218 protein-coding genes and 1 pseudogene (2 of these 219 only partly in view) are annotated in these 221827 nt (G+C 73.3%); 104 read left to right on the forward strand and 115 right to left on the reverse strand.

Going from position 1 to position 221827, the window contains the following annotated elements; all coding sequences use genetic code 11:
• Window positions 1–568: the 5' end (the start) of a hypothetical protein gene (locus CNQ36_RS02330; RefSeq protein ID WP_121544725.1), read on the reverse strand. Its footprint begins 1118 nt before the window's first position; the window shows 568 of its 1686 coding nt (coding positions 1–568); its start codon is at window positions 566–568; its stop codon lies off the left edge, out of view.
• Window positions 569–886: 318 nt separating this feature from the next.
• On the opposite strand from CNQ36_RS02330, the gene CNQ36_RS02335 reads away from it, so the two are divergent.
• The gene (locus tag CNQ36_RS02335; RefSeq protein ID WP_121544726.1) at window positions 887–1708 is read left to right on the forward strand and encodes an SAM-dependent methyltransferase; all 822 of its coding nucleotides are present in this window, start codon (window positions 887–889) and stop codon (window positions 1706–1708) included.
• Between the two features lie 84 nt (window positions 1709–1792).
• On the opposite strand, the gene CNQ36_RS02340 is transcribed toward CNQ36_RS02335, so the two are convergent.
• Window positions 1793–2713: a helix-turn-helix domain-containing protein gene (locus CNQ36_RS02340; protein WP_004935822.1), complete on the reverse strand. Its 921-nt coding sequence runs from the start codon at window positions 2711–2713 to the stop codon at window positions 1793–1795.
• 163 nt (window positions 2714–2876) lie between these two features.
• Window positions 2877–3107 (reverse strand): DUF397 domain-containing protein, encoded by a 231-nt coding sequence (locus tag CNQ36_RS02345; RefSeq protein ID WP_004935818.1) that lies wholly within the window; start codon window positions 3105–3107, stop codon window positions 2877–2879.
• Window positions 3108–3285: 178 nt separating this feature from the next.
• Between CNQ36_RS02345 and CNQ36_RS02350 the strand changes: the two genes are divergently transcribed.
• From CNQ36_RS02350 to CNQ36_RS02370, 5 genes are all read left to right on the forward strand, one after another.
• Window positions 3286–3771, forward strand: coding sequence for an ATP-binding protein (locus tag CNQ36_RS02350; RefSeq protein WP_390327055.1), 486 nt, complete (start codon window positions 3286–3288; stop codon window positions 3769–3771).
• 29 nt (window positions 3772–3800) lie between these two features.
• Complete coding sequence (locus tag CNQ36_RS02355) at window positions 3801–4346, forward strand: hypothetical protein (RefSeq protein WP_004935813.1); 546 nt, start codon at window positions 3801–3803, stop codon at window positions 4344–4346.
• Between the two features lie 186 nt (window positions 4347–4532).
• Window positions 4533–7277: a SpoIIE family protein phosphatase gene (locus CNQ36_RS02360; protein WP_206278408.1), complete on the forward strand. Its 2745-nt coding sequence runs from the start codon at window positions 4533–4535 to the stop codon at window positions 7275–7277.
• A gap of 127 nt (window positions 7278–7404) precedes the next feature.
• Window positions 7405–8769 (forward strand): FAD-dependent oxidoreductase, encoded by a 1365-nt coding sequence (locus CNQ36_RS02365; protein ID WP_121544729.1) that lies wholly within the window; start codon window positions 7405–7407, stop codon window positions 8767–8769.
• Window positions 8770–8966: 197 nt separating this feature from the next.
• Window positions 8967–9464 (forward strand): lamin tail domain-containing protein, encoded by a 498-nt coding sequence (locus CNQ36_RS02370; RefSeq protein ID WP_121544730.1) that lies wholly within the window; start codon window positions 8967–8969, stop codon window positions 9462–9464.
• A gap of 13 nt (window positions 9465–9477) precedes the next feature.
• Here CNQ36_RS02370 and CNQ36_RS02375 read toward each other — a convergent pair whose 3' ends face one another.
• The gene (locus CNQ36_RS02375; RefSeq protein ID WP_121548334.1) at window positions 9478–11847 is read right to left on the reverse strand and encodes a glycoside hydrolase family 65 protein; all 2370 of its coding nucleotides are present in this window, start codon (window positions 11845–11847) and stop codon (window positions 9478–9480) included.
• A gap of 171 nt (window positions 11848–12018) precedes the next feature.
• On the reverse strand, window positions 12019–13749 hold the full coding sequence (locus CNQ36_RS02380) for a sensor histidine kinase (RefSeq protein WP_121544731.1): 1731 nt from the start codon (window positions 13747–13749) through the stop codon (window positions 12019–12021).
• Between the two features lie 331 nt (window positions 13750–14080).
• On the opposite strand from CNQ36_RS02380, the gene CNQ36_RS02385 reads away from it, so the two are divergent.
• Complete coding sequence (locus CNQ36_RS02385) at window positions 14081–15283, forward strand: globin domain-containing protein (RefSeq protein ID WP_121544732.1); 1203 nt, start codon at window positions 14081–14083, stop codon at window positions 15281–15283.
• Window positions 15284–15334: 51 nt separating this feature from the next.
• Here CNQ36_RS02385 and CNQ36_RS02390 read toward each other — a convergent pair whose 3' ends face one another.
• The 4 genes from CNQ36_RS02390 to CNQ36_RS02405 form a co-directional block, all read right to left on the reverse strand.
• A complete protein-coding gene (locus CNQ36_RS02390) occupies window positions 15335–15709 on the reverse strand; it encodes a hypothetical protein (RefSeq protein WP_121544733.1) in 375 nt (124 codons plus the stop codon).
• Window positions 15710–15792: 83 nt separating this feature from the next.
• Window positions 15793–16311, reverse strand: a complete 519-nt coding sequence (locus CNQ36_RS02395) for a roadblock/LC7 domain-containing protein (RefSeq protein WP_121544734.1) — start codon at window positions 16309–16311, stop codon at window positions 15793–15795.
• A 38-nt stretch (window positions 16312–16349) separates the two neighbouring features.
• Window positions 16350–17129, reverse strand: coding sequence for a hypothetical protein (locus CNQ36_RS02400; RefSeq protein WP_121544735.1), 780 nt, complete (start codon window positions 17127–17129; stop codon window positions 16350–16352).
• A complete protein-coding gene (locus tag CNQ36_RS02405) occupies window positions 17126–17527 on the reverse strand; it encodes a hypothetical protein (protein WP_004935792.1) in 402 nt (133 codons plus the stop codon). Before CNQ36_RS02405 ends, CNQ36_RS02400 begins: the two co-directional genes overlap by 4 nt.
• 390 nt (window positions 17528–17917) lie before the next feature.
• On the opposite strand from CNQ36_RS02405, the gene CNQ36_RS02410 reads away from it, so the two are divergent.
• On the forward strand, window positions 17918–19039 hold the full coding sequence (locus CNQ36_RS02410) for a hypothetical protein (protein WP_121544736.1): 1122 nt from the start codon (window positions 17918–17920) through the stop codon (window positions 19037–19039).
• A gap of 80 nt (window positions 19040–19119) precedes the next feature.
• Here CNQ36_RS02410 and CNQ36_RS02415 read toward each other — a convergent pair whose 3' ends face one another.
• Window positions 19120–20361, reverse strand: coding sequence for a hypothetical protein (locus tag CNQ36_RS02415; RefSeq protein WP_163013182.1), 1242 nt, complete (start codon window positions 20359–20361; stop codon window positions 19120–19122).
• 239 nt (window positions 20362–20600) lie between these two features.
• Here CNQ36_RS02415 and CNQ36_RS02420 point away from each other — a divergent pair, with 239 nt between their 5' ends.
• The 3 genes from CNQ36_RS02420 to tgmB all read left to right on the forward strand — a co-directional run bounded on the left by CNQ36_RS02420 (window position 20601) and on the right by tgmB (window position 22239).
• Entirely contained in the window at window positions 20601–20927 is a 327-nt protein-coding gene (locus tag CNQ36_RS02420) for a YkvA family protein (RefSeq protein ID WP_040907990.1), read from the forward strand.
• Window positions 20928–21047: 120 nt separating this feature from the next.
• A complete protein-coding gene (tgmA, locus tag CNQ36_RS02425) occupies window positions 21048–21239 on the forward strand; it encodes a putative ATP-grasp-modified RiPP (protein ID WP_004935783.1) in 192 nt (63 codons plus the stop codon).
• Between the two features lie 16 nt (window positions 21240–21255).
• Window positions 21256–22239 carry an ATP-grasp ribosomal peptide maturase gene (tgmB, locus tag CNQ36_RS02430; protein WP_121544738.1) on the forward strand — a complete coding sequence of 328 codons (984 nt, stop codon included), beginning with the start codon at window positions 21256–21258 and terminating at the stop codon, window positions 22237–22239.
• A 20-nt stretch (window positions 22240–22259) separates the two neighbouring features.
• Here tgmB and CNQ36_RS02435 read toward each other — a convergent pair whose 3' ends face one another.
• Together CNQ36_RS02435 and CNQ36_RS02440 are read right to left on the reverse strand one after the other, a co-directional pair.
• Entirely contained in the window at window positions 22260–22475 is a 216-nt protein-coding gene (locus tag CNQ36_RS02435; RefSeq protein WP_121544739.1) for a hypothetical protein, read from the reverse strand.
• Between the two features lie 162 nt (window positions 22476–22637).
• Complete coding sequence (locus CNQ36_RS02440) at window positions 22638–23111, reverse strand: hypothetical protein (protein WP_121544740.1); 474 nt, start codon at window positions 23109–23111, stop codon at window positions 22638–22640.
• Between the two features lie 188 nt (window positions 23112–23299).
• Here CNQ36_RS02440 and CNQ36_RS02445 point away from each other — a divergent pair, with 188 nt between their 5' ends.
• Window positions 23300–24271 (forward strand): GlxA family transcriptional regulator, encoded by a 972-nt coding sequence (locus CNQ36_RS02445; RefSeq protein ID WP_121548335.1) that lies wholly within the window; start codon window positions 23300–23302, stop codon window positions 24269–24271.
• Window positions 24272–24284: 13 nt separating this feature from the next.
• Here CNQ36_RS02445 and CNQ36_RS02450 read toward each other — a convergent pair whose 3' ends face one another.
• The 3 genes from CNQ36_RS02450 to CNQ36_RS02460 all read right to left on the reverse strand — a co-directional run bounded on the left by CNQ36_RS02450 (window position 24285) and on the right by CNQ36_RS02460 (window position 27401).
• Window positions 24285–24542, reverse strand: a complete 258-nt coding sequence (locus CNQ36_RS02450; RefSeq protein WP_040907988.1) for a DUF5133 domain-containing protein — start codon at window positions 24540–24542, stop codon at window positions 24285–24287.
• Window positions 24543–24653: 111 nt separating this feature from the next.
• On the reverse strand, window positions 24654–26423 hold the full coding sequence (locus CNQ36_RS02455; RefSeq protein ID WP_121544741.1) for an ABC transporter ATP-binding protein: 1770 nt from the start codon (window positions 26421–26423) through the stop codon (window positions 24654–24656).
• Window positions 26424–26543: 120 nt separating this feature from the next.
• Window positions 26544–27401, reverse strand: coding sequence for an aldo/keto reductase (locus tag CNQ36_RS02460; protein ID WP_121544742.1), 858 nt, complete (start codon window positions 27399–27401; stop codon window positions 26544–26546).
• 219 nt (window positions 27402–27620) lie between these two features.
• On the opposite strand from CNQ36_RS02460, the gene CNQ36_RS02465 reads away from it, so the two are divergent.
• The 4 genes from CNQ36_RS02465 (at window position 27621) to CNQ36_RS02480 (ending at window position 30982) form a co-directional block, all read left to right on the forward strand.
• Complete coding sequence (locus tag CNQ36_RS02465) at window positions 27621–28034, forward strand: VOC family protein (RefSeq protein WP_121544743.1); 414 nt, start codon at window positions 27621–27623, stop codon at window positions 28032–28034.
• A gap of 133 nt (window positions 28035–28167) precedes the next feature.
• The gene (locus CNQ36_RS02470; RefSeq protein ID WP_121544744.1) at window positions 28168–29058 is read left to right on the forward strand and encodes a Gfo/Idh/MocA family protein; all 891 of its coding nucleotides are present in this window, start codon (window positions 28168–28170) and stop codon (window positions 29056–29058) included.
• A gap of 315 nt (window positions 29059–29373) precedes the next feature.
• Window positions 29374–30579: a glycoside hydrolase family 64 protein gene (locus tag CNQ36_RS02475; protein WP_121544745.1), complete on the forward strand. Its 1206-nt coding sequence runs from the start codon at window positions 29374–29376 to the stop codon at window positions 30577–30579.
• Window positions 30580–30775: 196 nt separating this feature from the next.
• The gene (locus CNQ36_RS02480) at window positions 30776–30982 is read left to right on the forward strand and encodes a hypothetical protein (RefSeq protein WP_004935757.1); all 207 of its coding nucleotides are present in this window, start codon (window positions 30776–30778) and stop codon (window positions 30980–30982) included.
• 89 nt (window positions 30983–31071) lie between these two features.
• Here the strand turns inward: CNQ36_RS02480 and CNQ36_RS02485 are convergent, their stop codons facing one another.
• The 4 genes from CNQ36_RS02485 to CNQ36_RS02500 all read right to left on the reverse strand — a co-directional run bounded on the left by CNQ36_RS02485 (window position 31072) and on the right by CNQ36_RS02500 (window position 36454).
• Window positions 31072–31560: a DUF5709 domain-containing protein gene (locus CNQ36_RS02485; RefSeq protein ID WP_121544746.1), complete on the reverse strand. Its 489-nt coding sequence runs from the start codon at window positions 31558–31560 to the stop codon at window positions 31072–31074.
• 144 nt (window positions 31561–31704) lie between these two features.
• Window positions 31705–33201, reverse strand: coding sequence for a hypothetical protein (locus CNQ36_RS02490; protein WP_121544747.1), 1497 nt, complete (start codon window positions 33199–33201; stop codon window positions 31705–31707).
• A 164-nt stretch (window positions 33202–33365) separates the two neighbouring features.
• Window positions 33366–35720 (reverse strand): glycoside hydrolase family 65 protein, encoded by a 2355-nt coding sequence (locus CNQ36_RS02495; protein WP_121544748.1) that lies wholly within the window; start codon window positions 35718–35720, stop codon window positions 33366–33368.
• Window positions 35717–36454, reverse strand: coding sequence for an HAD family hydrolase (locus CNQ36_RS02500; RefSeq protein ID WP_004935742.1), 738 nt, complete (start codon window positions 36452–36454; stop codon window positions 35717–35719). Before CNQ36_RS02500 ends, CNQ36_RS02495 begins: the two co-directional genes overlap by 4 nt.
• 85 nt (window positions 36455–36539) lie before the next feature.
• Here CNQ36_RS02500 and CNQ36_RS02505 point away from each other — a divergent pair, with 85 nt between their 5' ends.
• Complete coding sequence (locus tag CNQ36_RS02505; protein WP_121544749.1) at window positions 36540–37229, forward strand: nucleoside/nucleotide kinase family protein; 690 nt, start codon at window positions 36540–36542, stop codon at window positions 37227–37229.
• A gap of 160 nt (window positions 37230–37389) precedes the next feature.
• Here the strand turns inward: CNQ36_RS02505 and CNQ36_RS02510 are convergent, their stop codons facing one another.
• Window positions 37390–37803: a DUF3662 domain-containing protein gene (locus CNQ36_RS02510; RefSeq protein WP_004935736.1), complete on the reverse strand. Its 414-nt coding sequence runs from the start codon at window positions 37801–37803 to the stop codon at window positions 37390–37392.
• A gap of 51 nt (window positions 37804–37854) precedes the next feature.
• Complete coding sequence (locus tag CNQ36_RS34570) at window positions 37855–38031, reverse strand: hypothetical protein (RefSeq protein WP_163013183.1); 177 nt, start codon at window positions 38029–38031, stop codon at window positions 37855–37857.
• Window positions 38032–38204: 173 nt separating this feature from the next.
• Between CNQ36_RS34570 and CNQ36_RS02515 the strand changes: the two genes are divergently transcribed.
• From CNQ36_RS02515 to CNQ36_RS02525, 3 genes are all read left to right on the forward strand, one after another.
• On the forward strand, window positions 38205–39122 hold the full coding sequence (locus CNQ36_RS02515; RefSeq protein WP_040907985.1) for a MurR/RpiR family transcriptional regulator: 918 nt from the start codon (window positions 38205–38207) through the stop codon (window positions 39120–39122).
• A 134-nt stretch (window positions 39123–39256) separates the two neighbouring features.
• Window positions 39257–39631 (forward strand): hypothetical protein, encoded by a 375-nt coding sequence (locus CNQ36_RS02520; RefSeq protein ID WP_004935729.1) that lies wholly within the window; start codon window positions 39257–39259, stop codon window positions 39629–39631.
• Between the two features lie 111 nt (window positions 39632–39742).
• Window positions 39743–42109: a SpoIIE family protein phosphatase gene (locus tag CNQ36_RS02525; protein WP_163013184.1), complete on the forward strand. Its 2367-nt coding sequence runs from the start codon at window positions 39743–39745 to the stop codon at window positions 42107–42109.
• Between the two features lie 8 nt (window positions 42110–42117).
• Here the strand turns inward: CNQ36_RS02525 and CNQ36_RS02530 are convergent, their stop codons facing one another.
• Together CNQ36_RS02530 and CNQ36_RS02535 are read right to left on the reverse strand one after the other, a co-directional pair.
• A complete protein-coding gene (locus tag CNQ36_RS02530) occupies window positions 42118–42768 on the reverse strand; it encodes a peptidoglycan-binding domain-containing protein (RefSeq protein WP_121544751.1) in 651 nt (216 codons plus the stop codon).
• 80 nt (window positions 42769–42848) lie between these two features.
• The gene (locus CNQ36_RS02535; RefSeq protein ID WP_121544752.1) at window positions 42849–43688 is read right to left on the reverse strand and encodes an ATP-grasp domain-containing protein; all 840 of its coding nucleotides are present in this window, start codon (window positions 43686–43688) and stop codon (window positions 42849–42851) included.
• 129 nt (window positions 43689–43817) lie between these two features.
• Here CNQ36_RS02535 and CNQ36_RS02540 point away from each other — a divergent pair, with 129 nt between their 5' ends.
• Window positions 43818–44540, forward strand: a complete 723-nt coding sequence (locus tag CNQ36_RS02540) for a TetR family transcriptional regulator (RefSeq protein ID WP_121548336.1) — start codon at window positions 43818–43820, stop codon at window positions 44538–44540.
• A gap of 154 nt (window positions 44541–44694) precedes the next feature.
• Window positions 44695–45111, forward strand: coding sequence for a Zn-ribbon domain-containing OB-fold protein (locus CNQ36_RS02545; RefSeq protein WP_004935715.1), 417 nt, complete (start codon window positions 44695–44697; stop codon window positions 45109–45111).
• Between the two features lie 21 nt (window positions 45112–45132).
• On the opposite strand, the gene CNQ36_RS02550 is transcribed toward CNQ36_RS02545, so the two are convergent.
• From CNQ36_RS02550 to CNQ36_RS02560, 3 genes are read right to left on the reverse strand one after another with little or no spacing between them, the layout of a single operon-like run.
• The gene (locus CNQ36_RS02550) at window positions 45133–45513 is read right to left on the reverse strand and encodes a PPOX class F420-dependent oxidoreductase (protein ID WP_121544753.1); all 381 of its coding nucleotides are present in this window, start codon (window positions 45511–45513) and stop codon (window positions 45133–45135) included.
• A gap of 10 nt (window positions 45514–45523) precedes the next feature.
• A complete protein-coding gene (locus CNQ36_RS02555; RefSeq protein WP_121544754.1) occupies window positions 45524–46255 on the reverse strand; it encodes a class I SAM-dependent methyltransferase in 732 nt (243 codons plus the stop codon).
• The gene (locus tag CNQ36_RS02560) at window positions 46248–47447 is read right to left on the reverse strand and encodes a MalY/PatB family protein (protein ID WP_121544755.1); all 1200 of its coding nucleotides are present in this window, start codon (window positions 47445–47447) and stop codon (window positions 46248–46250) included. Before CNQ36_RS02560 ends, CNQ36_RS02555 begins: the two co-directional genes overlap by 8 nt.
• Before the next feature lie 175 nt (window positions 47448–47622).
• Between CNQ36_RS02560 and CNQ36_RS02565 the strand changes: the two genes are divergently transcribed.
• Entirely contained in the window at window positions 47623–48999 is a 1377-nt protein-coding gene (locus CNQ36_RS02565; protein ID WP_163013185.1) for a S1 family peptidase, read from the forward strand.
• 154 nt (window positions 49000–49153) lie between these two features.
• On the opposite strand, the gene CNQ36_RS02570 is transcribed toward CNQ36_RS02565, so the two are convergent.
• From CNQ36_RS02570 to CNQ36_RS02595, 6 genes are all read right to left on the reverse strand, one after another.
• Window positions 49154–49318, reverse strand: coding sequence for a hypothetical protein (locus tag CNQ36_RS02570; protein ID WP_163013144.1), 165 nt, complete (start codon window positions 49316–49318; stop codon window positions 49154–49156).
• Window positions 49319–49483: 165 nt separating this feature from the next.
• Window positions 49484–50179, reverse strand: a complete 696-nt coding sequence (locus CNQ36_RS02575) for a L,D-transpeptidase family protein (protein WP_121544757.1) — start codon at window positions 50177–50179, stop codon at window positions 49484–49486.
• 99 nt (window positions 50180–50278) lie between these two features.
• Window positions 50279–51091: an SDR family NAD(P)-dependent oxidoreductase gene (locus tag CNQ36_RS02580; protein ID WP_121544758.1), complete on the reverse strand. Its 813-nt coding sequence runs from the start codon at window positions 51089–51091 to the stop codon at window positions 50279–50281.
• Window positions 51092–51141: 50 nt separating this feature from the next.
• A complete protein-coding gene (locus CNQ36_RS02585) occupies window positions 51142–52056 on the reverse strand; it encodes an SDR family oxidoreductase (protein ID WP_004935690.1) in 915 nt (304 codons plus the stop codon).
• Between the two features lie 102 nt (window positions 52057–52158).
• Window positions 52159–52788: an MBL fold metallo-hydrolase gene (locus tag CNQ36_RS02590; RefSeq protein WP_004935687.1), complete on the reverse strand. Its 630-nt coding sequence runs from the start codon at window positions 52786–52788 to the stop codon at window positions 52159–52161.
• On the reverse strand, window positions 52788–53873 hold the full coding sequence (locus tag CNQ36_RS02595) for an S-(hydroxymethyl)mycothiol dehydrogenase (RefSeq protein WP_004935684.1): 1086 nt from the start codon (window positions 53871–53873) through the stop codon (window positions 52788–52790). The genes CNQ36_RS02590 and CNQ36_RS02595 overlap by 1 nt, the downstream gene beginning before the upstream one ends.
• Window positions 53874–54006: 133 nt before the next feature.
• Here CNQ36_RS02595 and CNQ36_RS02600 point away from each other — a divergent pair, with 133 nt between their 5' ends.
• Complete coding sequence (locus CNQ36_RS02600; protein ID WP_121544759.1) at window positions 54007–55761, forward strand: ABC transporter ATP-binding protein; 1755 nt, start codon at window positions 54007–54009, stop codon at window positions 55759–55761.
• Between the two features lie 122 nt (window positions 55762–55883).
• Window positions 55884–56249, forward strand: a complete 366-nt coding sequence (locus tag CNQ36_RS02605; RefSeq protein WP_004935680.1) for a nuclear transport factor 2 family protein — start codon at window positions 55884–55886, stop codon at window positions 56247–56249.
• A 20-nt stretch (window positions 56250–56269) separates the two neighbouring features.
• On the opposite strand, the gene CNQ36_RS02610 is transcribed toward CNQ36_RS02605, so the two are convergent.
• A complete protein-coding gene (locus tag CNQ36_RS02610) occupies window positions 56270–57022 on the reverse strand; it encodes a CU044_5270 family protein (RefSeq protein WP_323135673.1) in 753 nt (250 codons plus the stop codon).
• Window positions 57023–57057: 35 nt separating this feature from the next.
• Between CNQ36_RS02610 and CNQ36_RS02615 the strand changes: the two genes are divergently transcribed.
• Entirely contained in the window at window positions 57058–57399 is a 342-nt protein-coding gene (locus CNQ36_RS02615; protein WP_206278409.1) for a hypothetical protein, read from the forward strand.
• Window positions 57400–57533: 134 nt separating this feature from the next.
• Window positions 57534–58799 (forward strand): YncE family protein, encoded by a 1266-nt coding sequence (locus CNQ36_RS02620; RefSeq protein ID WP_121544760.1) that lies wholly within the window; start codon window positions 57534–57536, stop codon window positions 58797–58799.
• Window positions 58800–58826: 27 nt separating this feature from the next.
• Here the strand turns inward: CNQ36_RS02620 and CNQ36_RS02625 are convergent, their stop codons facing one another.
• The gene (locus tag CNQ36_RS02625) at window positions 58827–60470 is read right to left on the reverse strand and encodes a multicopper oxidase family protein (protein WP_121544761.1); all 1644 of its coding nucleotides are present in this window, start codon (window positions 60468–60470) and stop codon (window positions 58827–58829) included.
• 393 nt (window positions 60471–60863) lie between these two features.
• Entirely contained in the window at window positions 60864–61364 is a 501-nt protein-coding gene (locus CNQ36_RS02630; RefSeq protein WP_004935674.1) for a metallophosphoesterase family protein, read from the reverse strand.
• A gap of 214 nt (window positions 61365–61578) precedes the next feature.
• On the opposite strand from CNQ36_RS02630, the gene CNQ36_RS02635 reads away from it, so the two are divergent.
• Complete coding sequence (locus tag CNQ36_RS02635) at window positions 61579–63519, forward strand: glycosyltransferase family 2 protein (protein ID WP_121544762.1); 1941 nt, start codon at window positions 61579–61581, stop codon at window positions 63517–63519.
• A gap of 87 nt (window positions 63520–63606) precedes the next feature.
• Here CNQ36_RS02635 and CNQ36_RS02640 read toward each other — a convergent pair whose 3' ends face one another.
• The 5 genes from CNQ36_RS02640 to CNQ36_RS02660 all read right to left on the reverse strand — a co-directional run bounded on the left by CNQ36_RS02640 (window position 63607) and on the right by CNQ36_RS02660 (window position 70377).
• On the reverse strand, window positions 63607–64410 hold the full coding sequence (locus CNQ36_RS02640) for a class I SAM-dependent methyltransferase (protein ID WP_121544763.1): 804 nt from the start codon (window positions 64408–64410) through the stop codon (window positions 63607–63609).
• Window positions 64411–64572: 162 nt separating this feature from the next.
• Complete coding sequence (locus CNQ36_RS02645) at window positions 64573–65640, reverse strand: glucose-1-phosphate thymidylyltransferase (protein ID WP_121548338.1); 1068 nt, start codon at window positions 65638–65640, stop codon at window positions 64573–64575.
• A 101-nt stretch (window positions 65641–65741) separates the two neighbouring features.
• Window positions 65742–65921, reverse strand: a complete 180-nt coding sequence (locus CNQ36_RS35170) for a hypothetical protein (protein ID WP_121544764.1) — start codon at window positions 65919–65921, stop codon at window positions 65742–65744.
• Window positions 65922–66091: 170 nt separating this feature from the next.
• Window positions 66092–68539 (reverse strand): SpoIIE family protein phosphatase, encoded by a 2448-nt coding sequence (locus CNQ36_RS02655; RefSeq protein WP_121544765.1) that lies wholly within the window; start codon window positions 68537–68539, stop codon window positions 66092–66094.
• 545 nt (window positions 68540–69084) lie between these two features.
• Window positions 69085–70377 carry a S1 family peptidase gene (locus tag CNQ36_RS02660; protein ID WP_121544766.1) on the reverse strand — a complete coding sequence of 431 codons (1293 nt, stop codon included), beginning with the start codon at window positions 70375–70377 and terminating at the stop codon, window positions 69085–69087.
• A gap of 569 nt (window positions 70378–70946) precedes the next feature.
• Between CNQ36_RS02660 and CNQ36_RS02665 the strand changes: the two genes are divergently transcribed.
• The 4 genes from CNQ36_RS02665 (at window position 70947) to CNQ36_RS02680 (ending at window position 77134) form a co-directional block, all read left to right on the forward strand.
• A complete protein-coding gene (locus CNQ36_RS02665) occupies window positions 70947–71162 on the forward strand; it encodes a hypothetical protein (protein WP_004935664.1) in 216 nt (71 codons plus the stop codon).
• Window positions 71163–71281: 119 nt separating this feature from the next.
• Window positions 71282–72088 (forward strand): HlyD family efflux transporter periplasmic adaptor subunit, encoded by an 807-nt coding sequence (locus CNQ36_RS02670; protein ID WP_004935661.1) that lies wholly within the window; start codon window positions 71282–71284, stop codon window positions 72086–72088.
• A complete protein-coding gene (locus CNQ36_RS02675) occupies window positions 72085–74307 on the forward strand; it encodes an NHLP family bacteriocin export ABC transporter peptidase/permease/ATPase subunit (RefSeq protein ID WP_121544767.1) in 2223 nt (740 codons plus the stop codon). Before CNQ36_RS02670 ends, CNQ36_RS02675 begins: the two co-directional genes overlap by 4 nt.
• A 1-nt stretch (window position 74308) precedes the next feature.
• Complete coding sequence (locus tag CNQ36_RS02680; protein WP_121544768.1) at window positions 74309–77134, forward strand: NHLP bacteriocin export ABC transporter permease/ATPase subunit; 2826 nt, start codon at window positions 74309–74311, stop codon at window positions 77132–77134.
• Between the two features lie 4 nt (window positions 77135–77138).
• Here the strand turns inward: CNQ36_RS02680 and CNQ36_RS02685 are convergent, their stop codons facing one another.
• Window positions 77139–77669, reverse strand: a complete 531-nt coding sequence (locus CNQ36_RS02685; RefSeq protein WP_121544769.1) for an SRPBCC family protein — start codon at window positions 77667–77669, stop codon at window positions 77139–77141.
• Window positions 77670–77836: 167 nt separating this feature from the next.
• On the opposite strand from CNQ36_RS02685, the gene CNQ36_RS02690 reads away from it, so the two are divergent.
• On the forward strand, window positions 77837–78847 hold the full coding sequence (locus tag CNQ36_RS02690) for a Ppx/GppA family phosphatase (RefSeq protein WP_121544770.1): 1011 nt from the start codon (window positions 77837–77839) through the stop codon (window positions 78845–78847).
• Window positions 78848–78853: 6 nt separating this feature from the next.
• Here CNQ36_RS02690 and CNQ36_RS02695 read toward each other — a convergent pair whose 3' ends face one another.
• Window positions 78854–79462, reverse strand: coding sequence for a flavodoxin family protein (locus tag CNQ36_RS02695; RefSeq protein WP_121548339.1), 609 nt, complete (start codon window positions 79460–79462; stop codon window positions 78854–78856).
• 82 nt (window positions 79463–79544) lie between these two features.
• On the opposite strand from CNQ36_RS02695, the gene CNQ36_RS02700 reads away from it, so the two are divergent.
• From CNQ36_RS02700 to CNQ36_RS02715, 4 genes are read left to right on the forward strand one after another with little or no spacing between them, the layout of a single operon-like run.
• Entirely contained in the window at window positions 79545–80558 is a 1014-nt protein-coding gene (locus tag CNQ36_RS02700; protein ID WP_121544771.1) for an iron-containing redox enzyme family protein, read from the forward strand.
• Window positions 80548–81234 carry a HemK2/MTQ2 family protein methyltransferase gene (locus CNQ36_RS02705; protein WP_121544772.1) on the forward strand — a complete coding sequence of 229 codons (687 nt, stop codon included), beginning with the start codon at window positions 80548–80550 and terminating at the stop codon, window positions 81232–81234. Before CNQ36_RS02700 ends, CNQ36_RS02705 begins: the two co-directional genes overlap by 11 nt.
• Window positions 81215–81412 (forward strand): CDGSH iron-sulfur domain-containing protein, encoded by a 198-nt coding sequence (locus CNQ36_RS02710; protein WP_004935631.1) that lies wholly within the window; start codon window positions 81215–81217, stop codon window positions 81410–81412. The genes CNQ36_RS02705 and CNQ36_RS02710 overlap by 20 nt, the downstream gene beginning before the upstream one ends.
• 44 nt (window positions 81413–81456) lie before the next feature.
• A complete protein-coding gene (locus tag CNQ36_RS02715; RefSeq protein ID WP_121544773.1) occupies window positions 81457–82125 on the forward strand; it encodes a Type 1 glutamine amidotransferase-like domain-containing protein in 669 nt (222 codons plus the stop codon).
• A gap of 152 nt (window positions 82126–82277) precedes the next feature.
• Here CNQ36_RS02715 and CNQ36_RS02720 read toward each other — a convergent pair whose 3' ends face one another.
• Complete coding sequence (locus CNQ36_RS02720) at window positions 82278–82712, reverse strand: protease inhibitor (protein ID WP_004935626.1); 435 nt, start codon at window positions 82710–82712, stop codon at window positions 82278–82280.
• A gap of 324 nt (window positions 82713–83036) precedes the next feature.
• Between CNQ36_RS02720 and CNQ36_RS02725 the strand changes: the two genes are divergently transcribed.
• Window positions 83037–83591, forward strand: coding sequence for a hypothetical protein (locus CNQ36_RS02725; protein ID WP_121544774.1), 555 nt, complete (start codon window positions 83037–83039; stop codon window positions 83589–83591).
• A gap of 100 nt (window positions 83592–83691) precedes the next feature.
• Window positions 83692–84861 carry a lactate 2-monooxygenase gene (locus tag CNQ36_RS02730; protein WP_121544775.1) on the forward strand — a complete coding sequence of 390 codons (1170 nt, stop codon included), beginning with the start codon at window positions 83692–83694 and terminating at the stop codon, window positions 84859–84861.
• A gap of 64 nt (window positions 84862–84925) precedes the next feature.
• On the opposite strand, the gene CNQ36_RS02735 is transcribed toward CNQ36_RS02730, so the two are convergent.
• From CNQ36_RS02735 to CNQ36_RS02750, 4 genes are all read right to left on the reverse strand, one after another.
• A complete protein-coding gene (locus tag CNQ36_RS02735) occupies window positions 84926–86566 on the reverse strand; it encodes an RICIN domain-containing protein (protein ID WP_121544776.1) in 1641 nt (546 codons plus the stop codon).
• Window positions 86567–86961: 395 nt separating this feature from the next.
• A complete protein-coding gene (locus tag CNQ36_RS02740; RefSeq protein WP_121544777.1) occupies window positions 86962–87339 on the reverse strand; it encodes a toxin Doc in 378 nt (125 codons plus the stop codon).
• A gap of 3 nt (window positions 87340–87342) precedes the next feature.
• Window positions 87343–87588, reverse strand: coding sequence for a hypothetical protein (locus CNQ36_RS02745; protein ID WP_121544778.1), 246 nt, complete (start codon window positions 87586–87588; stop codon window positions 87343–87345).
• Window positions 87589–87703: 115 nt separating this feature from the next.
• Complete coding sequence (locus tag CNQ36_RS02750; protein WP_121544779.1) at window positions 87704–89947, reverse strand: glycoside hydrolase family 9 protein; 2244 nt, start codon at window positions 89945–89947, stop codon at window positions 87704–87706.
• Between the two features lie 220 nt (window positions 89948–90167).
• On the opposite strand from CNQ36_RS02750, the gene CNQ36_RS02755 reads away from it, so the two are divergent.
• Window positions 90168–92546 carry a SpoIIE family protein phosphatase gene (locus CNQ36_RS02755; RefSeq protein WP_040907960.1) on the forward strand — a complete coding sequence of 793 codons (2379 nt, stop codon included), beginning with the start codon at window positions 90168–90170 and terminating at the stop codon, window positions 92544–92546.
• Between the two features lie 13 nt (window positions 92547–92559).
• The gene (locus tag CNQ36_RS02760) at window positions 92560–93186 is read left to right on the forward strand and encodes a DUF4232 domain-containing protein (RefSeq protein WP_121544780.1); all 627 of its coding nucleotides are present in this window, start codon (window positions 92560–92562) and stop codon (window positions 93184–93186) included.
• A gap of 15 nt (window positions 93187–93201) precedes the next feature.
• On the opposite strand, the gene CNQ36_RS02765 is transcribed toward CNQ36_RS02760, so the two are convergent.
• Together CNQ36_RS02765 and CNQ36_RS02770 are read right to left on the reverse strand one after the other, a co-directional pair.
• Window positions 93202–94170, reverse strand: a complete 969-nt coding sequence (locus CNQ36_RS02765; protein ID WP_121544781.1) for an aldo/keto reductase — start codon at window positions 94168–94170, stop codon at window positions 93202–93204.
• 83 nt (window positions 94171–94253) lie between these two features.
• Window positions 94254–94793, reverse strand: coding sequence for a flavoprotein (locus CNQ36_RS02770; RefSeq protein WP_121544782.1), 540 nt, complete (start codon window positions 94791–94793; stop codon window positions 94254–94256).
• 150 nt (window positions 94794–94943) lie between these two features.
• On the opposite strand from CNQ36_RS02770, the gene CNQ36_RS02775 reads away from it, so the two are divergent.
• Window positions 94944–95396 carry a nitroreductase family deazaflavin-dependent oxidoreductase gene (locus tag CNQ36_RS02775; protein WP_121544783.1) on the forward strand — a complete coding sequence of 151 codons (453 nt, stop codon included), beginning with the start codon at window positions 94944–94946 and terminating at the stop codon, window positions 95394–95396.
• 61 nt (window positions 95397–95457) lie between these two features.
• Here the strand turns inward: CNQ36_RS02775 and CNQ36_RS02780 are convergent, their stop codons facing one another.
• Window positions 95458–96423, reverse strand: a complete 966-nt coding sequence (locus CNQ36_RS02780; RefSeq protein WP_163013186.1) for a cation diffusion facilitator family transporter — start codon at window positions 96421–96423, stop codon at window positions 95458–95460.
• Between the two features lie 102 nt (window positions 96424–96525).
• On the opposite strand from CNQ36_RS02780, the gene CNQ36_RS02785 reads away from it, so the two are divergent.
• Window positions 96526–97554: a glutathione S-transferase family protein gene (locus tag CNQ36_RS02785; protein ID WP_121544784.1), complete on the forward strand. Its 1029-nt coding sequence runs from the start codon at window positions 96526–96528 to the stop codon at window positions 97552–97554.
• A gap of 57 nt (window positions 97555–97611) precedes the next feature.
• The gene (locus tag CNQ36_RS02790) at window positions 97612–97923 is read left to right on the forward strand and encodes a DUF4235 domain-containing protein (protein WP_004935598.1); all 312 of its coding nucleotides are present in this window, start codon (window positions 97612–97614) and stop codon (window positions 97921–97923) included.
• Between the two features lie 68 nt (window positions 97924–97991).
• Here CNQ36_RS02790 and CNQ36_RS02795 read toward each other — a convergent pair whose 3' ends face one another.
• Window positions 97992–98384 carry a VOC family protein gene (locus CNQ36_RS02795; RefSeq protein ID WP_121544785.1) on the reverse strand — a complete coding sequence of 131 codons (393 nt, stop codon included), beginning with the start codon at window positions 98382–98384 and terminating at the stop codon, window positions 97992–97994.
• 268 nt (window positions 98385–98652) lie between these two features.
• Here CNQ36_RS02795 and CNQ36_RS02800 point away from each other — a divergent pair, with 268 nt between their 5' ends.
• The 3 genes from CNQ36_RS02800 to CNQ36_RS02810 all read left to right on the forward strand — a co-directional run bounded on the left by CNQ36_RS02800 (window position 98653) and on the right by CNQ36_RS02810 (window position 100450).
• Window positions 98653–99033 (forward strand): anti-sigma factor antagonist, encoded by a 381-nt coding sequence (locus CNQ36_RS02800; RefSeq protein ID WP_040907958.1) that lies wholly within the window; start codon window positions 98653–98655, stop codon window positions 99031–99033.
• Between the two features lie 130 nt (window positions 99034–99163).
• Entirely contained in the window at window positions 99164–99844 is a 681-nt protein-coding gene (locus CNQ36_RS02805; RefSeq protein WP_121544786.1) for a DUF4230 domain-containing protein, read from the forward strand.
• A gap of 60 nt (window positions 99845–99904) precedes the next feature.
• The gene (locus tag CNQ36_RS02810) at window positions 99905–100450 is read left to right on the forward strand and encodes a VanZ family protein (RefSeq protein WP_121544787.1); all 546 of its coding nucleotides are present in this window, start codon (window positions 99905–99907) and stop codon (window positions 100448–100450) included.
• A gap of 12 nt (window positions 100451–100462) precedes the next feature.
• Here the strand turns inward: CNQ36_RS02810 and CNQ36_RS02815 are convergent, their stop codons facing one another.
• On the reverse strand, window positions 100463–100744 hold the full coding sequence (locus CNQ36_RS02815; RefSeq protein ID WP_121544788.1) for a hypothetical protein: 282 nt from the start codon (window positions 100742–100744) through the stop codon (window positions 100463–100465).
• A 129-nt stretch (window positions 100745–100873) separates the two neighbouring features.
• Here CNQ36_RS02815 and CNQ36_RS02820 point away from each other — a divergent pair, with 129 nt between their 5' ends.
• The 5 genes from CNQ36_RS02820 to CNQ36_RS02840 all read left to right on the forward strand — a co-directional run bounded on the left by CNQ36_RS02820 (window position 100874) and on the right by CNQ36_RS02840 (window position 105557).
• Complete coding sequence (locus CNQ36_RS02820; protein ID WP_121544789.1) at window positions 100874–101941, forward strand: PHP domain-containing protein; 1068 nt, start codon at window positions 100874–100876, stop codon at window positions 101939–101941.
• 10 nt (window positions 101942–101951) lie between these two features.
• Window positions 101952–102608 (forward strand): HAD family hydrolase, encoded by a 657-nt coding sequence (locus CNQ36_RS02825; RefSeq protein WP_121544790.1) that lies wholly within the window; start codon window positions 101952–101954, stop codon window positions 102606–102608.
• Between the two features lie 64 nt (window positions 102609–102672).
• Window positions 102673–103866: an FUSC family protein gene (locus tag CNQ36_RS02830; RefSeq protein WP_228313118.1), complete on the forward strand. Its 1194-nt coding sequence runs from the start codon at window positions 102673–102675 to the stop codon at window positions 103864–103866.
• A 318-nt stretch (window positions 103867–104184) separates the two neighbouring features.
• Complete coding sequence (locus CNQ36_RS02835) at window positions 104185–105216, forward strand: SDR family oxidoreductase (protein WP_121544791.1); 1032 nt, start codon at window positions 104185–104187, stop codon at window positions 105214–105216.
• A gap of 65 nt (window positions 105217–105281) precedes the next feature.
• A complete protein-coding gene (locus tag CNQ36_RS02840; RefSeq protein ID WP_121544792.1) occupies window positions 105282–105557 on the forward strand; it encodes a hypothetical protein in 276 nt (91 codons plus the stop codon).
• Window positions 105558–105667: 110 nt separating this feature from the next.
• On the opposite strand, the gene CNQ36_RS02845 is transcribed toward CNQ36_RS02840, so the two are convergent.
• Complete coding sequence (locus CNQ36_RS02845; RefSeq protein WP_004935563.1) at window positions 105668–106957, reverse strand: ROK family transcriptional regulator; 1290 nt, start codon at window positions 106955–106957, stop codon at window positions 105668–105670.
• A gap of 91 nt (window positions 106958–107048) precedes the next feature.
• Window positions 107049–108032: a phosphotransferase family protein gene (locus CNQ36_RS02850; protein ID WP_121544793.1), complete on the reverse strand. Its 984-nt coding sequence runs from the start codon at window positions 108030–108032 to the stop codon at window positions 107049–107051.
• 161 nt (window positions 108033–108193) lie between these two features.
• On the opposite strand from CNQ36_RS02850, the gene CNQ36_RS02855 reads away from it, so the two are divergent.
• The 3 genes from CNQ36_RS02855 to CNQ36_RS02865 all read left to right on the forward strand — a co-directional run bounded on the left by CNQ36_RS02855 (window position 108194) and on the right by CNQ36_RS02865 (window position 111289).
• Entirely contained in the window at window positions 108194–108682 is a 489-nt protein-coding gene (locus tag CNQ36_RS02855; RefSeq protein ID WP_004935555.1) for an FBP domain-containing protein, read from the forward strand.
• 81 nt (window positions 108683–108763) lie between these two features.
• Window positions 108764–109999 (forward strand): aromatic acid exporter family protein, encoded by a 1236-nt coding sequence (locus CNQ36_RS02860; protein WP_121544794.1) that lies wholly within the window; start codon window positions 108764–108766, stop codon window positions 109997–109999.
• Between the two features lie 96 nt (window positions 110000–110095).
• Window positions 110096–111289 carry a lactonase family protein gene (locus CNQ36_RS02865; RefSeq protein ID WP_121544795.1) on the forward strand — a complete coding sequence of 398 codons (1194 nt, stop codon included), beginning with the start codon at window positions 110096–110098 and terminating at the stop codon, window positions 111287–111289.
• Here the strand turns inward: CNQ36_RS02865 and CNQ36_RS02870 are convergent.
• The gene (locus CNQ36_RS02870; RefSeq protein WP_121544796.1) at window positions 111257–111985 is read right to left on the reverse strand and encodes a DUF2470 domain-containing protein; all 729 of its coding nucleotides are present in this window, start codon (window positions 111983–111985) and stop codon (window positions 111257–111259) included. The genes CNQ36_RS02865 and CNQ36_RS02870 overlap by 33 nt on opposite strands.
• Window positions 111986–112072: 87 nt before the next feature.
• Window positions 112073–112681 (reverse strand): TetR/AcrR family transcriptional regulator, encoded by a 609-nt coding sequence (locus tag CNQ36_RS02875; protein WP_004935545.1) that lies wholly within the window; start codon window positions 112679–112681, stop codon window positions 112073–112075.
• A 121-nt stretch (window positions 112682–112802) separates the two neighbouring features.
• Here CNQ36_RS02875 and CNQ36_RS02880 point away from each other — a divergent pair, with 121 nt between their 5' ends.
• Window positions 112803–114272: a cytochrome P450 gene (locus CNQ36_RS02880; protein ID WP_121544797.1), complete on the forward strand. Its 1470-nt coding sequence runs from the start codon at window positions 112803–112805 to the stop codon at window positions 114270–114272.
• A 30-nt stretch (window positions 114273–114302) separates the two neighbouring features.
• Here CNQ36_RS02880 and sigJ read toward each other — a convergent pair.
• The 9 genes and pseudogenes from sigJ to CNQ36_RS02925 form a co-directional block, all read right to left on the reverse strand.
• Window positions 114303–115206, reverse strand: a pseudogene (gene sigJ / locus CNQ36_RS02885) (RNA polymerase sigma factor SigJ).
• Window positions 115203–115946, reverse strand: a complete 744-nt coding sequence (locus tag CNQ36_RS02890) for a PIG-L deacetylase family protein (RefSeq protein WP_004935538.1) — start codon at window positions 115944–115946, stop codon at window positions 115203–115205. The pseudogene sigJ and the gene CNQ36_RS02890 overlap by 4 nt, the downstream one beginning before the upstream one ends.
• A gap of 56 nt (window positions 115947–116002) precedes the next feature.
• Window positions 116003–117304, reverse strand: coding sequence for an alpha/beta fold hydrolase (locus CNQ36_RS02895; RefSeq protein ID WP_121544798.1), 1302 nt, complete (start codon window positions 117302–117304; stop codon window positions 116003–116005).
• Between the two features lie 101 nt (window positions 117305–117405).
• The gene (locus tag CNQ36_RS02900) at window positions 117406–118431 is read right to left on the reverse strand and encodes a LacI family DNA-binding transcriptional regulator (RefSeq protein WP_121544799.1); all 1026 of its coding nucleotides are present in this window, start codon (window positions 118429–118431) and stop codon (window positions 117406–117408) included.
• A 182-nt stretch (window positions 118432–118613) separates the two neighbouring features.
• Window positions 118614–118934, reverse strand: coding sequence for an L-rhamnose mutarotase (locus CNQ36_RS02905; RefSeq protein WP_121544800.1), 321 nt, complete (start codon window positions 118932–118934; stop codon window positions 118614–118616).
• 31 nt (window positions 118935–118965) lie between these two features.
• A complete protein-coding gene (gene rhaS / locus CNQ36_RS02910) occupies window positions 118966–120048 on the reverse strand; it encodes a rhamnose ABC transporter substrate-binding protein (RefSeq protein ID WP_121544801.1) in 1083 nt (360 codons plus the stop codon).
• A 27-nt stretch (window positions 120049–120075) separates the two neighbouring features.
• A complete protein-coding gene (locus tag CNQ36_RS02915) occupies window positions 120076–121098 on the reverse strand; it encodes an ABC transporter permease (RefSeq protein WP_121544802.1) in 1023 nt (340 codons plus the stop codon).
• Window positions 121091–122131, reverse strand: a complete 1041-nt coding sequence (locus tag CNQ36_RS02920) for an ABC transporter permease (protein ID WP_004935521.1) — start codon at window positions 122129–122131, stop codon at window positions 121091–121093. Before CNQ36_RS02920 ends, CNQ36_RS02915 begins: the two co-directional genes overlap by 8 nt.
• Window positions 122128–123645 carry a sugar ABC transporter ATP-binding protein gene (locus tag CNQ36_RS02925; protein WP_121544803.1) on the reverse strand — a complete coding sequence of 506 codons (1518 nt, stop codon included), beginning with the start codon at window positions 123643–123645 and terminating at the stop codon, window positions 122128–122130. Before CNQ36_RS02925 ends, CNQ36_RS02920 begins: the two co-directional genes overlap by 4 nt.
• Window positions 123646–123907: 262 nt before the next feature.
• Between CNQ36_RS02925 and rhaI the strand changes: the two genes are divergently transcribed.
• The 10 genes from rhaI (at window position 123908) to CNQ36_RS02975 (ending at window position 136139) form a co-directional block, all read left to right on the forward strand.
• Window positions 123908–125068, forward strand: a complete 1161-nt coding sequence (rhaI, locus tag CNQ36_RS02930; RefSeq protein ID WP_121544804.1) for an L-rhamnose isomerase — start codon at window positions 123908–123910, stop codon at window positions 125066–125068.
• Window positions 125069–125184: 116 nt separating this feature from the next.
• On the forward strand, window positions 125185–127224 hold the full coding sequence (locus CNQ36_RS02935) for a bifunctional aldolase/short-chain dehydrogenase (protein WP_121544805.1): 2040 nt from the start codon (window positions 125185–125187) through the stop codon (window positions 127222–127224).
• A complete protein-coding gene (locus CNQ36_RS02940) occupies window positions 127221–128669 on the forward strand; it encodes a rhamnulokinase (protein ID WP_121544806.1) in 1449 nt (482 codons plus the stop codon). The genes CNQ36_RS02935 and CNQ36_RS02940 overlap by 4 nt, the downstream gene beginning before the upstream one ends.
• A 74-nt stretch (window positions 128670–128743) precedes the next feature.
• Entirely contained in the window at window positions 128744–129499 is a 756-nt protein-coding gene (locus tag CNQ36_RS02945; protein WP_004935510.1) for a (Fe-S)-binding protein, read from the forward strand.
• Window positions 129496–130974, forward strand: coding sequence for a LutB/LldF family L-lactate oxidation iron-sulfur protein (locus CNQ36_RS02950; RefSeq protein WP_004935507.1), 1479 nt, complete (start codon window positions 129496–129498; stop codon window positions 130972–130974). The genes CNQ36_RS02945 and CNQ36_RS02950 overlap by 4 nt, the downstream gene beginning before the upstream one ends.
• Complete coding sequence (locus CNQ36_RS02955) at window positions 130971–131624, forward strand: LutC/YkgG family protein (protein ID WP_121544807.1); 654 nt, start codon at window positions 130971–130973, stop codon at window positions 131622–131624. Before CNQ36_RS02950 ends, CNQ36_RS02955 begins: the two co-directional genes overlap by 4 nt.
• A gap of 111 nt (window positions 131625–131735) precedes the next feature.
• Window positions 131736–132521, forward strand: coding sequence for an ABC transporter ATP-binding protein (locus tag CNQ36_RS02960; protein WP_121544808.1), 786 nt, complete (start codon window positions 131736–131738; stop codon window positions 132519–132521).
• A 3-nt stretch (window positions 132522–132524) separates the two neighbouring features.
• Window positions 132525–133835: an FtsX-like permease family protein gene (locus CNQ36_RS02965; protein WP_121544809.1), complete on the forward strand. Its 1311-nt coding sequence runs from the start codon at window positions 132525–132527 to the stop codon at window positions 133833–133835.
• A gap of 88 nt (window positions 133836–133923) precedes the next feature.
• Window positions 133924–134781 carry an AAA family ATPase gene (locus tag CNQ36_RS02970; RefSeq protein WP_121544810.1) on the forward strand — a complete coding sequence of 286 codons (858 nt, stop codon included), beginning with the start codon at window positions 133924–133926 and terminating at the stop codon, window positions 134779–134781.
• On the forward strand, window positions 134778–136139 hold the full coding sequence (locus tag CNQ36_RS02975; RefSeq protein WP_121544811.1) for a vWA domain-containing protein: 1362 nt from the start codon (window positions 134778–134780) through the stop codon (window positions 136137–136139). Before CNQ36_RS02970 ends, CNQ36_RS02975 begins: the two co-directional genes overlap by 4 nt.
• A 17-nt stretch (window positions 136140–136156) precedes the next feature.
• On the opposite strand, the gene CNQ36_RS02980 is transcribed toward CNQ36_RS02975, so the two are convergent.
• On the reverse strand, window positions 136157–136996 hold the full coding sequence (locus CNQ36_RS02980; RefSeq protein WP_121544812.1) for a patatin-like phospholipase family protein: 840 nt from the start codon (window positions 136994–136996) through the stop codon (window positions 136157–136159).
• A 169-nt stretch (window positions 136997–137165) separates the two neighbouring features.
• Here CNQ36_RS02980 and CNQ36_RS34575 point away from each other — a divergent pair, with 169 nt between their 5' ends.
• Window positions 137166–138539, forward strand: a complete 1374-nt coding sequence (locus CNQ36_RS34575) for a hypothetical protein (protein ID WP_163013145.1) — start codon at window positions 137166–137168, stop codon at window positions 138537–138539.
• On the opposite strand, the gene CNQ36_RS02990 is transcribed toward CNQ36_RS34575, so the two are convergent.
• The 5 genes from CNQ36_RS02990 to CNQ36_RS03010 form a co-directional block, all read right to left on the reverse strand.
• Window positions 138524–138919 (reverse strand): cupin domain-containing protein, encoded by a 396-nt coding sequence (locus CNQ36_RS02990; protein WP_004935487.1) that lies wholly within the window; start codon window positions 138917–138919, stop codon window positions 138524–138526. The two genes, CNQ36_RS34575 and CNQ36_RS02990, sit on opposite strands and share 16 nt — an antisense overlap.
• A 148-nt stretch (window positions 138920–139067) precedes the next feature.
• Window positions 139068–140045, reverse strand: a complete 978-nt coding sequence (locus CNQ36_RS02995; RefSeq protein ID WP_121544814.1) for a pyridoxal-phosphate dependent enzyme — start codon at window positions 140043–140045, stop codon at window positions 139068–139070.
• Complete coding sequence (locus CNQ36_RS03000) at window positions 140042–140731, reverse strand: helix-turn-helix transcriptional regulator (RefSeq protein ID WP_121544815.1); 690 nt, start codon at window positions 140729–140731, stop codon at window positions 140042–140044. Before CNQ36_RS03000 ends, CNQ36_RS02995 begins: the two co-directional genes overlap by 4 nt.
• A 60-nt stretch (window positions 140732–140791) precedes the next feature.
• A complete protein-coding gene (locus CNQ36_RS03005) occupies window positions 140792–141403 on the reverse strand; it encodes a sigma-70 family RNA polymerase sigma factor (protein ID WP_121544816.1) in 612 nt (203 codons plus the stop codon).
• A gap of 148 nt (window positions 141404–141551) precedes the next feature.
• Entirely contained in the window at window positions 141552–142187 is a 636-nt protein-coding gene (locus tag CNQ36_RS03010) for a hypothetical protein (RefSeq protein WP_121544817.1), read from the reverse strand.
• A 286-nt stretch (window positions 142188–142473) separates the two neighbouring features.
• Here CNQ36_RS03010 and CNQ36_RS03015 point away from each other — a divergent pair, with 286 nt between their 5' ends.
• The 4 genes from CNQ36_RS03015 (at window position 142474) to CNQ36_RS03030 (ending at window position 145590) form a co-directional block, all read left to right on the forward strand.
• Entirely contained in the window at window positions 142474–143310 is an 837-nt protein-coding gene (locus CNQ36_RS03015) for a CPBP family intramembrane glutamic endopeptidase (protein WP_004935477.1), read from the forward strand.
• Window positions 143307–144464, forward strand: coding sequence for a sensor histidine kinase (locus CNQ36_RS03020; protein ID WP_121544818.1), 1158 nt, complete (start codon window positions 143307–143309; stop codon window positions 144462–144464). The genes CNQ36_RS03015 and CNQ36_RS03020 overlap by 4 nt, the downstream gene beginning before the upstream one ends.
• A complete protein-coding gene (locus CNQ36_RS03025) occupies window positions 144461–145123 on the forward strand; it encodes a response regulator (protein WP_121544819.1) in 663 nt (220 codons plus the stop codon). The genes CNQ36_RS03020 and CNQ36_RS03025 overlap by 4 nt, the downstream gene beginning before the upstream one ends.
• A gap of 119 nt (window positions 145124–145242) precedes the next feature.
• On the forward strand, window positions 145243–145590 hold the full coding sequence (locus CNQ36_RS03030) for a tetratricopeptide repeat protein (RefSeq protein WP_004935470.1): 348 nt from the start codon (window positions 145243–145245) through the stop codon (window positions 145588–145590).
• A 52-nt stretch (window positions 145591–145642) separates the two neighbouring features.
• On the opposite strand, the gene CNQ36_RS03035 is transcribed toward CNQ36_RS03030, so the two are convergent.
• On the reverse strand, window positions 145643–147049 hold the full coding sequence (locus CNQ36_RS03035) for a PepSY-associated TM helix domain-containing protein (protein ID WP_121544820.1): 1407 nt from the start codon (window positions 147047–147049) through the stop codon (window positions 145643–145645).
• 129 nt (window positions 147050–147178) lie between these two features.
• On the opposite strand from CNQ36_RS03035, the gene CNQ36_RS03040 reads away from it, so the two are divergent.
• Window positions 147179–147823 carry a peptide deformylase gene (locus CNQ36_RS03040; RefSeq protein WP_121544821.1) on the forward strand — a complete coding sequence of 215 codons (645 nt, stop codon included), beginning with the start codon at window positions 147179–147181 and terminating at the stop codon, window positions 147821–147823.
• Window positions 147824–147848: 25 nt separating this feature from the next.
• Here the strand turns inward: CNQ36_RS03040 and CNQ36_RS03045 are convergent, their stop codons facing one another.
• Window positions 147849–149294, reverse strand: a complete 1446-nt coding sequence (locus CNQ36_RS03045; protein WP_121544822.1) for a dihydrolipoyl dehydrogenase family protein — start codon at window positions 149292–149294, stop codon at window positions 147849–147851.
• 119 nt (window positions 149295–149413) lie between these two features.
• Here CNQ36_RS03045 and trxA point away from each other — a divergent pair, with 119 nt between their 5' ends.
• Window positions 149414–149806, forward strand: coding sequence for a thioredoxin (trxA, locus tag CNQ36_RS03050; RefSeq protein ID WP_121544823.1), 393 nt, complete (start codon window positions 149414–149416; stop codon window positions 149804–149806).
• 58 nt (window positions 149807–149864) lie between these two features.
• On the opposite strand, the gene CNQ36_RS03055 is transcribed toward trxA, so the two are convergent.
• Window positions 149865–150902 carry a LacI family DNA-binding transcriptional regulator gene (locus CNQ36_RS03055; protein WP_004935459.1) on the reverse strand — a complete coding sequence of 346 codons (1038 nt, stop codon included), beginning with the start codon at window positions 150900–150902 and terminating at the stop codon, window positions 149865–149867.
• A 37-nt stretch (window positions 150903–150939) separates the two neighbouring features.
• Window positions 150940–151623, reverse strand: a complete 684-nt coding sequence (locus CNQ36_RS03060; protein WP_121548342.1) for a TetR/AcrR family transcriptional regulator — start codon at window positions 151621–151623, stop codon at window positions 150940–150942.
• 122 nt (window positions 151624–151745) lie between these two features.
• On the opposite strand from CNQ36_RS03060, the gene CNQ36_RS03065 reads away from it, so the two are divergent.
• Complete coding sequence (locus CNQ36_RS03065) at window positions 151746–152309, forward strand: NADPH-dependent FMN reductase (protein ID WP_121544824.1); 564 nt, start codon at window positions 151746–151748, stop codon at window positions 152307–152309.
• Between the two features lie 397 nt (window positions 152310–152706).
• Here CNQ36_RS03065 and CNQ36_RS03070 read toward each other — a convergent pair whose 3' ends face one another.
• Genes CNQ36_RS03070 through CNQ36_RS03085 form a run of 4 tightly spaced genes read right to left on the reverse strand, consistent with a single transcriptional unit; the run spans window position 152707 to window position 157550 of the window.
• Window positions 152707–153882, reverse strand: coding sequence for an XdhC family protein (locus tag CNQ36_RS03070; RefSeq protein WP_121544825.1), 1176 nt, complete (start codon window positions 153880–153882; stop codon window positions 152707–152709).
• On the reverse strand, window positions 153875–156007 hold the full coding sequence (locus CNQ36_RS03075) for a xanthine dehydrogenase family protein molybdopterin-binding subunit (RefSeq protein ID WP_121544826.1): 2133 nt from the start codon (window positions 156005–156007) through the stop codon (window positions 153875–153877). The genes CNQ36_RS03070 and CNQ36_RS03075 overlap by 8 nt, the downstream gene beginning before the upstream one ends.
• Window positions 156004–156996 carry an FAD binding domain-containing protein gene (locus CNQ36_RS03080; RefSeq protein WP_121544827.1) on the reverse strand — a complete coding sequence of 331 codons (993 nt, stop codon included), beginning with the start codon at window positions 156994–156996 and terminating at the stop codon, window positions 156004–156006. The genes CNQ36_RS03075 and CNQ36_RS03080 overlap by 4 nt, the downstream gene beginning before the upstream one ends.
• Window positions 156993–157550: a (2Fe-2S)-binding protein gene (locus CNQ36_RS03085; protein ID WP_121544828.1), complete on the reverse strand. Its 558-nt coding sequence runs from the start codon at window positions 157548–157550 to the stop codon at window positions 156993–156995. Before CNQ36_RS03085 ends, CNQ36_RS03080 begins: the two co-directional genes overlap by 4 nt.
• A gap of 264 nt (window positions 157551–157814) precedes the next feature.
• Between CNQ36_RS03085 and CNQ36_RS03090 the strand changes: the two genes are divergently transcribed.
• Window positions 157815–158429 (forward strand): TetR/AcrR family transcriptional regulator, encoded by a 615-nt coding sequence (locus CNQ36_RS03090; RefSeq protein ID WP_121544829.1) that lies wholly within the window; start codon window positions 157815–157817, stop codon window positions 158427–158429.
• A gap of 66 nt (window positions 158430–158495) precedes the next feature.
• On the opposite strand, the gene CNQ36_RS03095 is transcribed toward CNQ36_RS03090, so the two are convergent.
• Entirely contained in the window at window positions 158496–159401 is a 906-nt protein-coding gene (locus CNQ36_RS03095) for a LysR family transcriptional regulator (protein ID WP_121548343.1), read from the reverse strand.
• Between the two features lie 136 nt (window positions 159402–159537).
• Between CNQ36_RS03095 and CNQ36_RS03100 the strand changes: the two genes are divergently transcribed.
• Both CNQ36_RS03100 and CNQ36_RS03105 read left to right on the forward strand, forming a co-directional pair.
• Window positions 159538–159774, forward strand: a complete 237-nt coding sequence (locus tag CNQ36_RS03100) for a hypothetical protein (protein ID WP_040907939.1) — start codon at window positions 159538–159540, stop codon at window positions 159772–159774.
• Window positions 159775–159849: 75 nt separating this feature from the next.
• Window positions 159850–161034 (forward strand): CaiB/BaiF CoA transferase family protein, encoded by a 1185-nt coding sequence (locus CNQ36_RS03105; RefSeq protein ID WP_121544830.1) that lies wholly within the window; start codon window positions 159850–159852, stop codon window positions 161032–161034.
• A 7-nt stretch (window positions 161035–161041) separates the two neighbouring features.
• On the opposite strand, the gene CNQ36_RS03110 is transcribed toward CNQ36_RS03105, so the two are convergent.
• Window positions 161042–161689, reverse strand: coding sequence for a phosphoribosyltransferase (locus tag CNQ36_RS03110; protein WP_121544831.1), 648 nt, complete (start codon window positions 161687–161689; stop codon window positions 161042–161044).
• Window positions 161690–161816: 127 nt separating this feature from the next.
• Between CNQ36_RS03110 and CNQ36_RS03115 the strand changes: the two genes are divergently transcribed.
• The 3 genes from CNQ36_RS03115 to CNQ36_RS03120 all read left to right on the forward strand — a co-directional run bounded on the left by CNQ36_RS03115 (window position 161817) and on the right by CNQ36_RS03120 (window position 162966).
• Window positions 161817–162251, forward strand: a complete 435-nt coding sequence (locus CNQ36_RS03115) for an archease (protein WP_121544832.1) — start codon at window positions 161817–161819, stop codon at window positions 162249–162251.
• Window positions 162248–162385, forward strand: coding sequence for a hypothetical protein (locus CNQ36_RS34580; protein ID WP_163013188.1), 138 nt, complete (start codon window positions 162248–162250; stop codon window positions 162383–162385). The genes CNQ36_RS03115 and CNQ36_RS34580 overlap by 4 nt, the downstream gene beginning before the upstream one ends.
• Before the next feature lie 128 nt (window positions 162386–162513).
• Window positions 162514–162966, forward strand: coding sequence for a YbhB/YbcL family Raf kinase inhibitor-like protein (locus CNQ36_RS03120; RefSeq protein WP_121544833.1), 453 nt, complete (start codon window positions 162514–162516; stop codon window positions 162964–162966).
• An 8-nt stretch (window positions 162967–162974) separates the two neighbouring features.
• On the opposite strand, the gene CNQ36_RS03125 is transcribed toward CNQ36_RS03120, so the two are convergent.
• The 4 genes from CNQ36_RS03125 to CNQ36_RS03140 form a co-directional block, all read right to left on the reverse strand.
• Complete coding sequence (locus tag CNQ36_RS03125; RefSeq protein ID WP_040907934.1) at window positions 162975–163400, reverse strand: CBS domain-containing protein; 426 nt, start codon at window positions 163398–163400, stop codon at window positions 162975–162977.
• 100 nt (window positions 163401–163500) lie between these two features.
• Window positions 163501–163932, reverse strand: coding sequence for a VOC family protein (locus tag CNQ36_RS03130; protein WP_121544834.1), 432 nt, complete (start codon window positions 163930–163932; stop codon window positions 163501–163503).
• Window positions 163933–164073: 141 nt separating this feature from the next.
• The gene (locus CNQ36_RS03135) at window positions 164074–164874 is read right to left on the reverse strand and encodes a nucleotidyltransferase domain-containing protein (protein WP_121544835.1); all 801 of its coding nucleotides are present in this window, start codon (window positions 164872–164874) and stop codon (window positions 164074–164076) included.
• 28 nt (window positions 164875–164902) lie between these two features.
• Window positions 164903–165448, reverse strand: a complete 546-nt coding sequence (locus CNQ36_RS03140) for a cysteine hydrolase family protein (protein ID WP_121544836.1) — start codon at window positions 165446–165448, stop codon at window positions 164903–164905.
• A gap of 176 nt (window positions 165449–165624) precedes the next feature.
• On the opposite strand from CNQ36_RS03140, the gene CNQ36_RS03145 reads away from it, so the two are divergent.
• From CNQ36_RS03145 to CNQ36_RS03155, 3 genes are read left to right on the forward strand one after another with little or no spacing between them, the layout of a single operon-like run.
• Window positions 165625–166032: a discoidin domain-containing protein gene (locus CNQ36_RS03145; protein ID WP_121544837.1), complete on the forward strand. Its 408-nt coding sequence runs from the start codon at window positions 165625–165627 to the stop codon at window positions 166030–166032.
• A gap of 32 nt (window positions 166033–166064) precedes the next feature.
• Window positions 166065–166478 (forward strand): pyridoxamine 5'-phosphate oxidase family protein, encoded by a 414-nt coding sequence (locus CNQ36_RS03150; RefSeq protein WP_121544838.1) that lies wholly within the window; start codon window positions 166065–166067, stop codon window positions 166476–166478.
• Between the two features lie 51 nt (window positions 166479–166529).
• Window positions 166530–166976, forward strand: a complete 447-nt coding sequence (locus tag CNQ36_RS03155) for a type II toxin-antitoxin system PemK/MazF family toxin (protein WP_040907932.1) — start codon at window positions 166530–166532, stop codon at window positions 166974–166976.
• On the opposite strand, the gene CNQ36_RS03160 is transcribed toward CNQ36_RS03155, so the two are convergent.
• Complete coding sequence (locus CNQ36_RS03160; RefSeq protein WP_163013189.1) at window positions 166930–167808, reverse strand: TIGR02452 family protein; 879 nt, start codon at window positions 167806–167808, stop codon at window positions 166930–166932. The two genes, CNQ36_RS03155 and CNQ36_RS03160, sit on opposite strands and share 47 nt — an antisense overlap.
• 300 nt (window positions 167809–168108) lie before the next feature.
• On the opposite strand from CNQ36_RS03160, the gene egtA reads away from it, so the two are divergent.
• From egtA to egtD, 4 genes are read left to right on the forward strand one after another with little or no spacing between them, the layout of a single operon-like run.
• Window positions 168109–169425, forward strand: a complete 1317-nt coding sequence (egtA, locus tag CNQ36_RS03165; protein ID WP_121544840.1) for an ergothioneine biosynthesis glutamate--cysteine ligase EgtA — start codon at window positions 168109–168111, stop codon at window positions 169423–169425.
• Window positions 169422–170738, forward strand: coding sequence for an ergothioneine biosynthesis protein EgtB (egtB, locus tag CNQ36_RS03170; RefSeq protein ID WP_121544841.1), 1317 nt, complete (start codon window positions 169422–169424; stop codon window positions 170736–170738). The genes egtA and egtB overlap by 4 nt, the downstream gene beginning before the upstream one ends.
• Window positions 170738–171493 (forward strand): ergothioneine biosynthesis protein EgtC, encoded by a 756-nt coding sequence (gene egtC, locus CNQ36_RS03175; RefSeq protein WP_121544842.1) that lies wholly within the window; start codon window positions 170738–170740, stop codon window positions 171491–171493. The genes egtB and egtC overlap by 1 nt, the downstream gene beginning before the upstream one ends.
• Entirely contained in the window at window positions 171490–172452 is a 963-nt protein-coding gene (gene egtD, locus CNQ36_RS03180) for an L-histidine N(alpha)-methyltransferase (RefSeq protein WP_004935410.1), read from the forward strand. The genes egtC and egtD overlap by 4 nt, the downstream gene beginning before the upstream one ends.
• Before the next feature lie 3 nt (window positions 172453–172455).
• Here the strand turns inward: egtD and CNQ36_RS03185 are convergent, their stop codons facing one another.
• Window positions 172456–173709 (reverse strand): extracellular solute-binding protein, encoded by a 1254-nt coding sequence (locus tag CNQ36_RS03185; protein ID WP_121544843.1) that lies wholly within the window; start codon window positions 173707–173709, stop codon window positions 172456–172458.
• A gap of 186 nt (window positions 173710–173895) precedes the next feature.
• Here CNQ36_RS03185 and CNQ36_RS03190 point away from each other — a divergent pair, with 186 nt between their 5' ends.
• The gene (locus tag CNQ36_RS03190; protein ID WP_121544844.1) at window positions 173896–174111 is read left to right on the forward strand and encodes a dodecin; all 216 of its coding nucleotides are present in this window, start codon (window positions 173896–173898) and stop codon (window positions 174109–174111) included.
• 29 nt (window positions 174112–174140) lie between these two features.
• On the opposite strand, the gene CNQ36_RS03195 is transcribed toward CNQ36_RS03190, so the two are convergent.
• The 7 genes from CNQ36_RS03195 to CNQ36_RS03225 form a co-directional block, all read right to left on the reverse strand.
• Complete coding sequence (locus CNQ36_RS03195) at window positions 174141–174632, reverse strand: phosphatase domain-containing protein (protein WP_121544845.1); 492 nt, start codon at window positions 174630–174632, stop codon at window positions 174141–174143.
• A gap of 76 nt (window positions 174633–174708) precedes the next feature.
• Complete coding sequence (locus tag CNQ36_RS03200; protein WP_121544846.1) at window positions 174709–175692, reverse strand: DUF2382 domain-containing protein; 984 nt, start codon at window positions 175690–175692, stop codon at window positions 174709–174711.
• Between the two features lie 102 nt (window positions 175693–175794).
• Complete coding sequence (locus CNQ36_RS03205; protein ID WP_121544847.1) at window positions 175795–176595, reverse strand: lysophospholipid acyltransferase family protein; 801 nt, start codon at window positions 176593–176595, stop codon at window positions 175795–175797.
• The gene (locus CNQ36_RS03210; protein WP_121544848.1) at window positions 176595–177365 is read right to left on the reverse strand and encodes a GNAT family N-acetyltransferase; all 771 of its coding nucleotides are present in this window, start codon (window positions 177363–177365) and stop codon (window positions 176595–176597) included. The genes CNQ36_RS03205 and CNQ36_RS03210 overlap by 1 nt, the downstream gene beginning before the upstream one ends.
• A 254-nt stretch (window positions 177366–177619) precedes the next feature.
• On the reverse strand, window positions 177620–178369 hold the full coding sequence (locus tag CNQ36_RS03215; protein ID WP_121544849.1) for a succinate dehydrogenase/fumarate reductase iron-sulfur subunit: 750 nt from the start codon (window positions 178367–178369) through the stop codon (window positions 177620–177622).
• Window positions 178366–180315, reverse strand: coding sequence for a fumarate reductase/succinate dehydrogenase flavoprotein subunit (locus CNQ36_RS03220; RefSeq protein ID WP_121544850.1), 1950 nt, complete (start codon window positions 180313–180315; stop codon window positions 178366–178368). Before CNQ36_RS03220 ends, CNQ36_RS03215 begins: the two co-directional genes overlap by 4 nt.
• Window positions 180316–180317: 2 nt before the next feature.
• On the reverse strand, window positions 180318–180989 hold the full coding sequence (locus CNQ36_RS03225) for a succinate dehydrogenase (RefSeq protein WP_163013404.1): 672 nt from the start codon (window positions 180987–180989) through the stop codon (window positions 180318–180320).
• A gap of 120 nt (window positions 180990–181109) precedes the next feature.
• On the opposite strand from CNQ36_RS03225, the gene CNQ36_RS03230 reads away from it, so the two are divergent.
• Complete coding sequence (locus CNQ36_RS03230) at window positions 181110–181994, forward strand: LysR family transcriptional regulator (RefSeq protein WP_121544852.1); 885 nt, start codon at window positions 181110–181112, stop codon at window positions 181992–181994.
• 6 nt (window positions 181995–182000) lie between these two features.
• On the opposite strand, the gene CNQ36_RS03235 is transcribed toward CNQ36_RS03230, so the two are convergent.
• Window positions 182001–182462, reverse strand: a complete 462-nt coding sequence (locus CNQ36_RS03235) for a universal stress protein (protein ID WP_004935384.1) — start codon at window positions 182460–182462, stop codon at window positions 182001–182003.
• Between the two features lie 146 nt (window positions 182463–182608).
• Between CNQ36_RS03235 and CNQ36_RS03240 the strand changes: the two genes are divergently transcribed.
• Window positions 182609–183448 carry a polysaccharide deacetylase family protein gene (locus CNQ36_RS03240; protein WP_176116343.1) on the forward strand — a complete coding sequence of 280 codons (840 nt, stop codon included), beginning with the start codon at window positions 182609–182611 and terminating at the stop codon, window positions 183446–183448.
• A gap of 31 nt (window positions 183449–183479) precedes the next feature.
• On the opposite strand, the gene CNQ36_RS03245 is transcribed toward CNQ36_RS03240, so the two are convergent.
• A complete protein-coding gene (locus CNQ36_RS03245; protein ID WP_121544853.1) occupies window positions 183480–184148 on the reverse strand; it encodes a class F sortase in 669 nt (222 codons plus the stop codon).
• Between the two features lie 334 nt (window positions 184149–184482).
• Between CNQ36_RS03245 and CNQ36_RS03250 the strand changes: the two genes are divergently transcribed.
• Complete coding sequence (locus CNQ36_RS03250) at window positions 184483–184980, forward strand: hypothetical protein (protein WP_004935377.1); 498 nt, start codon at window positions 184483–184485, stop codon at window positions 184978–184980.
• Window positions 184981–185077: 97 nt separating this feature from the next.
• Here CNQ36_RS03250 and CNQ36_RS03255 read toward each other — a convergent pair whose 3' ends face one another.
• Together CNQ36_RS03255 and CNQ36_RS03260 are read right to left on the reverse strand one after the other, a co-directional pair.
• On the reverse strand, window positions 185078–185842 hold the full coding sequence (locus CNQ36_RS03255; RefSeq protein ID WP_004935374.1) for a bestrophin-like domain: 765 nt from the start codon (window positions 185840–185842) through the stop codon (window positions 185078–185080).
• 30 nt (window positions 185843–185872) lie between these two features.
• Complete coding sequence (locus tag CNQ36_RS03260) at window positions 185873–186493, reverse strand: hypothetical protein (RefSeq protein ID WP_206278588.1); 621 nt, start codon at window positions 186491–186493, stop codon at window positions 185873–185875.
• A 181-nt stretch (window positions 186494–186674) separates the two neighbouring features.
• Here CNQ36_RS03260 and CNQ36_RS03265 point away from each other — a divergent pair, with 181 nt between their 5' ends.
• From CNQ36_RS03265 to CNQ36_RS03280, 4 genes are all read left to right on the forward strand, one after another.
• Entirely contained in the window at window positions 186675–187607 is a 933-nt protein-coding gene (locus CNQ36_RS03265; RefSeq protein WP_121544855.1) for an SCO0930 family lipoprotein, read from the forward strand.
• Between the two features lie 323 nt (window positions 187608–187930).
• On the forward strand, window positions 187931–188743 hold the full coding sequence (locus CNQ36_RS03270) for an SAM-dependent methyltransferase (RefSeq protein ID WP_121544856.1): 813 nt from the start codon (window positions 187931–187933) through the stop codon (window positions 188741–188743).
• Window positions 188740–190884, forward strand: a complete 2145-nt coding sequence (locus CNQ36_RS03275) for a putative bifunctional diguanylate cyclase/phosphodiesterase (protein WP_004935365.1) — start codon at window positions 188740–188742, stop codon at window positions 190882–190884. Before CNQ36_RS03270 ends, CNQ36_RS03275 begins: the two co-directional genes overlap by 4 nt.
• A gap of 42 nt (window positions 190885–190926) precedes the next feature.
• Window positions 190927–191319 (forward strand): nuclear transport factor 2 family protein, encoded by a 393-nt coding sequence (locus tag CNQ36_RS03280; protein ID WP_121544857.1) that lies wholly within the window; start codon window positions 190927–190929, stop codon window positions 191317–191319.
• A gap of 28 nt (window positions 191320–191347) precedes the next feature.
• Here CNQ36_RS03280 and CNQ36_RS03285 read toward each other — a convergent pair whose 3' ends face one another.
• The gene (locus tag CNQ36_RS03285; protein WP_121544858.1) at window positions 191348–192502 is read right to left on the reverse strand and encodes a CapA family protein; all 1155 of its coding nucleotides are present in this window, start codon (window positions 192500–192502) and stop codon (window positions 191348–191350) included.
• Between the two features lie 211 nt (window positions 192503–192713).
• Between CNQ36_RS03285 and CNQ36_RS03290 the strand changes: the two genes are divergently transcribed.
• The 3 genes from CNQ36_RS03290 (at window position 192714) to CNQ36_RS03300 (ending at window position 194717) form a co-directional block, all read left to right on the forward strand.
• A complete protein-coding gene (locus tag CNQ36_RS03290; RefSeq protein ID WP_040907917.1) occupies window positions 192714–193259 on the forward strand; it encodes a sigma-70 family RNA polymerase sigma factor in 546 nt (181 codons plus the stop codon).
• Window positions 193260–193396: 137 nt separating this feature from the next.
• Window positions 193397–193912, forward strand: coding sequence for a hypothetical protein (locus tag CNQ36_RS03295; RefSeq protein ID WP_121544859.1), 516 nt, complete (start codon window positions 193397–193399; stop codon window positions 193910–193912).
• 151 nt (window positions 193913–194063) lie between these two features.
• Window positions 194064–194717 (forward strand): zf-HC2 domain-containing protein, encoded by a 654-nt coding sequence (locus tag CNQ36_RS03300; protein ID WP_004935355.1) that lies wholly within the window; start codon window positions 194064–194066, stop codon window positions 194715–194717.
• A gap of 18 nt (window positions 194718–194735) precedes the next feature.
• Here CNQ36_RS03300 and CNQ36_RS03305 read toward each other — a convergent pair whose 3' ends face one another.
• Entirely contained in the window at window positions 194736–195599 is an 864-nt protein-coding gene (locus CNQ36_RS03305) for an Fpg/Nei family DNA glycosylase (RefSeq protein WP_121544860.1), read from the reverse strand.
• Between the two features lie 46 nt (window positions 195600–195645).
• Window positions 195646–197742 (reverse strand): SpoIIE family protein phosphatase, encoded by a 2097-nt coding sequence (locus CNQ36_RS03310; protein WP_121544861.1) that lies wholly within the window; start codon window positions 197740–197742, stop codon window positions 195646–195648.
• Between the two features lie 144 nt (window positions 197743–197886).
• Between CNQ36_RS03310 and CNQ36_RS03315 the strand changes: the two genes are divergently transcribed.
• Entirely contained in the window at window positions 197887–199308 is a 1422-nt protein-coding gene (locus CNQ36_RS03315) for a lipase maturation factor family protein (protein WP_004935347.1), read from the forward strand.
• 18 nt (window positions 199309–199326) lie between these two features.
• On the opposite strand, the gene CNQ36_RS03320 is transcribed toward CNQ36_RS03315, so the two are convergent.
• Window positions 199327–202347, reverse strand: coding sequence for an alpha-mannosidase (locus CNQ36_RS03320; protein ID WP_121544862.1), 3021 nt, complete (start codon window positions 202345–202347; stop codon window positions 199327–199329).
• A 297-nt stretch (window positions 202348–202644) separates the two neighbouring features.
• On the opposite strand from CNQ36_RS03320, the gene CNQ36_RS03325 reads away from it, so the two are divergent.
• On the forward strand, window positions 202645–203040 hold the full coding sequence (locus CNQ36_RS03325; RefSeq protein ID WP_121544863.1) for a VOC family protein: 396 nt from the start codon (window positions 202645–202647) through the stop codon (window positions 203038–203040).
• 48 nt (window positions 203041–203088) lie between these two features.
• Here CNQ36_RS03325 and CNQ36_RS03330 read toward each other — a convergent pair whose 3' ends face one another.
• Window positions 203089–203262 carry a hypothetical protein gene (locus tag CNQ36_RS03330; protein WP_121544864.1) on the reverse strand — a complete coding sequence of 58 codons (174 nt, stop codon included), beginning with the start codon at window positions 203260–203262 and terminating at the stop codon, window positions 203089–203091.
• A 477-nt stretch (window positions 203263–203739) separates the two neighbouring features.
• Here CNQ36_RS03330 and CNQ36_RS03335 point away from each other — a divergent pair, with 477 nt between their 5' ends.
• Window positions 203740–204189 carry a hypothetical protein gene (locus tag CNQ36_RS03335; RefSeq protein WP_121544865.1) on the forward strand — a complete coding sequence of 150 codons (450 nt, stop codon included), beginning with the start codon at window positions 203740–203742 and terminating at the stop codon, window positions 204187–204189.
• A 15-nt stretch (window positions 204190–204204) separates the two neighbouring features.
• Here CNQ36_RS03335 and CNQ36_RS03340 read toward each other — a convergent pair whose 3' ends face one another.
• From CNQ36_RS03340 to CNQ36_RS03360, 5 genes are all read right to left on the reverse strand, one after another.
• Entirely contained in the window at window positions 204205–205698 is a 1494-nt protein-coding gene (locus CNQ36_RS03340; protein WP_004935339.1) for an SDR family NAD(P)-dependent oxidoreductase, read from the reverse strand.
• 103 nt (window positions 205699–205801) lie between these two features.
• Window positions 205802–207163 (reverse strand): wax ester/triacylglycerol synthase family O-acyltransferase, encoded by a 1362-nt coding sequence (locus CNQ36_RS03345; protein WP_121544866.1) that lies wholly within the window; start codon window positions 207161–207163, stop codon window positions 205802–205804.
• A gap of 299 nt (window positions 207164–207462) precedes the next feature.
• Entirely contained in the window at window positions 207463–208683 is a 1221-nt protein-coding gene (gene glgC / locus CNQ36_RS03350; protein WP_121544867.1) for a glucose-1-phosphate adenylyltransferase, read from the reverse strand.
• A gap of 50 nt (window positions 208684–208733) precedes the next feature.
• Window positions 208734–209885: a glycogen synthase gene (glgA, locus tag CNQ36_RS03355; protein WP_121544868.1), complete on the reverse strand. Its 1152-nt coding sequence runs from the start codon at window positions 209883–209885 to the stop codon at window positions 208734–208736.
• Window positions 209886–209923: 38 nt separating this feature from the next.
• The gene (locus CNQ36_RS03360) at window positions 209924–210676 is read right to left on the reverse strand and encodes a (2Fe-2S)-binding protein (RefSeq protein WP_410177115.1); all 753 of its coding nucleotides are present in this window, start codon (window positions 210674–210676) and stop codon (window positions 209924–209926) included.
• A 210-nt stretch (window positions 210677–210886) separates the two neighbouring features.
• On the opposite strand from CNQ36_RS03360, the gene CNQ36_RS03365 reads away from it, so the two are divergent.
• Complete coding sequence (locus CNQ36_RS03365) at window positions 210887–212017, forward strand: DMT family transporter (protein ID WP_206278410.1); 1131 nt, start codon at window positions 210887–210889, stop codon at window positions 212015–212017.
• Here CNQ36_RS03365 and CNQ36_RS03370 read toward each other — a convergent pair.
• Complete coding sequence (locus CNQ36_RS03370) at window positions 212007–213284, reverse strand: transglycosylase family protein (RefSeq protein WP_121544870.1); 1278 nt, start codon at window positions 213282–213284, stop codon at window positions 212007–212009. The genes CNQ36_RS03365 and CNQ36_RS03370 overlap by 11 nt on opposite strands.
• 364 nt (window positions 213285–213648) lie before the next feature.
• Here CNQ36_RS03370 and gndA point away from each other — a divergent pair, with 364 nt between their 5' ends.
• A complete protein-coding gene (gene gndA, locus CNQ36_RS03375; RefSeq protein ID WP_121544871.1) occupies window positions 213649–215088 on the forward strand; it encodes an NADP-dependent phosphogluconate dehydrogenase in 1440 nt (479 codons plus the stop codon).
• Window positions 215089–215549: 461 nt separating this feature from the next.
• Here gndA and CNQ36_RS03385 read toward each other — a convergent pair whose 3' ends face one another.
• From CNQ36_RS03385 to CNQ36_RS03405, 5 genes are all read right to left on the reverse strand, one after another.
• A complete protein-coding gene (locus tag CNQ36_RS03385) occupies window positions 215550–216179 on the reverse strand; it encodes an aspartate/glutamate racemase family protein (RefSeq protein WP_121544873.1) in 630 nt (209 codons plus the stop codon).
• A gap of 7 nt (window positions 216180–216186) precedes the next feature.
• A complete protein-coding gene (locus CNQ36_RS03390) occupies window positions 216187–216531 on the reverse strand; it encodes a GNAT family N-acetyltransferase (RefSeq protein WP_121544874.1) in 345 nt (114 codons plus the stop codon).
• 38 nt (window positions 216532–216569) lie between these two features.
• A complete protein-coding gene (gene panD, locus CNQ36_RS03395; protein ID WP_121544875.1) occupies window positions 216570–216992 on the reverse strand; it encodes an aspartate 1-decarboxylase in 423 nt (140 codons plus the stop codon).
• A gap of 378 nt (window positions 216993–217370) precedes the next feature.
• Complete coding sequence (locus tag CNQ36_RS03400) at window positions 217371–218813, reverse strand: MFS transporter (protein ID WP_121544876.1); 1443 nt, start codon at window positions 218811–218813, stop codon at window positions 217371–217373.
• Window positions 218814–218905: 92 nt separating this feature from the next.
• Window positions 218906–219439 carry a TetR/AcrR family transcriptional regulator gene (locus CNQ36_RS03405; protein WP_228312905.1) on the reverse strand — a complete coding sequence of 178 codons (534 nt, stop codon included), beginning with the start codon at window positions 219437–219439 and terminating at the stop codon, window positions 218906–218908.
• Between the two features lie 412 nt (window positions 219440–219851).
• Between CNQ36_RS03405 and CNQ36_RS03410 the strand changes: the two genes are divergently transcribed.
• Window positions 219852–221459 carry an endo-1,4-beta-xylanase gene (locus tag CNQ36_RS03410; RefSeq protein ID WP_228322583.1) on the forward strand — a complete coding sequence of 536 codons (1608 nt, stop codon included), beginning with the start codon at window positions 219852–219854 and terminating at the stop codon, window positions 221457–221459.
• A gap of 69 nt (window positions 221460–221528) precedes the next feature.
• Here the strand turns inward: CNQ36_RS03410 and CNQ36_RS03415 are convergent, their stop codons facing one another.
• Window positions 221529–221827, reverse strand: the 3' end of a protein-coding gene (locus tag CNQ36_RS03415; protein WP_121544877.1) for an endo-1,4-beta-xylanase. Its footprint extends 1129 nt past the window's final position; 299 of the gene's 1428 nt are visible here — the last part of the coding sequence; its start codon lies off the right edge, out of view; the stop codon is at window positions 221529–221531.

The following is a 221827-nucleotide window of genomic DNA, read 5'->3' on the forward strand; positions in this document are numbered from 1 at the left end:
CGCCGTCGAGCACCGCCCTGGCCTCCACGGTGCGGGCGCCGTCGGCGGGCAGACCGGTCCGCAGGTCCCACAGCCGCCAGGGGGTGAGGTTCATCAGGGCGTCGGCGCAGAGGGTGGCCACGTCCAGGTCGCCGGGGTGGCTCTCGTACACGGCGAGCATCGCGTCGGCGTACGGCTCGTTCCACACCGAGCAGTCCTCGGCGGCGCGGGCCCGCGGGTAGCGGGCGCGCAGGGCCTCCACGAGGGCCCGCTCGACGGGGGCGGCGTGCGCGGCCTTCCCCTGCGCCTGTTCCACCGCGCGGTGGGCGCGTTCGACGGTGCGGACGAGTTCGTCACCGTCGAAGGCGTCCCAGGGCTTGTTGTAGTTGGGGCCGAGGGCGTAGGCGATGCCCCAGTGGGCCATCGCGCAGTCCGGGTCGGCCTCGGCCGCCCTCTCGAAGCAGGCGACCGCCTCCTCATGGTTGAACGCGTACGTCCACATCAGCCCTCGGTCGAACCAGAGTTGGGCGTCGGCGGAGGACGTGCTCACGGGCCTGCGGTAGGGACCGAGGTCGTAGTAGTCGTCCATGAGTGCCTGCCTCCCGGGGAAGCGGATGGGCCGGCCACTGCTCCGCCGGCGACGGACGTCCCGTGGGGACGAAACCGACGATAGCGGGGCACGAGCGCTCGCGCAGGCATCGACGGGGACGACCCGCGAGCGCCTCCGCAAGGGAGGCGCGAGCATTCACCGTGAGCACTCAGCCGGACACCGGGAGCGAGAGCGGGCGGTCGGCGCGTCGTTCGTTCCGGGGGACGTTCGCCGACGGGCTGGCCGGGGCCGTGCCGCGCTCCCTAGGATGTACTTCCTGTCCAGCCAGTCCAGTTGGTGCGGCCCGCAGGGGGAACGATGCACACCGGTAAGCAACTGTCCACCGAGATCGACGCGACCGTGCCGACGGCGGCGCGGATGTACGACTTCTACCTGGGCGGCAAGGACAACTACGCTGCGGACCGGGCGGCGACCGAGGAACTCGACAAGGTGGTGCCCAGCACCCGCCGCCTGGCGCTGAACAACCGGCGCTTCCTGCAGCGGGTGGTCCGCACCCTCACCCAGGAGTACGGGATACGGCAGTACCTCGACCACGGCTCCGGCCTGCCCACCCAGGACAACGTCCACCAGGTCGCGCAGCGCATCGACCCGACCACCCACGTGGTCTACGCCGACAACGACCCGATGGTGCTGGTCCACGGCCGCGCCCTGCTGGAGCAGGACAGGCGCACCGTGGTCATCCAGGCCGACATGCGGGACACCGACGGGATATTCGGCCACCCGGAGACCCAGCGTCTGATCGACTTCTCGGAGCCGGTCTGCGTCCTGTTCAACTCGGTCTTCCACTGCATCCCGGACAGCGACACCGACGGGCCGCTCGCCCTGGCCCGCCGGGTGCGTGAACGGCTCGCGCCGGGCAGCTTCATGGTGATGTGCCAGCTGGTGAGCGAGGACGCCGAGGTCCGCAAGTTCGTCACGGACTTCATGGACCAGGCGACCCAGGGGCACTGGGGCCGCGTGCGGCAGCAGGCGGACGTCCACGCGTACTTCGAGGGTCTCGAGGTCCTGGAGCCGGGCCTGGTGGAGGTGTCCACCTGGCGACCGGACACCGAGGTGGCGCCCCGTCAGCTCACCCAGGAATGGATCGAGTTCGGCGGGGTCGGCCGGATCCCGCAGTGACCTCCTGACGCCTCGGCAGCCACAGCGACGCCCCCTGCCGGACCCGAGCGGTCCGGCAGGGGGCGTCGGCGTGTCCGCCCGCGGTCACTCCGCGGCGTACCGCCTCTCGATCGTCGTGCGCAGCAGCTCCACCGAGTCACGGGGTTTGAGCGCCTCGTCGGCGAGACGGTCCAGCGCGATCCGGTACTCCTCCGTCTCGTCGCGGTCCTCGAGGAAGTTGGCGCTCCTGATGTGCTCCAGGTAGACGACGTCGGGCAGGTCCAGCCCGCCGAAGCGCAGATAGGTCACGGGGATGGCGGGAGCCGACGCGTTGGTGACGTCCAGCGGGACGATCTGCACCGTCACATTGGGCCGCCCGGCCATCGTGATCAGGTGCTCGAGCTGCTCGCGCATCACCGCGGGACTGCCCAGGACGCGCAGCAGGACCGACTCGTCGACGACGGCCCAGATCTGCGGCGCGGACTCCCGCATCAGCAGTTCGGCGCGGCGCATGCGCAGCTCGACGCGGCGCTCCACCTCGCTCGCCGGGGCGTTCGGCAGCCCTCGCTCGACCACCGCGCGGGTGTAGGCGGCGGTCTGCAGCAGCCCGGGCACGTACTGGATCTCGAAGGTGCGGATGGTGGCGGCGGCCTCCTGGAGCCCGACCAGACGGTCGAACCACTCCGGCATCAGCCGCTTGTCGTACCGCTGCCACCAGCCCGGCTCGCCGGCCCGCCGCAGCAGCTTGAGCAGCACCGAGGCCTCGTAGTCGTCGGTACCGTAGAGCTCCAGCAGGGCGCGGACATCGGCGTCGGTCGGCGGGCGGCGGCCCTTGCCGGACTCGATGCGGGACAGCTTCGCGGCACTGAAGCCCGCGGAGCGCGCCGCCTGGTCCTGGGACAGTCCGGCATCGTCCCTGAAGCCCGCCAGCTGCACGCCGACGAGCATCTTCAGCAGGGTCGGGGCGGGTTCGGGCCTGTCCAGATAGGGTTCCAGACGGGAGATTCGACGCGACGCGGCGGACATCCTGACTCCCAGCAGACCGGCACAAGGGCGATTTACACTATCGCACCCGACTCTGCCTCACCGCATCCGCGTGCGAAACCCCTGAAGAAGTGGGGAGTTGGGCTCCGTTTCACCCGCACGGCCGACGGTGCCGGCCGGGCGGCGCCGGCCCGTCGCAGGTGTGTCAGACGAGGTGGTCGAACTCGCCGTCCTTCGCGCCGGCCAGGAACGCGGCCAGCTCCGCGGCCGTGTAGACGAGGGCGGGGCCGTCGGGGTCACGGGAGTTGCGCATCGCGATGTCCCCGCCGTTCAGCGGGGCGACCTCGACGCAGTTGCCCTCGGCGTTGCTGTGCCGGCTCTTGATCCAGCGGGCGTCCAGCTGGCTGGCCCGCACTCCGTTCCGCACTCCTGGCACCGCTGTCTCCTTGCTGTTGCCGTCTCCCCGGGAACGCCGCGCGGATGCCCCGCCACGCCCGGAAAAATCTCGCGCAATTTCTCGTGCAATTGCACGCGAGCGCCCTCAGCGTGGATAATAGCTGCGGCGTCAACCCCTGTGCTGACGCCCCGTCCTGACGTCGCATCGGGGAGATGCCGTGCCCTCACCTGCGCATCCGCTGCTCCGGTCGTCGGCCGCGGCCGTGATACGGACGGGTGGCCCGGGCGGCGCCGCGTCCCCTTCGGCCGCGCTGCACATCGCGTGCGGCCCGGAGGGTCTCGCGTGTGCGCGGTCCTTCACCCGGGACACCCTGCGCGGGTGGTCACTCGGCCACCGCTGCGACGACGCCACCCTGGTGATCACCGAGCTCGCCACCAACGCCGTGACGCACGCGGCACCGCGGTGCGCGGGTGCGCAGGAGGTCCGGCTCGGGTTCCGGCTGGAGCCCGCGCACCTGCTGCTCACGGTCTCCGATCCCGACGACCGCCCGCCCGTCCGCACACCCGGCACGGGTGCCGCCCTCGAGGAGCACGGCCGGGGTCTGCACATCGTCGACGCCCTGTCCGAGGCGTGGGGCTGGACCCCCGCTCCTCCCGCGGGCAAGACGGTGTGGGCCAGGTTGTCGACCCACCCCCCCATCTGACACGACTGCCGCGGAAAGGCACCCACGCCATGCGCAGCGCTTCTACGGAACAGCCGAGCAGCGAGCGCCCTGTGCGCCACACGTCCCCCACCGGAGTGGCACGGACCACGCCTCTCACGGCACTGTCTCGCGTGCCATGGGCCGACATGCAGGACTCCACCGGATCGGCCGCGGCCATCCCCCTCCTGCTGAACGGCATCGCCTGGGGCGACGCCGACACGGCCCGCGCCGCCCTCGACGATCTGCGGAAACGGATCTGCCAGTACGGCTTCGTCACGGAACAGGCGACCGCCGCCACGGTCCCCTTCCTCTGGGAGCTGGCCCAGCTGCCGCACGTGACCTGCCGGGTCCGCATCATCCAGCTGCTCAAGGCCATCGCCGACGCCCGGCAGTGGGAGAGCACCGCCACCGCGTATCCCAAGCTGCTCAACCGCCGTGAGAACCCGGTGGTGTGGGAGCGCGCCGCCCGGCAGGCGGTGCGCGCCCGGAGGGGCGATCTGAAGCGGCTGCTGGCTGAGCCGGACACCGAGATCGCCCACGCCACCACGGAGCTGGCCCGCGCACTGGCCGACTGAGCCTGCCGGGACCGGGGCCCGGCCGTCCGGCCGGGGAACGCGCGCGACCTTCGGGGGACGAGTCGCGCGCCGGGGGGAGGGTCGCGCGCGGCCACCGGGGGGACCGGCCGCGCGCGACCCGCGAAGCCGTGACGGAGGTGGGCGCCGCCCCTCGCCTCGCGTCGTCCGGCGGTGTAGACATGGCACATGGTCCGACTCTTGGGTCGATCCCGGACCCGGTCGCCCCAGCGGCCCCGCGCCGCGATGTCCGCACGGCACCGGCAGGGCGGAGACGGCCGCTCCCGGTGGAATCCGGGTGCGGCGGCGCGGTCGGTACTGGGCGGGGGCAGCGTCGCCGGACAGGTGTTCGTACTGCAGTTGGTGATCGTGCTGCTGCTGGTGATCGCCGCCGTGGTGGCACTGGTGCTCCAGGCGCGCCAGGACAGCACCCAGGAGGCCCGCCGTCGCTCGCTGGCCGTCGCGGAGTCCTTCGCGAACTCGCCGGGCATCGTCGAGGCGCTGAACTCCCCCGACCCCACCGCCGTGCTCCAGCCGCGCGCCGAGGCGGTGCGCAAGCAGGCGCACGTCGACTTCGTCGTGGTCCTGAACACCGACGGCATCCGCTACACCCACCCCAAGCCGGACCGGATCGGCAAGAAGTTCGTCGGCACCATCGGGCCCGCGCTGGCCGGCAAGCCCGTGGTGGAGGAGATCAAGGGCACCATCGGGCAGCTGGTGCAGGCCGTGGTGCCGGTGAAGGATCCCGGCGGCAGGGTCGTGGGTCTGGTGTCGGCCGGCATCACCACCCAGCACGTCGGCGTGGCCGCGGAGGACGAGCTGCCGCTGGTGCTGAGCGCGGCGCTCGCCGCGCTCGCCCTGGCCACCGGTGGCGCGGCCCTGGTCAGCAGACGGCTGCTGCGCCAGACCCACGGCCTGGGCCCGCACGAGATGACCCGGATGTACGAACACCACGACGCGGTGCTGCACGCCGTGCGCGAAGGGGTGATCATCGTCGGCGAGGACGGGACACTGCTGCTCGCCAACGACGAGGCGCACCGTCTGCTCGGGCTGCCCGGGGACGCCGAGGGCCGGCACGTACTGCACATCGGCCTGGATCCCGGCACCGCCGAGCTGCTGGCCTCGGGCCGGGTCGCCACGGACGAGGTGCACCGGGTCGGCGACCGGCTGCTGGCGGTCAACCAGCGGCCCACCGACCGGGCGGGCGGACCGCCCGGCAGCGTGGCCACGGTCCGCGACTCCACCGAGCTGCGGGCCCTCTCCGGCCGGGCCGAGGAGTCGCGCCGGCGGCTCAACATGCTGTACGACGCGGGCGTCGCCATCGGGACGAGCCTGGACGTCACCCGCACGGCCGAGGAGCTCACGGAGCTGGCCGTGCCCCGGTTCGCCGACTTCGTCACCGTCGACCTGTTCGAGCCGGTACTGGCCGGCGGCCACCCCGACCCGGCCGGCACGCTGCGGCGCGCGGCGTCGACGGGGATCCGGGAGGACGCTCCCCTCTACCCCAGGGGCCGGCAGATCCGGTTCGTCGCCTCGTCGCCGCAGGGCGTCAGCCTCGCCATCGGCCGGCCGGTCCTGGAGCCCCGGCTGAGGGACGCCCCGGGCTGGCACGCGCAGGACGCCGAGCGCTCCGGGCAGGTCATGGAGTACGGCATCCACTCACTGATCACCGTGCCCCTGCGGGCCGGCGCCCTGGTGCTGGGCGTGGTCAGCTTCTGGCGTTCGCGGAAGCCGGAGCCGTTCGACACGGACGAGCTGGCGCTGGCCGAGGAGCTGGTCGCCCGCGCCGCGGTCTCCATCGACAACGCCCGCCGGTACACGCGCGAGCACAGCATGGCGGTGACGCTCCAGCGCAGCCTGCTGCCGCGCAGCCTGCCCGACCAGAACGCCCTGGAGATCGCCTACCGCTACCTTCCCGCGCAGGCCGGGGTGGGCGGGGACTGGTTCGACGTGCTGCCGCTGTCCGGCGCCCGGGTCGCGCTGGTGGTCGGCGACGTCGTGGGCCACGGCCTGCACGCCGCGGCCACCATGGGGCGGCTGCGCACGGCGGTGCACAACTTCTCCGCGCTGGACCTCCCGCCCGAGGAGCTCCTCACCCTGCTCGACGAGCTGGTCGGCCGGATCGACCAGGACGAGGCCCAGGACGAGGACAGCGCGCCGGTGACCGGTGCGACCTGTCTGTACGCCGTCTACGACCCGGTCTCCCGGCGCTGCACCGCGGCCCGCGCGGGACATCCGCCGCCGGCCGTGGTCGGCCCGGACGGCGGCGTGGAGTTCTGGGACGTGCCCGTCGGCCCCCCGCTGGGGCTGGGCGGCATGCCGTTCGAGTCGGCCGAACGGGAGCTGCCGGAGGGCAGCCGGCTGGTCCTCTACACCGACGGGCTGGTCGAGGACCGGCGGCACGACATCGACGTCGGGCTGGAGCGGCTGCGCGAGGCGCTGTCCCGGGCCGGCGGCTCCCCCGAGGAGATGTGCGGGGCCGTCCTGGAGTCCGTCCGGCCGGCGCGGGCCGCCGACGACATCGCGCTGCTGGTGGCGCGGACGCGGGCGCTGCCCGCCGGCCGGATCGCCGAGTGGCCGGTGCCCGCGGACCCGGCGGCCGTGGGCGAGGTGCGGGCCGCGGTGACCCGGAAGCTGGCCGAGTGGGGACTGGAGGAGCTGACGTTCGGCACCGAACTGATCCTGAGCGAGCTGGTCACCAACGCGATGCGGCACGGCGGCGCCCCCATCAAGGTGCGGATGCTCCACGAGCGCCACCTGGTCTGCGAGGTATACGACAGCAGCAGCACCTCCCCGCACCTGCGCTACGCGACCATGACGGACGAGGGCGGGCGGGGCCTGTTCCTGGTCGCCCAGCTCGCCGAGCGCTGGGGCACCCGCTATCTGCCCGCCGGAAAGGTCATCTGGGCGGAACAGCCGATTCCGCCGACATAAGCGCACCTGGGGAGAGGCCATAAGGGAGGCTTATGAGCCCATAGACCGGACCCGCGTACCAGGTAAGGCATGCCTCAGTTTAGGCTTCCCCTCGAGTCGTCTGTCACCGCTCGAAGGGAACCTGACCATGCCCCGCCCCCTGCGGGTAGCAATCGTCGGATCCGGCCCCGCCGGGATCTACGCCGCCGACGCCCTGCTCAAGTCCTCCGTGGCCGCCGACCCCGGTGTGTCCATCGACATCTTCGAGCGCATGCCGGCGCCGTTCGGACTGATCCGTTACGGCGTCGCCCCCGACCACCCGCGGATCAAGGGCATCATCACGGCCCTGCACCAGGTGCTGGACAAGCCGCAGATCCGGCTGTTCGGCAACGTGGACTACGGCACCGACATCCACCTGGACGATCTGCGCGCGTTCTACGACGGCGTGATCTTCGCCACCGGCGCCACGGCCGACCGCGCGCTGTCCGTCCCGGGCATCGAGCTCGACGGCTCCTACGGCGCCGCCGACTTCGTCTCCTGGTACGACGGCCACCCGGACGTGCCGCGCACCTGGCCCCTGGAGGCCGAGAAGGTCGCCGTGCTCGGCGTCGGCAACGTCGCCCTGGACGTGGCCCGCATCCTGGCCAAGACGGCCGACGAACTGCTGCCGACCGAGATACCGCCGAACGTCCACGAGGGCCTCAAGGCCAACAAGGCCGTGGAGATCCACGTCTTCGGCCGCCGCGGCCCGGCGCAGGCGAAGTTCAGCCCGATGGAGCTGCGGGAGCTCGACCACTCCCCCACCATCGAGGTCATCGTGGACCCCGAGGACATCGACTACGACGACGGCTCGATCGCCACCCGGCGCGGCAACAAGCAGGCCGACATGGTCGCCAAGACCCTCGAGAACTGGGCGATCCGCGATGCCGGCGACCGTCCGCACAAGCTGTTCCTGCACTTCTTCGAGTCCCCCGTGGAGATCCTCGGCGAGGACGGCCGGGTGGTGGGCCTGCGCACCGAGCGCACCGCGCTCGACGGCACCGGCAACGTGAAGGGGACCGGCGAGTTCAAGGACTGGGACGTCAGCGCGGTCTACCGGGCCGTGGGCTACCTCTCCGACAAGCTGCCCAAGCTCCCCTGGGACATCGGCTCGGGCACGGTCCCGGACCAGGGCGGCCGGGTCGTCCAGGAGACCGGCGAGCACCTGTCGTCGACGTACGTGACCGGCTGGATCCGGCGCGGTCCGGTGGGTCTGATCGGCCACACCAAGGGCGACGCCAACGAGACCGTGGCCAACCTGCTCGAGGACTACGCGGCCGGACGGCTCCAGACGCCCGGGGCGCCGGCTCCGGAGGCCGTGGACGCGTTCCTCGGCGAGCGCGGCATCCGTTTCACCACCTGGGACGGCTGGTACCGCCTGGACGCCGCGGAGAAGGCGCTGGGCGAGCCGCAGGGCCGTGAGCGCGTGAAGATCGTCGAGCGCGAGGACATGCTCCGCGAGAGCGGCGCCTGACCCTCCGCCCCCTCAGAAGCACCCCCGCCGAGCGCCCGTTCGGTCCGGTTCCCCGGACCGAACGGGCGCTCGGCGCGTCCACGGCATGCCCTGGCACTCACCCCGGTGGGTGAGATTCGCGGCGCCGTGTGTACGATCCGGCTTCACAGAAAAACCACATGGCCCTCACCGAAGGGCCATACAGGGGGGATGAGTTCATGCGCATACGCACCGCCGCCGTCGCCACCACCGCCGCCGCAGGCGCGCTGGCCGCGCTGACGGCCGTTCCGGCACAGGCCGCCGAGTACACCTCCGCGCTCAAGGTGAGCGGGATCCAGTACGACGCGCCCGGGACCGACTCCAACCGGTGTTCCGGGGGCAACACCCACCAGGAGTACCTGAAGATCAGGAACTACTCGTCGTCGAAGACGGTCAACCTCAGGGGGTACGTCGTCAAGGACGCCGCCGGCAACAGGTTCGTCTTCACCGCCAACCACTACCTCCAGCCCGGCGACCACGTGAAGCTGCGCGGCGGCAACGGCACCGACTCCGACGGGAACAACGTCGTGTACCGCGACAACTGCAACTTCATGTGGAACAACGACAAGGACACGGTCTACCTCTACAAGCCCACGGGCAGCCGGGCCGACGTGCACGCCTACACCAAGCGCGGCTCCGACCCGGACGGCAACGGGTACGTGACGTTCCACAAGTGATCAGGCCCGGCGGTCACTCCGGGAGGGCCGGACGGTCCGTCTCCCCCGGGTTCAGGCGCACGGTGCGGTCCGGGAGGTGCACCTCGATCGGGGCGCGGCCGGACGAGGGCACGGCGATCTCCAGCAGACCGTGCTCCAGCCGCAGCCGGACGCCCCAGTGGCCGCGGTAGCGCAGGGTGAAGCCGTACGAGCTGAGTTCCGGCAGGGGCACGGGGTCGAGCCACAGGGCTCCGCCCCGGGTCTCCAGCCCGGTCAGTCCGCGCTGCACGAGGTCAAGGGTGCCCGCCATGGCGCCCAGGTGGATGCCCTCGCCCGTGGTGCCGCCCTGGATGTCGGCGATGTCCGCCTGGAGAGCCTCCTGGCAGAACTTCCACGCGTCCGCACGCCGGGCCCGGGCCAGCACCCAGCCGTGGACCAGGCCGCTGAGGGTGGAGCCGTGGCTGGTGCGGTGCAGGTAGTGGTCGACGGTGCGCCGCCAGGTCCGTTCGTCCAGGCTCATCCCCAGCCGGCGGAAGAGCGCCTGGAGTTCGGCGGGCGAGAAGAGGTAGCCCAGCATCAGCACGTCCGCCTGCTTGGACGCCTGGTACCGGTTGACGGAGTCGCCCTCGGCCTCCAGCAGCCGGTCCAGGCGCCGGATGTCGCCGTACCGGTGCCGGTAGCCGCGCCAGTCGAGTTCGGCGAGTTCGCCGTAGCCCTCGAACTGGCTGATGACCCCGTGGTGGAAGGGCACGTGCAGGGTGCGGGAGATCTCCTCCCACTCCTCGAGCTCAGCCGCGTCCAGCCCGGTCCGCCGGTCGAGTTCACGGCGCCGCGGCTCGGGCAGGGAGCGCAGCACGTCGAGGGTGCGGGCGAGCACCCAGGCGGCCGTGACGTTGGTGTACGCGTTGTCGTCCAGGCCGGGTTCGGTGGCGTCCGGGTAGGCGTCGTGGTACTCGTCGGGGCCTACCACGCCCGTGATCCGGTACCGGCCCAGCCGGTCGTCGAAGGTGGCCGAGCCGGCCCAGAAGCGGGAGATCTGCAGCAGCATCTCGGCGCCCTTGGTGTGCAGGAACTCCTGGTCGCCGCTGGACTCGCAGTACTGCCAGACGTTGTACGCGATCGCGGATCCGACGTGGTGCTGGAGGTGCGAGTGGTCCGGCAGCCAGCGTCCGGAGCGGGGGTTGAGGTGCAGCTGCTGGGCCTCCTCACGGCCGTCGCTGCCGCTCTGCCACGGGTACATCGCGCCGCTGCGCCCGGCGTCCCCCGCGGCGGTGCGGGCGCGTTCCAGGCGCCGGTGGCGGTGGTGCAGCAGCGCGCGGGAGACCTCGGGGAAGTGCAGGTTGAGGTACGGCAGGACGAACAGCTCGTCCCAGAAGACGTGCCCCCGGTAGGCCTCGCCGTGCAGCCCGCGGGCCGGGACCCCGACGTCCAGGTCCGCGGTGTGCGGGGAGAGGGTCTGCAGCACGTGGAAGAGGTGCAGCCGCAGGATGCGGCCCGCCTCACCGGGCACGTCCAGTTCGGCCCGGCGCCACAGCTGGTCCCAGGCCGTCAGATGGGCCGGGAGCAGCTCGTCGAAGCCGCCCGCCCGGACCACCCGGTCCACGGCGGCGTGCAGCGGGTCGCTGATCGCGGGGTCGCGGGAGGTGTGCAGGGCGACGACCTTGTCGACGGTGACGGGTCGTCCGGCGGCCAGCTCCAGACGGGTGGTCTGCAGGGCGCGCGGGCGGTCGTGCCGGTTGGTGACGGGGGCGGGCGACGTCAGCCGGGCGGCGAGCGCGATCCGGATGTCCGAGGTGCGGGTGCGGCAGCGCAGCCACACCGTGTCCGCGGCGGTGGTGCCGGTGAGCACATGGGTCAGGTGGCGGCCGTCGAGGTCCCGGTAGCGCGGCACCCCGGAGTTGGTGACGTCGCCGTCGAGCGCCGCCTCCACCTCCAGGGTGCCGGAGAAGCCCTCGGCGGTGAACTCCGTCCGCAGGCCCGCCAGATGCGGGTCCGCCATGTGCACGAACCGCTCCTGGCGCACCAGCAGCGCCCGCTGCGCGCCGAGTCCGTACCGCGTCCTGCGCTCCAGCAGCCCGGAGGACAGGTGCAGGGTCTCGCCGTGGTCGAGCACGGTCGCGGCGTCGGGACCGAGCCAGGTGCCGCCGGGCAGCCGGAAGCGCAGCGGCAGCCAGTTCGGCAGGTTGACCATGTCCTCGTTCTCGACGTGCCGCCCGGCGACCTCGGAGGTGAGCCGGTCGTAGATGCCTGCCGCGTACGTGCCCGGGTAGTGCACCTCGTCCGCGGAGCACTCCGGCAGCGCGCCCCGGGTGGCGAAGTATCCGTTGCCCAGGGTGCACAGCGACTCCCTCAGGGGCGCGTCGGCGGGGTCGTACCCCTCGTGCTCCCAGGTCCAGCCCGTCACTGCGAGCTCCTCCCGCAGGTGGGTGCCGCGCGGCGCCGTGCCCCCGCGGCGGTCCGTCCCGAGGTCGTCACCGACGGTGAGACCCGCGCCGGCCGGGGGCCGGAGGGCCGGCACGGCCGGCGGTCGACCACCGGAGTACCCCCGGGGGCCCGGCACACACGCCGGAGCCGGCTACCGCTCCCCCGCCGGCACGCGCCACAGCAGCCTGGTGCCCCCGCCGGCCGAGCCGGTGACGTCGAGCGTGCCGCCCAGCTGCTCGGCGCGTTCCGCCATGTTGCGCAGCCCGCTGCGACGGCCCCCGGCGGGGATGCCCACTCCGTTGTCCTCGACCGTCAGTGTCAACTCGCGGCCGTCGGTCTCGAGGACCACCTCGGCGCGGTCGGCGCGGGCGTGCCGGGCGACGTTCGTCAGCGCCTCGGAGAGGACCGCCACCGCGTGGTCGGCCGCCTCCCTGGAGACCTGGGTGTCGAGCAGGCCCTCCATCCGCACGCTCGGAGGGAAGCCGAGCACGGGCGCGGCCTCGCCGACCACCCGCACCGCGCGGGCCCGCAGGCCGGTTCCGCCCGCGCCCGGGCCGGTGGGCGCGCGCAGTCCGAAGATGGTCGACCGGATGATCTTGATGGTCTCGTCCAGGTCGTCCACGGCCCGCAGCACCCGCTCCGAGGCCTCCTTGTGCTCGATGAACCGGCCGGCGCTCTGCAGCGTCATGCCGGTGGCGAACAGCCGCTGGATCGCCAGGTCGTGCAGGTCCCGGGCGATCCGGTCGCGGTCCTCGAGAACGGCGATCTGCTCGGCGTCCTGGCGGCGTTCCGCGAGTTCCATCGCGACGGCCGCCTGGGCGGCGAACCCCTGCAGCGGCTCGATCTCCTTGTCCGTGAACGCGTTGCCGCCGGTTTTCCGCACCAGCAGCAGGATGCCGCGCACACCCTCGCCCGACCCGATGGGCACGGCGACCGCGGGACCGAGGCCGGTGTGCCTTCGGGGACCGGGGAAGGCCCGGTCGTCGTGGGCGACGTCCGGGCTGGTGACGGGTGCGACGCCGGTGAAGGCGCGGCCGAGGAGACCGTCGTCGACGGGCACGACGAGCCCGCGGTGGCTCTCGGCGTCCTGTCCGATGGCGAGTTCCACGGTCAGCGCGTCGGTGTCGGCCACGGGCACCGCGACCACGGCGAGGGCGGCCCCGGTGATCTCCCTGGCGCGTTCCGCGATGAGCGCGAGCGCCGAGCCGCGTTCGCTGCCCGACATCAGGCCGTGGGTGATCTCGGCGTTGGCCCGCAGCCACCGCTCGCGCAGCCGGGACTCCTCGTACAGCCGGGCGTTGTCGATGGCGACGCCGGCCGCGACCGCGAGGGTGGACAGGACCGACTCGTCCTCCTCGTCGAACTGCGCCCCGCCCCGCTTCTCGGTGAGGTACAGGTTTCCGAAGACCTGGTCGCGGACCCGGATGGGGACTCCGAGGAAGGTGTTCATCGGCGGGTGGTGCGGCGGGAATCCGTACGAGGCGGGGTGGTCGGAGAGTTTCGCCAGCCGCAGCGGCTCCGGGTGGCGGATCAGCTCGCCGAGGATGCCGTGGCCCTCGGGGTAGTGGCCGATGCGGGCGATCGCCTCCTCGCTCACCCCGACGGTGTGGAAGGCGGAGAGCCGCCTGCCGTCCGGGCCGATCACGCCCAGCGCCGCGTACTGCGCGTCCACCAGCGCCGCCGCGGCCTCCACGATGCTGTGCAGCACCTGCTCCAGGTCGAGTTCCCGGCCGACCGAGAGGACCGCCTCCAGCAGGCTGTGCACCCGGTCGCGGGTGCCGCGGGCCGCGTCGATCCGCGCCTGGAGCTCTTCCAGCAGCTCGTCGAGCCTCAGCTGCGGTAGCCGTACGCGGTCGTCCTCGTCCCGCTCGGAGCCTGCCACCCGGGTGCCTCCCGTCCCCTCGTCCCGACGCCGTCGCCCGGCGGCGCACCGGTAACGGTCCAGTAAAGGTGACGGTACGGCATCGGCCGGGTGGCCGGACGGCCGGGGACGCCGGCCGGCGGCGGTGGGGTCCGGCGTCAGGGCCGGTCGGCCCTGCCCCGCGGTGCCCGCGGGGGGCCGGAGGTCCCGTTCCGGCGGGACGACGGTCCCGCGTTGCCGCCAGGACCCCTGTTACCCCCGGAAACAGCCCGGTCGGATTGCTATACAGATGCTGCCGCCGGACCGGATCCGCGGCCAACCCCCCTGCTCCGTCCCGCCCTTGGGAGGCCCCATGCTGTCCGAAGAGTCCGCCGCGGTACTGCGGGCCACCCTGCCCGCCGTGGCCGGGGCGCTCGACGAGATCACCACGCGCTTCTACGGCTCGATGTTCCGCGACCGGCCCGAGCTGCTGGACGGCCTGTTCAACCGGGGCAACCAGGCCAGTGGCGCGCAGCGCCGGGCGCTCGCCGGGTCCATAGCCGGTTTCGCCGGGGCGCTGCTCGAGAACCCGGACATCCGCCCGGACGCCCTGCTGTCCCGGATCGCCCACAAGCACGTCGCCGTCGGCGTCACCGACGACCAGTACACGATCGTGCACAAGTACCTGTTCGGGGCGATCGCCGAGGTGCTGGGCGACGCGGTGACGCCCGAGGTCGCCGCCGCCTGGGACGAGGTGTACTGGCTGATGGCCGGGGCCCTCATCGCGCGGGAGGCGCGCCTCTACCACGACGCGGGCGTCGCGCCGGGCGACATCTGGCGCCGGTGGACGGTCGTGGAGCGGCACGAGGAGACCGCCGACGTGGTGTCTTTCCTGCTCCGTCCCGCCGACGGCGGGCCCGCCCCGGTCGCCCGCGCGGGCCAGTACGTCAGCGTGCGGCTGCGCATGCCCGACGGGGTGCACCAGCTGCGCCAGTACAGCCTGTCCTCCGACCCCGGCGGCGATCTGCGCCGTATCACGGTGAAGCGGGTGGCCGGAGCGGACGGCGCACCGGACGGGGAGGTCTCCCGCATGCTGCACGAGCGCGTCGGCACCGGTGACGAGCTGGTCCTGTCCGTGCCCGCGGGCGACGTGGCGCTCGACGAGGCCGGCACCCCGCTGGTCCTGGTCTCGGCCGGTATCGGCTGCACCCCGATGCTCGGCATGCTCGCCCGGCTGGCCGCGACCGGCTCCACCCGGCGGGTGCTGGTCCTGCACGCGGACGGCTCGCCCGACGAGCACGCCCTGCGGGCGGAGACCCGCGAGACGGTGGAGTCGCTGCCGGACGCGGAAGCGGTCTTCTGGTACGAGCGTCCCGGCCCGGAGGAGCCCGGCGCCCGCACCGGGCTGATGGACCTCGCGGGGGTCGGCGTTCCGGCGGACGCGACGGTGTACCTGTGCGGTCCGCTGCCGTTCATGCGTGCCGTGCGGGGCGGGCTGCTCGACGCCGGGGTGCCCGCCCGCGCCATCCACTACGAGGTCTTCGGCCCCGATCTGTGGCTGCCCGGGACCGACTGACCGGCCGGTGTCCTCGGCGCCGCCGGCGGCGCCGAGGACACCGGCCGCGGATCAGACCTCGAGCTCGGACTCGATGCGGCGCAACTGGTGCCGCGCCATCGCCAGGTTGGCCCGGCTCCCGTCGAGCACCAGGTACAGGAACAGCCCGTTGCCGCCCCGCCCCTTGAGCAGACGGATCAGGTGGTACTGGCTGTTGAGGGTGATCAGGATGTCCTCGATCTCCTCGTTCAGGCCCAGCAGTTCCATGGTGCGCAGCTTGGACCGTACGACGTCGGTGTTGCCGGCGGCGGCGACCTCCAGGTTGAAGTCCTTGCCGCCGCCCAGCGTGCCGAGGGCCATGCCGCTGGTGTAGTCGACGAGCGCGACGGCCGTCGCGCCGTCGATGGCGCCGAGGCATTCCTTGAGCGAGGTCTCGGTGTTGGCCATGGGAAGTGTCCTTTTCGTCGGGATTGCTGTTTCGGGCCGGAAGCGGAGTCGTGCGGAGGCGCCCGGCCGGGGAGAGGTCTGGGTCAGCCGCCGGGCTGGGGCCGGGGCCGGTGTGCGGGCCGCTGCGGGGTCCGCACCGGGAGGGTGCCGATCGGCCGGGCCGGGTCCCGTGCCGCCCCCGGGGCGTCCCGGGCCGTGAACCGCTCGGCGTGCCGCCCTCCGCCCGGGCCGATGTGGGTGTCCACCAGCTCCGCGATCCGGGCGCCGCTGCGCCGGCCCTCCAGGTGCAGCCGGCCCACGTTGACGCGGTCGTCGGCGAGCAGGGTGAGGACGGCGGTGGTGCCCGCCGCGTAGGTCGCGATGTAGCCCTGGGCTCCCCGTACCAGGAGTTCGCGGAAGTCGCCGCGGCCCGCGGCGTCCGTCATGCGGTACGCGACGCCGAGCGCGGCCGCGGTGAGCGCGGCCAGCCCCTCCGGTTCGGTCTCCGGCACGTCGTGGGCGAGGACGAGTCCGTCCACGGTGGCCGCGAGGGAGCCGGCCAGTTTGGGTATCCGGGTGCGGAGCCGGCGCAGTTCGTCCAGCACGTCGGTCTCGACGGCCATGAGCAGTCTCCTTTCGGCACGCTGCCGGCGCGCGCGGATCACAGGGCCTCCAAGGCGTCCAGGAGCCGTTTCAGCAGTGCTGTGTCGGGCTCGTCCCACGCCGTGCCGCCCGCGTCGGGGACGGTGTGGAGGGGCGTGGGGGGCGGGGGTGGCGCGGGGGCGACCAGTCCGCCGGCGGCCAGGCGGCGCAGTTCGACGAGGGTGTGGAAGGTGCGGTGGGCCAGGGCCGAGGCGATCTGCGCGGCGGTGCGCGCGCCGTCCACCTGGCCGAGGGTGCGGGCCCGGCGGGGCGGCAGTTCGGCGGGACCGGCGCCGGGCACGCGGGTGAGCGGGGCGGTGTCGACGGCCGGGTCGGGCCAGATGCGGTGCAGCAGGTCGCGTCGGCGCCGGGACTCGTGGAGCACCGTCGCCACCGGCACCGGACGGACCGCGCCGAGCCAGTGCGCGACGCCGGGGCGGAAGCGGAGCGTCGTGCCGTGGTGGGTGAGGGCGAAGTAGGCCGCGTCGAACAGGGCGCCCAGATGGCACAGTTCCAGCGCGCCGGTGGTGAGACGCCCGCTGTCCACCAGCTGGCGGCCGACGCGCTGCCGGGACCCGGCCCGCTCGACCGCCTCCCACCAGCCGGCCGGGGCGACCGCGCCGCTGCGGGTGAGCAGGTCGCCGAGATCGGGACTGTAGGCGGATTCCACGTGGACGACGTGTCCCGCCGACAAGTAGAAGATCCCGGACTCGGTGGAGAGCGCCCCGGTCGCGTGGTCGGCCGCGAGGGTGCCGAGCAGTTCGGGCGCGGATCCGTCCGCGCACGGGGCCGTGGTCATCCCAGCACCAGCCGGTCCGCCATCTCGGCCAGCCGTATGCGGGCCAGGGCGAGGTTGCCGTCGGCGCGGTCGAGCCAGAGGTACAGGAACACGGTGCTGTCGAAGGTCGTGATGACGAACCGCAGCAGGTGGTAGGCGTCCGCGGTGGTGAGGATCAGGTCGTCGACGGCTGGTTCCCGGCCCGTCCCGGCGCTCCCGCCGCCGGCGGGGGCGAGCGTGCCGCTCTCCATGGCCAGGCGGGCCAGTTCGGCGGTCTCCGCGGCCGTGGCCTCCGTGTCACCGCCGGGCGCCTCGCCCACCGCCCCCAGGGCGAGCCCGCTGATCCAGTCGACCACCAGGGCGCCGCGCGCTCCGGGCAGTCGCATGGCTTCCAGCAGGCTCTCGTCGATTCCGGGCACGCCGGATCCCCCTTCTCGCACGGCTGTACCGCGAACGTGACGTCGACGCTACGGTGTGTGCTCAGTCGAGGTGAGGGCTTTGGCGTTTTCCGGTGGAATATGCGACAGGGGCGCGGCGCCACTGGTAGGGTCCGCGCTTCCGCCGCACCGCGGGAGGGGAGCCGTCCGCGGACGCGGGGGGCCGGCCCCGGTGCGGATGGAGGGCCGGCCCCGCCCGGAACCCATTGTGGCGACGCCGGCACCGCCGTGGACACGGGTGAAACGCCGTCACCACAGGTGCGCCGCGCACACCCCGCGCGCGACACGCCGTGCGGCGGAACCCCGGCTCATCCCGCCGGCGGACGGCGACGATACTGGCAGGAGCCCGTGCCCCCGCTCATGACTGGACCCATGCCGACCTCCTCCACCGCCCGCCCCACCGTCCCTCCCACGGTCTGGCTGGCCCGCGGCCGCCACACCGGCTCCACACCCGACACGGTGCTGCGGCACACCCTGCACTGGCTCAAGGCCGGCCAGGAGATCGACGACTTCCTGGAACTCCCCGCCGCCGAGACCGCCCCCGACCTGGTGTTCGAGTGCCGGACGCGGGTCGGCGACGAGGTCGTCGTGCGCGCCCGGCTGATCCTCGCGCCGGACACGGCCGAGGGCCGGGACTGGACCCTGGTCGCGGAGGCGGAGCAGCCCTGGGAGCAGACCTGGCCGTCGCCCGCCGGCATGTTCTGGCCGGCGGAGCCGGACGCCGCGTGGAACTCCGACCCGGTGACGGGGGTGCGGCCGGGCCGGATCAACCCGCTGCCGGAGGACGACAAGGCCGTACGCCGGCTGCTGCGCGACTGCGCGCGCGACCCGTGGCACATCCATGTCGTCGTCCACGAGGCCATGACCACGGACGAGCGCGGCCGGGTGCCGCTGGCGCGCTGGCTGCCGCCGGGGCTGCGTGACCGGGTGGTGGAGCACCGGGCCACGCCCCAGCAGTCGCGGGTGGCGAACTGGGCGCTGCGGGAGTTCGGCGTGGAGGTGCCGCGGGGCGGGGCGGTGGTGCTGCCGGGCAGCCCGGCCCCCGAGGGGTACGGCGCCGACGCGTTCGCGGTGCGCGCGGTGTACCTGGACGGCACGGAACCGGCCGACCTCGTCGACGCGGTGACCCGCTTCGACGCGCTGCCGCGCGCCCTGCCGGACGGTGCGGGGGACGTCCTCACGTCGCTCCGTGAGGACTGGCGCCTGCTGACGACGGCGGAGGAACTCGCCCGCCAGCGGGCGCTGGTGACGATGTACGCCGAGGCGCTCGAGGCGATGACCAAGTCCCGGGACCTCTACCGCGAGGCCGCCGAGAGCGCCCATGAGGCGCTGGCCGCGTACCGGGAGCAGGCCGGAGTCCCGGAGCCCGCGCAGCCCTCCGCTTCCCGCGCCGCCTCCCCCTTCCAGCAGCTGACCCGCACTCTGGAACGCCTGAAGCCCGGCCCCAGACCCCAGCGCGCGGAGCCGGAGGAACCGTCCGCGGAGCACCGCTAGACGGCCGCCCGCCGTCCGCGGGCGGCCGTCCTCTCCGGGGAGCGGCACGGGTGGGTGGTGCGACAGGCTTCAGATCACCGTCACTCCGTCACGCGGCGGGCCTTCGGAGCCGGCGACGGCGTCCAGCGGCCGTCGGAGAGCGGGGACGCCACCCGTATTACCAACGCCGCCAGTGCCAGCAGCGCCGCGGCGAAGGCGGCCGGGGCGCTGAGCCAGGCCGGGGCGAGGGCGAGGTCCAGGGACCTGGACAGCACCGCGGACGGGAAGGATCCGCCGTAGGCGTGGGCCGCGGCCAGCAGCGCGGGGACCACGAACGCCCCTGCCAGCACCACCGCGCCGGGGCGCACCACCAGGATCAGCGCCAGCGCCGTGCAGAGCACCGAGAGGCCGACGGTGTAGGCGTGCAGGCCCAGTGAGACACCGTCGTGCCGCAGCGGGAAGTGGGTCACCGCGCACACCGCGAGGGCCACGGCCGCGAGCCAGCTCGGCCAGACCGCGGACCTGACGACCGGCGCGGGCGAGCGGCGCGGCAGGCGTGGACGCCCGTCGCCGCGCCCGGCGAACAGCAGCCTGCGCGGGCGACGGGCGCGTTCCGGGCCGGGGGCCTCGTCCCCGGTGCGCGCGGGCACCGTCACCGGCCGCTGCGCGGCCAGCCGGTCGATCAGTTCGACCAGTTCGTCGACGGACCGGCCGGTCGCCGCCGCCCGCAGCGCCTCCTCGCGGCAGTGGGGCGCCAGCGGCTCGCTGTGCAGCAGCGCCACCAGGCGGGTGACGTCCTCGACGGAGCGGTGCGCCGCCGCCGCGCGGATCGTCTCGTCAGCGCTCGCGGCGTCGCGGGGCGGCAGGGTCAGCAGGGCCACGAGACGGGTGACGTCCTCCACGGACCGGCCGATCCCGGCGGTGCGGAGCGCGTCCACCACGGAGCGCGTGTGCTCGGGCGAGCGTTCCAGCGCGGTGATGAGGTCGGCGACGTCCTCCAGGGGCCGGTCCGACACGGCGGTGTGCACCAGGTCGCCGACCGGATCGCCGTACGGCTTCCCGGGCGCCGGGTCCGGGGGATCCAGGAGGGCCGCCCGGCCGTCGACGGGGTCCACGAGGTCGACCGTGGCGACGGGATCGTAGGGGGAGCCGGGGTACGGCGGGTCCGGCGGCCGCGGTTCCGCCTCGGCCGGGTGCGCCGGGGGGACCGGCGGGTACGAGGGCGCCCGCTCCGTGTGGTGGGTGCCGGTCGCGGCGGCCGTCGTCGCGGAGGGCGGCGGGACGGCCGCCTCGCCGGGTATGACCGGTTCGTTCGGGGAGGACGAGGAGGGGAAAGTGGTCATGATCGGCTCCAGGGGAAGACTGATGACCATTACTAGGTGCCTCCACCGCTCGCTGCCACTTGGCTGAGCCACCGGGATGAGCTGCGGCGTTCCGGTGTTTCGCACGGTTCGCGCCGGGCATCGGACGCGAGCGCGCATGGCCGGTCCCTGACGCCATACCGGCGCCGTGAGCGGGAATCCGCTCTGTGAGGGGTGTGCCGCGGCGGGACCGCGGCACGGCTCAGAAGGAGGGCAGTCCGTTGGAGACGACCACCGTGGTGCTCATCGTCGCCGCGGTCCTGGCGGCCGCGGTGCTGGCCGGCGCCGTCGCCGTGCTGGTCCGACTGGTCCGCACCCGGCGTGAGTTGCGTCACGCGGGGCTGCCCACCGGGCCCCGCTGGGTGTTCTGGGGCGCGGTCCTCTACCTCGTGCTGCCGGCCGATCTGCTGCCCGATCCGGTGTACCTGGACGACATGGGCGTACTTCTGCTCGCACTGCGCACCATGCGGGGTTCCTCCGGCGCCCGGGCCCCCGGAGCGGCCCTCGGCAAGCACGGTCGGCAACCCGCCGACGATTACGCTCCGTGAGGAAACCAACCCCCCGTTCGATTCGTATAAGTCTCTGGAAGCCAAAAGAAGTCGGCGGACCAAGCGGCGGCGCACAGCGGGCCGTTGCCTGCTCGGCGCAGCACCGACGAGGGAGAGACGATGCAACCGTTCGCGCTCAACTACGCACGTCCGGCGGTGGAGTTGGCCGTTGCCACTCCGTACGCGTATGACTCCGGACTGCAGTTGAACGTACTCGGCGACGGACGGATCGCGGCCTGCGACCACGCACTGTTGCGCGAGGTGGGGACGACGACGTCCACCGCGGGCTCCAAGACCCACTTCGACGACTGAACGCGGACGGTAGACGATGACCGTCCTGATCCTCACCAGTGAGGAGGACGTGACCGCCGACATGGTGGTCGTCCATCTGAACGGCTCCGGTGTGCCGGTGGTGCGCCTCGACCCCGCCGATCTGACCGGGGGCGTCTCGCTGTCCGGCGAGTATGTGCACGGCCGCTTCCGCGGCCATCTGTCCACCGGCGGCCGGCTGGTGAGCCTCGGCGGCCTGCGGTCGGTGTGGGTGCGCCGGCCCGGCACCCCGGCCGGACACGCGGCACAGCCGTCGGCGTGGCTGACCGAGGAGGCCTCGCAGGCCCTCTACGGCATGCTGCGCGGCTGCGACGCGCGCTGGATGAACCATCCGGACGCGGCCCGGCAGGCCCGGCACAAGCCGTGGCAGCTGCGCCTGGCCCAGCGCTGCGGCCTGCCCGTGCCGGCGACGGTGATCACCACGTTCCCGCGGGCCGCGCGGGAGTTCGCCGAACGCTTCCCGGACCTGGTGGTCAAGCCGGTGTCGGGGGCGCATCCGCAGGATCCGCCGCGGGCCGTGCCGACCAGCCGGGTGGCGCCGGACACGGACTTCTCGGCGGTCGCCTTCGGGCCGACGCTGCTGCAGCGCCGGATCGCCAAGCGGGCCGACATCCGGCTCACCGTGGTGGGCGAGCGGCTGCTCGCGGCCCGCAAGGCGACGGCGCCGGACGCCGATCCGAAGGAGGTGGACGTGCGTTTCGCCGCCCCCGGGTCGCCCTGGGAGCCGGCCGGGGTCCCGCCGCGCATCGCGGACGCCGTCCGCACCTATCTGCGCCGGGCCGAACTGGCGTACGGCGCGTTTGACTTCGCCGAGGACTCCGACGGGACGTGGTGGTTCCTCGAGTGCAACCAGTCGGGGCAGTTCGGGTTCGTGGAGGTGGAGACGGGACAGCCCATCGCCCGGGCCATCGCCGAGTGGCTCTCCCGTCCCATACCCGACGGCCCCTCGAAGCTCGACGAGGCCGGCAGCACGGTGCGGTGAGCGGCCGCCGCCGTGCGGGCTCAGTGCGTGCGCGGTCCGGGCAGCAGGGCGGTGCGCTGCCAGCCGTTGCCCGGGGACTGCGGCCGGTCCAGGCCCGGTCCGTAGCCCGGGGACTGCAGAGGCCGCATGACCATCTCCAGTTCCCTGCTCACGCGTTCGGCCTCACGGCGCACCTGTGCGGGCACGTCGCCGCACTCCGCGATGAGTCGGTCGTAGATCGGGGAATCCTGGAACACGCGTCAACGTGCCTTTCTGCTCGTCGGCCCCGGTGCGGGACGCGATTGCAGAGTCTAGGCGGCCGAACAGTCCGAAGGGGGAATTCCCCGGTACAACGGGTCACAGAACGGATGCTCCGGATGTGCGGCGCACATCGGGCACACCGGTGGGTTCCCGCAGGGTCAGGCCCCGGTCGTGGAGCCGGGGCGGACGATCATCAGGACCGTGACGGCCGCCCACAACAGGTTGAACACCCCGGTGAACATGGCCAGCCGGACCGTGCTCCGCCGTTCCACGACGCCGCGCCCGGTCAGCTCCCCGACGAGTTCGTCCTGCCGGGGAAGCACGAAGGCGAGCAGGACTCCGGCGGCGGCCGCGGTCAGGGCGATCGAGGTGATCAGCCAGCCGTCGCCCAGGACGCCCATCGCGAGACCGGTGGCGAGACCGAGCAGGGGCACCGCGACGCCCACCCGGGCGTAGACCCGGCAGATGCGGTGGAGCAGCGCGACGGTGGTCACCGCCGTCCCGGCGGGGCCCCCGCCGTCCGCCGGGGCGGCGCGGCGGACGGCCGGCGGGAACATGCTGGCCGCGACGGTGACGGGACCGACGGCGATGATGGCGGCGAGGACGTGGAGGGACAGCAGGAGCTTGGTCACCGGAACTCTTTCCCTGGTGTGGTCGGCGGTGCCGGGCTCACGCTAGGGGCCCGCCGGATGATCACCCAGAGGCTGGAACGCCAGTTTCCCACGGGTTCCCGCCAACCCCTCCGAGCGGGGGTTTCGTACGCCGCCTCCGCTTCACCCCGGCTCCCGCGTGTGGCGGGAACCGGCCTATCGTGGCGTTCATGCACTCCGTGACGATTCTGGCGCTCGACGGGGTGATCCCCTTCGACATGGCCGCCCCGATGCAGGTCTTCGACCAAACGCGACTGCCGGACGGCCGGCGCCCCTACCGGGTACGGCTCTGCGCGGAGCGGCCCGAGGTGCGCGCGGACGGCGGTTTCACCCTGCGCGTCGACCGCGGACTGGAAGCCCTGGCGGACGCCGACACGGTCGTCGTCCCCGGCCGCGCCGAAGGGTCGCCGCCGCCCTCGCCGGCCGTGCTCGCGGCGCTGCGCGAGGCGGCCGGGGCGGGCACCCGGATCGCGTCGGTGTGCGTGGGCGCGTTCGTGCTGGCGGAGGCGGGGCTGCTGGACGGTCTGCGCGCCACCACGCACTGGGTGGCGGCCGGCCTGCTGGCCCGGTCCTTCCCGGAGGTCGACGTGCGGCCGGACGTGCTCTACGTCGACAACGGCCGGATCCTCACCTCGGCCGGAGCCGCCGCCGCGCTGGACATGTGCCTGCACATGATCCGCAGCGACCTGGGCTCGGCCGTCGCCGCGGACGCCGCCCGGATGTCGGTGATGCCGCTGGAGCGGGAGGGCGGCCAGGCACAGTTCATCGTGCACGAGCACCCTCCGGTGCCCCGCGGCTCGGACCTCGAGCCGCTGCTGGACTGGATCGGGGACAACCTGGCGCACGAGGTCACGCTCGGGGCGATGGCGGCACGGGCCGGCATGAGCGAGCGCACCTTCAGCCGTCGCTTCCGCGAGCAGACGGGCACCACACCCCTGCAGTGGCTGCTGCGGGCACGGGTGCGGCGTGCGCAGTACCTGCTGGAGAACAGCGACCACACGGTCGAACGGATCGCCCAGCAGGCGGGGTTCGGGTCGCCGACGGCGTTCCGCGAGCGGTTCCGCAAGGTGGTCGGCACCACTCCGCACGCCTACCGCTCGACGTTCAGCGGGCGGCGCGCCGTCCCCGCGGCCGGCGGGTGAGCGGCCCGCCGGCTCAGACCGCCAGCGACAGGCCGCTCTCCCCCTCGGCCCCGGGTGCCCGGCCGGGCGCGCGGCGCGCCTGGTCGAGCAGGGCGTCCGCCAGGGCGACGGCCTCATGGACGCCGGACGCCCCCGTCATGGCGACGAGCGTGCGGCCGACGTCCTCCAGTTCGCGCGCGGCCGCCGGCGAGAACCGTTCCGCCTGAGCTATCCGCAGCGTAGCGTACCGCGTCAGCAGCTCTCTGACGACCTTCGGATCCGGTGCGAGCACGTGGCGCCCCTCTCTGGTTTTCGCTGCGTATGCCCGAACCAGGCGGAACCACTCACCCCATTTGCTCGACTGGCCGCAATTGACCGAAAACCGCCGCACCCTGACCGGCTGTCAGGCGACCTGCCCGCTGTGCAGCGCCGTGTACGCCCCGCCCCGGCGCAGCAGGTCCTCGTGGGTGCCGATCTCCTGGATGCGGCCGTCCGCCATCACCACGATCCGGTCGGCGCCGCGCACGGTGGACAGCCGGTGCGCCACGACGAAGGTGGTGCGGCCGCGCAGCAGCCGGGCGAGGGCCTCCTGCACCAGTGCCTCCGAGCGGGTGTCCAGCGCCGAGGTCGCCTCGTCCAGGACCAGCACCTTGGGGTCCCGGATCAGCGCGCGGGCGATGGCCAGGCGCTGGCGCTGCCCGCCGGACAGCCGGGCGCCGCGTTCCCCTACGAGGGTGTCGAGGCCCTGGGGCAGCCGGTCGACGAACTCCAGGGCGTTGGCGTCGCGCAGCGCTGCCCGCACCGTCTCCTCGTCCGCGTCGTCCATGCCGTAGGCGACGTTCTCCCTGATGGTGCCGTCGAACAGGATCGACTCCTGCGGCACCACCGACAGGAAGCGCCGGTAGGTGCGCAGGTCGAGGCTGTTCATGTCGGCGCCGTCGAGCAGCAGCCGGCCCGAGGTCGGGCGGATGAAACCGATGACGAGGTTGAGCACCGTCGACTTGCCCGCGCCCGAGGCGCCGACGAGCGCGATGGTCTCGCCCGGGGCGACGTCGAGGGTGAAGTCCCGCACCGCGGGGCGTCCGTCGCTCTCGTACGCGTGGCCGACGCCCTCGAAGGTGATCGCGCCGCGCAGTCCGCCGACCTCCGCCTTGCCCTCGTTGTCCTCCAGTTCGGGGGCCTGGAGGACCTCGCCGACCGAGCGCACGGACTCCAGCCCCTTGGTGATGACGGGGGCGAGCCCCGCCAGCGTGGTCGTGGAGTTGGTGAGCGTGGTCAGGAAGGCGCTGAGCATCACGACGTCGCCGGCCGAGACGCCCCAGACGCCGTAGTACGAGATGAGGGCCGCCCCGGCCAGCACGCAGACGCCGACGACGTTGAGGACGACCCAGGCCAGCGAGCCGAACCGGCCGTTGACCAGGTCCAGGCGGTTTCCGGAGCTGAGCAGCCGGTTCAGGGTGCCGTTCATCCGGCGCAGCGCCTTGCCCTCCAGACCGTGGGCGCGGGTGACGGGGATGAGCCGGGTCATCTCGGTCACCCGGGACGACAGCGTCTCCACCTCGTGGCGGAAGTGCTCGTTGTGGGTGCGCAGCCGGGCCCGCAGCCGGGCGACGAGCAGGGCGGCGGCGGGGACCACGATCAGGAAGACCGGCAGGAACTCGGGGGTGCGGATCGCGATGATGACGAGCCCCCCGGTGAGCACGGTGAGCGCGCCGAGCCCGGTCTCAGCGGTCTGCTGGACCATCTGTTCGACGGTCTCGACGTCCCGGACGACCTTGGCCTGGAGCACACCGGCGCTGACGCGGGAGTGGTAGCCGATGGAGAGCTGCTGCATACGGGTGCACAGCGCGGAGCGCAGGGTGGTGCCCATGCGGCGGACGCTGCCGTAGAGCAGCCGGACGTACAGCAGGTGCAGCGGGTAGTTGACCAGCAGGATGAACATGATGACGCCGGTGCTGGTCCACAGTTGTGAGATCGGCCGGTGCTGCACGACCGTGTCGATGATCGACGCGGTGATCAGCGGCAGCAGCCAGACCGGGCTGTGCTTGAACGTGAAGACGCCGACGGCGGCGGCCAGCCGGCCGCGGTCGGCGCGGAACAGATAGGCGAGGGTGCGGATCGGGTGCTCGCCGCGGTAGCGGTGGTCGAGCGGTCTTTCCAGCGACGACGCCATGGGTGGTGGTCCTCCCCTGTGACTTTCTCAGCAAGCGCTTTCTACACCCGCGTGCCAGGAGTACACCAGTGCACGGGGTGCCCGCCCCGGGCGTCCGGCGCCTGAGACGGGCGGGAGGGTTCAGCCGGCGTCCAGCTCCGCGATGTCCCCGGCCGTCAGGACGAGACCGGCGGCGCCCGCGGAGTCACGGACCGACTCCGGCCGGCTCGCCCCCGGAATGGGCACGACGACCGGCGACCTGGCGAGCATCCACGCCAGGCACACCTGGTACGCGCTCACCCCGTGCGCCCGGGCGATCCGCGCGAACGGGGCGTGGTCGGAGGCGAGTCCACCGGCCCGGGCGATGCCGCCGAACGGGCTGTAGGGCAGGAACGCGATGCCGAGCTCGTCGCACAGCCGCAGCTCCGGCTCGCTGGAGCGGAAGGCCGGGGAGAACTTGTTCTGCACGGAGACCAGCCCGCCGCCGAGGATCTCGCCGGCCTGCCGGATCTGCTCCGGGCCGGCGTTGGAGACGCCGGCCATGCGGATCTTGCCCTCGTCCAGCAGCTCGCGCAGCGCGCCGACGGACTCGGCGTACGGGACCCGGGGATCGGGGCGGTGGAACTGGTAGAGCCCGATGGCCTCCACGCCGAGCCGGCGCAGCGACGCCTCGCACGCCCGCTTCAGGTGTTCGGGGCTGCCGTCCTGCGTCCAGCTGCCGTCCCCGGGGCGCAGATGACCGCCCTTGGTGGCGACCAGGACGTCGCCGCCCCGCTCGTGGGAGGCGAGCGCCTTGGCGATCAGGGCCTCGTTGTGGCCGACCTCGTCGGCGTGCAGATGGTAGGAGTCGGCGGTGTCGATCAGTGTGACACCGGCGTCCAGCGCGGCGTGCAGGGTGGCCAGGGAGCGGGCCTCGTCCGGGCGCCCTTCGATCGACATGGGCATCGCGCCCAGCCCGACGGCGCCGACCTCGACCTCACCGATACGGCGGGTGTTCATATGCGAGTGACCTCTTCCGGCTGTTGTCGCACGGTCCTGGAAAGCGCGTACCAGCCTGGTCCCGGCGCGGCCCGAAATCCAATAGAAGAAAGCGAACGCATTCAGCAGACGGGGCGCTGAATGGGCTCCCGGCCGGGCGGCGCCGCCGCCGCGCGGTCGCCGCCGCCCGGCGTTACGCTGCGCACGGTTTCCCCAATGCGGACATTCCGGGAGGTAGTCATGGCCTCGCTCCTCAACCCGTATCTGAGCTTCGACGGGAACGCACGGCAGGCGCTGGAGTTCTACAAGGAGGTCTTCGGCGGTGAGCTGCGGCTCAACACGTACGGGGACTTCGGGCAGGCCGGAGCCGGCCACGCCGACAAGATCATGCACGCCATGCTGGCGAGTCCCGCCGGCCACACCCTCATGGGCGCCGACATGCCGCCGGGCATGAGCCACGCCCCGGGCAACAACTTCGCCGTGAGCCTCAGCGGTGACGACGAGTCCGCGCTGCGCGGCTACTGGGAGAAGCTGTCCGACGGCGGCTCGGTGGCCGTACCGCTGGAGAAGCAGATGTGGGGGGACGTGTTCGGGATGTGCACGGACCGCTTCGGCATCCCCTGGATGGTCGACATCACCCGGTCCGAGGGCTGAGCCCCGCCTTCGGCGGGCGGCCGGCCGTTGACACGGCGTTCCGGCGGGGATCACCGTACTGACCGGAGCGCGCGGGCGGAGCGCGCCGGGACACCGGTCCGGCGGCCGCCGCGGGGCCCGGAGAGGCGGCGGCATGCGGATCGGACTGCTCGGCACCGGACCCTGGGCGCGGGCGGTGCACGCCCCCGCGCTGAGCGGACACCCCGGCCTCGAGTTCGCGGGCGTGTGGGGCCGCCGGCCCGACGCCGCCGGGGAGCTGGCCGGGCTGCACGGCATCCGGGCGTACGAGGACGTCGGGGCGCTCCTCGCCGACGTGGACGCCGTCGCCGTGGCGCTGCCGCCCGCGGTGCAGGCGGACCTCGCCGTGCGCGCGGCGCGGGCCGGGTGCCATCTGCTGCTCGACAAGCCGCTCGCGCCGACCGTGGCGCAGGGGCGGGCGGTGGTCGGGGCGGCCGAGGAGGCCGGGGTCGCCTCCGTGGTCTTCTTCACCACCCGCTTCCAGCCCGGCCCGGAGGCTTGGATCACCGAACAGGCGGGCGTGGGCGGCTGGTTCACCGGGCGGGCGCAGTGGCTCGGTGCGGTGTTCACCTCCGAGGGCAATCCGTTCGCCGACTCCCCGTGGCGGCGGGAGAAGGGCGCCCTGTGGGACGTCGGCCCGCACGCCCTGTCCGTGCTGCTCCCGGTGCTGGGCGCCCCGCGGCGGGTCACGGCCGCCGCGTACGGTCCCGGGGACACCGTGCATCTCGTGCTCGACCACGCGGGCGGCGCGTCGAGCAGCCTCACCCTGAGCCTGACCGCTCCCCCGGCGGCGGCCGGGGCGATGGTCGAGCTGCGCGGTGCGGCCGGGGTCACCGTGCTGCCCGAGGCCACGGAGGGCGCGGTCCCGGCGCTCACCCGGGCCGCGGACGCCCTCCTCGCCGCGGCCCGCACCGGCACCCCGCACCCCTGCGACGCGGCGTTCGCCCTCCGGGTGACGGAGGTGCTGGCCTCGGCGGAGACGCTGCTGCACAGCGGGACACGCTGACGGGGCCGGCGGCGGTCGAGGCGACTGCGCACCGGAGCGTTCCCGACGCGCTCCGTGGCGCCCGCGCCCGGCCGGGCTTAAGGGGCCCTTAAAGGCCGGTTAAGTGATCGTGGGGCCCTGACTCCTCCCCCGTTTCTGCGCAGGTCAGCGGAGTGCCGGGGACAAGTCGGACCGTTGGCGGGGGCTGTCGCGGTGCCTAGCATCAGTGCCGCACGCCGGTCCCGGCGCAGCGTCTGAGAGCGCTCTCTCTCGCTCGCCGCGCCGGTCGGCCGGCGTGGTCAGGAACCCGTCCGAGCACTCCGGGAGACCCCCCACATGACTCCTCGTCACCAGCGCGCCGTCGGCCGCCGCAAGGTCCTCTTCGCCCTCGGCGGTGCCGCCGTGGCCCTCCCCGCGGCGGCGGCCATCGCTCCGCACGCCCTCGCGGACCAGTCCGGCGGGCAGGGCGCCGGCACCAACGCGGCGGGCGCACTGCCGCTGACGATCGTCAACGGCAGCGGCTCCTTCGGCAACGCGAACGTGCACGTCTACATCGTGGGCAACGCGGACGGCCGTCAGGTCCGGGTCACCCCCGAGGGCACCGTCGTCCCGGTCGCCGCGTCCGACAACGGCCCCGACGGCTTCACCGACTACGCGATCGGCCTGTCGGGCAGCGGCGAGACCAAGCTGTCCCTGCCGTACATGTCCGGCCGGATCTACGTCTCGCTCGGCGAGAAGCTGAAGTTCAAGGTCGTCACGGACGGCGACGGCAACGCGGCTCTGCAGTACCCGGCCGGCTGGGTCACGTCCGACCCCAACTACGGCGTGCTGCACGACTGCGCCGAGTTCACCTACAACTCCTCGGGCATGTTCTGCAACACGACGATGGTCGACATGTTCAGCGTGCCGATGGGGATCCGGCTCACCGGCGCCAAGGACCAGACGACGGGCACCGTGCGCGAGGGCGGCCGCGCGGCCGCGTTCGCCGCCGTCAAGCAGGTGGAGGCGTTCTCCCGGCTCGTCGTGGACGACACCCGGATCATCGCCCCGGGCCACGGGCTGGACGCCGGCCTGTTCGCGAAGGACTACCTCGCCCCGTACATCGACGAGGTGTGGAGCACCTACACGGGACGGGACCTCAGGGTCACCACCAACGCCGGCACCTTCACCGGGCGGGTCCGCGGAGACCGGTTCACCTTCGACGGGCCCGCCCAGGTCTCCTTCGGCAAGCCGTCGACGCGGGACGTCCTCTTCTGCGACGGCGCGCTCGCCGCCCCCAACGACGGCACGACCGGCCCGGTCGCCGCGGTACTGGGCGCCGGATTCAACCGTTCCACCCTGCTCAGCCACCCCGACCAGCCGACCACCGACGCCTCGGTGTTCTACCGGACCGAGCTCACCAACCACTACGCGAAGGCCGTCCACTCGGCCACCGAGGACGGCAGGGCCTACGGTTTCGCCTTCGACGACGTGGCCGACTTCGCCTCGTACATCCAGGACACGGCGCCCACCGGCCTGCGTCTGACGCTCTCGGCGTTCTAGCGACGGGCCCCCGGCCCCTCGCGGGCAGGTTTCCCGGCACCGCGGGAAGGTACCCCGCCCTCCAGGAGGAACGGTCCTTCACCGCGGCGCCGTGAGCGTTCCGGATGCACGGCGGGCTTCCGCGATGAATGGTGAGTATCGGACCCGATGACATCACCGGGGCCGCAACAGCGATCCGGACCCGAGGAGCCAGAAGATGTCGACGTCCCAGCCCGACGCGTCCCGGCAGCCCGAGGACCGCGCCACCCCGGACAGCGTGCTGCACGCCCGTACCGGCACCGATGTGTCGCCGGAGGACCTGGTCCTTGCCTCCGGCAAGGACCTCACCCCGCAGAACCTCGAGTGGGCCAGGCGGAAGCTGGACGAGGAGGGCCCCTCCGCCCTGGACAAGATCCTTCCTTGAGCCCGGGGCACCCCGTACCCGCGGCAGGACGGCGCCGCCGCTCCGGAGCTCGGTCGCTCCGGAGCGGCGGCGCCGTCCTGCCGCGCGGCTCAGGTTCTGTCCGGGTCCTCCGGAAGCTCCGTCTCGTCGTCCACGACGTGCACCGCGGCCTCCTCCGCGCCGGCGGCCCCTCCGTCGACGCCGACGTCCTCGGCGACGGTCTCCTTCGTGGTGTCGGCACGCGCGCCCTCGTCCGGGGCGACCAGCCGTCCGGCCCGGCCGCTGCCCGCCTCGGGATCGACCGGTTCGCCGTCCCCGCCGGCCAGGTCGCCCACTCCGTCCCCGGCGGGCGCGGGCTCGTCCGGCACCTCCTGGGACAGCCGCTGGTCGAGGGTCTCCCCCTCGTGCTGCTCCGAGGCCGTGGTGCCGTACTTGGTCACGCCGAGGGGCTTCTCCGGCGGGGAGTAGCCCTCGTCGAGGGTGTCGTCGTAGGTCCGTTCGTCGACGGCGTCCTGCATGTCGAGCGGCGCGGCGTCCTGCTGCTCCTCGTTGGTCCCGGTGGGCTGGTACGCGTCGTCCCCCATCGGTTCGGTGCCCATGGCTTCCTCCCTGTCACGCTGCGTCGGCTCGTTCGTCTCGGGGTGTCCGGTCCGCGTTTCCCGTCACGCGATCTTTAACCTCGAACACCGGGGACACGGCGGCGCGCGGGCGACGGGTGCCCGGGCCGGGGGGACCCGTCGCCGTCACCCGCCGGAGCCGCCCGTGCCGGGCGCCGGGGCGACACGGGCCTGGAGGTCGCCGATCCGGTGGACGGGCCAGGAGCGGGCGTATCCGGGCGGGGTGCCGCCGGGGCCGGTGAGGGTGGCGACCGGGACGCGGTCCGCGGTGCGCCGGATCGCCCCGTCCGTGGTGCTCTCGTTGTTCCCGGCCGTCGCGCCGGAGGAGCAGCCCGCGTAGTAGCCGATGGGGATGGCCTGGTACCCGGTGACCAGGCAGGGCGGACGGACTCCGAGCCGGTGCAGGGTCTGTGCCGTGCGGGCCCAGTCGCGGCGGCTCTCGGTGTTGCGGTCCACGGTGTGCGCGAGCACGGTCAGCTGCACCGCGAGATGACCGGCGAGCCCGAGGGCGACCAGGGCCACGGCGACCGGCCGCCACGTCCCGCGCCCGGTCGTGACCAGGTGCCACAGCGCGTCGGCGACCGGGATCGCGAGCAGGGCGTAGGCGGGCTGGAGGAAGCGCGGCGCCGCGTACTCGATCATGAACAGGTACGGCAGCGCGGCGGTCGTGGCGCAGGCCAGCGGCACCAGGGTGCGCAGGGTGCGGCGGGCCCGTACCGCCACGGCCAGCCCGAGGAGGGCGAGCACCGGGAGGGCGAACCACCACAGGGTGACCACCGGGTGCGGCATCGGTCCGGTGCACGGGCGGCACAGGGCGCGCCCGCCCAGGCTGCGCAGCTGGTCGTCGACGGCGATGTTCGCGCCCAGACCGCCCTGGATGCGCGAGGCCTCCGCCAGCCGCTCCCCCAGGCCGCCGAACGCGGTGTACGCCTCGACGACCCACGGGGCGATGCCGGCCGCGAGGCCGCCGGCCAGGGCGAGCAGGGACCGCCGGTGCCGGCCCGCCAGGGCCAGGAGCAGCAGCGGCGCCGTCACCCAGACGGCGTCGGTGGGCCGCATCCAGGCCATGAGCGCGGCCCCGGCCACGACTCCCCACAGCGGGCCGCCCCGCGAGGGGTCCGCGCGGTGGCGCAGGAAGCAGCCGACGGCGGTCAGCGCGCCGACGGCGACCCAGTAGTTGGGCATGGCCTGGGGGCCGTAGAACAGGGTCACCCAGAGGGAGGCGAAGAAGGCGCCGGCGGTGACCAGGACACGGGTGGGGAACAGGCCGCGCCAGGAGCGCAGCGCCAGGTGGAGGGCGAGGCCGGAGAGCAGGGCGAGGTAGACGCGCAGCAGGACGGTGGACCCCGACCAGGACGCGACCGGCGCGACCAGCAGGGAGACGCCCCTGGAACGGGGGGCGCTGAAGAAGGCGGCCGGGTGGTGGGAGGTGACCTGGCTGACGTAGACGATCTCGTCCCAGCCGAGGCCCAGCACGGGGCGGACCAGGACGAGTTGGGCGACGGTGAAGACGGCGGCCAGGACGGCGAGCGGGCGGGTGCCGGCCCGTCCTGAAGGGCCCGGTCCCGGCTGCCGCTCGCGCCGCCGTGTGCCGGCGAGAAGGGCACCGGTGCCGTCGGTCATCGTCCGTCCTCACTCCCGCGCCTCGGGGGTCCGGGTCCCGCGGGCCCGGCGTCATGAGGGACGTGTTCCAGGAGACCGGCGTTCCGGAGATCTCCGACAAAGTAACCCGCGTGCGGCGGACTCGCAGGGCGGGAGACGGCCCCGCCGCGGCTGCCCGCCGCCGGTCAGCGGGTGTGCGGGCCCCGGTGCGGGGGCTGCCCGGGCGCCCGGCGCTGCCGGGGCAGCGGGACGGGCCGCCCGGCGGGGGCGCCCTCGCGCACGGTCAGCTCGGTGCCGTGGTGGCGCAGGGTCAGCGGCGGGCCGGAGCGGAGCGTGTACGTGGCCCGGTCCGGGGTGACCTCCACGCGGAGGGACCGGCCGAGGAACCGCAGGGTGAAGGCCAGACGGCCCAGTCCGGCCGGCAGCCGGGGGGTGAAGCGCAGCCCGCCCTCGTCCCAGCGCATGCCGCCGAACCCGGCGACCAGGGCGGTCCAGGTGCCGGCCAGGGAGGCGATGTGCAGTCCGTCCCGGGTGTTGTGCTCCAGGTCCGCGAGGTCCATCAGGGCGGCCTCGGCGGTGTAGGCGTGGGCCAGGTCCAGATGGCCGGTGCGGGCCGCGAGCACGGCCTGGACGCAGGCCGACAGCGAGGAGTCCCGTACGGTCAGCGGCTCGTAGTAGGCGAAGTTGCGGGCGATCTGCTCCTCGTCGAAGACCTCCTCGAAGTAGGCCGCGCGGGTGTGCATCGCCAGCACCAGGTCCGCCTGTTTGACCACCTGCTTGCGGTACAGGTCGAAGTAGGGGAAGTGCAGCATCAGCGGGTACTGGTCGGCGCGGGTGCCGGCGAAGTCCCAGCGCTGGTAGCGGGTGAATCCCGCATGCTGTTCGTGCACGCCGAGCTCGTCGTTGTAGGGCAGGTGCACGGCCTCGGCGGCGTCCCGCCAGCCGGCGCTCTCCTCCTCGTCGACGCCGAGTTCCGCCGCCCGGTCGGGGTGGCGCTTGCAGGCGTCGGCGGCGGCCAGCAGGTTCGCCCGGGCCATGAGGTTGGTGTACGTGTTGTCGTCGGCGACGGCGCTGTACTCGTCGGGTCCGGTGACCCCGTCGATGTGGAAGACGCCCCGGCCGTCGTGGTGTCCGAGGGAGCGCCAGAGGCGGGCGGTCTCCACCAGCAGCTCCACACCGGTGTCGCGTTCGAAGCGCTCGTCGCCGGTGGCCTGGACGTAACGCACCACGGCGTCGGCGATGTCGGCGTTCACATGGAAGGCGGCGGTGCCGGCCGGCCAGTAGGCGGAGCCCTCCGACCCCTCGATGGTGCGCCAGGGGAACGCGGCGCCGCGCAGCCCGAGTTGGGTGGCGCGTTCGCGGGCGACGGGGAGGGTGGTCTGCCGCCAGCGCAGCGCCTCGGCGGCGGCGTCCGGCGTGGTGGCGATCAGCAGGGGCAGTACGAACACCTCGGTGTCCCAGAAGGCGTGGCCGTCGTAGCCGGAGCCGGTGAGCCCCTTGGCGGGTATCGCGCGCCGTTCCGCGCGGGCTCCGGCCTGCAGGACGTGGAAGAGGGCGAAGCGGACGGCCTGCTGGATCTCCTCGTCGCCGTCGACCTCGACGTCGGCCCGGTCCCAGAAGTCGTCCAGGAAGGACCGCTGTTCGTCGAGGAGTCCCTGCCAGCCGCTGTGCGCGGCGGCCGCCAGCGCCGCCTCCACCTGGTCGCTCATCGCGGGCCGCGAGCGGGTCGCGGACCAGCCGTGCGCGACCAGTTTCTCCACCCGCAGCCGCTGTCCCGGCTCCAGGACCGCGGTGACGGTGAGCCGGGCCATGTCGACGTTGCTCTCGCAGCCGGTGGTGGTGCGTTCGGGGCCGTCGACGACGTGGTCGGCGGCCACGGCGACCCGCAGACCGCTGCGCCGGGTGCGGTGCACCAGGCGCAGCCGGCGGTCCTTGGCGAGGTCCTCCTCGGGTTCCAGCGGGGACTTCAGCGCACGGGCGGCGCGCGGGTCGCCGTCCGGTCCGGGCAGGCTCTCGTTGGCGACCAGTTCGGACTGCACCACCACCCGCGTCCGGCTGTCGACGGGCTCGACCTCGTAGGCGACGGCGGCGACGGCCCGCTGGGTGAGGGAGACCAGCCGGGTGGAGCGCACCCGGACCGTGGAGCCGGCCGGGGAGGTCCATTCGCAGACCCGCTCGAGGACGCCCCGGCGCAGGTCCAGGGTCCGCTCGTGGCTGACCAGCCGCCCGTAGCGCAGGTCGAACGGCTCGTCGTCGACCAGCAGCCGGATCACCTTGCCGTTGGTGACGTTGATGACCGTCTGGCCCGACTCCGGGTATCCGTAGCCGGCTTCGGCGTAGGGCAGCGGGTGCAGTTCGTGGACGCCGTTGAGGTAGGAGCCGGGCAGGCCGTGCGGTTCGCCCTCGTCGAGGTTGCCGCGCCATCCGACATGGCCGTTGGACAGCGCGAACACCGACTCGCTCTGCGCCAGGACGCCGAGGTCCAGGCTCCGTTCGCGTACGGTCCACGGTTCCACCGCGTAGGCCCGCTGTGTGATCACTTCCCACCCCCGAGTTCGGCCAGGTCCGGCACGACCCGGTCGGCGCCGTGCGCGTACAGCGCGTCGGCCTGGCCCACCCGGTCCACGCCGACGACATACCCGAAGTGCCCGGCGCGGCCCGCGTCCATGCCGGCCAGCGCGTCCTCGAACACGGCGGCCCGGGACGGCTCGACGCCCAGGTCCGCGGCGGCGGCGAGGAACGTGTCGGGCGCCGGCTTCCCGGGCAGCCCGCGCTCGGCGGCGACCACGCCGTCCACGCGTACGTCGAAGAGGTCCTCGGCGCCGATCGAGCGCAGCACGTCACGGCAGTTGGCGCTGGAGGAGACGATCGCGGTGCGCAGTCCGCGGGCGCGCACCGCCGCCAGATAGCGCAGGGTGCCGTCGTAGGCCGCCACGCCGTCGGTGCGGATCCTCGCGAGCAGCCGCTCGTTCTTGCGGTTGCCGAGGCCGTGCACGGTGCGGGCGTCCGGCGGATCGCCGGGGTCGCCGTCGGGCAGTTCGATGCCGCGGGAGGCGAGGAAGGTGCGGACGCCGTCGGCGCGCGGGCGGCCGTCGACGTACTCGTCGTAGTCGGCGTCGGTGAACGGCCGGAAGGAGTCGCCGTCCCGTTCGCGGAGGAAGGCGTCGAACGTCTCCCTCCAGGCGGCCGCGTGGACGACGGCCGTCTTCGTGACGACGCCGTCGAGGTCGAAGAGGCAGGCGAGGATGTCATCGGGCAGACCCAGATCCGTCATACAGGACACCGTTCCCCGTCCGGCGCCCGGACAGTGGGTGGCGCGGGCCACATGGCGGCAGGGCTCGGGTGGCACACTCTCCGGTGTGACTCCGGCCTTCGACGACCTCCTCCGCCGCGCCCGTGCCCTGCCGCGGGGCGGGCGGCGCGCGGTCCTCGGCATCGCCGGCAGCCCCGGCGCGGGCAAGTCCACCCTCGCCGGAGAGCTGGTCCGGCAGCTGAACGGCGCCGGGGAGCCGTGGGTCGCGCACGTCCCCATGGACGGCTTCCACCTCGCCGACGCCGAACTGGACCGGCTCGGCCGCCGGGACCGCAAGGGCGCCCCGGACACCTTCGACGCGGCGGGGTACGCGGCGCTGCTGCACCGGCTGCGCGAGGAGGAGTACGACGAGGTGGTGTACGCGCCCGGCTTCGAGCGGGTGCTGGAACAGCCGGTCGCGGGCGCGGTCCCGGTGCCGCCGGCCGCCCGGCTGGTGGTGACGGAGGGCAACTACCTGCTGCTGGGCACCGGTGCCTGGGCCCGGGTCCGGCCGCTGCTGGACGAGGTGTGGTTCTGCGTCCTCGACGAGGAGGAGCGGCTGCGCCGGCTGATCGCCCGGCATGTGGAGTTCGGCAAGAGCCCCGAGGAGGCGGCGGCGTGGGTCGGGCGCAGCGACCGGCGCAACGCCGAACTGGTCGCCTCGACACGGGGCGCGGCCGACCTCGTCGTGCCGGGGTCCGCGGTGCCGGGGCGGTCAAGGCCCGCCGAATCCGCCGACCGCGACGCGGCCCCCTGACCCGGGCTCTCCGCCGGGCGTGATCCCGCACGGTCCGGCCGCGGTGCCAGGCACGCCGTGGCCCGGCCTGCCATCTGCCCCTCGCCGGGGCTGTGTTCGGGGTGTTCCTGCCCGTGACGGCGGGCGGTGTGCTCGCCGTGCGCTGTCCCGTGCCGTGCCGTCAGCCGGTGCCCGGCCGGCCCGCGCGCTGGAAGGCGTCGGCGCTCACATGCGGCATCACGCTGCTCGCCACCCGGTAGCGACCGTTGGGGACCTCGGTGGAACGGTGGACGTGCACGGCGAGCGGGCCGGCCCACTCGTAGCCGTGGCGTGCGGCGTGCCTGGCCAGCCGGTCGGTGAGCGCCTGCCCGACACCGCTGCCGCGCCGGGTCAGCTCCTCGTGCACCGGGGCGGCCAGTTCCACGTCGTAGGCGTTGGGGACCATCACCCGGCCCGCCCGGCACACGACGGCCTTGCTGTCGCACTCACGCCGCAGCGCGTCGACGAGTTCGGCCGACTCCCGGCCGGTCATCCGCCTCCACAGCGCCTCCCATCGGTTCTCCAGGGCCTTCTCCAGCACACTCAGGGCGCTCATGCTTTCACCTGCCGAAACATAGGGGCGGGGGACAGTGGGCGAACGGCGGGTTCACCGGCGTTCCGGTGCGAAGTCGTCGGGCCGGACCTCCGCCTCCTCCAGTGCCTCGCGCATCGTGCGGCCGGTGCCGCCCCGGGCGCGTGCCCCGTGCTCGGTGTGCTCGGCGTGCGGCTCGACGGTGTCGTCGGTGTCCCGGGTCTTCGGCCGGTTCTCCTCGGGGACGGTCATGTCCGGTGGCTCCAGGTGTGATGAGGGGTCGCTGCTTCGCTGCGTCAGCGGGTTCCCCCGGGACGCGCGGGTATCCCCGGCGGAGCGGGTCCGGTGCCGCTACGGCGGGAAGACCGGCCGTCACGGTGGGTGGGCTATGTTGAACCCTCGTGGGACACGAAGGAGGCGCACCGGTGCGATCGCCGCAGCAGGCACGCGCACAGGCGTCCGCGATCACCTCGGGGAAGACGGGCCGCGGTCCGGACGTGTCCCCGACGGCCCAGCTCCGCACGCTGTTCGACCGGCCCCGGCTCTCCCCCGGCCAGCGGCGCATCGCCCAGTACCTGATCGAGCACATCACCGAGGCGGCGGTCCTGTCGATCACGGACCTCGCGGACCGGGTCGGGGTGAGCCAGCCCTCGGTGACCCGGTTCGCCTCGGCGGTCGGCTTCAGCGGCTATCCCGCGCTGCGCGAGAAGCTCCAGGCGATCACCCTCGGCGCACGGGCCGGCGGCCCCGCGGAGGAGACCGGGGGCAACGAACTCCAGGCGGCGGTCGACGCCGAGATCGAGAACCTGGAGAACCTGCGGCGGGACTTCGCCGACGCCGACCGGTTCATCGAGACCGGCCGCCGGCTGGCCGCCTCCACGCCGCTGACCGTCCTGGGGCTGCGCATCTCCGTCTCGCTCGCCGAGTACTTCGCCTACGCCGCCCGCCGTGTCCACCCCGATGTGCGGCTGGTGACGCGGGGCGGCAGCGTCGCCTACGACGCGCTGCTGCAGTCCCGGGAGGCGGGCGGCACCTGGGTGCTGGCCTTCTCCATGCCGCGGCACGCCCAGGAGACCCTGACGGCGGTGCGGGTCGCCCGCGGCGCCGGGCTGAAGGTCGCGCTGATCACCGACCTGGCGCTGGGCCCGATCGCGGACGAGGCCGACGTCACCTTCGCCACCGGCACCGGATCGCGGCTGGTGTTCGACTCCTACGCCGCTCCGGGCGTGATGTGCGCGGCACTGCTCCAGGCCATGACGGACGCCGATCCCGAGCGGACGCAGGCGCGGCTCGACGAGTACGAGCACGTCGCCGACGCGCACCGGTTCTTCCTCCGGGACTGAGCCGCCCCTGGCAGCCGCCGGGGGACATCCGCGCCAGCACGCATGAATGTTTTCATACGTCTTGAAAAGCACTTGGCATATATAAATACTGCTCACGGGTCGCCCACGCCCGCGGCGCCGCACACCCGGAAGCGATGAACATGTCCGTGCCCACCACGCGTCCCGGTCCCGACTGGCCCTGCCAGGTCAGGACTCCCGGCAGCTACGACTGGGAACGCTCGGCGGCCCGATGGCTGCGCGAGCTGGTGCCCGCACGCTACGCGAGCTACCCGGCGTTCGTCCGGCACCCCGTGCTGCTGGCCCGGCACGCCCAGGTGCAGGTCGAGCACGAGATCCGGATGGCCCGCACCGCACTGCAGACCGCCCGTGCCGACCTTCCCCGGATGGGACTGCACGAAGGAGTCATCGAGCACACCATCAAGCTCTACGCGGCCGAGGTCATGCAGCTCCAGCACCTCGCCCGCAGCGTGCGCGCGGTCACCCAGGCCCTTGCCGGGGCGGGCCGCTGACCGCGGCCGCACCCGATACCCGCCACACCTCTCCCGCTCCGGGCGGCCCGGGGAATTCCGGTCCACAAATCGGACAACGAACCGGGAAAGGTGTGCGATGCTCATGGCGTGATGAGGGAGCCCGTTGTCCCGGTCGAGCCCGCAGCCGCTCCGGACCCGGCGGAACCGGCCGGGGTTCTCCACCGGCGGCGTGCCGAGATCGACCGGCTGCGCGGGCAGGCCTCGACGTCGGCCGTCGTGGAGCGGGCCACCGGGGTCGTGATGGCGCTGACCGGCTGCTCCGCCGACGCCGCGGGCGACACGCTGCTCCGGCGTGCCGAGGCGGCCCGCCGCACGCTGCTGGAGGAGTGCTGGATCACCCTGGGGGAACCGGCGTCCGCCCGCTCCGGTGAGCCTCCCGCGCGGCCGGACGGGGACACCGGGCCCGCGCCGGCCGTTCCGTCCCCTCCCGACGACGTCGCGGGAGCGCTGAGCCGCCTCGCCCGGGTCCTCGTGCACACCGCCACACCGCAGGAGCTGGCCCGGCGACTGCTGGAACACCTCGGACCGGACCTGGGCGCCGACTCGGTCATGCTCTACGCCCGCCGCACCGGCGGTGGCCTCGAACTGCTCGGGCAGGCCGGATCCGGTGAGCGGCCGGCCACCCGGCGGCAGGGACCCCCGGTCGGCGAGGCCGCCGTGCTGGAGGTCCTGGAGACCGGTGAACCTCGCTGGCTGGAGGACCTGGCGGCGGACGGCGCCCGGCGTCCGGGGGCCGGCGAACCGGCGGAACCTGTTCGGTCCGGGGCCTTGCTGCCACTGCCCGGCGAGGACGGCTCCGAGGTGTGCCTCGGCGTGCTGCGCGGCCGCCCCGGCCCGTTCACCCCGCGCGACCGGGCCCATCTGCGGGGGGCCGTACGGCTGTCCGCCGGGCGGCTGCGCAGCTTCGCCGCACCGCGGGAGCCGGCGCCCGGCCCGCCGACCGACGCCGTACGCTCCGTGTTCGCGGCGCTGCCGGTCGCCGCGATGCTGCTGACCCCGCTGCGCGGCCCCACCGGTGAGCCCGAGGACCTGCGCGTCGAGGCCGTGACGGAACAGGCCGCCGACGTCCTCGACCACGACCGGGACGATCTGGGCGGACGGCGGCTGCGGGAGGTACGGCCCGATCTGACCGACACCCCGGTGTGGCGGGGCTGCCTGGACGTGCTGGCCGGCCGGGACGGCTACGAGAGCGAGCCGTTCGCCCACCAGGAGGTGGTGAACGGCGTCCTCGAGTGGGCCACGTACTCGGTACGGGTGACCCGGACGGCGGGCGCGCTGCTCGTCACCTGGGTGCGGCACACCCCGCACGACCGGCAGGAGCAGCGCCTCGCCGACCTGCAGCGGCTGGGCAACCTCGGCTGGGCGAACTGGAACCTCTCCACCCGGGAGGCGTCCTGGTCGCCGCAGGTCTACACGATCCTCGGACGGGATCCGGCGGACGGCCCCGTTCCCCTCGCCGGCATCCCGGAACTCGCGATGCCCGAGGACCGTTCCGCGCTGGCCCAGGCCGTCGACGGCCTGGTGCGCGAGGGCGTGGCCTTCGACGCCCGGTTCCAGATCGGCGGCACGCCCGGCGTCCGGCACCTGCGGCTGGTCGCCGAGGCGATGGCCGACAGGCACGGTACGCCCGTCGAGGTGCACGGCTTCCTGCAGGACCTGACCGCGCGGCGCCGGGCCGAACTCGCCCTGGTGGAGAGCGAGCGCGCGATCCTCACCCAGCACGACGTGCTCCAGTCCGAACGCGTCCTGGTGGCCCGGCTGCAGCACGCCCTGCTGCCGCTGCCCGAGGGGCCGGTGAACCTGGCCGGGCTGCGCGTGGAGGTCGCCTACCTCCCCGCCCAGTCGGGCACACACGTCGGCGGCGACTGGTTCAGCGCGATAGAACTGCCCGACGGGGATGCCCTCTTCGTCGTCGGCGACGTCGCCGGGCACGGGGTGGACGCCGTCGCCACCATGGCCCAGCTGCGGTTCACCGCCAAGGGCATGGTGATCACCGGGTCCTCGCTGACCGGGGCGCTCGCCCGGCTCAACACCCTGCTGCTGCACTCCCGCGACAGCCACGGCACCGCGACCATGGTCCTGGCCCGCTACCGGGCCGCGGAGCGGCGGCTGCTCTGGGCCCAGGCGGGACACACCCCGCCGCTGCTGCTGCGCGGCGGCAAGGTGACGTATCTGCGCCGCCCCGGCGGCATGCTGCTCGGCGGGTCCACCACACCGCGATTCGAGGAGGCCGAGTGCCGTCTCGAACCGGGCGACCGGGTCCTGCTGTACACGGACGGCCTGGTGGAACGTCCCCCGGAGAACATCGACGTGGGTCTCGGACGGCTCGCCGCGACCGTCGCCGCCCACCCCGGTGACGAGAGCGGGTCTTTGGGGACGCTGCTGGACGCAATGCTGGAGGTCGAGCGCCGCGACGACGTGTGCGTACTGGACATCCGGGTGCCCACGGACCGGTAGCGGACGGGTCAGCCCTCCGGGCGGCCGGTGTGGGACTCCAGCGCGAGCCGGGTGTCGTCGCCGTAGACGCCGGTCTCGTCGCCCCGCACCCCGTACCAGAGCTGGAAACGGGCGACGGCGGCGGAAAGGGTCGCGTCGTAGCGGCCGTCGGTGGCGCCCGACCGGTAGACGTCCGGGATCCGCAGCAGCCGCTCCTGGAGCTCGGCCACCTCAGGACCCGAGTCGCCCTCGCGGAGGAACCCCTCCTCGGCGGGGACCCTGGCCGGCGCCGAGGGGGCGCTCGTCGCAGGAGCGGTCGCGGAGGGGCGCGGGGCGGGTGCGGCGGTGTCGCCGGCGACGCGCTCCACCGTGAGCAGCAGTGCGCAGCCGAAGCCGGCCACCGCCGCGGCGGCGACGGCGAGCGCCAGAGCGGCGCGGCGCCGCCCCGCCGGGTGCCCGGGCGCCGGCGGCGGGGCGGTGGGGACCGGAGGGATCTCCTGGGTGCTGTCCTCGGATCCGGCGGGCGGCCGTCGCGGCGGCACCGACTCGTATCCGCCCCGCCCCTCCTCCTCGCACTCCCGGAACAGTTCCGCGAGGGCGTCGGTGCGGCGCGGGCGCAGTACGCGGATGGGTTCCAGGGGCGGTCCGGGTGGCCGTCCCGGCTCGGACGGTGTCGTCACATCGCTCTCCTTCCTTGCCGTGGGCGGGAGTTGAGCAGCTACGGCAGGAGATACGCGGCGCGGACGTCACCGGTTCAGGCTCACGTCCCCGCGACGCCGCGGAGGAAGCGGCGCAGGGACGCCGCCATGGCGGACACGAACGCCTCCCGGCCCGCGTCGTCCAGAGCGTCGAGGGAGAGGTACGGGTTGAGGTCCTCCAGCTCCACCAGCAGCAGCTCGCCGCCCGGCGCACGGCAGGCGTCGACCCGCTGGATGCCGTGGTCGAGGACGTTCCACTCGATGAAGCGCCGGGCGAACTCCAGGTCGTCGGAGGTGGGTTCGTACGGCTGGAGCTGCCAGCGCCGCGCGGGGTCGGGGGCGTGGAGGGCGTACTGGAAGGAGTGGTCGACGAAGTAGAAGGAGATCTCGTGGACGAAGTCGATGTACGGCTGCACCAGCACGTCGCCGTCGGCCGGGCCGCCGGCCTCGTCGGCGGGGACGACCCGCAGCCCTATGGAGTCGGCGCCCAGCCGGGGCTTGACGACATACCGGTCCGCGCGGGGCAGCCGGTGCAGGTCCTCCGGCCGGCCGACGGTGGGGATCACCGGCAGGCCCGCCTCGGTCAGGTCGAGCAGGTACTGCTTGCCGGCCATGTCGCCGCGGCCGTCGAGCGGGTTGTAGACCGGCTTGCCGGTCGCCGTGGCGTGCTCCCGGAAGGCGGCGTAGGCCTCCTGGTACGCCAGCACGGGACCGCTGTTGCGGACCACCACGGCGTCGAAGCCGTCCATCAGGGCGACGGCGTCCCGCGGATGGCACAGCGCGAGGTCGAAGTGCTCGCGCAGCCGGGAGGTGAGGAAGACGTCCTCGTCGCCGTAGCGGCGCCCGCGGGCCGGGTAGGCGAGGTCGGTGACGTACAGGACACGGGGGCGTGCGGGCGGCATGCGGGCTCCTCCGGGACGGCGCTGGCTCGATCATAGGAACGGGCCCCGCGGGCCGGTCCGGCGGTACTGAGTTCCGTCCCGGGAGTGCACGGAGTGCCACCCGTGGCCGCCCGGTGCTACGTTCCGTGCATGAGCTCCAGCAACGCGGCTCCGGCCCGCGGTGACGACGCCGGGAAGCCGCCGATGCGGGACGCCCTGGTCGCGGCGGCGTTCCGGCTGTTCCTGGAGCGCGGGTACGAACGGACCACCGTCGACGACATCGTGGCGCTCGCCGGGGTGGGGCGGCGGTCCTTCTTCCGCTACTTCCCGTCCAAGGAGGACGTGGTCTTCCCCGACCACGAGCGGTGCCTGGCGGACATGGAGGCGTTCCTGGCGGCGGGCTCCGGCGACGACCAGCCGGTGCGCAGGGTCTGCGACGCCGCCCGGCTGGTGCTGCTGATGTACGCCGAGAACCCGGCGTTCTCCGTGCAGCGCTACCGCCTCACCAAGCAGGTGCCGGGCCTGCGGGCGTACGAGCTGTCCGTGGTGTGGCGGTACGAGCGCGCCCTCGCCGGGTATCTGCGGGCCCGTTTCTCCGGCCTCCGGGACGGCGTCCTGCGGGCCGATGTGATCGCGGCGGCCGTGGTGGCCGCGCACAACAACGCGCTGCGTTCCTGGCTGCGTTCGGACGGGAAGGGTGACGCGGAGGCCGCGGTGGACCACGCGCTGGAGCATGTGCGGGCCGCGTTCGGCGCCGGGCCGGCGGTCACGGCGGGCGGAGGGTCCGACGACGTGGTGGTGGTCGTCTCGCGGCGCGGGGCGCCCCTGTGGCGGGTGGTGCAGGAACTGGAGACCGCGCTCGGACGCGGGTGAACCCGGCTCTCCGAATTGAGGGTACGGAGTGCCTTTACGAGTGACACTCAGTGCCATACCCTGTGGCTGTGCACGGTGGCACGGCGCGGCGGCAGCCGCCTGCCAAGTGGCCGCGCGCGCGGGATTCCGGGCCGATTGCAGGGAGTTGACCAGCGTGTACCACCACTCAGGAAGCGTCGCTCAGCAGACAGCCGGCTCCCCGACGGGGGTTCTCGACCCCAAGGGCCCGGACCACTCGGACGCCATGCTCTACCAGCGCTGCACCTGGTGCGGCACCGCCATGTACCACCGGCTGCTGTGCCCGGTCTGCCAGGGCAGCGAGCTGCGCACGGAGCGCAGCGAGGGCGTCGGGACGGTCCGTCATTCCACGGTGCTGCACCGCAACACCCCGGCGGCGCGCAATGTGTCCCTGATCGAGATGGCTGAGGGCTTCGTGGTGCGCGGCCGGGTCATGGGGCCGCCCATCGGCATCCACGGCGGCGACCGGGTGCGGCTGTCGACGGCCAAGGACCCGGTGCGCGGCGAGCCGGTCTTCCAGCTCGTCGACGAACCGTTCCGGGCCTGGACCTGACGGCCGCCGGGCGCGGGCGCCTCAGAGCGTGACGCGGATGCCGACCGTGCCGGTGAGGCCGCGGCGCAGCCGACTGCCCAGGAGGGTCAGCCGGCCCACCGGGCCGTACTTGCGGGCGATCAGCCGGCGGTAGCGGGCGGTGGTGGCCGGGTCGCAGATCTCCGCCGTGGCGGGGACCTGGTCACCGGTCGGGTTGCCGCGTACGTCGCACGGGCCGACGAGGACGTCGCCGCGCGCGCGGATCCGCTTGACCTTCCACGAGTCGGCGACGGTCCACACCCCGAGCGCGTCCCCGTCCCGCACCACCCACACCGGAGTGGCGACAGGGGTGCCGTTCTTGCGGTAGCTGGTGACCAGCAGGTACTTCCCTGATCCGAGCCGGTCCGTCAAGTCCTCGTCCATGGGGGGAAGTCTACGCGCGCGGACGCCGCGCGACGAAGACGAGCTCCCGGCCCGGACGGTCGGGCGCGTCCCGCACCGGCCCGACCTCGTAGCCGTGTCCGGCGAGGTCCGCCTCGACCTCCTCCCGCTCGCGGAAGCGCAGCGTCGAGTCGGAGGTGAGGACCGCCCCGTCCGCGGCGAACACGTAGGTCGTGCGGAACGTCACCAGCGTGCCGTCCACCTCTGTCACCTGGTGCCAGGTCTCGACCGTCCCGACGCCGGGCAGCTCCGCCCTGCGGTACGACTCCTCCCGGTTCCACCCCTCCCAGGCCCGCCGGGCCGGATCGCGGGTCTCGAAGACCAGATGTCCTCCGGGCCGCAGTGCCGCGTGGGCGCCCCGCAGGGTGCCGTGCCAGGCGTCGGCGCCGGCGATGGCCTGGGCGACGTTCGCCGTCATGGTGGCCAGGTCGACGCGCAGCGGCGGCAGCGCCGTCGCGTCGCCCTCGATCCAGCGGACCCGGGCTCCGCCGGGCTTGCCCCGGGCCACGTCGAGGGACGCCCCCGCGGGGTCGACGCCGACGACCTCGATCCCGCGGCAGGCCAGGAGCAGGGCGAACACGCCCGTTCCGCAGCCGATGTCCAGCACGCTCCGGGCCCCGAACTCCTCCGCGACGGCCAGGTACGCGTCGAGATCGCTCCGGTCGGGGTCGAGCGGGTCGTAGACCGCGGCGAGCCGCGGAAGGCCGAAGGACTCGTCAGCCACGGACGCCTCCGGCCCGCTCCACGGCGGCGGCCGTCCGCCGCACCGCCTCTTCGAGCACCTCGGGTGAGGCGGCGAGGTTCAGGCGGGCGTGGCCCGCGCCTCCCGAGCCGAAGGGGAGGCCGGAGTTGAGGGCCACGCGGCCGTGCTCGAGGAACGCCTGGGCGGGATCGTCGCCCAGGCCGAGGGCCCGGCAGTCGAGCCAGGCGAGATAGGTGGCGTCGCCCGGGCGGTAACGGATCCCCGGCAACCGCTCGGCCAGCAGCGCGGCGAGCAGCCCGCGGTTGGCCTCGAGTCCGGCGAGCAGGGCGTCCAGCCAGGCGGTGCCGTCGCGCAGGGCGGCGGTGTGGGCGAGGATGCCGACATGGCTCGGGCCGTGGCCCACCTCCTCGGGCATCCGCGCCAGGTCCCCGGCCGCCTCCGGTCCCGCGACGGCGAGGGCGGCCTTGAGGCCCGCGAGGTTCCACCCCTTCGACGCCGACATCAGCGACAGGCCGCGCTCGCCTCCCTGCACGCTCAGGTACGGCACGAACCGCGCGTCGCCGACGACCAGCGGCGCGTGGATCTCGTCGGCGACGACGCGTACGCCGTACCGCTCGGCGAGGGCCGCCACGGCGGTCAGCTCCTCGGCGGTGTGCACGGTGCCGGTGGGGTTGTGCGGGCTGCACAGCAGGTAGGCGGCCCGTCCCCGGCCGGCCGTGATTCTCCGGAAGGTGTCCTCCAGGACGTCGAGGTCGATCCGCGCGTCCCCGCCCAGCGGGGCCTCGACGACCCGGCGGTCCAGGTTCCGGACGAAGTCGTGGAAGGGCGGGTACACCGGCGGGTTCACCACGACCGGGTCCCCGTACCCCGTGACCAGTTTCAGCATCTCGACCACGCCCAGCATGACGTCGGGCACGATCGCGGTGCGCTCCACGGCGAGCCCGCCCCAGTCCCACCGTTTCGCCGCGAAGGCGGCGAGCGCCTCGGCGTAGGCGGTGCCGGCGGGGTAGCCGGTGTCGCCGAGCTCCATCGCCTCGGTGACGGCGCGGACGACGGGTTCGGCGAGGGGCACGTCCATCTCCGCGACCCACAGGGGCAGGACGTCCTCGGGATGGGTGCGCCACTTCATGCTGGTGCGGCGCCGCAGGGTTTCCAGGTCGAGGGCGCGCAGCGGATTCGGTTCACCGGACGTCTCGTGCGGATTCCTGGTCATGTGCACACGATAGGGGCCGTGGTGCGCGTGGTCATCGGGGCGACGGGGCGGGCGCGGACGGGATCCGGTCGGCGCTGAACGCGCCGGGCCCCGGCCCCGTATGGGAAGAGGGCCCTCGACTCGGGAGCGGCCCCGCGGTGTTCGCACCGTGCCGCTGAGGGTTCGGGAGTCATGCATGAGGCACGCACGACGACGGGTCGTCCGGCGAGTGACGAGGCTGGCGGCCGTCGGCGGACTCCTCCTGGGGGCCACGATGGTCACCCACGCCGTCGCCGGTGAGCCCGGAGCGCCCGCCGCTGTCCCGTTCTCCACCGCGGAGGAGACCACGCCCGGTCCCGGCGCCGTCGTGGTCGCGGAGCTCGGTACGTCCCGTACGGCGGGCAGCTGGATCGCCGGGGACGGCGCGACGGTCGTCGCGGTCACCGACGAGGAGGCGGCGGCCGAGGTGCGCCGGGCCGGCGCCGAGCCGAAGCTGGTGCGCCACAGCATGGACGACCTCAAGTCGGCTACTAAGAAGCTGAGTTCGGCGACCCGGGTGCCGGGCACGGCGTGGGCCATGGACTACCGGTCCAACCAGGTCGTCGTCCGGGGCGACAGCACGGTGTCGGCGGACGACTGGTCCGGCCTGACCGAAGTCGCGGACGGCATCGGCGACTTCGTCCGCATGGAACGGAGCGGGGGCGTCTTCACCACCCGTGTCAACGGGGCGCAGCCCATTCTGTCGACGGCCGGCCGCTGCTCGGCGGGCTTCAACGTGACGGACGGGAAACGGGACTTCGTCCTGACGGCCGGGCACTGCGGGCCCGAGGGGTCGGTCTGGTTCGCCGACGACCGGGCCAGGCAGGAGGTGGGGACGACCGTCGCCGGAAGCTTCCCCGGGGACGACTACTCGCTGATCCGGTACGCCGGCGGCCGGGCGGGCGAGGGCGCCGGAGTGGTGGCGGTCGGCGACGGCAAGGGAGTACGGATCACGGGGGTGGCGGATCCGACGGTCGGCCAGCGGGTGTTCCGCAGCGGCAGCACCAGCGGGCTGCGGGACGGCGAGGTGACGGCGCTCAACGCGACGGTGAACTATCCGGAGGGCACGGTCAGCGGGCTCATCGAGTCCAATGTGTGCGCGGAGCCCGGGGACAGCGGCGGTCCGATGTTCTCCGAGGGCGTCGCGCTCGGTGTCACCTCCGGCGGCAGCGGTGACTGCCGGACGGGCGGGACGACGTACTTCCAGCCGGTGACGAAGGCGCTGGCGCGGCTCGGTGTGCGGCTCATCGTGGCGCCCGAGGCGGACGGCGGTGCGGCGGCCCCCTCCCCCGCCCCGTCCCGGACCGAGGGCGCCGCGGCTCCGGACGCGGCCTCGCCGGGGTCGTCGACCGCGGTGCGGGGCATCCTCCCGGAGCCGTCGACTCTGCTGTCCCGGCTGGCCGACCCCCGGAGCGTCGGGCCCGGCCTGCTGGTGATCGGCGGCAGCCTGGCCGCCCTGGTGGCGTCGCGCTGGATACGGGCGGAGCAGGACCGCAAGGCCTACCGCCGTCAGTACTCGGCGACGTGGGGGTGAGCGTACGGCGGGCGGCGCCGCCGGCGGGACGGATGCGGGCGGACCGGTGTCCCGCGGAACGCCGTGTCCCGCGGGAGCCGGGGCCGGTACGAGAAGGGCACCCGTGCGGTCGCGGGTGCCACGGGGACGGGACGGCGAGGCGGCCGGGGGCCGCTCAGGCGGCCTGCGGGAGGGCCGAGGCCCACTCCTGGACCAGGCGCCGGTACTCCTCGCGCTGTTCGACGCTCAGTGTCCCGCCCGACCGGAGCCACAGGGCCCGGATCTCCTCGTTGACCTCGGCAGCCGATCGCTCGGAGGAGGGTTCAACAGTGGTGGACATGTCGTGAAGCATACGGGGCCCGACGTGAAGACGCTGTGAGTAATCGCACGCTCATGGGACATTTCCGACAGTGTCCCTGCTCACGTCCATCTGCCAAGTCACGTGGGCGAGTTCACACCTCGGCCGGCCCCGTCCCACCGCGGCGGGACGGGGCCCCGGGGCCGGTCAGGTGCCCGGCTTGCGGCCGTACACGTAGACGTCGTCGCCGGTCTTCAGCAGCGACCAGTACTTCTTGGCGGCGGTCTTGGTCATGTTGACGCAGCCGTGCGAGCCGGGCGGGTTCCACATGCTGACGCCCACCGAGTGGAACGCCTGGCCGCCGTCGAAGAACTGGCTGTAGGGCATCGGCACGTCGTAGATCGTCGAGACGTGGTCGATGTTGCGCCAGTAGACCTTCTTGAGGCCGGTGCGGGTCTCGTACCCGTTGCGACCGGTGCGGACCGGGACGGGCCCGTAGACCAGCTTCTTCCCGTCCTGGATCCAGCTGAGCTGGAGCGTGAGGTTCACGCAGGCGATACGACCCTTGTTCGTCGGGCATTTGCCCGACTTGTTCGGGTTCTTCCCCACGGCCTTCTGCTTGTTCATCAGGTCCATCACACCCCAGGTGACGGGGCCGGCGTACCCGATGTTCGGCGTGATGCCGTGCTTGGTCTGGAAGGCGCGGATCGCCTTGCAGTCGGCGGAGGACTGCTTTCCGTCGACCGGACGGCCGAGGAACTTCTCCACCTTCTTCTGGTACGGCCCCGTCGAGGATGTGCAGCTCGCCGCCTGCGCCGGGGTCGCCCCGAGCGCGAGTGCGAGCGGAGCCACCAGCGAGGTGACCCCCAGGACGACGGCACTCCGTCTACGTATGTCCCCCATAGTCTGTTTTGCCCTTCCGCAGAGGTGAGCGCATGGCGTGCGCACTCTGCCAGGTAGACGACCCAACGGGAAAATCGGTTGTAGGGGGCGACAGGACTGTTACGCGGACGGCTCGCACGACCCCTCCGCGCGCAGCGCCTGCCGGAACCCGGTGTTGACCGCGGTGATGCCGCCGTCGACGACGAGGGTGGTGCCGGTGATCCAGGAGGCGTCGCGGGAGGCGAGGAAGGCGATCCCGGCCGCGATGTCCTCGGGCTCGCCCACCCGGCCCAGGGGGTAGAGGCGCCCGGCCGCTTCGAGGTCGTCGTCCCTCCCCGCCCAGGCGCGTGTGCGGACGGTCCCCGGCGCCACCAGGTTGACCCGGACCCCGCGCGGCGCCGCGTGCCCGGCGAGGGTGCGGGTGAGGGAGCCCAGACCGGCCTTGGCGGCGCTGTAGGCGTGGTTGCCGAAGTCCTGGAGGCCGTTGACCGAGCCGACGCACACGACGGCGCCCCGGCCGGAGGCGGCGAGGTGCGGGAGTGCGGCGCGGCAGCAGCGGTACGCGCCGGTGAGGGTGACGTCCAGGTCGGCGGCCCACTCGTCGTCCGGCTCGTCCTCGAAGCGGGGCGCGTCCGCGGTGCAGTGCGCCGCGTTGTTCACCAGGACGTCGAGCGAACCGAAGGCGTCCACGGCGTGCGCCACGGCCGCCTCGACCGAGGCCCGGTCGGTCACGTCGCAGGCGAAGGCCTCGGCGCCGGGCCCCCGCCCCCGCAGCGCCGACGCCGTCCGCTCCGCCTCGTCCAGGTCCACGTCGGCCACCAGGACCCGCGCCCCCTCCCGCGCGAAGCGCAGGGCGGTGGCCGCGCCGATGCCGCGTGCCGCCCCGGTGATGAGAACCCCGTACCCCTCGAAGCGCCGTGTGTCCGTCGTCATGGGGTGAAGGTAGCCGCCCGGTGATCACGGCGGCAGGGGGCGGACGGGGATCAGCGGTAGCCGGTCACGTCGGCCGGCCTGCCCGCGTCCTGGACCTCGACGAGATAGCGCCAGGCGTCGGGGCGGCTGCCGTCGAGGTCGGTGAAGCCGTACTCCCGGGCCAGGCCGCCGCTGGAGAGGGAGGTGCCGTTGAAGCGGGCCGCGTCGGGGTCGGCGGCGAGCGCCGCGACGGCCCGTCCGACATAGCGCGGGGTCTCCGAGATGGCGAAGTGGGGGACCTTCTCGAGGGCGTCGCGCCAGTTGTCCTCGCGTACGCCGAAGTGGTCGAGCATGATCTCCGAGCGCATCCAGCCCGGGGTGAGGGCGACGGCCGTGGCGCCGCGCGGGCCGAGTTCGTGGCCGAGGGCGAACGCCATGCGCAGCACGGAGGACTTGGCGAGGTCGTAGAAGAAGGAGACGCGGTAGTTGTCGCGGTTGTAGTCGGCGGTGCCGTCGGTGACCTCGACGACGAGTCCGCCGGGGTTGCGCAGCAGCAGGGGAAGGGCGTGGTGGCTGGTGATCGCGTGCGTCTCGACCGCGAGGCGGAGCAGACGCAGTCCCTTGTCCAGGTCGTGCTCCCAGACGGGCGCCTCCCAGTCGAAGAGGGTCTCGCCGCCCCAGATGTCGTTGACGAGGACGTCCAGGCGGCCCTGTTCGTCGGCGATCCGGCCGACCAGCGCCTTCACCTGCCCCGGATCGAGGTGGTCGGCCGGCACCGCGATTCCCCGGCCGCCCGCCTCGGTGACCAGGTCGGCGGTGTCCTCGATGGTCTCGGGGCGGTCGTACTCGGAGCGGCGTGCGCGGGTGCTGCGGCCCGTGACGTACACGGTCGCACCCGCCGCTCCGAGTTCCACGGCGATGCCGCGCCCGGCTCCCCGGGTCGCCCCGGCCACCAGCGCGACCCTTTCCTTCAACTGCTCCGACATGTACGGCCTCCCGTCACCGGCTCTCTGCTGTCGCTTCGAGGGTGGCGGGTAAGCCGGACATCTTCTGTCACCTTTTCGCGCCGGTCACCCGGGCGGGTCCGCTCAGTGGCCCCGGGCGATCCATTCCTCCAGGTGCGGGGCCTCCGCGCCGATGGTGGTGGGGTCCCCGTGACCGGTGAGGACCTTGGTCTCGGGCGGGAGGGCCAGCAGCCGGTCCCGGATCGAGTCGATGATCGTCGGGAAGTGGGAGAAGGAGCGGCCGGTGGCGCCCGGACCGCCCTGGAAGAGGGTGTCGCCGGTGAACACGGTCGCCAGCCCCGGGTCGTACAGGCAGACCGCGCCCGGCGCGTGCCCGGGGGTGTGCAGCACCGTGAGGTCGGCGCCGGCGGTCTCGATCACCTGGCCGTCGACCAGCCAGGAGTCGGGGTCGCGGTCCGGGTGGGTCTGCTTCCACAGCGGCAGGTCGTCGGGGTGCAGCCAGATGGTGGCGCCGGTGCGCTCGGCGAGGGCGGGGGCGGCGTCGATGTGGTCGTTGTGGGCGTGGGTGCACACGATCGCCGTAAGGCGCCGGTCCCCCACCGCCTCGGCGATGGCGTCGGCGTCATGGGCGGCGTCGATGACGATCGCCTCGTGGTCGTCGCCGACGATCCACACGTTGTTGTCGACGTCCCAGGTGCCGCCGTCGAGGCTGAACTGCCCGGAGGTGACGAGTCGTTCGATGCGGGCGGTCATCACAGCACCACCACCGAACGCAGCACGTCGCCGCGGTGCATCCGCTCGAAGGCCTTCTCCACCTCGTCGAGCTGGATGGTCTCGGTGACGAACGCGCCGAGGTCCAGGCGGCCCTGGAGGTGCAGGTCGATCAGCATCGGGAAGTCCCGGGAGGGCAGGCAGTCGCCGTACCAGGAGGACTTCAGGGAGCCGCCGCGGCCGAAGACGTCCAGCAGCGGCAGTTCGAGCTTCATCTCCGGGGTGGGCACGCCGACCAGGACGACCGTGCCGGCCAGGTCACGGGCGTAGAAGGCCTGCCGGTACGTCTCGGGGCGGCCCACGGCGTCGATGACGACGTCGGCGCCGAAGCCCCCGGTGAGTTCGCGGATGGCCTCGACCGGGTCGGTCCCGCGGGAGTTGACGGTGTGGGTGGCGCCCATGGAGCGCGCGGTCTCGAGCTTGCGGTCGTCGATGTCGACGGCGATGATCCTCGCCGCGCCGGCCAGCCGGGCTCCGGCGATCGCGGCGTCCCCGACGCCGCCGCAGCCGATGACGGCGACCGAGTCGCCCCGGCCGACCTCGCCGGTGTTGATCGCGGCGCCGATGCCCGCCATCACCCCGCAGCCGAGCAGTCCGGCGACCTGCGGGGAGACCGCGGGGTCGACCTTGGTGCACTGACCGGCCGCGACCAGGGTCTTCTCGGCGAACGCGCCGATGCCCAGGGCCGGGGACAGCTCGGTGCCGTCCTTGAGGGTCATCCTCTGCTTCGCGTTGTGGGTGTCGAAGCAGTACCAGGGGCGTCCGCGCAGACATGCCCGGCACTTCCCGCACACCGCACGCCAGTTGAGGATCACGAAGTCACCGGGCGCCACGTCGGTGACGCCGTCGCCGACCGCCTCGACGACGCCCGCGGCCTCGTGGCCGAGCAGGAAGGGGAAGTCGTCGCTGATGCCGCCCTGCTTGTAGTGCAGATCGGTGTGGCACACCCCGCAGGCCTGGACGCGGACGACCGCCTCGCCGGGCCCGGGATCGGGCACGACGATCGTCTCGATCCGCACCGGCTGGTCCTTGCCGGGGGCGATCACGCCGCGTACTTCCTGCGCCATGCTGCTGACTCCTTCTTCGGCCAGTGGTTCCCTACGACCCTACGCGCGAATGATCGCGGGTGCCGACCGCCGTGCGGCAGGCCCGCCCCGGCGACGTAGCCTGAACGCTCCGTCCGACGCCGAGGGGGGCGACGTGAGCATCACGACCGAGGAAACCGGACCACCCGCGTGGCGGCTGCTTCTGGGGTACGTCCGGCCGCACCGGTGGGCCCTGCTGGGCGGCGCCCTGCTGTCGCTGATGACCGGGGCGACGGGGCTGATGCTGCCGCTGGTGGCGCGGGACCTGATCGACGACCTCGCGGACGACCGGGCGATCACCGGCGCGCTGCTGCTGATGTCGGCGCTCGTCGTCGCCAACGCCGTCCTCGGGGCGCTGGGTTCGTACGTGCTGAGGCGCACCGCCGAGTCGGTGGTGCTCGGGGCGCGGCGCTCGCTGTCGTCGTACCTGCTGCGGCTGCGGATCACCGCCGTGGACCGCAGTGAGCCGGGTGACCTGATGGCCCGCATCACCTCCGACACCACCCTGCTGCGCGAGGTGACCACGGACTCGCTGGTGGGTCTCGGCACGGGCGGTCTGACGCTCCTGGCGACCGTGACGCTGATGGGCTTCGTGGACCCGGTGCTGCTGGGGGTCACGCTGGGCGTGATCGCGCTCGCGGGCACGGTGCTCGGCGTGATCGTGCCGCACATCAACCGGGCCTCCCGGCAGGCGCAGGACGCGGTGGGACTGATGGGCGCCTCGCTGGAGCGGGTGCTCGGCGCGCTGCGCACGGTGAAGGCGTCCGGCGCCGAGCCGCGGGAGGAGCGGGCGCTGCACGACGCCGCGCAGGAGTCCTGGCGGCAGAGCGTGCGGGCCGCCAAGTGGTCGGCCGCGGCGGGCAACACGGCCGGGCTGGCGATGCAGATCGCGTTCATCACCGTGCTCGCGGTGGGGGGCGCGCGGGTGGCGACGGACGCCATCGACGTCGGGACGCTGGTGGCGTTCCTGCTGTTCGTCTTCTATCTGATGTCGCCGATCCAGCAGGTCGTCGGCGCGCTCACGCAGTACCAGACGGGCAGCGCCGCGCTCGCGCGTATCCAGGAGGCGCTGCGGCTGCCCGCCGAGCCCGCGGACGGGCCCGCCGCGCTGCCCACGCCCGGCGCGGCGCCCGCCGCGCTGGCCTTCGAGGACGTCCGCTTCCGGTACGCCGACGACCTGCCGTACGTCCACCACGGAGTGACGTTCACCGTGCCCGCCCAGGGCATGACGGCGTTCGTCGGCCCGTCCGGCGCGGGCAAGACCACCGTGTTCTCGCTGATCGAGCGGTTCTACGACCCCGGCTCCGGCGTGATCACGCTCGACGGGCGCGATCTGGCCGACTGGGAGCTGTCGCGGCTGCGGGCGTCGATCGGGTACGTGGAGCAGGACGCGCCGGTGCTGTCGGGCTCGCTGCGGGACAACCTGCTGCTGGGCAACCCCGAGGCGGACGACGGCACCCTGACGCGGGTGCTGAAGACGACCCGGCTCGACGGGGTGGTGGCACGGCTGCCGGACGGGCTCGACACCCTGGTCGGGCATCGCGGCACCAAGCTGTCCGGCGGTGAGCGGCAGCGGGTCGCGATAGCCCGCGCCCTGCTGCGCCGGCCGCGGCTGCTGCTGCTCGACGAGGCCACCTCGCAGCTGGACGCGGTCAACGAGGCGGCGCTGCGCGACACGGTCGCCGACGTGGCCCGTACGACGACGGTCCTGGTGGTCGCGCACCGGCTGTCCACGGTGACGGCGGCCGACCGGATCGTGGTGATGGACGCGGGCCGGGTCCGGGCCGTGGGCACGCACCGGGAGCTGGTGACCGCCGATCCGCTGTACGCGGAGCTGGCGGCCACCCAGTTCCTGGCGACCGCCGAGTGAGCGGCGCGGGCGGGCCCGGCGGCCGGGCTTGCCTTGCCCGCCGGGCCGGAGGACGCTCGTAGGGAGAGGCCGTTGCGGCCCGCCGGAGTTCCGGGCCACGGCCTCGGAGGAGGTGGGTCATCATGACAGCCGCTGCACGCCCCGTCTTCGGCACCGACACACTGCGCCGGGGCATCGAGGCGGACACATCGGCGAATCTGGTGTCGCTGTACGCGGACGACGCGGAAGTGCGCCTCGTGGACCGCAACGCCCAGCCCAGCCATCCCAAGGTCCTGCACGGCCGGGACGAGATCGCCGCCGTGCTGGACGACGTGTACAGCCGAGACATGACGCACAAGCTGGAGGCGTGCGTGGTCCAGGGCGACCACGCCGCCTACTGCGAGAGCTGCCAGTACCCGGACGGGGTGCGGGTGCTCTCGGAGTCGATGCTCACCCTGCGGGACGGGAAGATCACCGGTCAGGTGATGATCCAGGCCTGGGACGAGTAGGCACGACGGCGGTGAGGTGATCAGCGGATCCAGGCCCGGTACTGCATCACCTCGCCTGCCCGCACACCGTACTCGGGCTGATCGGCGGTGAAGGTCTCCTCCAGGCCGAGGACGGCGCCGTCGGACGGGTCGAGGATCAGCATGTGGCGGATTCCCGGGGCGCCGTCGTACACGTAGGCCTGGCCGGGCCGGCCCAGCCGGTCCGTGACCCGGCCCGTGGGGCGCAGTCCGTCGGCGTCCGCCAGGAGCCGGGTGAGCGCGGCCGACTCGCGTGCGCCGAGCGTCCAGTTGTCCAGCAGCTGAGCGGCGGCGTCCAGCAGTTCGGGGGTCGTCCGCAGCGGGTCGTACGCCGTTTCGGCGAGGTAGGCGCGCAGCCGGGTGGGGTCGTGGGGCGGGTGTGCGGCGGGCGGGGCGTCGCTCCAGCTCGGCGGGAAGGTCCGCCGGCCGATCACCCGCCCGTCGCCGACGAGTCGCTGCTCACCGCCTTCGTCGGTGAGGACGGGGCGGGCCTGATGACGGGGGTCGGTGGCCACGACGAGTTCGGTGTGCCGGCCGTCGGGGGTCCAGCGCACGATCCGCTCCTGGGGCAGGGTGACCGGCGGCTCGCTGTCGCTCATGCCCAGGCTCCACGACCGCACGTGCGTCCCCCTGCGCGCCGCGGGGGCGTCCTCGGCCCCGGCGGCGGTGGCGGCCCGCTCGGCGAGCCGCTCCAGGGGGACGGGCGTGGAATCTTGCCGCGGATCCGCAGCGAGTCCCCGGCGTTCGACCTGCACCAGGCCCCGGAGCCGGCACGGGAGTTGAGCGTCCGGTGAGCGGCCACCCGGCGGATGTGGAAGCGCTGCTCAACGAGATCGAGGGGCACCTCCTCGTCGACGCCGCCCGCACCGAGGCGCGTACGGCGGCGGCGGAGCTCACCGCCGGCATCGACTGGCTGACGGAACACCAGCGGGAGGAGGTTGCCCGGCGGTTCGCCGAACGGTATCTGGCCCTCAGCCGGACGTCGTGGCAGCGCACGGTGGAGCGGGGCGAGGAACTGCGGGCGCAGTACGAGACGCGGTACCGGCACCTGCGGCAGCGGCTGCTGGGCTGTGCGCTGTTCGGGTGCGCCCTCGCACTCGCGGCCGCGTTCGTCGTCCTGTCACCCGGTTAGCCCGGCGGCACCCGGTGGGGCCGGCGCCCCTGATTTTGTCGTGTACGCGGTCTTGTCGCGGACGGCTCTCTTCCTTACTTTTCAGTAAGTTGACTTCCCGAGCACCTGCTTCGAGATCCCGGAAGAGAGCCGTCATGCCGGTCCGCAGAACCAGGCACCTGTGCGCCATAGCCGCCGCGCTCGTCCTCACCGTCACGGCGCCCGCCGTCGCCGGCGCCGCCGAGGACGCACCGTCCCCGCGCCCTGCCTCCGCCCTGCGGGAGGTGCTTTTCGTGGGCAACAACTGGGACGGCACCGCCGATGTCATCGAGTCCGGCGGTGACCTGGCGAGGATCGGCCGGATCGACGTCATCCCCGACAGGGACGAGCGGATGGCCGAGATCAACGCCGACCCGATCCGCTGGATCTACTTCATGGCCATCCGCAGCGGCGTCGGCGAGGGCCACGACCAGTTCGTCGACGACATGTACTCCACCCCGGACGGCGCCTCGGTGGTCGTCTCCCGGCCCAGCTTCGCCGACGTGGTCTCCCTCGACCTCGCCACCGGACGGGTCAACTGGCGTTTCCCCGTCTCCGGTTACCGCTCCGACCACATGGCCGTCTCCCCCGACGGCAAGCGGGTCGCCGTGTCGGCCTCGACCTCCAACACGGTGCACGTCCTGGACATCGTCACCGGTGAGGAACTGGGCTCGTTCAAGACCGGCGACAAGCCGCACGAGAACGTCTTCAGCCGCGACGGCAAGCACATCTGGAACATGGCCATCGGCGACGTGAACACCGCGCTCGACGCGCCCTGGCTGGACTGGACGAAGGGCGACCGCCGCATCACGGTGGTCGACGCGACCACGTTCAAGCAGGTCAAGGTGATCGACATGCGGGACCGGCTCGACGCCATCGGTCTGAAGGACCACTCGGACGCGGTGCGCCCGGCCGCGTTCTCCCCGGACGAGACGAAGCTGTACTTCCAGGTGTCGTTCTTCAACGGCTTCTTCGAGTACGACGTCGCCACCGACCGGATCACCCGCACCAAGACCCTGCCGAAGAACGCGGCCACCAGCGACGACCGCACCACCTGGGTCAACGACTCCCGCCACCACGGCATCACCATGAAGCCCGACGGCACCAAGCTGTGCGTGGCGGGCACCATGGACGACTATGCGACCGTCGTCGACCGGGCGACCCTGCAGCAGGGCCCGCTCGTCGCCGTGTCCAAGCCGTACTGGGCGACCGTCAGCGGCGACGGGAAGTCCTGCGTGGTCTCCGAGAGCGGCGCCGACCGGGTCACCGCCATCGACTTCGCCACCGGCGAGAAGACCGTGTCCGTACCGGTCGGGGACCACCCGCAGCGGGTCCGCCTCGGCCAGGTGGAGGCCGGCTGGTCGGGCACGTCCGGGAACTGACCGGCACGACGGGCGCCCCGGGAGGTGTCAGACGATCTCGAGGTTGGCCATCATGCCCATGTCCTCGTGCTCGGCGTTGTGGCAGTGGAAGAGGTAGCGGCCCCGGCGCCCGTCGAAGCAGGTGATGACCTCGACCGTCTCCCCCGGCCGCAGCGACACGGTGTCCTTGAGGCCGGCGTCGTGCGGCAGCGGCGCGCGTCCGCCCCGGGTGAGCACCCGGAACCGCGTCTGGTGGAGGTGGACCGGATGGTGGACGTCGGCGGTGAAGCGCCACACCTCGACGGCGCCGAGCCGGACCCGGACGTCGGTGCGCGCCGGGTCGAACGGCCGCCCGTTGACGAACCAGCCGCGCCCCTGCGCCGTGTGTCCCGCGCGGAAGGCGAACTCGCGGACCGCGGTCGCCTGGGAGCGCCGCCAGACGGGCAGGTCGTCACAGAGCTCCTCGGGGATCCGGCTGTGGTCGTACGCCCTGCGGGCGACGCGGAAGGCCATGACGTCGCGGGTGCGTCCGGCGCCGAGCCGGTTGCGCAGACGCACCCGGCTGCCGGGCGGCAGGCCCGCGAAGTCGACGACGACGTCGTACCGCTCCGAGGGCGCGAGGGGCAGGGCGGTGTGGGTGACGGGGGCGGCGAGCAGCCCCTGGTCGGCGCCGACCTGGACCAGGTCGAGCCGTCGTCCGTCGTCCGTGACGGCCTCGAGCCGGTAGTGCCGGGCGTTGGACGCGTTGAGCAGCCGCAGCCGGTGGCGTACGGCGTCGACCTCGTGGGCGGGCCACGGCGCCCCGTTGACCACGATCACGTCGCCCAGCACGCCGGCCGCGTAGGCGGCGGTCACCCCGGGCCGTTCGCGCAGTTCCGGGTCGAGGGACGGATAGGCCAGGGATCCGTCGGCGGCGAACGCCCGGTCGGCGATCGTCAGGGCCAGCTCCCGTTCGCCGCGGGGCAGGTCCAGGGCGTCCTCGGCCGCGTCGCGGACGAGGTGCATGCCGGTCAGGCCCCGCCAGATCGCCGGGGCGGTGAAGTCCATCCGGTGATCGTGGTACCAGAGCAGCGCGGCGCGCTGGTCGAGCGGGTACGTGTACTCCCGTGTCACCCGGCTCGTCACGGCGCGCGGGTCGCTCGGCATGTGCGCGCCGTCGTGGACGGCCCATCCGTCCGGGAGGACGAGGTCGGTGGGGTAGCCGTCGGACCCGGCCGGGGTTCGTCCGCCGTGCAGGTGCACCACCGTCGGCACGGGCAGTTCGTTGCGGTGCAGCACGGTGACCGGCCGGCCGCGGCGGGACTCGACGGTGGGGCCGGGGTAGGTGCCGTTGTAGGTCCACAGCTCAGTGGGCACCCCCGGCAGGATCTCCGCGGTCACCCGGCGCTGGGTGATCTCGTAGCGGTCGGCGCCCCGCGAGGTGCCGGACGGGGCCAGGACGGGCGGGACCGGCAGGGGCACGGTGTACGGCTCGGGCAGCGGCACGGCGCTGCGCAGCTGTCTGCCGGTGCCGGACGGGCGGTGCGTGAGCGCGGCGGCGGCGTGGGCGCCGCCCGTCGCGACCAGTCCGAGCGCGGCGCCGAGTCCGAGGAGCCGGCGGCGCGTCGGCGCCGTGCCCGGGCGGGCGGTCCGGGGGGACCCGGTGCGGTACGGGTCGGTGGTCGGCCCGTGCGGGGCCGGCTGGTCAGACATCGGTATGCACTCCCGGCGCGATGTGCTCGCGCGTGCGTGGTGGTCAGTCGCGGCGCGCGGGGCGCCGAGGGCGATGTGCGGCAGGCGTACTGCCGGACAACCCGCCATATAATGCCCCTACTCGGACACCGCGACCAGCACCGACACCACCCGCCGGGCGGCACGGGCGCGCTGCGGGGAGCGGTCCGTCCTGCCCCTCCCGCCCCCTGACTCCCCCGGTCCCCACCCGCCCCGCGGCGCCGGAAACCCGGAGCGGATAAGGGTGTGTGAGTCCGGCAGGGGTGGGGTACGCGAGCCGTTGTCACCTCCTATCGCGGGAAGGAGGTCCGTGAGAGAGAAGCATCTACTCGCAGCGCCCGGGCCGCTTCCACCGACACGAAGCGGCCCGGACCGTCAGCGCCGGGGAAGCCGGTGGAGTTCCACCTCCGTGAGCCGGCCTCCGGTGACCACGGCGGTCATATAGGTGCAGTGGGGCTGCCTGCGGCGGTCCGTCGGCGAGCCCGGATTGAGCAGGCGAAGTCCCGTGGGAGCGGTGGTGTCCCACGGGATGTGGCTGTGTCCGAACACCAGCACGTCAAGCCCGGGGAAGCGGGCGGCGCACCGGATGTCGCGGCCCCGCGCCGGGCCCGTCTCGTGGATCACGCCGAAACGCAGCCCGCCGAGATCGGCGTACGCGATCTCCGGCAGCCGGGCGCGCAGGTCGGGTCCGTCGTTGTTGCCGTACACGCCGACCAGTCTGCGGCTGCGGCTCTCCAGCAGGTCGAGGGTGGCGGTGTCGACCCAGTCACCCGCGTGCAACACCACGTCGGAGCAGGGAAGTTCGTCCAGCAGCGGTGCCGGCAGCCGCTTCGCGCGCCGGGGCAGGTGGGTGTCGGACATCAGCAGGAGTCGCACGGGCGCAGCGTAGGCGGTACCGCGTCCGGGGCGGAGCGCCACGCCTCAAACGGCCCCGCGGGCAAGCCGGTCGGCGGGCGGCCGGCGACCGTCACGGGGCGGTGCCGGCGGCGAGGCGACGGGCAGGACGCCGACGACCGGCGCTACGATCGGGCCACGCAAGCCAAGCCCGTACGTGCGAACGGCGAGAGACCCGAAGGGCCCGAAAATCCAGATGCCGGTCAAGGTCAGCGTCATCGTCCCCGTGTACAACCCGGGTGTCTACATCGAGGACTGCATCGCCTCGCTGCAACGGCAGTCGCTGCCTCCCGACGAGTACGAGGCGGTCTTCGTCGACGACGGCTCCACGGACGGGACTCCGTCCCGGCTCGACCGGCTCGCCGCCGAGGACCCCCGGATGCGGGTGATCCACCAGGAGAACTCCGGCTGGTCGGGCAAGCCCCGCAACGTGGGGATCGCCGCCGCGCGGGGCGAGTTCGTGATGTTCGTCGACAACGACGACTACCTGGGCGACGAGGCCCTCCAGCGGATGTACGAGTACGGCGTGGCCAACGGCGCCGACGTCGTGGTGGGCAAGATGGCCGGCAAGAACCGCGGGGTGCCGGTGGAGTTGTTCCGGCGCAGCCATCCGCGGGCGACGGTCGCGAACGCGCCGCTGATCGACAGCCTCACCCCGCACAAGATGTTCCGCAAGGAGTTCCTCGACCGTATCGGGCTGCGGTTCCCGGAGGGACGGCGGCGCCTGGAGGACCACGTCTTCGTCACCGAGGCGTTCCTGCGCGCGGACAACGTGTCCGTGCTCAGCGACTACGTCTGCTACTACCACATCCGGCGCGACGACGCCTCCAACGCCGGCTTCCAGCGCTTCGACCCGGTCGGGTACTTCAAGAACCTGCGGGAGGCGCTCGACGTCGTCGAGCGGTACACCGAGCCGGGGGCCGTGCGCGACCGGCTGTTCCGCCGCTGGCTGAGGGTGGAGATGGTGGAACGGCTGCGGGCACGACGGCTGCTGGGGCTGCCGGACGACTACCGCAGGGAGCTCTTCGCGGAGATCCACAAGGTGGTCGTCGAGCGGTTCGGCCCGGGCGTGGCGGCCGGGCTGCAGCCGACGCAGCAGGTCGTCGCCGCGTTCGCCGAGGCCGACCGGTACGACGACGTGGTGGCCTTCGCCGAGTGGGAGGCCGGTGTCGCCCCCGCGGCGGATCCGACGCGTGTGGAGTGGCGGGACGGCACGCTGCACATCGAGTTCACCGCCGAGTACGCCTCCGCGGGCGAGCCGATGTCCTTCCCCGCGGACGCCGCCCGCACCCCGCTGGCCGACACGCCGAAGGACGTCGAGGAGGCGGTGGCGTGGGTGGGCGCGGAGACCGCGGCCCGCTTCGACCAGGCCACGGCCGACCTCCTGCTGCGTGAACGGTCGAGCTCCGCACAGTACTTCCAGCCCGTGGAGTTCACCCGGGAGGCGGTTCCGGCCGACGGCGGCGAGCGGGTGCGGCTGGTGCTGCGGGCCACCGCGACCGTCGATCCCGCCGCGCTGCCCGGTGACGGGGTCTGGGACGCGGTCGTCCGGGTCAAGCTCGGCGGCTGGACCAAGGAGTGCCGTCTGGGACCCGCCCCGCGCGCCACTCGTCCGGAGCCGTACGCGGGTGTCGCGGACGGCCGCGCGGTCCTGCCGTACTGGACCGAACCGCACGGGAACCTCTCGCTGGACACGAAGGTCAAGGGCAAGCGGCTCGGTCTGGACGGTGTGCGGCGGCAGGACGTGACCGCCTCCGGGACCCGGCTGAGCATCCGTCTTCCGCTGCACGCGTCCGGCGGTGCGCGGGTGGGGCTCAGGTTCAGCGCCCCGGGCAGGACGCTGCACGCTTCCGGCACGCTGACCGGTGCACCGGACGGGTCCGGGTCCTCGCTCGAGGCGACGCTGCCCGCCCGGCTGCCCCGGGGGGTCTGGCGAGTCGCCGTGAGCCTGGATCCCGACACCGCGGGACAGCGGGGCACGGTGGGGCTGCCGTTCGCGCTGCGCGCCGCCGGCGGCAGGGTACTGGTCGTGCCCGTCCCGCGTCCCGGCACGGTGCGGAAGCTGGCGCGCTCCGCGCGCCGGGCACTCGGCGCCGTCCGCGCCAGGGTGACTCCGCTGCTCGCCGGAAGGCGGTGACGGCGCGGGCCGGGGCGGAGCGCTCCGGCCCGCCGCCCTCGGGCGGTGCCTGCCGCGCAGGCTCCGAGGGGCCGCGCGGCAGGGGGCTCAGCGGCTGACGCCCACCTGTTCCAGAGCGCGGCGCAGGGGCTCCCAGCCCACGCGCCGCGGCAGGCCGCGGTTGCGGGCGGGGGCGAGCGCCCGCCAGAAACCGGCCTCCAGCAGTGCCTCCGGCGGCACCGCCCCGGCGCGCTCCAGGATCGCCTCGGGCACCTTCTGCGGGTCGGGCACCTTGTACTCGGTCATGATCTCGTCGTACTTGTCGTGCAGCACCGTGTTGTCGGGGTCGGCGCCGAAGATGACGAGCTGGCCGGTGGGCTGGGTGTCGACCAGGACGGTCACCAGGTCGGGGCGGTAGCGCGCCAGCACCTCGGTGATCTTGTACACGTCGCCGGTCCAGGCGGTGGTGTGCCGGTCCCGGGCCGCCTCGTCCACGCTGCGCGGCAGCATGTCGTCGAGGACGATCACGCTCGACCAGTCGGAGTGCTTCTCGACGTTCATGAAGTCGCGCAGGGCGTACTCGAAGAGGTGCATGCCGTCGATGAACGACAGGTCGAGCGTGGTGCGGCGCCAGTGGCCGATCGGGCTGCGGCCGCGGCGCAGGTTGCGCAGCGGGTGCCGGCCGCCCTTCAGGTGGGCCAGTGGGTTGTCACGGGCGAAGAAGTCGTCACTGGTGGCCTTGACCAGGTGGACGTCGCACTTCAGTTCCGAGACCACCTTGAAGGCGGGGTCGACCGCGATGCTGGGGACGCGCGACAGACGCAGGCTGCGGCCGTCGTTGACGCCGATCTCCAGGTAGTTGCGGTTGGCGCTGACCTTGTGCAGTTCCCGGAGGAACTCATGGCGTTTCACGAAGGGGACTCTCCTAGCGGATGCTGTGCGGTGCTTCGTGCGGTGCTGCGGTGGGGCCGCGGGCTCCGGGACCGGTCGTCGTGCGCACGAAGTTAGTGGCGCGGACCCCGTGGAGCCAAGCACCGCATACGTTCGTGCCCGCGCCGGGCGGTCCCGGAGGGTTCATGAATGGATCTGCACCTTGCTGTGGTCGCCGAGGACGAGCCGGTGGGCGCTGGGCACGCTGGGCGCGGGCGTCACCTCGACGTGACGGCCGATCAGCGAGGCCTCGATGCGGCCGACGCCGTCGATGGAGGAGTCCCGCAGCACGATGGAGAACTCCAGCTCGCTGTCGGTGATCCGGCAGTTCTCCGCGACGGAGGTGAAGGGGCCGACGTAGGAATCGCTGACGACCGTGCCCGCGCCGATGACGGCGGGGCCGACGATGCGGGAGTTGACGATCCGCGCGCCCTCCTCCACGACCACCCGGCCGATGGTCTCCGAGCGGTCGTCGACCCGGCCGTCGATGCGGCGCTCGACGCCTTCGAGGACGGAGCGGTTGACCTCCAGCATGTCGACGACGTTGCCGGTGTCCTTCCAGTACCCCTGGATGACGGTGCAGCGCACGTCGGCGCGGGAGTCGATCAGGTGCTGGAGGGCGTCGGTGATCTCGAGTTCGCCGCGCCAGGAGGGTTTCACGGCGCGCACCGCCTCGTGGACGGCCGGGGTGAAGAGGTAGACGCCGACCAGGGCGAGGTCGCTCTTGGGGGCGTCCGGTTTCTCCTCCAGGCCGATCACCCTCCCGGCCGGGTCGAGTTCGGCGACTCCGAAGGAGCGGGGGTCGGCGACGTGGGTGAGCAGGATCTGCGCGTCGGGCCGATTCCGGCGGAACTCCTCGACGAGGCCGGTGATTCCGCCGACGATGAAGTTGTCCCCGAGATACATGACGAAGTCGTCGTCGCCCAGCCAGTCCCGGGCGATCAGGACGGCGTGGGCGAGTCCGAGGGGCTGTTCCTGGGCGATGTAGGTGACCTGCAGACCGAAACCGGATCCGTCGCCGACGGCGTCCTCGATCTCCGCGGCCGTGTCACCCACGATGATTCCGACCTCGGTGACGCCCGCGTCAGCCAGGGATTCCAACCCGTAGAAGAGCACGGGTTTGTTGGCGACGGGCACGAGTTGTTTCGCCGAGGTGTGGGTGATCGGCCTCAGCCGGGTTCCGGCGCCGCCGGACAGCACGAGAGCCTTCATCTGACTCACCATAGTCGTGTTCCGGCGCGGGGAACGTCACTTGCTTTACTCGTTCATTACGAAAATCCGATGAGAGGACCGATGAGTCGCCCGGATACTCGCTAATCCTCACCTCGCACGATGTTTCCCTCAAAACCGGTGTGCGGGGAGGTGGCGGTGGCACCGCGGTACACGGCCGGCAGGCAGGTGCGCAGCTGCTCCCTGCCGCGCAGTCGCCGGGCTCGCGCCCAGCCGGTCTCCGGCCGGCGGAGCCGGGGTTTGTCAGTGGTCTCCGTGGTCACGACACATCATCTTCCTTCTGGTCCGCTGCCCTCCGGGTCCCCGGCGCCGTACCCCACAAACACCCTTTTCGCCGTCATGGGCGCGTCCGGACTCGACTCCCCCGTCCGGCACAGGAGTTGCCGTACGAATTCGGCGTGCTCGCCCAGCACACCCGCACCACGCGGCCCTCTCAGTCCCGCAGGACGAACTCGGCCCACACCTGCTTTCCCCCGCTGACCGGGAGGGTCCCCCAGGCCGCCGACACCGCCTCGACGAGCAGGATGCCCCGGCCCCCGGTGGCCCCCCAGCCGATACTGGTCGGCTTCGCGGGGGTGCGGGGCGAGGCGTCGGCGACCGCGAGCCTCAGCCGGTCGTTGACCAGGGTGATGTCGAGACGGACCTGTCCCTCGGTGTGCACCAGGGCGTTGGTGACCAGTTCGGAGACGACGAGCAGGGCGGCGTCCATGTCGGCGGTCACGCCCCAGGAGCGCAGGGTGCGCCGGGTGAAGCGGCGGGCGTGCCCGACCGCCTGGGGCACCCGCCACACCGTCCAGCTCTCCCGCAGCGGGCGCGAGGCCATGCCGTCGTAGCGCATCAGCAGCAGGGCCACGTCGTCGCTGCGCGGCGCCTTGCCCAGGAGGGCGTCCGCGACGGGCCCGAGCGGGGTGGGGTCGGCGGCGGACAGCTGCCCCGCGAAACGCTCCAGGCCCTCGTCGATGTCGGACTCCGGAGACTCGACCAGGCCGTCCGTGGTGAGCGCGACCAGCGTGCCGCGCCGCAGCCCGAGCGGGCTCATCGGGAAGTCGCTCTGCCGCACCACGCCGAGCGGCGGGCCGCCCTCGGCCTCGGCGATCTCGGTGCTCCCGTCCGGGTGGCGCAGCACCGGCGGCAGATGACCTGCGCGGACGCACCAGGCGGAGCCCTGCTCCAGGTCGACGTCGACGTAGCAGCAGGTGGCGAAGAGATCGGTCTCCATGTCCATGAGGAGCCGGTTGGCGTGGGAGACCACGACGTCCGGAGGATGCCCCTCGACGGCGTAGGCCCGCAGCGCGGTGCGCAGCTGGCCCATGAGAGTGGCGGCGCCGGCGCTGTGGCCCTGGACGTCGCCGATGACGAGGGCGACGTGGTTGTCCGGCAGCGGGATCACGTCGTACCAGTCGCCGCCGAGCTCCAGACCGGCGGTACTGGGCAGATAGCGGGCCACGGCGATCGCGCCGGGCAGCCTCGGCAGTCGCCGGGGCAGCAGCTGGCGCTGGAGCATCCCCACCAGTTCGTGCTCGGCGTCGAAGGCGCGGGCCCGCATCAGGGCCTGTCCGGCGAGACCGGCGGCGGCGGTGAGCAGGGCGCGCTCGTCGGGCCCGAAGTCGTGCGGGGTGTCCCAGCCGATCAGACAGGCGCCGACCATGCGGTTCCCGGCAGGCAGCGGCAGCACGGCAAGGCCGCCGGGGCCCACCTCGGCGAGGGCGGTCTCCAGCGGGGAGCCGGCCGGCCAGATGGCGGCGCGTCCCTCGCGCAGGGCGGCGGCGAGGGTGGGCATGGTGCGCACCGGCGCGTCGGGCCACTCGGTGCGCCACTCCGCGCGCCACAGCTCCGGCCAGTCCTCCGGCTCGGGCGGGTCGAGGACGGTGACGACGAGCCGTTCGCCCTCCAGCTCGGCGAGCGCGATCCGGTCGGCCCGCAGCGGCCTGCGCAGCGCGGCGACCACCGCCTTTCCCACGTCGCGGACGGTGACCGCGGTGGCGAGCGCGGCGGCGAGGCGCTGCACACGGGCCACGTCCGTGATGTCGGAGCGCAGGGTGGAGGCGTCGACGACGGAGCCGACGAGCCGGGCGGGGCGGCCCTCGCCGCCGGGCACCAGCCGGCCGCGCAGCCGGAGCCACCTGGGCGGGCCGGCGGGACGCAGCACCCGGAACTCCAGTTCGCGGTCGCCGATCGTCATGTGGTCCGCTTCGACGACGGACATCAGCGAGGGCAGGTCCTCCGGCACCGTCAGGCTCAGCAGGCTCTCCACCCGTCCGTCGAAGTCGTCGGGGCCGAGGCCGAAGAGTTCCAGGAGGCCGTCGCCGACCCGGACCCGGCCGGTGTCCATGGCGAGGCTGAAACCGCCGGGCGGCGGCTCGCCGCCGTCGGCGGCCGCGGGCGGCGCGGGAACGGCGAGGGCGTCGGCGACCAGGCCGAGACAGGCGCGGTCCTCGGGGTCGAACCCGAGGGGGCTCTCACTGATCGCGAGCAGACAGCCGCCGCCGTCGCCCCGAACGGGCAGGGCCGCGAGGAAGAAGTCGCTGCTGGGCACGCGCCGGGACTGGGGCTGTGCGGCGAGGTCCTGCGGGCCGAGCCACACCGGCCGGCCGCGGTGGGCCTCGGCCACCGGGGCGCGCCCGGCGACGGGATAGCTGTCCCGCACCCCGCACAGGGTCCTCGGCAGGCCGGCGGACTCCGCCAGATACAGCAGCTCGCCGTCCGCACCGGGCCGGTACAGGGCGGCGAACGCGGCGCCGGCGAAGACGAGGGCCTGCTCGAGGACCCGGCGGACCCGTTCGGGTGAGTCCTGGTCGGCCGCGATGGTCCTCAGGGCGCCTTCCGCACGCGGCGTTCTCGTGCTGCGTCCCGCAGCGCCCTCACTGACCACGTTGGCCATTACAGCGCTTATGGGATATCCGCGCAGCCCCTGTGCGCGTTCGGCTGCTACCGGCGTGCGCGGGGGCGCGGGAAGTGTCCGGGTCCCGGAGGCCGGGGCGCGGCCGTGCGGGGAGGTGGTCGGCGCGCCCGAGCCGCTCGCGTCCGCGCTGGTGGAGGGTGGCCGGTGCCGGAGGCGCGAGGCAGCGGGCGGGTCCCGCCCGCTCGGTGCGCGAGCGGCGGCCGGCCCGGGTGAGCGACGAGGACGAGACGTCCCGCCGCTCTCCACGGATCACCGTGGCCCTGCCTCCGACGACGGGTCCCGAAGCGCGCGGCACACCCTTCATGACCCGGCCGGGGGTGCCCGCCGTAGCCGTCCGACCGGGAGGACGCTCATCCGACCGCCGGTGGCCACCGCGGCCGACTGCACGACACCGCCGAGCGGCCGGTCCGCCACCGGACGACCGACACGCCCCACCCAACGCGGCAGCCCGCCGAACGGAAGCCCGGCCCCGCCAGATGTGGGGTGGCGGGGCCGGGCCGGGGGTTCGCCCGGGCCGGCGGGGGTCAGTGGCTCCTGCGGGAGTGGTTCTGGGCGCCCTGGCCCGACGCGTCGCCGGCACCCGCGCCGGCCTCCTCACCCGCGCCGGCGTCCTGGCCCGCACCGGCCTCCTCGCCGCCCGCCTGGTCGCCGGCACCGGCATCGCCCGCGCCGCCCGCCTGGTCGCCGGCGCCGGCGCCGTCCGCGCCGAGGGTCGCGCCGACCGCTTCCAGGGCCGTGGTGACCGGCTGGAAGAACGTCTCGCCGCCCGAGGTGCAGTCGCCGCTGCCGCCCGAGGTCAGGCCGATGGCGAGGCCGTCCCGGGTGAACATGGAGCCGCCGCTGTCGCCGGGCTCGGCGCAGACGTTCGTCTGGATGAGGCCGGTGACCGTGCCCTCCGGGTAGTTCACCGTGGCGTCCAGGCCGAGCACCTGCCCGTCGGCGAGCCCGGTGGTGCTGCCCATCCGGAACACCTCCTGACCGACGGTCGCCTCCGCGGCCCCGGAGATCGGGAGGGTCTGGTCACCGAGGTTCACCTCACTCGGCGCCTGGGTCGCGGGGTCGTCGTACGTGACGAGCGCGAAGTCGCCCGCGCCGGGGAAGACCGCCTGGTCGACCGTGGCGATCGGCTGCCCGCCCTGCGCGTCGGACCACTGGTCGGCCGCGACACCGCAGTGACCGGCCGTCAGGAACGCCGGGGAGCCGTCGCCCGCGGTGACGTTGAAGCCGAGCGAGCAGCGCGCTCCGCCGGAGAAGATGGCGTCGCCGCCGGACGCGAACGTCCGGAAGGTGCCCGCGGACTTCTTGACGGTCGCCATGCCCGGGCCGAGGCTCCGCACGGTGGACTCCAGCCTGTTCCACCTGTCGCCGGTGACCGTGCTGTCCGCGGTGACGAGGATCCTGTTGGTGCGCGGGTCGACGGCCCACGAGGTGCCCGGGATGGTCGCCTCCGACTTCAGCGTCCGCGCCCCCGCCGCCAGCTCCGTCAGGCTGTTGTCGACCTCGCGGACGGCCGCGCCCGCCTTCTCGGCCTGCACGATCACGTTGTTGTCGTCGCCCGGTACGACGTTGACGACGAGCTGCTTGTTCTCACCGTCGTAGTAGGAGCCGGCGAACGCGTCGCCGAGGAGCCCGGCGAGTCGCGAGGCGAGATCCGAGGCGTCGGCCGCCTTGAGGGTCCTCGGCGCCGCCGCGGCGTCGTCCGGCGCGCCGTCCTGGGAGGCGTTGGCGTTGGGGAGCAGGATCGCGGCGGCGCCGAGCGCCACCACGCCGCCCACCGCTATCGCGGCCTTGCGCTTCGGAATTCGCTTGTGACTCAACCTTCTCGACCTCCTGGGGGTGACCGGAGCCGGGCCGCCGTGCGGCGGCGGTGGGGGGCGCCTGGACGGCTGTTGGTACGCACGTGCCGCGGGGGGCGTTCAATCCCCCGTCACACCTCACCCGGTGCGACCGGACGTGAGCAATCGGTCACGTCCAAAGAGCGGAATCCTGGCTTCAGCGAATCTGCACAGCCCGTGCCCAACCCGGTCACCGCGGCCGGCGTCCGTCCACAAGCCCCGGGGCGGGAGTACGTGTTTGGAACCGGTGTGCCGGATTCCGGCCGGCGGGGCGCAAGTGGTCCGACGAGCCGATGCGGTGGGGCATGTGAAGAAGTCGCCGCCGAGCCGTGCCCGCGTCTGCACGCTTGGACCCCCACGGGTCACAAGTTGCCTGGTGAGACGTTTGATTGATTGGAAGCCCGGACCCGGCGCGTGCTTTGATCCATCGCACCGCAGGGCCGTTCCGGGTTCCCGGCGACGGGTGTTCGGCGCCCGCGGTCGCGGCCTTGTCTGTCCCCAGAGGGGGCCGCTCCCCCTTGTGAGATATCCATACGAAGGGAAGTTCCATCATGAACTCCACCCCCCAGGTTGAGACCGTCGAGATCGCCGACGCCGACCTCGACAACGTCTCCGGCGGCCTGTCCGTGAACGCCGTGAACACCCTCACGGGTGCGGTGGACGGTATCGCCCCGGTCTCCGGCCTGGTCGACACGGTCGTCGGCACCGTCGAGGGCGCCACCGGCCTGAACACCGCGCCGGTCACCAACCTGGTCGCCGGTCTCTGATCGCGCCCCTGTGCCGCTGAGTCCCGGAGCCGCCCCCCGGCTCCGGGACTCAGCGGTGCGTCCACGCCCCCGCATCACGTCCGTCACGTCGCCCGGTTCACGCAGGTGAGGGAAGAGTCGTGCAGTTCCGCCAACAGGCCCTCGCCAAGCTCCAGTCACCGGAGGAGCTCGACCTGCCGGTGCGCTTCGCGCGTCCGCAGGGCTGGCTGGTGCTCTCCGTGACGGTGGTCGCGATGGCGGCCGCCTCGGTATGGGCACTGACCGGCTCGGTGTCCTCCACGGTCGGCGCGCCCGCCGTCCTCACGCACGGGCAGGGCAGTTACGTCCTGCAGAGCCCCGTCGCCGGCCAGGTCACCGCCGTCGTCGCGAAGGAGGGCGAGCGGCTTCCGGCCGGCTCCCCCGTCCTGAAGGTGCGCACCGAGCGGGGAGACACGGTCGTACGCTCCCTCGACGCGGGCCGGATCACCGCGCTCGCCGCCACCGTCGGCCAGATCATCTCCACCGGCGCGGACGTCGCCGCCGTGGAGAAGGTCTCCCGCGAGAAGGCCCCGCTGTACGCGACGGTGTACGTCCCGGCGGGGGACGCCGCCGGCATCCCCGCGCACGCCCCCGTCGACCTGACCGTGCAGTCCGTGCCGAGTCAGGAGTACGGCGTGCTGCGCGGCGAGGTGAAGTCGGTGGACCGCTCGGCGCAGTCGGCCCAGCAGATCGCCGCGTTCCTCGGGGACAGCAGGCTCGCCGAGCAGTTCACCGGGAAGGGCAGGCCGGTGGCGGTCACGGTCGAGCTGAAGAAGTCGTCCGGCACCGAGAGCGGATACGCGTGGTCGTCCGCGGACGGCCCGCCGTTCGCACTGACCTCGATGACCCTGGCCACGGGTTCGATCCGGCTGGCCGACCGGCGTCCCGTCGACTGGCTGCTGCCGTGACCACCGCTCAGGAGACCCGCGGCCGGCGCCGTGCCGCCCCGCCCGGGCGCGCCGTTCCCAAGGCCCGTGCGAAGACCGTCCGTACGCCCACCGTGCTCCAGATGGAGGCCGTGGAGTGCGGCGCCGCCTCCCTGGCGATGGTGCTCGGCCACTACGGCCGGCATGTCCCGCTGGAGGAGCTGCGCATCGCCTGCGGCGTCTCGCGGGACGGCTCACGCGCCAGCAACCTGCTGAAGGCGGCCCGGAGTTACGGGCTGACCGCCAAGGGCATGCAGATGGATCTGGCCGCCCTCGCCGAAGTGACGGCGCCGGCCATCCTGTTCTGGGAGTTCAACCACTACGTCGTCTACGACGGCATGGGCCGCCGCTTCGGCCGCCGCGGGGTGTACATCAACGACCCCGGCAAGGGTCGGCGGTTCGTCCCGCTGGAGGAGTTCGACGGCAGCTTCACCGGTGTGGTGCTGGTGATGGAGCCCGGCGAGGACTTCACACGGGGCGGCCGCAGGCCGGGCGTGCTCGGCACGATGCCGGCCCGGCTGCGCGGCACGGCGGGCACCATGCCCGCGGTGGTGCTGTCGAGCCTGCTCCTGGTGGCGGTGGGCGCGGCGGTGCCGGGGCTCAGCCGCACCTTCATCGACGAGTTCCTGATCGGCGGCCACACCTCCATGCTGGGGGTGCTGTTCACGTCGATGGGCGCCTGTGTGCTGCTCACCCTGGTGCTGACCTGGCTCCAGCAGGGCAACTTGCTGCGCGGCCGGCTGATCTCCTCCACGCTGTCCAGCGCCCGTTTCCTGCGCCATCTGCTGCGGCTGCCGGTGACGTTCTTCGCCCAGCGCAGCCCGGCCGACCTGGTGCAGCGGCTGCAGTCCAACGACGCGGTGGCCGAGACCCTGGCCCGCGATCTGTCGGCGGCGGGCGTGGACGCGGTGGTGGTCGTGCTGTACGCGGTGCTGCTGTACACGTACGACCCGCAGCTCACCTTCGTGGGCATCGGTGTGGCGCTGCTGAACATCGTGGCGATGCGGATCGTCATCCGGCTGCGCGCGACCCGCACCGCGAAGCTGCGCGCGGACAACGCCCGGCTCACCAACACCGCCTACACCGGACTGCAGTTGATCGAGACGCTGAAGGCGACCGGCGGGGAGGACGGCTACTTCCGCAAGTGGGCGGGGCAGCACGCGACCACGCTGGAGGAGCAGCAGCGGCTCGGTGTGCCGAGCGCCTGGCTGGGCATCGTCGCGCCGACGCTCGCCACCCTCAACAGCGCGCTGATCCTGTGGATCGGCGGCCTGCGGGCGGTCGAGGGGCACATCTCGGTCGGACTGCTGGTCGCCTTCCAGGCGCTGGTCGCCCGCTTCACCGCCCCGCTGACCCGGCTCAACGGCGTCGCGGGCCGGATCCAGGACTTCGCCGCGGACGTGGCCCGGCTGAAGGACGTGGAGAACTTCCGGGCCGACCCGCTCTACGGCCGTCCCGGCGGCGTGGAGTCGACGCGCCGGCTGCACGGCCATGTCGAGCTGCAGAACATCGGCTTCGGCTACAGCCCGCTGGACAAGCCGCTGCTGACCGGCTTCGACCTGACGGTGGGCCCCGGACAGCAGGTGGCGCTGGTCGGCGGCTCGGGCAGCGGCAAGTCCACGGTGTCGCGGCTGATCTCGGGCCTGTACGCGCCGTGGGAGGGCGTCATCCGGATCGACGGCCGGCGCATCGAGGACATTCCGCGAGGCGCGCTGGCGGCGTCCGTCTCCTTCGTCGACCAGGAGGTGTTCCTGTTCGAGGGCACCGTCCGGGACAACGTGGCGCTGTGGGATCCCTCGGTCCCGGACGAGGCCGTGGTGGAGGCGCTCAAGGACGCGGCGCTGTACGACGTGATCCTGCGCCGTCCGGGTGGCATCCACAGCCCGGTGGAGCAGGACGGCCGGAACTTCTCCGGCGGCCAGCGCCAGCGTCTGGAGATCGCGCGGGCACTGGTGCGCCGGCCGAGCATCCTGGTGCTGGACGAGGTGACCAGCGCGCTCGACGCGGAGACCGAGCTGCTGGTGATGGACAGCCTGCGCCGGCGCGGGTGCGCCTGTGTGGTGATCGCGCACCGGCTGAGCACGGTGCGCGACAGCGACGAGATCGTCGTCCTGGACCACGGCACGGTCGTGGAGCGCGGGCGGCACGAGGAACTGGTGGCGCGCGGCGGCGCGTACGCGGCGCTGGTCAGGGAGCGATGAGATGACGACCGTGCACGAGGGGCAGGGCGGCGACCTCGTCCTGGGCGCGCTCGGCTCGCTGGGCACGCCCATCGACTGCTCCGGGTTCGGCCGGCTGGACCTCGAGGGGCCGCAGGTGCTGTGGCTGATCGCGTCCGGCGCCGTGGACCTGTTCGCGGTGGACGCCGGACAGCAGGGGCACTGGCACCATCTGGGCCGGCTGGAGGCCGGCTCGCTGGTGCTGGGCCCGGTGGCCGGTCCGGCGCACACGCTGGTGGCGCGTCCGCTGCGGGACTGCGTGGTGCACCGCATCGGGCTGCGCGAGCTGTACCAGCCGGCGAGCACCCAGACCTGGTCGTACGACGAGTACGGCAACGCGCAGTACGTGCCGCCCACGACGAGCCCGCTGGAGTACGCCCTGGCGCTCGGCGTGGGCCGCGGTCTCGCGGTGCTGTTCCAGGCGCCGATGGCCACGGAGCGGGCCGTCGCGCCCAGCGACGACGACGTGTTCTGGATGCAGGTGCCGCCGGGCAGCGCCCAGTACGGCTCGCTGTACGGCGCGGAGGCGGCGGCCGACCTGCTGATGGATCCGGCGCTGTGGCAGAGCATGGTCGACCAGCAGTACCGGCTGATGACGACGCTGGACCGGTGGATCGAACAGCTGGAGCACACCCACGAGACACGCACCGCGGAGGGCATCGCGGCCGGTGAGGCGGTGCGGGCGCAGGCCGACCGGACGCTGCTCGCCGCCATCGGCAAGCGGTCGGGACAGCGCACCACGGCGGCGGACGCGGACGCCACCTACGCGGCCTGCCGGCTGGTCGCGCGGGCGGCCGGGATCACGCTGGCCGCGCCCGCCCGGTCCGGCACCGGCGGGGACCGCCTCGATCCGGTCGAGCAGATCGCGCTGGCCTCCCGCGTCCGCACCCGCGTGGTACGGCTGGACGGCCGCTGGTGGCGGGACGACGTGGGTCCGCTGGTGGGTCACCGCGCCCTGTCGGGGGCGCCCGTGGCGCTGCTGTGGCGGCGCGGCGGCTATGTGTCGGTGCATCCGGCGACCGGCCGTGAGACACCGGTCGAGAAGGCGAACGCCGGGGAGTTCGAGCCCCGCGCGATGATGTTCTACCGTCCGCTGCCCGAGCGGCGGCTGGGCCCGCTCGGGCTGATGCGGTTCTGCATGTCGGGGACGCGCGGCGATCTGACCGGTCTGCTGCTGAGCGGTCTGGTGACGGTGGTGATCGGGGCCCTGGTGCCCCTCGCCACCGGAAAGGTGCTCGGCGAGTTCGTGCCGAAGGCGCAGACCGGGCTGATCGTGCAGGTGTGTCTCGCGGTGATCCTGAGCAGCGTGGTGGCCGCCGCCTTCATGCTGCTGCAGAACCTCACCCTGCTGCGTCTGGAGGGCCGGGTGGAGGCCACGCTCCAGCCGGCGGTGTGGGACAGACTGCTGCGGCTGCCGACCAGGTTCTTCACCGAGCGTTCCACGGGCGAGCTGGCCAGTGCGGCCATGGGCATCAGCGCGATCCGCCGCATGCTGGCCGGCGTGGGTCCCACGGTGGCGCAGTCGGTCACCGTGGGCGCGATGAACCTGGGACTGCTGCTGTGGTTCAGCGTGCCGATGGCGCTGGCCGCGGTCGGGATGCTGGTCGTCATCGCGGGGGTGTTCCTGGGGCTCGGACTGTGGCAGGTGCGCTGGCAGCGGCGCCTGGTGGTGCTCACCAACAAGCTGAACAACCAGGCGTTCCAGACGCTGCGCGGGCTGCCGAAGCTGCGGGTGGCGGCGGCGGAGAACTACGCGTACGCCGCGTGGGCGTCGGAGTTCGCCCGCAGCCGTGAGCTCCAGCAGCGGGCCGGCCGGATCAAGAACCTGACGGCGGTTCTGGGGGCGGTCTACCTGCCGCTGTGCACCCTGGCGATGTTCATGCTGCTGGCCGGGCCGGCGCGGGGCTCGATGACGGCGGCGGAGTTCCTCACCTTCAACACGTCCGTGACGATGGTGCTGACCTCCGTCACCCAGCTGACCGGCGCGTTCGTCTCGGGCGTGGCCGCGCTGCCGCTGTTCGAGCAGATCAGGCCGGTGCTGGACGCCACGCCCGAGGTACGCACGGCGAGCACCCGGCCGGGCCCGCTGACCGGGGCGGTCGAGGCGCGGCGGCTGACCTTCCGCTACTCCGACGACGGCCCGCTGGTCCTGGACGACGTGTCCTTCGAGGCGCGGCCGGGCGAGTTCGTGGCGGTGGTCGGCCCGAGCGGCTGCGGCAAGTCCACGCTGCTGCGGCTGCTCATCGGCTTCGACCGGCCGGTCTCCGGCAGCGTGCTGTACGACGGCCAGGACCTGGCCGCGCTGGACCAGTCGGCCGTGCGCCGCCAGTGCGGTGTGGTGCTCCAGCACGCGCAGCCCTTCACCGGGTCGCTCCTGGACGTCATCTGCGGGAGCGAGCCGTACACGCCGGAGGAGGCGATGGCGGCGGCGGAGATGGCGGGACTGGCCGAGGACATCCGGCGGATGCCGATGGGGCTGCACACCCTGGTGTCCGGCAGCGGCGCGGTCTCCGGAGGGCAGCGGCAGCGGCTGATGATCGCCCAGGCGCTGATCCGGCGGCCGCGGATCCTCTTCTTCGACGAGGCGACCAGCGCCCTGGACAACGAGACGCAGCGCACGGTCATGGAGAGCACCAAGGCCCTGGAGGCGACCCGGATCGTCATCGCGCACCGGTTGTCGACGGTGCTGGACGCGGACCGGGTCGTGGTGATGGAGAGCGGCAAGGTGGTCCAGCAGGGCCCGCCGGCGCAGCTCCTCGCCGACACCGGCGGGCGGCTGCACGAGCTGGTGCGGCGGCAGATGGCGTGAGCGGTCAGGCGTCCGTGCCCGGAACCGGCGCGCCGGAGGGCACACCGGACGCGACGTAGGCCGCGTACAGCTCCCGCCACTGCGCCCGCGCGCCCGGGCGCGGTCCCCCGGACCGCTCGCCGCGTGCCCGGGCGTCCAGCGCGGCGAGGCACACGTCCCAGCCGGCGGCGCTGCGGGCGGCGGTGTCCTCGGCGCCGAGGACGTGGGTGAGGGTGAGGCGGGTGCGCTCGTTCGCCGCTTCCCCGAGGTCGAAGCGGAGTTCGTCGTCGCCCCAGGTGAAGGCGAGACGGCGGGGCGCGTCGACGGCGAGGACCCGGCCGGTGGAGTCCTCCAGGGCGGGGTCGCCGCTGAAGGCGACGGTGCCGCCGGGGCGCGGGTCGATCTCGGCGCGTGAGGGGAACCAGCCGGCCAGCTCGTCCGGATCGGTGACGAACCGCCAGACGCGGTCGGCGGGGTGGTCGTACGCACGGGTGAAGCGGACGGCCGGGCGTCCGTCGTCGAGGGTGAGGAAGGTGCCGGTGGGCTCGGCTGCCATGGGTTCGGTCCTTCCGTGCGGGGCCCGGCGGTGATCGGCGGTTCGTCCGGACGACGGGCAGGAAAATGGTCAACGGATGGTAACCGTCCGGTCACACCTGGGGCATGTCTGCGCCATACCCGGCTGCGTGTCCATTGCCGCGCGCGGTAACGGGGTACCCACGGGCCATGCGAACCAGCGTGATGGATGTCGGATCGAAGACCGTGAGACTCGTGGTGGCGGACACGGAGGGCGGGGCGCCGCTGCCGGTGCACACGGCGAAGTGGCCGCTCAGGCTGTCCGAACACGTCACGCCCGGGGGGCCGGTGCCGGAGCGGGCCGTGGACCGTCTGGCGGAGGCGGTCGCCGCGGCGGACCGGACGGCGGCGCGATGGAGCGCCCCCGGCCCGCTGGCGTTCGCCACCGCCGTGGTGCGGAGCGCTCCGAACCGGCAGGAGGTGCTGCGCACGGTCCGGGACCGGACCGGCGTCGACCTGTGCACGCTGCCCGGTGAGGTGGAGGCCGAGCTCACGTTCCTGGGAGCACGGCGCTGGATGGGCTGGCGCTCCGGACCGCTGGCCCTGCTGGACATCGGCGGGGGCTCGCTGGACGTCGCCTTCGGACGCGGGCGGCTGCCCGACTTCGTGGCCTCGCTGCCGCTGGGGGCGGGCCGGCTGACCCACGAGTTCTTCGCGGACGCGGACCCGCCCTCCCCCGAGCAGGTACGGGCGCTGCGCCGCCGGGTGCGCCACCAGCTGCGGGACGTGGCGGCCCGGATCCGCTGGGAGGGGCCCCGGACGGCGGTCGCCACCTCCCGCACCTTCCAGCAGCTGGGACGGCTGTGCGGGGCCGCGCCGGGACGGCACGGGCCGTTCGTGGAGCGGGTGCTGACCTGCTCCGACCTGCGCGGGGCGATCGACCGGCTGGCCGCCCTGCCCGCGGCCGAACGCGCCCGGCTGCCCGGCATCTCCGCCCCGCGCTCCGCCCAGAGCCTGGCGGGCGCGGTGGTGGGGCACACGGCGATGAAGCTGACCGGTCTGAGATCGGTGACGGTCTGCCCCTGGGCGCTGCGCGAGGGAGTGCTGCTGCGCCACCTCGAGGACGGCCCCTCCTGGTGGGTGGAGATCGCCCGCCTCAGCGAGAAGGAGACGTCCGGCGCGGACCCCGTCCCCCTGCGCGTCGCCACCGCGCGCGGCTGACCGGAGTCACTGCGGCGGCGGGCCGAGCGGCCGGGCCTCCAGGGCCCGGGCCACACCCAGCAGGTTGGCGGCCATGGCGCGGGCCGTCCTGCGGGACCAGTCGTGGCCGCTGCCGCCCTCGAGGAAGCTGGGTCCGGGGCCGGGACCCTGGTTCCAGTAGGTCCACGCCTGGCCGGGGACGGTGTAGCCGATGTCCTGCAGACCGCCGGTGATCTCGCTGATCACATGGTGCGCGCCGTCCTCGTTGCCGGTGACGACGACGCCGGCGACCCGGTTGTAGGCGGCCGGGACGCCGTCGTCGTCCGTCTCGGACATCATGCCGCTCATCCGCTCCATCACCCGTTTGGCCACCGAGGACGGCTGGCCGAGCCAGGTCGGCGTGGCGATGACGAGGATTTCGGACGCGAGGATCCTCCCGTGCACGCCCGGCCACGCGTCACCGTCGTGCACGGCCTCGCTGACCACCCCCGGAGCGATGTCCAGGTCCACCGCACGGACGACGTCGGTCTCCACCCCGTCCTTCTCCAGCTGCCCGGTGACGGTCCGGAACAGCGCCTCCGTGTTCGAGGTCTCCGGTGACTTCTTGAGCGTGCAATTGATCACGAGTGCCTTCATGTCGACACGAAGTACCCCGGTGGCGCCCCGGTGCCACACGGACGTGGGTGTCCGTGGGCCGTCCGGGTGGTACCCGGGGCGCATGACGAACGACCGTGAGGAACCCCTTCTGCCGGCCGCGCGCGGCCCGCTGAGCAGCGCCGTCGTGGACTGTCTGCGGGGCGCGGGCCCGCCGCCTCCGTACGACGGGATCGCCGCGGCCCCCGTCTACGGGGACGACCTCCAGCTCGCCCTGTACCTCTGCTACGAGCTGCACTACCGCGGTTTCTCGGGGGTGCCGGCGGACCTCGAATGGGACCCGGAGCTGCTGCGCGCCCGGGCCGCCCTGGAGCGGCGCTTCCTCACCGCGCTGCGCGCCGACGCCCACCGGCACGACGAGGTCGACGAGGCGTTCGCCGGAATCCTCGTGGAGCCGGTGGACGGCACCGGCGTCAGCCACTTCCTGCGCGACAGCGGCGAGCTGTGGCACGTGCGGGAGTACGCCGCCCAACGGTCCCTGTACCACCTGAAGGAGGCCGACCCGCACGCATGGGTGCTGCCCCGGCTGTGGGGGCGGGCCAAGGCGGCGATGGCGGCCGTGGAGTTCGACGAGTACGGCGGCGGCCGCGCCGACCGGGTGCACGCCCGGCTGTTCGCGGACCTGATGGCCGACCTGGGCCTGGACACCGCGTACGGCCGCTATCTGGACGCGGCCTGCGCCGAACAGCTGGTGACGGTGAACCTGATGTCGCTCTTCGGACTGCACCGCTCGCTCAGGGGCGCGCTGGTGGGCCATTTCGCGACGGTCGAGATCACCTCCTCGCCGGGCTCCCGGCGGCTCGCCGAGGCGATGCGCCGGACGGGCGCGGGGCCGGCCGCCGAGCACTTCTACGACGAGCACGTGGAGGCGGACGCGGTGCACGAGCAGGTGGTGCGCCACGAGGTCGTCGCCGGGCTGCTGGAGGCGGAGCCGCACCTCGCGGCGGACGTCGCCTTCGGCGTCGACGCCACCGTGTTCGCCGAGGACCGCCTCGCCGGCCGGCTGCTCGGTGACTGGAGCGCGGGCCGTTCCTCACTGCGTACTCCCCTGTCCCGGGAGTTCACCCATGTCTCCTGACGGTGTGGGTACCCGGCGGTCCGTGAGTCCTATGGCACCCCCGGGCGTGTACGCCCCTCAGGAGGACACCGAGCTGCTGGCCGGTGCCCTGTCCGACGAGCCGGTCCCGCCGGACGCGGCCGTCCTCGACGTGGGAACGGGATCCGGCGCGCTGGCGGTGGCAGCCGCCCGGCGCGGCTGCCGGGTGACCGCGGTCGACGTCTCGTGGCGGGCGGTGGGCACGGCGCGGCTGAACGCGCTGCGGGCCGGCGTCCCGGTGCGGGTGCGGCGCGGCGACCTGTTCGGTCCCGTGCGCGGCGAGTCTTTCGATCTGGTCCTCGCCAATCCCCCGTACGTACCCGCGCCCGGCGGTCCCTCGCTGCCCCGGGGCGCGGCCCGGGCCTGGGACGCGGGCGCCGACGGGCGGCTCGTCCTTGACCGGATCTGCCGGGAGGCGCCGGCGCTGCTGCGGCCCGGGGGCGTACTGCTGCTGGTGCAGTCGGCGCTCAGCGGTCCCGAGCTGACCGTCGGGCATCTGCGCGCCGCCGGGACGAAGGCCGCGGTGATCCGGCGCCGGCACATCTCCTTCGGCCCGGTGCTGCGGGCGAGGGAGCGCTGGCTGCGGGCGCGGGGACTGCTGGCCGCGGCCGACGACAAGGAGGAGCTGGTGGTGATCCGTGCCGAACTCCCCGTCTGACACCCCGCGACGCGTCACCGTGCGGCGCAAGGGCCCGCTGCTGGTGGAGGGACCGGTGGAGGTGGAGCTGGAGGACGGCACGGTCGTCGCCTCCGACCGCTTCCGGGTGGCCCTGTGCACCTGCCGCCGCAGCAAGCGGTATCCGTGGTGCGACACCAGTCACCGCGACCGGGCGTGAGGAGGCTTGTTGCGACGGCCCGCGGGCCGTGCTTGGCTCGCCCGATGAACTTTCTGCTGACGGCGAGCGGCCTGCGCAACGACACCCTGCGGGACGCGCTGCGGGACATGCTGGGCAAGCCGTTCGGATCGGCGAACGTCGTGTACGTTCCGACGGCATCGGTCGCCGAGCCCGGGGACCACGGGTGGTTCGTCGCGAACATGAACCGGGTGCACGGCCTCGGCTGGCGGGAGTTCGACGTCCTGGAGCTCAACGGCCTGCCCCGGCGGATGGTGCTCGACCGGCTGCTGCGCGCCGACGTCATCCATGTCGAGGGCGGCAACCACTACCACCTCGCACGCAGCATCACCGGCAACGGTCTGGCCGACGGCTTCCTGGAGGCGCTGGAGAGCCGGGTCTACGTGGGGGTCAGCGCCGGGTCGATGATCTTCAGCCGTCATCTCACCGGGCACTCCGCCGACGTCATCGGGGACACCGCCGACCTCCACGTGCTCGACGCGACGACCGTGGAGCCGCCGTTCGGGCTCTTCGACTGGTATCTCAAGCCCCATCTGTACTCGCCGGACTTCCCCGAGCGGGACGACGCCTGGGCCGACCGCATCACCGCGCGGGCCGACTTCCCGGTCTACTTCGTCGACGACGAGACGGCCGTTCGCGTCAGGGACGGCAAGACGGACGTGGTCTCCGAGGGCCGGTGGCGGTTCCATCCGTGACTCCGGGAGTTCCCCGAGGACCCGGAGACCGGCGGGCGGCCCCACTCCGCCCGCCGGTCTCCTTGCGGGGATCGCACGTTCCGCGGGAGGGCCGGCACTCCCCAAATCGAGCCGGCCGCCGCGCGGTCACGGGAAAACGCGCGATCCCGGTCTCAGAACGCGAAGACGCTCGAACCGTGAGCGTTCATCACGCACTCGTTGGAGAAGGTCCGCTCGTAGGAGACGCGCCGTCCCTGCCACACCCCGTCGACGGTGACGAGGACCGGGTCGTACTGCAGGGTGCAGTGGACGCCCTCACTCACCGTCAGGGCGTCGAGGTCGCCGCCGGCGCGGTTCATCTCCGCGCAGGCCGCCCCGGCGGCCGGGTGGGTGCCCGAGGCCCCGGGGGCACAGGTCAGGGTGACCGCGCGTTCCGGTGTGGCGGTCGCCGCGCTGTCGCCGTGGCCCATGGTGAGCACCAGGGCCGAGGGGGCGTAGAGCGCGGACGGGGCGTTCCCCGGAGCTGCCAGCGCGGCCCCGGACAGGGGTGCGCAGACGGCGGCGGCCGTGAGGCCGAGGGTGGTGGCCCAGCGCGCGGTGTTCCGCATTGTGTGCATCCTTCCGCTCGTGTCGACGAGTCGCCGGCCCGTGCTCGGTCGGTGCCGAACCGGCGTGCGGGAGTCTGCCGAGTCCGCGGCGGAACTTCACATCGGACATGCGCGTTTCGGTAACCTTGCGTGTTGAATCAGTGGCGTGAAGTCACGGAACGCAGGACCGCCGCCCTAGTAACCGCACGGACACGGGGAACGCGAAGTGGCCGGATGGCCGGAACGGCGCCGCCCGGCAATCGGCCTGAAACATTCCGGTTCCGCTCTCGGCGGACCGTTCCGCGACGCCTTGTGTTCATTCGGGGGGCGAGTAATCGTTGTTACATGATTACGGCAGAGCAGCGAGAGCAAGTGCGGGGCTGGTTCACCGGCCGGCTCCCCGACGATCTCTTCGAGGAGCTGGCCGAGGTCACGGTCGACCGCGAGGAGATCACGGTCATCGGCCGCATTCCCGGCCCCCGGCCGGTGGCGGACGCCTCACCGGCAGAGCGTGAGGCGGCGGTCGAGGGCCGTGTCCAGGAGTTCCGGGAACGCACCCGGGACGACCGGATCGCGGTCGCCCGGGACGCCGAGCACCGCTTCGGGCGCAAGGTCTCCTGGGGCGTGGAGTGCGACGGCCGCCGCGCCCTGTTCACCCACGTGGCAGCGCCCGTCATGACCCGGCTGCGCCAGCCGGAGCGCCAGGTCCTCGACACCCTCATCGCGGGCGGGGTGGCCCGCAGCCGCAGTGAGGCGCTGGCCTGGTGCGTGCGTCTGGTCCAGCGGCACACCGACGACTGGCTCACCGAGCTGCGCGAGTCGCTGCAACACGTCCAGCGGGTGCGGGCGCAGGGTCCGGACGGCGAACCGCCGGAGGACCCCGCGGCCGCCGAGGGCTGAGCGGCGTCGCGGCCCGCCGGGGCCCCGCGCTGGACGCCGCGCGCGCATACCGGCCAGTATGCGTCGGGACGGCACGGCTCGAGGAGACAGGGCGGGACGCATGGCGAAGCACTGGGCCGATTTCCAGTACGAGATCTACCTGAACGGGATGACGGGCGCCGTGCCCCGGCTGCCGACCGATCTGACCCGGCTGGAGGAGCTGACCGAGCAGCGGCTCGGCCCCGGTCCGGTCGGGTACGTCGCCGGCAGCGCGGGCGACGGCAGCACGGCCCGCGCCAACCGGGCCGCTCTCGACCGCCGCCGGATCGTGCCGCGCATGCTGCGGGACGTGCACGAGCGCGATCTGTCGGTGGAGGTGCTGGGCCGCGCGCTGCCGGCGCCGCTGGCTCTGGCGCCGGTCGGGGTGCTGTCGCTCATGCACCCGGACGCGGAGTCCGCCGCCGCTCGGGCGGCCGCCGCGCAGGGGGTGCCGTTCGTGCTGTCGTCCGCGTCCAGCACGCCGATGGAGCAGGTCGCGGAGGCGATGGGCGAGGCGGAGCGCTGGTTCCAGCTCTACTGGCCGAAGGACGTGGAGGTGGCCCGGAGCTTCCTGGAGCGGGCGAGGGCCGCGGGGTTCACGGCACTCGTCGTCACCCTGGACACTCCCCTGCTGTCCTGGCGCCCCCGCGACCTGGACCAGGCGTACCTGCCCTTCCTGCACGGCGTCGGCACCGCCAACTACTTCTCGGACCCGGCGTTCCGGGCGGGCCTGGCCAAGCCGGTGCACGAGGACCCGAACGCGGCGGTGATGCACTTCGTCGGCATGTTCGCCGATCCCGCCAAGTCCTGGCCGGACCTGGCTTTCCTGCGGGAGAACTGGGACGGGCCGATCGTGCTCAAGGGGGTACTGCATCCCGACGACGCACGGCTCGCCGCCGACGCCGGGATGGACGGGGTGGTGGTCTCCAACCACGGCGGCCGTCAGGTGGCCGGGGCGATCGCGGCGGCGGACGCCCTGCCCGGCGTGGTGGAGGCCGTCGGCGACCGGCTCACCGTGCTGTTCGACAGCGGGGTGCGCACCGGCGACGACGTCTTCAAGGCCCTCGCCCTCGGGGCGCGGGCGGTGCTGCTGGGGCGTCCGTACGTCTACGGGCTCGGCCTCGAAGGGCAGGAGGGCGTGGAACACGTGATCCGCTGTCTGCTCGCCGAACTCGACCTCACCCTGGCCCTGTCGGGGCACGCCTCCCCCGCCACGGTCGGCCCGGCCGACCTGACGGAGGCCACGGGCTGACCCGCGCCACCGCACGACGAGACCGGGGCGGGCGGCCGGGAGGCCTCCCGCCCCGGCCGCGCCGTCACGTCACCGGCACTGTCAGCTCCGCGTGCCGGGCGACCGGTGCCTCGCTGCCGCTGATGGACAGGGAGCCCGTCGCCGTCCGTACCGGTTCGGCCGTCCACCGCTGGTTCACGGTCCGGTCGCGCACCTTGACGACGATGTCGGCGTTCGCGTCAGGGGTCGCCGGAGTGAGGGCCAGTTGGACGTCCCAGCGGGGCACCAGCTCGCCCTGCACGGTGAGGTCGTACCGCACGTCGTCGCCCCGCTGGTCGCCGGTGTCGGCGCAGGTTCCGAGGACGACCACACCGGCGTCCTTGTGCGAGTCCAGGCACAGGCCGGGGTCGGCCACGCTGCGCAGCAGTCCGTCGTCCTCGTAGGTCCACTGCTGGGTCCACGCCGAGGAGCACCCCGCCAGGCGGGTCCCCGAGCCGTCCCGGGGCTCGCCCCTGGTGTCGAGGCAGAGGCCGGAGGCGATGTTGCGCAGCCGGGTCCGTCCCGGAGCGGTGGGCAGTCCGGCCGCGCCGGGCGGGGAGGCGGACGGCACGGCCGCGCGGCCGCCCGCCGCGGTGGAGCCCGTCGGGTCGGCCGCACCGCCGTCCGGGGAGGAGGACCCGGCGATGAGCACGCTGACCAGCACCCCCGCCGAGACCGCGCCGATGCCGGTGAGCAGGGTCCTCGTCGAGCGCACCGGATCCGGGAACGCGATCCCCGTCAGGCGTGCGGGAACGGGGATCCGGGAGAGCACGCGGTGCCGCCCGCCACCGGACTGCCCTCCCCCGCCCCGGCGCCGGCGCCGGGCGGTGCGCCCGGCTCGGGGACCGGCCGTCGCGCGGCCGGGGCGCGAGTCGAGGTAGCGGCGGGCCCCCCAGCCGAGCACGGCCTCGGCGATCAGCGTGCCCAGACCGCCCTCGAAGTGGCTCAGCTGCTCGGCGGCGTTCCGGCAGAAGCGGCACTCCGCCAGGTGCTGCCGGACGTCCGGCAGCAGGGCCCCTCCCCGGCGGATCGGGACGTCGAGGAGACGGTTGTAGAAGCGGCAGTCCTTCGTCGGCGCCAGTTCCTGATGGGCGTGGACACAACCTTGACGGAATTTGTCCCGCGCCTGTTCGAGTGCGCCCGACGCGATGTCGGGGTCCATGCCGAGCAGACCGGCCGGCACGGAAATCGGCTCGGCCTCGACCTCCGCGTGCCACAGCAAACAGCGCGCGCGTGCGGGCAGCGAGCGGAATGCCCGTTGAGCGAGTGATCGGTTTTCCGGAGTCATGGTGTTCGCCGCGCGCATGCCGCGCCCGCCCGCCGGTTTCTGCAACTCCGGCATAACTCCGGCTATTCGATCGTCCGCGGCCCACTCCCGGACCGTGTCGCGCACGGCCACCAGCAGCAGCGGCCGGAACGCGACGGCGGATTCTCCGACGGCGACCCGGTCCAGTACCCGGTGCAGCGCGGCCGCGGTGACCATGGCGGCGAGCTGGCCCGACGAGGCCAGGCAGACGGCCGCGTAGTCGTGCGCCGACTGCCAGTGCCGCGCCGTCAGCAGCGCGACGGAATGAGCGGCCTCGCCCTCCGGACGGTCCCGCAGCCGGGCGGCGAGGAACTCGTCGGTTTCCCCCGGATCCCCGCCGGGCGGAGGATACGGAGGTCGAGGGGGGTGGGGGGTGTGCACTGAGATGGTTCCTTCCCACAGCGCATGTGACATTCAGGGGTTTCCGACGCCGGAAAGGAAGACCGATTGGTGTATACCTCTTTGGCGCCGGCACGCGCGGGGGGTGCGAATTCACCGACGGCGAATCGGACCCGGTTCATCAACTCGCGTGCGACCCCGGCCTTTACCCCCCCCGCACAAGTGGCTCACTCTCGCACAACCCGCGCTCGGCCAACAAGGCGCGTGAGCGACATCCGCGCGTTGACAGAAAGTCAGAAAGGGAAGGCGCGCCGCGCCCCCTCCTCCCGGCTTTCGGCCAGGGTTTTCACGCCGTTCACATCCGGGGCGGCGCGCCGCGCGCGCTCCCGGCGCGCGCCGGGAGCGCGGTCCACTGGTCACGGCGGCCGCGGACGGTCTCAGATCTGCCAGGAACGCAGCCGGTCCGCCGCGGCGTACACGTCGGCCTCGCCGGAGATCAGTTCGCGCGCCAGGTCGACCAGGGCGCCGTAGGGCGGATCGATGCCGGCCCCGCTGGCGAACATGTAGGCCACGGCGGTGGCGCAGGCGAAGCGGGCGTTGGCCGAGGGCAGCGGCCGGAGCACGGCGAGGGTGTGCAGCAGGGCGGCGGCCCGCCAGGCCGGGTCGGAGTCGACGCCCAGCCGGGGCGGGTCGACGCGATGGCGGGCGACCGCGGCGACCAGGGCGGAGAAGTCGTTGACGGTGGGCTGGTCCCGGAGGACCTCCTCGTGCCGCTGGAGCAGCCAGGGCACGTCGATGTGGAGCACGGGTGCCATCGGTCAGGCGGCCCGCCCCTGGCTGCCGGCGGGCCGTTCGTCGTCCGGGAAGGCGGCGGCGAACTCGTCGGCGTGGGAGGCGAAGAAGCGGCGGAACGCCTCCGCGCCCTCCTGCAGGGCGCGGTGGCGGGCTATGTCGGCCGCGGCCGCCTCGCGCACGAGCGACTTCATGGACGTACCGCGTTCCTTGGCGATCTGCCGCAGGTCCTCGAGTTCGCGGTCGCTGAACTCCACGTTGAGAGCTGGCATGCCCTCACGGTACCGCTCGGGTACTGAATCGTAAATATGCCCAGTTCAGACTGCATATGGAGGGGTACCGTCGGGGCCGGCGGCCGGGTGGCCGGCGGCCCCGCGGTGAGGGCGGTCAGCCCTGATCGGCCACAAAGGAGGCCATGCGGGTCAGGGCGGCGTTCCAGTTGATGGTGTGCTCGTTGGTGGACCAGGACTGGATGTCGTCGATGTAGCAGAACTGCCCGACGCAGCCCTGGAGTTTCGACTGGGCGTAGGGGTCCTGGATGCTGGAGTTGGGCCCGCCGGAGAGCGTCCCGGCCGGCGGATTCGGCAGGTTCGCGTCGAGCTGGCGGGCGTACCAGCGGCTGTGCTGGTTGTGCGCGTTGACCTCGCCGTAGCCGGTGACGTACGAGATGTTCAGGGCGTTGCGGCCCAGGACGTAGTCCATGCTCTGCAGCGCGCCGTCCCGGTACTTGGCGGCGCCGGTGAGGTCGTAGGCGGTGGCGAGGACGACCGCGTTGTTGAGGACCTGGTGGCTCGAGCCCCAGTCGTAGACGTTGCCCGCGGGCGCATACGGCATGCCGTACGGGTGGGCCTCGAGCGTGGCCAGATAGCGGTCGGCGCCCTCGATCACGGAGCGGCGCACCTTGTCGCCGCCGGGCAGCCGGTTCGGCACGGTCGCGAGGTCGAGCCGGCCGGCCGCGGCGGTACGCGACCAGTCGAAGCCGAGGGGGCCGAAGATGTCGGCGGTGTGCACCGGGGAGTCGCGCAGGTACTCCTCGAACCGCCGCTCGCCGGTGGTGAGGTAGAGCTCGGCGGCCGCCCAGTAGAACTCGTCGGACACGGTGTCGTCGGGGTAGGCGCCGCCGCCGGTCCCGTCGTCCGGGTCGGCGAGCAGGTCCGGGTGGGCGAGGGCCGCCGTCCAGGCCTTGCGCGCGGCCGCCAGCGTCGTGGCCGCGAACTTCTTGTCGTAGGGCCGGTACAGCCGTGCCGCCTGGGCGGCCGTGGCGGCGAGGTTGAGGGTGGCGGCGGTGGTAGGCGGGTGCAGTTCTCGCTTCTGCGGGTCGGCGCCGGGCAGCAGCGGCAGCCCGGTCCACTGCTCGTCGTGGATCTTGTGGTGGGCCGTGCCGGCCAGCGGCTCGCCGTCGGGGACCTGCATCTTCAGCAGGAACTCCAGTTCCCAGCGGGCCTCGTCGAGGATGTCCGGGACCTTGTTGCCGCTCTCGGGGATGTCCAGCGTGCCGTCGCCGAGCCTGCCGGGCTCGCCGGTGCGGGCGTGCCGGGCGCGTTCGTAGGTGCTGAGCACCTCCCAGGTGCTGATGCCGCCGTTGACGACGTACTTGCCGTGGTCGCCGGCGTCGTACCAGCCGCCGGAGACGTCGAGGGTGTAGTCGCACACGCCCGGCTGACAGGGCACCTCGGTGTCGCCCCGGTTGGGCGCCACGCCGATGTGCCCGGCCGCCCGTCCGTAGCCGGGTCGCAGGTCGTCGCGGATCTCCGTGCCGCTGCGCTGGGTGTAGTAGTACTTCGCCGAGTCCAGCCGCAGCCGTTCGTACGCGCTCGCGTCGATGTCGAAGGGCCTGCTGGTCTCGCCGTCCACGGTCAGGGTGTACCCGCTCCCCCGCCCGCGGTGGGCGCCGAAGTCGATGGAGTGGACGTTCTCCCCCGAGGAGCCGTCGACACCGCGCGGCACGGTCCAGCCCCGCCGGACCACACGGCCGGCGTGGTCCTTCAGCTGCCAGGGCAGCCGCTCGGCGGCCTCGGTGACCAGGGTGGCGTTCTTCGGCCCGGAGGGCAGGTAGGCGACCTGGTTGACGCGGACCCGGGGCCCGGTGTCGGGCTCGTACGGCTCGGGGGCGACCCCGCCCAGCAGGGACACGTCGTCCACGCAGAACCGCCAGGGGTCCGCGCTGCCGCCGAGCTGGAGGCCGACCTGGCCCTGCGCGGTGTCGACGGGCGAGGTGAAGGTGTACGTGTAGGTGTCGCCGGAGACGCCGAGCTGGGGCGACACCTCGTAGTAGGTGTCGTAGGGCGCCGTCTGCAGACCGACGATCGCCCGTACGGTGTGGCCCGCGGGTGTGCCGGCCGCGCTGAAGGAGAAGCGGTACGACTCGCCCTTCACCAGGGTGATGTCGTTCTGGCCGACGGCCGCGTCCCACCGGTTCGCGGTGCCGCCGGGGACGTCGGCGCACAGGCGTCCCCCGGACGGGCCCGCGGTGACGTTCGCGGAGGCCCACCAGGACTCGGTGCCGGTGTCGAAGGTGCCGTTGCGGACCTGCTCGGCCGGGTCCGCCCCGGCCGGGGCGGCGGGCAGCGCGGTGAGCGCCGCGGCCAGCAGTCCGGTCAGGGACAGCAGAGCGGTTCTGCGTCTGTTCACGTTGGCTCCTCTGAGGGCGAGGTGCGGGAATTGGGAGCGCTCCCATCTCTGTGCGCCGACCATGGTTGTGGCAGGGGTGACACTCCGTCAACGGGTGCGACGGGAGAGATGACGGCGGCCCTGAGCGGAGGTTCACAGTCCGCGCCGCGCCGGGAGCCACTAGTCTGGGACTCAGGCGATACACCGGATCACGGTGAGTGTGCGCGATGGAGTGGCGACGATGAGGCCGGACGACCCGTTCGACGATGCCGTGACGGCCCGGGCCGTCATCGCCGCCGACGGCACGCTCACGCGGTGGAGCGAGGGCGCGTGCCTGCTGCTGGGATACACGGCCGGCGAGGTCGTGGGTCGCCCGGCCGCCCGTCTGCTGGCCGGGGGCGCGGGCGCGCCGCCGACGGCGGCCGTCCGCTGGAGCGGCACCCTCGCGCTGCGGCACCGCGACGGCGGCACCGTCACGGTGTGGGTGCTCGCCCACCGTCGGCAGCCGGCGGACGGGGGCGCGGGCGACTGGCTCGCCGTCTCCCCGCTGGAGGCCTCCGACCACGAGCTGCCCGAGGACCCCCTGGTCAGGGCGGCCGTGTTCCAGTCCCCGTGCGCCACGATGGTCTTCGACCAGGAGCTGCGGCTGCGCGGGGTCAACGACGCCATGGCCCTCCTCCTCGGCCTGCCCGCCCCGCAGCTGCGGGGGCTCAGGCCCACCGACGTCGGCGGCCGGCCGCAGCACTCCGAACTCGAACGGCAGCTGCGCCACGTGCTGCGCAGTGGACGGCCGCACGACATGCAGACGTACATGAAGGCCACCGGCGAGAGCAGCGCGCACGCCTGGCTGGCCCGCCTGGCCCCGCTCACCGACCGGTCCGGGCGGGTGCGGGGCGTGTGCGTGACGGCCCACGACTTCACCGACCAGTACCGGGCGCGGGAGCGGCTCCAGCTGGTCAACGAGGCCAGCATGCGCATCGGCACCACGCTGGACGTCACCCGGACGGCGCAGGAGCTGGCGGAGGTGTGCGTGCCCGCGCTCGCCGACTTCGTCAGCGTGGATCTGCTGGAGTCCGAGGAGCCGGGAGGCGAGCCCACCGGCCCGTTGGCCGCGCCGGTCTCGCTGCGCCGGGTCGCCCACCGGTCCCTCGTGCCGGGCAGTCCGGAGTCGGCCGTCCGGTCGGGCGAGGTGGTCGTCTACCCGGCCGCCGCGCCCCACGCCGACTCGCTGATCGCGGGCCACAGCATCGTGGCCTCGGTGCCGTCGGGCGACCTCGACCCGTGGCTCGACGCGGACGAGACACGCGCCCGGCAGGTCCGGGAGAGCGGCGTCCACTCCATGCTGTCCGTCCCGCTCCAGGCGCGCGGCACGACCCTCGGCGTCGCCGCGTTCACCCGCTTCAGCCGTCCCGAGGCGTTCACCCACGACGACGTGCTGCTGGCCGAGGAGGTCACGGCGCGCGCCGCCGTCTGCATCGACAACGCCCGCCGCTACTCCCGTGAGCGCGAGACCACCCTGACGCTCCAGCGGAGTCTGCTGCCCCGCACGCTGCCCCGCACGGCCGCGGTGGAGGCCGCCACGCGCTATCTGCCGGCCGCGCGCTCCGGGGTGGGCGGCGACTGGTTCGACGTGATCCCGCTGTCCGGGATGCGGGTGGCGATGGTGGTCGGGGACGTCGTCGGGCACGGCATCCAGGCGTCCGCGACCATGGGGCGGCTGCGCACCGCGGTCCGCACCCTCGCCGACATCGACCTGGCGCCCGAGGAGCTCCTCACCCACCTCGACGACCTGGTGCTGCACCTGTCGCACGAGGCGGGCGGCGACGGCGGTCCCGGCGAGGTCGGCGCGACCTGTCTCTACGCCGTGTACGACCCGGTGTCCCGGCGCTGCACCCTGTCCCGGGCGGGGCATCCCGCACCGGTCCTCATCCCGCCGGGCGGCCCGGCCCGGCACCTCGACCTGCCCTCCGGGCCTCCGCTGGGCGTCGGCGGGCTGCCGTTCGAGTCGGCCGAGCTGGAGCTGCCCGACGACTCGGTGCTGGCGTTCTACACCGACGGGCTGGTCGAGTCCCGCGGCCGGGACACCGAGGCGGGGCACGCCCTGCTGCGCGAGGCGCTGTCCAACGCCGCGGGCCCGCTCGACGAGACCTGCGACCGGGTGCTGCACACCGTGCTCTCACCGGGCGGCACGACCGACGACGTGGCCCTGCTGCTGGCCCGTACCCACGGGCTGCCGTCCGCGCAGGTCGCCACCTGGGAGATCCCGGCCGACCCGGCGCTGGTCGCCCCCATCCGCAAGCAGGTCCTCGACCAGCTGGACACCTGGTCGCTGGCCGAGGCGTCGTTCACCGCGGAGCTGGTGGTCAGCGAGCTGGTCACCAACGCCATCCGGTACGGCGCCCCGCCCATCCGGCTGCGGCTGATCCACCACGCCTCGACGCTGATCTGCGAGGTGTCCGACACCAGCCACACCGCCCCGCACCTGCGGCGGGTCAAGACCTGGGACGAGGGCGGCCGGGGCCTGCTGCTGGTCGCCCAGCTCACCCAGCGGTGGGGCAGCAGGCACACCGCCGACGGCAAGACCATCTGGGCGGAACTGGCCCTGGTGGACGAGATGTGACGAGGGGGGAGCCATGCCGAACGGGTCACGCCGCGCGGGTGCGGCGACGGCGGGAGCAGTGGTCCTGCTCGGCGCGCTGGCCGCCTGCGGCGCCGGGGGCACCACCCAGACACCGCCGTCCCCGGCGTCCGCCCCCGCATCGCGGAGCGCCGCGCCGGGCGACACCACCGCCTCGGCGGGCGACCGTACGCCGACGGCCTCCGGGCGCACGGAGCGCCCGGCGTCGCGGTGCCGCACCTCCGAACTGAGCGCCTCCGTCGGCCGGGTGGACCCGGGCGCGGGACAGCGCAACTTCCCCGTCGTGCTGACCAACGTCTCCTCCCGCGGCTGCACCCTGTACGGCTATCCGGGCGCCGCCTTCGTGGACGCGGCGGGCGAGCAGCTGGGCCGGGACCCGCGGCGCGCCCCCGGCGATTCGGCGACCGTCACCCTGGCGCCCGGCGACAGCGCCTGGGCCGGGCTGCGCTACGCGAGCCCCGGCGTCAGCGGCGCGGACACGGCGGTGCCGGCCGCGCTGCTCGTCACCCCGCCGGACGAACGGGAGCCCCTCAAGGTGCCCTGGAAGGCGGGGGCGGTCCCGGTGTCCGGCAACGCGTCGTCGGTTTTCCTCACCGTCCTGGAGCCGGGCACCGGGCCCTGACCGTGCGTCACGCGCTCAGTGTCCGGCGACGGGGTGCGGGGTGTACGGCCGCTGGAGCTCCTCGATCTCCTTGTCGCCCAGCCGCAGTTCGACGGCGGCCACCGCGTCCTCGAGGTGGGAGGACCTGGCCGCGCCGATGACGGGAGCGGTGACCGTGTCCTGGTGGAGCAACCAGGCGAGGGCGACCCGGGCGCGGGGCACGCCGCGTCCTTCGGCGACGCGGGTGACCGCCTCGACGACGGCACGGTCGCCCTCCTGGTACAGGGTGCTGCCGAACGCGTCGGTGGCGCTGCGGCCGGTGGCGGCGTCCCAGTCCCGGGTGAGCCGGCCCCGGGCCAGCGGGCTCCAGGGCAGGACGCCCACGCCCTGGTCGGCGCAGAGCGGCAGCATCTCGCGCTCCTCCTCGCGGTAGAGGAGGTTGTAGTGGTTCTGCATGGACACGAACTTGGTCCAGCCGTGCCGTTCCGCCGTGTACTGCGCCTTGGAGAACTGCCAGGCGTACATGGAACTGGCCCCGATGTAGCGCACCTTGCCGGCCTTGACGACGTCGTGCAGCGCCTCCATGGTCTCCTCGACCGGGGTGTGCGGGTCCCAGCGGTGGATCTGGTAGAGGTCGACGTAGTCGGTGCCGAGGCGGGTGAGACTGTGGTCCAGTTCGGTCATGATCGCCTTGCGGGACAGGCCGCCGCCGTTGGGCCCGGGCCGCATCCGGCCGTGCACCTTGGTGGCGAGCACGATGTCGTCCCGGCGGGCGAAGTCGCGCAGCGCCCGGCCGACGATCTCCTCGCTGGTGCCGTCCGAGTAGACGTTCGCGGTGTCGAAGAAGGTGATGCCGGCTTCCAGCGCCTGCCGGATCAGCGGGCGGGACGCCTCCTCGTCGAGGGTCCACTCGTGGTTGCCGCGGTCGGGCACGCCGTAGGTCATGCATCCCAGACAGATCCGCGACACGTCCAGACCCGTCGAACCGAGCTTCACGTACTGCATCGTTGCTGCTCCTGCCTTCGGGATGGGTTGCTGCAAGGGGGAGGGTACGTCCTGGTGCGCACGCGAAGGGCGGGCCGGACCGGCTACAGGAGGTCCAAGGCGCGCTCCCAGCGGAACTCCGGCCGCCCGCCGTCCTCGTCCGCCTCCCCCGCGTACGGGTCGCCGAAGCGCACGCCCATGCCGCGCAGCCGGGCGAGGCTGTCCCGGTAGGCGGGGTGGGCGGCCAGCGCGTCCGCCACGCACGGCAGGACGGCGACCGGCACGCCGAGCCCGGCGGCCTCGCACAGGGTGCCGAGGGCGAGGGTGTCGGCGATGCCGGCCGCCCACTTGTTGACGGTGTTGAAGGTGGCCGGCGCCACCACCACGGCGTCGGGGGCGGGGAAGGGACGCGGGTCGCCCGGTGCGCGCCATTCGGACCGGATCGGCCGTCCGGTCTGCGCCTCGACGGCGGCGGGGTCGAAGAAGCCGTTCGTCGCGAGCGGCGTCGCGATGACGCCGACCTCCCAGTTCCGCTCCTGGGCGGCGGTGATCAGCTTGCTGACGTCCCCGGCGACGCCGGCGGCGCACACCACGACGTAGAGGAAGGGCTTGCGGGGTGTCTCGTGCTCGGCCTGTCGGGTCACCCGAAAACCCTAGTCACCCCCCCCGGCGGGGCCGGTCGCGCGGCCGGTGCGGTGACGGCGGCCCTCCCCGGCGCGGAGGAATCCGGCGTGCGGCGGTGTCGTGCGTGTGATCGGGTCGACCGCAGGACGTGACGACGAGGGACGGATGCCATGCCTCTTCAGGGCGAGTACGAACCCAGCCCGACCGAGTGGGTGCGCGACCAGGTGGAGCTGTACGAGAGTTCCGGCGGCACCGAGGGGACGACGCTGCCGGGTACGAGCAGGCCGGTCGTGCTGCTGACCAGCCGGGGCGCGAAGTCCGGCAAGCTGCGCAAGACCCCGGTGATGCGGGTCGAGCACGACGGGCGGTACGCGGTGGTGGCCTCGCTGGGCGGGGCGCCGAAGCACCCGGTCTGGTACCACAACCTCAAGGCGGACCCGCGGGTCGAGCTCCAGGACGGTCCGGGGAAGTGGGACATGACGGCCCGTGAGGTGACGGGCGCGGAGAAGGCAGAGTGGTGGAAGCGCGCCGTGGCGGCCTTTCCGCAGTACGCCGACTACCAGGAGAAGACGGACCGGGAGATCCCGGTCTTCGTGCTGGAGGCGGACGGGCACGGGGCCTGAGCCCGGCGGAACTTTCCGCGTCCCGGTGCGCATGAAGCGCGGGGCACCGGGCACGCGTCGTTCAGGCCCCGCCGCGTTCCCCCGTCGCGGCGGGGCTTTCCCATGCCTCACGCGCCTCCGGGGAGCCCCGTTCGGTAACGTCGAGGAAGATCTGGTCCGCCTCGGGCACCTGACGGGCGATGGACCGCTTGATGCGTACGGCGACCTCCTCCAGACGCTCGCTCTCGATACCGGGCACCAGGTCGACGCGGGCGGCCACGAGCGCGGTGTCCAGGCCCGTCTTCATCGTGAGGAGCGCCTCCACGCTGTCGATCTCGGGCTGCGTCCGGAGCAGCTCCCGGATCCGGTCGCTGGCCTCCGGGTCGGCGGCCTCGCCGATCAGCTGGTCGCGGGCCTCCCGGCCGAGCCGGTAGGCGACGTACACCAGCAGCGCGCCGATGGCGAGCGAGGCGGACGCCTCCCACACCACCTGCCCGGTGATCATGTGCAGCGCCATGCCCACGATGGCGAGGGTGACGCCCAGCACCGCGGTGCCGTCCTCGGCGACCACCGTGCGCAGCGCCGGATCGCGCATCTCGCTGAGCCGGCCGCCCTGCCGGCGTATCTGGTACAGGGCCCGCAGCAGCGAGCCGCCCTCGGCGAGCAGGGCGACCCCGAGCACGATCAGCCCGGCCACGTAGCCGCTCAGCTTCTCGTCGCCGCCGTTCCTGAGCGCCTCGACTCCCTGGTAGAACGAGAAGCAGCCGCCCATGACGAAGATGCCCACGGCCGCGAGCAGCGACCAGAAGAAGCGCTCCTTGCCGTAGCCGAAGGGGTGGCGCCGGTCGGCCGGGCGACGGCTGCGCCGCAGCGCGGCCAGCAGGAACACCTCGTTCATGCTGTCGGCCACCGAGTGGGCCGCCTCCGACAGCAGCGCGGGGGACGCGGCAAGCAGGCCGCCCACGGCCTTGGCGACCGCGATCACCAGGTTGGCTGCGAGCGCCACCAGCACGGTGACGCGGGTTCTGCGATCCGATCGTGTAGTCACGTCGGCCGATTGCCCCGGTCGGCGCAGGCCACACCGTGCCGTCGGCGGAAAACGGGGAACGCGGTCACAGGGACACACGGAAACGGCGGAAAGGAGACCACCATGGGCGGCCGCGACGACGGGGGCGGCGGCAACAGCGCGTACGGCAGGAAGACGTTCAAGAGGTCGAAGGCCCATTTCGCGGACCGCATCACCGCGGACGGGCGGGACGGCTGGCCGGTGGAGGCCGGGCGCTACCGGCTCGTCGTGAGCCGTGCCTGCCCGTGGGCGAGCCGGGCGCTGGTGTCCCGGCGGCTGCTCGGGCTGGAGGACGCGCTGTCGCTGGCCGTCGCGGATCCCGTCCAGGACGACCGGAGCTGGCGTTTCACCCTGGATCCGGACGGCCGTGACCCGGTCCTCGGCATCCGGTATCTGAGCGAGGCGTACGACCGGCGGGAGAAGGGCTACCCCGGCGGGGTGAGCGTGCCGGCCGTCGTGGACGTGCCCAGCGGGAAGCTGGTCACCAACGACTACCAGCGGATCACCCTGGATCTCGCCACCGAGTGGACGGCCCTGCACCGCGAGGGGGCGCCCGACCTGTACCCGGCGGGGCGGCGCGACGAGATCGACGCGGTGATGGACGACATCTTCCAGGACGTCAACAACGGCGTGTACCGGGCGGGCTTCGCCACCGGCCAGGAGGAGTACGAGACCGCCTGCACGGCGCTGTTCCGCCGGCTGGAGCTGCTGGAGAAGCGGCTGGAGCGGCAGCGGTACCTGGTCGGCGACACCCTCACGGAGGCGGACATCCGGCTGTTCACCACGCTGGTGCGGTTCGACGCGGTGTACCACGGCCACTTCAAGTGCAACCGGTGGAAGCTGGCGGAGAGCCGGGTGCTGTGGGCGTACGTCCGCGACCTGTACCAGACGCCCGGCTTCGGCGACACCGTGGACTTCGACCACATCAAGCGGCACTACTACCAGGTGCACACCGGTATCAACCCGTCCGGGATCGTGCCCCTCGGGCCCGACCTGGCCGGCTGGACGACGCCCCATCACCGTGCGGAGCTGGGCGGCCGGCCGTTCGGGGACGGCACCCCGCCGGGCCCGGTGCGGGCCGCGGAGGAGGTCCCGGCGCGGGGCCGCCCCTGATTGTCCGGGCCGCAGGGCCCCCTCACCGACGAGACGAAGCCGACCTAGGAGATCCACATGGCGAAGAAGAGCAAGAAGGCGAAGAAGAAGCTGCCCCTGGCGTACAAGCCCCTCGGCTTCGTGCTGGGCTGGACGAGCGGCACCGTGGCCGGGATGGCCTTCCAGAAGACCTGGAAGGTGATCCGGCACGAGGACGACGCGCCGGACGCGCTGGACCGGGACCGCCGCTGGGCGGAGATCCTGCTGGCTGCGGCGATCCAGGGCGCCATCTTCGCGGTGGTGCGCAGCGCCGTGGACCGGGCCGGGGCCAAGGCCATCGAGCGTTCCACGGGCGTCTGGCCGGTCCCGGACAAGGGCGGGCGCGACTGAGGCACCGCCCGCCGGGGTGACCCGCGCGCCTCCCGGTGCCCCCGCGGGCCGTCGGGAGGCGCGCGGGCTCACCCCTGCTTGGGCGCCGTCGGCGTGCCCCGGCGCACGACGAAGGAGTGGCCCGCCGGGTCGGCGTAGCCGCGCTCCTCGGTGGGTCCCGACGCGTCGCCCGTCTCCATCGGGCGGCCGCCCAGGCTCACGACCAGGCGTTCCACCGCGTCCAGGTCGTCCACCACGAACTCCAGATGCGCCTGGAGGGAGTTCTCCGGGCGGGGCCAGCTCGGGGCGGTCGCGTTGACGTCGCGGCGCAGCGCCAGGCGGAAGCCGTCGGCGGCCCGGATCTCCACCCGGTTCACATGCGCGCCCACCTCCTCCGCCGCCAGCAGCTCCTTGTAGAACTGGGCGAGTTTCTCGGGTTCGGCACAGTCGAGCACCACAACGCCGGCCGTCACCAGTGACATGTCTCCTCCGCGAGGTCCGCTGCGCGGGGCGTGTCCCGCCCCGTCCTGTAGGTGACACCTATCCCGGCTCACACGATTCAGTCGGGTGGGGTCGCGGCCAACTCGCCCCCGCCACCGACACGTTCGGAAAAACTCGGTCGCAATTCGAAGACATATGTCAATCGAACATGCTCAAATTCACTCGTCCGAGGGTAACTTGCAGGGCGGGGAGCGGTGTGGGGACCGGTCCCTCCCCCGTTGCACGGAGCAAGCTGGAGGCGATGGCGTCGTGCGGTACGAACCTGCGCCGCTGACCCGGCATCTGCGCGTCCGCCACGACCGGGGACACACGGTGCTGGAGTTCCGCGGCGAGATCGACATCGCGGCGGCCGCGGAGATCGTCCCCCATCTGGACATGGCGACCGCCGAACCGGACGCCCGGGTCGTGATCGACCTGACCCACGTCGAGTTCTTCGACCTCTCCGGGCTGCGCCTGCTGTTCCGGGCCCGGCACCGGATCACCGCGGGATCCGGCCGGCTGCACCTGGTGTGCACCCATCCGCTGACCCTGCGCATGCTGCGGATCACCGGACTGTCCCGGCTGCTGCCCCCGCGGCCGACCCTGGACGCGGCCCTGGAGAAGCCCGGCACCGCCTCCGGCCCGGTCTGACCGGCGGGCCGGCGGTCCGGCGCCGCCCGTGCGCCCCGCCGCACTCCCGGTGCGGTCGTCCGTTCCTCAACTTGCCTGTCTGTTCCAGGAACTGAGGGGCATGTGGTGAGGAGGAAGGAGGGCCGTCGCCATGACGACTCCCGTGAAGGAACCGACTCCCGTGCAGCGGCCGGCCGCGCGCGTGCCCGGATGGGTGAAGGCGCTCGGCGCGGTGGTGCTGGTGCTCGTCGTGCTGTTCGCCGGGATCCGGCTGAGCCTGATCCCGGGCCTGAAGGACCTGTTCGGCACGGAGACCCGGGACCGCTCCGGGCCCGCGCTCCTGGAGTCCATCCAGGACATCAGCCGCTACGACGCCGCCTCGGGCAACTTCCAGGTGGTGGTGGACCTGGAGAAGGACGCGAAGTTCCTGCCCGACGCCGTCCGCGGCAGCCGCACGCTGTACGTGGGCGCGGGCACCGTCGACGCCTATGTCGACCTCGGCAGGCTGGACAAGGGCGACGTACGGGTCGACGAGGACCGTACGTCGGCCACGCTGCGGCTGCCCCACGCCCAGCTGGGCACACCGGCGCTGGATCCCGACCGCTCCTACGCCGTCTCCAAGCAGCGGGGTCTGCTGGACCGGCTCGGAGACCTCTTCTCGGACAACCCCAACAGCGAACAGGCCGTGCAGAAACTCGCCGTGAAGCACATCGGCGACGCGGCCGAGGAGAGCGGGCTCACCGCACGGGCCGAGAGCAACACCACGGAGATGCTCGAAGGCCTGCTGCGCTCCCTGGGGTTCGAGAAGGTGCGGGTCGACTACGGCGACTGAGCGCCGATTACGGGGGTAACAGGCGTACCACATAAGGCAGTTGAAGACCTGGAGGATCTCATGGCCCGCGCCGTCCCACGTCCGCGCTCATCGCCGCGACGGCGCTCCGGCCCGTCCGGGTCCCGCACCGGGGAGAGCGGTTCCGCGCGTCCGCTCCCCCTGCTGCCCCGGCTGCTGGCGATGCTGTGCGCCTTCGTCTTCATGGTGGCCTTCGCCGCGGTACTGGCCCGGCTCACCCTGCACCCCTCCCCCGCCTCGGAGGCGCTGATCCACACCAATCTGCGCCCGGGCCGCTCCTTGCAGGCCTACCTGGACCAGCCCGCGCTGCGCGACGCCGTACGCCAGATCGGCGGCAACATCCTGCTCGGCGTGCCCTTCGGCGTGCTCGCGCCGGTGATCGCGCCGCGCACCCGCGGCTTCCTGAAGGTGCTCGTGCTGACGGCGGTCGTGATGCTGCTGGTGGAGTTCGCGCAGGGCGCCCTGGTGACCGGACGCGCCTTCGACATCGACGACGTCATCCTGAACACCTCGGGGGCGCTGATCGGCTACCTGCTCGCGGGACGGCGCCTGAGCCGGGCCGTGCACGCACGACGCCCGAAGGCCTGACCCCCGCGGACGTCACCCCCTACGCCGCTCCCTCTGCTCCTGACGGGCACCCGGGGAGCGGCGCGGGGTCCAGGTGAACTTGTCGCCGCCCACCCAGCGGACCACGTCCGGGTCGTCCAGGTCGTGGACCGTGATCCCGAACACCGCGGCGGTGTGCAGCACGTCGGTGACGGTCCGGACCCGGCCGACCACCTCTCCGTCGATCTCCATGATCCGGAACGGCGGTGTCCCGGGCTGCACCCCGAGCACCACGATCCGCGGATGCGACATGTACGGGCTCGCGCTTTCGGTCATGCCTTCGAGGGTAGAGCGCAAACCGCGCGAACGCGGCGTACAGCACATTCTCCCCCGGGTGCGGACCGGCACCGCCTCCGCCGTGCGGCGGTACGCCCTCTGGGGGAACCCTGGAGCGAGGAGGTGGCGATGGATCCCGTCGAGGCGCTGGAGCGGATCGCCTTCCTGCTGGAGCGGTCCCTCGCGCCGACGTACCGCGTCCGCGCCTTCCGCACCGCCGCCCGCACGCTGTCGGAGCTGGGCGGGGAGCAGGTGCGCGAGCGGGCGGCGGCCGGGACGCTCGAGACGCTGAAGGGGGTCGGCCCGAAGACCGCTCAGGTGGCGCGGGAGGCGCTGGCCGGGGAGGTGCCCGGCTATCTGCGGAAGCTGGAGGACGAGGCCGGCCGGGAGCCCGCGGACCGGGAGGGGCGACGGCTGCGGGCGCTGCTGCGCGGGGACTGTCATCTGCACTCCGACTGGTCCGACGGCGGCAGCCCGATCGGGGAGATGGGCCGCACCGCCGCGGGGCTCGGGCACGAGTGGGCGGTGCTGACGGACCACTCGCCCCGGCTGACCGTGGCACGGGGGCTGTCGGCCGCCCGGCTGCGCGAGCAGCTGGACGTGGTGGCGGAGCTGAACGAGACCTGGGCGCCGTTCCGGCTGCTGACCGGCATCGAGTGCGACATCCTCGAGGACGGCTCCCTCGACCAGGAACCGGAACTCCTGGAACGGCTGGACGTCGTGGTGGTGTCCGTGCACTCCAAGCTGCGGATGGACGCTCGGTCGATGACCCGCCGCATGGTGGCCGCGGTGCGCGACCCGCACTCCGACGTCCTCGGGCACTGCACCGGGCGGCTGGTGACCGGGCGCGGCCGGCCCGAGTCGGAGTTCGACGCCGACGAGGTGTTCGCCGCGTGCGCGGAGAGCGGCACCGCCCTGGAGATCAACAGCCGGCCCGAGCGGCTCGACCCGCCGCGACGGCTGCTGCGGCGCGCGGTGGAGGCGGGTGTGCTGTTCTCCGTCGACACCGACGCGCACGCGCCGGGTCAGCTGGACTGGCAGATCCTCGGGTGCGCCCGCGCCGAGGAGTGCGGGGTCCCGCCGGAGCGGGTGGTCACCACTTGGTCCCTGGACGAGCTGCTGGCCTGGGCCCGGGAGCGGAAGGTGCCGGCCGGAGTGGCGGGCGGCCCCGGTGGTACCCGTACCGCCCCCGAGTGAAGGAGCGCGTATGGAACAGGCGGCCGTGTTCGATGTGGACGGCACGCTGGCGGACACCAACCATCTGCATGTGACGTGCTGGTGGGAGGCCCTGCGGCAGGCGGGCCACCGGGTGTCGATGCACGACGTCCACCGGGCCGTGGGCCTGCCTTCGGCCGACCTGGTCGCCCATCTGCTGGGCGGGGACCGCGACCCGGACCGTGACGCGGAGCTGAGCGCCGCGCACAAGGCGCTGTACGGGCAGTACTTCGACCGGCTCGCCCCGCTGCCGGACGCCGGCCCGCTGCTGAAGCGGCTGCACCGGGACGGCTGGACGGTGGTGCTCGCCACCTCGGCGGGCGGCGCCGAGCTGGGCGCGCTGCGCCGGGCGATCGACGCGGACGAGGCGATCACCGCGACCGCGAGCGCGGACGACGTCGAGCAGGGCAAACCCGCCCCCGAGCCGGTCGAGCACGCCCTGGAGCTGGCCGGGGTGCCGGCCGAGCGCGCCGTGTTCGTCGGCGACACGGTGTGGGACATGCGGGCGGGCAGCAGGGCGGGGGTGCGCTGCGTGGGCTTGCTGTGCGGCGGCATCCCGCGCGCCGACCTGGTGGAGGCCGGCGCGGACGTGGTCTACGACGACCCGTCCCGGCTGCTGGCGTCGCTGTCGGACAGTCCCCTGGCATGAGGTCCGGCATGAGGTCCCGTACGACCGGGACGGCCGCGGGGGCGTGACGCGCGTGGGGCAGGAGATGTGGCGGGGTGATGACGTCGCGGGGCGGGCGGCTCCGACGGCACGGCTGTGGCACGCCGTGCGGTGGGACGTGCGGTCCGTGGGCCGGGCGGCGTGGGCCGCCCTGCGGGGGCCGGGCAGGGAGCGGGACCTGCTGGTCCAGTCGCTGAAGGCCGCCGCCGCGGCGCTGCTGGCCTGGCTGCTGGCGCAGGTCTGGCTCGGCGACCCGATGGCCCTCATGGCGCCCTGGGTGGCGCTGGTCCTGGTGCAGGCCACCGTCTACAGCTCGCTGATGCAGGCGGCGCGGCAGTTCACCGCGATCTGTGTGGGGGCCCTGGTGGCATCGGGGGCGCAGGCGGTCACCGGCGACACCACGGGCGCCCTCGCGCTGTCCGTGCCCGTCCTGGTGCTGCTGTCCAACTGGCGGCGCTTCGGCGACCAGGGCATCTACGCCGCCACCACGGCCGTCTTCACGATCGCCACGGGGACGGTGAGCGGGGCCGCCGTCGGGCACCGGCTGGGGCAGGCGGCGCTGGGCGCGGTGGTCGGTGTCGCCGTCAACGCGCTGGTCCTCCCGCCGGTTCACCTGAGGGACGTGCGGGAGAACCTCGCGGCGCTCGCCCGTGAGGCGGGCGAGGTGCTGCACACCGTGGCCGGGGACCTCCGCGAGGGCGAGTGGGACGCCGGGACCGCCTCCGGGTGGCTGGACTCCTCGGCCCGGCTGCAGAGCCGTGTGGAGGCGCTGCGCTCGGCCCGCGGCTGGAGCAGGGAGAGTCTGTGGCTCACCTCGGGCGTGCTGCGCGCCCTGCACCGGGCGCCGACCGAGGCACTGCCGCCGGAGGAGCAGGACGAGCGGTTCGGCCGGGTCACCGGGCACGTCACCTCGCTGACCCGGACGCTCGCGGTGGCCGCCGACGAGGACCGTACGCCCGCGGCGCCGGACGCGGCGATGCTGAGCCGCTACGCGGAGCTTCTCGAGCTGTTCGGCGACGCGTGCCGCGCGGAGGGCGACCGGCTGCTGAACGGGGGCCCCCGCACGGACGTCCTGCGGGACGAGCGGACCGAGGCGGTGCTGCGGGAGCTGCACGGAAAGCTCCAGGAGGGCATGCGGGACGCCGGCCGGGATGCCGCGCACACGGCCGTCCTGGGCACGCTGATCCTGCAGGCCGAGAACCTCTGGGCCGATCTCGACGGGGGTGCGCGGGTCCGGTGACGCACCTCACGCCTCCCGGCGGCGGATCGCGGAACACCCGGAGGCGGTTCCCCGTTGAACCAGCCGTGGGTGCGGACGGGACAGTGTCCCCGGGCCTCATCATCCGCCCACAGGGACGATCGTTCGGCTGAAGCCCTGTGGAGCCTTTCGCCGAGAGGCGACCGCCGTCCGCACCCGCCATCGAGCCGCCCCGGCCGTGATTCCCCCGTCGCGGTCGGGGCTTCCCCTGTGTTCCCCCGGTGTCGCCGCGGCGTGCACGCCGGCGCCCGAGGGGTACTCGGCCGGTTCCGCGGAACAGGCGGCCGAGAGGAGCGGAAGGTGAGCAGCGCAGCGGGCACGAGGGTCGTCGTCACGGGCGCCACCGGCAATGTCGGGACCAGTGTGGTGCGGGTCCTCTCGGAGGAACCGGAGGTCGTCTCCGTACGGGGTCTGGCCCGGCGGGTCCCCGAGTGGTCGCCGCCGAGGACCGAGTGGTCGGCGGTGGACCTGGCCTCGGAGCGGTCCGATCTCGCCGGGGAGTTCGCCGGCGCGGACGCGGTGATCCATCTGGCCTGGGCGTTCCAGCCGACGCACGATCCGGCGACCACCTGGCGCACGAACGTGCTCGGCAGCATGCGGGTGTTCGACGCGGTGGCCGAGGCGGGGGTGCCGGCGCTGGTGCACGCCTCCTCGGTCGGGGCCTACTCGCCGGGCCCGAAGGACCACGCGGTGGACGAGTCGTGGCCGACGCACGGCTGGCCGGACGCCGCGTACTGCCGGGAGAAGGCGTATCTGGAGCGGGCCCTGGACACGTTCGAGCGCGATCACCCGGGGACGCGGGTGGTGCGGATGCGGCCCGCGTTCCTCTTCAAGCGGGAGTCGGCGAGCGAGCAGCGCCGTATCTTCGGCGGCCGGTATCTGCCGGGTCAGCTGGTCCGGCCGGACCTGCTGCCCGTCCTCCCCGACATCCCCGGACTGCGGGTGCAGGCGCTGCACACCGACGACGCGGCCCACGCCTACCGGCTGGCGGTGCTGTCCGCCGGGGCGCGCGGCGCCTTCAATCTCGCCGCGGAGCCGGCGGTCGACGCCGAACTGCTCGGCCGGATGCTCGGCACCCGGCGGATACGGCTGCCGCGCACCGCTGCCCGCTCGGCGGTCGCCGCCGCCTGGGGACTGCGTCTGCTGCCCGCCTCGCCACATCTGTTCGACGCCGTGCTGAGGCTGCCGCTGATGGACTGCGCACGCGCGCGCGAGGAACTGGGCTGGCGGCCGGAGCACACGGCCACGGAGGTGCTGGAGGAGTTCCTGCGGGGCATGCGGGAGGGCGCGGGGGAACGGACGGAACCGATGCGGGGCCGCAAGGCCGGCTGAGCGCCGGGTTTCGGCGGCCGCCGCGGAGGTACCCGCGAGGGTCGTACGAACGAAGGGAGAGCGCCGTGACCGACCACCGCCTCGAAGGACCCGGCGAGAACGGCGCCGCCGTGCCCCGTGATCTGCCCGATCAGCAGGCGGGCCCCGGTGAGGACCCGTGGGAGGTCGCACCGGCCGCCGCGGAGCGCGAGAGCGAGAAGAAGTCCGGCCGGCCGGAGGAGCCGGAGGAGCCGGAGTCCGACGTGCCCGACACGGACGAGGCCGGTACCGGCCGGCAGGGCGCCCCGCACTCGGCGTCGGTCAACCCCGAGCAACCGGCACCGGACGAGTCCCCCGCGTAGGTCCTGTCCTCGCCGGACAGGGCCGCGGATGACGTGGGCACCGGCGTCCGCCCCTGCGGCCGCTCAGCGGCCGGGTCCACGACTGTGCCGGCCCGGCCGGCCGGGCGGGGTCACCGGGGGGTGCGTTCCCGCAGGGCGGTGTGCCAGGCGGGCGGTGGGGACTCCGGGTCCGGGTCGGGTCGCCGGCCGCCGCGGGCGAAGAAGTCGGCGAGCGGCAGGATCGCGGCGCCGACGGTGACCGCGTCGGGGCCCAGGCTGCCCAGCTCGATCGTCACCTTCCCGGCCGGATGGCGCAGCGCGTACGACAGGGCGTGTCTGCGCACCGCGGGCAGGAAACGGGAACCGAGCTGGAGGCCGGCCCAACCGCCCATCAGGATGCGCTCCGGCTGGAAGAGGTTGATCAGGTCGGACAGGCCGGCGCCCAGGTATTCGGCGGTCTCCTCCAGCACGGCGAGCGCGACGGGGTCCGGGGCGGCGCCGTCGGCGGGATAGGCGGCGGCGAGCATGGCCGTCAGCGCCGTCTCCTCGTCCGTGCCCCCGGGCACCCGGCCGCCCTCCTCGCGCCACCGGGCGAGCAGCGACTCGGCGCCCGCGTACGCCTCCAGGCAGCCGAGCGCGCCGCAGCGGCAGCGGCGGCCCCTGACCCGGACGGTCAGATGCCCCCATTCGACCGCCCTGCCCTGTTCCACCTCGGGTGTGACCAGGCAGGCGCCGACGCCGGAGCCGAAGAGGACCACGAGGGCGTTGCCGGCGCCGCGGCCCGCCCCGAACCACATCTCGGCCTGGCCGAGGGTCCTGGCGCCGTTGTCGATGAAGCAGGGCACGGAGTCCGGCAGCAGGGACTCGGCGCGGAGCAGGGACTCCAGGGGGACCGCGTCCCAGCCGATGGTCTGGCCGTGCACCACGGCGCCCCGGTCGGGGGTGTGCTCGACGATGCCGGGGACGCCGATGCCGACGCCGAGCAGCCGCTCGGGGGCGAGCCGGGCGGCGCCGAGCACCTCGGCGATCCCGGAGCGGATGTGGTCGACGATGACCTCGACCTCGTAGCGCTGCTGCTCCAGGGGGAGTTCCGCGCGGGCGAGCTCGGTGAGGGTCAGGTCGAACAGTTCGACGCGGACCCGGGTCTCGCCCACGTCGACGCCGATCATGTGGCCGCTGGCCGGTGCCACCCGCAGCAGGGTGCGGGGACGGCCGCCGTCGGAGTCGACGCTGCCGGCCTCCTCCACCAGGCCGTCGGCGACCAGGTCGGCGACGACGTTGCTCACGGATCCGGAGCTCAGCCCGGTCGCCGGGCCGAGTTCGAAGCGGCTGAGCGGGCCGTCGAAGTAGAGCCGCTGCAGGACCGCCGTGCGGTTGGCCCGCCTGAGGTCGCGCACCGTGCGCCCGTTCCGCACCGCCATGTGGCTCCTTCCGAAACCCTGCCCGACCTGCAACATACCGCCGGGAACGGGCCGGGCGCGACTTTCTCCCACCCTTATTTCATGTTGTGAACTAACAGTGTCCGGCGACCTCGTCCAGCGCCGCCTCCAGTTCCGGCGCCACCACGTCCCGGACCCAGCGCCGGTGAGCGGCGTCGGCCGCCCGCGGAACCGTCTCGGTGAGCATGATCAGGTACAGGTAGGCGCGGTAGAGGGCGAGGCGGACGCGGGCCGCCCCGCCGAGGGCGGCCTCGCCCCCGGCCTCCGCGTACCCGGCGAGGAACGCCTCGTCCGTCCTGATGTCGCCGAGCAGGGCGAGCGAGACGAAGTCGGCGAGCGGGTCGCCCCAGAACATCCGCTCCCCGTCGATGAGCCCGCCGATGCGGGCCCGGCCCGCCGCGGAGCGGTCCACCAGGATGTTGCCCGGCCACAGGTCGAAGTGGACGAGCACCGGCACGGTGACCTCGTCGAGCGCCCCGGCGGCGGCGTGGAGCACGGCGGCCGTCTCCTCGACGGGGCGGGGCAGCCGGGCGCCGTAATCCCGGGCGTCGGCCAGCACGGCGCCGGTCATCGCGGTGAAGGCGGTCCGCCAGTCGCTCGCGAGCGGCCCGAGGGCGCCGGACGGGTAGCCGAACCCCGGCCCGGTCACCCGGTGCAGCCGGGCCACCTGACGCCCGAGCTCCTCGCGCAGTTCCGCCCGCTCGCCGTCCGCCGGCGCCGCCTGCGGCCAGGGCAGGCCCGGGGAGGCGGTCAGCAGCAGATACGGGGCGCGGGGGTCGCCGCCGAGGAACACGGCGCGCGGGGCGGGCACCCGGGCCTCGGCCGCACCGGCGCAGAACTCCGCCTCGGCGGCCAGGAGGTTCCGCTCGTACCGCAGGCCGGGGGCGGTGGGCGCGGGCGGGATCTTGAGCACGTACCGGCTGCCGTCGGCGAGGAGGAGTTCCTCTACGGTGTTGTAGGTGCCGCCGGTCAGCGGACGCACGCCGGCGAGCGCGCCGGACGGCAGACCCGCCTCCGCGAGCACCCGGCGGGCCCGCTGCCAGGAATCCACCTTCATGCACACCCCTCCCCCACAACGACCGGGGTACAGCGTACGGAACGCGTCCTGGGCGGGAGCCCCGGGGGAAATTCGCTGGCTCCGGCCGGCGCAGGATACCTACCCTGGGCCAGAAACCTAGACCCCCTAGGTTTCGAAACCACGACACAGGAGACAGCCCCGTGAAAGCGCTCACCGAGCACGACATCCGCAGTTCGTTCATCAACTGCTCGAAGGGTGAGGCCAAGCGGCTTGCCGTACCCCGTGACCTGGGCGAACGTCCCTGGAGCGACCTCGACTTCCTGGGCTGGCGCGATCCGGGCGCGCCCGACCGCAGCTATCTCGTCACCGAGCGGGACGACCGTCTCGTCGCGGTGGCCCTGCGCTTCCAGCCCGCTCAGCGCGGTTTCCTCCACCGCAGCATGTGCTCGCTGTGCCTGACGACCCATCCGCGCGGCGGAGTCTCCCTGATGACCGCGCGCAAGGCGGGCCCGGCCGGCCGTGAGGGCAACTCGGTCGGCGCCTACATGTGCACCGACCTCGCCTGTTCCCTCTATCTGCGCGGCCTGAAGGTCCCGGAGAGCGGGTCCCGCTTCGAGGAGAGCCTCACCCTGGAGCAGCAGATCGCCCGCACCAGGGGGAACCTGTTCGGCTTCCTCGACAAGCTGTAGGCCCGCCCGGCTGTTCCGCCGGGGGACTGCCGTCCCTGGTGAACACGTTCGTGGTGTCCGGGGAGGGGGAACCGTCCGAGGATGCAAGTCGTACGTGAGATGACCGCTCCGGCCGTTCGGTACGTCAAGCGGCGCCGGGACCCGGTGACCGTGCAGACGGTGCGATCGGCGTTGGCGGCGACGGTCGCCTACGTCATCGCGGTACAGCTGAATCCGGAGGCCGCCCCGCTCACCGCGCCCCTGACCGCGCTGCTCGTGGTACAGGTCACCCTGTACTCCACGCTCACCACCGGGATCCGCCGGGTGAACTCGGTGGTGACCGGCGTCGTCGTGGCGATCCTGTTCAGTCTCCTGGTCGGTCTGACCTGGTGGAGTCTTGGCCTGCTCATCCTGTCGTCGCTGATCATCGGCCATCTGGTGCGGGTGGACGAGTTCGTCCCCGAGGTGGCGATCAGCGCGATGCTGGTGCTCGGGGTGACCACCCACGGGGACACCGCCTGGGCCCGCATCGTGGAGACGCTGGTCGGGGCCGCCGTCGGAATGGCGTTCAACCTGCTGCTGGCCCCGCCGGTGTGGGTGGAGGAGGCCGGCGAGTCGATCGAGGAGCTGGCGCGGCGGGTGCGGCAGCTGATGCTGCGGATCGGGGAGGAGGCCGCGGGCCGCCCTCCGTCGTCCCGCGCGGCGGCCCGGCTGCACGAGGCCCGCCGGCTGGACCACGACATCTCCGAGGTGGACGCGGACCTCCGGCAGGCGGAGGACAGCCTGCGGCTCAACCCGAGGGTGCGTGAGGGCCTGCTGCACCGGATCGTGCTGCGCACCGGCCTGGACACGCTGGAGATCTGCACGGTGGTGCTGCGGGTGCTGGCCCGCACCGTGACCGACCTGGCCAAGGAGCGCGAGCCCGGCCGGCTGTTCGCGCCGGAGACGGGCGCCGCCTTCGAGCAGTTGCTGTCCGAGATCGCCGACGCCGTGGTCAGCTTCGCGGTGCTGGTCACCACGAGCGTGAGCGCGAACGCCGAGTCGGCGGAGGAGCGGCTCGCCTCGGAGCTGCGGCAGGCGGCCGTCACCCGCGACAGGCTGGCCGAGCTGCTCTTCGAGGAGGCCCGCCGGGACGCGCGCGAGTGGCAGTTGCTGGGCGCCGTGCTGACCGAGGTCAACCGCATCCTGGACGAGATGGACACCGAGCACCGTACGCGCAGGCTGTTCGAGGAGCTGGACCGGCACTCGCGGGAGCAGCGCGAGCGGCTGCCGCGGCTCACCCGGCTGTGGGAGCGGCTGCGCCGCCTCCGGCGCGGCGCCGGCCGTCGTTCCTCGTGACGCGAACGGGGCGGGCGGCGGCCGGGCTTGCGCGCGACGGGTGACGGCCGCCAGGGTGGCGGTGGACCGGGACGGGCGACGACCTGAGGTGCGTGGATGAGCAGGGCCGACTGGAGCAGGCGCCGTTTCGTCGGCGCCGTCACGGGGACGGCCGCCGCGCCGGCGGTCGCGGCGTGCGACGAGGCGCCGCCGGCGGATCCGCCCTCCCCGCCGGCGCCCGATCCGGGTACCGGCGCACGGAGCGGGGGCGGCCGGCCCGCCGGTCCGCGTCCGCTTTTCCTGGGCACCTACACCTCGGCCGACGGCGGCGGCGAGGGCATCGGGCTGGCCGCGTACGACCCGGAGTCGGGGCGGATCACCGGCTCCGGCGCCCTCACCGGTGTGGCGGATCCGTCGTATCTGACGGTGCATCCGGACGGCCGGACGCTGTACGCGGTGAACGAGCGGGACGACGGCGCGGTGACCGCCGTCCGGCTGTCCGACCGGAAGGTGCTGGGCAGCCGGAGCAGCGGCGGCGCGGCTCCCTGCCATCTGTCGGTGCATCCGGACGGCCGGTACCTGCTGAGCGCGAACTACGGCTCCGGGAGCGTCGCGGTGCACCCCATCGACGCCTCGGGGGCGCTCGGGGAGCGCACCGAACTGGTCACGCACTCAGGTCCGCCGCCGGGTCCGGGCCAACGGGGGCCGCACGCCCACCAGTTCCTCACCAGTCCGGACGGGGGCCATGTCCTCGCCGTCGACCTGGGCACGGACACGGTGTACACGTACCGCCTCGACGAGGCGGCCGGCACGCTCACCGAGACGGCGCGGGCGAGCACCCGGCCCGGTGCGGGACCGCGCCATCTCACCTTTCACCCCGGGGGCCGGTACGCCTATCTCGCCAACGAGGTCGACGACACCGTCGCGGTGTGCGCGTACGACCCCGGTTCGGGGCGGCTGCGGATCGGCGCGCCGCAGTCGACGGGCACGGGGGCCGGCACCAGCTACCCGGCGCAGATCCTGGTGACCGGGAACGGGCGGTTCGCGTATCTGGCGAACCGCGGCGACAACAGCCTCACCCGCTACGCCGTCGAGGCGGACGGCGCCCGGCTGCGGCTGCTCGACACCGTGCTGGTGGGCGGTGACTTCCCGCGCCAGATCGCCTTCTCCCCGGACGGCGCGCTGCTGTTCGCGGCCAACCAGAGGTCCGGTGACGTCAGCGTGTTCCACGTCGACGAGGAGAGCGGTGGACTGCGCTCCGCGGGCGAGCCGTTCGGCTCACCGGTCGCCGTCTGCGCGCTGCCGCTGTAGCGGCCTGGGACAGGAGGCGGCGCTCGCCTGGGCGAGCAGCACGTGCAACCGCTCGGTGAGCTGGGAGACGTCGTCGGCGGGCGTGTGGAAGGGCAGGCGTACGTCGCCGCCGGAGCGGACGCGTTCGATGCGCAGGGTCAGCCCGTGCCGGTCGACGGCGAGCGGCCGGACGCGGACCGCGCCGTGCAGGCTGCCGGGGTCGACCAGGCGGGTCAGCCGTTCGACCGCGTCGGCGTGGCAGTCGGCGAGGTGGGTCAGCAGCCGGGCCTCGGCGGCGGCCAGCGGGTCGGGCGCGGCGGCGGCGAACTCGCCGGCGTCGACGACCAGGGCGCCGGACCGCTGCCGGAGCACCACGCGGGTCGGCCGGAAGGCGAGGTGGCCGTCCCGGACGGAGAACCAGCCGGCCAGCCACAGCCGGGCGCGGACCCGGTCGCGCACGGGGACGGGTGCGACGTCGGCGAACTCCAGTACGGCGGACGGCTCGCCGCGGGGCGCGCAGATCGCGGCGGCGAGCAGGACGCTGTCCTCGGGAACCTGCAGCAGCACCCCTCCGTCGTCGGTCACGCCGTGCGCGCCCACGAGCTCCTCCCGGGTGCCCTCCGCGGTCACCGCGCAGGACCAGGCGGCGGCGAGCACCGAGCGGGCCCGCTCCGCCGCGCCGGGCGCGGCCGTCCAGCCGTGCGTGTCGTCAGCCATCCCCGAACCTCCTCTTAGGTAAGCCTTGCCTAACCTATCGGAGAACGGGGAGCGCGCCAACCGGATCGCGCGATCCGCGCGGGTCCGTCAGGGCGTGAGGACGCCCAGCAGGGCGCGGGCGCACAGGTCGCGCACCTGCTCACGGTCCGGGCCGGAACCGCGCAGCCATTCCAGGCAGACGGCGGTGGTGAAGGCCAGCCAGCCGCGCACGGCGAGCCGGGTGTCCGGCCGCGCCTCGAGGGCGGGCCCGTATTCGGGGTCCTGGGCGAGCGCCGCAAGAATCTGCCGCTCCTGCGCCGCCAGGGCCCTGCGGTAGACCCGGCGCACGGCCCGGTCCCCCGCCGCGTCCGCGCGGTGGAAGGCGCGGTAGCCGTGCGCATGGGCCTCGACGTACTCCAGGTACGCGTCGAGACCCGCCGTGAGCTGCTCGCGCACCGGGACGCCGGGCACCGCCGCCGTCATCCGCAGCATCCGCTCGCTCTCGCGCTCCACCACCGCCGCGAAGAAGTCCCGCTTGGTCGGGAAGTAGTGGTACAGCAGCCCCCGGGAGACGCCGGCGATCTCGGCGACCTGCTCGATCCACACCTCGTCGTAGGGACTCTCCGAGAACAGCCGCGCACCGACCGACAGAAGCTGCTCCCGGCGCTCCCCGGTGCTGAGCCTGCGGCGTGTGCGCCCGCCCTGGTTCGCGGCCATGCCCGCACTTTACTTGACGCCGGTTCAGCGACCGGCCCAGACTGAACCACCTTATTGAACTCGCGTACAACACATCGCGCACCACACGCCGCACGCGCGCCGGGTCGAAGGAGATCGCGTCATGGCGGAGACGACGACACGGGCCGGACTGCCGAAGGGGTTCCGCAGCGCGGAACTGGGCTGGCCCGAACTGCATCGCATACCGCGTCCGCCGTACCGCCTGCCGCTGCTCGGCGACGTCCTGGGCGCGAGCCGGAGCGCTCCGGTCCAGGACTCGCTGAAGTACGCCCGCCGGCTGGGGCCGATCTTCCGGCGTAACGCCTTCGGCAAGGAGTTCGTGTTCACCTGGGGCGCCGGGCTGGTGGCCGATCTGGCCGACGAGTCGCGGTTCGCCAAGCACGTCGGGCTGGGCGTCGCCAACCTGCGGCCGGTCGCCGGCGACGGGCTGTTCACGGCCTACAACCACGAGCCCAACTGGCAGTTGGCGCACGATGTGCTGGCTCCCGGGTTCAGCCGTGAGGCCATGGCCGGCTACCACCCGATGATGCTGGCCGTGGCGGAACGGCTGACGGAACACTGGGACCGTGCGGCGGCCGGGGGCAGTGCGGTGGACGTGCCCGGGGACATGACCAAGCTGACGCTGGAGACCATCGCGCGCACCGGGTTCGGGCACGACTTCGGGTCGTTCGAACGGCCCCGTCCGCACCCGTTCGTCACCGCGATGGTCGGCACGCTCACCTACGCGCAGCGCCTGAACAGCGTGCCCGCGCCGCTGACTCCCCTGCTGCTGCGGGGCGCGAGCCGCCGCAACGCGGCCGACATCGCGCACCTCAACCGGATCGTGGACGAGGTGGTGCGGGTGCGGCGGGCCGGCGGCGGCAGCGGGGACGGGGATCTGCTGGACCGGATGCTGGAGACCGCGCACCCGGAGACCGGGGAGCGGCTGTCGTCCGAGAACGTCCGCCGTCAGGTGATCACCTTTCTGGTCGCCGGGCACGAGACCACCTCGGGCGCGCTGTCCTTCGCCCTGCACTACCTGTCCCGGCACCCCGATGTCGCGGCGCGCGCCCGCGCGGAGGTGGACCGGGTCTGGGGCGACGGGGAGGCGCCGGGCTACGAGCAGGTCGCCCGGCTGCGCTACGTCCGCCGGGTGCTGGACGAGTCGCTGCGGCTGTGGCCGACGGCGCCGGCGTTCGCCCGGGAGGCACGGGCGGACACGGTGCTGGGCGGGGAGCATCCGATGCGGCGCGGCGCCTGGACGCTGGTGCTGACGCCGATGCTGCACCGGGACCCCGAGGTGTGGGGCGCGGACGCGGAGCGGTTCGATCCGGACCGGTTCGACGCGCGGGCGGCGCGGGGGCGGGCGGCGCACACGTTCAAGCCGTTCGGGACGGGGGCCCGGGCGTGCATCGGGCGGCAGTTCGCCCTGCACGAGGCGACGCTGGTGCTGGGGCTGCTGCTGCGGCGGTACGAACTGCGGGCCGATCCCGCGTATCGGCTGCGGGTGACCGAGCGGCTCACGCTGATGCCGGAGGGGTTGCGGCTGTGGCCGGAACGCAGGGGTGCGACGACGGGGCCCGCGACGGCCTGAGGCGCGTCGCCGGCCGGGGGCGGGGCGGGGTCAGGGGCCCGGGACCTCCAGGTGGTCGAGGCGGTCGGGGTCGGCCAGGATGTACACGGCCGTGATGCGGCCGTTCTCGACCGTGAAGGACATGACCGACCGGATCCGGCCGTCCACCACGCTGAGCAGGCCCGCCCCGTCGTTGACCAGGACGATGCGGGCCGCCGCGGTGTACCGGGCGAACATGAGCGCCGACTCCGCCACCGTCCTCGCGCCCCGGAGGATCTTGGAGGCCGTGATGCCCCGGACCAGCGCGCCGGCGTCCGCCCGCAGCACCACGTCCGGGTGCAGGACGGCGACCAGCGCCTCGAAGTCACCGCCGCGCGCGGCGGCCATGAACGCGTCGAGCGCCTCCTTCTGCCGCCCGAGGTCGGGGTCGGACGGGGGGACCGTGTCCCGCACCCGGCGGCGGGCCCGGCTGGCGAGCTGCCGGGTCGCGGCCGCGTTGCGCTCCACGACGGGGGCGATGTCGTCGAACGGCACGGCGAACATGTCGTGCAGGACGAACGCCAGCCGCTCGTCGGGCTCCAGCTTCTCCAGGACCACCAGCATCGCCACGCCCACCGAGTCGGCGCGCAGCGCCTCCTGTTCCGGGTCCGCCTGGGCGGTGAGGGGTCCGATCACCGGGTCCGGGACGAAGGTCTCGTCCATCGGCTGCTCGCGGCGGGTGGTGCGCGCACGCAGCAGGTCCAGGCAGATCCTGCCGGTCACGGTGGTGAGCCAGCCGCCGAGGTTGTCGATCGCGGCGGTGTCCGCGCGGCCCAGGCGCAGCCAGGTCTCCTGGACCGCGTCCTCCGCCTCGGTCAGCGAGCCGAGCATGCGGTAGGCGACCGCCCCCCAGGTGGCCGCGGTGCTCCTCGAAGCGCCGCGCCAGCGATTCCTTGTCGTCCCCCACGGAGGTCACCGGGCGAACAGCTCGAAGGCGACCGCGGGGCGGTCGCCGAACCGCTTGCCCGTCTCCTCGGCGAATCCGGTCAGCAGCCCGCGGGCGTACGTCTCCGGGTCCTCGTCGGTCAGCGCCTCGATGTAGGTCCGGTGCGCGAGCAGGGAGGCGACCGCCCGCTCCAGTCCCCCGGCAGCGTCCACGGCGTGGGTGGGGTTGCCGGAACCGGCGACCGCCACCCAGCGGACGCCGTCCCAGGGGGCGAGGCCCCGCTCGGTCAGCTCCGGGAAGATCCAGCGGTTCCCGGCGTCACCGGCCGCGTCCAGCACGGCGCGCCCGACGGCGACGTGGTCCGGTGTGTTCCAGTAGGTGCCGCCCCAGGTGTCCCGGTGGTTCAGGGTGATCACCAGTTCGGGCCGGTGACGGCGGATGGCGGCCGCGATGTCCCGGCGCAGGGCGGGGCCGTACTCGACGACGCCGTCCGCGTGGTCGAGGAAGTCGACCTGGTCCACGCCGACCACGGCCGCGCTCGCCCGCTGCTCCCGCTCCCTGAGCGCGGCGCACTTCGCCGGTTCCAGCGTGTCGATGCCCGCCTCGCCGCGGGTCGCGAGGACATAGGCGACCTCGCGGCCCGCGTCGGTCCAGGAGGCGATCGCCGCGGCGCAGCCGTACTCGAGGTCGTCCGGGTGGGCGACCACGGCCAGCGCGCGCCGCCAGTCGTCGGGCATCGGCTGGAGTTGACTGGTCGTCGGCTCGGTCATGCCCGCAGACTAACCCGCGGCACCGACAACGCACCGGCCGCTCGCCCGGGCCGGGGTCACACCTCGTCGCGGGCCAGGGCGATCAGCCGGTCCAGTACGCGGGGGCCGCCGGCCCGGACGCCGTCGTGCTCGAACTCGTCGGTGACCCAGGTGCGCAGTCCCCGGATCGCGCGGGCGGTCTCGAGGGAGTGGGGCGTGTGGACGTACATGTCGTCGTGGTAGACGGCCGCGGCGACCGGGACCTCGTTGGCGGCGAGGCGGGCGGGGTCGTACAGCGGGGTCCAGTCGGTGCGGGCGGCGAGCAGTTCGGCGGTCTCGCGCAGCGGGCGCAGCGCGGGGTCGCAGTCGAACATCCAGGGGTGGATGGTCTCGCCGGTGAAGAGCAGGGGCTCGTCGCCGGCGAGCGTCTTGGCCGCGTCGAACCCCGGGAACTCGTTGCGTACGCGTTCGGCGGACCAGGCGGTGGGGCGTGCGTCCTGGCCGTAGATGGCCTCGTGGACCAGCGCGTACAGGGGGTGGCCGGCGAACGACAGCAGGGCCTGCGCCTGTTCCTGGAAGGCGTCGGAGAGGGCGGGGCCGCCGGGGGTGCGGACGAAGGCGTCCTCCAGGAGGTGGTGCAGCCGGTGGCTGCCGTCGCCGCCGCCGAGCATGAGGCCGAGGGACTGGAACGCCTCGACGGTGAAGCGGTAGCCGTTCGGGAGGACGACCTCGTGGGTGAGGAGGTGGTCGGCGATGCGGCGGGCGCGTTCGACGTCCTGCGGGTAGCGGGCGTAGTGCGCGGCGACCTTGCGCGCGACGCGCGGGTAGGCGGCCCGGTAGACGTCGTCGGCGTGGGCGTCGAGGGAGGGCAGGCCGCCGGTGACGAGGGCGGTGTCCAGGCCCTCGGGGGCCGTCGACAGGTAGGCGACGGCGCAGAAGCCGCCGAAGCTCTGGCCGAGCACCGTCCAGGGTGCGCCGCCGGTCACCTGGGGGCGGATGGCCTCGCAGTCCCGGACGATGGAGTCGGCGCGGAAGTGGCTGAGGTAGTCGGCCTGTTCGGCGGGGCCGCCGCGCAGCGGGAGGGTCTGCCGGTTCGCGGGGGTGGAGTGCCCGGTGCCGCGCTGGTCGAGGAGCAGGACGCGGTACTCCTCCAGGGCCCGGCCCAGCCAGGCCTCCTTGCGGATGAAACGGTTCGCCCCGAAGCCCGGCCCGCCCTGGAGGTAGAGCAGCCAGGGCAGGTCCTGGCCGGCCTTGTCACTCGCGACGGCCTCCCGCGCGTACAGGACGATCGTCTCCCCCGAGGGGGTGTCGTGGTCGAGGGGCACGGTGAACCGGCGGTCGGTGAGGACCACTCCGGGCTGGCGGTAACTGACGGTCAACGGTGCTCCTGGGACGAACGGATTGTCGGGCCATGACCCAGTTCAGCACATGTTCGTCCGGCCAACGAGCCCGGGATCATGAAATCCTCGCCGGCCCGCGGTCAGCGGGCCGCCAGACTGGAGCGCCGGACCACCAGTTCCGGGCGGAGGACGACGCGGCGGTGCTCGTGCGGCCCGGCGGCGCCCTCGCCCTCGGTCTCCTCCAGCAGCAGCTCCGCCGCCAAGGCGCCCATGGTGACGGCGGGCTGCCGTACGGAGGTGAGCGGCACGGCCGCCGCGGCGGCGAACTCGATGTCGTCGTACCCGACGATCGCGAGGTCGTCGGGGACCCCGACGCCGGCCGCGTACATCGCCTGGAGCACACCGAGGGCCAGCAGGTCGTTGGCGCAGAACACGGCGGTCGGCCGGTCGGACAGGCCGAGGAGGCGGGCGCCGGCGTCGCGTCCGGCGGCGACGTCGAGGCGCTCGGTGGGCAGCTCGCGCAGGCGGTCGGGTCCCAGTCCGGCCTCGGCGAGGGCGTTCAGCGCGCCGGTGCGGCGGTCCCGGACCTGGTTCAGTCCGGGCGGGCCGCTGACGTAGGCGAGGGAGCGGTGACCGGCGTCGACGAGGTGCCGCACGGCCAGCGCGCCGCCCGCCACGTCGTCCACGGAGACCGAGCACTCGGTGGTGCCCTCGGCGACCCGGTCGACCAGCACGAAGGGGATGCCGTGCCGGCGGAACGCCTCGATGTTGCGGCCGGTGGCGTCGGCCGGGGTCAGCAGCACGCCGCGCACCCGCTGCTCGGCGAAGAGGGACAGGTACTCGGCCTCCTCGCCCGGGCTCTGGGCGCTGTTGCAGACCATCACGCCCAGCCCGGCCTCGCGGGCGGCGCGTTCGGCGCCGCGCGCGACGTCGACGAAGAACGGGTTGCCCATGTCGAGGACGAGCAGGCCCATGATGCGGCTGCGGCCGGCGCGGAGCTGACGGGCGGACTCGCTGCGGACGTAACCGAGCCGGTCTATGGCGGACAGCACCCGCGCCCGGGTCTCGGCGGCGACCGTGTCCGGGCGGTTGATGACGTTGGAGACCGTGCCGACGGAGACTCCGGCGACGCGGGCGACGTCCTTGATACCCACCGACTGGGCCATCGGGCAGGGACCTCCAGGGAGACGGGGGGCGGCGCGGCGGGCCATCACACTACCGGCACCGGCCGCCCCGCAGCGGTCACGTCAGCCGGGCAGCCGGAAGTCGGCGACGTGCAGGGGTGAGGGTGTGGTGCCGAGGAGTGCTCCGGCCAGGAGAGTGCGTCGTCTCATCGCGGGCTCCGTCGTCAGGCGAGGTGGAAGACCTCGGTCAGCGGTTTCATCGCCTCGTCCGGCCGGGAGCCGTCGAGGGACTCGAAGAAGGGGGACATTTCCTTCTGCCAGCGGGCGTTGACCTCGGTGGCCTCCATGCCGGCCCTGGCGGCCCCGAAGTCCTCGGTCTCCAGGTAGCCGACGAGCAGGCCGTCGTCGCGCAGGAAGAGGGAGTAGTTGTGCCAGCCGGTGGCCGAGAGCGCCTCGCGCATCTCGGGCCACACGGCGGCGTGGCGTTCGCGGTACTCGGCGATCCGGTCCTGGCGGACCTTGAGCAGGAAACAGACGCGTTGCATGAAGTACCGCTCCTCGCGAGGGGGTCGGGGATCAGAAGTCGAACTGGTCGATGTTCCCGGCGTTGAAGACGGTGGGCTTGCCGAGGCTGATCACGCCGTCCTTTCCTATGGTGTACTCGCCCATCGCGCCGGCCTCGAAGGTCTCGCCCTCCTGGCCGGTGATCTGTCCGGAGGCCAGTGCGACGGCGGTGCGGGCGGCGAGTTCGCCGAGCTTGGCGGGGTCCCACAGCTCGAACGCCTCGACGGTGCCGTTCTTGACGTACTTGCGCATGTCGTTGGGGGTGCCGAGGCCGGTCAGCCTGACCTTGCCCTTGTACTTGGAGCCGGACAGGTACTGCGCGGCGGCCTTGATGCCGACGGTGGTCGGGGAGATGATCCCCTTCAGGTTCGGGTGCTCCTGGAGCAGGCCCTGGGTCTGCTGGAAGGACTGCTGGGCGTCGTCGTTGCCGTAGGCGACCTTGACCAGCTTCATGTCCTTGTACTTGGGGTCCTTGAGCTCGTCCTTCATGAACTCGATCCAGGTGTTCTGGTTGGTCGCGGTCTGCGCGGCGGACAGGATCGCGATCTCGCCCTTGTAGCCGATCTGTTCGGCGAGCAGCTGCACCTCGGTGCGGCCCAGGTCCTCGGCGGAGGCCTGCGAGATGAAGGCGTTGCGGCAGCCGGGGGTGGTGTCGGAGTCGTAGGTGACGACCTTGATGCCGTTCTTCATGGCCTGCTTGAGCGCGGTGCACAGGGCGCCGGGGTCCTGCGCGGAGACGGCCATGGCGTCGACCTGCTGCTGGGTGAGGGTGTTGACGTAGGAGACCTGGCCGGCGGTGTCGGTGGCGCTGGAGGGGCCGACCTCCTTGTAGGTGGAGCCCAGTTCCTTCACGGCCTTCTCGCCGCCCTTGTCGGCGGTGGTGAAGTAGGGGTTGTTGACCTGCTTGGGCAGGAAGCCGACGGTCAGGCCCTTCTTGGTCTCGGCGTTCGGGTCGGCCTTGCCCGCCGAGGCCGCCGCGCCGCCCTCGTTCTTGACGTCCTCCTTGGTGGTGCCGCCGCAGGCGGTGGCGGCCAGGGCGAGCGAGGTGACGGCGGCGAGCGCCGCACAGGTACGGCGGACGGTTGCCTTGCGCATGGTGGGTTCCTTAAGGGCGAGGAGGGTTCAGGGAGTCGGGGCGGGCGCCTTGGACGCCGTCGGTGGCTCCACGGCGCGGCGCCGGGCACGGGCGACGGCGAGTTGCCGGGCGACCCGGGGTCCCAGGACGGACAGGACCAGCAGCACGCCGGTGACGACGGTCTGCGACTGCGCGGAGACGTCCTGCAGGCTCATCACGTTCTGCAGCGCGCCGAGCAGGAACACCCCGGCGACCGCGCCGCCGAGCGTCCCCTTGCCGCCGTCGAAGTCGATGCCGCCGAGCAGGACGGCGGCCACGACGGAGAGTTCGAGGCCGGTCGCGTTGTCGTAGCGCGCGCTGGCGTAGTGCAGGGCCCAGAAGACGCCGGTGAGGGAGGCCATCAGGCCGGTCAGGGTGAACAGGACGAGCTTCTGCCGCTTGACGCGGATGCCGGCGAACCGGGCGGCCTCCTCGCTCGCGCCGATCGCGAACAGCGACCGCCCGAACGGGGTGGCGTGCAGGGCGACGACGGCGACGGCGAGCAGCGCCAGGAAGGGCAGGAAGGCGTACGGGACGAACGTGTCGCCGATGCGTCCGGCGGCGAAGTCCAGGTACTGGGCGGGGAAGTCGGTCACCGCGTCGGAGCCGAGCACGATCTGCGCGATGCCCCGGTAGGCGGCCAGCGTGCCGATGGTGACGGCGAGGGACGGCAGTCCGAGGCGGGTCACCAGCAGGCCGTTGACCAGGCCGCAGACGACGCCGATCAGCAGGCAGACCGGGATGATCGTCTCGATGGACATGCCCTGGTTCCACAGGGCGCCCATCACCGCGCCGGACAGTCCCGCGGTGGAGGCGACGGACAGGTCGATCTCGCCGGAGACCACGAGCAGGGTCATGGGCAGGGCGATCAGCGCGATCGGCAGGGTGTTGCCGATGAGGAACGACAGGTTGAGCGCGTTGCCGAAGCCGTCGACGGTGGTGAAGGACAGCAGCAGGACCACGACGAGCAGGGCACCGACCACCGTGTCCCAGCGGACGGCGCGGAGCGCCGGGAATCCGGACTCAGGCATGGCGGGCGTTCCTCTTCTTCAGGGCGGAGGCCACGCGCAGCGCGACGACGCGGTCGACCGCGATGGCGAGGATGAGCAGGATGCCGTTGATGGCGAGCACCCACACGGAGCTGACGCCGAGGGCGGGCAGCACGCTGTTGACGGAGGTCAGCAGCAGCGCGCCGAGAGCCGCCCCGTAGACGCTGCCGGAGCCGCCGGTGAAGACCACGCCACCGACCACGACCGCGCTGACGACGGTGAGTTCGTAGCCGCTGCCGGTGCCGGAGTCGACGTTGCCGAACCGGGCCAGGTACAGGGCGCCGGCGAGCCCGGCGAGGGCTCCGCAGAAGGTGTACGCGGTGAGGATCCGCTTGCGCACGGGGATGCCGGCCAGCCGGGCGGCCTCCGGGTTGGAGCCCAGTGCGTACAGTTCGCGTCCGCTGCCGAAGTGCTTGAGGTAGTACGCCGTCGCCACGAGCACCGCGAGGGCGATGAGCGCCAGGTACGGCACCGCCGAGATCCCCCCGGAGCCGAAGTCGACGAATCCGCCGGGGAGGTCGGCGGCGGTGATCTGGCGGGAGCCGACCCAGATGGAGTCGATGCCGCGGATGATGTACAGCGTGCCGAGGGTGACGACGAGCGCCGGCACCTGGCCGAGGCTGACGAGCAGGCCGTTGAGCAGGCCGAAGCCGGTGCCGAGGAGGACCGCGAGGGCGACGGCGACGACCGGGTTCCCGCCGCCCTGGAGGTGGACGCCCGCGGCGAAGGCGCTGATGCCCAGTGTGGAGCCGACCGACAGGTCGACGTTGCGGGTGATGACCACCAGGGACTGGCCGGTGGCGACCAGGACCAGGATGGTGGCGTTCAGCAGCAGGTCCTTGATGCCCTGTTCGGAAAGGAACTCGCTGTTGCCGGCCTGGGTGACGCCGATCATCACCAGGAAGACCGCCAGGATGGCCAGTTCGCGCATCTTGAAGACGCGGTCGACCAGCCGTGTGGCGCCCGCCTCGGGCACCCCGGCGACGGGGGCTTCTTCGGGAGCGGTGACCGTCATGCGGCGGCCCTCCCCGTGGCTGCGGCCATCACGGTTTCCTCGGTGGCGTCGGTGCGGGGGATCTCGGCGGTGAGCCGGCCCTCGTGCATCACCAGCACGCGGTCGGCCATGCCGAGGATCTCGGGCAGGTCGGAGGAGATCATCAGCACGGCCACGCCGTCGGCGGCCAGCTGGGACAGCAGCCGGTGCACCTCGGCCTTGGTGCCGACGTCGATGCCGCGCGTGGGCTCGTCCACGATCAGCACCTTCGGGCCGGTGGCGAGCCACTTGGCGAGGACGACCTTCTGCTGGTTGCCGCCGGACAGGGTGTTGACCGTGTCGGCGATCCGGGCGTACTTGACCTGCAGCCTGACCGCCCAGTCCAGGGAGCGGCTGCGTTCGGCGCCCCGGTCCATCAGCCCGGCCCGCACGGTCGAACGCAGTCCGGTGAGGCCGATGTTGCGCTCGATGGACATGTCCATCACCAGGCCCTGGGCGCGCCGGTCCTCGGGGACCAGGGCGAGGCCCGCGGCCATGGCGGCGGACGGGGCGCCGTTGGTCAGCCTCCGTCCGTCCACCTCCACCTCCCCGGCGTCCCAGCGGTCGACGCCGAACACCGCGCGGGCCACCTCGGTGCGCCCGGCGCCGACGAGTCCGGCCAGGCCGACGATCTCGCCGCGCCGCACGTCGAAGGAGACATCGGTGAAGACGCCCTCACGGGTCAGCCTGCGCACGCTCAGGACGGTCTCGCCGGGGCTCACCTCCTGCTTGGGGTAGAGCTCCTCGAGGTCACGGCCGACCATGCGGCGGACCAGATCGTCCTCGGTCATGCCGTCCACCGGCTCGCCGGCGATCCAGGCGCCGTCGCGCAGCGTGGTGACCTTCTGGCAGATCTCGAAGATCTCCTCCAGGCGGTGGGAGATGAACAGCACCGCGGCGCCCTGTTCGCGCAGGGTGCGCACCACGCCGAAGAGACGGGCGACCTCGCTGCCGGTGAGGGCGGCGGTCGGCTCGTCCATGATCAGGACGCGGGCGTCGAACGAGAGCGCCTTGGCGATCTCGACGATCTGCTGGTCGGCGATGGACAGACCGCGGGCCGGGCGGTCCGGGTCGAGTGCGACACCGAGCCGCTTCATCAGTGCCGCGGTCGCGTCGTGCGTCGCCCGGTGGTCGATCCGGCCGAACGCCCGCCGGGGCTGCCGTCCCATGAAGATGTTCTCGGCGATCGACAGGTCGGGGAAGAGCGTGGGCTCCTGGTAGATCACGGCGATGCCGGCGTCGCGGGCGTCGCCGGGTCCGTGGAAGACCACGGGCGTCCCGTCGAGCAGCACCTGGCCGGCGTCCGGCCGGTGCACTCCGGCGAGCGTCTTGATGAGGGTCGACTTGCCGGCTCCGTTCTCCCCGGCGAGGGCGTGCACCTCCCCGGGGAACAGCTCCAGGGAGACGTCCCGCAGGGCGCGGACCGCGCCGAAGGACTTGGAGATGCCCTTCAGCGCGAGGACCGGGGCCGGACCCGTGTCGGACGGGTGGGTCATGAGGGCTCCTCGACGACGCCGGTGGGGCTGCCCTCGCGACGTCGTGAAAGGTTTCAACTGGGTTGCCGGGACGTTAGGCGCGCGACGCATGTCACGTCAATGGGTCCCGGTCGAAAAACTTTCGAGAGCTTCAGGTCTCGCACGGGTGACGGAGAGCAGTCTTCGCCGAAGGGGTTGACACCCCTTCGGGAGCCTCATAGCTTCCCGTTCTGAATCGTTTCACTCAGTGGTCGTTACGACCCGATGTCACAGGAGCCCTGACGTGACCGAGCTCGCCGCGGTGAAAGCCGCTCTCAAGACACAGGCCGTGGAGACGCCGTCCTGGGCGTACGGGAACTCGGGGACCCGGTTCAAGGTGTTCGCACAGCAGGGCGTGCCCCGCACCCCGCAGGAGAAGCTGGACGACGCGGCCAGGGTGCACGAGTTCACGGGTGTCGCGCCGACCGTGGCGCTGCACATCCCGTGGGACAGGGTCGAGGACTACGCGGCGCTGGCCAAGCACGCCGAGGACCGCGGTGTGCGGCTCGGCGCGGTCAACTCCAACACCTTCCAGGACGACGACTACCGGCTCGGCAGCATCTGCCACCCGGACGCGGCGGTCCGCAGGAAGGCCGTGGACCATCTGCTGGAGTGCGTCGACATCATGGACGCGACCGGCTCCAGGGACCTGAAGCTGTGGTTCGCCGACGGCACGAACTACCCGGGACAGGACGACATCCGCTCCCGGCAGGACCGGCTGGCCGAGGGCCTGGCCGAGGTGTACGAGCGGCTCGGCGAGGGGCAGCGGATGCTGCTGGAGTACAAGCTCTTCGAGCCGGCGTTCTACACCACGGACGTGCCGGACTGGGGCACGGCGTACGCGCACTGCCTGAAGCTCGGCGACAAGGCGCAGGTCGTGGTCGACACGGGGCACCATGCGCCGGGCACGAACATCGAGTTCATCGTGGCGACGCTGCTGCGGGAGGGGAAGCTCGGCGGGTTCGACTTCAACTCGCGGTTCTACGCCGACGACGACCTGATGGTGGGTGCCGCCGACCCGTTCCAGCTGTTCCGGATCATGTACGAGGTGGTACGCGGGGGCGGGTTCACCTCCGACGTGGCGTTCATGCTCGACCAGTGCCACAACATCGAGGCGAAGATCCCCGCGATCATCCGTTCCGTCATGAACGTCCAGGAGGCCACGGCCAAGGCACTGCTCGTCGACCGGGCGGCGCTGGGTGAGGCGCAGGCCTCGGGGGACGTGCTGGGCGCCAACGCGGTGCTGATGGACGCGTACGACACGGACGTGCGGCCGCTGCTTCGTGAGGTGCGGGAGGAGATGGGGCTGGACCCCGAGCCCCTCGCCGCCTACCGGCGGTCCGGGTGGGCCGAGCGGATCGTGGCCGAGCGGGTCGGCGGGGAGCAGGCAGGGTGGGGGGCGTAGGCGCCGGCCGGTTTCCGTCCATCGCGGACCGCGGGCCGTACCTGGCTGGTCGCGCGGTTCCCCGCGCCCCTTTCGGGGCGCTCCACCTCCCCTCGTTCGAGAAGGACTGACAAGTGATGTCTGCGCATCCCGAAGCCGCCGCTCTGCTCGCTCGATCGCACCGGCTCGGCGCCGATCCCCGGAACACCAACTACGCGGGCGGCAACACCTCCGCCAAGGGCACCGGAACCGACCCCGTCACCGGTGGTGACGTGGAGCTGATGTGGGTCAAGGGGTCCGGGGGCGACCTCGGAACGCTGACCGGAGCGGGGCTCGCCGTGCTGCGGCTGGACCGGCTGCGGGCGCTCACCGAGGTCTACCCGGGCGTCGAACGCGAGGACGAGATGGTCGCCGCGTTCGACTACTGCCTGCACGGCAAGGGCGGTGCGGCGCCCTCGATCGACACCGCGATGCACGGGCTGGTCGACGCCGCCCACGTGGACCATCTGCACCCCGACTCCGGGATCGCGCTCGCCTGCGCGGCCGACGGGGAGAAGCTGACCGCCGAGTGCTTCGGCGACACCGTGGTGTGGGTGCCGTGGCGGCGGCCCGGCTTCCAGCTCGGGCTGGACATCGCCGCCGTGAAGGAGGCCAATCCGCAGGCCGTCGGGTGTGTGCTCGGCGGGCACGGGATCACCGCGTGGGGTGACACCTCCGAGGAGTGCGAGCGGAACTCGCTGCACATCATCCGCACCGCCGAGACGTTCCTCGCCGAGCGCGGCCGGCCGGAGCCGTTCGGTCCGGTGATCGAGGGGTACGAGGCCCTGCCCGCCGGCGAGCGGCGGGAGCGGGCCGCCGCCCTGGCGCCGTACGTGCGGGCCGTCGCCTCCCAGGACAGGGCGCAGGTCGGGCACTTCGACGACTCCGGCGCCGTACTGGACTTCCTGGCCCGCGCCGAGCACCCGCGGCTGGCCGCGCTGGGCACCTCCTGCCCGGACCACTTCCTGCGCACCAAGGTCCGGCCGCTGGTCCTGGACCTGCCGGCGTCCGCTCCGCTCGACGAGGCGGTGGCGCGGCTGAAGGAACTGCACACGGCCTACCGCGAGGAGTACGCCGCCTACTACGCGCGGCACGCGGACGAGGACTCCCCCGCCATGCGCGGCGCCGACCCGGCGATCGTGCTGGTGCCGGGCGTCGGCATGTTCAGCTTCGGCAAGGACAAGCAGACCGCACGGGTGGCCGGCGAGTTCTACCTCAACGCGATCAACGTGATGCGCGGGGCCGAGGCGGTGTCCTCGTACGCGCCGATCGAGGAGTCGGAGAAGTTCCGCATCGAGTACTGGGCGCTGGAGGAGGCCAAGCTCCGGCGGATGCCGGAGCCCAAGCCGCTCGCCACGCGCGTGGCCCTGGTCACGGGGGCCGGCAGCGGCATCGGGAAGGCGATCGCCCGGCGGCTGGTGACGGAGGGCGCGTGCGTCGTCGTCGCCGATTTGAACGGGGAGAACGCCGCGCGGGTCGCCGAGGAACTGGGCGGCTCCGACAAGGCCGTCGCCGTGACCGTGGACGTCACCTCCGAGGAGCAGATCGCCGGCGCCTTCCGGGCCGCCGTGCTCGCCTTCGGCGGTGTCGACCTGGTGGTGAACAACGCCGGCATCTCGATCTCCAAGCCGCTGCTCGAGACGTCCGCGAAGGACTGGGACCTGCAGCACGACATCATGGCCCGCGGTTCCTTCCTCGTGTCGCGCGAGGCGGCCCGGGTGATGACCGCGCAGCAGCTGGGCGGGGACATCGTCTACATCGCGTCGAAGAACGCGGTGTTCGCCGGCCCCAACAACATCGCCTACTCCGCGACCAAGGCGGACCAGGCGCACCAGGTGCGGCTGCTCGCCGCCGAGCTGGGTGAGCACGGCATCCGGGTCAACGGCGTCAACCCGGACGGCGTGGTGCGCGGTTCCGGGATCTTCGCGGGCGGCTGGGGCGCCAGGCGCGCGGCCGTGTACGGGGTGCCGGAGGAGAAGCTGGGCGAGTTCTACGCGCAGCGGACGCTCCTCAAGCGGGAGGTGCTGCCCGAGCACGTGGCGAACGCCGTGTTCGCGCTGACCGGCGGCGATCTCACCCACACCACCGGGCTGCACGTCCCGGTCGACGCCGGCGTCGCCGCCGCGTTCCTGCGATGAGCACCGGCGTGAAGTCGTACGCCGCGGTCGACCTCGGCGCGTCCAGCGGACGCGTCATGGTCGGCCGCGTCGGCCCCGACAGCCTGGACCTGACCGAGGTCCACCGCTTCCCCAACCGGCCGGTACGGGTGCCCGAGGGGCTGCGCTGGGACGTCCTGGGGCTGTACGCGGGGGTCCTGGACGGGCTGAGGGAGGCGGGCCGGGTGGACTCCGTCGGCATCGACAGCTGGGCCGTGGACTACGGGCTGCTGGACGCGGACGGGGCGCTGCTCGGCAACCCGGTGCACTACCGCGACGGCCGCACCGACGGGGTCGCCGAGAAGGTGTGGGCGGCCGTGCCCGCCGGGGAGCTGTACGCGGCGACCGGTCTGCAGTACGCGCCGTTCAACACCCTGTACCAGCTGACGGCGGCACACGGTTCCGCCCAACTCGGGCAGGCCCGGCGGCTGTTGCTCATCCCGGACCTGCTGTCGTACTGGCTGACCGGTGAGCAGGGCACGGAGCTGACCAACGCCTCGACCACCCAGCTGATCGACCCGCGCACCCGCGACTGGGCGCACGGGGTCGCCGAGCGGCTGGGCATCGACCTCGGGCTCTTCGCGCCGCTGCGCCGGCCCGGCGATCCGGCAGGGGTGCTGCGCCCGGAGGTGCTGGAGGAGACCGGGCTGACCGGGCCGGTCCCGGTGACGGCGGTCGGCTCGCACGACACCGCGTCCGCGGTGGCCGCCGTGCCGGCGGACGGCGAACGGTTCGCGTACATCTGCACCGGCACCTGGTCGCTGGCCGGACTGGAGCTGGACGCGCCGGTGCTGACGGAGGAGAGCCGGGCCGCCAACTTCACCAACGAGCTGGGGCTGGACGGCACGGTCCGCTATCTCCGCAACATCATGGGCCTGTGGCTGCTCCAGGAGTGCGTACGCGCCTGGGGCGAGCCGGACCTTGGCGCGCTGCTCCTCGCGGCGGCCCGGGTTCCGGCGCTGCGGTCGGTGGTGGACGCCGGGGACGCGGCGTTCCTCGCCCCGGGGCGGATGCCCGAGCGGATCGCCGAGGCGTGCCGGGACTCGGGCCAGCCGGTGCCGGACTCCCCTGCCGAGGTCACCCGCTGCATCCTCGACTCGCTCGCCCTGGCGCACCGCAAGGCGGTCGAGGACGCGCAGCGGCTCGCCGGACGGTCCGCCGACGTCGTGCACATCGTGGGCGGCGGCACCCGTAACGCCCTGCTGTGCCAGCTGACCGCCGACGCCTGCGGGCTGCCGGTGGTGTCCGGGCCGACGGAGGCGGCGGCGCTGGGCAATGTGCTGGTGCAGGCCCGCGCCCACGGACTGGCCGGCGACCTCGCCGGGATGCGGCGGCTGCTCACCCGTACGCAGCTGCTGACGCGGTACGAACCGCGCGGCGGCACGCAGCGCTGGCAGGCCGCGCAGGCCCGGCTCGCCCGGGGCTGACGGGAGTCTCCCCCGCGCCCTCGCTCCCGCACTACCCTGCACTGACCCGATGATCGATTCCACGAGGAGCCGCGATGCGTGTCGCCCTGTTCCTGACCTGTGTCAACGACACGCTCTATCCGGACACCGGGCGCGCCGTGGTGAGACTCCTGACCAGACTCGGCGTCGAGGTCGACTTCCCGATGGCGCAGACCTGTTGCGGCCAGGCGCACTACAACACGGGCTACCGTCACGAGACGGAGCCGATGGCCCGGCACTTCGCCGAGGTCTTCCGGGACTACGAGGCGATCGTGACGCCGTCCGGCTCGTGCGGCGCGATGGTGCGGGAGCTGTACCCGCGGATGGGTGAGCGGGCCCGGGCGGAGGGGCGCGGGGACTCCCTCGCGGCGACCCTGGCACCGGTGGTGCCGAAGACCTATGAACTCACCGAGTTCCTGGTGGACGTGTTGGGGGTGACGGACGTCGGGGCCTACTACCCGCACAAGGTGACCTACCACCCGACCTGTCACGGGCTGCGCGGACTGGGCCTGGGCGAGCGGCCGCTGCGGCTGCTGCGGGCGGTGAAGGGCCTGGAGCTGGCCGAGTTGCCGGGCGCGGAGGAGTGCTGCGGCTTCGGCGGCACCTTCGCGCTGAAGAACTCCGACGTCTCGGCGGCGATGGGCGCCGACAAGGTGCGGAGCGCCGAGTCGACGGGCGCCGAGGTGCTGTGCGCGGCGGACAACTCCTGCCTGATGCACATCGGCGGAACGATGACGAGGCTGCGCACCGGGATGCGGCCGGTGCACATCGCGGAGATCCTGGCGAGCACGGAGGAGGAACCGGCCGTATGAGCGGAACATTCGTCGGGATGCCGGCGTTCCCGGAGGCGGCGCGGGACGCCGTACGCGACGGCACCCTGCGCGGCAATCTGCGGCACGCCACGCACACCATCCGGGCCAAGCGCGCCAAGGCCGTGGCGGAACTGCCCGACTGGGCGGAGCTGCGGGAGGCCGGCAAGCGGATCAAGGACCACACCCTCCGCCATCTCGACCGCTATCTCGAGCAGTTGGAGGAGTCGGTGACGGCGGCGGGCGGCACGGTCCACTGGGCGGCCGACGCCGACGAGGCGAACCGGATCGTGACGCGGCTCGTCAGGGAGACCGGCGAGTCGGAGGTCGTCAAGGTCAAGTCGATGGCCACGCAGGAGATCGGGCTCAACGAGGCCCTCGAAGCGGAGGGCATCCGTGCCTACGAGACCGATCTGGCCGAGCTGATCGTGCAGTTGGGCAAGGACCGCCCGTCGCACATCCTGGTGCCGGCGATCCACCGCAACCGCGGGGAGATCCGGGAGATCTTCGCCCGGGAGATGAGCGAGTGGGGCCGTCCGGCGCCCGAAGGGCTGACCGACACCCCCGCCGAACTCGCCGAGGCGGCGCGGCTGCATCTGCGGGAGAAGTTCCTGCGCGCCAAGGTCGGCGTCTCCGGGGCCAACTTCATGGTCGCCGAGACCGGCACCCTGGTGGTGGTGGAGTCCGAGGGCAACGGCCGGATGTGCCTGACCCTGCCGGAGACGCTGATCTCGGTCGTCGGCATCGAGAAGGTCGTGCCCGCCTGGCAGGACCTGGAGGTGTTCCTGCAGACCCTCCCCCGCTCCTCGACCGCCGAGCGGATGAACCCGTACACCAGCATGTGGACCGGCACCACCGACGAGGACGGCCCGCGGACCTTCCACCTGGTGCTGTTGGACAACGGCCGTACCGACACGCTCGCCGACGAGGTGGGCCGGCAGGCCCTGCGCTGCATCCGCTGCTCGGCCTGCCTGAACGTGTGCCCGGTGTACGAGCGGGCCGGCGGACACGCCTACGGCTCGGTCTACCCGGGGCCGATCGGCGCGATCCTCAGCCCGCAACTGCGGGGCACCGGCAGTGAGATCGACGCGTCCCTGCCGTACGCGTCGTCGCTGTGCGGGGCCTGTTACGAGGTGTGTCCGGTCGCCATCGACATCCCCGAGGTGCTGGTGCACCTCAGGGAACGGGTGGTGGAGGGCGGTGAGGTGACGCGGGCCGGCAACAAGGTGGTGCTGCAGCCCGCCAAGGGGCACGCCGCCGAGCGGGCGGCGATGCGCGCCGCGCGCTGGGCGTTCACGCGTCCCGGTGCGCTGCGCACCGGACAGCGCCTCGCCTCGCGCACCCGCAGACTCCATCCGCGCACCCTGCCGGGACCCGGCAGGGCGTGGAGCGGGACCCGGGATCTGCCGGCGGTGCCGGCGGAGCCGTTCCGGGACTGGTGGCAGCGTACGCGGGGCGGGAAGGGAGCGGCCGGATGAGCAGCAGGGAAAGGGTCCTGGGCCGGGTGCGGCGCGCCCTGGCCGGCACACCCGAGGACGACACCCCGTACGAGCGGGCCGTCGCCCGGGACTATCTGCGTGAGCACGGCGGGCGCACGGCCGGGGAGACGGTGGACCTCCTCGCGGAGAACCTGGCCGACTACCGGGCGATCGTGCACCGCACCACCGACGGCGAACTGCCCGCTCTGATCGCGCGGTTGCTCGCCGAGCGGGGCGCCAGGCAGGTGATCGTGCCGCCGGGGCTCCCGCCGGCGTGGATGCCGGCCGACGGTCCCGCCCGGGTGGAGGACCGTGCCGTGAGCACGCCGCGCGAGCTGGACGAGGCCGACAGCGTGGTCACCGGCTGCGCGCTGGCCGTCGCCGAGACGGGCACCCTGGTGCTGGACGGCTCGCCCGACCAGGGCAGGCGCCGCATCACCCTCGTGCCCGATCACCACATCTGTGTGGTGCGGGTGCCGGACCAGATCGTCTCCTCCGTCCCCCAGGCCCTCGGGCGCCTCGACCCGACGCGCCCGCTCACCTGGATCTCCGGCCCGTCGGCGACCAGCGACATCGAACTCGACCGGGTGGAGGGCGTGCACGGCCCGCGCACCCTGGAGGTCGTGCTGGTCGGACAGCCCCCCTCCTGAGGTGTCCCTAAGTACACCCGGTGATCCGGGTCCTGCACCCCGTGTGGCGCGCCCCCGCGCTCCGTAGCGTTTCCGGCGGGGCACAGGGCGTGCCGGACGGAGGCAATAACAATGTTTCGCAGCGGGGCACGAAGCGGCCGGGACACGGAGCCCGCTCCCGAGGCGCTGCGGCTGGTGAAGGTCACCAAGTCGTACGGCGCCGCGGACAGTTCCGTGACCGCGCTGGACGGGGTGACGCTCGGGCTGGCGCGGGGGACGTTCACCGCGGTGATGGGGCCCTCGGGCTCGGGCAAGTCCACGCTGCTGCAGTGCGCGGCCGGGCTGGACCGTCCGGACAGCGGGATCGTGCGGGTCGACGGGACCGAGCTGACGGGCGGCAGCGAGGCGGAGCTGACGAGGTTCCGGCGCGGGCGCATCGGGTTCGTGTTCCAGCAGTACAACCTCCTGGAGACACTGACCGTCGCGCAGAACACGGTGCTGCCGCTGAAGCTCGCCGGCAGGCGCGTGGACCGGAGGCGGGCCCGGGAGATCCTGGTCTCCGTCGGTCTGGGCGACCGGCTGGGCCACCGGCCCGACCAGCTGTCCGGCGGTCAGCGGCAGCGGGTGGCGATCGCGCGGGCGCTGGTGACCGAACCACGGGTGATCTTCGCCGACGAGCCCACCGGCGCCCTGGACACGCGCAGCGCGCGGGAGGTGCTGGCGCTGCTCCGGCAGGCGGTGCTGGTGCACGGGCGGACCGTGGTGATGGTGACGCACGACCCGATCGCCGCGTCCCACGCCGACAGCGTGCTGTTCCTCGCGGACGGCAGGCTGGCCGGCCGGCTGGACGCGCCGACGGCGGAGGCGGTGGCCGAGCGGCTGGCGCATCTGGGCGACACCGCGAAGGCGGGGGTGTGAGCCGTGTTCGCACTGGCCATGCGGTCGGTCCGGCGTAGGCCCGGACGGTTCCTCGCGACGCTGCTGTCCGCCTTCCTGGGCGCGGCGATCGTCATGACGTTCCAGTCGCTGCACGACACGGCCGGACAGCCGGGCGTGGACCCGGCGAGCTCGGAGATCCTCCGGATCTCGGCCGACGTGGTCGGCGGGTACGGCACCCTGCTGGTGTTCTTCGCCGTCGCCTCGACGCTGACCGTGAACGTGCGGCAGCGGGCGGCCGAGCTGGAGGTGCTGCGCTGCTCGGGCGCGACCCCGGCGCAGCTGAAGCGAATGGTCGTGGGTGAGGCGGTGGTCGTGGCCCTGGCGGGCACGGCACTCGGAGTGCCCGCGGCGATGGCGGGCGGGCGGCTGCTGCTCGACATGTTCCGCGAAAGCGGGCAGGTCGCCCGGTCCGTGGACCACTCCTTCGGGATCGTCGCCCTGGTGTCCGGCGTCGGCGTCACGCTGCTCGCGTCGGCGGGCGCGGCGCTCCTCGCGGTGCGCCGGGTGACACGCAAGCGGCAACGTCCCGGCAGGGTAAGGGTGTTCCTGGCCTACGGAGCACTGGCGGCCGGGGCGGCGGCGGTGTGCTCCACGTTCGCCCTCTCGGCGACGGACGAGATGCTGATGGTGCCGCCCGTGTACGGGGCGATCCTGCTGTCGGTGGGTCTGGCGCTGGCGGCGCCCCGGCTGCTGAAAGGCGTGCTGGGCCGGTGGGCGCCGCGGGGGGCGAGCGGGTGGCTGGCGGTGCGCAACCTGCGGCAGCGGACCGGGGAGCTCGCCGGGATCCTGACGGCGCTGGTCCTGTTCACGGCGGTGTCCACGGCGACGCTGACCATGCAGGCGGTGGAGAGCGACGCGGTGGCGGCCTCGGGGCTGGTGAAGTCGGCCGACGCCAAGAACCTGGAGACGCTGAACTTCACGGTCGTCGGCATCATCGCGGTGTTCGTGTGCGTGATGCTGGTCAACTCGCTGTACGCGGCGACGACCTACCGCGCCGGGGAGTTCGGCCGACAGCGCCTCGCCGGGGCGACGCCCGGGCAGGTGCTGGGCATGGTGGGGACCGAGGGACTGGTCGTCACGGTCGTCGGGCTGCTGTTCGGCACGGTGGCGGCGCTGGCCGGGATCGTGCCGTTCGCCGTGGTCCGTGGTGACGTGGTGGTGCCGGAGCAGATGGCCGGTGTGTGGGCCGCGGTCGTGGCGACCGGCGTGGCGGTGACGCTGGGGACGAGTCTGGTCACGGCCCGGCGGGCGCTGCGCACCCCGGCCGTGCGGGCGGTCGCCCCCGCCGCGTGACAAGTGCGGTGAGCAAGCGCTTGGATAGGTCCGGGCACCCGCCGGGTGTCCGGGCCCCGTCGTTCCCGCGCACAGCCGGAGGATCCTGGTGTTCACTTCCGTCGACGACGTCTCCGCGCGCCTCGCCGAGACCGGCTACCTGGCGTCGCCCGCGGTGGCCACCACCGTCTTCCTCGCCGACCGGCTCGGCAAGCCGCTGCTGGTGGAGGGCCCCGCCGGGGTCGGCAAGACCGAACTCGCCAAGGCCGTCGCCGCGGTCGCCGGCGCCCGGCTGATCCGGCTCCAGTGCTACGAGGGCGTGGACGAGTCGCGGGCGCTGTACGAGTGGAACCACGCCAAGCAGCTGCTGCGGATCAGCGCCGGCAGGGACGAGAGCTGGGACGAGACGCGGACGGACATCTTCGCCGAGGAGTTCCTGCTTCCCCGCCCGCTGCTGACCGCGATCCGCGGCGACGACCCCAAGGTGCTGCTGATCGACGAGACCGACAAGGCGGACGTGGAGGTCGAGGGGCTGCTCCTCGAGGTGCTCGGCGACTTCCAGGTGACCGTTCCGGAGCTGGGCACCGTCACCGCGACCCGCCGCCCCTTCGTGGTCCTCACCTCGAACGCGACCCGGGAGCTGTCCGAGGCGCTGCGCCGCCGCTGTCTGTTCCTGCACATCGGTTTCCCCGACGCGGAGCTGGAACGGCGGATCGTACGGCTGAGGGTGCCGGGCATCGAGACGGCGCTGGCCGAGTCCGTCGTCCGGGTGGTGGGGGCGCTGCGCGCGATGGACCTGCGGAAGGTCCCGTCGGTCGCCGAGACCATCGACTGGGCCCGCACCCTGCTGGCGCTGGGCGCGGGCACCCTGGACGAGACGGTCGTGCGCGACAGCCTGGGCGTGGTCCTCAAGCACCAGGACGACATCCAGAAGGCGGCGGCCAAACTCGACCTGGACGCCCTGTGAACACCGCCGGCCCGGGACTCGCGACCCGGCTGACCGGCCTCGTCGACGCGCTCCGCGTCCACGGCCTGCGCGTCGGCACCGGCGAGACGGTGGACGCGGCGCGCGCGGTGGAGGCGCTCGGGCTCGCCGACCGGGAACTGCTCCGGGAGGGCCTGGCGGCGACCCTGCTGCACGGCACGGCCCAACGTCCCGTCTTCGACGCGGTCTTCGACCTGTACTTCCCTCGCGCGGTCGGCGCGCCGGAGGGCGGACCCGCCGACCGGGACGGTCTGCGCGAGCGGCTGGCGGCCGCGCTCGCCGACAACGACACCGGGCTGATGGGCCGGCTGGCGGTGGAGGCGGTCGACGGCTTCGGCGGGTACGGGAGTTCGCCGGGGTCGGACGGCTGGTCGTCGTACCAAACACTGGACCGGCTGCGTCCGCAGACGCTGCTGGCGCGGGTACGGGACGAGGTGCACGGGCGGGACGGCGGCGCGGGCTTCGGCGACCGGCTGCTGGAGGACGAGATCCGGCGGCGCATCGAGGAGTTCCGGCGGCTGGTGGCCACCGAGGCGCGGCGCCGGGTGGCGGAACGGCGGGGCCGGGACGAGATCGCCCGGCGCGCGGTGGCCCCGACCGCCGACCGGGTCGACTTCCTGTTCGCCGGGAAGGACCGGCTGGCCGAGCTGCGCCGGACGGTGCGGCCGCTGGCGCGGAAGCTGGCCACCCGGCTCGCCGCCCGCCGCCGCAGGGCCGCGCGCGGCAGTATCGACCTGCGCCGGACGGTGCGCGGTTCGCTGTCCACCGGCGGGGTGCCGATGCGGCCCGTGCTGCGCCGGCGCAGGCCCGCCCGGCCCGAACTGGTGCTGCTGTGCGACGTGTCGGGCTCGGTGTCCGGGTTCTCCGACTTCACGATGCTGCTGGTGCAGGCGCTGCACGACCAGTTCGGCAAGGTGCGGGTGTTCGCCTTCGTCAACCGGGTCGACGAGGTGACCGGGCTGCTCGTGCGCGGCGCCGCCGACCCGGAGGGCCTGGGCGCCCGCATCCGCGAAGGGGCGAGCCTCACCGGCTGGCACGGCAGCAGCGACTACGGCATGGCGCTGGGCGAGTTCGGCGAGCGGTACGCCGGTGCCGTGGGACCGCGCACGACGGTGTTCGTCCTCGGCGACGCCCGCACCAACATGGCCGACCCGAACCTCGCCGCCGTGCGCGAGCTGGTCCGGCGCGCCCGGCGGGTGCACTGGCTGAACCCGGAGCAGCGCTCCCGCTGGGGCACCGGCGACTCCGCCGCACCCGAGTACGCGCGGCTGGTGGACATGCACGAGTGCCGCAACGTACGGCAGTTGAGCGCGCTGATCGGCGGGCTGCTCCCGGTGTGACGGCGACCGGGACCGGATCAGCCGTGCCAGACGGCCCGGACCCGGTCGGCGTACGCGGCGGCCTGGCGCCGTCCCGCCCGGGCGGCGCCAGGAACGCGGGAGGGGTCCAGCGGGTTGCGGCCGAACGCGCGGCGGGCCTCCCGGTCGGGAACCAGCACCACGGCGCGGGCCCCGCCCGCCGCCAGTGCGGCACCCTGGGCGACGGCCCCGGGGCTCGCGCCCGGCCCCTTGGGGATCGGGGCGAGGGCGACGACCCTCCGGCAGTCGCTCATCAGGTCGACGTTGGCCGTGGACCGCACCCCGCCGTCCATCCAGCGCCCCTCCCCCACCGTGATCGGCGGGAACAGCGGCGGCAGCGCGCAGGTGGCCGCCATGGCCCGCGGCAGGTCGGCCCCGCTGCCGGCGTCCAAGCCCGTGGTCCGGCCGGTGAGCGCGTCGGTGGCGAAGAACCGCAGCGTCCGCTCCGGCCATGCGGTGACCGGCAGGAGGGGCCGGATGGCGTCGAGCACGTCGGCCTCCGGCACGTCGCGCACCGACAGGGCGAGTCGGCCCAGCCGCTCGACCACCCGGTCCGGGTCCCGCGAGCCGAGCGCGGCCCACAGGTACCTGACCGTCATCCCGAGGGTGAAATCGACCTCCAGCAAGGCTCGTTCGCGGTTGACCTGTTCCTCGTACAGGTCGGCCGGCTCCGCTCCCGCCGCCAGCTCCAGTGCGAGCAGCGAGCCGGCCGAGGTCCCGGCCAGCACCTCGGCGCCGCCGAGGTCCACGCCGGCCTCGGCCAGCCCCGCCAACATGCCGGTCTCCCAGGCGTAGGCGGTCAGTCCGCCCCCGCCCAGTACCAGCCCCGTTTCGGACACGCCGCCTCCTCCTCCCCAACGGGGACTTGTCCCCGTTTCCTCCGTCCGACGCTAGCACGCAATCGGGGAGTGGTCCCCATTTGATGTGATGACACGTGTACACGCGGTGATCGGCAATCGGCTAACATCCCGCCATGTCCGGCACCGCCACGCAGCACTGAGGGAACCGATGTCCGATCCGCTGTCGCGAGACCCTCTCGCCGCCGTCACCGCCGCGGGCGAGACCGTCTCCGTTCCCGACAGCCACAAGAGGGTGCTGCTGGAGGAACTCGGGCCGGACGAGGTCGTCCGGGCTGTCTACCACGACGGCTGGAACTGTGCCGTGCTCACCGACAGGGGCCTCGTCCTGCTGGGGGGACAGCTGTCCCCCAGGGCCACCCGTGTCCCACGGCCCCTGCCCCTCCTCCGGCGCGCGTCAGGAGTCCTGGACTCGGTCCGCGTCCTCGTCGACGGCAGGCCGCACAAGCTGTTCGGCTCGAGCATCGACCCGAAGGGCGCCCTCCTGGAGGCGGCGGGCGAACTCCTGCCTCCCGACTCCCCGTTGCGCCCGGGGCGGAGGACGCGGACGGTCACCTGGGTGCGCCGGCATCCGGTGCTGATGTCGCTGCTCGTGGCCTCGGTGGTCGTGGGCCGGCTGGTTTCCGGACCTGACTCGGGGTCCGGCACGCAGGAGGCCGTGGCGAAGGACGCCAAGAACCTCGCGGAGACCGTCGTCCCCGACTTCCGGGGATCGGCGCTCACCACCGCCGCCTCGCGGGCCGGCGACGAGGCATGGCTGACGGTGTCGGCGATGGACGCCTCGTCCGGCCTGCGCCCGGTCACCACCGGCGAGACCGGCTGGCGGGTCTGCTTCCAGACCCCGTCCCGCGGCGAGACGGTCGACCCTTCCGTCAGCACCCTGACGCTGTACGCGGTGCCGGAGCGGGAGGAGTGCCCGGAACGGCTGTACGGTCCCCGGCGGGTCGTAATGCCGGACCTCGTCGGCGAGCGCTTCGACGACGCCTCACGGACGCTCGACGAACTCGGTCTCGCCCAGGTGTCGCCGTTCCACGCCCACACCGGCAAGCGGCTGGCCGAGGGGGAACACGAGCTGTCCGACTGGCGGGTGTGCCGCCAGGACCCGGAAGCGGACAGCACGGTCACGGTCCTGGAACAGGCCGGTCTCTGGCTGATCGGGTCCGGCGACCCGTGCACCGATCCCAGCCCGGACCCCGAGCCGGAACCGAAGCCGAAGCCGAAGCCGGATCCGAAGCCCGATCCGGACCCGAAGCCCGATCCCAAGCCCTCGTACGGCAGTACTTCGGGGGGCGGTTCCACAGGCGGGAGCACCGGCGGGAGCACCGGCGGGACTTCGTCGAGCGGCGGCTCGTCCGGCGGTTCCGGTTCCGGCGGTTCGACTTCCGGCGGCGGCGGTCAGGCGGGTGTCGGGTTCGGGCAGTTCTGTTCGCCCGTGGGCGCCACCGCGACCACGGCGGACGGCCGTCCCGCCAAGTGCTTCATGGGCAAGGACGGCCGTGCGCGCTGGGGTTACAACTCCGGTTGACCGGCGGCCTGTCGAGCCGGCTGGTCCGCCTTGGCGTACTCCTGGGCCATACCTCCCGCGAAGTCGTACACCACGACCTGGTCGTCACCGACGACCCACGCGTCGTGGCCCGGTGCGCAGACGAAGACGTCACCGGGGCCGACCTCCTGCTCGGCGCCGTCGTCCATGCGGATGCGCATCCGGCCCTGGACGACGTAGCCGTTGTGGTGGATCCGGCAGCTTTCGGTCCCCGCGATGGGACCGACGGACTCGGTCCAGCGCCACCCCGGCTCGAAGGTGGCCACGGCGAAGTCCAGCCCCGACATGTGGACCGCTTCCAGGTGCCCCCGAGGGAAGTCGCGCCTCTCGTCCGGCTTGTCCAGCGTCTTGATCTCGAGCATGATCCTGCTCCCTTCCGACCGTCTCCCTGCACGGCCGGGTCCGGTCTCCGTCCGCCTCGACGGCACCGGCGGGGGCCGGGCCCCACCCCTCCATGGTCCGCCTGTCCACTCGGGGGCGCCATTCGGGTGACGGGGCGGTCCTGGCCCCTCAGGCTCCGGATCCGCAGAGCCGGGCGAAGCGCGCGGCGTCGATGTTGCCGCCGGAGAGGATCAGGCCGACCCGGGACGGGAGCGGGCCCACCCTGCCGGTGAGCAGCGCGGCGAGCGGGGTGGCTCCGCTGGGCTCGAGGACGATCTTCAGCCGCTCGAAGGCGAACCGCATCGCTTCCCTGATCTCGTCGTCGCCGACCAGCACGATCCCGTCCAGGAGCCGCCGGTTGAGGGAGAAGGTCAACTCGCCGGGGATGTGCAGGGCCTGGCCGTCGGCGATGGTGCGCGGGACCGGGACGGCGACGCGCCGGCCCGCCTCCAGTGATCTCCTGGTGTCGTCGCCGGCCTCCGGTTCGACGCCGATCACCCGGGTCCCGGGGTGCAGTGCCTTGACGGCGGTGGCGCTTCCGGCGATCAGCCCCCCGCCGCCGACCGGGGCGAGCAGTACGTCCAGCGCTCCTGTCTCCTCGACGAGTTCGAGGGCCGCCGTGCCCTGTCCGGCGATGACGTGCGGGTGCTCGTAGGGCGGCACGAGGGTCAGCCCGCGCTCGGCCGCGAGGGTCTCGGCCACGGCGACGCGGTCGCCGCCGTAGCGGTCGTACGTGACGATCTCGGCGCCGTATCCCTCGGTGGCCGCCCGCTTGGACGGCGGCGCGTCCTCGGGCATCACGATGACGGCGGTGGCGCCCAGTTCCCGGGCGGCGAGGGCGACGGCCTGGGCGTGATTGCCGGAGGAGTAGGCGGCGATGCCGCGGGACAGCTGTCCGGGGGTGAGCCGGGAGGCCGCGTTGTAGGCGCCGCGGAACTTGAAGGCGCCGACGCGCTGGAAGTTCTCGCACTTGAGGTGGATCTCGGCGCCGGCCAGCGCGTCCAGGGTGCGGGAGCGCAGGACGGGCGTGCGGTGCGCGACGCCTTCGAGGCGCTCGGCGGCGGCACGCACGTCGTCGAGGGTGACCGGCGGGGTGGTGGTCGTCACGGGGTCCCTCCATCGGGGGTGGGGTCGGCCGTCGTCCTGGCCTGGGAGAGGTAGCTGTAGGCGGAGGCGCGGGAGATGCCGAGCCGGGCGGCGACCTGCTCGATCGCGCGCCGTACGGCGAAGACCCCGCGGGCGTCCAGGTCCCGGAACAGCCGCAGCCGCTCGGCCCGGTCGAGCTGGGCCCAGCCGCGGGGCTGCCGGGCCCGGTGGGCGTCGACGATCGCCTCGACCACGGAGTCGATGTCGTCGCCGAAGGTGGTCGTCGGCGGCTCGGCCGTGCCGCCGGTGAGACCGGCGAGCGCGCCGAGCAGGGTGTGCGCCTGGCCGACGGCGGTGACGTCGACGTTGACGCACAGGGCGCCGAAGACCGCTCCCGTGGAGTCCCGGAGCACCATCGTGGAGGACTTCACGAGGGTGCCGTCCCCGGTCCTGGTGAGGTAGTTGAGCTCGTCGGCGGCCTCGTCGCCGCGGGCCAGCACCCGCATGCCGATCTCGCTCATCGCCCCGCCCACCGTCCGCCCGGTCACGGTGCCGGCCACGGCGACCACCGACTCCTCCGGGCGCCGGTAGTCGTGCAGCACCACCTCGCAGACCGGTCCGAACGTCGCGGCGATCCCGTCGACGACGGGCGTCAGCGCGGTGAGAATCGCGTCCCGCTCGGCGTCCCGGCCCTGTGCGGCCGTCATGAGCACTCCTCCCGCCTGCTCCATCCACCTTCTTAGACTACACGTCCAATCGCTGGATTCTCAGTCCAAGCGCGTACTCCCTACGGCAGTGCCCGTCCCCTCCGCCCCGTCGACGAGCGCGGCGAGGGCCGTACGCGCGCGGGCCACGCGGGAGCGGACGGTGCCGACGGGGCAGTCGCCGAGGGCGGCCGCCTCGGTGTAGGTCAGTCCGAGCAGCTGGGTGAGGACGAACGCCTCGCGCCGTTCGAGCGGCAGCCGGTCCAGCAGGTCGAGCAGCACGATCCCGTCGTCGAATCCGGGCAGCCCTCGCGGCTGCGCCCGCTCGGCGGTCAGCTGCCAGTCGGACACGTCGGCCGTCCGGGGCCGCACCGCCGTGTACCGGTGGCTGTCGGCCACCGCGCGCCGGGCGATGGCCAGCAGCCAGGTCCGGGCCGAGGAACGGCCCTCGAACCGGTGCAGGCTGCCGAGTGCCCGCAGGAAGGTGTCCTGGGCCAGATCGTCCACGGCCTGCGGATCGGCGCACAGATGGGCCACGTAGCGGATGACGTCGCGGTGCAGCGCGCGGACGAAGTGGTCCACGGCGTCCATGTCGCCGCCGCGTGCGGCGAGCGCCCAGGCGGTCGTCGCGTCGTCGGTGGGTCTTCCGGGAGAAGAGGGCAGGGCAGAAGTCATCACCTGATGTCCTTCGCGGGGTTCCGGGAACCGCGGGCGGGGCCCGGCCGGCGGGGAGACGGCCGCGGGCGGTACGCGGTGCGGGGCGTACCGGCACACGACCGGAGCCCGGGGCGCGCAGGGGCGGCCCGGGTGTCACCGGCTGCCGTCAGACGGCAGCGGCCCCGGCGGGCGGACCGCGTGAGGTGATCGCGTGGACGAGGAGGAGCAGCCGCGGCGCGCGGTCCGCGCGCCGCCGGCGTACCCGCGGGGCGGGACGGCGCGGCGGCCGCGGTGTGCCGAACAGCAGCCGGACCGGGGCGGCCAGCCATCCGCCCACGGCCCGCAGCACCCGGAAGACGGCCCGCTCCCCGTACCCGAGCCACAGACCGCACAGCAGCGCGGCCAGCAGATGGGCGGCGAGCATGCCGGCCGGGGAATGGCCGGCGGAGGGCGCCATGTGCGCCTCCGCGGGCATGCCGGTACCCGGCGGCATGGGCATGGTGTGCGTGCCGTGCGGCATCGGCGCCATGTCCATGGAGTGGGCCCCCGCGGGGCCCGCCAGGGAGAAGGCGGTGTGCAGGACCGTCTGGGCGGCGACGGCGACCGCGGTGACCAGCGGCAGCCCGCGCTCACGTCCGGCGAGTCCCCAGCCCGCGGCTCCGGTCACGGCCCAGCCGGCCATGAGCGTCCGGAGGGGGGCCGGGTGGCCGGACATCGTGACGTGCCCGAGGGCGGCGAGCACGACACAGACAGCCGCGAACACCGCGGCCCGTCCCGTGCGAGCACCCCACCCAGCAGTCATGGCCCCTCATCGTCGCATCCGGGCCCAGCCTGGCACCGGTGGATACGGCATCACCCACACCCGCGACTCATTCCCCGGCGTGTGACCCCGAACACCCCACCGGACGACCGGAGTCGGGCAGCCGGAAGCGCCCGTCCGGCCGGCCGGAGGGCGGCCCCCGCCCGCCTGTCCCCCGAGCGAGCTACGCGCAAGTGTCCACTGGGAGGTGACGATTCCCGGCCGCCCGGTCCGTAGCGTCCGTTGCGGTCCGCGGCACTCGGTCGTGGAGTCGACCGAGGAGTAACCGATGAGAGTGGTCTGGCAGTTGGTCGCCGTCGTGGCGGTCGCCGCCATAGGCGGCCAGAGCGTGTCGGCGGTCCGGGACACCTGGGGGCTCACGCTCGTCCTCGGGGTACTGGTGAGCGTGCTCGCGCTGCTGGTCTACCGGTGGGTGGTGGGGCGGACCGAACACCGGCCGGTCACCGAGCTGGACCCGGACGGTGCCGGGCCGGCGCTCGGCCGGGGGACGCTGATCGGCGTCGTGATGTTCGGGATGGTCATCACCAACCTCGCCACCTCGGGGAACTACGAGGTGCACGGGCTGGGCTCGGTGGGCGGCATGGCCGGGCTGTTCGGTTTCATGGCAGCCGCCGCCGTCACGGAGGAAGTGCTGTACCGCGGCGTCCTGTTCCGGATCGCCGAGGAGTACCTGGGCACGTGGATCGCGCTGGTACTGACCGCGCTGCTGTTCGGCCTGTCGCACCTGCTCAACGCGCACGCCACCCTGTGGGGCGCCGTCGCCATCGCGATCGAGGCCGGCGGGATGCTGGCCGCCGCGTACGCCGCCACCCGCAACCTGTGGGTGCCGATCGGCGTGCACTTCGGCTGGAACTTCGCCGCGGGCGGCATCTTCAGCACCGAGGTCTCGGGCAACGACACCGAGCAGGGACTGCTGGACGCCACGACCTCGGGCAACGAGTGGCTGACCGGAGGCGACTTCGGCCCGGAGGGCAGTGTGTACTCGGTGCTGTTCGGTGCGCTGCTCACGCTCGCGTTCCTGTGGCTGGCGCACCGGCGCGGCCGTCTGGTGCCCCGCCGCCGGCGCGCGGACAGGGCCGACGCCACGGCTACACTGCCCCGGTGATCGCTCCTCGCCGGTTCCGGGAACCGTGGCACCGGCTGGACGTCGCCGTCAGGGACTTGGTGCTGGGGGTGTTCGTCTGCGCGGTGTCGCTGCTGCCGGCGTTCCAGAACCGCGGAACCCTTCTCGGCGGCGTGCCGGACCGTCCGTTCGACGCGGCGGCGGTGCTGGCGGTGGCTCTCCAGTCCCTTCCGCTCGCCGCGCGCCGGCGGTGGCCGCTGGTCTGTCTCGCGCTGGTGTCGGCGGGGTTCGCCCTCGACCAGCTGCGCGGCTACCACTCCCCCGCCGGTACCGCGCTGCCCATCGCGCTGCTCAGCGCCGGGGCCCATCTGGACCGGTACCGGCGCGCGACCGCGGCCGCGTGCACCGTGGCGTACGTGGTGCTGACGGTCGCGTTCCACCAGCTCGGTCCGGGTGAGCCGGTGACCGATTTCGTGACCTTCTATCTGGCGGCGGCCCTCGCCTGGGGCATCGGGGCGTGGCTGCGCTCCACCAGGATCGCGGAGGCGGAGCACCGGCACCGCGTCGCCGAGGACTCCCGTGCCGCCGAACGCGCCCGTATCGCCCGCGAGTTGCACGATGTCGTGACCCACCATGTGACGGCGATGGTGGTGCAGGCCGAGGCGGCCCGCTATCTGACCGCCGCGCCCGACCGGCTGGACCAGTCGCTGACGGCCGTCACCGACACCGGCCGCCGGGCCATCACCGACCTGCGCCATCTGCTCGACCTGCTCAACCCCGACCACGGCCCCGGGACCAGGACACCGCCGGTCGGCCGGCTCCTCACGCTGGTGGAGCAGACCCGCCGGGCCGGGCAGCCGGTGGAGTTCACCGAGGAGGGCACTCCGGCGCCGTCGACCGGCAGCGCCGACCTGGTGGCCTACCGGGTCGTGCAGGAAGCGCTGACCAACGCGCTCAAGTACGCCCACGGCGGCGCCACCCGGGTCGAGGTGCGGCACGGCGAGCGGCAGATCACCGTGCTGGTCGGCACCGATGGTTCCGGTACCCCGGTGGCCTCCTCTCCCGGTGGGAGCGGCCGGGGCCTGGCAGGGCTGCGGGAGCGGGTCGGCGTCCTGGGCGGCGACTTCAGCGCGGGTCCGGAACCGGACGGCGGCTTCGTCGTACGGGCCCGCATACCGACGGGGAACACGGCATGACCGCACCGATCCGGGTCCTGGTCTGCGACGACCAGATGCTGGTCCGCACCGGGCTGGTGACCATCATCGGCGCCCAGCCCGACCTGGAGGTGGCCGGCGAGTGCGGCGACGGGCGGACCGCCGTCGACCTCGCCGGCCGGCTCCGCCCCGACGTGGTGGTGATGGACGTGCGGATGCCCGTGCTCGACGGCATTGAGGCCACCCGTCTGCTGGCCGGCGCCGGGGTGCCGCATCCGGTGAAGGTGCTCGTGGTGACCACGTTCAACCTGGACGAGTACGTGTACGAGGCGCTGCGCGCGGGCGCCAGCGGGTTCCTGCTCAAGGACGCGCCGCCGTCCCAGCTGCTGCACGGCATCCGCACCGTGGCCATGGGCGCGGCACTGCTGGACCCGGAGGTGACCCGCCAGCTGGTGGGCCGGTACGCCGCGCGGATCCGTCCCGTCGAGGACGGCGCACCGCGGGACCTCTCCCTGACCCCGCGCGAGCTGGAGGTCCTCCGCCTCATCGCGGACGGCCTCTCCAACAGCGAGATCGCCGCGACCCTCCTGATCAGCCAGGAGACGGTGAAGACGTTCGTCTCCCGCATCCTCGCCAAGCTGGGCCTGCGGGACCGCGTCCAGGCGGTGGTCTACGCCTACCGTCGGGGCCTGGCGACCTGACCCCGGCGCCCCTGCCCCTCACGCGGGTTCCGTGCCCGGAGTCCGTCGCCCGCGAGGGTCCGCGACGGGCGGGAATACGGCACCGTGCGGGTCGGTTGTGGGGCTCGAAGGAGGTCACGGTGGACACCATGTACTACGACCACGGGACGCCGGCCGAGCGGTGGGAGCGGGCCGGGATGTTCTTCGACGCCAAGGACTACGCCGCCGCCGCGCGCGTGCTCGGCGGGCTGGTCGACGAGGCGCCGGAGCAGACCGGGCCCCGGCTGCTGCTGGCCCGCGCCTACTACCACTCCGCGCAACTGCGCCGCGCGGAGGCGGAGTTGAGGGTGATCGTGGAGCGGGACCCGGTGGAGCACTATGCCCGGCTGATGCTCGGGCGCACCCTCCAGCGGCAGGGCCGGGACGACGAGGCCCAGCCGCATCTGCGGATCGCCGCCGCGCTGGACGGGACGTTCGGCGAGGAGTAGGAGCGTGCGGCCGGTGCCCGGTGCCCTTCGGGGGCCGGGCACCGGCGTCGTTTCACGCCGCCGGGCCGCTGCCGTACGTCCGCCGTCCCCGGCGGTGGGCCACCTCCCCGAGCACGATGTCGACGGCGAGGAACGCCGCGAGGGGGATGCCGAGCAGCGGGACGAAGTAGCCCAGCACGGCGATCGCCGCCAGCAGCGGGACGAGCACGTACGGCGGCACCTGCTGCCAGGCGCCGCGGGGGATCGGCCGGCCGAAGGCCGAGCCCCGGCCCCGCTGCCACCACATGCGGTAGCCCCACAGGATCAGCAGGATCAGGGTGAACGCCAGGGCCATCAGGGCGATCTGGTTCACCAGCCCGAACAGGTTGCCGGTGTGCAGGTCGATGCCCCAGCGGGTCAGTTTGGCGAGGACCGGGTAGTCGGCGAACCGCAGGACGTCGGTGACCTCTCCGGAGGCGGGGTCGACGGCGACCGTGTCCTGCTTCTCGGGCCAGCTGCGCTGGATCTGCCGTACCACGTAGGCGGATTCCTCGTCGGCGGGCGGCACGATCTCCACCGGGTCGCCCAGCCCCTCGGCGCGTGCGGCGGCGAGCACCCTGTCCAGGCCGACACCGTGCGCCGCGTCGCCCGCGGTGCCGCCGGCCGTGTCGTGGCCGGAGTGTTCGCCGGCCGCCGCGGCCGACACCGAGGGGGTCTCCTGGCCGAGGGAGGCGCGCAGTTCGCCGATGTTCGCGCCGGCGTAGGTGGACCAGGTCAGGCCGGTCGCCGAGAGGAAGATGAACCCCGCCGCGGCCCACGCCCCGACGCCGCCGTGCAGGGCGAGCGTGCGGCGCCGCCCGGTGGTGCCGCGCAGCTTGCGCAGGGCGCGGCGCCGGGAGAACCACAGCACCAGTCCGCCGCCCGCGATCACCCACAGCCAGCTGGCCGCGAACTCGCTGTAGAGACGGCCTGGTTCACCGAGGTGCAGATCGCGGTGGAACTTGTCGATCCAGGTGCGCAGGGGCAGCGCGCCCGAGGAGCCGTACTGTTCCAGCTCGCCGCGCACCTCCGCGGTGTAGGGGTCGACGAACACGGCGAGGGTGTGGTCGGGGTCCACCCCCGGTATGCCGGACAGCATCACCCGGGTCGTGGCGTCCTTCCCGGGTGAGGGGCGCACGGCGGAGACCGTGCCCTCGGGGTGGGCCTCGCGGGCGGCGGCGACCTGCTCGGAGACGGGCAGCTTGCGGTCGCCGGCGGGGACGGTCAGCTCATGGTCGTAGACGATCTCCTCGGCCTGGAAGGAGGCGGCGTACAGCAGGCCGGTGAGGGCGGCGACGAGGAGGAACGGCGCCACCAGGACGCCCGCGTAGAAGTGCAGGCGCAGGACGAGGGGGCGCAGACCGGCCCGGACGCCCTTCGCCGGCGCGGGAGCGGGGGGTCGGGGGGCCTCGTCCGTGGTGGGCGAGGGAGCGGTGGTCATCGGTGGGGTTCTCCCGGGAACGTCTCGGCGGGCGTGCTGGTGGTGCAGTAGTCGGGGTGACGGGGCGCCGGGTTCCCGGAAGGGTCGTGTGACCTGCGCCACACATGGCGGGCGTGCGATCCTGACGGAATGGGAACTCCGGACGATCGCGCGCCCTTGGCCGAGCGGGTCGAGCAACTGCTGGCTTTGGAGGGGCCGTTGCCCATCGTCGCGGCCGGTGATCCGGTGCTGCGTCACGGCACCGAGCCGTACGACGGGCAGTTGGGGCCCGCACTGCTGGCCCGGTTCGTGGCGGCGCTGCGGGTCACCATGCACGCGGCGCCGGGTGTCGGGCTGGCCGCGCCGCAGGTCGGGGTCGGGCTGCGGATCGCGGTGATCGAGGATCCGGCGCCGGTCCCCCAGGAGGTGCGCCTCGCCCGGGAGCGGGTGCCGCAGCCGTTCCGGGCCCTGGTCAACCCGGAGTACGAGCCGGTCGGCGCCCGCCGCTCCGGGTTCTTCGAGGGATGCCTGAGCGTGCCGGGGTACCAGGCGGTGGTGGTGCGGCCCGCGGAGGTGCGGCTGACCGGGCAGGACGAGCACGGGCGGGCGCTGGACGAGGTGTTCGGCGGCTGGCCGGCCCGGATCGTGCAGCACGAGACGGACCACCTCGACGGCACGCTCTACCTCGACCGGGCCGAGCCGCGCTCGCTGTCGTCCCACCAGGCCGTGGCGGAGCGCTGGGCGCAGCCGGCACCGGAGCGGGCGGCCCGCGAACTGGGCTTCGACCTGCCGTGACCGCCCCGGCGCGGTGGGGAGCCGCTCAGGCGTCCCGGTAGGCCTCCAGCAGGCGCAGCCACACCTCGCTGATCGTCGGGTACGACGGCACCGCGTGCCACAGGCGTCCGACGGGGACCCGGGCGGCGACGGCCACGGTCGCGGAGTGGATGAGTTCGCCGACGCCGGGACCGACCAGGGTGACGCCGCGCAGGATCTCGTCCTCGAGGTCGACGACCATGCGGGCGCGGCCCTTGTAGCCGTCGGCGTACAGGCCGGCGCCGGCCACCGAGGACAGGTCGACGTCCACGGCGCGGACGCGGTGGCCGGCGCGCTCCGCCTCGGCCAGGGAGAGGCCGACGGCGGCCGCCTCGGGGTCGGTGAAGACGACCTGGGGCACGGCGGCGTGGTCGGCGGTGGCGGCGTGCGCGCCCCACTCCTCCGTGCTCACCGGTTCGCCGGCGGCCCGGGTGACGATGGCGGCGCCCGCGATCCGGGCCTGGTACTTGCCCTGGTGGGTGAGGAGCGCGCGGTGGTTGACGTCGCCGACGCCGTACAGCCAGTCGTGGCCGGTGACCCGGAGGCTGTCGTCCACCGGGAGCCACGAGCCGGGCTCCAGGCCGATCGTCTCCAGGCCGATGTCGTCGGTGCGCGGGGCGCGGCCGGTGGCGAAGAGGATCTCGTCGGCCTCGATCCGGTCACCGCTGTCGGTGACGACGAGGACGGTGCCGTTCTCCCTGGTCACCGATTTCACCGAGGTGCCGGTGCGGAGGTCGGCGCCGGCCTCGGTGAGCGCCTCGGCGACCAGTTCCCCGGCGAACGGCTCCATGCGGTTCAGCAGGCTCTCGCCGCGCACCAGGACGGTGACGTGCGAGCCGAGGGCCTGCCAGGCGCAGGCCATCTCGGTGGCGACCACTCCGCCGCCGACCACGATCAGCCGGCCGGGCACGGCCTGGGCGCTGGTGGCCTCCCGGCTGGTCCAGGGCCTGACCCCGGCGAGTCCGGGCAGGTCGGGAAGCCGGGCGCGGCTGCCGGTGCAGACGGCGACGGCGTGCCGGGCGGTGAGCACCGTGCTCGCGCCGTCGGCGCCGGTGACGGTGACGGTGCGCTCGCCGGTGAGCCGTCCCTGGCCGCGGTAGAGGTCGGCCCCGGTCCCCTCGAGCCAGCGGACCTGGCCGTCGTCCTTCCACTCGGAGGTGTAGGAGTTCCGGTGGGCGAGCACCGCGGCGGTGTCCAGGGGCCCCCGCACGGACTGGCTCAGGCCGGGGACGCGGCGGGCGTCGGCCCGGGCGATGACCGGGCGCAGCAGGGCCTTGCTGGGCATGCACGCCCAGTAGGAGCACTCACCGCCGACCAGTTCGCTCTCCACGACGGCGGTGGTGAGCCCGGCGGCGCGGGTGCGGTCGGCGACGTTCTCGCCCACGGGTCCGGCGCCGAGCACCACGACGTCGTAGGCGGTTGATTCCGGTTGCGTCTGTTGCGTTTCCGTCATGGCGTCAGTCTGGTGGGTGGTGTGCGCTGTGGCCACATGGGTAGGGGCGCGGAATACGTGACCGGCCGGCCGTGTTGTGGCGACGGTCCGACCCGACACCAGGAAGAGGGAAGAACGCGATGAGCAGCACCGTGGAGCTCACCAAGGAGAACTTCGACCAGACGGTCACGGACAACGGGTTCGTCCTGATCGACTTCTGGGCGGCCTGGTGCGGTCCGTGCCGTCAGTTCGCGCCCGTGTACGAGAAGGCGGCGGAGGAGAACCCCGACCTGGTCTTCGGCAAGGTGGACACCGAGGCGCAGCCGGAGCTGGCGGCGGCCTTCGGCATCCAGTCGATCCCGACCCTGATGATCGTGCGGGACCAGGTGGCGGTGTTCGCCCAGCCGGGTGCGCTGCCCGAGGCCGCGCTGACGGATGTCATCGGGCAGGCCCGCAAGCTGGACATGGACGAGGTGCGCCAGCAGATCGCCGCCCAGCAGGAGCAGCAGGGCGGGACGACGGAAGCCTCGTAGCAGCAGCTCCGTCCCCGGCCGCGGCGAGGGCAGGAGGGGGTTGCGCTTCCCTGCCGGGTCAGCTGGACTCGCGCCGCACCACCGACGCGCCCAGCGCCTTGTGGGCCTCGGGTGCGGCGGCCGGGTCGCGCACCGCGCGGTCGACCAGTCCGGCCAGCTCACGGCCGCACGGCAGGTCGAGGTGGACCGTGCTCAGCCGGGGCCGCAGCAGCCGCCCCAGCATCAGGTTGTCGGCGCCGACCACGGCGGCCTCCTCCGGGATGCGGACGCCCTCGTCCTGGAGCGCGCGCATCAGCAGCATCGCGTACTCGTCGTTGTACGTGAACACGGCGTCCAGGCCGAGATCGCGCCAGCGGGCGGCGAGCCGGGCGGCGGCCCCCTCGTCGGCGGCGAGCGGCAGCTCGGTGACGGTGGCGTCCGTGCCCCGCAGGGCGGCCCGCACTCCCGCCAGGCGGGGCGCCGAGAAAGCCTCCAGGCCGGGCTCCCTCGGGACGATCACGCCGATCCGGCGGCGGCCCCGGTCGAAGAGGTGGGCGCCGGCGCTGTGGCCGACGACGTCGTGGTCCATCAGCAGGGCGTGCGCGCCCTCGACGGCCTCGGGCCCGAGGGTGACGACGGCCCGCGCCCCGGCGCGTTTGAGCACGTCGACGCCGCGCGGCCCGAGTCCGGAGCCGGGGACCAGGACCGCCACCGGCCGGAGTTCGGCCCAGGCGCGGGCGGCCTCGTCGTCGTGCACGCCGCTCGTGCCGTACTGCACGACCGTGTAGTCGAGACGGGCGAGCGCTGCCTGTAACTCGTTGATGAACTGGCTGTAGAGCGGTCCCACCGGGAAGGCCGGCGCGGGCATCAGGACGGTACGGCTGTGCCCTGCGCGCAGACTGCGGGCCGCCGCGTGCGGTACGTAGCCGAGTTCTCTGGCGGCGTCGCGGACCCGGCGGCGGGTGGGCTCGCTGATCCGGACGGCGCCGGCGTTGTTCAGGACGTAGGAGACGGTCGCGCGCGAGACGCCGGCCAGGCGGGCCACATCGGCGCTCGTGGGTACGGAGCGCGTCGGTGCGGGGGGCGCGGACGCGGGTGTTTTCGGTATCTGCACCATGACGTACGGCATCCTTGCAGAAGCCGTAACAGGGCGCTCAGCCGGGTGAGTTGAGACCGCCGGCCGAGGGCGCCGGGCAGGTCACCCGGTCGACCAGGTTCGTCCACGCGGACTCCAGCCGCTCCGGCGGCATGCCGCACTGCCGGGTCAGATGGTGGACCAGCGCGGGGTCGAGCACGGCCATCAGCGTGTGGGCGAGGATCTCGCAGTCCGCGTCCGGGACCGCCTCGCGCAGCAGCAGCGTGACGTGATGGCGCAGAACGCGGCGGGACGGGTGGGTGAAGCGCCGGCCGGCCTCCGGCTCGGCCGCCAGCTGCAGTTCCAGCTCGTCGGCGGTCCTGCGGAGCAGCGCGAGGCCGAAGGCCCGCAGCCGGTCGGCCGGGGGCGCGCCAGGACCGAGCGGCGGGGGTCCGCTGAGGAACGCGGCCTGGAACTTCTTCTCGGAGTGGTCGAGGAGGGCGCTGAGCAGGCCGGTCCGGTCGCCGAAACGGCGGAAGACCGTCCCCTTGCCCACGCGGGCCGCGGCCGCCACCTCCTCCATGGTCACGCAGTCGGCCCCGCGCTCGGCCACGAGCTGCGCGGCGGCCTCCAGCAGGCGGGCCCGGTTGCGCGCGGCGTCGGCGCGCAGGCAGGGCTCGTCGACGTCGAAGCCGAGTTGCGGCAACTCACGTGGCTCGGCGGGGTCCTGGGGTGCCGGGGCTGGCGGCGGCGCGGCGGACATGAAGACAGCGTAAAGCATCGGGAAGAAACTGGACCGCGGTCCGGTTAGAGTGCTACAAACGTTAAGCGGACCCCGGTCCGGATTGTTTCGGCAGTGTTTCCCCACCTCTCTGGAGTTTCCTGATGTCTGTTCGCATCCTCGCCCTTGTCGGCAGCCTCCGCGCCGGTTCGCACAACCGCCAGCTCGCGGAGGCCGCGGTCAAGCTCGCGCCCGAGGGCTCGGAGATCGCGCTCTACGAGGGGCTCTCGGAGATCCCCTTCTACAACGAGGACATCGACGTCGAGGGCGGCGTCCCGGCCGCCGCCGCACGGCTGCGCGAGGCCGCGGGGGGCGCCGACGCGCTGCTGCTCTTCACGCCCGAGTACAACGGTACGATGCCGGCCGTCCTGAAGAACGCCATCGACTGGCTGTCCCGCCCCTTCGGCGCGGGCGCCATCGGCGGCAAGCCGGTCGTCGTGATCGGCACCGCCTTCGGCCAGTACGGCGGTGTCTGGGCGCACGACGAGGCCCGCAAGGCCGTGGGCATCGCCGGCGGCAAGGTGATCGAGGACGTCAAGCTGTCCATCCCGGGTTCCGTGACCCGCTTCGCCGAGGTGCACCCCGCGGACGACGACGAGGTCGCCGCGCAGCTGACCGAGGTCCTCACCCGCCTGCGCGGTCACGCCGGCGAGCAGGCTGCCGCCTGACCCACCGGGAAGGCGCCGGGACGCCGTCCCGGCCCATCCTCCGGGGTGCCGTCGGGATCCCACCGGATCCCGGCCCCCGCTCCGGCCCACGGCCCCACGCAGCGAACCCCACTCCGCCGCACGCCACAGGGCCACCGCCCGGAGCACACCGGCCCGGACACCACCCCCGGACCGCACACTCACGGCGGACCCCACTCCGCCGCACCGCGCCGTGCAGCGGCCCTGAGCGCGTCGCCCGTGCGGACGACACCCCGGGCCGCGGGTGCACCGAAGGTCATGGAGCCCCGCCGGCTCCGTCGGAGAAGGCTCGTGCCGGACCGGCCCGCGCGGCTGTCGCTGCGGGGCCGCGCGGCGAGAGGGGCCGGAGCCATGACGGCTCCGGCCCCTCGGCGTGTTCTCAGGCGGCCGTCGCCGCGCTCCGGGTGTCGTGGTGGATCGGGGTCCCCGAGTCCGTCAGGGGGACCCCCGTGCCGCCCCGGCGGGCCGCGACGATCTCCGCCGCGATGGACAGGGCCGTCTCCTCCGGCGTGCGGGCTCCGAGGTCGAGACCGATCGGGGAGCGGAGGCGGGCCAGCTCCCGCTCCCCCACGCCCGCCTCGCGCAGCCGCCGCTCCCGGTCGCGGTGGGTGCGGCGGGAGCCCATCGCGCCGACGAACGCCACCGGCAGCGCCAGCGCCTCCGTCAGCAGTGGTACGTCGAACTTCGCGTCGTGGGTGAGGACGCACAGCACCGTGCGCGCGTCGGTCTCCGTGCCCCGGAGATAGCGGTGCGGCCAGTCGACGACGATCTCGTCGGCCTCCGGGAAGCGGGCCCGGGTCGCGAACACCGGCCGCGCGTCGCACACCGTGACGTGGTAGCCGAGGAACTTGCCCGTCCGCACCAGCGCCGCCGCGAAGTCGATCGCCCCGAAGACGATCATGCGGGGCGGCGGCACCGACGACTCCACGAGCAGGGTCAGACCGCCGGGGCAGTACGCCCCTCCGCCCGGCCCCGTCCGGGAGGAGTCCGGTCCCGCTCCGTCCCCCGGGACGGCGACCGTGCCGGTGCGCCCGGCCTCCAGCAGGGCCCCGGCCGCTCCCGCCGCCGTCCGGTCCAGCTCCGCCGTCCCGCCGAGGCCACCGTCGTACGACCCGTCCGGGCGTACGAGGAGGGCCTTGCCGAGGAGTTCCGCCGGGCCGTCGACGACCCGGGCGAGCGCCCCCGGCTCGCCCCGCAGGACGGCGGTGAGCGCCGCCCGCAGCACCTCCCGGACCGGGGCCCGGCCGCCGACCGGCGTCACCATGATGTCGATCACCCCGCCGCAGGTCAGGCCGACCGCGAAGGCGTCCTCGTCGCTGTACCCGAAGCGCTCCACACGGGTCTCGCCGTCCTCGAGCGCCCGGGCGCACAGCTCGTACACCGCGCCCTCCACGCACCCGCCCGAGACCGAGCCGATCGCCGTGCCGCCGCTGTCGACGGCGAGGGCGGCGCCGGGGCCGCGCGGTGCGCTGCCGCCCACGGACACCACGGTGGCCACGGCGAACTCCCGGCCCTCGGCCAGCCAGCGTTGAAGCTCGCCCGCGATGTCAAGCACCGGGCCCTCCCGCCCGCAGCACCCGGTCCGGACGGATGGGCAGGTTCCGGTGGCGTACGCCGGTCGCGTGCCAGACGGCGTTGGCGACGGCGGCCGCCGCGCCGACGATGCCGATCTCGCCGATGCCCTTGATGCCGACGGGGTCGTCGGGGTCCGGGTCGTCGACCCAGTCCGCCTCGATCGCCGGCACGTCGGCGTGGGTCGCGACGTGGTAGCCGGCCAGGTCGGCGCCGTAGAGGCCGCCCGAGGCGGGGTCGCGGACCGCCTCCTCGTGCAGGGCCATGGAGATGCCCCAGGCCATGCCGCCGACGAGCTGGCCGCGGGCGGTGAGCGGGTTGACGATGCGGCCCGCGGCGAAGACGCCGAGCATCCGGCGCACCCGCACCTCGCCGGTGGCGACGTCCACGGCCACCTCGGCGAACTGCGCCCCGAACGAGTGCCGTTCGCGCTGCGCGAGGGCGCCGACGGCGGCCGTGGTGTCGGAGCGCACGGTGACGCCCTCCGGGGGCACGGTGCCTCCCGGCACGAGCCGCTCCCGCAGTTCCCCGGCGGCGGCCGTGACCGCCCAGGCCCAGGAACGGGTGCCCATGGAGCCGCCGGCGATCATCGCCGGACCGTAGTCGCTGTCGCCGATCCGCACCCGGACCCGCTCCACCGGCACCCGCAGCGCGTCGGCGGCGACCAGGGTGAGCGCGGTGCGGGCGCCGGTGCCGATGTCGGCCGCCGAGATCCGCACGGTGAAGGTGCCGTCCGGCTCCGCCGTCACCGCCGCCGTGGACGGCATGGCGCCAGCGGGGAAGGAGGCCGCCGCCGTGCCGGTGCCGAGGAGCCACCGTCCGTCGCGGCGCACGCCGGGACGCGGGTCGCGGCCGGCCCAGCCGAAGCGGCGGGCGCCCTCCCGGAAGCAGGCGGCGAGGTTGCGCCCGCCGAACGGCAGCCCGGAGACCGGGCCCCGCTCCGGCTCGTTGCGCAGCCGCAGCTCGACCGGGTCGAGGCCGCACTTCTCGGCCAGTTCGTCGAGCGCGGCCTCGATCGCGAACGACCCCGGCGCCTCGCCCGGCGCGCGCATCCACGTCGGGGACGGCACGTCCAGCCGCACGACCCGGTTCTCGGTGCGGTGGGCGTCGGCGTCGTACATGACGCGCGCCACGCCCGCGCTCGGCTCGACGAACTCCCAGACCGTCGACGTCCGGCTGACCGAGCGGTGGTCCAGGGCGCGCAGCCGGCCGCCGTCGTCCGCGCCGAGCCGGACCCGCTGGACGGTGGGGCTGCGGTGACCGGTGAGCGTGAACATCTGACGGCGGGTCAGCACGACCCGCACCGGCCGGCGCAGGGCGGTCGCGGCCATGACCGCGGACACCTGGTGGGCCCGTACCCCCTTGCTGCCGAAGCCGCCGCCGACGTGGTCGGAGCGCACCCGCACCGCGGAGTGGTCCAGGGAGAACATCCGGGCGAGCTCGTCGGCGACCCAGGTGGCGCCCTGGTTGGAGTCGACGACCTCGAGCCTGCCCTCGTCCCACAGGGCGGTCGCCGCGTGCGGCTCCATCATGCCGTGGTGTTCCTCGGGCGTGGTGTACTCCTCGTCCACCACATGGACGGAGCCGGCGAGTCCGGCCTCCAGATCGCCCTTCTCGGTCAGGGCGGGCATGTGGCCGTCCACCGGATACGCGTCCGGACGGGCGCCGGAGAGCGCGGTGTCGTGCGGCTCCGGCTCATAGGTGACGACGAGCGCCTCGGCGGCCTCCCGGGCCTGCTCCGGCGTCTCCGCGACGACCAGCGCGACGGGCCAGCCGGCGTGCGGGACCCGGTCGTTCTGGAAGACCGCGGCCGTCGGGTCCGGCGGTACACCCAGCATGCCGACGTAGTCGGTCTCCAGGCGCGGGGCGTTGCCGTGGTGCAGGACGGTGATCACGCCCGGCATGTCGAGCACGGGCCCGGTCCCGACGGACGCGATCCGGCCGCGGGCGACGGTGGAGAGCACCAGCCAGCCGTGGGCGAGGCCGGCGAAGGGGATCTCGCCGGCGTAGCGGGCGGCGCCGGTGACCTTGTCGCGGCCCTCGACGCGGGTGTGCGCGGTGCCGACGGCGTCCGTCCGCGGCGCGGCGCCGGTCGTGGCGGTGGTCATCGGGCGGCCTCCTCGGCGAGTTCGGAGAGCACGGCCACCACGAGGTTGCGCATGAGTGTCACCTTGTATCCGTTGTCGGGCAGCGGCCTGGCGGCCGCGAGTTCGGCGTCCGCCGCCGCCGCGAAGGACTCCGCGGTGGCAGGTGCTCCGTTGAGCACGGCTTCGGCGGCGCGGGCCCGCCAGGGCCGGGACGCGACCGCCCCGAGGGCGAGCCGGGCCTCGCGCACGACTCCGCCGCCGACGTCGAGCGCGGCGGCGACCGAGCCGATCGCGAAGGCGTACGAGGCGCGTTCGCGGACCTTGCGGTAGCGGGAGCGGGCGGCGACCGGCGCGGGCGGCAGGGTGACGCCGGTGACGAGCGCGCCGGGCGGCAGGGCGGTCTCCCGGTGCGGGGTGTCCCCCACCGGCAGATAGAAGTCGGCCAGCGGCAACTCCCCTTCGCCGTCCGCGGTCCGGTAGGTGACGACGGCGTCGAACGCGGTCAGCGCCACGCCCATGTCGGAGGGGTGCACGGCCACGCAGTGGCCGGAGGCGCCCAGGATGGCGTGGTTGTGGTGCTCGCCCTCGACCGCGGGGCAACCGCTGCCGGGGCGGCGCTTGTTGCAGGGCTTGGTCACGTCGGTGAAGTAGCCGCAGCGGGTGCGCTGGAGCAGGTTCCCGCCGACGGTCGCCATGTTGCGCAGCTGCCCGGAGGCGCCGGCGAGCACGGCCTGGGTGAGGGCGGGGTAATTCCGGCGGACGCCGGGGTGGGCGGCCAGGTCGCTGTTGGTGACGGTGGCTCCGATGCGCAGCCCGCCGTCGCCGGCCGGCTCGATCCGGTCCAGCGGCAGGCCGCGGACGTCGACGAGCCGGGCCGGGCGCTCGACGCCGTTCTTCATCAGGTCGACGAGGTTGGTGCCGCCGCCGAGGTAGCGGGCGTCCGGGTCGCCGCCGAGCAGCGCCACGGCTCCGGACACGTCGTCGGCGCGCCGGTAGTCGAACTCCCTCATGCCGCGGCCTCCTCGGTCCCGGTGCGGTTCTCCGCGGCGGCGCGGGAGACCGCCTCGACGATCTGTACATAGGCGCTGCAGCGGCACAGGTTGCCGCTCATGCGTTCCCTGATCTCCTCCGGGGTCAGGGGCGGCGGTCCCGCTTCGGGGGATACGTCCCCGGTGACGGCGCTGGGCCAGCCCGCCGCGTGCTCCTCGATCACGGCGACGGCCGAACAGATCTGGCCGGGGGTGCAGTAGCCGCACTGGAAGCCGTCCAGGTCGAGGAAGGCCTGCTGCACGGGGTGCAGCCGGTCCCCGTCGGCCAGGCCCTCCACGGTGGTGACCTCCCGCTGGTCCGACGCGACGGCCAGTTGCAGGCAGGAGACGGTGCGGCGGCCGTCGACCAGGACCGTGCAGGCGCCGCACTGTCCGTGGTCGCAGCCCTTCTTGGTGCCGGTCAGGTCGAGGCGCTCGCGCAGGGCGTCGAGCAGGGTGGTGCGGTGGTCGACGGACAGCGTGTGCTTCTCGCCGTTGATGTTCAGGGTGACGGTGCTGGACGTCGAGGGGGCCATGAGCAGCCTTCTTTCAGGGATCTGGAAGGCGGACGAGTCGATGACGTGGGGGCTGTACGGGGCGTGGGGCGTTCGGGAACATGTGCGGGGGCGGGAGGGCAGGGAGACCGGTGGTCCCGGGGCATGCCGCCGGCCGTCCCGCGCCGTTCGTGTCCGCCGATACGATGGATCCGAAGCGGACAGCTGTCCGATACCCCGGAAACGTAGTGGACAGTTGTCCGGTTAACAAGGACGGGTTTCGGCCATGGTCCGGGAGGAGGACGAGTGGGACACCGGAAGGACGCACCCCCGTGCGCGGAGGCGCCCGGGAGCCCGGCCGCGCCCCGGCGCTCGGACGCGCAGCGCAACCGCGAGCGGATCCTGGAAGTGGCCCTGGCCGAACTGACGCGCTCGGCGGACGCGCCGCTGAGCGTGATCGCCAGGAAGGCGGGCGTCGGGCAGGGCACGTTCTACCGCAACTTCCCCAGCCGTGAGGCGCTCGTCCTGGAGATCTACCGGCACGAGATGCGGCAGGTGGCCGACAGCGCGGCGCAGTTGCTGAGCACCCGGGAGCCCGACTGCGCGCTGCGCGCGTGGATGGACGGGCTCGCCCGGTTCGCCATGGCCAAGGCCGGTCTGGCCGACGCCATCCGGCAGGCCACCAGCGGGCCGGGCAGCCCCGCCAAGCCGGGGCACACCCCGGTGACCGACGCCGCCGAACTCCTGCTGCGCAGCTGCGAGGAGGCCGGGGTCATCCGCCCGGGGGTGACCGCGGACGACCTCGTCCTCGCCATCGGCGGCCTCTGGCAGCTCGACCCCACCGAGGACTGGCAGCCGCGCGCCGGCCGCCTGCTGGACCTGGTCATGGACGGCCTGCGCGCGGGAGCGCCGGGGCGGTAGTCCCGGAGCGCGGACCGTCGGCGCCGCCCCGCGGAGGCGTCGTCAGGGCACCCCCGGCCCGCGCGCTCAGGCGACCGCCGTGCGGGCCAGCTCCCGCAGTTCCCGCAGGGCCTCCGCGACCGCCGGGCGGGTGTGGCCGCCGCCGCGGGTGCAGGTCAGCAGTCTGCGGTGCGGGTCGCCGGTGCAGCGCACCCGGGTGATCGGCAGGTCCGGGGCGAGGCGGGCGAGACGCGGGATCAGGGCGACGCCCATGCCGTGGGCGACGAGGTGCGCGATGACGTTCCAGTCGTGGGCGTGGTGCACGACGTCCGGGGCGAAGCCGGCCGCCCCGCACGCGGCCATCACATGGGGCCGGCAGGGACTCTCCGGCACCGGCGCGATCCACGGCTCGCGCGCCGCCTCGGCGAGGCCGATCCGCTCGCGTCCGGCCAGCGGGTGCGCGGCGGGGACCACCAGGTCGAACGGGTCGTCCAGCAGGGGCTGCTGGTCGAACCGGGTGTCGCCCAGCGGCGGGTTGAGCGGGGTGGACTCGACGACGGCCAGATCGGCGGCCCCCTCGAAGAGCAGGTCGAAGCTCTGCGGCACCACCGCCTCCGTGATCCGCACCGACAGCCGCGGATGCCGCTCCCCCAGCCGGGCCGCCATCGGCGCCAGCAGCACCGAGACGGCCACCGGGAACCCTGTGACACGCAGCACCCCGGCCGGGGCGCCGTGATCGGCGCGCAGGTCCCGTTCCGCCTGGTCCCAGCGCGCCTGGATGGCGTCGGCGTGCGCCAGCAGACTCTCGGCGGCGGGGGTCAGCTTCACTCCGCGCCCCTGCGGTTCCAGCAGGTCGACGTCCAGGTCACGGGCGAGCTGACGGATCTGCTGGGAGGCGGCCGACGGAGTGAAGTGCAGGGCGCGGGCGGCCGCGGTGACCGTGCCGTAGTGGGCGACCGCCCTGAGGACGTGCAGCCGGCGCAGATCAATCATGAAGTCCACGCTTAACGATGGCGTGCACAAAGTCAACCTGGACGTGTAAGGACGGTACGGAGCACCCTTGCCGTGTCGCGACAATCAATGGACACCCCCACAGCGAAGACACGTACCGAGGATCCAAGGAGTCACCATGACCAGCTCGACCGGCGCCACGGGGACGACCGGTACCTTCTGCCCGTACTGCGGGTGGCCGGACGACGCCGAGCCGTTCCAGGTGGTCTCCCGGCACGGCACCGCGGAGGGCAGCACGGTGTGGACCCGCTGCGGCTGCGGCTCGCTGCAGGTCCGTGCCGTCGACGGGCGCGGCGCCCGCATCGTCTCCCGCAGCCGGCCCGCGGACGTCTGGAGCCGGGCCGCCGGACAGTGAGCCGCCGGGGAGGCCGTTGACAGGGGCCCGCCCCGGCCGTACTAATCGAGGCCGGAGCAGGCAGGAGGCGTCGACGTGCGGAAACTCCCCTTGACCGGGGTCACGGTGGTCAGCGTGGAGCAGGCGGTGGCCGCGCCCTACGCCACCCGGCAACTGGCCGACCTCGGCGCCCGGGTGATCAAGGTGGAGCGGCCTGGCGAGGGGGACTTCGCCCGCCGCTACGACACCACCGTGCACGGCCACTCCAGCTACTTCGTCTGGATCAACCGCTCCAAGGAGTCCCTCACGCTGGATCTGAAGGACCCGCGCGGCCGCGAGATCCTGCACGGACTGCTCGAGGACGCCGACGTGTTCGTGCAGAACCTGGCTCCGGGCGCGGCCGGCCGGCTCGGTCTGGGCGCCGAGGAGCTGACCCGCCGCTACCCGCGGCTGATCCCGTGCACCGTCTCCGGGTACGGCACGGACGGCCCCTGGGCGGACCGCAAGGCGTACGACCTGCTGATGCAGTGCCAGACGGGACTGGTGTCGCTGACCGGGACACCGGAGGGGACGGCCCGCACGGGCATCTCCGTCGCCGACATCGCCGCCGGGATGTACGCCTACAGCGGGGTGCTCACCGCCCTGTACACGCGCGCCACCACGGGCACGGCGCACCCGGTGGAGGTGTCCCTGTTCGAGGCGCTCGCCGAGTGGATGGGCCAGCCCGCGTACTACACCCGCTACGGCGGCGCGCAGCCCCCGCGGCTGGGCACCCAGCACGCCACCATCGCCCCGTACGGCACCTACCGGGCCGCCGACGGACGCGAGGTGCTGTTCTCCGTCCAGAACGAGCGCGAGTGGGCCGCGCTGTGCGAGAAGTTCCTCGGCCGGCCGGAGCTGACCGCCGATCCCCGCTTCGCCACCGGTTCCGACCGCGTGGCCCACCGGGACGAACTGAACACGGTCATCGCCGAGCGCGTCGCCCGCCAGGACGCCGCGAAGCTGCTCGAGGAACTGGAGGCGATCGGCGTCGCCTGCGCCGGGGTCAACGACGTCGCCGCCTTCCTCGACCACCCGGTGCTCGCCGCCCGCGACCGCTGGCGCGAGGTGGCGGTGCCGGGCGCCACCGTGGAGGCGCTGCTGCCGCCCGCCGACCTCGCCGGTCTGCCGGCGCGCATGGACCCGGTGCCGGCCGTCGGCGAGCACACGGAGTCGATCCTGAGGGAACTGGGCCGTTCCGCCGAGGAGATCGAGGCCCTGCGCGCGGCCGGGGTCGTCTGACCCCCGGCTACGCCTGCCGCTGGTGCAGCGCGTCCAGGACGTCCTCGTCCGTCAGCTGGTCGAACTCCTCGTACCACTGGCCCACCGCCATGAACGCGGCCGGCTCGTGCAGACAGAGCACCTCGTCGGCCTCGGAGCGCATCAGCGCGAGGCCCTCCGCGGCGCCGACCGGAACGGCCAGCACGAGACGGCCGGGGTCCTGGGCCCGCGCGGCGCGCAGCGCGGCGCGGGCGGTCGAACCGGTGGCCAGTCCGTCGTCGACGACGATCACGGTCCTTCCGCGCGTGTCGGGCGGCGGGCGGCCCTGGCGGTAGCGCTCCTCGCGGCGCCGCAGTTCGGCGCGCTCGCGCGCGACGACGGCCGCGAGATCGGACTCGCTCAGGCCCAGCCGGAACAGGGAGTCCTCGTCGAACACCGGAACCCCGTCGCCGGCCATCGCGCCGACGCCGAACTCCTCGTGGAAGGGCGCGCCGATCTTCCGTACGACGAGGACGTCGAGCGGGGCGTCGAGCGCGTGGGCGACCTCGGCGGCGACGGCGACGCCGCCGCGGGGCAGGGCCAGCACGACCGGGTCGGGCAGGGCCCCCTCGTCCCGCCTCTCCCGCAGCCGCGCGGCCAGTTCACGGCCGGCCTGCCGGCGGTCACGGAACCGCATGACGGATGCACTCCCTCCGCACGAAGACGGCACCTGAGGCACCTGTTCCGCACCCGTGTACCCCTCCCGCCTCCGCGCGAAGCACCTCACGGGGCATGGGCGGGCGCGACTCGGGCAGGCGAGATCCATGGTCGGTGACACGGGTGACTACGCGAACGGGCACCGGGCGGTGTCGCAGGAGGACGAGGTCCGCATCGAGGCCTGGGCGGCGAGCAGGGAGAACTGTCTCGCGGAGGCGGTGGCGGCGATGGTGGAGTGCTTCGCCGACGTCTCCGGGGTGCGGCCGACCGGCGTGGGCCGCGTCCGTCTGGAAGAGTCCAGCGACGACGATCTTCTGGCCTCCCTGCTGGACGAGATCCTTTACCGGCTGGAGGAGCACGGACAGGTCCCGGTCGACGTGGAGGCGGACGCGGCCGAGGGCGGACTGGACGTACGGCTGGCACTGGCCGCCCTCACCGACGTGAGGCTCACCGGCCCCCCGCCCACGGCGGTGGCCTGGGAGGACCTGCGCATCCACCCGGGCCCGTACGGCTGGTCGTGCGCCCTCACGGTAGAAGCGTGACAACCACGAACAACCCCTCCGGCGCGCCGTCCAGCCCCTCCGGCACGCTGTCCCGCCCGCCCGGCGTACCGTCCAACCCCTCCGGCGTACCGTCCAGCCCGCCCGGCGTACCGTCCAACCCCTCCGGCGTTTGAGGAGCGGGGGTCCGGGGGCAGCGCCCCCGGGGACGGGACGGGAAGGGGCGGCGGGGGCGAGGAACCACCGTCCCGGGCACCCCGCACGCCCCGAATACGCCGGGATGTCACGGGGTACCCCGGGCCACATGAACGGCATAGACATCGGCAGTGACGCCTTCAACGACCACGCCTTCCTCGCCCGCCGTCACTCCTACGAGGGCCCCAACGTCTCCCCTCCCCTCGCCTGGAACGGCGTACCGGACGACGCGACCGAACTGGTCCTCCTCTGCGAGGACCCCGACGCCCCGTCCGGCACCTTCGTGCACTGGATAGTGGTGGGCATCGACCCCCACAGCGGCGGAGTGGCCGCGGGCCAGAGCCCCCTCCGTGGCACCGAACTCGTGAACGGATACGGCGACCGCGGCTGGGGCGGCCCCCACCCCCCTCCGGGCGACGACGCCCACCACTACCTGTTCCGCCTCTACGCCCTCGCCGAACCCTGCGTCCTGCCCGACGCGCCCCGCGCGGACCAGGTGCACGAGGCGGTCGAGCAGAGGCAGTTGGCGAGCGGCACCCTGGTGGGGCTCTACCAGCGCTGAGCGCCCCGTCAGTGCGTGGGCTCCGCCGCGCTGATGTCCGCCAGGGCGGAGTGCGGGTCCTCCGTGACGGCGAGGTCGCCGAGGCTGACCATGCCCACCGGGCAGCCGCCGTGCTCCACCACCGGGAGCCGCCGGACCGCGTACTCACGCATCAGTTCGACGGCGTGATCGGTGGTGTCCTCGGGATCGAGGGTCACCAGGGGCGGGCGCGTGCACAGGGAACCGACGGTCGTGGCCTCGGGGTCGCGACCCTCGGCGACACCCCTCAGCACGATGTCGCGGTCGGTGAGCACGCCGAACAGATCACAGTCGTACGCCACCAGGACGTCGCCGATGTCCCGCTCGCGCATCAGGCGCGCGGCCCGCGCCACCGTCGTCATGGGCTCGACGGACGCGGTGTCCGCGGACATCACGTCCCGTATCCGCGTGGTCATGGGCACCTCCCGGTACGTGGCCGGCCTGGACTCCCCGTGTCCGCCGCGTAGCCCGCTGCGCGGGGAGTAAACCGGCGGCGGGCCGCCCGCCCCTCCGGGTCTACCGGGCCGCCCCGGGGATCTCCTCCGTGACGCCGTTCAGCGGGGAGTCCGGGTCGGTGCCGTAGGGGCGGGTGAGGGCCTCGAGGCCGTGGCCCGCCGGATCCCGGAAGTAGACGCCGCGTCCGCCGTCGTTGCGGTTGATGCGGCCCGGGTGCCTGCCGTGCGGATCGGCCTGGATCGGGATGCCGCCGTCCACGAGCCGGCCGAGGATCGCGTCGAACTCGTCCTCGGAGACGAGGAACGCGTAGTGCTGTACCGGGATCTCGATGTCCAGGGTCAAGAAGTCCAGGGTGACGCCGTTGGCGGTGGTCACCGGAAGGAACGGCCCGGCCGGCTCCCCGACCTCCAGTCCCAGGATCCCGGCGAGGAAACGCGCGGAGCTCTCCCGGTCACGGGTGAGAACGATGGTGTGATTGAACTCGACTGACATGCTGTCAATGCCTCCATGGGCATTCGCGGCGCCTCCATGCCTCACCCGACCGGTGACCGACACGCGATGCCGCGGGGACAGGGTAGGCACCGGGACGCACGGCTGTCGAGCGGCCACCGGAACTCCCGCCGCGGTCGGCGGTCAGGGCGCGCCGGGACCTCCCCCGGTCCCGGCGGCCGCGTCCACCTGCCCGGCCACCCAGCCGAGGAAGTCGCCGACGGCCGCCGCGGGCAGTGCGGGCGCGGCCTCCCGGGGACGGGCGAAGCTCCGCAGCGCGTCCGTGATCAGCGGCCGGAAGTCCGGCTCCGCGGCGGCGACGGCCTCGGCGGCCGCACGCTTGGCGAACCAGTGGCCCGTGCGGCAGTACACCGCCGAACGGCAGCCGTTGAGCACCCGGTTGTCGGCGACGTGTCCCTCGCCCTCGGCGTGCTCCCGCACGGAGGCGCGGAGCGCGGCGAGCACGGCGGACCGCCCCGGTGCGGCGATCACCCCGCGCACCGGGGCGCCGAACAGCGGGAGGCCGCACTGGTGGGCGATCGACCGGTCGAGGACGTACCAGAACGCGGGGCCCTCGCCGGGGTCGTAGGCGGCCCGCTCGGGCAGTGACGGCCCGGTGTTGAGGTCCAGCAGGTACCCCGCGCCGCCGGACGGGCGGGCGGCGAAGCCCGCCGGGTAGACGACCAGTTCCAGCCCGGCCGCGGGACAGGGCAGTGCGGGGTGGGCCAGCGCCCCGACCAGCTCGGGCAGCGCCCGTCGCGGCAGCGAGTCGTCCACCACGACCGTCACGTCGACGTCGCTGCGTCCGTGCCGGTAGTCGCCGAGCGCGACGGACCCGACGGCCAGGACGCTCACCAGACGGGGGCCGCAGACGGCGCGGGTGCGGTCGACCAGTTCGCCGAGATAGGGGCGGAGCTCGCGGGGCGGGGCGGGGGGACGGCTCATGCGACCGGTGTCGGCCGGCGCGTGCGCGTCACGGCGCGTCGTTCCACAGTTCGTCGCTGTCGCACACCCGCGCACCCATGTTGCGTTCCATCATCCGCAGGGCGGCGTCCGCCAGATCGGCGTGGATGTGGGCGACGGCGTCGCGCGGGACGATCACATGGAGGTGCCTGATGTGCGCGTCGAGCGAGGAGTACAGGACGCACTGCTCCGTGACCTGGCCGCACAGCACCAGCCGGTCGATGCCCTGCTGTCCGAGCAGATACCCCAGCGGGGTCTCGAAGAAGATGGAGTGCCGGGCCTTCACGACGAAGAGCGACGCGTCGTCCGGCACCAGGGGCTTCACCAGGTCCGCGTGCGGTCCCGCCAGTGCGTGGTCGAGCAGCTCGCCGTGGTGCGAGCGCCACTCGCCGAAGTTGTCGTTGACGTAGATCACCGGGACGCCCCGCCGCCGGGCCCGCCGCAGCAGGCCGGAGACGGCCGGCACGACCGACTCCGCGGACGGGATCAGCCGGTCGGCGTCCGGATGGTCGTAGGTGTTGATCATGTCGATGACGATCAGTGCGGTCCTGCCCATGCCACCCGGGTTCCACCTGCAAAGCCGGCTCAGACATGTTCGCTCGCGCGTATTGTGCCGAGCGGGTCCGCCGGGGCCCGGCGCGAGGGTGCGGCGGTCCCGGGACTTGACATGAGGGAGCGCGCGTCACAGCCTTTGGCAACGTTGTCATACCGTTCTGACGGGACCTCACATTCATGACAGAACAGCACGCGCCCGACCCGGGTTCGTTCGCGGTCGACCTGCGGGCCGTCTGCGAGGTGGACTGGATCAGGCTGGCCTTCACGGCCGACGCGAGCGACCCGGTGTTCACCCCGCCCTTCCTGGACGGCCCGCACGGCCGCACGGCCGGCCGGGACGTCCGGCCGAGCTACCCGCTCGAGTTCGTCGTCGAGACCAGCACCGACAACGCCGAGTGGACCAGCGTCTACCGCACCGCGGCAGGCACCGGCGGCGTGGTGAACATCCAGCTGACCCGCCCGGTGACGGCCCGGTGGGTGCGGATGACGTCCCACCGCCGCTCCGGCCCCCATCCGCTGGGCCTCGACGGCTTCGAGGTGTACGGGGACCGCGGCCGGGCCGGTATCAGGGCCGTCCGGCCCTAGCCCGGGCCGGGTCCGCCGCCGACGATGGAGCAATGATCCACAGCAATGGCTTCCGGCCGCTCGAACGCCAGGAGTGTCTGCGCCTGCTGGCCAAGGCGCCGGTCGGGCGCGTCGTCTACACGCGGCAGGCCCTGCCTGCCGTGCTCCCCGTCAACTTCGCCCTGGACACGGACTCCGCGGTGGTGCTGTGCACGTCCGCCGCGTCCGACCTGGTGCGGGCGGTCGACGGGGTCGTCGTCGCCTTCGAGGCCGACGACTTCGACGCCGGGAGCCGGTCCGGCTGGAGCGTGGTGGTCACGGGCCGCGCCGCCGTGGTGACCGACGCCGCCGAGCACGGGCGTCTGCTGCGCACCGGCCCGCGCTCCTGGATGCCGATGCGGGACGGTGTGTTCATCCGGATCGACGCCGAGATGGTCACGGGACGGGAGCTGACGGGCGCCGTCTGAAGATCACCGGCCGCCTGCGGCACGCCCCGCGGGGTGCCGTACGGTACGCCTGTGACCGCCTTCAGCCCTGAGAACACCCCGGGCCGCCACGGCCCTTCCGCCACCGTCGAGGCCGAGCCCCGCGAGGTGGGCCGGGTGCGCACCGAGTACTCGCCCGCGCACGACGGGGACCCCGATCCGGGGGAGATCGTCTGGACCTGGGTCCCCTACGAGGAGAACGACGGACGGGGCAAGGACCGCCCGGTGCTCGTCGTGGCCCGCGAGGCGGGCGGGACGGTCCTCGCCGTGCAGCTGTCCAGCCGGCGGCGCGACGGTGACCGCGAGTGGGTGCCGATCGGCAGCGGGCCGTGGGACCGCTCGGGCCGCGACTCGTGGGTGGACGTGGACCGCGTGCTGCGGCTGCACGACGACGGCATGCGCCGGGAGGCGTGCGCGCTGGACCGGATGCGGTTCAACCTCGTGCGTCAGCGGCTGCGGGAGCGGTACGGCTGGAACTGACCGGCGCCGGCGGCCCGGACAGCAGGTCCGCGAACGCGCGGTCGAACGCGGCGCGGACCACGGCGTCGCGGGTGCGGTCCAGGATGCCGAACACGACGTGGGCGAACGCGCCCGCGAAGCGCCCGCCCGGCTCCAGGTGGCTCCGGAACGCCGCCGCCACCTGGGCGGGGTCGTTGCGGAACACCCCGCAGCCCCAGGCGCCCAGCACGAGCCGCCGGTAGCCGTGGGCGGCGGCGGTCTCCAGGACCCGCCCGGCGCGTACGGCCAGGGCGCCCGGCAGCCGCTCCGCCTGCTCCGGCGTCCTCGAGAGGATCACCCCGGCGTTGGGCGCCGGCGAGGTGAGGAAACCGGCCGTGAACGGCTCGTCCAGGAGGTTTCCGCGGTCGTCGCGGAAGACCGGCACGGCGGGTGAGTGGATCACGCGGTCCGTGTAGAACGGGTCGCGGTGGGCGCGGTGGTGGTCGTAGTACCCCTCGGCCCGCAGCAGGCAGGCGTACAGCGCGGAGGCGCGGCACAGGGCCTCCTCCTGGGCCTGGGCGCCGTTGAGGTATCCCCCGCCGGGGTTGCGGGCGGAGGCGAAGTTCAGCACGGCCACCGGGCCGGTGAGCCGCCGTGCGGCCTCCAGGCTGCTCTCGCCGGTCACCTCGAACCGGGTCCCGACCGGCTGGAACGCCGGGACGGGAACCGGTCGCGGCCCGAACGTCCGCGTTCCGCCGGCCGCGGCCTCGACCGCAGCCGCGACGGACACCTCGTGCCCGCCGGGCGCCCGGTAACCGCCCGCCGCCACGATCCGCTCGGTCTCCCGGGCGATCCCCCGCAGGCGCGCGCTCACGGCGCCACCCCCGTAGCCGCCGTGACCGCGCACCGCGCGGTCCCCCTCGTCGTGCTCATGCAGGCATCGTGAGCGATGCTGGTGATGCGGCGCAACGGAGTTTCCGCCTCCCGGGAAGGCCCGGGGCAGGGCGGGAAAGCCGCCGGGAACAGGCCGGACGAAGGGATTGCGGACCCGGGACGCCCCGCCAGGCGCCCTTGTGCCCGGCGACTCGAAGGTTTTGGGTGGACGAGTTCATGTCGGCCGGGACAGACGAGGCTCCGGGCCGACGACATGGTGGAATCTCAGGAGGATCCCGACATGTCCGATCCGTCGGACGGCTGTGCGGACCCGCGTACCGCCGTCACAGAAGCCGAGGTGGAGGCCCTGGTCCGGGGCATCTGCTTCAAGACCGGACCGCCGCGCCGCCTCGGTGTCGAGGTGGAATGGCTCGTCCACGAGCTGCGGGACCCGCGGCTCCCCGTGTCACCCGAACGACTCGAGGCGGTCTACGCCGCACTGCGAATCGTGCCCCTGAGGTCGGCGCTCACCGTCGAGCCCGGCGGCCAGCTGGAGCTCAGCTCGCCGCCCGCCGCCTCCCTGATGGAGTGCGTCGGCACCGTCTCCGCCGACCTCGACGCGGTACGCGCGGTGCTCCGCCGGGACGGTCTGGCCATCGTCGGTCTCGGCCACGACCCCTGGCACACGCCGCGCCGCTTCCTGCGCGCACCGCGCTACGACGCCATGGAGGCCTGTCTCGACCGCACCGGCTCCGCCGGCCGGGCCATGATGTGCACCTCCGCGTCGGTGCAGGTGTGCCTGGACGCCGGGTACGAGGAGCCCGGCCCCCTCGGCCATGTACGGCGCTGGTGGCTGGCGCACCAGCTGGGCGCGGTGCTGGTCGCCGCGTTCGCCAACTCCCCGATCGCCGGCGGGCGGCCGACCGGCTGGCTGTCCACGCGGCAGCTGCGCTGGGCGCAGATCGGCACCGGCCGGGCGGGCGGCCCGGTCCTGGACGCCGACCCGCGGGGCGCCTGGGCCCGGCACGTCCTGGACTCGCCCGTGATGTGCGTGCGGCGCGACGACGGGCCGTGGGACGTGCCCGAGGGGCTGACCTTCCGGGAGTGGACCAGATCGCCCCGGCCGCCGACCCGTGACGACCTCGACTACCACGCCACGACCCTGTTCCCGCCGGTCCGGCCGCGCGGCCACCTGGAGCTGCGCATGATCGACGCGCAGCCCGGTGACGACGGCTGGATGGTGCCCCTGGCCGTGGCCGCGGCCCTGTTCGACGACCCGGAGGCCGCCGAGACCGCCTACCGGGCGGTGAAGCCGCTGGCCGAGCGGGCGCACGGCATGCCGGCGCCGCACAATCCCCTCTGGCGGGACGCGGCGCGCGTCGGACTGGCCGATCCGGAGCTGCGGGAGGTGGCCGCCGTCTGTTTCGCGGCGGCGCTGCGCGCCCTGCCCCGGCTCGGCGCCACCACCGAGGTCGTCGACGCGGTCGGGGCGTACCGGGACCGCCATGTGGCCCGGGGCCGCTGCCCGGCCGACGACTCGCTCGACGAGCTGCGTGCGGCGGCCCGCGGCGCGCACCCCCTGCCCCAGCGCACGCACGGGAAGGACACCCCCTCATGACCGACCCCGCCCTCGACGCCGAAGCCCTGCGCGAGCGCGCGGTCGCCTCGCTGATCACGGCCCGGGACCGCACCACGCTGCTCACCAGCTGCGTCGACGAGCCCGAACTGACCGCACAGCACTCGCCGCTGATGTCGCCGCTGGTGTGGGACCTCGCGCACATCGGCAACCAGGAGGAGCAGTGGCTGCTGCGGGCCGTCGCCGGCCACGAGGCGATACGGCCCGAGATCGACGGCCTGTACGACGCCTTCGAGCACCCGCGCGCCGAGCGCCCGAGCCTGCCGCTGCTGCCGCCTGACGAGGCCCGCCGGTACGCCGCGGACGTCCGCGGCCGGGCGCTGGACGTGCTGGAGGCCGCCGCGTTCGACGGAACGCGGCTGACGGAGGCGGGCTTCGCCTTCGGGATGATCGCCCAGCACGAACAGCAGCACGACGAGACGATGCTGATCACCCATCAGCTGCGCCGGGGACCGCGGGCGCTGACGGCCCCGGACCCGGAGCCGGTGCCGCTGTTCACCGGTCCGTCCGAAGTCCTCGTGCCGGGCGGCCCGTTCACCATGGGCACCTCCGACGAGCCGTGGGCGCTGGACAACGAACGCCCCGCGCACCGCCGTGAGGTGGCACCCTTCCGCATCGACACCACCCCGGTGACGAACGCCACGTACCAGGCGTTCATCGCGGACGGCGGCTACGACGAGCCCCGCTGGTGGACCGCCGAGGGCTGGGCCCACGTCCGCCGCAACGCGATCACCGCTCCGCTCTTCTGGCGCCGGGACGGCGGGCAGTGGCTGCGGCGCCGGTTCGGCGTCACCGAGGCGGTGCCGCCGGACGAGCCGGTGCTGCACGTGTGCTGGTACGAGGCGGACGCCTACGCCCGCTGGGCCGGGCGCCGGCTGCCCACCGAGACCGAGTGGGAGAAGGCGGCCCGGTACGACCCGGCCGGCGACCGCTCGGCGCGCTACCCCTGGGGCGACGCCGAGCCCACCCCCGAGCACGCCAACCTCGGCCAGCGGCATCTGCGCCCGGCGCCGGCCGGAAGCTACCCGGCGGGCGAGTCGCCGCTCGGGGTGCGGCAGCTGATCGGCGACGTGTGGGAGTGGACGTCGAGCGACTTCCTGCCGTACCCGGGGTTCAGGGCGTTCCCGTACAAGGAGTACTCGGAGGTGTTCTTCGGGCCGGGCCACAAGGTGCTGCGCGGCGGTTCGTTCGCCGTGGACGCGGTGGCCTGCCGGGGCACGTTCCGCAACTGGGACCTTCCGGTGCGGCGGCAGATCTTCTCCGGGTTCCGCACGGCGCGCTCGGAGGAGATCTGATGTGCCGTCATGTGGCCTACGTGGGGCCCGAGGAGCCGCTGGGCGAGCTGCTGGTACGGCCCCCGCACGGTCTGTACCGGCAGTCGTGGGCGCCCCGGCGGCAGCGGTACGGCACGGTCAACGCGGACGGCTTCGGCGTGGGCTGGTACGCCGAGGGCGATCCGGTGCCTGCCCGGTACCGCCGGGCCGGGCCGGTCTGGGCGGACCTGTCGTTCGCCGATCTCGCCCGCGTCGTACGGACCCCGGCGCTGCTCGCCGCCGTACGGGACGCGACCCTGTCGGGCGCCGACGCGGAGGCCGCGGCGGCGCCGTTCGCCGCCGGGACCTGGCTGTTCAGCCACAACGGGGCGGTGCCCGGCTGGCCCGGCTCGCTCGCGCCGCTGGTTCCGTCGCTGCCCGCCGCGGACATGCTGTCCCTGGAGGCCCGCAACGACTCCGCGTTCGTGTGGGCGCTGGTGCTCGCCCGGCTGCGGGCCGGCGACCAGGAGGGGCAGGCGCTGGCCGACACGGTCCTGGAGGTCGCCGAGGCGGCTCCCGGGTCCCGGCTCAACCTGCTGCTCACCAACGGCTACACCGTCACCGCGACCGCCTGGGGCGACACGCTGTGGTACCTCACACGGCCCGGCGGGGGCACCGTCGTCGCCTCCGAGCCCTACGACGACGATCCGCACTGGTGTGAGGTCCCCGACCGCACGCTGCTCGCGGCGAGCCGTACGGACGTCCTGCTGACCCCGCTCAAGGAGCCCCTCACGTGAGTCCGTTCCTTCTCACCCGCACCCTGCCCGAGGACGCCACCGACGCCGCCCTTCGCGCCGACGTCCGCGAGGGCCTGACCGGCAGCCCCAAGACGCTGCCGCCGAAGTGGTTCTACGACGCGCACGGCAGCGAGCTGTTCGAGGAGATCACCGCGCTGCCCGAGTACTACCCGACCCGCGCCGAACGCGAGATCCTGCTGGCCCGCGCCGGCGAGATCGCCGCCGCGTCCGGCGCCCGCACCCTGGTGGAACTGGGCTCCGGTTCCTCGGAGAAGACCCGCCATCTGCTGGACGCCCTCACCGGGCTGCACACCTATGTGCCCGTCGACGTCAGCGAGAGCGCCCTCACCCTGGCCGGCCGGGCGCTGGCCGCCGACCGGCCGGGGCTGGACGTGCACGCGCTGATCGCCGACTTCACCGCTCCGCTGACGCTGCCCGCCACGCCGGGGCCGCGGCTGGTGGCGTTCCTCGGCGGCACCGTCGGCAATCTGCTGCCCGCCGAGCGCGCCGGGTTCCTCGCCGCCGTCCGCGGGCTGCTCGCGCCGGGCGACGCGCTGCTGCTCGGCACCGACCTGGTGAAGGACGAGGAGGTGCTGGTCCGGGCGTACGACGACGCGGCCGGCGTGACGGCCGCGTTCAACAGGAACGTGCTGTCCGTCGTCAACCGCGAGCTGGGCGCCGACTTCGATCCCGCCGCCTTCGGCCATGTGGCGGTGTGGGACGCCGGGCACGAGTGGATCGAGATGCGGCTGCGCTCGCTCACCGCGCAGACGGTGAAGATCCCCGCCCTGGAACTCGCCGTGGACTTCGCGGCGGGCGAGGAACTGCGCACCGAGGTGTCGGCGAAATTCCGCAAGGAGGGAGTGCGGCACGAACTGTCGGTGGCCGGGCTGGAGTTGACCCACTGGTGGACGGACGAGGAGGCACGGTTCGCGCTGTCGCTGAGCGTCGCGCGCTGACCGCTAGTCGAAGGCCAGTTCCTCGGTGATGCGCCGGGCCGCACGCCGGGCCTCGGTGGCCGGGTCGGAGCCGGTGAGCACCTTCGTCATGTACTGCTTGATCGGGTTGTCGGCCTCGACCGCGCTCCACTGGGGTGTGGCGGGGGTCGCCCGGCCCTGTGCGGCTCCGGCCGCCATGGCGGCGACCCCCTCCTCCCCCGCCGCCGAGTCGGCGAGCCCGGCCTTGTTGGGCACGTAGTTCATGGTGCGGGCCAGTTCGGTGTTCCACCGCGCGCCGGTGAGCGCGGCGACGACCTCGATGGCGCCCTCCTCGGTGTCGGTGTTCGCCGGCACCACGAGGTCTGAGCCTCCGGTGAAGACGGCGCCGGGCCGGCCGGCTGTCCGGCCGGGGACGGGGAAGTAGCCCAACTCGTCCTCCAGGTCCGGGTTCTGCTTCAGGATGGCGCTGGCGAGGCCCGGGACGGCGATGATCTGCGCGACCTTGCCCTCGGCGAACACCCCCGCCTGCGGCGGGTGTTCCTCGTCGGCGTCGACGGGGCCGTCGCCGAGCGCCTGGAGCCGGCGGTAGAAGTCCATGCCGCGCAGTGCGGCCGGGCTGTCCAGCGCGCCGCGCCAGACGCCGTCCCGCTCGGTGGCGAGCTCTCCGCCCTCCTCCCAGATGAAGCCGGCGAGCGTGTACCAGTCCTGGCCTGCGAGGTAGATGCCCTGGTTGCCGCCGGTGTGGAGCTTCTCGGTGAGGGCGAGCCACTCGTCGTGGGTCTTCGGCGGTGCGGTGACGCCGGCCTCGCGGAAGAGGTCCTTGCGGTAGATGACGACGCGGTTGGCGGCGTACCAGGGGATGCCGTACTGCTGGGAGCCCCACCGGCCGGGTTCGGCGAGGCCGGGCAGCCACTCCTCGCGGCCCCAGTCCCGCATGGACTCCAGGGTGAGGTCGAGCAGTCCGTCGCCCTCCGCGTACGTGGCGACCTGGGTGTTGCCGACCTCGATGACGTCGGGGCCGTCCGCCGCGTCCTCCTCCAGAGCCTTCTGCACCTTCTCGCCGATGCCGGTCCACTCCTGGACGCGGATGTCGAGGTCGAGCCCCGAGTGCTCGCGCTCGAACTCCTCGGTGAAACGGTCCAGATACTCCTGCGAGGCGCTGTGCTGCATCAGCCACACGGTGACCGTGCGCCGTTCGGTGCCGCCGCCGGGTACGAGGCCGCAGCCGCTGAGCAGGGTTGCGGACACACAGACAAGGGCGAGCAGACGGCGTCTCACGGGGGTCCTGTTTTCTGTCTGACGGACAGGGCGGGGCCCGACGTGGGGGGCGAGCGCGGCTCGGGCGGGTGCTCAGCATCTTGGTATGGACCAATGCGTAGGTCAAGGGCGTCAGGCGAACGGTCCGACGTCTCGCGCCGCGGGACGGTGTGGGGCACGGTGGAGTGACGTGAGAGGAGCAGTCGTATGTCGAACCACATCTACCGGGTCACCGAGATCGTCGGGACCTCGCCCGAGGGCGTCGACGGGGCCGTGCGCAACGGCATCGAGCGCGCTTCGCAGACGCTGCGCAATCTGGACTGGTTCGAGGTGACGCAGGTCCGCGGCCAGATCGAGGACGGACGGGTCGCGCACTGGCAGGTGGGGCTGAAGGTGGGCTTCCGCCTGGAGGAGACGGGCTGACCTGAACCCGGCCCGGCGGCCGGCCGGGGTCAGGTCCTCCCTTCGCGCTCCTGCGCGTCCTCGAGTTCCCCGGACGGAGCCGTCCAGCGCGCCTGGACGACGGTGAAGCCGGCCCGCCGGGCGTCCAGGCAGACGAGTTCGTCGTCGTCCACCAGGACACGGACCGTCCGGGTGCGGGCCAGGCGGCGCAGGATCGCCAGCTTGGTGTGGCGGGCGGGGCGGCGGTCGGCGTTCTGCCGCATGTGCACCTCGCCTTCGGGGAGTTGCTGGGCGGCGAGCCAGTCCAGCGTGTCACGCCGGCAGCGTTCGGGACGGCCGGTGAGGTAGACGATCTCGCACTCCCGCGCGTGCTCGCGCACCAGCGCGAGCCCCTCGGCGAGCGGGGGGTCCTGCGGCGCGGCGGCGAAGAAGCCGTCCCAGTCCCGGGGCCTGCGCTCCAGGAAGTGCTGCCGGTGAGCCGTGTCGGCGAGGGTGTTGTCGAGGTCGAACACGGCCAGCGGAAGCTCGTTGCGGGCGATCACCCGCCCACCCTAGCGGGAACAGCGGGACGCGCCGGTGCTGTGCCGGCGCGTCATGGGGGGGTGGTGGGGCGGTGTTCTACGGGCGGCCCTTCCTGGGGACGTCACGGCCCGGGGTGTCGCGGCGCCCGCGGCCCGCTTCGTCGTTCATCTCCGTCTCGGCCTCGATCCGCTCCTTGCGCACCCGGCCCCGGACGGTCTCCTCCCTGGTCTTCTCCTCCGTGGTCATCCGGACCCGCTCGACGGGCACCGCCTCGGTCTCGACGACGGGACGCTCCTCGTGCAGCGTGACCTCGTGCTCGTCCTCCTTGAAGGCCGGGCCCGACATGGCCTCGCCCCGGTTGGCGTCCGTGATCGGCTCACGCTCCACGCGTACTTCCTCGTGGCGCAGCGGCACGGTCTGCTGGACCTCCTCCGTGACCACGTACTTCCGCAGCCTGGCGCGTCCGGTCTCGTGCCGCTCGACACCGACCCGCATCCGCTCCTCGGAACGGGTCATGGCGTCGGAGCGGCGCCCCGCGGCGCCCGCGGCTCCGGCCGCCCCGGCCTTGCCGGCGGTCGCGGACGTGCCCGCCGTTCCGGCGGTGCCCGCGGTTCCGGCGGTGCCCGCGGTGGTGGACCTGCCCGCCGCACCTGCCGCACCGGCCGCGCCCGCGGCACCGGCGGCACCGGCAGCCCCGGCGGTTCCCGCCGTGCCCCGGCCGGGGGCGCGGTCGCCTTCCCCGGGCTCCCTCAGCACCGAACCCCAGTCGATGCCGTAGTACTCGTAGAGACGGTGCTCCTCGTCCACCGAGAGGTGGCCGCCCGCGTCGATGTCGACGTTGGGCGCGCCCTTGATCTTGTCCTTGGGGTAAGGGACCTCCAGGTGGTCCTTCACCAGGGCCGCGTCACGGATGGGAATGAAGGATTCGCTGGAACCGAACAGACCCGTCTTGACGGTCACCCACTCAGGGCGTCCGCTCGCGTCGTCGAGGAAGACGTGCTTCGCGTCGCCGACCTTGTTCCCGTCCCCGTCGTACACCGGGTGATCCAGCAGGATCGAGATCTCTTCGCGGGTGATCATCGTCCATCACCCTCCTTTCGAGGTCGTCCCCCACGGGTTCTCCGGATCATCTGGCTAAAAACGGAATAAAAGCGACAAAGGGTGCTTAATTTTCCACAGTGCTCACTGGTGGTGACCGTCCGCCCGCACCGGCACCGCCTCCCGCTGCGCCGCCAGGGACAGGGCGCGGCGGTCGGTGTGACGGCCCGGCGGAAGGGCGTCCCGCACCTCGACCTCGGCGACCACACCACGGGCCGACGCCACGCGCCACAGGGAGGCGAGCAGCGTGTCGTCGCCCACGAAGGCCGGCGCCGTGGCCGGGGTTCCGCGCACCCCCCGGTAGCGGATGCGCACCGGCTGCACCGGGACCCCGGCGTCCAGCGCCGCCTGGAAGACGGCCCGGCGGAAGCGGCCCTGGGCCCGGCCGCACCAGGTGCTGCCCTCCGGGAAGACGGCGACCGCCGCGCCGCCGCGCAGCGTGGTGGCGAGCGCGGCGACCGTGTCCGGCAGGGAGCGCAGCCGGTCACGGTCGATGAACAGCACCCCGCCCCGCGCGGCCAGCGCGCCCGCGACGGGCCAGCGCCGTATCTCGGCCTTGGCCAGCATGCGGGCCGGGCGGACCGCCGCGAGCAGCGGGACGTCCAGCCAGGAGATGTGGTTGGCGACGAGCAGCAGTCCGCCCCCGGGCACGGCGGAGCCGGCGATGCGGACCCGTACCCCGGCGGCCCCCACGATCCAGCGGCACCAGCGGCGCACCGCTCCGGCCGGGATCCGCCGGCCCAGCGGCAGCAGCGCGATCCCGGCGAGCAGCAGCGCGCCGACGGCGGTCAGCCGCAGCACCGCCAGCGGTACGGCCACCGTGGGCGCCGCCGGTTCCACACAGCCCTTCGGGGTGCAGGGCGCGCCCGGCAGCCAGACGCTCATCAGGCGGGGACGAGGGAGAGGAAGTGCCGCAGGTAGCGCGGGTTGACCCGGTTCATCGGCAGCAGCACGTAGAGGTCGGCGACGCCGAAGTCCACGTCGTGCGCGGGCTCCCCGCAGACCCAGGCGCCGAGCCGCAGGTAGCCGCGGAGCAGGGCGGGCAGCTCACCGGGCGTGGCGGGGGCCGGGGTCTTCGGCGCCCAGGGCAGCAGCGGGCGCACCCGGTACTCCTCCGGCGCGAGGTGCTTGGCCCGCACCCGGTCCCAGGTGGCGGCGGCGAGGCCGCCTCCGTCGGCGAGGGGGACCGAGCAGCAGCCGGCCAGCCAGGTGCGGCCGTGGTCGGTCATGTAGCGGGCTATGCCGGCCCAGATGAGGCCGATGACCGCGCCGCCGCGGTGGTCGGGGTGGACGCAGGAGCGGCCGACCTCGACGAGGGACGACCGGATCGCGTCGAGCGCCGACAGGTCGAACTCGCCCTCCGCGTACAGCCGTCCGGCGATCCCGGCGCGCTCGGGCGGCAGCAGCCGGTAGGTGCCGACGACCTGCCCGCTCACCTCCTCGCGCACCAGCAGGTGGTCGCAGTAGGCGTCGAAGGGGTCGACGTCCAGCCCCGGCTGCGGGGTGGAGAGCAGGGCGCCCATCTCCCCCGCGAAGACGTCGTGCCGCAGCCGCTGGGCGGCACGCACGTCCTCCTCGTCGCGGGCGAGCGTGACGGTGTAGCGGAGGGGCGCCGGGGACTGCGGGGGACGGTGGAGCGTGGGGACGCCGGTCATGGCTGACTCCTGGGCACGGGCCGCGGACGGCCGGGCGGGGGCGGACCGGGGTCGTGCAGTCCGCCGCTCCTGTTCTTCCGATGCCGGTTGGCGACCGCGTGACCTGTGCCGGGAGCGTGGATGTGGGGTTGTTGAACGGCGTGCGCCCGGGCCGGCGGGCCGGCGCGGTACGCGAGACGGGGCCGGGAAGAGCACCTCTCCCGGCCCCGTCCGTCCGCACCTGTCGGCGAACGTCTCTGGGGTGCGGACCGCCGCTACCGCTTCGCGGCCTTGCGGGTGGCCTGCAGCCACTCCTTGTTCATCCCGGTGATGGAGGTGAGCGGGATGCCCTTCGGGCAGGCCGTGGCGCACTCGCCGGCGAGGGTGCAGCCTCCGAAGCCCTCCTCGTCCATCTGCGCCACCATGTCCAGCACCCGGGTCTCGCGCTCGGGGGCGCCCTGCGGCAGCACGTTGAGGTGGTTGATCTTCGCGGAGGTGAAGAGCATCGCCGCGCCGTTGGGGCAGGCCGCGACGCAGGCGCCGCAGCCGATGCACTCGGCGTGCTCGAAGGCGAGGTCCGCGTCCGGCTTGGGCACGGCCGTGGCGTGGGCCTCGGGCGCGGAGCCGGTGGGGGCGGTGACGTAGCCGCCGGCCTGGATGATCCGGTCGAAGGCCGAGCGGTCGACGACCAGGTCCTTCACGACCGGGAAGGCGGACGCCCGCCACGGTTCGACGTCGAGGGTGTCGCCGTCCTTGAAGGACCGCATGTGCAGCTGGCAGGTGGTGGTGCGCTCGGGTCCGTGGGCGTCGCCGTTGATGACGAGCGAGCAGGCGCCGCAGATGCCCTCGCGGCAGTCGTGGTCGAAGGCGACCGGGTCCTCGCCCTTGAGGATGAGTTCCTCGTTGAGGGTGTCGAGCATCTCCAGGAAGGACATGTCGGGGGAGATGCCGTCCACCTCGTACGTGGACATGGCGCCGTCGGCGTCGGCGTTCTTCTGCCGCCAGACGCGCAGGGTGAGCCTCATGCGTAGCTCCGCTGGGTGGGGTAGACGTACTCGAAGACCAGGTCTTCCTTGTGCAGGACGGGAGCCTCGCCGGTGCCGGTGAACTCCCAGGCGGCGGCGTAGGAGAACTCGTCGTCCCTGCGGGCGGCTTCGCCGTCCGGGGTCTGGGACTCCTCGCGGAAGTGGCCGCCGCAGGACTCGGCGCGGTGCAGCGCGTCGAGGCACATCAGCTCGGCGAGCTCCAGGTAGTCGACGACGCGGTTGGCCTTCTCCAGCGACTGGTTGAACTCCTCGCCGGTGCCGGGGACCTTGATGCGCCGCCAGAACTCCTCCCGGATCTGCGGAATGCGCTCGAGCGCCTTGCGCAGTCCGGAGTCGGTCCGCGCCATTCCGCAGAACTCCCACATCAGCTCGCCGAGTTCGCGGTGGAAGGAGTCGGGGGTGCGGTCGCCGTCGACGGCCAGCAGCAGGTTGAGCCGGTCCTCCGTCTCGGCCAGCACCTCCCGCACCACCGGGTGCTCGGCGGTGATCCCGTCCTCGTGCGGGGTGCGGGCCAGGTAGTCGTTGACGGTGGCCGGCAGGACGAAGTAGCCGTCGGCCAGGCCCTGCATCAGCGCGGAGGCGCCGAGCCGGTTGGCGCCGTGGTCGGAGAAGTTGGCCTCGCCGACGGCGAACAGGCCGGGGACGGTGGTCTGGAGGTCGTAGTCGACCCACAGGCCGCCCATCGTGTAGTGCACGGCCGGGTAGATCCGCATGGGCACCCGGTACGGATCCTCGTCGGTGATCCGCTGGTACATGTCGAAGAGGTTGCCGTACTTGGCCTCGACGGCCTTCCGGCCCATCCGTGCGATGGCGTCGGCGAAGTCCAGGTAGACGCCCTGTCCGCCCGGTCCCACTCCCCTGCCCTCGTCGCAGACGTTCTTGGCGGCGCGGGAGGCGATGTCGCGGGGCACGAGGTTGCCGAAGGACGGGTAGATGCGCTCCAGGTAGTAGTCGCGCTCGTCCTCGGGGATCCTGTTCGGCGGCCGGTCGTCGCCCTTGGCCTTCGGCACCCAGATCCGTCCGTCGTTGCGCAGCGACTCGCTCATCAGGGTCAGCTTGGACTGGTGGTCGCCGGTGCGCGGGATGCAGGTGGGGTGGATCTGGGTGAAGCAGGGGTTGGCGAAGTGGGCGCCGCGCCGGTGCGCCCGCCAGATCGCGGTGGCGTTGGAGTTCATGGCGTTCGTCGACAGGTAGAAGACGTTGCCGTAGCCGCCGCTGGCGAGCACGACGGCGTCCGCGAAGTACGTGTCGATCTTCCCGGTGACGAGGTCCCGGGCGACGATGCCGCGGGCCCGGCCGTCGACGACGACCAGGTCGAGCATCTCGGTGCGCGGGTGCATCTCGACGTTGCCGGCCGCGATCTGCCTGCTGAGCGCCTGGTAGGCGCCGAGGAGGAGCTGCTGGCCCGTCTGGCCGCGGGCGTAGAAGGTGCGGGAGACCTGGACGCCGCCGAAGGAGCGGGTGTCGAGCAGTCCGCCGTACTCGCGGGCGAAGGGCACGCCCTGGGCGACGCACTGGTCGATGATCTCGACGGAGATCTGCGCCAGGCGGTGGACGTTGGACTCGCGGGAGCGGAAGTCGCCGCCCTTGACGGTGTCGTAGAACAGGCGGTGGACCGAGTCGCCGTCGTTGCGGTAGTTCTTCGCCGCGTTGATGCCGCCCTGCGCGGCGATGGAGTGGGCGCGGCGCGGGGAGTCCTGGTAGCAGAACTGGACGACGCGGTAGCCCTGTTCGGCGAGGGTGGCGCCGGCGGAGCCGCCCGCGAGACCCGTGCCGACGACGATCACGGTCTTGCGCCGCCGGTTGGCGGGGTTGACCAGTCCGGCCTCGAAACGGCGCTTGTCCCAGCGCTCGTGGACCGGTCCCGCGGGGGCCTTGGTGTCGGCGACCGGCTCACCGGTCGTGTAAGCGGTGTAGGAAGTCATGGTCAGCTCACCACTCCGGTCATGACGCCCACGGGGACGGCGAGGAAGCCGGCCGTGAGCAGCAGCGCGAGGGCATTGGCGATGGTCTTGAGGGCGCGGTCACGGGTGCGGCTGCCGACGCCGAGGGTCTGGGCGGCGCTCCAGAAGCCGTGCCGGATGTGCAGTCCGACGGCGAGCATCGCGACGATGTAGATGACGTTGCCGTACCAGGTGGAGAAGGTGTCCACGACGTTCTGGTAGGGCTTGCCGGACTCGAAGCCGCCGGAGTGCACGGTGCCGGTGGTCAGGTCGAGCAGGTGCCAGACGATGAACAGGGCGAGGATGACGCCGCCCCAGCGCATGGTGCGGGTGGCGTAGCTCGCCCGCGGCTTCCGGTGCACGTACTTGCTGGGGCGGGCCCTGATGTCGCGGCGGCTGAGCTGGTAGGCGGAGACGGCGTGCGCGACCACGGCGGCGACGAGCACCACGCGGACGACCCAGAGCGTCCACTCGTAGTGCATGAACGGCTCGCCGACGGTGCGCAGCCAGTGGGCGTAGTGGTTGAACTCGCCGGCCCCGAAGAAGATCTTCAGGTTCCCGGTCATGTGGGCGACGAGATACAGCAGCATGATCAGGCCGCTGACCGCCATCACTGTCTTCTTGCCGACGGTCGAGTCCCACACGGTGCGTGCCAGGGACGGCCGTCGGTCCGTCCGCGTTGCCTGAGCCATGTCTCCAGACGCTAGGGCCGGAGGACCCCATCGGTCCAAGACATGGTCCGGCTCGTTTCGATAGGGCCCGCCTATGATGGCAGCATGCAGTTCCAGCAGCTCCAGTACTTCGTGGCCGTCGCCGAGACCCGGCACTTCACCCGGGCCGCGGATCTGGTCCATGTCGCACAGCCGTCGCTGTCGCAGCAGATCAAGGCGCTGGAGCGGGAGCTGGGGGCCGATCTGTTCCGGCGGGCGCGCGGGAACATCACGCTGACCGACGCGGGCGAGGCGCTGCTGCCGCTGGCCCGGCGGATCCTCGCCGACGCGGACACCGCCCGGCACGAGGTGCAGGAGGTCGCGCAGCTGCGCAGCGGCCGGGTGCGGCTGGGCGCCACACCGAGCCTGTGCACCGGCCTGCTGCCGGACGTGCTGCGCGCCTTCCACGACCGCTACCCGGGCGTCCGGCTGCTGGTCGAGGAGGGCGGCTCCCACGACCTCGTACGGGGGCTGGCCCGCGGGGCGCTGGACCTCGCCCTGGTGGTGCTGCCGCTGCCGACGCCCTCCCCCGCGCTCACCACGGTGGAACTGCTGCGCGAGGACCTCGTGGTGGTCTCCTCCCCGGACGCCCCGAGGCCGGGGCGGGGGCGGCGCGCGGTGCGCATCGCCGATCTGGAGGGCGAGCGCCTGGTGATGTTCCGGCACGGCTACGACCTGCGCGAGCTGACCGTGACGGCGTGCCGGGCGGAGGGCTTCGAGCCGGAGTTCGCGGTGGAGGGCGGGGAGATGGACGCGGTGCTGGGCTTCGTGCGGGCGGGCATCGGGACGGCCGTGGTGCCGAGGATGGTGGCCGCCCGCTCCGGCCACGGCCTGCGCGTCACCCCGCTGGCCCGGCCGGGCCTGCACCGCACCATCGCCCTGGCCCACCGCAGCGACGTGGCACCGCCGCGGGCGGCCCGGGAGCTGCAGCGGATGCTGCTGGAGAGATGAGCCGCGCTACGGCACGACGGTGACCGGCCACCGGCCGGCCTTGACCAGACGGACCGCGACCGAGCCGACGAACCGGTGGCCGGCCTGCTCGGAGGCGCCCACCACCACCGCGTCCGCCTTGAGGTCGTCGGCCGCCCTCACCAGGCCGTTGTACGGGTCCCCGCGGAACGTGTGGAACTCCCAGCGGATGTCGAAGATGCCCCTGATCCGCTCCATCGCGTCCCTGACGTGCGCCACCAGGTCCTCGGCTATCTCCTCGGTGGTGTCGGCGACCGGCGCGCCGAGCGCCGCCCCCGCGGCCAGCACCGGCTGCACGTACACCAGGGCCAGCAGAGCCCCCTGGCGGCGGGCCAGGCCGGCGGCGTACGCCGCCGCGCGCAGCGAGGAGTCGGAGCCGTCCACGCCGGCCACGATCACCTTCGGGCCGTCCGTGCCCCGTTCGAACCGGTGGGCCTGCTGTTCCGTCACGGCAGCGAGGCTATCGGAGTCCTCCACCCGGGCCGCCACGCGTCCGCCGCGGCCGGTCGCCCCGCACTGCGCCCAAAGGGTGAAATCGTGCCGCCGCACCGGTGTCGCCGATGTGCGTCGGCCCTCCGCGGGGCGAGTGATGAGTCATGCAGAAGGATCAGTTGCTCACCCGGCGCCGGGCCCTCCTGGCCGGCGCGGTCTCCCTGGGCGCGGCCGGTGTGGCCGCGGCATGCACACCGGGCACCGGGAACCGGGCCGCCACCGCGCCGCCGCCGGCCGCGGGCGCCCGGGCGGCCCGCCGTCCGCTGAAGCCCTCCGAGTACCGTCTGAGGCCGCTGACCGGCTACGGCCCGCCGCGCACCGCGCCCGGCGGGACGCCCGTGCGGCGCGAACCGCTGCTGCGCGTGTCCGGGCGCGGCCGCACCATGGTGCTCACCTTCGACGACGGACCCGACCCCCGCTACACCCCGCACATCCTCGACACCCTGGCCCGGTACGAGGTGCGCGCGATGTTCTTCGTGTGCGGCGAGATGGCCTCCTACAACAGGGACCTGGTGTCCCGGATGGCCGACGAGGGGCACGTGGTCGGCAACCACACCTGGTCCCACCCCCTGCTCACCCGGCTGAGGCGGAGCCGGATCCGCTCCGAGATGGAACGCACCAGCGACGTCGTCGAGAAGGCCTGCGGCGATCGCCCCGAGTGGTTCCGCGCACCCTACGGCGCCTGGAACCGCGCCGCCTTCCAGCTCGGCGCCGAGCTGGGCATGGAGCCGCTGGCCTGGACGGTCGACACCCTCGACTGGACCGAGCCCGGCACCCGCACCATCGTCGGCCGGGTGGAGGACGGCGCCGCCCCCGGCGTCGTGGTGCTCTCGCACGACGCCGGGGGCGACCGCTCGCAGAGCGTGCGCGCCCTGCGCTCCTACCTGCCGGAGCTGCTGGACTCCGGATACCACGTCACCGTGCCGCGCCGGCAGTACGTCTGAGCGGTCCCCGCCCGCCCGGACACGGGACCGCTCAGCGGACCTCGACCAGGCGGGTGAAGGCGACCACGTTCCCGTCGTAGCCGTTCTGCTTGGAGAAACCGCCGCCGCAGGTGATGACCCGCAGTTCCGCGCCGCCCTTGGAGGCGTAGACCCGGTCGCCGGGGAAGTCGTTCTTCGCGAAGACCTCGATGCCGTAGATCTCGAACACGGCGGTCTTCCCGTCCCCTCGCGCGATCTCGACGCGGTTGCCCTTCTTCAGCGCCCCGAGCCCGTAGAACACCGCCGGTCCCTGCGCGTTGTCGACATGGCCGACGACGACCGCCGTGCCCTTCTCGCCCGGGGAGACGGCGCCGGTGAACCAGCCGGCCAGGTTCGGGTCCTGGGGCGGCGGCGCGTCCACCCAGCCCTCCGCGTCCAGGCCCACCGGAATCACCGGCGCGTCCACCTGGATCGCCGGGATCCTGACCCGGTCGGCGACCGCGTACGGCAGCGGCCGCACCCCGGCGGCCACGGCGGGGCCCGGCATCCGGGTGTCGGCGGCCGCCGCACCGGCGGGCTGCGGCGGTCCCACGTCGAATTCCCCCGAGCCGTTGCGGATGAGGGCCAGGCCGGTGAGGAGGACCAGCGCTATCACGCCCCACGGGGCGCGTTTCCTCCGCGGCGCCTCCCATTCTGCTTCGGCCGGCTCGAAAGCAGACATCGGACTTCCCCTCTCGACACGGCCGTCGCCGTACCACTCGCGCATGACCAGAACGCTAAGTGCCGCACGCGCGACGGGCGACGGGACGGCGGCGAACGGGTGGCTCCCGCGCGTCCGGGTGCGCCATCCGGGGCGGTACCGGACGAAGATTTTCTGACGGTCCGTGACCTGCGGTGATATCCCCGCGCACGGCGACACGCCCAGGGGTGGCCTCACCGGGACGGACCATTCCCGAAATGCGGGTGCGGGCAGGGCAACTGAGGGTCTTTCCGGGAGGCGCTTTCTCGCCGATCGACCGGGAACGGGACCCGGGGCGCCTTCCGCGGAGGATCACATGCGCAATCCACGTGCCCTGGCGGCCGCCGGCGCCGCGGCCGCCGTCCTCGGGCTCACCGCCCCCGTGGCGGTGGCCGACGGCGGCCGGGTGCCCAACCCGTCCAACATCGTCGCCCTGCCGAGTGTCATCGCCCGGGGCGGCCAGCTGACCATCACGGTCGACGGCTGCCCCCACGGCGGCACGGCGACCTCCAACGCCTTCCCCAGAACGAATCTGACGCCCATCAACGGCGCGAACGACACCTCGAAGGGCACCGCCACCATCGACGCCGACGCCCGGCCCGGTCCCTACGACATCACGGTCCACTGCTCCGGACGGAGCCTGACCCGTCCGGCGGCCTTCACCGTCATCGGGGGCGTGCGCGGCGGCATCGGCGGCAGCAGCACCAGTGGGGCGACCCCGACCGACGTCGCCATCGGCGGCGCCCTGGTGGCCGCCGCGGCCGTCGGCGGCGGTGTCTTCTGGATGCGCCGCCGCGCCGAGAAGCGGATCTGAACCGCTGTCCCCTTCCGGCCGCTGTTCCGTAGGTGTTCGACCGCGGTTCGCCCCGGGTCCGGCGGGACCCGGGGCGTACCGCTGCCCCCGGGCGGTCTCAGCCCCCGGCGTGCGGGAAGAGCCGCAGGAACGGCTCCGCCGAGGCGGCGAGGCCCCGGCTGTAGGGGGCGTCGAAGTCCCAGATGAGGAAGAGCAGGAAGGCGATCAGCGCGGAGAACAGCCCGGCGAGGACCATCTCGCGGCCGGTGCGCCGGATCTGCAGCGCGAAGATCATCCCGATGGTGATGACGGCCCCGGCGATCAGCCCGAACCACACCACGCCCGGCATGGTCTCCCCGGTCGACTCGGACCGTGCGCTGCGCGCCTGGTCGGCGGCGGCCACCTGGTCCACGAGCGGCTGGTAGGCCTGCGCCTCGAAGTCCGTGCGCGGCTCGTAGTCGGTGACGTCGTGGCGGACGCGGTCGAGCAGTTCGGTGCCGCGCGCGGTCACCCGCCCGTCGTCGGCCATGGCCCGCCACTCGGTGGTGACGACGTGTCCGACATAGGCGTTGACATCGTCCCGGATCCGGTCACGCGCCTCGGCGGGGTAGACCCGCACCCGCTCGGAGATCTCGTGGAGTGCCACCGCCTCCGCCCTGACGTGCTCCTGGGCGGCGCTGCGTCCCTCCCAGACGCCGGCGATGGCGAGTCCCAGGACGATGGCGTACACCACACCGATCCACATCGTCATGTACTCGATGACGTCCGGGGTCTCGCTGGGATCCTCGTCGTCGGCCGCCCTGCGGTGCCGTACCAGGGTGATGACCACCACGACGACACAGGCGGCGAGCATCGCGAGGGTGAGAACAAGCCATTCCGGCAAGAGGTGCCTCCAGAAGGGATCGGACCGGGTTCAGCGCGGGCGCAGCGCGGCGACGGCGACCACGGCGGGCAGCGTGATGAGCAGGACGAAGGTGAGGGGCGACGTGGCGCCGCCTGCGGTACGCCGGACGGGGGCGGCCGCGCGGTGGCGCGGGTAGCGCACGGGCGTCACGGACGGACGCGGCGACGGGGTGGCCGACGGCGCCGGGGCGGGCGGCGGGGGCGGCGCGGGGCGTGGCGGCGGGGTGGGAGCCGGGGCCGGCCGGGCGGGGGGCGGCACCGGACGGGCCGCGGGCGGCGGCGGTTCGGGCTCCTGGGTGGGGCGCGGCTTCGGCGGCGGGGTCGGCGTGGGCTCGGGCGGCGGAGGGGGCGTGGGAGTGGGAGTCGGGGTGGGAGTCGGGGTGGGCGTGGGAGTGGGAGTGGGTGTGGGCGTGGGTGTGGGCGACGGTGACGGCGGTGCGCAGGGCGGGGGATCGCTCCAGGTGAGGCTCCCGGCGACGGCCACCGCCTCCGTGCCGCCCGGTCCCGTCGAGGCGTACGCACAGGCGTCGGCCGCCGCCGTGCCGGATGCGCCGGCGAGCGCCCAGATCAGCGCCGTCACGGCCAACGCGCGGGTGGCGACACGGGATTGGGTCGTTACGAGTACGTGCACGACGAGGATCATGAGTCGTGAACCGCCCGGTCACGCCCGGGAACCGGGTGAATGCCCCGAAGGAGTTAACAAAAGAAATCCTGGCCCCCGTTGAACACGACCCGTGCCCTCATGCGTACACATCGTCGAGCGGCGGCACAGCAGGGCGCTGCAACACCCTGGCGATGATGTGGAGTTGACCATGAAGACCTCCTGGCGAACCGCCTCGATGGTGGCGAGCGCCGCGGCGGTGCTGGCCCTGACAACGGCGTGCGGACAGGAGACCGCGCCGCCCGCCACCGGCCAGAACGTGGGCGCCACGGCCGCGGCCGGGGACTACGGCACCATCGGCAGCGGTGCGGGACAGGCGGGCGGCGCGCAGGCGTCGGCGAGCCCTTCCGGCACGGCGGGCGAGCTGAACGTCTCCACCAACGCGGAGCTGGGCAAGGTGGTCACCGACAACCTCGGTCTGACCCTGTACCGCTTCGACCAGGACACCGCCGAGCCGCCCGCGACCAACTGCGAGGACGACTGCGCGAAGACCTGGCCGCCGGTGCCCGCCGACGACGCGACGGCCGGCGAGGGCATCGACAAGGCGCTGCTCGGATCGGTCACCCGGGCCGACGGCTCCAAGCAGCTCACCGTCGGCGGCTGGCCCGCCTACCGCTACGTCAAGGACGTCAACGCCGGTGACGTCAAGGGACAGGGCGTGGGCGGCAAGTGGTACGCGCTGACCCCCGAGGGCAAGAAGGCGCAGACGGCCGACCGGCCCGGACTGGCCACCCGCGAGGACGCGAAGCTGGGCGAGATCGTCGTCGACAAGGACGGCATGACGGTCTACCGCTTCATGAAGGACGAGGCCTGGCCGAAGCCCGTGTCGGCGTGCACCGGCGCGTGCCTGGAGAAGTGGCCGGCGGTGTCACCGGTCGACTTCGCGGACACCGAGGGCATCCAGAAGAAGGGCTACATGACCTTCACCCGCCCGGACGGGGCCGACCAGCAGACGATCAACTGCTGGCCGATCTACACCTTCGCCGGCGACAAGGCGCCCGGCGACACCAACGGCCAGGGCGTGGGCGGCACGTGGTACGCCGTGCGGCCCGACGGAAAGCCGGTCGGCGCGACGGAGAAATAACCACCTCCCCAGGGTGTCGTCCGCTCCGGACGCCGCCGGCCCGTGTCCGCCCCTCCGCGTCCCGCGGTGGGGCGGACCGTTTTGCCGTGATTCACCGCGACCCATGGAATTGCCGGCGCTCTCCTCCGCCTGCTTCCCGGCGTGCCGGAACTCTCCGGAATGCCGTGGACACCATTTGTCACCTTGTGCGGCGGCGTCGAATAGGCACGTGCCACTGGCAGTGACCGGGAACGGATGGTCAATTTCCGTTTGGGGTCGCTCCTTTGGCGGGCGATCAGTAGCCTCTGCTCGAACACCGGATCGCCTACGCCTTGGAGAGAGACATGGAGCGTCCCGCCTGGGCGCCGCGGAGCATCGACATCACGGTGCCCAGCGTCTCCCGGATGTACGACTACTACCTGGGCGGTTCGCACAACTTCGAGGTCGACCGGGAAGCGGCCCGCAGGGCCATGGAGTTCATGCCGGGACTGCCCAAGATCATGCAGGCGAACCGTGCCTTCATGCGGCGGGCGGTGCGTTTCGCGGCCGGTGAGGGAATCACCCAGTTCCTGGACATCGGTTCCGGCATCCCGACATTCGGGAACGTTCACGAAGTGGCGCAGAAGGCCTCCCCGGAGGCACGGGTGATGTACGTCGACCACGACCCGGTGGCCGTGGCGCACAGCCAGGCCGTCCTGCGCGGCAACGACCGCGCGGACATCGTCGCCGCGGACCTCCGCAAGCCGCGGGAGATCCTGAACAGCCCCGAGCTGCGGGGGCTGATCGACCTGAATCGGCCAGTGGCACTGCTCCTCGTTGCCATACTGCACTTCGTGGAAGACGCGGACGACCCTTACGCGGCGGTGGCCGAACTGCGCCAGGCCCTGGCGCCCGGCAGCATGCTCGTGCTCACCCACGCCTCGTACGAGGGGATCCCGCTGCCGCCGGAGCGGGCGGAGGGCGCGGTGGACGTGTACCAGGACATTCGCAACCCGCTGATCATGCGCACGCGCGACGAGATCGCGCGGTTCTTCGAGGGGTACGACATGGTGGAACCCGGACTGGTGCCGATGCCCGAGTGGCGGCCCGACACCGCACCGGAGGACGAGGATCCCTACGCGTTCTCCGGTGTCGCGGGCGTGGGGCGTACCGCGTGAGCGCGGAGCCGGACGGGCCGGAGGACAGACTGCGCCGGTTCGCGACGATCTGGAGCCGGGCCGTCTTCCCGGTGACCTCGACGTCGTCGACCCGCCCCGAGTTCGAGGAGCAGCTGCTGCCGCCGGCCCGGATGCTGAGCGAGGCGCTGCGGGCCCGGGCGTTCGACGCGGACGCGGGGCGGGCGGTCGGGGCCGCGCTGGTGGAGGCGCACTGCACCGATCCGGAGGCGCTCAGCCGGACCCTGGACTGCGTGGACGCCTATCTCGTCCTGTACTGCGGCGGGGACGGCGACCGGGAGGACCTGCGGGCGCGCTCCGCGCGGCTCCAGCACGCCATGGCCGCCGGTTTCGCGCAGGCGCTGCGCGCGCGGACGCTGGCCGAGCAGGAGGCCATCGCGCAGGCCGCGCTGGAGGCCCAGGGTGTGGTGGCACAGGCGCTGCACGCCACCGAGGCGCGGTTCCGCGCGGTGTTCGAAGGCGCGGCGATAGGCATCGGCATCGCCGATCTGCAGGGCAACGTCCTCCAGGTCAACGGCGCGCTGCGGCGCATGTTCGGGCTGACCGAGCAGAGCATGCGGGGCCGCAACGTCAAGGAGTGGACGCACCCCGACGACGCCCCGCAGACCTGGCGGCTCTACGACGAGCTGGTGCACGGGGACCGCGAGCACTATCACCTCGAGAAGGCCTTCTACCGTCCGGACGGCACGGTCCTGTGGACCAATCTCACGGTCTCCCTACTGCGCGATCCCGACGGCGACCCGCAGTACCAGCTCGCCCTCATGGAGGACACCACCGAGCGGCGGCTGCTCAACCTGCGGCTGCGGTACGAGGCGACGCACGACGCGCTCACCGGGCTGCCCAACCGGACGTTCTTCTTCGAGCGGCTGGAGAAGGCGCTCGGCGCCGGAGCGGGCCAGCGGTTCGGGCTGTGCTACCTCGACCTGGACGGCTTCAAGACCGTCAACGACAGCCTCGGTCACGCGGCCGGCGACCGGATGCTGGTCGAGGTCGCCGACCGGCTGCAGGCCTGCGCCACCGCGCCGGGTGAGCTGGTGGCCCGCCTCGGCGGCGACGAGTTCGTGGCACTGACCACCGGGCCCGACACCGAGCGCACGGTCGACGAGCTGGCCGGCCGCATCATGAACGCGCTGCTCGCCCCGATCAGCGTGGACGGCCGGGAGCTGACCGTGCGCGGCAGCATCGGCATCGTCGAGGGGCCGGCCGGGGAGCGCAGCGCGGCGGAGGTGCTGCGCAGCGCCGACATCACGATGTACCGGGCCAAGTCGGCGGGCGGCAACCGGTTCGAGCTCGCCGACCCGGAGGCCGACGCCCGCGCCATCACCCGGCACGGGCTCACCACCGCGCTGCCCACGGCCCTGGACCGGGGCGAGTTCTTCATCGAGTACCAGCCGCTGGTGCACCTCGGCGACGGCAGCGTACGGGGTGCGGAGGCGCTGGTGCGCTGGCTGCACCCGCAGCACGGGGTGCTCTCCCCGGACCGCTTCATCCCGCTCGCCGAACACACGGGGCTGATCGTCCCGCTGGGCCGCTGGGTGCTGGAGCAGTCGGTACGGCAGGCCCGTGAGTGGCGGGACCGGCACGGGGGCGCGGAAGCGCTCGGCCCGCTGCGCATCAACGTGAACCTGTCGCCCTGTCAGCTCACCCACCCCGGCCTCGTCCAGGACACCGTCGAGATCCTGGAGCGCACCGGGATGGAGCCGGACGCGCTGTGCCTGGAGGTGACGGAGTCGGCGCTCATCGGCGCGGACGACGACCTGCTGAAGCCGCTGCGCCGGCTGGCGGAGATGGGCGTGGACATCGCGCTGGACGACTTCGGCACCGGCTACTCCAACCTGGCCAACCTGCGCCGGCTCCCGGTGAGCGTCCTGAAGCTGGACCGCTCGTTCACCCAGAGCATGCAGCGGTTCCCGGCCGACCCCGTCGACCTGAAGATCGTCGAGGGGATCGTCTCCCTGGCCCACAGCCTCGACCTCGCGGTCACGGTGGAGGGCGTGGAGACGGGCGCCCAGGCCGAACAGCTGCGCATCCTCGGCTGCGACACGGCCCAGGGCTGGTACTACGCCCGCCCGGGCCCGCCGGACCGCCTGCACGACCTCGCCCTGGTGGACGCGACGGGCTGAAACCCGGGTGGGGAGGGCGGGGCGCCGTGCGATCATGCGCCGATGACCGATGAGACGGACGCGGACGCGGTGAACGAGGCGATCGAGCGCGAACTGCGCCTGCTGTCCCCCGCCGTACGGTCCTCCCGCACCGAGACCGCCCGCCTCCTGGACCCCGAGTTCACGGAGGTGGGCGCGTCCGGCCGGCGCTACACGTACGCGGAGATGCTCGCCGAGCTGTCCGGCCACCCGGGCGGCGGCGCCGGCGGCCCGGTGTACGAACCGTCGGGGATCACCGGCGTCCTCCTCGCCCCCGGCCTCGTACACCTCACCTACGAGACGGTCCTCGACGGGCACCGGGCCCGCCGCTGCTCCCTGTGGCGCAGGCGGGACGAGGAGTCCGGCCGGCGCATGTACTACCACCAGGGAACGCCGGTGCCGCCGGGCACCGCCTGACCGCCCGCGCGCGCGGCGTGCGCGGTCCTCACTCCCCCATCACGAGCCCGTCCCGCGCGGCGCCCCGGCTCAGCACCACGGTCCGGATGCGGTCGCGCACGGCCCGCACCTCGGCGCCCCGGGCGAGCGCCTGGTTGAGGTTGACCACCCGTCCGGCGTCCACGTCGAAGAACTGCGGGACGAACTCCGCCCGGGTCACCTCCCAGCGCCCGCCGGGGCGCTTCGGCGGGGCGAAGGTGAAGCGGCCCAGGGTGGACTCGTTGCCGCGGGCGTCCTGTACGCCCTCGTGGTTGGTCATCTCACCGGCGATCTGGTCGCCCATGCCGTAGATGACCCAGGTGCCGTTGACCTTCTCGTAGGCCTGCGGGACATGGGCGTGGGTGCCGAGGATCAGGTCGATGTCGGGGCGGCCCCCGGTGGCCGAGGCGGTGAGCGAGCGGGCCAGCGCGGTCTGCAGCTCGTCGGGGGTCTCCTGCCATTCGGTGCCCCAGTGCAGGGAGACGACGACCACATCGGCCCCGGCCCTCCTGGCGGCCCGCGAGTCGGCGACGATCCCCGCCTCGTCGGCGAGGGAGACGGCCCAGGGCTGGTCCGGGGGCAGCGGGAGGCCGTTGGTGTCGTAGGTGTAGGCGAGGTGGGCGACCCGTGCGGTACCCGCGCGCAGCACGGTCGTCGTGCGGGCCTCGGCCTCGGTGCGCGCCGAGCCGGCATGGCGTACACCGACCCGGTCGAGGGCGTCCAGGGTGCGGCGGATGCCGTCGGCGCCGTCGTCCAGGGAGTGGTTGGAGGCGGTGGAGCAGCCGTCGTAGCCGGTGGCGGCGAGGCCGGCGGCCACCTCGGGCGGGGACCTGAAGAGGGGGTAGCCGGTGTAGTCGCCGTCCGCGCCGTACACCGTCTCCATGTGGCACAGGGCCACGTCGGCGGGGTCGACGACGGAGCGGATGCCGGAGAGCATCGGCCGGAAGTCGTAGCCGCTGCCGCCGGCGTCGTAACGGGCGCGTTCGATGATCGAGTCGTGGGGCAGCACGTCCCCCGAGGCGACCAGGGTGAAGCCCCGGGGGCCCGTGGCGGAAGGGGCCGGACGCCCCGGTTCCGCCGGTCGGTGGGCGCGGGCCTGACAGGCGGCGCCCGCGGCGAGGACGACGGTCAGGGCCAGGGCCACCTGCCGACTGCGTGCGATCATCACTTCACCCCGCTGTAGTCGTATTTGTGGATAAACAGGTAAGAAGCCGCATGCCGCCGGTTGCCGTTACGACACGCCTTTTAGGCCGACCGGCGTGCGCGAACCGCCGTGTCGACCGTTCGTCGAACCGTTCGTCGACGCGATCGACCGTCCGCCGCACGCTCCTGTGCACGCCCTGTCCCCGAGTGACGCGGTGCGCTGCCATACGGCCATGACGGCCGGAATCACACTCACGAACGGGACGACCGCCGAGCACGAGCTCGCCGCACTGCAGCGCGAGCACGGCAGGCCCCTCTTCGCGCTGCTGCTCCGGCTCTGCGACGGGGACCGGCAGCGCGCGGAGGATCTGGTCCAGGAGACGCTGGTGCGCGCCTGGCAGCACCCCGAGGCCCTGCGCGCCGAGCACTTCGACTCCGTACGGCCCTGGCTGCTCACCGTGGCGCGAAGGCTCGCCATCGACGCGCGACGGGCCCGGCAGGCGCGGCCCGCCGAGGTCGGCGACGCCGTCCTGGAGAACGCCCGGGTGATCTCCGACCACGCGGAGCGGGCCGCGGCCGCACTCGACGTCCGGAAGGCTGTGAAGACACTCACTCCCGAGCACCGTGAAGTCCTGGTGCTCGTGTACTTCCAGGGGGCCAGTGTGGCGGAAGCCGCGACGGCCCTCGGCATCCCGCCCGGTACCGTGAAGTCGCGCGCGTACTACGCGCTGCGCGCCCTGCGCCGGGTGCTTCCCGGATACGCCTCCGACATGCGGTGAAACCGCCCGTCGGGTCAAGCCTCCGTAAAGCGCCTTGCCGACGACCCCCGTTGAGTAATCGGCTGTCCTCATCCGTGTTCCGGACCGGGGGGCCCGGGTTCGGGCGACGCGCACGCACCGGAGGAAGGCAGGAAGGGATGCTGCACAGAGGTCGAGAGAGCACGGACGGCACCGGCGACGGTGAACTGACCGTCCCCATGGCGTGGTTGTACGCCGAGTACATCGCCGACGAGCTGCTGCGCAGCGGCGACCTGATGCCGCCGACGTCGTTCGAGTTCCGCGCCGGGCGGGACGCGCTGGCGCTGACCGTCTTCCTGTCCGACACCGACGGCGAGCTGTCCGGCATCCGGGTGGTCACCCAGCTGGAGACCTGGCTGTCGCTCACCGCCTACGACCAGCCGTGGCAGGAGTGGGTGCAGGGGCGGCTGAGGGACCTGTCCCCGGCGGTCACCGGCCGGGACGCCCCCGATCCGGATCTGGAGCTGGCCCGGGAGGCCTGGCGCTGGCTGCGCGAGACGGAGCTGCTGGCACCCGATCTGAACGCGGTGCCGGGCGGCGGCGCGGCGGCCGGTGAGGACGAGGGACCGAAGGTGTGGACACCGGCGTGGCAGCTGGGGCTGCCGCTCGGCCACCTCGCCATCCATCTTTTTTAGGTCAGCCGGAAATCCGACCAATCCGCGGGCCGGAGGGCTCCGAATCCCTTGGTTACGATTCGGCACGGTGCTTGAGTGATTCGGCTGCCTGGTGCGTACCGGTGGGAGCAAGGAGTAACCCCACCCGCACCCAACGGCACGAGGATTCGGCATGAGGTCCCTGGAGAGGCATCGCGACGTCGGCGCCTACGCGCTCGGTGTGCTGGACGAGGCGGATGCCTTCCGTTTCGAGGACCACCTCATGGAGTGCCCCCAGTGCGCCCTCCAGGTGACCGAATTCGGTCCCGCGGCACGCCAGTTGATGCTGTACCGGAGCTCCACCCCGCGCCTGGTGCACCCACTGGCCAAGCCGGGTCCGAGGATGCTGGACCGGCTGCTGGCGCAGGTGGCGGCGCGCCGCCGCGCGGGGCGCCGGCGGCTGCTGCTGGCGCTGGCCGCCTCGGTGGTGGCCGCGGTGTGCGCGCCGGCCCTCGCGGTGACGGCGCGGGACGACGGCGGAAGCGCCGTGAGCATCACGGCGACCGACGAGCGGTCCGGGGTGTGGGCACAGGTGACCACGGCGGACGAGGCCTGGGGCAGCGCCATGGAGATCGAGGTCAAGGACGGCGCCGGTCCCCGGACCTGCCGCCTGGTGGTGGTCGGCCTGGACGGCTCCGAGGAGACGGTGACCAGCTGGAGCGTGCCCCGCCACGACGCCCGCCCCAACACGGTCCTCGGCGGCTCCGCCATGCACCCCGAGGACATCGCCCGCTACGAGGTGCGCACCGCCGAGGGCGAGAGCCTGGTGACGCTGGAGCCGCGGTGAGGCCGCACGGCCGGGTGCTCACTTCAGCAGCCGGGAGAGCCTCCGGTCGGCCAGCGGCTTGCCGCCCGTCTGGCAGGTCGGGCAGTACTGCAGCGAGGAGTCGCTGAAGGAGACCTCGCGGACGGTGTCCCCGCACACCGGGCAGGGCTCACCGGTACGGCCGTGGACCCTGAGGCCGCTCTTCTTCTCCGCCTTGAGCCGCCCGGCCGCGACCCCGCGGGAGCGCTCCACCGCCTCGGTGAGGGTGCCGCGCAGCGCCTCGTACAGCCGGGTGGTCTCCTCCGGGGTGAGGGAGGCGGCCAGTTTGAACGGGGACATGCGGGCCGCGTGCAGGATCTCGTCGCTGTAGGCGTTCCCGACGCCCGCGATCAGGCCCTGGTCCCGCAGCGCGCCCTTGAGCCGGCGGCGTTCGCCGGAGAGGAGCTCCGCCAGCCGCCGCTCGTCGAAGTCACCGGCCAGCGGGTCGGGGCCGAGCCGGGCGACGCCCGGCACCTCCGCCGGGTCCGCCACCACGTACACCGCGAGCCGCTTCTGGGTGCCGGCCTCCGTGAGGTCGAAGCCGGCGCCGGTCTCCAGCGCCACCCGCAGGGCGAGCGGGCCCCTGCCGGGGCGGGGCGGGCCGCTGGGCAGGCGGTCCTTCCACTGCAGCCAGCCGGCGCGGGCCAGATGGGTGACGAAGTACGGTCCGCCGTCCGTCTCCAGGCCGAGGAACTTGCCGTACCGGTGCACGGCGATGACCTCGCGGCCCTCCAGGGCCGTGAGCGGCGGGTCGTAGGTCTTCAGGACGCTGATCGCCACGGGCAGCACGCGCACGATCTCGTGGCCGACGAGGTGCTCGGAGAGGAAGTCCCTGAGCGCCTCGACCTCGGGCAGTTCCGGCATACGTCCAGAGTGCCATCCGCCGGCCGGACACCGCGGCCGGCGCGGTTCAGACCGGGTCGGGTTCCTTCTCCACCACGAACTCGCACCACACGCACTTGCCGCCGCCGCGTGCCTCCACGCCCCAGACGTCGGTCAGCGTCTCGATCAGGAGCAGGCCCCGCCCGGAGACGCCCGACTCCCCGGCCTCCCTGCGGCGCGGCAGGGCGCTGGAGGTGTCCTCGACCTCCACCCGCACGCGCGGCTCGCCGCCGGTGAGGGCCCTGAGGGTGACGACCGCGGCGCCCTCGGTGTGCATCAGCACGTTGGTGATCATCTCGTCGGCGACCAGTTCGATCTCGTCGGCCCGGTCCCCCGCGCCCCAGGCCCCCACCGCCGTACGGATCATGCGCCGGGCCCCGGCGAGGGCCTCGGGATCGCCCGGTGTCACCCGCTGCCGGAGCCGGCCGCCGGGCCGCTGGCTGTCCAGGACGCGGCGGCGCAGCACGAGCAGCGCCACGTCGTCGTCGCCGCCGCGTTCCTCGGCCACGTCGATGAGCCGGTCGGCGAGCTCCCGTACGTCGTCGGGCCCTTCGGCGATCAGCGCGGACAGGGTCTCGATGCCGTCGTCGACGTCGGAACCGGGCCGCTCGACGAGTCCGTCGGTGCACAGCAGCAGCGTCTCGCCGGGGTCGAGCTCTATCGTGCCGACCGGGTAGTCGAGCCGCCCGAACTCCGCGGACAGGCCGAGCGGCAGCCCGCCGGGGACGCAGACCCGCCGGCAGAAGCCGTCGGCGCGGCGCACCAGCGGGTCGAGGTGACCGGCCCGGACGATCTGGAGCAGGCCGGTGGACAGGTCGGCCTCGGCGTAGAGGCAGGTGGCGGAGCGGTCGGTGTCGAGCTCGTCCAGGAAGACGGAGGCCCGGGCCATCACGGTGGCCGGCGGGTGGCCCTCGGCGGCGTAGGCGCGCAGCACGATGCGCAGCTGGCCCATGACGGCGGCGGCGTGCGTGTCGTGCCCCTGGACGTCGCCGATGACGGCGCCCACCCGGCCGCCGGGCAGCGGGATCAGGTCGTACCAGTCGCCGCCGATGTCCCGGCCGAGGGAGCCGCCGATGGTCGCGGCGCGGTAGCGGACGGCGAGGTCGGCGCCGGGCACGCTGGGGATGGTGCGCGGCAGCATCGCCTGCTGCAGTTTCTGCGCGAGGTCCATCTCCTGCTCGTAGAACATCGCGCGCTGCAGGCTCTGCGCGATGCTGCTGCCGAGGGCGACGAGGATGTTGCGTTCGTCGGCGGTGAAGCCGCGCCGGTCGCTGTAGAGCAGGCCCATGCCCCCGATCGGGCGGCCCTGGACGATGAGCGGCAGATAGGCGGCCGAGGTGATGTGCAGTCCGGTGATGCCCTCCCAGAGCCCCGGATAGCGGTCGGCGAAGTCCTCCGGGGACTCGATGAAGCGCGGGCTGAGCGTGCGCACCGCCTCGCTCATCGGGTAGGGCTCGTCGATCCGGGTGACGTCGGTGCCCGGCACGAAGCTGCCTTCGGGGCCCTCGGCGACGAGCCGGATCCGGCCGGCCTCGACCAGGCCCATCACCAGGCTGGTGGCGCCCAGATGGGTGAGGCCGTGGGTGTCCTTCAGGGCGTCGATGACCTCCCGCACCGTGCGGGCGTGGGCGAGGGCGGCGGTGGTGAGCTGGACGATGTTGGTCTGCCGGCGGCGGGCGTTCCCCTGCGCGGCCTGCTCCCGCCGGGCCTCGGCGTCGTCGAGCTCCTGGGTGGCGTCGCGGACGATGCCGATGACGCGGTGGGGCCGGCCGGTGTCGTCCCGGCGGATGTAGCCCTGGGTGTGGGTCCAGCGCATGGAGCCGTCGCGGCGGCGGACGCGGAAGTAGGCGCCGTAGTTCTCCCTGCCGTCCTTGAGCGCCTGGGAGACGGTGGCGTCCAGCCGCAGGGCCTCCGCGGGCGGTATCCGCACCGACAGGGTCGTGGGGCAGTCGTCGTACTCGTCCGGGCGCACGTCGAAGATCTCGTGCGCCTGGGCGTCCATCTGCATCACCCCGGCGTCCAGATCCCAGTCGAAGCTCCCCATGCGGTTGAGCACCAGGATCGGATCCGGGTGGTCCGGCCAGTCGTCCGGGAGTGACAGGGGGTGCGCTCCCCGATCAGCCATGGGCCCACCTTGCCAGCATTCACGCGATTCTTCGACCGCTGGGCGGGTTCTGCACGCTTCCCCCACGTGGGTTGCCCGGCCCGCCCGGTGGTATACGGAGAGTCACGGGGTCCGGCGGGGCGAGGCAGGAGGGAGCGTACGGCCGTGGAGTGGTTCACCGCGTCCGACTACTGGCTGAGCCGGTTGGTCTTCCAGCGGGCGCTGGCCGCGCTGTACCTGGTCGCGTTCCTGACGGCGGCGCTGCAGTTCCGGGCGCTGATCGGGGAGCGCGGGATGCTGCCGGTGCCGCGTTTCGTGGAGCGGGTGCCGTTCCGCAGTTCGCCGAGCCTGTTCCAGTGGCACTACTCGGACCGGTTCTTCGCCGGCTGCGCCTGGACGGGCTGCGCGGTGTCGGCGGCGCTGGCCGCGGGGGTGGACTCACTGCTTCCGCTGTGGGGCGGGATGCTGCTGTGGCTGGTGCCGTGGGCGCTGTACCTGTCGGTCGTCAACGTCGGGCAGACCTGGTACGCGTTCGGCTGGGAGTCGCTGCTCCTCGAGGTCGGCTTCCTCGCGGTGTTCCTCGGCAACGACGAGGTGGCGCCGCCGGTCGTGGTGCTGTTCCTGCTGCGGTGGATCCTGTTCCGGGTGGAGTTCGGGGCGGGGCTGATCAAGCTGCGGGGCGACGAGTGCTGGCGGAAGCTGACCTGTCTGGACCACCATCACGAGACGCAGCCGATGCCGGGGCCGCTGAGCTGGTTCTTCCACCACCTGCCGAAGCCGCTGCACCGGGTCGAGGTGGCCGCGAACCATGTCACCCAGCTCGTGGTGCCGTTCCTGCTGTTCGCCCCGCAGCCGGTCGCGACGGCCGCGGCCGCGCTGATGATCGTGACCCAGTTGTGGCTGGTGCTGTCCGGGAACTTCGCGTGGCTGAACTGGATCACGATCGTGCTGGCCCTGCCGGTGGTGGTGTTCCCCGCCGAACCGCCAGCGGTGCCCGGCGCGCCGCTGTGGTACGTGGTCGTCGTCCTCGCGGTGTGCGCGGTGCTGCTCGGCCTCAGCCATCGGCCGGTGCGCAACATGGTCTCCCGCCGCCAGGTGATGAACCGCTCCTTCGACCCGCTGCACCTGGTCAACACGTACGGGGCGTTCGGCAGCGTCAGCCGGATCCGCTACGAGGTGGTCGTCGAGGGCACGGCGGACGAGTCGCCCCGGAAGGACTCCGACTGGCGGGAGTACGAGTTCAAGGGCAAGCCGGGTGATCCGCGGCGCTGGCCGCGCCAGTTCGCGCCGTACCATCTGCGGCTCGACTGGCTGATGTGGTTCGCCGCGCTGTCGCCCGCGTACGCCGGTCCGTGGTTCGGCGCGCTGGTGGAGCGGCTGCTGGAGAACGACCGGGACACGCTGAGGCTGCTGCGCCGCTCCCCCTTCCCGCCGGACGCGCCGCCCCGGCACATCCGCGCCCGTCTCTTCCGCTACCGGTACACGACCTGGCGGGAGCTGCGGGAGACGGGCGCGTGCTGGGAGCGGACGTATGTGCGGGAGTTCCTGCCGCCCACGCGGCTGACGGGGGCGGCTCGGCGGCCGTAGCCGCGCGGGGTGCGGCCGTCAGTTCCGCTTCAGCCGCAGCGTCATCAGCTCGAAGGGCCGCAGCCGTACGGTGATCCGGTCGCCGTCGAGCGGGGGTGCCTCGGTGTCCGCCAGCGGGCGTTCCAGCAGGTCGGTCACCTCGATGCCGGTGGCGGCGAAACCGGTGGTGAGCGTGGCGCGGGCCCGGGCGCCGTGCGCCTCGTGGAAACGGACGACGACGTCGCCGCTGCCGTCGTCGGCCAGTTTCACCGCCGTGACCACGACGGCGTCCCGGTCCGCCGTCACCAGCGGGGCGACCTCGCCCGCCCCGGTGCGGCGGCGCTCGGGCAGATTGACCCGCCAGCCCTCGCGCACCGCGTCGCCGATGGACGCGCCCGGCACCAGCGCGTGCCGGAAGCGGTGCACGCCCTGGTCGGTCTCCGGGTCGGGGAAGCGCGGGGCGCGCAGCAGGGAGACCCGGACCGTGGTGGTGGTGCCGCGGTCGCCGTCGGCGCGGACCGTGCGGGTCACGTCGTGGCCGTACGTGGAGTCGTTGACGACCGCCACGCCCCAGTCCGGCTCCTGGAGGTGGACGAAGCGGTGGTTGCACGCCTCGAACTTGGCGGCCTCCCAGGAGGTGTTGGTGTGGGTGGGCCGGAAGAAGTGCCCGAACTGCGTCTCGGACGCGTAGCGTTCGGCGTGCAGGTCGAGGGGGAAGGCGAGCTTGAGGAACTTCTCCGTCTCGTGCCAGTCGACCTCGGTGTCCACCACGAGCCGCCGCTCCCCCGGCGGCAGCGACAGCACCTGGACGGCGCGGGAGCTGCCGAAGGAGCGGACGATCCGCACGGAGGCGCCGTCCGCCCCCGCCGCGACCTCGTCCGCGTCGGTCAGATCGGTGACGGTGTTGCGGTAGAACTCGTCGACGTCCCAGGCGTCCCACATGTTCGGCAGGTCCGGGTGGAGCTGGAGCAGGTTTCCGGCCCGGCCGGGGGCGATGGTCTCGCGGTCGGCCTCGACGTCGTGGACGGAGACCAGCAGGCCGTTCCCGTCGATCTCCGCCCGCAGCAGGCCGTTGTCGAGGACGTGCCCGCCGCCGGGGCGCGCGTCGAGGGTGGTTCGGCCCTCGCCGGACGCCGGACGCGCGCCGCCCGCGGGAACGCCCGCACGGGTGTGCGGGGCGGCGTTGAAGACCAGCGGGACCGTGCCCTCGCCGGCCAGGGCGCGCTGGGCGGCGTCGATGACGCCGTCGAGTTCCGCGGCGATCCGGGCGTAGGTGGCGCGGGCCTCGCGGTGCACCCAGGCGATGGAGGAGCCGGGCAGGATGTCGTGGAACTGGTGCAGCAGCACCGTCTTCCAGATCCGGTCCAACTCCTCGTACGGGTAGGCGAATCCGGTGCGCACTGCAGCCGTGGCCGCCCAGAGTTCGGCCTCGCGCAGCAGGTGCTCGCTGCGCCGGTTGCCCTGCTTGGTGCCGGCCTGGCTGGTGAGGGTGGCGCGGTGCAGTTCGAGGTAGAGCTCGCCGACCCAGACGGGCGGCTCGGGGTACTCGGCCTCGGCCTTCGCGAAGAACGCGGACGGCGTCTCCCAGGTGACCGCCGCCGAGCCCTCCAGGTTCCGCAGCCGGGCAGCCCTGGCGACCATCTCGCGGGTGGTGCCGCCGCCTCCGTCGCCCCAGCCGGTGGGCGCGAGGGAGTGGCGGGCGACGCCCTTGTCCTTGAAGTTGCGGACGGCGTGGGCGATCTCGCTGCCCATCATCGAGCAGTTGTAGGTGTCGACGGGCGGGAAGTGGGTGAAGATCCGGGTGCCGTCGACGCCCTCCCAGCGGAAGGTGTGGTGCGGGAAGCTGTTCGTCCGCGACCAGGAGATCTTCTGTGTCAGCAGGTACTTGGTGCCCGCGGCCTTGATGATCTGGGGCAGTCCCGCGGCGAAGCCGAAGGTGTCCGGCAGCCAGGCCTCGTCGTTCTCGATGCCGAACTCGTCCAGGAAGAACCGCTTTCCGTGCACGAACTGCCGGGCCATCGCCTCGGATCCGGGCATGTTGGTGTCCGACTCCACCCACATGCCGCCGGCCGGCACGAACCGCCCGTCGGCCACCGCCTTCTTCACCCGCGCCCACACCTCGGGCCGGTGCTCCTTCACCCACGCCCACTGCTGGGCCTGCGACATGGCGAAGACGAACTCGGGCTCGTCCTCGAGCAGGGCTGTCATGTTGGCGGTGGTGCGGGCGACCTTGCGGACGGTCTCGCGCAGCGGCCACAGCCAGGCCGAGTCGATGTGGGCGTGACCGACGGCGCTGATGCGGTGCGCGGAGGGCACGGCGGGGGCGGACAGCACCGTGGTGAGACAGGAACGGGCCCGTTCCGCGGTGCCGTTGACGTCCTGGAGGTCGACGGCGTCCAGGGCCCGTTCCACCGCGCGGAGGATCTCCCAGCGGCGCGGCGAGTCGGCCGGCAGCTCGGCCATCAGCTCGCCGAGCACCTCGAGGTCGACGACCAGCTGCCACACCGTCTCGTCGAGGACGGCGAGGTCCATGCGGGCGAGCGTGTACAGCGGTTCGCTGCCCGCGGTGTCCCTGTCGCCGAGCGGGGTGGGCCGGAAGGGGTGGTAGCCCATGATGACGGGGTTGGAGGCGGCCTCGATGTGCAGGCGCACCTCCTCGCCGCCCTCGGCGGGCGCGCCGATCCGCACCCACTGGTTGCGCGGGTTGAGGCCCTTCACCGGGGTGCCGTCCGGCCGGTAGACCAGGCCCTCGCACTGGAAGCCCGGCATGTTCTCGTCGAAGCCGAGGTCGAGGACGGCCTCCACGGTCCTGCCCGCCCATGCCTCGGGGACGGTGCCGGTGACCCGGAACCAGCTGGTGCCCCAGGGCGCGCCCCAGCGGGCGCCCACCCGGACGGGCTCGGGTTCGGCCGCCAGGCCCTCGGCGACGGGGACGGGCTCTCCGGGGGCGTGCCAGACCGCGACCTCGAGCGGTACGGACTCGGGGTACACGGCGGGGCGGACGCGCTCGTCGAGGACGCGCTTGAGGCGGGCTTCGACCAGGGTGCGGTCGTCATGCATGCGGGGCGCTCCAGGAGTGAGGGCGGGTGGTCACCAGGGGTACACCTCCCCAGGTGCGCACCCGTTCGAACCAGGGCGCCGTCGAGCGGTCGGTGCCCCGCGGCCGGCGGCGGCGTTGCCCCGGCGGGCCGGGAGGGCCTAGGGTCGCCGGTATGACTGCCGGGTCGGCCGTGGGCCGTACACAGAAGGCGCTCCCGGCCTCGCTCTGAGGCCGCGCCGGGGCGTGGCCCGTGGCCCGCCCCTCCTCTCCGTGTTGCCGTCCCTCATGGAAACCGACACCGGAGACAGAGACCAGCCATGTCCGCAGCACCGCAAGCAGAGTTGAACCACACCGCCGTCTACGCCAGTGACCGCCGGCTCTCCGCCGAGTTCCTCGCGGGGATCCTGGGCCTGGAGGTCGGCGCCCCGTTCGGTCCGTTCCTCCCCGTCGACCTGGGCAACGGCGTGACCCTGGACTACTACGAGAAGCGGGACGAGCCGGTCCAGGGCCAGCACTACGCCTTCCTCGTGCCGGAGGAGAGGTTCGACGCCATGATCGCGCGCCTGACGGCGGCCGGGGTCACCTACTACGCGGACCCCGGCCACACCGAGCCGGGCCGGGTCAACGACCTCTTCGGCGGACGGGGCGCCTACTTCGACGACCCCGACGGCCACAACATGGAGATCATGACCCGGCCCTACGTCCGCCCGTAGGGGCGGGGCGCAGGGCCGCGCGGCCGGCCGGGGAAGGGGCGACGGGACTCAGTCGACGCTGGGCAGGATGTGGGGCTCGGCGAGGTCGTCCTCGTAGCCCGCGAGGCGGATCGGGGCCGAACGGGCCCACACGTCGAGAATGCCGAGTTCCCCGGGCCGGCGGGCGGCGCGCTCCGGGTGTTCCTTGGGGCGCTCGTCGCTCTTCGTCTTCTCCGGTGTCACCGCGCACTCCTTATGTGTCGGTCACCCTCGGGACGTTCTGCGTCGGCCCTGTGCCTGGCGTCCGACGTCCGCTCGGGTCTGCATGCGAAAAACCTTTCGGACGCGGTGGCGCCGGGATCATTCGAGGGAGAGCAGGCCGTTGTGAACCGGCTGGTCCCATGACGGACCGTGGGTGCGGATGGAACCCTGAACTGCTGTCCGTCCGGAACAGACTAACCAAATGAGCGGCCCCCCGCTCGATGGGGCTCAAAAACGACGGTAAAAAGTCCCACATCGAGCGGTACCCAATGCTCCCTGATATACCGCTATTTCCGCATCGGGGACGCGTTCCCTGGTCACCCGTTCGGAGGACACGGGGGTGGACGCCCGCGGCAAGGGCGCGTGGCCGTGGCGCAGTTCAGGTCCCGTTGGCCGGGGCGCAAGCTCGCCATGGTCTGCTGCCGCACGGCAACGGCTGTCTCCCGGGAGGACCGGCGCATGGAGCTGCGCACCGTCGAGGAGCTGATGGACCTGTTGTACGCGTGCCGGGGCAGGCGGGACGTCCGGGGCCCCGACGGCACCCCGGTGGACGCGTACGACCACGCCCTGCGCACCGCCGCGCTGCTGCGCCGGGGCCGGCCCGCGGACAAGGAGCTTCAAGTGGCGGGCCTGGTGGGGCCCGTCGGCCGGCTGCTGTGGCCGGGCGAACCCGCGGTGCGGGCCGACCGCGCGGCGGACGCGGTACGGACGCTGCTCGGCGAGCGGGTGGCCGGTCTGGTCAGGGCGCGCCCCCGCCCCGGCGCGCAGGCCGACGACGACCTCCTCAGCCTGCGCGCGGCGGACGAGGAGGCCCGCACCGTCTGCTTCGACGCCGGTGTCCTGGAGGACTGGCGGACCGTGCTGGAGCTGCTGGCGGCACGCAACTCCCGGCTCGGCATGGTCGACTGACGCTTCCGGGGGCCGTCACCACCTGCCGGGCGCGTAGTCCTTGAGGAAGACGCCGTACAGGTCCTCGCCGGCCTCACCGCGCACGATCGGGTCGTAGACGCGGGCCGCTCCGTCGACCAGGTCGAGCGGGGCGTGGAAGCCTTCGTCGGCGAGGCGCAGCTTGTCGAAGTGCGGACGCTCGTCGGTGATCCAGCCGGTGTCGACCGAGGTCATCAGGATGCGGTCGGAGTCGAACATCTCCTGTGCGCTGGTCCGCGTCACCATGTTCATGGCCGCCTTGGCCGCGTTGGTGTTGGGGTGTCCGGCGCCCTTGTAGCCGCGGTCGAACACACCTTCCATGGCGGAGACGTTGACGACGTAGGCGCGCCCGGTGGACGCCCGGCGCGCGGCCTCGGCCATCGCCGGACGCAGCTTGCTGATCAGGATGAACGGCGCCGTGTAGTTGCACAGCTGGGTCTCCAGCAGCTCCACCGGGGAGATCTGGTCGATGCTCTGCACCCAGGTGTTGGAGTCGACCACGTCGGGGACCAGGCCGCCCGCGTCGATGGCGGTGCCCTCGCGGTGCCGGACCACACTGGCGTTGCCCGCGACCAGGGCGAGGCCGGCCACCTCCTGCGCGTCGAGTCCGCTGACCCCGACGGGCAGCGCGGCGAGTCCGTCGACCGCGCCGGAGTTGAAGGCGCCGATGACGTGGTGGGCGGGCAGCTCACCGGCCGGCAGCGGGGCGCTCTCGCCCTCGACGAGGGCGGCGTAGGCGGACGGCAGCCGGCGCACGGTCTGGGTGGCGTTGTTGATCAGGACGTCGAGCGGGCCCTGCTCCGCGACCTGGTCGGCCAGCGCGACGGCCTGGGCCGGGTCGCGCAGGTCGATGCCGACGACCTCCAGGCGGTGCATCCAGTCCGCGGAGTCGTCCATGGCCTTGAAGCGGCGGATGGCGTCCTTGGGGAAGCGCGTGGTGATCGTGGTGTGGGCGCCGTCGCGCAGCAGCCGCAGCGCGATGTACATGCCGATCTTGGCGCGTCCGCCGGTGAGCAGGGCCCGCTTGCCGGTGAGGTCGGCGCGGGCGTCCCGCCGGGCGCGGTTCTCGGCGGCGCACTTCTGGCAGAGCTGGTGGTAGAAGTAGTCGACCTCGACGTAGCGGGTCTTGCAGGTGTAGCAGGAGCGCGGGCGCTGGAGTATCCCCGCGATCCTGCCGGGCTCGACGCGGGAGGACGGCAGGATGCCTTCCGTCTCGTCGTCGATGCGCTCGGCGGAGCCGGTGGCGGTGGCCTCGGTGACCGCCTTGTCGTGGGCGGTCTTCGCGGCCCGGCGCTCCTGGCGGCGGCGCTGCTTCACCGTGCGGTAGATGTGCGAGGTGGCCCGGCGGACCAGGATCGCGTCCGGGTGGTCGACGTCGAGCTTGTCGAGTTCCTCCAGCACGCCGAGGCAGACGGCCAGCCGCTCGGGGTCGATGCCGGGCCCGTCTGCCACCGCGTCCGTGGCCTGGGGGCCGTCCTCTGTCACCGTCATCGCCGCTGCCGTTTCCCGCTCTGCTGTCGCGGCGCTCCGTTCGCGCACGCTGTCGAACGGGGGATTTTACGGAGCGCCGGGCCGCAGCACCAAACCGGATACGTCAGTGGTCGCAGGCGGAGATCAGCGTCGTCACCTCCTCGGTCACCGCGCGGGCCAGCCGGCCCAGGTCCGGGACGGCAGCGCCGTCGGCGACCAGGCCGTAGTGGACGCTTCCCCGGTAGGTGGAGACCGCGACCGCGAGGGAGTGGCCCGGGGCCAGTGGCGCGAGCGGGAAGACGGCGCCGAGCGGGTCGCCGCCGAGCCTCAGGCCGAAGCCGGGCAGCGGCACGCTGGTGACCAGGACGTCGAACCAGAGCCGGGCCGCCTGGCCGAGCAGCGGTCCGCCGAGCCGGTGGCCGAGCGGCGGCACGTGCTCGGCGAGCAGGGCGACGGCGCCCGCGCCCCGGTGCGGGCCGGCGTCCTTGTTGCGGTCCATGGCGGTGCGCACCTGCGTGAGCCGGCCGAGCGGATCGCGCTCGCCGACGGGGAGCCGTATCAAGTACCCGGAGAGCCGGTTGCCCTGTGGGTGGGCGGTGCGCGGCCGGCGCCGGGAGACGGGGATGAGGGCGCGGGGGGCGAGGCCCTCGCTGCCGTCGCCGCGCTCGTCGAGCCAGCGGCGCAGGGCGCCGGCGACGACCGCGATCAGCACGTCGTTGACGGTGCCGCCCGCGCTCTTGCGGATCCGGTGCACGTCGTCGAGGTCGACGACGACGCCCGCGGTGCGGCGGGTGCCGCTGGGCGCGCAGGTCAGCGCGGGCGAGGAGCGCATGTCGAGGGTGGACCGGGCGACGGCGGCGCCGATGTCCAGGGCCCGGCCCGCGTCGGCGAGGGCGCCGCGGACCAGTCCGGGCACCTCGCGCACGTCCGGGAGGAGTCCGCGCCGGGGCTCGGCGGGACGGGACCGGGGCGTGGGCAGGTCCATCGGGTCCATCAGGGCGGCGGCGAGGGTGAGGGCGCGCAGCCCGTCGGCGAGGGCGTGGTGGAACTTGAACAGGACGGCGAAGGAGACGCCGTCCTCCCCCGGCAGTACATGGGCCTCCCAGGGCGGCCGGGCGCGCCGCAGCGGGAGGCCCATGAGCCGGCCGGCCGCGGCGTGGAAGTCGGCGGCCGGGGGGTGCAGCCGGACGTGGTCGAGGGGGTCGAAGCCGGGGTCGGGCTCCCGGGTGGCGCCGCCGAAGGCCAGGGACCGGCGCACGGCGGAGGCGAGCGGCAGCCGCAGCGTGGGCGGTTCCCAGGTGTCCCGGATGCGCATGCGCAGTCCGGGCACGGCGGCAGCCCGGGCCGCCAGCAGGTCCGCCGCGTGGGCGGCGGCGGAGGGCGAGCGGGCGGAGAAGACGCCGAGTGCCGCGAGGTGCATCGGATGACCGGCGGACTCGATGTTCCAGAACGCCAGGTCGAGAGGGGCGAGCGGGTCTGCGGTCATGGCGGGGCCTCGCGTGGACGACGGGAACGGATCAGCAGTCAATCGCTCCCGGCCGATTACGGTCAAGTACGATCTGGCTACACATAGTTAACATCATGTGACGTCTCCGCCCCTTCCGCCGGTGCGGTGAACGGGGCGGGATCACGGTGACGGAGGGGGCCGTGCGGCGCACCCGGCGGCCGACGGGGTGACGGACGCCACCCGGACGGGCGCGGCCCGCTGGAGGAACGGTTCACCACGCGGGCCCCGCGGCCGGGCGGCCCGCCGGCCGGGGGCCGCCCGGCCGCGGGGCCCCGTCGCTACGGCACGAGCTGTCCCTTGCCGAGCGCGATCACCCCGCCCTTGGAGACCGTGTACAGCTCCGCGTCCCGCTCCGGATTGACGCCGATCGTCGCGCCCGGCGGCACCTCGACGTTCTTGTCGAGCACGGCGCCGCGCACCACCGCACCCCGCCCGATGTGCACGTTGTCGTGCAGCACCGAGCCCTGCACCACGGCCCCCGGGTCGACCACCACGCCCGGTGACAGCACGGACCGGGTGACCTGGCCCCGGATCAGGCAGCCGGCGCTGATGATCGACTCGCTCGCCATGCCGCCCGCGTTGAAGCGGGCCGGCGAGAGCTGGCCGGAGTGCGTGTAGACGGGCCACTGCCGGTTGTACAGGTTGAAGGCGGGGCGCTCGGCGATGAGGTCCATGTGCGCGTCGTAGTACGCGTCCAGCGTGCCGACGTCCCGCCAGTAGCCCTGGTCGCGGCTGGTCTCGCCGGGCACGTGGTTGGCGCTGAAGTCGTACAGCGCGGCCTCGCCGCGCTCGGTCAGCCGGGGCAGGATCGACCCGCCCATGTCGTGCACCGAGTCCTCGTCCTCGGCGTCCCGGTGCAGGGCCTCGATGAGCGCCTTGGTGGTGAAGAGGTAGTTGCCCATGGAGGCGAACACGCACTCGGGGTCGTCGGCGAGTCCGGGAGGGTCGGCGGGCTTCTCCAGGAAGCGGTCCACGGCAAGTCCGTCCGAGCCTGGCGTGATCACGCCGAAGGAGGAGGACTCCGAGCGCGGCACCCTGATCCCCGCCACCGTGACCCCGGCGCCGCTCTCGATGTGCTGGGCGAGCATCTGGCGCGGGTCCATGCGGTACACGTGGTCGGCCCCGAACACCGCCACGTACTCGGGCCGTTCGTCGTAGACCAGGTTGAGCGACTGCAGGATCGCGTCGGCGCTGCCCAGGTACCAGCGCGGGCCGAGGCGCTGCTGCGCCGGGACGGGGGTGACGTAGTTGCCGAGCAGGCTGGACATCCGCCAGGTGGTGGTGATGTGCCGGTCCAGCGAGTGCGACTTGTACTGCGTGAGCACGCAGACCCGCAGGATGTCGCCGTTGACCAGGTTGGACAGCACGAAGTCGACCAGGCGGTACGTCCCGCCGAAGGTGACCGCCGGTTTGGCGCGGTCCGCGGTGAGGGGCATCAGGCGCTTGCCCTCGCCGCCCGCCAGCACGATTCCCAGGACCGAAGGACCTCCACGACGCATGGCCGCTCCCCTCACGCCGACTTTCCCAAGGCTGCCCCGGACACACGGGACTAAGCCTGTTTGAGGATCTCCTCGTAGAGCCCCGCCGTGCGCCGGGCCACCGCGTCCCAGCCGAACTCCGTGACCGCCCGCTCCCGCCCCGCCCCGCCCATCCGCCGTGCCGTGGCGGGGTCCCCGAGGACCGCGTCGAGCGCCCGCGTCAGACCCGCCTCGAAGTCGTCGTCCGGCTCGACGAGCAGCCCCGTCACGCCGTCCGCCACCACTTCGGGGATCCCGCCGACCCGGGAGGCGACGACCGCCGTGCCGCACGCCATGGCCTCCAGGTTGACGATGCCGAGCGGCTCGTACACCGAGGGGCAGACGAACACGGCGGCGTGCGTCAGCAGCTGGATCACCTCGGGCCGCGGCAGCATCCGCGGGATCCAGTGCACGCCCCCGCGGGCCCGGCTCAGCTCCTCGTACAGCTCACGGAACTCCCGGTCGATCTCTGGTGTGTCCGGGGCGCCCGCGCACAGCACGACCTGCGCGGCCGGGTCGATGTCCCGCACCGCCCGCAGCAGATGGGGCACGCCCTTCTGCCGGGTGATCCGGCCGACGAACAGCACGTACGGGCGGGAGCGGTCCAGGCCGATCCGGTTCAGGGCGTCGGTGCCGGGGTCGGGGCGGTACAGGCCGGTGTCGATGCCGTTGTGCACGACGTGCACCCTGCCGGGGTCCAGCGCCGGGTAGCAGCCGAGGATGTCCTCGCGCATCGCGCCGGACACCGCGATCACCGCGTCGGCGGCCTCGACGGCGGTGCGCTCGGCCCAGCCCGACAGGGCGTAGCCGCCGCCGAGCTGCTCGGCCTTCCAGGGGCGCAGCGGCTCCAGCGAGTGCGCGGTCACCACGTGCGGGATGCCGTACAGCAGCTTGGCGAGGTGGCCGCCGAGGTTGGCGTACCAGGTGTGGGAGTGCACGAGTTCGCGGCCCTGGAGGGCGGCGGCCATGGCGAGGTCCACGGAGAAGGTGCGCAGCGCGTCGTTGGAGCCGTCGAGCGCGGGCCAGGGCCGGTGGCGCAGCACCCCGTCCGCGCGGCCCTCGCCCCAGCAGTGGACCTCCAGGTCCACCAGGGGCCGCAGCTCACGGGCGAGGAACTCCACATGGACTCCCGCGCCGCCGTACACGTCCGGGGGGTACTCCCGGGTCAGCAGTCCCACACGCACCCGTGAACCCCCTGTCTGAGCGGACGTTTCCTTCATGGTCACCCAGATGGGGCGTGCGGGGAAGAGCGGGGCGGACGCGCGAAGCAGCAGTCGCCGCAGACTCCGCCGCCGGGCACCCGGTAGTACAGGCAGCAGCTGCGGCGCCGGAAGGCCGTGCCGGTGAGGGTTCCGGCGCCGGCCAGCAGGGGTTCGCCGAGGAGTCCGGACGCCAGGCGGCGGGCGCGGACGGCGACGTCCGTACGGCCGTGGCGCCGCCCCCAGCGGTCGAGTTCCCGGGTGGCGCCCACGAGCGCGGAGGCGGCGTTGCCGCGCAGCAGGCCTGGTGCGAGGCGGTGGCGGGAGCGCAGGGCCGCGGCGAGGGGTTCCAGGTGGCCGCGCAGCACCACTTCCGCGAGCGTCGCGGTGTCCGCGGGCAGCGGCCGTACGCCGGTCAGCCACAGGTCGTCGGGGGCGCCGCCCTCGGGGTCCCAGCGCAGCAGGCGGGGGGCCAGGTCGGGGACGGCGCCGTAGAGGGCGGCGGAACCGAGGGCCACGGACCACAGACGGGCGGCGAGGCCCTGCTGGGCGACCGACGCGGCGACCCGCGCCTCCCGGGTGCCCAGCGCGCCGGCGACCCGGCGGACCCGCGCGGTCAGGGCGTCGCCGTGAACGTCCGGGCGTCCGGGGCCGTATGCCTCCTCGAGCGAGGGGAGCGGGCCGGGCGGGGCGGCCGTGCGCAGCACGAAGAATCCACCGAGCCGGCGGAGGGCGGTGAGTGACGGGTCGAGGTCCACGACGAGCAGTAGTACCAAGGCCCTTAGGGGTGGCAACCAGGGGCCCTCCGTCCCCCGGCACCCACCCTGGGTATGACGGGGCCGTCGCCGTACTCCATCGGCAGTAGGACTCATTGAGTGCTCAGGGACGACGACGGGAACACCGGGACACGGCATCGTGTTGGTTATGAAAGCCGACCGTTCGCCGCGCCGGGCCCACCGCCCCGGCCTCACGCAGAGGAGCAGCCGATGAGCGCCCTCGCGTTGTCCGTGCTGCTGTCGTTCGTGTCCGCCGTCGCGTACGCGGGCGGAGCGATCGTGCAGGAGCAGGTCGCGGTGTCCTCCCCCGGCGCGCAGCAGTACGCACCGCTGCGCCGGCCGGGCTGGTGGGCGGCGGTCGCGCTCAACGGTCTCGGCGGACTGCTGCACGTGGTGGCGCTCGCCTACGGCCCGCTCAGCCTCGTCCAGCCGCTCGGCGCGCTGACCATCGTGTTCGCGCTGCCCATGGCCGCGCTGTTCGTGGGCCGCAGGGCCGGGGCGACGGCGTGGCGGGGCGCCATCATGGCGACGGTGGGTCTCGCGGGTCTGCTCTCCCTGGTCGGCGCGTCCGACGCGCAGTCGCTGGACACCGCGCAGCGGGTGGCTGCCGCGCTGGGGACGGCCGCGGCCGTCGTGGCGCTGATGCTGGCGGCCCGGGCCGTGCACCGGCATCCCGCGGTGCGCAGCATCCTGCTGGCCACCGCGTCCGGTGTCGCCTTCGGCATGTCCTCGGTCTTCACCAAGACCGTCGCGGTCGACTGGACCGGCGGGGTGTCGGCGGCCGACCTGCCGTCCCTGGCCGTGATCGGCGTGCTGGCCACGGCCGGCATGATGCTCTCCCAGGCCTCCTACCGGGGTGCCGGGCTGGCGGCCCCGCTGGCCACGCTGACGGTGGTCAACCCGGTGGTGGCGGCCGCGGTCGGCATCACGATGTTCGGGGAGACCTTCCGCTACGGCACGACGGGCACGGCGCTCGCGCTGAGCTGCGCAGTGGTGGCGGCCGGCGGACTGATCCTGCTCACCACGGAGCGGCTGGCACGCGAACAGCAGGAGGCCCGGACCACGGAGGCCGGCACGGCTGCTCCAGGGACCGCGTCCCCGGTGGCGGAGTCCGCGGCGGCGGACGCCGGGGCACCCGCCGCCGACCCCGCGGCACGGCTGCTGGCCGAACTCACCCTGCCGCGGGACGTGCGGATGCCGGTCCCCCTGCCGTCACCGGGAGCCGCGCCGGACGACGAGGCCTCCGTCCCGGTGCCGCTGGTGTCGTACGCGCCGTACTACGGCGGCCCGTACGTACCGGTGGCGGTGGTGGACCGGCACAGGGTGCGGGTCAAATCCTGACGCCGCCCGCCCTCAGGTAGGCGACCGGGTCGACGTCCGATCCGAAACCGGGCCCCGTCCGCACCTCGAAGTGCAGATGCGGGCCCGAGCTGTTCCCGGTCGAGCCGGAGCGGCCGAGGCGCTGGCCGGCTCCGACGGACTGCCCGCTCTTCACCGAGATCGCCGACAGATGGGCGTACTGGCTGTAGCGGCCGTCGGCGTGCCGGACCACCACCTGGTAGCCGAACGAGCCCTCCCAGCCCGCGCTGACGACGGTTCCGCCGCCGACCGACCGCACGGAGGTGCCGGTGGGTACGGGGAAGTCGACGCCCGTGTGGTAGCCCTTGGACCAGGAGGATCCGGCCTTGTGGTACGGCGTGCCGAGGGCCGCGCTGACGGGGGCGACCAGGCCGCCGCCACCGGTCTTGGCGGCGCGGTCGGCACGGTCGTCGGTGCGCGGGGAGGCCTTCTTCTCCGTCTTGCCTTCGGTCTTCTCGGTCTTCCGCCCGGTGTTCTTCTCGGCCTTGTTCTCGGTCTTCTTCTCGGCCTTCCCGCCGGCCTTCTCGTCGGTCTTTCCGGCCCCCTTGGCCGGTTCGGCCGGCGCCTTCGCCGTCCCGCCGGGCAGGAAGAGCCGCTGGCCCGGCATGATCAGGTCGGGGTCCCCGCCGATGGTGGAGCGGTTGGCCTCGTACAGCACGTGCCAGCCGCCGCCGACCCGCTCGTCCGACGCGATGCCGGAGAGGGTGTCGCCGCGGACGACGGTGTACATCTCGGCCCGGCCCGCCCGGGACTGGGGTGTGGTCTGCGGCTTGACGTCCTCCACGGAGGACCGGCCGCTCCTGCCGCCGTCGCTCTTCGCGGCGTTCCCGTCGGACCTCCCGGCGGCCGGCCGGATGTCGGGGGTGTCGCCGCCCCGGCTGAGTCCGGCCCGTACCGAGCACGACGGCCAGGCGCCGGGGCCCTGCCCGTCGAGGACCTTCTCGGCGACGGCGATCTGCTGGTCCTTGGTGGCCAGATCCGCGCGCGGCGCGTACCGGGTGCCGCCGTACGCCTCCCAGGTGGACTGGGTGAACTGGAGACCGCCGTAGTAGCCGTTGCCGGTGTTGATGCTCCAGTCGTTGGTCGACTCGCACGCGGCGACCTTGTCCCAGGTCTCCACGTCGGCCGCCTGGGCCGCGCCGCTGCCCAGGAGCGGGAGCGCCATTCCGGCCCCGCCGGCGGTGACGGTCAGTGAGGCCCGGTTGATCCTGTTCGGCTGATACCGGCGGTGCCGGCCGCGCACGGCCATGGAATCCCCCTCGACAATGCGTCAGGAGGGGCAAAAGTAAGCGTTGCGAACTGGCCGTGACAAGACGCCTATCGGCCGCACGGATGCGCCAAGTGGCCGGGATTCTTCGCCCGTTGCGCCCCCGTTGGCACCCCCGGGAGCGCGTGCGCGGGCGGGGGCGCCCGTCCGCGGGGGCACGCGGGTGCGTGCGCCCGCTGAGTGGCGGAGGGGCCTTGGGCCGTATGTGCCTGAGCGGGGTGTCGTGCAACCCGCGCGTGCACACGCGAGTGCGGCACGTCAGGATGGTCGACGGCAGGACTGCCGGGCACCGACCGGCAGGACCGACCCCGCAGTACCGATACCAAGGTCACTAGGAGCCACCCCAATGAGCAGTTCAGCGCAGATCGGCGTCACGGGGCTCGCGGTCATGGGCCGCAACCTCGCGCGCAACTTCGCCCGCAACGGCTACACGGTCGCGGTGCACAACCGCACGGCGGCGCGGACGCACGCGCTGGTGGAGGAGTTCGGGCACGAGGGCAGCTTCGTGGCGGCCGAGACGGCCAAGGAGTTCGTGGCGGCGCTGGAGCGGCCGCGGCGGCTGGTCGTCATGGTGAAGGCCGGCGAGCCGACCGACGCCGTGATCGAGGAGTTCGCCCCGCTGCTGGAGCCCGGCGACATGATCATCGACGGTGGCAACGCCCACTTCGCCGACACCCGCCGCCGGGAGAAGGCGCTGCGCGAGCAGGGCATCCACTTCGTCGGCATGGGCGTCTCCGGCGGCGAGGAGGGCGCGCTGCACGGGCCGAGCATCATGCCCGGCGGCCCGAAGGAGTCGTACGACTCGCTGGGCCCGATGCTGGAGAAGATTTCCGCCAAGGCGAAGGACGGCTCCCCCTGCGTCACGCACGTCGGCCCGGACGGCGCCGGCCACTTCGTGAAGATGGTGCACAACGGCATCGAGTACGCCGACATGCAGCTGATCGGTGAGGCGTACCAGCTGCTGCGCGACGTCGCCGGGTACTCCCCCGCGCAGATCGCGGACATCTTCCGCACCTGGAACACCGGCCGGCTGGACTCCTACCTGATCGAGATCACGGCCGAGGTGCTGTCGCACGTGGACGCGGCCACCGGTGAGCCGTTCGTCGACGTGGTGGTCGACCAGGCGGAGCAGAAGGGCACCGGCCGCTGGACCGTGCAGATCGCGCTGGACCTGGGTGTGCCGGTGTCGGGCATCGCGGAGGCGGTGTTCGCGCGTTCGCTGTCCGGTCACGCGGCGCTGCGGGAGGCCTCGCGCGGGCTGGCCGGTCCGAAGGCCGCGCCGCTGGGCGAGTCGGAGGCCGCGGCGTTCGCGGACCGGGTGGAGCAGGCGCTGTACGCGTCGAAGATCGTGTCGTACACGCAGGGCTTCCACGAGATCGCGGCCGGCAGCGAGGAGTACTCCTGGGACGTCGACCTGGGCGCGGTCTCCGCGATCTGGCGGGGCGGCTGCATCATCCGCGCGGCGTTCCTGGACCGCATCCGCGCCGCCTACGACGCGCGCCCCGGCCTGCCGAGCCTGCTGTCGGACGAGACGTTCGCGCGGGAGATCGCCGACGCCCAGGACGACTGGCGCGAGGTGCTGATCGCGGCGACCCGCCAGGGCGTGCCGACCCCCGGTTTCGCCGCGGCCCTCGCCTACTACGACGCCCTGCGCGCCGAGCGCCTGCCGGCCGCGCTCACCCAGGGCCAGCGCGACTACTTCGGCGCGCACACCTACCGGCGCACCGACCGCGACGGCTCGTTCCACACGCTGTGGGGCGGGGACCGGTCGGAGGTGGAGGCGTAGGACGCCGTGTGAGAGGCGGTGGACGGCCTCCGCGGTCGTCCACCGCCTGCTCGCCGTCGCGTGCGGATCAGCTCAGCGGCGGGCCGGGTTCCGGGTTCGGCACCGGCTCGGGGCCCGGCGGGATCGGCGAAGGCGACGGCTCGGGCGGGCCCGGATGCGGCGGGGGCGGTTGTGGTCCCGGCCCCGGTTCCGGGCCGGGGCCCGGCGGCGGAGGGGTGGGGCCCGGCCCCGGTGGGGGCTCGGGCTGCGGTACCGGGTCGGGGTGCGAGGGCTCCGGTCCCGGGGCCGGTCCCGGCGTGGGGCCCGGCGGGACGGGGTCCGGGTACGGGTTCGTCATGGCGCGTGTCCTCCGGCCTGTCGGTCGACGTCGGCTCTGGACTTCTCCCCCGCCTACCCGGGGGCCGTCTCTCCAGTCACCCGCCCGCGTGACGGCGCGGGGCCGGTTGGCGCCGCCGGCTCCTTCAGAGCAGCCGGGCGGCCGCCGCGAGTCCCGGACGGGGGCTGGACAGCACGGGTACGGAAGTCGTCACGAGTGTCTCCGCGGGGGCCATGGAGGCCTGGGCCAGCACGATCGCGTCGGCGCCGGTGACCGCGTCGGCGGCGTGCGCGACCCGGCGGACGTATCCCGCCGCGTCGCCCGCCTCGAAACGCTCCCAGGCGCCCGGCACCAGCACGGTCCGCACCTCGGCGGACCGCCCGGCGCGGAGCGCCTCCTCCTCGATCAACGCGGCCGTGGGCCGCAGCGTGCTCTCCAGGGCGGCGAGGACGACGACACGCTCCCCGGCGGCCACGGCGGCGGCCGCCATGGGCCGGTCGACCCGCAGCACCGGAACTCCCGCCGCGGAGGCGGCCGCCTCCGCGGCGTCGCCGATGGTCGAGCAGGTGCACAGCACGGCCCGGGCGCCGCTGTCGGCGGCCTCCCGCACCTTCGCCCGTACGTCCTGTTCGACCGCCGCGGGCCCGTCGGCGCGGGCCCGCGCCAGCAGGTCCTCGGCGACGAGGTGCCGCAGTTCCACGCCGGGGTGGGACCGGTCGCGCAGCGCGTCGAAGACGGGCACATGCACGGGCGAGGTGTGCAGCAGCGCGAGCACGCCCGCCTCAGAACCGCTCGGGGTGCGCCGCCAGCCACGCCTTCGCCGCCCGCATCAGCTCCGGGCCGGCCACCGGGGCCTGGTCGGGGTGGCGCTCGGCCCACTTGGCGACGTACGGGCAGAGCGGGGCCACGGCCCTGTCCTCGCGGGCGGCGAGGGTGTACAGCTCGCGGGCGAGGGAGCCCGCGATGCCCTTGCCCTCGTGGGCGGGCTCCACGATCGTGTGCACCGGCACCAGCGCGTGCTCGGGGGCGTCCAGCACGAAGTACTCGACCCGCCCGACGACCTCACCCTCCGCCACGGCCTCGAGGCGGCCCGCCGCCCGGTCGTCACGGATCTCGATGTCACCCATGGTCACGCTCCTGCCTCGGTTGCCTCGCTCCACGCCGGTCAGGCCGCGGTGACGGCCCCCGGGCTGCGCTCCTGGTCGGACCCCGGCACCGGCTCGGACGGGTCGGCTCCCAGGGCGACGACGCGGTTGGCGCCGTCCACGTGCACGACACGGGGTTCCAGAGTCCGCGCCTCGGCGTCGGTCACCTGAGCGTAACTGATGATGATCACCAGATCACCGGGCTGGACCAGATGGGCGGCGGCCCCGTTGATCCCGATCACCCCGGACCCGCGCTCCCCCTCGATGACGTACGTCTCCAGCCGCGCCCCGTTGGTGATGTCGACGATGTGCACGAGTTCCCCCGGCAGCAGATCGGCGGCATCGAGCAGCTCGGCGTCGATCGTCACGGATCCCACGTAGTGCAGGTCGGCCTGGGTGACGGTGGCGCGGTGGATCTTGGACTTGAACATCGTGCGCAGCACTTTGGACTCCTGGAAGACGGCTCCCTGCCCGCTTTGTGCAGGTCAAGGGCGTCGTTCACTGTACATGGCTATGCCTTCGACTCGAAGACCCTCCACCACATCGTGCGCCGTGGCGAGCGAGCTTCTCACCTGCGCGATATGCGCGAAACAAGCTGCCGCGAAGCCGTCGCGAAGATCGGCCGGTGGGCGACAACGCCACCGCTGCCGCCGCGGTGCCCTCGCGAAGGCGGTCCGAGCCGCACTATTCGCCCGTGGGGTGAGCAGCCCCGTAGCCCGGCCAGGGGCCGAGGATTCCTGAGGCCGGGGCTGATTGCTGCCGGTTGTCGGACGTCGCCGATCGTCCTCGTGGTGAGCGGGGTGATCGGCGACGTCTTCGGCTCAGGCGGAGATGTTGGATTCCGTTGGCTGGGTTGTGCTGGTGGCGGTGGGTGCGGGGGCGGGGGTGCGGCGGCGCAGGGTGAGGGCGATGGCGACGCCGAGGAGGGTGAGGGCGGCTGCGGTGAATCCTGCGGTGCGCAGGCCGGGGACGAGGTCCGGGCCCGTGGTGGTGTGGACGCCCGCGTTGGCGATGGCGACCAGGATCGCCAGCCCCACGGCGGAGCCGATCTGCTGGGTGGTGGAGGCCATGGCGGAGGCGATGCCCTGGTGGTGGGCATCGACGCCGCTGGTGGCCGCAACGAACATCGCGGTCCAGGCGATGCCCTGGCCCAGGCTGAGCAGGACCACGCCAGGCAGCAGGATCGGGTAGCCCCCGGTGGGGGACATGGCGGTGGCGAGGACGGCCATGCCGGCGCCGCCGACGAGGAGGCCGGTGATGATCGTGGTGCGGGGGCCGACCTTGCCGAGCAGCTTCTCGCTCAGCTTGGTGCCGATCATGCCGACCAGCGCGGCGGGGATGAAGGCCAGACCGGTGGCCAGGGCACCGTAGCCCCGGACGTTCTGGAGGTAGACGGTGAAGAAGTAGTACTGGGCGCCGAAGGTGCCCATGAAGACGAAGGTGATGCCCATCGCGGCGACCAGGCTGCGGTTGCGGAACAGGCGCAGTGGCATCAACGGGTGGGCGGTGCGGGCCTCGACGAGCAGGAACAGTCCGATGAACAGTGCCCCGCCGAAGAGGGCGACGAGAGTCTCGGTGGAGCCCCAGCCGGCCTCGGGGCCCTGTACGACGCCGAAGACGAGGGCGGTGAAGCCGATGGTGGCGGTCAGCGCGCCGGTCAGGTCAAAGCTGTGGCCGCGTTCGCGGGGAGCGTCGGCGGGGATGATGGCGAAGGCGGCCGCTGCGGCGCCCAGGGCGAGGGGGACGTTGACGTAGAAGACGGCTTCCCAGCCGAGGTAGTTGGTGAGGATGCCGCCCAGCAGGGAGCCGAGGGCAAGACCGACGGCACCGGCGCCGCCCCAGATAGCGAGGGCCCGGTTGCGTTGGGCGCCCTCGGTGAAGGTGGTGGCGATCAGGGACAGCGTGGCGGGCAGCAGGAGTGCACCGCCCAGGCCCTGGACGGCGCGGGCGGCCACCAGTAGTCCCGGGTCGCCGGCGAGTCCGCCGGCCAGTGAGGCCAGGCCGTACAGGGAGAGGGCGGTGGTGAACATGCGGCGGTGGCCAAGGAGGTCGGCAGCCCGGCCGCCCAGCAGCAGAAAGCCTCCGAAGGCAACGGCGTAGCCGCTGACGACCCACTGGAGGTTCTGGGCGTCGAAGCCGACCTCACGGCCGATCTCCGGAAGGGCGACGTAGACGATGTTGTAGTCGATGGCGCTGATGAACTGTGCGAACGCCAGCAGGGCCAGCAACAGCCCGGTACCGCGCCGCGGGGAGGGGGACGACATGAGGAGACTCGGCCTCTCTAGTATGCGGTTGACCGCTTACATGATGGGTGAAAGAAAGGGGCCGCTCGGGAGCGGCCCATGGACGCGGTCCGTCAGGCGTGCAGCGTGCGCACCCAGGGAGCGTCGACGGAGGCGGCATCGATCGCCACCATGACGTTGCTCAGCAGGCCGTCGGCGAAGTAGCGGCGGATCTGCTCGTCCGAGGCGCCGGAGACGGCGCGGACGTACTCGACCTGCTTGGCGTAGCAGGTGCGCACCGCCTCACCGATGACCGGCTCGCTCGCGCTGCACTCCGCGTGCTTGAGGATCATCAGCACGTCCCGATCGGCGATGATCTCGCCGTATGAGGCCGTCAGCGCTCGGAGGACTTCGGCCGCATCGGTGCTCTGCACCGATGCGGCAGCCGCCGCGGCGCCCTCGCGAAGGCGGTCCGAGCAGTAGTCGACCAGGGCGGCGAACAGCGTCTGCTTGTCCTTGAAGAGGCGGTACAGGTAGCCCTGCGAGATGCCGGCGGCCTTGGCCACGTCCATCGTCGAGGTCCCGTAGTACCCGCGCTCGGCGAATGTCCTGATCGCCGTGCGCATGACCGTGGCCCGGCGCTCCTCGGCGGTTGACCGCTGACGCATCCTGGTTTCCATATAAGTAATTAACCACTCGCATCTGGGCGATGTCAACCTCTGATCCCGTCGACCGCCGCTCGCGAGCAGGACGGCGAGGGCAGGACGGAGAGCCCTCTTCACACTGCTTGCCGAGAGCATCCCGAAACCGAATCGTGTACGGGTGCGGACCTGAGACGATGGCGATCAGTCACAGCGGGGCGGCGCGATCGGTTGCGCACCGGCTGGGGAGGACGGCGCTCGGCGACGGTGTGGCTGAGGGCGGCTATGCCGTCGGAAGACGGGCCGAGGATACGGAGTGCTGCTGTTCATGCGGTTTCGGAAGAGCGCTGTCATCGCGGTTGTCTGCGCCTTGGTAGCTGGTGTCTCGGGGGACCGTGCCGGCACCTCCGCGCCCGCGGGGGGACCTGTGGAGGACCTCTTGAACGGCAGGGACTGGGCTCACTTCGCCGGCGGGAAGCCCACGCCCACGGGGGTACGGATCACACCCCTCGACCGGCGCATCACACGCCAGGACGGTACGGGCGGACAGCCGAACCCACCGGTGAACCTGCGCGGTCCCCACATGGTGTTCCGAGGGGATGTCCGGATCGAAGCCGGCCTGCGGCGCACGGATGACACGGATGCCTACCTGCATCTGTACGGCGAGACGCCGGTCATCTACGACGAATGGCGTTACGAACGGCGCGGCGTGCGCATCGGCGTGGCCGGCGGGAGGCTCCGGATCGACCGCTGGGACGGGGACTCCGACAGACCTGCGATGACCCGGACCTTCGGGAGCGGCCTGGGGCGCGAAGTCCGCCTCGCCGTCGAAGTCCGCGCGAACAGGCTCGTGCTGGAGGCCGACGGCAGGGTCGTGGGAACCGTTCCCGCGCGGGACGTCTTCGGCGGTGGCCGCATCTGGTTCGGCGCGGATGCGGGAGCCAGCGGGAAGGGCTGGACCCTCAGCGATCTCCACGCGCGGTCACTGGGACGGGGCCGGATGTCCGTCGTGGACGCGCCTGGCCTGCGAGTGCCCCGGTCCAGCGATGCGATGCGTGATCTGGCGGCGGGTCTCCCCCGCCCGATCCGCATGGGAACCGCCCTGGCCGCGGGCCCCTTGCTGACTGACAGCGCCTACCGCCGGACGGCGGGTGAGGAGTTCTCCATGCTTACGCCGGAGAACGACTTCAAGCCGCAGTTCGTCCAGCCTCGACGCGGCGTGTTCGCGTTCGCGGAAGGCGATACCTTGGTGGACTTCGCCGAGGCCAACAGGATGAAGGTGCACGCTCACACCCTCGTCTGGTTCGAAGCCCTGCCCGCATGGATGCGTGCCGAGATGACGCACGAGCAACGCAGGCGCGTCATGGTGGAGCACATACGCGCGGTGGCGGGCCACTTCCGGGGGAAGGTGGCGGAATGGGACGTGGTGAACGAGCCCATGTCCGACGAGGATGAGGACTACTCCAACGGCAACCGGGGCGTGCGGCCACAGTTGTGGTTCGAAGCGATGGGTGAGCAGTACATCGACATCGCCTTCCATGCTGCCCGCGAGGCCGACCCGCACGCGGCGCTGTACCTCAACGAGTACGGGGTGGAGGAGGACGGTCCACGCTGGGACGCCCTCTACGCGCTGCTGATCCGGTTGACGGAGCGGGGCGTTCCGATCGATGGCGTCGGTTTCCAGGACCACGAATACGCCGTCGGCGACCGTACCGACCCCGAGGTCTTCCGAGGCAAGGTCCGGGCTCTGGCCGGGCTCGGCCTGAAGGCCCGGGTCTCGGAGGCGGACGTCCTCGTCGACGAGGACGAAGAGGACGTCCAGGCCCGCCAGTTGGCGGGGAAACTCGCAGTCTGCGGCGAAGAACCCAACTGCACCTCGTTCTCGACCTGGGGTTTCACCGACAAGTACGGCTCCACGGCCGACCTGCGTCACTACCCCCCGAGTCCGGGAAACGCTCTTCCCTGGGACGCGGCGTACGAGGCGAAACCCGCCTACTGGGCACTGCGTGACGTCCTGGACGACGCCCGCCGCTCGGGTACTGGATAGGTACGGCGAACACCGCGAACGACGGGGGCGCCGCCGTCGAGGCGGCGCCCCCTGCTCGTGCGGGCCCGGTCAGGTGCGGGTCCAGCGCTGGTTGCTGCCGTTCGAGCAGGAGTAGAGCTGAATCGGGGTGCCGTTGGCGGTGCCGCCTGCGTCGAGGCAGAGGCCGGACTGGACGCCGACGACGGATCCGTCGGAGTTGAGGCGCCACTTCTGGTTGTCGCCGCCCCAGCAGCTGTAGATCTGGACCTTGGCGCCGTTGCCGGTGCCGGCGGCGTCCAGGCACTTGTTGCCGTAGACCCTGAACTCACCGGCATCGGTGTACGTCCACTGCTGGTTGGTGCCGCTGTGACAGTCCCACAGCTGGAGCT

Source organism: Streptomyces fungicidicus (assembly GCF_003665435.1).
In the GTDB taxonomy this organism is placed as follows: domain Bacteria; phylum Actinomycetota; class Actinomycetes; order Streptomycetales; family Streptomycetaceae; genus Streptomyces; species Streptomyces fungicidicus.

Excerpts from the sequence above, each read along its gene's own strand:
- CNQ36_RS02335 (WP_121544726.1), top strand. The coding sequence starts at position 887 with ATGCACACCGGTAAGCAACTGTCCACCGAGATCGACGCGACCGTGCCG.
- CNQ36_RS02340 (WP_004935822.1), bottom strand. The coding sequence starts at position 2,713 with ATGTCCGCCGCGTCGCGTCGAATCTCCCGTCTGGAACCCTATCTGGAC.
- CNQ36_RS02355 (WP_004935813.1), top strand. The coding sequence starts at position 3,801 with ATGCGCAGCGCTTCTACGGAACAGCCGAGCAGCGAGCGCCCTGTGCGC.
- CNQ36_RS02360 (WP_206278408.1), top strand. The coding sequence starts at position 4,533 with ATGGTCCGACTCTTGGGTCGATCCCGGACCCGGTCGCCCCAGCGGCCC.
- CNQ36_RS02365 (WP_121544729.1), top strand. The coding sequence starts at position 7,405 with ATGCCCCGCCCCCTGCGGGTAGCAATCGTCGGATCCGGCCCCGCCGGG.
- CNQ36_RS02370 (WP_121544730.1), top strand. The coding sequence starts at position 8,967 with ATGCGCATACGCACCGCCGCCGTCGCCACCACCGCCGCCGCAGGCGCG.
- CNQ36_RS02385 (WP_121544732.1), top strand. The coding sequence starts at position 14,081 with ATGCTGTCCGAAGAGTCCGCCGCGGTACTGCGGGCCACCCTGCCCGCC.
- CNQ36_RS02390 (WP_121544733.1), bottom strand. The coding sequence starts at position 15,709 with ATGGCCAACACCGAGACCTCGCTCAAGGAATGCCTCGGCGCCATCGAC.
- CNQ36_RS02395 (WP_121544734.1), bottom strand. The coding sequence starts at position 16,311 with ATGGCCGTCGAGACCGACGTGCTGGACGAACTGCGCCGGCTCCGCACC.
- CNQ36_RS02400 (WP_121544735.1), bottom strand. The coding sequence starts at position 17,129 with ATGACCACGGCCCCGTGCGCGGACGGATCCGCGCCCGAACTGCTCGGC.
- CNQ36_RS02410 (WP_121544736.1), top strand. The coding sequence starts at position 17,918 with ATGCCGACCTCCTCCACCGCCCGCCCCACCGTCCCTCCCACGGTCTGG.
- CNQ36_RS02415 (WP_163013182.1), bottom strand. The coding sequence starts at position 20,361 with ATGACCACTTTCCCCTCCTCGTCCTCCCCGAACGAACCGGTCATACCC.
- tgmA (WP_004935783.1), top strand. The coding sequence starts at position 21,048 with ATGCAACCGTTCGCGCTCAACTACGCACGTCCGGCGGTGGAGTTGGCC.
- tgmB (WP_121544738.1), top strand. The coding sequence starts at position 21,256 with ATGACCGTCCTGATCCTCACCAGTGAGGAGGACGTGACCGCCGACATG.
- CNQ36_RS02445 (WP_121548335.1), top strand. The coding sequence starts at position 23,300 with ATGCACTCCGTGACGATTCTGGCGCTCGACGGGGTGATCCCCTTCGAC.
- CNQ36_RS02455 (WP_121544741.1), bottom strand. The coding sequence starts at position 26,423 with ATGGCGTCGTCGCTGGAAAGACCGCTCGACCACCGCTACCGCGGCGAG.
- CNQ36_RS02460 (WP_121544742.1), bottom strand. The coding sequence starts at position 27,401 with ATGAACACCCGCCGTATCGGTGAGGTCGAGGTCGGCGCCGTCGGGCTG.
- CNQ36_RS02465 (WP_121544743.1), top strand. The coding sequence starts at position 27,621 with ATGGCCTCGCTCCTCAACCCGTATCTGAGCTTCGACGGGAACGCACGG.
- CNQ36_RS02470 (WP_121544744.1), top strand. The coding sequence starts at position 28,168 with ATGCGGATCGGACTGCTCGGCACCGGACCCTGGGCGCGGGCGGTGCAC.
- CNQ36_RS02475 (WP_121544745.1), top strand. The coding sequence starts at position 29,374 with ATGACTCCTCGTCACCAGCGCGCCGTCGGCCGCCGCAAGGTCCTCTTC.
- CNQ36_RS02480 (WP_004935757.1), top strand. The coding sequence starts at position 30,776 with ATGTCGACGTCCCAGCCCGACGCGTCCCGGCAGCCCGAGGACCGCGCC.
- CNQ36_RS02485 (WP_121544746.1), bottom strand. The coding sequence starts at position 31,560 with ATGGGCACCGAACCGATGGGGGACGACGCGTACCAGCCCACCGGGACC.
- CNQ36_RS02490 (WP_121544747.1), bottom strand. The coding sequence starts at position 33,201 with ATGACCGACGGCACCGGTGCCCTTCTCGCCGGCACACGGCGGCGCGAG.
- CNQ36_RS02500 (WP_004935742.1), bottom strand. The coding sequence starts at position 36,454 with ATGACGGATCTGGGTCTGCCCGATGACATCCTCGCCTGCCTCTTCGAC.
- CNQ36_RS02510 (WP_004935736.1), bottom strand. The coding sequence starts at position 37,803 with ATGAGCGCCCTGAGTGTGCTGGAGAAGGCCCTGGAGAACCGATGGGAG.
- CNQ36_RS34570 (WP_163013183.1), bottom strand. The coding sequence starts at position 38,031 with ATGACCGTCCCCGAGGAGAACCGGCCGAAGACCCGGGACACCGACGAC.
- CNQ36_RS02520 (WP_004935729.1), top strand. The coding sequence starts at position 39,257 with ATGAACATGTCCGTGCCCACCACGCGTCCCGGTCCCGACTGGCCCTGC.
- CNQ36_RS02525 (WP_163013184.1), top strand. The coding sequence starts at position 39,743 with ATGAGGGAGCCCGTTGTCCCGGTCGAGCCCGCAGCCGCTCCGGACCCG.
- CNQ36_RS02535 (WP_121544752.1), bottom strand. The coding sequence starts at position 43,688 with ATGCCGCCCGCACGCCCCCGTGTCCTGTACGTCACCGACCTCGCCTAC.
- CNQ36_RS02540 (WP_121548336.1), top strand. The coding sequence starts at position 43,818 with ATGAGCTCCAGCAACGCGGCTCCGGCCCGCGGTGACGACGCCGGGAAG.
- CNQ36_RS02550 (WP_121544753.1), bottom strand. The coding sequence starts at position 45,513 with ATGGACGAGGACTTGACGGACCGGCTCGGATCAGGGAAGTACCTGCTG.
- CNQ36_RS02560 (WP_121544755.1), bottom strand. The coding sequence starts at position 47,447 with ATGACCAGGAATCCGCACGAGACGTCCGGTGAACCGAATCCGCTGCGC.
- CNQ36_RS02565 (WP_163013185.1), top strand. The coding sequence starts at position 47,623 with ATGAGGCACGCACGACGACGGGTCGTCCGGCGAGTGACGAGGCTGGCG.
- CNQ36_RS02570 (WP_163013144.1), bottom strand. The coding sequence starts at position 49,318 with ATGTCCACCACTGTTGAACCCTCCTCCGAGCGATCGGCTGCCGAGGTC.
- CNQ36_RS02575 (WP_121544757.1), bottom strand. The coding sequence starts at position 50,179 with ATGGGGGACATACGTAGACGGAGTGCCGTCGTCCTGGGGGTCACCTCG.
- CNQ36_RS02580 (WP_121544758.1), bottom strand. The coding sequence starts at position 51,091 with ATGACGACGGACACACGGCGCTTCGAGGGGTACGGGGTTCTCATCACC.
- CNQ36_RS02585 (WP_004935690.1), bottom strand. The coding sequence starts at position 52,056 with ATGTCGGAGCAGTTGAAGGAAAGGGTCGCGCTGGTGGCCGGGGCGACC.
- CNQ36_RS02590 (WP_004935687.1), bottom strand. The coding sequence starts at position 52,788 with ATGACCGCCCGCATCGAACGACTCGTCACCTCCGGGCAGTTCAGCCTC.
- CNQ36_RS02595 (WP_004935684.1), bottom strand. The coding sequence starts at position 53,873 with ATGGCGCAGGAAGTACGCGGCGTGATCGCCCCCGGCAAGGACCAGCCG.
- CNQ36_RS02605 (WP_004935680.1), top strand. The coding sequence starts at position 55,884 with ATGACAGCCGCTGCACGCCCCGTCTTCGGCACCGACACACTGCGCCGG.
- CNQ36_RS02620 (WP_121544760.1), top strand. The coding sequence starts at position 57,534 with ATGCCGGTCCGCAGAACCAGGCACCTGTGCGCCATAGCCGCCGCGCTC.
- CNQ36_RS02625 (WP_121544761.1), bottom strand. The coding sequence starts at position 60,470 with ATGTCTGACCAGCCGGCCCCGCACGGGCCGACCACCGACCCGTACCGC.
- CNQ36_RS02635 (WP_121544762.1), top strand. The coding sequence starts at position 61,579 with ATGCCGGTCAAGGTCAGCGTCATCGTCCCCGTGTACAACCCGGGTGTC.
- CNQ36_RS02645 (WP_121548338.1), bottom strand. The coding sequence starts at position 65,640 with ATGAAGGCTCTCGTGCTGTCCGGCGGCGCCGGAACCCGGCTGAGGCCG.
- CNQ36_RS02655 (WP_121544765.1), bottom strand. The coding sequence starts at position 68,539 with ATGGCCAACGTGGTCAGTGAGGGCGCTGCGGGACGCAGCACGAGAACG.
- CNQ36_RS02665 (WP_004935664.1), top strand. The coding sequence starts at position 70,947 with ATGAACTCCACCCCCCAGGTTGAGACCGTCGAGATCGCCGACGCCGAC.
- CNQ36_RS02680 (WP_121544768.1), top strand. The coding sequence starts at position 74,309 with ATGACGACCGTGCACGAGGGGCAGGGCGGCGACCTCGTCCTGGGCGCG.
- CNQ36_RS02685 (WP_121544769.1), bottom strand. The coding sequence starts at position 77,669 with ATGGCAGCCGAGCCCACCGGCACCTTCCTCACCCTCGACGACGGACGC.
- CNQ36_RS02690 (WP_121544770.1), top strand. The coding sequence starts at position 77,837 with ATGCGAACCAGCGTGATGGATGTCGGATCGAAGACCGTGAGACTCGTG.
- CNQ36_RS02695 (WP_121548339.1), bottom strand. The coding sequence starts at position 79,462 with ATGAAGGCACTCGTGATCAATTGCACGCTCAAGAAGTCACCGGAGACC.
- CNQ36_RS02700 (WP_121544771.1), top strand. The coding sequence starts at position 79,545 with ATGACGAACGACCGTGAGGAACCCCTTCTGCCGGCCGCGCGCGGCCCG.
- CNQ36_RS02705 (WP_121544772.1), top strand. The coding sequence starts at position 80,548 with ATGTCTCCTGACGGTGTGGGTACCCGGCGGTCCGTGAGTCCTATGGCA.
- CNQ36_RS02715 (WP_121544773.1), top strand. The coding sequence starts at position 81,457 with ATGAACTTTCTGCTGACGGCGAGCGGCCTGCGCAACGACACCCTGCGG.
- CNQ36_RS02720 (WP_004935626.1), bottom strand. The coding sequence starts at position 82,712 with ATGCGGAACACCGCGCGCTGGGCCACCACCCTCGGCCTCACGGCCGCC.
- CNQ36_RS02725 (WP_121544774.1), top strand. The coding sequence starts at position 83,037 with ATGATTACGGCAGAGCAGCGAGAGCAAGTGCGGGGCTGGTTCACCGGC.
- CNQ36_RS02730 (WP_121544775.1), top strand. The coding sequence starts at position 83,692 with ATGGCGAAGCACTGGGCCGATTTCCAGTACGAGATCTACCTGAACGGG.
- CNQ36_RS02740 (WP_121544777.1), bottom strand. The coding sequence starts at position 87,339 with ATGGCACCCGTGCTCCACATCGACGTGCCCTGGCTGCTCCAGCGGCAC.
- CNQ36_RS02745 (WP_121544778.1), bottom strand. The coding sequence starts at position 87,588 with ATGCCAGCTCTCAACGTGGAGTTCAGCGACCGCGAACTCGAGGACCTG.
- CNQ36_RS02755 (WP_040907960.1), top strand. The coding sequence starts at position 90,168 with ATGAGGCCGGACGACCCGTTCGACGATGCCGTGACGGCCCGGGCCGTC.
- CNQ36_RS02760 (WP_121544780.1), top strand. The coding sequence starts at position 92,560 with ATGCCGAACGGGTCACGCCGCGCGGGTGCGGCGACGGCGGGAGCAGTG.
- CNQ36_RS02765 (WP_121544781.1), bottom strand. The coding sequence starts at position 94,170 with ATGCAGTACGTGAAGCTCGGTTCGACGGGTCTGGACGTGTCGCGGATC.
- CNQ36_RS02775 (WP_121544783.1), top strand. The coding sequence starts at position 94,944 with ATGCCTCTTCAGGGCGAGTACGAACCCAGCCCGACCGAGTGGGTGCGC.
- CNQ36_RS02785 (WP_121544784.1), top strand. The coding sequence starts at position 96,526 with ATGGGCGGCCGCGACGACGGGGGCGGCGGCAACAGCGCGTACGGCAGG.
- CNQ36_RS02790 (WP_004935598.1), top strand. The coding sequence starts at position 97,612 with ATGGCGAAGAAGAGCAAGAAGGCGAAGAAGAAGCTGCCCCTGGCGTAC.
- CNQ36_RS02795 (WP_121544785.1), bottom strand. The coding sequence starts at position 98,384 with ATGTCACTGGTGACGGCCGGCGTTGTGGTGCTCGACTGTGCCGAACCC.
- CNQ36_RS02805 (WP_121544786.1), top strand. The coding sequence starts at position 99,164 with ATGACGACTCCCGTGAAGGAACCGACTCCCGTGCAGCGGCCGGCCGCG.
- CNQ36_RS02810 (WP_121544787.1), top strand. The coding sequence starts at position 99,905 with ATGGCCCGCGCCGTCCCACGTCCGCGCTCATCGCCGCGACGGCGCTCC.
- CNQ36_RS02815 (WP_121544788.1), bottom strand. The coding sequence starts at position 100,744 with ATGACCGAAAGCGCGAGCCCGTACATGTCGCATCCGCGGATCGTGGTG.
- CNQ36_RS02820 (WP_121544789.1), top strand. The coding sequence starts at position 100,874 with ATGGATCCCGTCGAGGCGCTGGAGCGGATCGCCTTCCTGCTGGAGCGG.
- CNQ36_RS02825 (WP_121544790.1), top strand. The coding sequence starts at position 101,952 with ATGGAACAGGCGGCCGTGTTCGATGTGGACGGCACGCTGGCGGACACC.
- CNQ36_RS02830 (WP_228313118.1), top strand. The coding sequence starts at position 102,673 with ATGTGGCGGGGTGATGACGTCGCGGGGCGGGCGGCTCCGACGGCACGG.
- CNQ36_RS02845 (WP_004935563.1), bottom strand. The coding sequence starts at position 106,957 with ATGGCGGTGCGGAACGGGCGCACGGTGCGCGACCTCAGGCGGGCCAAC.
- CNQ36_RS02850 (WP_121544793.1), bottom strand. The coding sequence starts at position 108,032 with ATGAAGGTGGATTCCTGGCAGCGGGCCCGCCGGGTGCTCGCGGAGGCG.
- CNQ36_RS02860 (WP_121544794.1), top strand. The coding sequence starts at position 108,764 with ATGCAAGTCGTACGTGAGATGACCGCTCCGGCCGTTCGGTACGTCAAG.
- CNQ36_RS02865 (WP_121544795.1), top strand. The coding sequence starts at position 110,096 with ATGAGCAGGGCCGACTGGAGCAGGCGCCGTTTCGTCGGCGCCGTCACG.
- CNQ36_RS02870 (WP_121544796.1), bottom strand. The coding sequence starts at position 111,985 with ATGGCTGACGACACGCACGGCTGGACGGCCGCGCCCGGCGCGGCGGAG.
- CNQ36_RS02875 (WP_004935545.1), bottom strand. The coding sequence starts at position 112,681 with ATGGCCGCGAACCAGGGCGGGCGCACACGCCGCAGGCTCAGCACCGGG.
- CNQ36_RS02880 (WP_121544797.1), top strand. The coding sequence starts at position 112,803 with ATGGCGGAGACGACGACACGGGCCGGACTGCCGAAGGGGTTCCGCAGC.
- CNQ36_RS02890 (WP_004935538.1), bottom strand. The coding sequence starts at position 115,946 with ATGACCGAGCCGACGACCAGTCAACTCCAGCCGATGCCCGACGACTGG.
- CNQ36_RS02900 (WP_121544799.1), bottom strand. The coding sequence starts at position 118,431 with ATGGCCCAGTCGGTGGGTATCAAGGACGTCGCCCGCGTCGCCGGAGTC.
- CNQ36_RS02905 (WP_121544800.1), bottom strand. The coding sequence starts at position 118,934 with ATGCAACGCGTCTGTTTCCTGCTCAAGGTCCGCCAGGACCGGATCGCC.
- rhaS (WP_121544801.1), bottom strand. The coding sequence starts at position 120,048 with ATGCGCAAGGCAACCGTCCGCCGTACCTGTGCGGCGCTCGCCGCCGTC.
- CNQ36_RS02915 (WP_121544802.1), bottom strand. The coding sequence starts at position 121,098 with ATGCCTGAGTCCGGATTCCCGGCGCTCCGCGCCGTCCGCTGGGACACG.
- CNQ36_RS02920 (WP_004935521.1), bottom strand. The coding sequence starts at position 122,131 with ATGACGGTCACCGCTCCCGAAGAAGCCCCCGTCGCCGGGGTGCCCGAG.
- CNQ36_RS02925 (WP_121544803.1), bottom strand. The coding sequence starts at position 123,645 with ATGACCCACCCGTCCGACACGGGTCCGGCCCCGGTCCTCGCGCTGAAG.
- CNQ36_RS02935 (WP_121544805.1), top strand. The coding sequence starts at position 125,185 with ATGTCTGCGCATCCCGAAGCCGCCGCTCTGCTCGCTCGATCGCACCGG.
- CNQ36_RS02940 (WP_121544806.1), top strand. The coding sequence starts at position 127,221 with ATGAGCACCGGCGTGAAGTCGTACGCCGCGGTCGACCTCGGCGCGTCC.
- CNQ36_RS02945 (WP_004935510.1), top strand. The coding sequence starts at position 128,744 with ATGCGTGTCGCCCTGTTCCTGACCTGTGTCAACGACACGCTCTATCCG.
- CNQ36_RS02950 (WP_004935507.1), top strand. The coding sequence starts at position 129,496 with ATGAGCGGAACATTCGTCGGGATGCCGGCGTTCCCGGAGGCGGCGCGG.
- CNQ36_RS02955 (WP_121544807.1), top strand. The coding sequence starts at position 130,971 with ATGAGCAGCAGGGAAAGGGTCCTGGGCCGGGTGCGGCGCGCCCTGGCC.
- CNQ36_RS02960 (WP_121544808.1), top strand. The coding sequence starts at position 131,736 with ATGTTTCGCAGCGGGGCACGAAGCGGCCGGGACACGGAGCCCGCTCCC.
- CNQ36_RS34575 (WP_163013145.1), top strand. The coding sequence starts at position 137,166 with ATGTCCGATCCGCTGTCGCGAGACCCTCTCGCCGCCGTCACCGCCGCG.
- CNQ36_RS02990 (WP_004935487.1), bottom strand. The coding sequence starts at position 138,919 with ATGCTCGAGATCAAGACGCTGGACAAGCCGGACGAGAGGCGCGACTTC.
- CNQ36_RS03000 (WP_121544815.1), bottom strand. The coding sequence starts at position 140,731 with ATGACGGCCGCACAGGGCCGGGACGCCGAGCGGGACGCGATTCTCACC.
- CNQ36_RS03005 (WP_121544816.1), bottom strand. The coding sequence starts at position 141,403 with ATGACTTCTGCCCTGCCCTCTTCTCCCGGAAGACCCACCGACGACGCG.
- CNQ36_RS03010 (WP_121544817.1), bottom strand. The coding sequence starts at position 142,187 with ATGACTGCTGGGTGGGGTGCTCGCACGGGACGGGCCGCGGTGTTCGCG.
- CNQ36_RS03015 (WP_004935477.1), top strand. The coding sequence starts at position 142,474 with ATGAGAGTGGTCTGGCAGTTGGTCGCCGTCGTGGCGGTCGCCGCCATA.
- CNQ36_RS03025 (WP_121544819.1), top strand. The coding sequence starts at position 144,461 with ATGACCGCACCGATCCGGGTCCTGGTCTGCGACGACCAGATGCTGGTC.
- CNQ36_RS03035 (WP_121544820.1), bottom strand. The coding sequence starts at position 147,049 with ATGACCACCGCTCCCTCGCCCACCACGGACGAGGCCCCCCGACCCCCC.
- CNQ36_RS03040 (WP_121544821.1), top strand. The coding sequence starts at position 147,179 with ATGGGAACTCCGGACGATCGCGCGCCCTTGGCCGAGCGGGTCGAGCAA.
- CNQ36_RS03045 (WP_121544822.1), bottom strand. The coding sequence starts at position 149,294 with ATGACGGAAACGCAACAGACGCAACCGGAATCAACCGCCTACGACGTC.
- trxA (WP_121544823.1), top strand. The coding sequence starts at position 149,414 with ATGAGCAGCACCGTGGAGCTCACCAAGGAGAACTTCGACCAGACGGTC.
- CNQ36_RS03055 (WP_004935459.1), bottom strand. The coding sequence starts at position 150,902 with ATGGTGCAGATACCGAAAACACCCGCGTCCGCGCCCCCCGCACCGACG.
- CNQ36_RS03060 (WP_121548342.1), bottom strand. The coding sequence starts at position 151,623 with ATGTCCGCCGCGCCGCCGCCAGCCCCGGCACCCCAGGACCCCGCCGAG.
- CNQ36_RS03065 (WP_121544824.1), top strand. The coding sequence starts at position 151,746 with ATGTCTGTTCGCATCCTCGCCCTTGTCGGCAGCCTCCGCGCCGGTTCG.
- CNQ36_RS03075 (WP_121544826.1), bottom strand. The coding sequence starts at position 156,007 with ATGACCACCGCCACGACCGGCGCCGCGCCGCGGACGGACGCCGTCGGC.
- CNQ36_RS03080 (WP_121544827.1), bottom strand. The coding sequence starts at position 156,996 with ATGAGGGAGTTCGACTACCGGCGCGCCGACGACGTGTCCGGAGCCGTG.
- CNQ36_RS03085 (WP_121544828.1), bottom strand. The coding sequence starts at position 157,550 with ATGGCCCCCTCGACGTCCAGCACCGTCACCCTGAACATCAACGGCGAG.
- CNQ36_RS03095 (WP_121548343.1), bottom strand. The coding sequence starts at position 159,401 with ATGATTGATCTGCGCCGGCTGCACGTCCTCAGGGCGGTCGCCCACTAC.
- CNQ36_RS03100 (WP_040907939.1), top strand. The coding sequence starts at position 159,538 with ATGACCAGCTCGACCGGCGCCACGGGGACGACCGGTACCTTCTGCCCG.
- CNQ36_RS03110 (WP_121544831.1), bottom strand. The coding sequence starts at position 161,689 with ATGCGGTTCCGTGACCGCCGGCAGGCCGGCCGTGAACTGGCCGCGCGG.
- CNQ36_RS03115 (WP_121544832.1), top strand. The coding sequence starts at position 161,817 with ATGGTCGGTGACACGGGTGACTACGCGAACGGGCACCGGGCGGTGTCG.
- CNQ36_RS03120 (WP_121544833.1), top strand. The coding sequence starts at position 162,514 with ATGAACGGCATAGACATCGGCAGTGACGCCTTCAACGACCACGCCTTC.
- CNQ36_RS03125 (WP_040907934.1), bottom strand. The coding sequence starts at position 163,400 with ATGACCACGCGGATACGGGACGTGATGTCCGCGGACACCGCGTCCGTC.
- CNQ36_RS03130 (WP_121544834.1), bottom strand. The coding sequence starts at position 163,932 with ATGTCAGTCGAGTTCAATCACACCATCGTTCTCACCCGTGACCGGGAG.
- CNQ36_RS03135 (WP_121544835.1), bottom strand. The coding sequence starts at position 164,874 with ATGAGCCGTCCCCCCGCCCCGCCCCGCGAGCTCCGCCCCTATCTCGGC.
- CNQ36_RS03140 (WP_121544836.1), bottom strand. The coding sequence starts at position 165,448 with ATGGGCAGGACCGCACTGATCGTCATCGACATGATCAACACCTACGAC.
- CNQ36_RS03145 (WP_121544837.1), top strand. The coding sequence starts at position 165,625 with ATGACAGAACAGCACGCGCCCGACCCGGGTTCGTTCGCGGTCGACCTG.
- CNQ36_RS03150 (WP_121544838.1), top strand. The coding sequence starts at position 166,065 with ATGATCCACAGCAATGGCTTCCGGCCGCTCGAACGCCAGGAGTGTCTG.
- egtA (WP_121544840.1), top strand. The coding sequence starts at position 168,109 with ATGTCCGATCCGTCGGACGGCTGTGCGGACCCGCGTACCGCCGTCACA.
- egtB (WP_121544841.1), top strand. The coding sequence starts at position 169,422 with ATGACCGACCCCGCCCTCGACGCCGAAGCCCTGCGCGAGCGCGCGGTC.
- egtC (WP_121544842.1), top strand. The coding sequence starts at position 170,738 with ATGTGCCGTCATGTGGCCTACGTGGGGCCCGAGGAGCCGCTGGGCGAG.
- CNQ36_RS03190 (WP_121544844.1), top strand. The coding sequence starts at position 173,896 with ATGTCGAACCACATCTACCGGGTCACCGAGATCGTCGGGACCTCGCCC.
- CNQ36_RS03200 (WP_121544846.1), bottom strand. The coding sequence starts at position 175,692 with ATGATCACCCGCGAAGAGATCTCGATCCTGCTGGATCACCCGGTGTAC.
- CNQ36_RS03205 (WP_121544847.1), bottom strand. The coding sequence starts at position 176,595 with ATGAGCGTCTGGCTGCCGGGCGCGCCCTGCACCCCGAAGGGCTGTGTG.
- CNQ36_RS03210 (WP_121544848.1), bottom strand. The coding sequence starts at position 177,365 with ATGACCGGCGTCCCCACGCTCCACCGTCCCCCGCAGTCCCCGGCGCCC.
- CNQ36_RS03215 (WP_121544849.1), bottom strand. The coding sequence starts at position 178,369 with ATGAGGCTCACCCTGCGCGTCTGGCGGCAGAAGAACGCCGACGCCGAC.
- CNQ36_RS03220 (WP_121544850.1), bottom strand. The coding sequence starts at position 180,315 with ATGACTTCCTACACCGCTTACACGACCGGTGAGCCGGTCGCCGACACC.
- CNQ36_RS03230 (WP_121544852.1), top strand. The coding sequence starts at position 181,110 with ATGCAGTTCCAGCAGCTCCAGTACTTCGTGGCCGTCGCCGAGACCCGG.
- CNQ36_RS03240 (WP_176116343.1), top strand. The coding sequence starts at position 182,609 with ATGCAGAAGGATCAGTTGCTCACCCGGCGCCGGGCCCTCCTGGCCGGC.
- CNQ36_RS03245 (WP_121544853.1), bottom strand. The coding sequence starts at position 184,148 with ATGTCTGCTTTCGAGCCGGCCGAAGCAGAATGGGAGGCGCCGCGGAGG.
- CNQ36_RS03250 (WP_004935377.1), top strand. The coding sequence starts at position 184,483 with ATGCGCAATCCACGTGCCCTGGCGGCCGCCGGCGCCGCGGCCGCCGTC.
- CNQ36_RS03265 (WP_121544855.1), top strand. The coding sequence starts at position 186,675 with ATGAAGACCTCCTGGCGAACCGCCTCGATGGTGGCGAGCGCCGCGGCG.
- CNQ36_RS03270 (WP_121544856.1), top strand. The coding sequence starts at position 187,931 with ATGGAGCGTCCCGCCTGGGCGCCGCGGAGCATCGACATCACGGTGCCC.
- CNQ36_RS03280 (WP_121544857.1), top strand. The coding sequence starts at position 190,927 with ATGACCGATGAGACGGACGCGGACGCGGTGAACGAGGCGATCGAGCGC.
- CNQ36_RS03285 (WP_121544858.1), bottom strand. The coding sequence starts at position 192,502 with ATGATCGCACGCAGTCGGCAGGTGGCCCTGGCCCTGACCGTCGTCCTC.
- CNQ36_RS03290 (WP_040907917.1), top strand. The coding sequence starts at position 192,714 with ATGACGGCCGGAATCACACTCACGAACGGGACGACCGCCGAGCACGAG.
- CNQ36_RS03295 (WP_121544859.1), top strand. The coding sequence starts at position 193,397 with ATGCTGCACAGAGGTCGAGAGAGCACGGACGGCACCGGCGACGGTGAA.
- CNQ36_RS03300 (WP_004935355.1), top strand. The coding sequence starts at position 194,064 with ATGAGGTCCCTGGAGAGGCATCGCGACGTCGGCGCCTACGCGCTCGGT.
- CNQ36_RS03305 (WP_121544860.1), bottom strand. The coding sequence starts at position 195,599 with ATGCCGGAACTGCCCGAGGTCGAGGCGCTCAGGGACTTCCTCTCCGAG.
- CNQ36_RS03310 (WP_121544861.1), bottom strand. The coding sequence starts at position 197,742 with ATGGCTGATCGGGGAGCGCACCCCCTGTCACTCCCGGACGACTGGCCG.
- CNQ36_RS03320 (WP_121544862.1), bottom strand. The coding sequence starts at position 202,347 with ATGCATGACGACCGCACCCTGGTCGAAGCCCGCCTCAAGCGCGTCCTC.
- CNQ36_RS03325 (WP_121544863.1), top strand. The coding sequence starts at position 202,645 with ATGTCCGCAGCACCGCAAGCAGAGTTGAACCACACCGCCGTCTACGCC.
- CNQ36_RS03335 (WP_121544865.1), top strand. The coding sequence starts at position 203,740 with ATGGAGCTGCGCACCGTCGAGGAGCTGATGGACCTGTTGTACGCGTGC.
- CNQ36_RS03340 (WP_004935339.1), bottom strand. The coding sequence starts at position 205,698 with ATGACGGTGACAGAGGACGGCCCCCAGGCCACGGACGCGGTGGCAGAC.
- CNQ36_RS03345 (WP_121544866.1), bottom strand. The coding sequence starts at position 207,163 with ATGACCGCAGACCCGCTCGCCCCTCTCGACCTGGCGTTCTGGAACATC.
- glgC (WP_121544867.1), bottom strand. The coding sequence starts at position 208,683 with ATGCGTCGTGGAGGTCCTTCGGTCCTGGGAATCGTGCTGGCGGGCGGC.
- CNQ36_RS03365 (WP_206278410.1), top strand. The coding sequence starts at position 210,887 with ATGAGCGCCCTCGCGTTGTCCGTGCTGCTGTCGTTCGTGTCCGCCGTC.
- CNQ36_RS03370 (WP_121544870.1), bottom strand. The coding sequence starts at position 213,284 with ATGGCCGTGCGCGGCCGGCACCGCCGGTATCAGCCGAACAGGATCAAC.
- gndA (WP_121544871.1), top strand. The coding sequence starts at position 213,649 with ATGAGCAGTTCAGCGCAGATCGGCGTCACGGGGCTCGCGGTCATGGGC.
- CNQ36_RS03390 (WP_121544874.1), bottom strand. The coding sequence starts at position 216,531 with ATGGGTGACATCGAGATCCGTGACGACCGGGCGGCGGGCCGCCTCGAG.
- CNQ36_RS03400 (WP_121544876.1), bottom strand. The coding sequence starts at position 218,813 with ATGTCGTCCCCCTCCCCGCGGCGCGGTACCGGGCTGTTGCTGGCCCTG.
- CNQ36_RS03405 (WP_228312905.1), bottom strand. The coding sequence starts at position 219,439 with ATGCGTCAGCGGTCAACCGCCGAGGAGCGCCGGGCCACGGTCATGCGC.